A 230,686-nucleotide genomic window follows, 5' to 3' on the forward strand; every position below is an offset into this window, starting at 1 on the left:
CCTTGTCTGGCTTGGTGGTGGTGTCGGGCTTGGTGGTGGTGTCGGGGGTTGTGGTGGTGTCGGGCTTGGTCGTGGTGGCTGAGTCGTTGGTGGTGGGGGTGGTGGTCACCGGTTCTGCGGCCGGTGTGTCCTCCGCGGGGACGGGTTGTGCGGCAACGGGTTCGGTGGTCGCGGTGACTGGCTCGGCGACTGCCTCGGTGGCCGGGGTCGTGGTGGTGGGTGTCGCGGTGGTGGGTGTCTCGGTGGTGGCCGATTCCTCGGTCGCGGGTGCGGTCGTGGTCTCTTCGGTGGCCTTCTCCGTCGTCTTGGCCGTGGTGGTGGTGTCGGTGGTGGTGGTCTTTGATGCGGTGGTGTCGGGTGTGGTGGTGGTGTCGTCGGTGGTGGTGGGTGTGTCGGTGGTGGTTACCGAGGCGACCCTGAGTGTCAACGGTGCGGCTGTGGTGACTGCGGGGGTTCCGGTGAGGGCGGAGAAGAAGTTCGCGATGTTTTGGGCGAAGGCGGCGATGGAGGCTTGGAATTGGGCGGCGATGGATTGGAATTGTTGGGAGATGGCTTGGAACTGTTGGGTGATGGCTTGTAGCAGTGCGGCCAGGGGGTTGACCGCTGGTGGGTTNGGTTGGCCGGGAGTGGTTGGCGTGGTGCTGTTTTGGGGGTGGTCCTTGAGCCATTGGGCTAGGAATTGGGTGATGACTTCCTTGGGTTGTCCGAGCATGTCCCAGAGTCCGTAGTTGGCCTCGGGGTCGGGACTTCCGGTGGCGGTGTCTCGTCCGGTGTAGAGGAAGATGGGTCCGGCGTTTTGGCCGAAGGCCGCACCCCAGGTGGTGATCAGGTCGGCGATGAGCTTTTCCTGTTGGTCCTGGGTGATGGTGTGCACGACGCCGTTGGCGTCGGTGTAGGAGTAGGTGGGCACGCCGAATTCAGAGAGCCAGACCTTCTTGGTGGGAAACAGTGCCACCAGGTCCTTGAGTTGGTTGAACGCGGTGTCAGAGGCCCAGCCGATGGGGGCTTGGTTGCCTTGGGAGAACGGCAGGTTCTCGTCGTAGGGGTGGTAGGACAGTGCGTCGAAGTACTGTCCGATGGTGGGGTCGGCGGCGATCATGGCCTTGACGAAGTCCACGGGGTCCATGCTGAGGTTGCCCCAGGTTTGGGTGTGTCCGACGGCGCCGGCGACGATGGTGGCCGTCGGGTCGAGGGGTTTGATGGCCTGGTAGGCGGCTTTCAACAACGCGGCATAGGCGGCGGGGTTGATGGGGTTGGAGAACTGGGCGCCGTTGGGTTCGTTCCAGATCTCATAAGCCGAGACCGTGTCGCCGTACTTGGTGACGAATTTGGTCATGAAGGCGGCGAAGGCGGCTGGGTCGGGGGTGCCGCTGCCGGGGATTCCGGCGGTCACGGCGTAGGGCGGGGTGCTGTTGACTTCGGCCAGTACGCCCATGTCGTGTTCCTTGGCCGACTGCATGACCAGATCCAGGGTCGACCAGGTGAAGCTGCCGGGTTCAGACGGTCCGAAGAAGTCGACGAGGCCCCAGGGCACGAACACCCGGATGTTCTGAATGCCCAAGGCCTGCATATCGCTGAGCTGCTGGTCGATTTGCGCCTTCGTCTGCCCGTACAACGGCGAGGCAGCCACACCCACCGTATCCGGGGGCCCCAGGGCACGAACACCCGGATGTTCTGAATGCCCAAGGCCTGCATATCGCTGAGCTGCTGGTCGATTTGCGCCTTCGTCTGCCCGTACAACGGCGAGGCAGCCACACCCACCGTATCCGGCGACACCGTAATCTCAGCCACCTGCTGAAAGGCCATCGAGGTGGTCCGAGGTGTCGAAACGTCGATCGCACTACTCGCGTATGCGGCCGCCATTGCCACCGGGATGACCGCAATCACGCTCTTCGTGGTGAAGGTCTTCAGCAGGCCCGCGGGGGTCTTGTTCATTGATTGTTTCCTACTTTCAGCGGGGTGAATCGTCGTCGCCGTCAAACCGGTTCGCCTCATTTACTCATGAGGTAGCAAATATGTCTCGGTTACGGGATTACCGCATGACGATGTTTGCGCAGGAACGATCTTGACCGGTGCTGAACTGCAGTTTCGATACCTTATGCCTGTTTATTGGCAAACTATTGGCGCATGAATCCAAGGTAACCAGCAATACTTGACGATGTACAAGAAACGTATCGTCAGGCCTGTTCAGCAGGTGAAAACGATGGTTTTCACATGGAGCTGGCGCGACGTATCCGTAGCGGCCTCACCCCTCTTTGCAGCTACAGGAAGTGCGCGTCGGCACCCGGCAACTTTCATGACTGTGCCAGTCAGTTTTTGTTGACGCGTACGTAAAGCGCGGTAGCAAGCGCTTGGTTCAACGACGCGGCCCTTTGGTATTGGCAATTGGACGGCGTGATGAATGCGCGGCTAGGCCTGGTGCCGTCTACCGTCCTGCTCGGCGAGAAGCCGGGCGTAGCCCGTTCCCATGCCCAGGAGCAACAAGCCCACGGCGATGAAGACCACTACCCGGAACATTCCGTCGAGCGTGCCGAGGTCGAACAAGAACAGCTTGGACACCGCAGCGGCTACCAGCGCCATGCCCCCGCCAACGGGCAAGGAACGCTCGTCGCGGGGTACGGACACCGCGTGCTGCAGAACGCCGGCCGCCAGCGTGGCCCAGATGAGGGTCGCGGCCACGTGCCCGCCGAAGAAGCCCGTCTCCCGGCCCCCGATCAGGACACCAACGGTCACCGTCACGGTGGTGACGGCGTAGAGGGCAACCAGTGCCGCACAGGCCCATGCCCAGTCCGTCCGCCACGACCACACGACGGCGCCCGCCCAGGCCACCAGAAGCAGGCTGGCGACCAGCGTCGAGACTGTGATGGACGCACTCAGCTCCGTGGCCCGGGCCACATGGGATGGCGGCGCGTACGCGAGTTCGTACAGTCCGCCGGCGACGCCGAACGCGACCCCGCACCAGCGAGCCACGGCATCACGCCGGCCGACGAGTCCCAGGACGACCGCCATCGCGAGCAGGATCGGCCCGGCCACCGGCCCGTCGAAGGCCACCGTCACCGCGACCAGCGCAGACCCGGCGGCCAAGGCGGACCACGCCACCCGGACGCCCGGGGTGACGGTATGACGGCGGCGGCTCGCGACCAGGATTGCGGTCAAGACCGCGCTCTGCGTGGCGGCCAACAGGGCCGCCACGACTACGTCCCCGGCCAATGATGCGGCCAGCACGGGGGTGGTACCCACGGCGCTCACCGTGGCCACGAGGGTCTGACGCCGGGTGTGCGGAAGCAGAATGACGGCACTGCCGATCGCGAGCGCCCCGGCCAGCGCACTGGCCACCGTCAGCATGGGCGACGTTCCGGAGTCGAAGCCCGTCACCACGAGTGCGAGCAGTAGCGGCAGCGTGGTCACCGCCGTCCGTGCGACGTGCAGACCCACCCAGTCCCGACCCAACTGCACCGGCACCGACGCGGCCCCCAGCGCCAGCATGAACCCAACGAGCACGACCGTGACGCCGCCGGCCACCACGGGCCCCAGGACGATCAGTGGGACGAGCACCAGGAGCCCGAGCTGTTCGGCATTCCACCGGCGAGCCAGCAGCAGACCCGCAACGGCGGTTACCCCCGCGACGGCGAGCCCCATGGGCGCCGACACCCAGTGGTACACGGTGGTCACCGCGATGACGTCGACGTAGGCCGCGGCAATACCCGTGGCGGCCAGCGCAATTGCACCCACACGTCCGCCGGGTCGGTCGACGAGCCGCGATGCCACCACGACCAGGCCCACGGCCAAGGCGGCACCGGCGGCCACCCTGACGCCGGGGCTCAGCATGCCCGCCTGCGCGGCGAGGACGAGTAGGAGTGCCACGCCGACCAACGTGACTGCGACTCCGGCGACCGCCAGCGCCTTGCCGATCCAGCCGTCCGGTCGCGGCGCCGGCTGCCGAGGCGTCGGCTGCCACTGCGGCTGCGGCACCGGCTGCGGCACCGGCCGAGGAGACGGCGCCGCGGCTCGTTCGGCGACGATGCGCTCGAGCTGGCGGAGGTCGGCTGACGCCCGCGCCAAGTACGCACCGATCGCGGCGATGTCGGACGACATCCTGGCGACGACGGCGTGCTCCGGTTCGGTCATGGTGCCATCGTGGCAGCGACGGCCGACGACCGGATGAGTAGTACTACTCGTCGAGCCCGTGTTCGATCGCATACCGCGCAAGCTCGACGCGATTGGCTACCTGCAATTTTCGGAACGTGGCCTGCACGTGGTTCTCGACCGTACGGTGGCTCAGCGAGAGTCGCTCGGCAATCTGCTTGGCGGTCAACCCCTTCGCCACGTGTCGCAAGATCTCAGTCTCCCGCTCGGTCAGGCTCGGTGTGGACTCGTCGGCCCGCGGCGAGCGGGCGATGCGTCGATACTCGCCGAGCACCAGACCCGCGAGGCCGGGGGTGAACACCGCTCGTCCTTGGGCGGTGGCCCGAACCGCTTCGGCGAGTTCGTGCTTGGACGCGCTCTTCACGAGGTAGCCCGTCGCCCCGGCCTTCACCGCCTCCAAGACGTCGTCGCGTTCGTCGGATGCCGACAGCACCAACACGCGCGACGACGGCGACACGGTCAGCACCTGGGCGGTGGCGGCGGCGCCGCTGCCGTCGGACAGTCGCATGTCCATCACCACCACGTCGGGTGTGACGACGGCGGCCCGCCGAGCGGCCGAAACCACCCCGTCCGCCGTGGCGACGACGGTGAGGCCCTCCTCGGCGAGATCTCGGGCGACGGCGTCGCGCCAGATTGGATGGTCGTCGACCACCATCACCGTGAACGCGGAATGGTCAGTTCCCACTCGGCGCCTCCTCCCGGGCTCGTCGTCAGCCGTGCCGTGCCGCCCAGCCAATTCAGCCGTCCGACAATCGACTTGGATACTCCGAGCCGGCCCTCGCCGACCGCCTCCTCGAGCCGGCCGGCCGGAATCCCCGGTCCGTCGTCGCGGATGCTCACCACGACCGAGTCTTCCAGGTCCTCCACCAAGACGAAGGCGTGGGCGGCGGCGCCGGCGTGAGCGGCGACGTTGTCCAACGCATTCGTCACCGCGGCGTCGACCTCGTGTGCCACCTCGTCGGGGAGCAACACCGGCTCCGGCGGAACACTGATCGACACCCGGTCGGCGGCATGTCGGCGCATCAAGGTGACCAGATCGGTGCTCAGGCCCGCGGGCACCGGTGCGCCCGAAGCGCTCACCCAGCGTCGCAGCGCGCGCTCCTGCTCCCCCGCCAAGTCGGCCAGTTCGGTTGTCGGACCGCCAATCTCGCGACCGCGCCGAGCCACCAGCGCCAGCACCTGGATGGCGCCGTCGTGCACTTCCCTCGACAACCGCTCGCGCTCCTCGAGCGTCGCCGCCAGTCGTGCCGCGCGCTGCAGGTCGGCATGTGCCCGCCGCGCGGTCTGTGCGGCCAGCCCGATCGCGAGGCCGACGGCGAGTTCGATCACGACGGTCGCGTTGCGACCCACGTCGACGCTCACGTAGCCCTTGAGGACGGCGTTGGAGGCCGTCACGAGCAGCCCGGCAGCCATGCCGGCGACTGGTCCGAGCAGAATTGCCGCGGAAATCGTTGCGTTGGTGGCCCACAACGTCGTCGGCCAGGACTGGTTGTCCAAGGCCCACTGGTCGGATGCCACGACCTCCGTCGAGAGCATCAACGCGAGGACCACCACGACCTCGGCGCCGACCCAGGCCACCCGTCGGCCGTACCCGTGGAGGTAGGCCGCCGCGCACGCGACACTCCACGCGACGAGGACCCCGAACAACGCCCAGCCCACGGCGGGGTGGATGAGGTCGTCGTTGACGGCGATCTGGAAGCCGAGCGCGTAGACACAACTCAGCAGCCGGAAGACCTGCGCCGCCCGCCACAACGGGGTGGCCGGATCACTTCCAGAAGCCTGACTGCCCAACTACATCACCTTGGACAGGAATGCCTTCGTGCGTTCGTGCTGCGGGTTGCTCAAGACCTCGCGTGGCTTGCCGCTCTCGACGATCACCCCGGCGTCCATGAACACCAACTGGTCGGCGACCTCGCGGGCGAATCCCATCTCGTGGGTCACCACCACCATCGTCATGCCCTCGCTGGCAAGCTTCTTCATGACGCCGAGCACCTCGCCCACCAACTCGGGATCCAACGCCGAGGTGGGCTCGTCGAACAGCATCAGCTTGGGATCCATCGCCAACGCCCGGGCAATGGCCACCCGCTGTTGCTGACCGCCGGACAGTTGGGCCGGATACGCAGATGCCTTGTCCGACAACCCAACCTGGCTGAGTAGGTCCTTGGCCCGCTCGACGGCGGCGGCCTTCTTGACGCCCTTGACCTGCATGGGCGCCTCGATGATGTTCGCCAGCGCGGTGCGATGCGGGAAGAGGTTGAAGTGCTGAAACACCATCCCGATGTCGCGGCGCTGCCGGGCCGCATCCTTGGGTGGCATCTCGTGCAGCTTGTCGCCGCGCTCGCGGTAGCCGATCAACTCGCCGTCGACGTAGAGTCGACCGCCGTTGACCTGCTCGAGGTGGTTGATGCAGCGCAAGAACGTCGACTTGCCCGAGCCGGACGGGCCGACCAGGACAAGGACCTGACCCCGGCCGATTTCCAGAGTCACCCCCTTGAGCACCTTGAGCGCGCCGAAGTTCTTGCAGACGTTCTCGGCCTTGACCATGGGGGTGGCCGCGGATGCTGCGGTCATGTGTGGCCGACCTCTCCGAGGGTCTGCGCCTCGGCCAGTGCGCCGAGTTGCTTGGCGGTGAGCTTGCGTGAGGCACCTCGGGAGAAGTAGCGCTCGAGGTAGTACTGCCCCACCATCAGGATGCTGGTGATCAGCAGGTACCACGCCGCAGCGACGAGCAGCAGCGGTATCGGCTGGAAGAGCACCGCCGAGATGTCGCGCTGACGCCCGAACAGGTCGAAGGTGTACGGCACCGCGGCCACCAGCGACGTGGTCTTGAGCTGACCGATGAACTCGTTTCCGGTCGGCGGGATGATCACCCGCATCGCCTGCGGCAACACCGTCCGCCGCATCGTCAGCAGCCAGGACATGCCCAGCGCCGTGGAGGCCTCGGTCTGGCCCTCCGGCACGGAGCTGATTCCGGCCCTGATGATCTCCGCGAGGTAGGCGGCCTCGTTGAGTCCGAGGCCGACCACCGCCAACACGAAGTAGAGCGAGAGATCCTGGATGTTGACCGCGAAGAACGTCGGACCGAACGGGATGCCCAGCTGAATGTTCTTGTAGATGGTCGGGAACAGGCCCCAGAACACCAGCTGCACGTAGACCGGCGTGCCTCGGAAGATCCACAGGTACACCCACGACACCGAGCGGAACACCGGATTCGGGGACAACCTCATGACGGCAAGCAGCACCGCCAGGACGATCGCCAGAATCATCGACAGGACGGTCAGCTCGAGGGTGACCACCATGCCGGAGACGATGCGCTCATCGAGGATGTACTTGCCGAAGGTGCTCCAGCCGTAGGCGTCATTGGTCGCCGCGCCGTAGAGGAACAGCGCGACGAGCACGACGATGACGATCGCCGCCACCCACCGCCACGGATGCCGCAACGGGACGGCATCGATGACGGCTGGACTGTTGGGTGACGTGCGAACGTCGACGCTCATCGGTGAAATCCGACTGTCAGCTGGTCGCGCCGTTGATGACGGGCTTGTCGATCATGCCGGCCTCGACACCCCAGTTCGACGCGATCGTCTTGTAGTCACCGGACTCGATCAAGTGCTCGAGGGCCTTCTGCAGCGAGGCCGCCAACGGCGAACCCTTGGCGACGGGCCAGCCGTAGGGCGCCGCGTCGAAGGTCTCGCCCGCCTGCTCGAGCTTGCCTGCGCTCTGCTTGATCGCATACAGCGTCACCGGGGAGTCCGCCGACATCGCGTCGGCCTGACCGAGGACGACGGCGTTGGTGGCTTGATCCTGGCCGTCGAACTTCACGATGTCGATCGCCGGCTTGCCCGCGTCGGTGCACGCCTTGCTCTTGGCAGGCAACTCGTCGACTTCCTGCGTGGTCGTGGCCTGCACCGCGACCTTCTTGCCGCAGGCGTTGTTCGGGTCGACGTCAGAACCCTTGGGCTTGGCCCACAACGAGCCTGCCGAGAAGTAGGTGACGAAGTCGACCGTCTGCTCGCGCTCCTTGGTGTCGGTGAACGACGACATGCCGACGTTGAAGGTTCCGCCCTGGATGGACGGGATGATCTTGGAGAAGTCGGCCTCGCGGTATTCGGCGGTCAGGCCGAGGGTGGAGGCGATGGCATTCATCAGGTCGACGTCGAAGCCGACGATCTTGCCGCTGGAATCCTTGAACTCGTTTGGCGTGTAGGGAACGTTGACGCCGACGATCAGCTTGCCGGAGGACTTGATGTCCTCGGGAACGGTGTTGGCGATGTCGTCGACCTTGGCCGCCTTCGCGGCAGTGGTCTCCTTGGCCGGCTCTGCGCTGTCCTCGTTCTTGGTACAGCCCGACAGCGCGAGCGATGCGGACACGGCGACGATCGCAGCGCCGCGCCACCATCGTGAGCTCGCTCGACGGTCCTGAATTCCAGATACCACGTTGTCTCTTCTCTCTGCATCGGGGTCGCCCTCATTCCCCGGGGGCGACGACCTCAGGAACCTTAGCGGGATGTATGCGAAGTAGTAGGTGAAACCTAGCGTCGGTCGTCGATTTGCGCTGTCCGAAACGGCAACGCAACGATGACGCCGTGCGACACTGCCCATCATGATCAATCCGCCTGCCCCAAGCCTGTTGCCCCATTTGTGGAAATCGGCTGCCGTGTCCGGCGTGCTCGCCGTCGTACTCGGCGCCGCGATCGTCGCGTGGCCCGGAATCTCGATCACCGTCGCGGCCATCTTCTTCGGTGTCGGCTTGCTGCTGACCGGAATTCAACAAGTCGTGTTCGCCTTCAGCCTCCACGTATCCGCCGGCGGGAGGGTGCTGCTGTTCGTCAGCGGTGCGGCCTCGCTCATCCTCGCGATCATGGCCTTTCGGCATCTCTACGACGCCGTGTTGTTGCTAGCCATCTGGATCGGCATCGGCTTCATCTTCCGCGGTGTCGCCACGGCGGTGTCTGCGATCAGCGATCCCACCCTTCCAGGGCGGGGCTGGAACGTCTTCGTCGGTCTCATCAGCCTGGTTGCCGGAGTCGTCGTCCTGGCTTCGCCGTTCGACTCGATCGCCACTCTCGCGCTCGTCGTCGGGGTCTGGCTGATCGTCATCGGCGTCGTGGAGATCGTCACCGCGGTCGCCATCCGGCGTGGGACCAACCGGGCCCCAGAGGGTCAGCCAGCTCACTAAAGACGCTCTGGGCTGGGCGAAGCTCATCTACTACACTTTGTCGTAGGTACATGCCGCAGCCAGGAGATGATGCTCGTGAACGCTCTCGACGTCTCGCGATGGCAGTTCGGGATCACGACGGTCTACCACTTCGTCTTCGTGCCGCTGACCATCGGCCTGGCACCGTTGATCGCCGTCATGCAGACGGCCTGGGTGGTCACCGGAAACCTCTCCTGGTACCGGCTCACCAAGTTCTTCGGCAAGCTGTTCCTGATCAACTTCGCCCTCGGCGTCGCCACCGGGATCGTTCAAGAGTTTCAGTTCGGGATGAACTGGAGCGAGTACTCCCGCTTCGTCGGGGACGTGTTCGGCGCCCCGTTGGCCATGGAGGGTCTGGTCGCCTTCTTCTTCGAGTCGACCTTCATCGGGCTCTGGATCTTCGGCTGGACCCGACTGCCCCGGCTGGTGCACCTCGCCTGCATTTGGATCGTCGCGCTCGCGGTCAACGCCTCGGCGTTCTTCATCATCGCCGCCAACTCGTGGATGCAACACCCGGTCGGCGCCCGCTTCAACCCGGAGACCGGACGCGCCGAGCTGACCAGCATCGTCGCCCTGTTCACGAACAACACTGCGACGGCAGCGTTTTCGCACGCCGTCTTCGGCGCCTTCCTCACCGCGGGAACCTTCGTCGCGGCCGTCTGCTCGTGGTGGCTGGTTCGCGCCCGCGCGACCGAGGAGGCCCGCACGATGTACCGGCCAGCCACCATCCTCGGGTGCCTGGTGACACTGGCCGCAGCCGGTGGGCTGTTCCTCACCGGTGACGCGCAGGGCAAGCTGATGTTCCAGCAGCAGCCGATGAAGATGGCCTCGGCAGAGTCGTTGTGCCACACCCAGACCGATCCCGACTTCTCCATCCTCACCGTCGGCACCCACAACAATTGCGACGCCGTCGAGCACGTCATCGAGGTGCCCTACGTCCTGCCCTTCCTCGCCGAGGGCAAGTTCGACGGGGTGACGCTGGAGGGCGTCAAGGATCTGCAGCAGAGGTACGAGGCGACCTACGGTCCCGGCGACTACCGACCCAACCTGTTCGTGACCTACTGGTCGTTCCGGGCGATGATCGGCCTTCTCGCCGTCCCGGTGCTCTTCGCGTTGGTCGCGCTGTGGTCGACCCGGCGCGGTCGCATCCCGGATGAGCGGTGGTTCGCCAGGTTCGCCCTGCTGACCCTGCCGACACCGTTCCTGGCCAACAGTGCGGGCTGGGTGTTCACCGAAATGGGCAGACAGCCTTGGGTAGTGGTGCCCAACCCGACCGGAGACCAGATGATCCGGCTCACCGTCGGCCAGGGGGTCTCACCGCACTCCGCGGCGATGGTGCTGACGTCGCTGACGGTGTTCACCCTGCTCTACGCCGCACTCGCCTGCATCTGGTTCTGGTTGATCCGACGGTACGTCGTCGAGGGGCCGCTGGAGCACGACGCCGAACCGGCGCCGCCCACACCCCCCGGAGACGCCGACGTCGCACCGTTGTCGTTCGCGTACTAGGAGGTCGACATGGGGCTAGTGGACTTCTGGTTCATCGCACTGGCGGCGTTGTTCGTCGGCTTCCTGCTGCTCGAAGGCTTCGACTTCGGCGTCGGAATGTTGATGGCCTTCTTCAAGAGGAGCGCACCGGCAGGCAGCGGCGAGCGGCACCAGCGCGCCGTCCTCAACACCATCGGGCCGGTCTGGGACGGCAACGAAGTCTGGCTGATCACCGCCGGAGGCGCCATGTTCGCGGCGTTCCCCGAGATGTACGCCACCGTGTTCTCCGGCCTGTACCTGCCGTTGCTGCTCATCCTGGTGTCGATGATCGTCCGCATCTGCGCCATCGAGTGGCGTGGCAAGGTCGACGACCCCAAGTGGCGCACGTGGGCCGACGCGGCGATCGCCGTCGGCTCGTGGGTGCCCGCCGTGCTGTGGGGCGTCACCTTCGCCGCCCTGGTGCACGGGCTTCCGGTCAACGGAGACAAGCAGATCGAACTGTCCGTCACCGACCTGCTCGCCCCGTACGTGCTGCTCGGCGGGCTCGCCACGGCCGGCTTGTTCGCCTTCCACGGCGCGGTGTTCGTCATGCTCAAGACCGCCGGAGCGGTGCGTGACGACGCGGTGCTCTTCGCCGCCCGACTGGCGCTGCCCGTGACCTTGGTCGTCGGCGTGTTCGGTGCGTGGACCCAGCTTGCCTACGGCAAGGACTGGACGTGGTTCGTGCTCGGCGTCGCGGTCGTCGCACAACTCACGGCGGTCATGCTGGTGTGGAGCCGCGGCGGTGACGGCTGGGCCTTCGCGTGCACGGCGACGGTCGTCGTCGCGGTGGTGGTCCTGTTGTTCGGGTCGCTCTACCCCAACCTGGTGCCTTCGACGCTCAACCCGGCCTGGAGCCTCGACGTCGGCAATGCCTCGTCGTCGCCCTACACCCTGACGGTCATGTCCTGGGCGGCGCTGATCTTCGCGCCGCTCGTGATCGCCTACCAGGGTTGGACGTATTGGGTCTTCCGTCAACGCATCTCCGCCGAGCGGATCCCGGCGCCGATCGGACTGCGCCCGAGATGATGCGCCACCTGGTGCTGACCACCGGCTGCGGTGTGGTCATCACCGGCTCGGCCATCGCGGCCGCGGTGGTGTTGGCACACCTGGTGGCGGGTCTCATCACCGACCCGGCGTCCCGAACCCTCGCACACTGCGCCGTCTCGCTGTGGGTTCTGGTGGCGCTGTGGACGATTCGAACGCTCGCCCAATGGGCTCAGGCCCGCGTCGGTCAGCGGGGCGCCACCGCGGCGATCGCCGAGGAGAGTCGGCGACTGCTCGCGGGCGTGACGGCACTCTCGCCGCGCGACCTGGCGGCCCGGCGCGACGACGTGGCCACCCTGAGCACCCGGGGATTGGACGCCCTGCGGCCCTACTACACCCGCTATCTGCCCGCAGTCGTTCAGGCTGCCGTGCTGACCCCGGCCGCAGCGGCGACGATGGCGTTCTACGACCTGCAGGCCGCCGTCGTCGTCCTGATCGCCCTGCCCCTCGTTCCGCTGTTCATGGTGCTCATCGGGCTCGTCACCGCCGAGCGATCCGCGGCGGCCCTGACGGCGATGACCACACTGCAGTCGCGGCTCCTGGACCTCATCACCGGCATCCCGACCCTGCGGGCACTCGGGCGTGCCGACGGCGCACGACGGCGCATCACCGAACTCGCCGACGCACACCGTCGTTCGACCATGGCGACCCTGAGGATCACCTTCCTCTCGTCGCTGGTGCTCGAGCTGATCGCCACCCTCGGCGTTGCCCTGGTCGCCGTCAGCGTCGGGCTGCGTCTGGTGTACGGGGAGATCGAGCTCAGCTCCGCCTTGACGGCGATACTGCTGGCCCCCGAGGTCTTCTGGCCGCTGCGGCGCGTCGGCGCGGAGTTCCACGCGGCGCGCGACGGACGGACTGCGCAAGAGAAGGCGGCCGCGCTGCTGGACGGCACCGCGCCACCGGCCCACGGCACGCGTACCCCCTCGGGCACGTCGATCGCCATTCGCGATCTGAGCGTCACCGCGCGCAACGGTGACGCGCCGCATCGGTTGTCCGTCGACGTGGAACCGGGCAGCGTGACCGTCTTGACCGGACCCAACGGGGCGGGAAAGTCGACCGCGTTGCACGCCGTGCTCGGTCTCACCGCGCCGACGACGGGTCGCGTCCTCGTCGGCGGCGTCGACGTCGGCGATCTCGACCCCGGGCAGTGGTGGAGCCACATCGCCTGGGTGCCGCAACGACCCGCCCTGATCCCCGGCACCGTCGGCGAGAACCTGGAGCTCCTCGGACCCGTCGTCCACCTCGAGGAAGCTTGTCGGCGCAGCGGTTTCGACGAGGTCCTCGCGTCACTGCCGGACGGGCTGGACACCGTCATCGGTCGCGACGGGGCGGGGTTGTCCCTCGGCCAACGCCAGCGGCTCGCCCTGGCCCGCGCATTCGGCGCCCACCGGTCCGTCCTGCTACTCGACGAACCGACGGCCCACCTCGATCCCGAGCGGGAACGGTTGGTCCTTCAGTCGATCCGCGAGATCGCCCGCGACGGGGCGGCCGTGCTGGTGGTCGGGCACCGGGAGGCCGTACGCGCCGTCGGAGACCGCGTCGTCACCGTCGGAGGTGAGCACCATGTCGCGGCGTGACCCGTTGCTCTCGGGTCTGGCACTCTTGCGCCCCCGCCTGCCGCGACTGGCGCTGGCCGTGGCGTTCGGCGTGTTCGCGCTCGGCAGCGCACTGACGCTCGCGGGCGTCTCGGCCTGGCTCATCGCCAGGGCGTGGCAGATGCCGCCCATCTTGGACCTGTCCGTCGCGGTCGTCGCCGTGCGCGCCCTCGGCATCTCCCGAGGGGTCCTGGGCTACTGCGAGCGCCTGGCGTCGCACGACACGGCTCTGCGCGCGGCCGGTACCGCCCGAGCCGAGCTGTACCGCGCCCTGGCCCACGGGCCCGTCGAGACCACGATGCGGCTGCCGCGAGGCGACATCGCCTCTCGTGTCGGGGATTCCGTCGACGACCTGTCCGACGTTCTGGTCCGCGCCGTGCTTCCGATCGCGGTCGCCGCCGTCCTGTCCACCGCATCCGTCGTCGTTATCGCCGTCATCTCGCCGACCGTAGCCGTCGTGCTGTTGGCCTGCCTGCTGGTGGCCGGCGTCGTCGCCCCCTTGGCGTCAGCCCGCGCCGCGGCTGCTGCCGAACGCGTTGCCACCGAGCATCATTCGGGCCGTGACACGGCCACGCTCCTGGCGCTGGACCACGCGCCCGAACTACGGGTCGCGGGGCGCCTCGACGAGGTGGTGGCCGACGCGTCCCGTAGGCAGCGCGACTGGGGGGCCGCTGCCGACCGCGCCGCACTGCCGGCCGCCTTCGGTGCCGCCGCCCCCACTGCCGCAACGGCGGTCAGCGTGCTCGGCGCCGTCCTCGTCGCCATCGGTCTGGCTGGCCAGGTGGGCCCGACGACGCTGGCGATCCTGGTGCTGCTGCCGCTCTCGGCGTTCGAGGCCACCGCGGCACTGCCAGCTGCGGCCATCGCCCTCACCCGGGCCCGCATCGCCGCCGCGCGGCTGCTCGACCTCACCGACGCCGAACCGGCGGGCAGGACCCGCCCCCGGGTGCACGTACCGGAGCTGCGCGACGGTGACCGCGTCGCCGTCGTCGGGGACAGCGGCAGCGGCAAGACCACGACCCTGATGGCCATCGCCGCCGAGCACCACGATCCGATGACCGCGGGGTTCTTCCCCGAGGACGCGCACCTCTTCGACACCACCGTCCGAGACAACCTGCTGGTGGCCCGTGGTGACGCGACCGACGACGAGCTGCGCGACGCCGTGGCGGCCGTCGGCCTGCAGGACTGGCTGGCAGAACTTCCGGACGGGTTGGCCACGATCCTCACCGGGGGTGCCGCGGCGGTGTCGGCCGGGCAGCGGCGACGCTTGCTCCTGGCCCGCGCGCTCATCTGCGATCTACCCGTGATCCTCCTCGACGAGCCGACCGAACACCTCGACGCCGCCGACGCCGACCGCCTCCTGCGCGCGGTGCTGGCACCCGACGGGTTGTTCTCCCCCACCCGCACCGTCGTCGTCGCCACGCATCACCTGCCCCACGGGGTGACCTGCCCGGTGCTCTACCCTCGGCAGACATGACGGGCCCCAGAAACGGAACGGGCACCGCGGCGCTCGCCGTCGCGGTGGCCGGCCTCGCCCTGTGCTGGTCGGTCCTCGGCGGTCTCGTCTGCGGCGTGGTGGCGTTGATCCTCGGCGGCGTCGGCCGGGCCCGAGCCACCCGCCGCGAGGCCGACAACGGTCCCGTCGCGGCCGCAGGAATGGCGCTCGGCACGGTGGCCGTCGTCGCATCGGTCGCGTTCGCCGTCATCTGGGGGCTGGCCTGGCGGGATTCGGGCGGCGCGGCCTATGTGGACTGCGCGGTGAAGGCGGGCGACGACCGCGCCGCCGCCCAGGCCTGCACCGACGAGTGGGTCAACGGGCTGCAGGAGAAGTTCGGCGTCAGTCCGCGGCCGACTCGGGGAAGTACTTGACGATCCCCTCTTGGACGACGGTGGCCAGCAGCGTGCCGTCGCGGCCGAAGAAGTGGCCGGTGCCGAGCCCACGCGATGCCGCGGCCACGGGTGACGTCGTCGAGTAGAGCACCCAGTCGTCGAAGGCGACGGGACGGTGAAACCACACCGAGTGATTCATCGTCACCGCGAAGATGCGGTCGAAGCCCCACGACAGGCCGTGGGTGGTGATGATCGAGTCCAGCACCGTGGTGTCCGACGAATAGACCAGTGCCGCAGCGTGAATCACCGGGTCGTCGGGCATCGCACCCTTGGCGGTGAGCCACACCCGGTTGTGCGGCAACCGGTCACCCTTGTTGCGCATCACCCACGCCGGATCGTTGGTGTAGCGCCACTCGATGGGCTTGAGGGCCTCGACGAACAGCGGCACCGTCTCCTCGTAGCCGACGAGCAGTTCTTCGATGCTGGGCACCGACAACGGTTCGGCGACCGTCGGCGCTTCGACACCGTGGTCGAGGTTGCCGCGGCCACCGTCCATGTGCGACACCAACGCCGAGGCCAGCAGCACGTCGCCCTGTCGCACGTCGACCCGCCGGTTGGCGAAGCGACGCTCGTCTCGCAGCCGCACCACGTGGAACTCCAGGTCGCGCGAGGGGTCACCCCCGGCGACGAAGTGGACCGACAACGTGCTCGGTGGCAACCCGGTGCGCACCGTGCGGCTGGCCGCGACGAAGGCCTGAGCCATCATCTGCCCGCCGAACGTGCGAACCGGGTTCCGGCTCGGATGCGACCCGGTGAAGAGATCGTCGTCGACGCGGGTGAGATCGAGGACCGCGAGCAGTTCCTCGAGGTCGGACGAGCTCAGTGGTCGTCCTCGCCGATCCGGTGCACGTGGATCATGTTGGTCGAACCGACCGTGCCGGGAGGTGCGCCGGCGACGATGACGACCAGGTCGCCCCGCCTGTACCGGCCCAACGCCAGCAGGGACTCGTCGACCTGACGGATCATGCCGTCGGTGGTCTGAATGTGGGGAACGATGAACGTCTCGGTGCCCCAGGTCAGGGCCAGCTGACTGCGCACCTCGGGCAGCGGCGTGAACGCCAGCAGCGGCAGCGGGGTGTGCAAACGCGCCAGACGCTTGAGCGTGTCACCGGACTGGGTGAAGGCCACCAACGCCTTGGCGTCGAGACGCTCGCCGATGTCGCGGGCGGCATAGGAGATGACGCCTCGCTTGGTGCGCGGCACGTGGGTCAACGGCGGTGCGGCCGTGGAATTCTCCTCGACGGCGGTGATGATGCGCGCCATGGTCTTGACGGCCTCGAGCGGGTACTTCCCTACCGAGGTCTCACCCGAGAGCATTACGGCGTCGGCGCCGTCCAACACGGCGTTGGCGACGTCGGAGGCCTCGGCACGCGTCGGCCGGGAGTTCTCGATCATCGACTCGAGCATCTGGGTGGCGACGATGACGGGTTTGGCGTTCTCCCGAGCCATCTGGATGGTCCGCTTCTGCACCAGCGGCACTTCCTCCAGCGGCAGTTCGACGCCAAGGTCACCGCGGGCGACCATGATGGCGTCGAACGCCAGCACGATGGCCTCGAGATTGTCGATGGCCTCCGGCTTCTCGAGCTTGGCGATCACCGGGACACGGCGGCCCATCTGGTCCATCACCTCGTGCGCCAGCTCGATCTCCGCAGGCGAACGCACGAACGACATCGCCACCAGGTCGACGCCGAGGGCGAGGGCGAACTTGAGGTCCTCGATGTCCTTCTCGGACAGTGCGGGCACCGAGACGTTCATGCCGGGCAGCGACAGTCCCTTGTTGTTGCTGACCTTGCCACCTTCGGTGACGATGCAGACGACGTCGTTGCCGTCGATCTCACTGACGGTGAGGCCGATGTTGCCGTCGTCGACCAGCAGGCGGTCGCCGACTGCGGCGTCCTTGGCCAGTTCCTTGTAGGTGGTCGACACCCGGTCGTGGGTTCCCTCGACGTCGTCGACGGTGATGCGCACGGTTTCACCGGCCAGCCACATCGTCGGCCCGTCGGCGAACCGGCCGAGGCGAATCTTGGGACCCTGCAGGTCGGCCATGATGCCGACGGCCCGTCCCGTCGCATCGGAGGCCGCGCGAACCCGCTTGTAGGCGATCTCGTGGTCGGCATGGTCACCGTGGCTGAAGTTCAGCCGGGCGACGTCCATGCCCACGTCGACGAGCGCCTTGATCTGCTCCTCCGAGGAGGAAGCCGGTCCCAACGTACAGACGATCTTTCCGCGTCTAGTCACGTTGACTCAATATAGTCGTGATCGATTCAGAAGACGATTCAGACGGCGGCAAGTGGCAGCGCACCCGGCTTGACCGGGGCCGGAAGATCCGACTCGCCCATCAGATAGGCGTCGACGGCATGCGCAGCGCTGCGTCCCTCGGCGATCGCCCACACGATGAGCGACGCGCCGCGGTGCGCGTCGCCGCAGACGAAGACTCCCGGTGCGTCGGTCTGCCAGTCCGACCCACACGACAGCGCGCCACGTCCGTTCAGCCTTAGGCCGAGCTCGTCGAGCAGGGCCATGTGCTCGACGCCGTCGAACCCGATTGCCAGCAGGGCCAGCTCGCACGGGAGCTCGATCTCGGCACCCACCGGGGTGATCGAGCGTCGGCCGTCGGCGTCGCGCTCGACCTTGACCTCGGCGATGACGATCGAGACCAGGCGACCCTTGTCGTCACCGACGAAGCGCTGCACGGCGACCTCGTAGTGACGCGCCCCGCCCTCGGCGTGCGCGGGCGAGGTCCGCAGCACCAGCGGCCAGGTGGGCCAGGGCGAGCGGCTCTCGTCGCGCTGCCCGGGCGGCTCGGCGTTGTAGTCCAATTGGGTGACCGACGCCGCACCCTGGCGGTGCGCGGTGCCCAGACAGTCGGCTCCGGTGTCTCCGCCGCCGATGATCACGACGTGCTTGCCCGCCGCCGAGATGGGTGAGGGCCCGTCGCCCTCGCACTCCCTGTTCGCGGGCACCAGGTGCTCCATGGCGAAGTGGACGCCGTCGAGCTCGCGACCCTCCACCGGGTTGTCCCGCGAACGCAGCGCACCCACGGCCAGCACCACGGCGTCGTGCTGGCTTCGCAGCCGCTCCACCGACAGGTCGACCCCGACCTCGCAGTCGGTCACGAAACGCGTTCCCTCAGCGCGCATTTGGGCCAACCGCTGGTCGAGCCCACTCTTCTCCAGCTTGTACTCCGGAATGCCGTAGCGCAGGAGTCCCCCGATGCGGTCGTCACGCTCGTAGACGGTGACGTGGTGACCCGCGCGGGTGAGCTGTTGGGCCGCGGCCAAACCCGCCGGCCCCGAGCCGACGACCGCGACGCCCTTGCCCGTCGAGATGGCAGCGGGCTGCGGTTCGATCGTGCCGTCCATCCACGCCTGGTCGACGATGGACTGCTCGATGCGCTTGATCGTCACCGCGCCGCCGGTGTGACCCTCCGAGATCGACAGGACGCACGCCGCCTCGCACGGAGCCGGACACAACCGGCCGGTGAACTCCGGGAAGTTGTTCGTCGCGTGCAGCCGGTCGCTGGCCGCGTCCCATCGCCCGCGGCGCACCAGGTCATTCCACTCCGGGATCAGGTTGCCCAACGGACAACCGGCAGAACCGGAGTGACAGAACGGGATTCCGCAATCCATGCACCGCCTGGCCTGCTGGGACACCTCGCCGGCGCGCTCGTGGGGATCCTGGCGCTCGTACACCTCGCGCCAGTCCCCCACCCGCTCGTCGACCGGCCGCTTGGCCGCCTCGACCTTGGGTATCCGCAAGAATCCGGTGGGGTCAGCCACGCGTCGCCTCCATGATCGCAGTGTCCACGTCCCGGCCCTCGGCCTTCGCCATCCGGGTGGCGTAGAGGACCTTCTCGTAGTCGACGGGCATGATCTTCGTGAACTGCGCGCTGCGCCGTGGCCAGTCCGACAACAACGATCGCGCCACCGAGCTGCCGGTGTGACTCTCGTGCCGCGCCACGACGTCGTGAAGCCACGCGAGGTCCTCGGGTTCCAGGCGCTGCAGCAGCACCATGTCGGCGTTGACCTTCGCCGGTTCCAGGCCCAGCACGTAGGCGATGCCGCCCGACATGCCCGCCGCCATGTTGCGACCCGTGGGCCCCAGCACCACGACGCGCCCGCCGGTCATGTACTCACACGCGTGGTCGCCGACGCCCTCCACGACCGCCAACGCTCCGGAGTTCCTGGCGCAGAAGCGTTCACCCACGCGCCCTCGGAGGAACACCTCCCCCGACGTCGCACCGAAGAGCAACGTGTTGCCTGCGATGACGTTGTCCTCCGGCAGGAACAACACGTCGTCGTCGGGACGGACGATCACGCGACCTCCCGAGAGCCCCTTGCCGACGTAGTCGTTGGCGTCCCCGATCAGGTCCAGCGTGACGCCCGGTGGCAGGAACGCTCCGATCGACTGCCCGGCCGACCCGGTGAGGGTGACGTGGATGGTGTCGTCGGGCAGGCCCTGGGCGCCGTAGCGGCGGGTCACCTCGGAGCCGAGCAGGGTGCCGACCGTGCGGTTGACGTTGCGGACGGGAAGTTCCAGGCGCACGGGATGGGCATCTTCGAGCGCCCCCTCCGCGAGCGCGACCAGCGTCTGGTCCAACGCGTGTTCGAGCGCGTGATCCTGATCGCGAAGCCTGCGGCGTTGCGTCAGCGTGGCGCCGTGCGGATCGGTGGGGATCGCGAAGATCGGCGTCAGGTCGAGGCCCTGGCTCTTCCAGTGCGCGACGCCCGGTGCCGTGTCGAGCACGTCTGCCCGCCCGACGGCCTCGTCGACGCTGCGAAAGCCCAACTGCGCCAGGTATCGCCGGATGTCCTCGGCGACGAACCGGAAGAAGTTCTCGACGAATTCGGGTTTGCCGTTGAACCGGGCGCGCAATTCGGGGTTCTGCGTGGCCACGCCGACGGGGCACGTGTCGAGATGGCAGACGCGCATCATGATGCAGCCCGCCACCACGAGCGGCGCGGTGGCGAAGCCGTACTCCTCGGCGCCGAGCAGCATGGCCACCATGACGTCACGCGCCGTGCGCATCCCGCCGTCGCACTGGACGGTGATGCGGTCCCTCAGACCGTTGAGGACGAGGGTCTGCTGGGTGTCGGCCAGCCCGATCTCCCACGGTGCCCCGGCGTGCTTGAGCGAGGTGAGTGGAGCCGCGCCGGTGCCCCCGTCGTACCCGGAGATCAGGACGACGTCGGCGTGAGCCTTGGACACCCCGGCGGCAACCGTGCCGACGCCGACGGAGCTCACGAGTTTGACGTGGATGCGAGCCTGGGAGTTGGCGTTCTTGAGATCGTGGATGAGTTGGGCCAAGTCCTCGATCGAATAGATGTCGTGGTGCGGTGGCGGCGAGATCAGCCCCACCCCCGGTGTCGAATGCCGGGTCTTGGCGATGTTCGGATACACCTTGTATCCCGGAAGTTGGCCACCCTCACCGGGTTTGGCGCCTTGAGCCATCTTGATCTGGATGTCGCTGGCGTTGACCAGGTAGTCACTCGTCACTCCGAAGCGACCCGAGGCGACCTGCTTGACCGCACTGCGCCGACGCGGATCGTAGAGCCGATCCTCCTCTTCGCCGCCCTCGCCGCTGTTGGATCGGCCACCGAGTGCGTTCATCGCAATGGCCATCGTTTCGTGGGCTTCGGCCGAGATCGAGCCGTAGCTCATCGCGCCGGTGTTGAAGCGAGTGACGATCGAGTCGACCGACTCCACTTCGTCGAGCGGGACGGGCTCGCGCACCCCCGTCTTGAACTCGAAGAGGCCGCGCAGGGCACCTCCGTCACGGGCGAGTCGGTTCACCTCGTCGGCGTACTGTCGGAACACCTCGTGCTTGCCGGTGCGCGTCGAATGTTGAAGCAGGAAGACGACTTCCGGAGTGAAGAGATGCAGCTCGCCCTCCCGCCGAAACGCGTACTCACCGCCTACCTCGAGCCGGCGGTGCACCCGCTCGGTCGGGTTCTCGGGATATGCCCTGCGATGGCGCAGCTTGACCTCCTCGGCGAGGACGTCGAGTCCGACGCCGCCGAGTTGGCTTGGGGTGCCGGTGAGGTATTCGTCGATGACGTCCCGGTTGAGCCCGATCGCCTCGAAGGCCTGGGCGCCGGTGTAGGACGCGACGGTGGAGATGCCCATCTTGCTCATCACCTTCATCACGCCCTTGCCGAGCGCCTTGAGGTAGTTGCGGACCGCGGTCGACGGTTCGATGCCGGTGAGCTCGCCTTCGCGGATCAGATCCTCGATGGACTCGAAGGCCAGGTACGGATTGACCGCGGCCGCACCGAAACCGATCAGCATCGCGATGTGGTGCACCTCCCGGGCGTCGCCACTCTCGACCACCAGGGCGACGCTGGTGCGCTGCTTGGTGCGGACCAGGTGATGGTGTACTGCCGAGACCGCCAGCAGTGACGGGATCGGCGCCTTGGTGTGGTCGGAGTCGCGATCGGAGATGACGAGCGTCCGGTAGCCCCTCTCGATGGCGTGGCACGCGCGGTTCCTCAGATCCTCCAAAGCATCGGCGAGACCCTCCCCGCCGCGTTCCACGTCGTAGAGCGCCCGCAGGACCTTCGTCTTCAACCCGGGCTGCTCGCCGTCGTCGTTGATGTGCACGATCTTGTTGAGCTCGTCGTTGTCGAGAACCGGCCACCTGAGCCCGATCTGACGACACGACGCCGCGGTCGGCTCGAGCAGATTGTGCTCGGGTCCCATCACCCGGGACATGGAGGTCACGATCTCCTCGCGGATGGCGTCCAGCGGCGGATTGGTCACCTGGGCGAAGAGTTCGACGAAGTAGTCGTAGAGGAGCCGCGATCGCTGCGACAACACCGCGGCCGGGGTGTCGGTGCCCATGGAGCCCAACGGTTCTGCTCCGGAGGCGGCCATCGGCGCGAGCATGATGCGCAGTTCTTCCTCGGTGTAGCCGAAGGAAATCTGTCGCCGCACCACCGAGTCGTGGTTGGGCTGCACCCGAACTCGTTCCGGCAGCGTCGAGAGGTCCAGAAGACCTGCGTGCAGCCACTCGTCGTAGGGTTCTGCCGCCTGGAGGTCGGCCTTGATCTCGTCGTCGGAGACGATGCGGCCGGCGGCGGTGTCGATCAAGAACATCTTGCCGGGCTCGAGCCGGCCCCGCGCCACGATCTCAGACGACGGCACGTCGAGCACGCCGCTCTCACTGGCCAGGATCACCCTGTCGTCGAGCGTGCGCCACCATCGTCCGGGCCGTAATCCGTTGCGGTCCAGAACCGCACCGACGACCGTGCCGTCGGTGAAGGTGACGCAGGCCGGACCGTCCCAGGGTTCCATCAGCGACGCGTGAAACTGCCAGAAGGCCCGGCGTGCCGGGTCCATGTCAAGGTTGTTCTCCCACGCCTCGGGGATCATCATCAGCACGGCGTGGGGCAGGCTGCGGCCGCCGAGGTGCAGTAGTTCGAGCACCTGGTCGAACGAGGCCGAATCGGAGGCCTCGGCGGTGCAGATCGGCGAGAGGCGGGACAGGTCGCCGGGAATCCTCGAGCTGGCCAGCATGGCTTCGCGGGCGTGCATCCGGTTGCGATTGCCACGGACGGTGTTGATCTCGCCGTTGTGGGCCACGAACCTGAACGGGTGTGCCAGCGGCCACGACGGAAAGGTGTTGGTGGAGAAGCGGCTGTGCACGATGGCGATGGCACTCGTACACCGTTCGTCACGCACGTCCGGGAAGAACCGCGGCAGTTGCATCGTCGTGAGCATGCCCTTGTAGGCGATGGTCCGGCTCGACAGCGAGGCGAAGTACACCTCGCCCTGCTCGGCGAGCTTGCGCACCGGGTAGACGCGGCGGTCGAGGTCGAGACCGCCGGGCCGGTGTCCGTTGTGCTCTGGCGCGGCGAGGAACAGCTGAGCCATGAACGGCATGCACCCCAGCGCCGTCACGCCGATGTCGGCGCCAACGGGGTCGACGGGAACCGTCCGCCAGCCGAGGACTTCCAGCCCCTCCTCGAGTGCGATGGACTCGATGCGGAGCCGTTCGGCGTCCCTGGCCACCGGATCCTGCGGAAGGAAGCAGATGCCGGCGGCAAAGGTGTTGGCGCCGTTGGCCGTCGGTGCGGGCAGCTCGAAGTCGACGACCTCGGCCAAGAGTTCGACGGGCAGCTGGAGCAGGATGCCCGCACCGTCGCCGCTGTTCGCTTCGGCACCTGCGGCTCCGCGATGTTCGAGATGCTCGAGCGCGGTGAGTCCGTCGGCGACGATCGCATGCGACCGCCGCCCCTTAATGTCGGTGACCATGGCGACGCCACAGGAATCCGCTTCGTTCTCCGGGTCGTACAACCCCTGAGCTGATGGCAACGCCGAGAACAACACCCGTGGCACCTCCGCAGTCCGAATTTACGAGTAAGGGACTGCAGCGGCCCAAGCCGCGAGTGTATCAGCGGGTGCGCGAAGCTACCCGCCGATAAAGGTCGGGACCAGCGGGAATCCCGGGAGATTGCGGATCACCGTCCACGCCACCGTGGCGACGACGACGACCACCACGGCTGACGTCGGCATCAATTTGAGGCCGGTTCGCCAGCGCGCGACCAGCCAGAGGGCCAGCATCGGCAGCGCCACGAGCATGAAGACGTTGTCGACCACTGCGGCGGCGAAGTCGCCGTGCAGCACGTCGTGAGTCATGCGCAGGCCCCCGCAGCCCGGACAATTCCAGCCGGTCAGCATCCGGAAGGGGCACGGAGGGAAGCCAAAGCCAGCCGCATGCGGGTCCCGCAGACCGATGTAGGCCAGCGCGCCGGTGAGGGCGCCCGCATTGGCGAGGGCGACGCGAGGCGAGATTGGGCGGGCAGCCCGGCGGGTGGGTGGCATGGCCAAACCAGCATGCCCGACCGTGCGCCCGCCGTCACCCCCCCGGGTCGAGGATCGTCGGGTCTTAGCACGTGCGTCTGACATCTTTGACCCTCCGTGGCCGGTTATGCACAGCGCAAATCGATTCATCCACAACTTCTTTCGACCCCTTTGCAGGTCTCCACTTCGGGCCTAGGGTCGAAAGTATGTTCGAAGGTCTGGCAGCAGCGACGACCAGCACCCGCGGTTCCGACGCGCTGTCGACCTGGACTCGAACGGAATCCGCCGCCTGCGCCCGCAAGGTGGCGACGATGGCCGCCATGCTGGAAGACGCCTACGCCGCGTCGGGGTCCGCGGATCGCGACCAGTGGTGTCTGGACAACGTGGACGCCGTCGCCGCCCACATCGGCGCCGCACAAAACATCACCCCCGGTGCCGCCTTTCACCAGTTGCTGATTGCGGTGGCCCTGCACGAGCGGTTCCCCCACGTGGCCGCGGTGTTCGCCGAGGGCCTCATCACCTACGCCTTGGTGAAGACCGTGGTGCAGCGCGGCGCCCTTGTGACCGACCCCGACGCGCTGCGCACTTTGGACGCTCTGCTGGCCGAGGCGTTCGGCAACTGGGAACCGAGGTCGGTGGACAAGACCGAAAAAGCCGTCGACGTCTTCGTTCACCAGGTCGACCCGCAGGCCGTCCGACGGGACGAGACCAAGGCACGGGGTCGCTCCGTCGACGTCAGGATCGAGGAGGACGGCAGCGGGATGGCCACCATCTTGGCGACCCTGTTCGCCCATGACGCCAAGGCGTTCGAGGCACGACTGAAGAACCTGGCCGCCACCGTGTGCCCGGCCGATCCGAGGACCGCCGACCAACTCCGCGCCGACGCGATCGGGGCCATCGGGACCGACCGCATGGCGTGCCTGTGCGGCAACGACGACTGCGTGGCCGCCCAGAACCCGCCCGCGACGGGGGTGGTGGTCTACGTCATTGCCAGTGACGAGGCGCTGGCTGAACCCGACCCCGACCCCGACCCCGCGCCGCCTGCGCCGAGGCCCGAGAGCCCCGCACCGCCACCGGAGACTCCCGCTTCCACGCCCACTCCCACCGAGGAGCGCGCCGCCATCGACGGGGAAGAGCCACCGCTCTTCGACAAACCCCTACGCGACCTCACCCTCACCGAGGCCCTCACCCCGGCACCCGGATACTTCGCGAAGCTGCGGCCCGCGGCATTGATGGGTGGCCTATTCCTCCCCGGCGCCATCGCCTGCCGCGCCACCATCGGGGCCACGATCACCCGAATCGTGCACCCCGGCCAAGCCCCACCGGAGAACCGATACCGACCGTCGAAGAAACTGGCCGACTTCATCCGCTGCCGCGACATGACGTGCCGCTTCCCCGGCTGCCGCGTGCCCGCGACGAATTGCGACTTAGACCACACGATCCCGTGGCCGCACGGCCCCACGGCCGCGTCCAACCTCAAGTGCGTCTGCCGTCGACACCACCTGCTCAAGACCTTCTGGGGAGGCGAGAACGGTTGGCGCGACAGGCAACTCGACGACGGCACCGTCATCTGGACCGCACCCGACGGACGCGAGTTCGTCACCACACCGGGCAGCCGACTGCTGTTCCCCGAACTGTCCAGACCCACCGCCACGGTGAGGGTGCGCGACGTCCCAGCGAGCCACACCGCAGGCCTCACCATGCCCCGCCGAAGAACCACCCGCGCCCAAGACCGAGCCAACCGCATACACCACGAGCGGGAACTGAACCGTGAGGCCTGGGAGGCAGAAGCGGACGCTGAGCTACCCCCGGCGTTCTAGCGCGGGATCGCGCTCAGGACCGCTTCCACCAACGCCGCTTGGGCGTCGTGATCGGCTGGCGCGCCGTGGTACTTGGCTTTTCTGCAGCAGCGGCCTTCTCGGCGGATGCGGTTCCTTCGACAGCAGCGTCGTGGACTTCCGCGGCGTCAGCCTGGGCTGCTTCGACTTCGTCGCCGTCGACCGAGCCGAGGCCGTCTTCGGGGGCAGCGGTGGGCTCGTCAGCGGAGACCGTCTCGGCGGTGTTCTCGGCGGAGGCCGTGCCTTCGATGGCGGCCTGGTGGACCTCGGCGGCGTCCGCTTGGGCGGCTTCGACTTCGTCGCCGTCGACCGAGCCGAGGCCGTCTTCGGGAGCCGCGGTGGTGTCGTCGGCGGCGACCGTGTCAGCGGTGTCCTCGGCGGACGTCGTGCCGTCGACGGCGGCGGCGTGGACCTCGGCGGCGTCGGCCTGGGCAGCTTCGACTTCGTCGCCATCGACCGAGCCGAGGCCGTCTTCGGGAGCCGCGGTGGCGCCGTGGGCGGATGCGGTGCCTTCGACGGCGGCGTCATGAACCTCGGCGGCGTCGGCTTGGGCGGCCTCGACTTCGTCGCCGTCGACTGACCCGAGACCGTCTTCGGGGGCCGCGGTGGTCTCGTCGGCGGTGACCGCCTCAGCGGTGTTCTCGGCGGACGTCGTGCCTTCGACGGCGGCCTGGTGGACCTCGGCGGCGTCGGCCTGGGCGGCTTCGACTTCGTCGCCGTCGACGGAGCCGAGACCGTCTTCGGGGGCCGTGGTGTTGTCGTCGGCGACGACCGTGTCGGCGGTGTCTTCGGCGGACGTCGTGCCGTCGACGGCGGCCTGGTGGACTTCGGCGGCGTCGGCCTGGGCGGCCTCGACTTCATCCCCGTCGACCGAGCCGAGGCCGTCTTCAGGGGCGGCGGTGGTGTCGTCGGCGGCGACGGTGTCAGCGGTGTCCTCGGCGGATGCGGTGCCTTCGACGGCGGCGTCGTGGACCTCGGCGGCGTCGGCCTGGGCGGCTTCGACTTCGTCGCCGTCGACCGAGCCGAGGCCGTCTTCGGGGGCGGCGGTGTTGTCGTCGGCGGCAGAGGCCGTGCCTTCGACGGCGGCGTCATGAACCTCGGCGGCGTCGGCCTGGGCAGCTTCGACTTCGTCGCCATCGACTGACCCGAGGCCGTCTTCGGGGGCGGCGGTGGCGTCTTCGGGAGCCGCGGTTGGCTCAGCAGAAGTGGCTTCGGCCAGAGCCTCTGCCTCGGCGGCACCGTCGACCGCGGCCTCATGTGCCTCCACCGCACCGAGCTCGGCCTCCACGGCCTCGTCACCCTCCACGGACCCCAAGCCTGCCTCGCGGTGCGCTTCGGCCTCTTCGCCCGCCTCGGCGAATGCCTCGGCTTCGGCGATGTCCTCCGACGGCGCATTCTCGACCTGCTCGACGAGGTCCACCGCCTCCGCAGCGGCTTCGGACTCGGTGTCCGCGCCTCCGGTGAACTCGGACTCCGGGGATTCCGGGGCTTCGGCCTTGTCCTCGTCGCCCGCCACCTTTGCGGCCGCGACGACGCCCGACGTGGCCGCGACGGCCACCAATTCCTCGCCAATCTCGTCGACCAGCGAGCCGTCGGACTCGTTGCCCCGCAGCGACGCCGGATCCTCTCGGACCTTGGGCGCGACCATGATGTAGATGACCGCGCCGACGAATACGAACGTCGACGTGAAAGTGTTGACCCGAATGCCGGCGATCAGCGTGGCGGTGTCACTGCGCATCAACTCGACCCAGAACCGGCCGACGCAGTACCCCGCCACGTACAACGCGAACAGACGCCCATGGCCCAGCGTGAATCGGCGATCCGCCCACAGCAGTACCGCGAACACCAGCAGGTTCCACAGCAGCTCGTAGAGGAACGTCGGATGGACGATGGCGTAGACCTGCCCCGTCGACACCCCGTCGAGCGAATGCGGACTGATCACACCGGACGGGTCCAACCGGTCGTAGATCTTCAGCCCCCAGGGCAGGTCGGTCTCGCGACCGTACAGCTCCTGGTTGAAGTAATTGCCGAATCGGCCGATGGCCTGTGCCAGCACGATGCCAGGCGCGATCGCGTCGCCGAACGCCGGCAGCGGAATTCCCCGCCGACGGCACGCAATCCACGCTCCGACGCCGCCGAGCGCCACCGCGCCCCAGATGCCCAGGCCGCCGTCCCAGATGCGCAGCGCGGCAAGGAAACCCGCACCGTCGGCACCAAAGTACTTCGGCCAGTCGGTCATCACGTGGTACAGCCGGCCACCGATCAAGCCGAACGGCACCGCCCACAGGGCCACGTCGTAGATGACTCCGCGCTCACCGCCACGCGCCTCCCACCGGCGATCGCCGATGACGAGCGCCGCCACGATCCCGGCGATGATGCACAGCGCGTACGCCCGGATGGGCAGCACACCGAAGAGGTGCCACACCCCCTGCGACGGACTGGGAATGTAGGCCAGCACGGTTGTGGTCACGCGGAAATCCTCTGTCGAACACCCTCGGCGAGTTCTTCGGTCAACGTCCGTACCGCAGGCAACCCGTCCGTCAGCGCCGTCACCAGGGCAGACCCCACGATGACACCGTCGGCGTACGAGCCGATCTGGGCGGCCTGTTCACGCGATCGCACCCCCAGCCCCACGCCGACCGGGATGTCGGAGACCTCCCGCACGCGTCGCACCAATTCCGGCGCGGCATCGGAGACCGCGTCGCGGGCGCCGGTCACGCCCATCGTCGACGCGGCGTAGACGAAGCCGCGCGACACCGACGTCGTGGCCGCCAGGCGCTCGGGCGTGGACGACGGCGCCACCAGGAAGATGCGATCGAGACCGTGCGCGTCGGACACCTCGACCCACTCGTCGGCCTCGTCGGGAATGAGGTCCGGCGTGATCAGTCCGAGCCCGCCCGCCGAGGCGAGGTCGCGGGCGAACGCGTCCACTCCCCACCGCAGCACGGGATTCCAGTAGGTCATGACGACGGCCTTGCCGCCGGCGTCAGTGATCGCCTCGACCGCGGACAACGCGTCGCGCACGCGCACCCCGTTGCGCAGCGCCACCTCGGTGGCCGCGGCGATGGTGGGTCCGTCCATGCCCGGATCGGAGTACGCAACCCCGACTTCGATGATGTCGCAACCGGATTCGACCATCGTCGTCATCGCCGAGATGGACGTGGCGACGTCGGGGAACCCCGTCGGGAGATATCCGATCAACGCCGAGCGGTCCTCGGCCCGGCACGTGGCGAACAGGTCCGACAGTCCGCTTGCCGTCACGTCACAGACTCCTCGTCGAACAAGCCGAACCACTTCGCCGCGGTCTCGACGTCCTTGTCGCCGCGGCCGGAAAGGTTGATCAGGATGACCGAGCCGGGACCCAACTCGGCGCCCAGCTTGAGTGCGCCCGCCACGGCGTGGGCCGATTCGATGGCTGGGATGATGCCCTCGGTGCGGGAGAGCAGGGCGAAGGCGTCCATCGCCTCGGCGTCGGTGATCGGCCGGTACTCCGCGCGCCCCATGTCCAACAGGAAGGCATGCTCGGGCCCGACACCGGGATAGTCCAGTCCGGCTGAGATGGAATGGGATTCGATGGTCTGGCCGTCCTCGTCCTGCAGCAGATAGGAGAACGACCCCTGGAACGCGCCCGGTGACCCACCGGTGAACGTGGCCGCATGGCGACCGGTCTCGACGCCGTCGCCGGCCGCTTCGTATCCGACGAGCCGAACACCGTGGTCGTCGATGAAGGGGTGGAAGATGCCGATCGCGTTGGACCCGCCACCGATGCACGCCACCACCGCGTCGGGAAGCCGACCGGCCTGATCCTGGATCTGAACCCGCGCCTCCATGCCGATGACGCGCTGAAAGTCGCGGACCATGGTCGGGAACGGATGCGGGCCGGCAGCGGTGCCGAAGCTGTAGTACGTGTCGTCGGCATGGGCGACCCAGTCACGGAACGTCTCGTTGATGGCGTCCTTCAACGACCTCGAACCCGACTCGACCGAGACGACCTCGGCGCCCAGCAGGCGCATTCTCGCGACGTTGAGCGCCTGACGCGCGATGTCGACCGCACCCATGTAGATCACGCACGTCAGACCGAGCAGCGCGCAGGCCGTGGCGGTCGCCACCCCGTGCTGACCGGCGCCGGTCTCGGCGATGACGCGGGTCTTGCCCATCTGCTTGGCAAGCAGACCCTGACCCAGGGCGTTGTTGATCTTGTGAGAACCGGTGTGATTCAGGTCTTCTCGCTTGAGGAACAGTCTCGCTCCCCCGGCGTGACGGCTCAACCGCTCCGCTTCGTACAGCGGAGAGGGGCGACCCGTGTAGTGCCGCTGCAGCCGGTCGAGCTCGTCGAGGAAGGTCTGATCGGTCCTGGCCTTCTCGTAGGCGGCCGTGACCTCTTCGATGACGGCCATGAGCGCCTCGGGCACCAAACGCCCGCCATAGGCGCCGAAGTGACCCTTGGCGTCGGGTTCGTGGGACGACGGTTCGGCGATGGCTGCACTCGAGCGGGGAAGCTCCGGGCCTGCGGTGTGGGTCACCGGATCAACGCGACGGTCTCGGGCACGACGGATGCGTGCCTGCGGTGACGAGGTCGGCGACGGCGCCGCGAGGGTCACCGCTGGTGACCAGGCCCTCCCCGACGAGGACGGCATCAGCGCCGGCACCGGCGTACGCGAGGAGATCTGCGGTACCCCGGACGCCGGACTCGGCGATGCGGATGACGTTGGACGGCAAGCCGGGCGCGATCCGTGCGAAGCAGTCCCGGTCGACCTCGAGGGTCTTGAGGTCGCGGGCGTTCACGCCGATCACCCGGGCACCGGCCTGCAGGGCGCGGTCGGCTTCCTCTTCGGTGTGCACCTCGACCAACGCGGTCATCCCGAGCGAGTCGGTCCGGTCGATCATCGACACGAGGGCCGACTGCTCGAGGGCCGCCACGATCAGGAGCAGCATGTCGGCGCCGTGCGCACGCGCCTCGTGGATCTGATAGGGCCCGACGATGAAGTCCTTGCGCAGCACGGGAATGCTCACCGCGGCGCGCACGGCGTCCAGATCGGCGAGCGAGCCGTGGAACCGGCGTTCCTCGGTCAGCACGCTGATGACCCGCGCACCACCGTCTTGGTACGCACGTGCCAGATCGGCCGGATCGGAGATGGTGGCCAGTTCACCGCGCGACGGGCTGGCCCGCTTGACCTCCGCGATGACGCCGATGCCGTCGGCACGCAACGCCGCCAAGACGTCCAGCGCTGGGCGGGCGTCCTTGGCTCGCTGCTTCACCTCGGCGAAGCTGATGATTTCCTCGCGTGCGGCTGCGTCGGCGCGAACTCCCTCGATGATGGAGTCGAGCACGGTCCCCGAACTCATCAGCCGTCGCTCCCCTTCACGCCCTTCGCACGTACCAAAATCAACACTGCCACGAAGGGTAGTCGCCAGCGCCGCACGGGCCGTCACCGCCCCTCGTCATGCTCGCGCGTAGGGTCGCGGCCCTCGTCGAGGGCATCCCAGATCATCCGTTCCGACATGCCGTCCTCCGGTGATTCTTGGCGCGCTGCCTCGCGTTTCGCCGCCGGTGCCAGGTACTTCCCAGGCTCCTTCGCACCCGCCGTCGCCCTGGCCGCTGACCGCACCAGCAGAACGGCACCCGCCAGCGCAGACACGGCCGCCACCAACGTCACCACGGCCCCGGTGTGATGGCGCTGGGTGTCGATCAACGCGGTCACCGGGATTTGTGCCAAATCGGCGGCTCGAGCCGCGACGTCGGGCACGACCCACAGTCCAATCCCGAGATAGCCCATGGCGACCGTCGCGAGGGCGACCAGCAGGCCGACGAGTCGCAGCACCCAGCCACGCACCGCCAGGACGGCCACGGCCGCTGCCAGGGAGACCAAGGCCAGCGGCACCAGGGCCGTCGACCAGGTGGCACCGTCGAGCGTCGTGGTCTTGGGTTGACCGAGACCGTCGAACGAGGTCACGTCGACCCACGTCATCCGCGAGGCCACCCACAGTGCGAGCGCGGACGCGACCAGCAGGAGTTGTGCGACGCGAATCATGGGGTCGTCAGGGTTTCCGCCGCCGCGATCGCGTTGAGGACGGCGCGGGCCTTGCTGGCCGCCTCGTTGAACTCGTACGGGCCGTTGGAGTCGGCGACGACGCCGCCACCGGCCTGGACGTAGGCCGTGCCGTCGCGCATGAGGGCGGTCCGGATGGCGATCGCGAAGTCGGCGTTGCCTGCGAAGTCGAGGTAACCGAGCACGCCGCCGTACAGACCGCGGCGCGTCTTCTCGACCTCCTCGATGAGCTCCATCGCGCGCACCTTCGGGGCACCCGACAAGGTTCCCGCCGGGAAGCAGGCCGTCACGGCGTCCAGCGCGGTCTTGCCCTCGGCGAGGCGGCCCGTCACCGTCGACACCAGGTGCATGACGTGGCTGTAGCGCTCGATGTGGCTGTAGTCCTCGACACGAACCGTGCCCGGCACGCAGACCCGGCCGAGGTCGTTGCGCCCGAGGTCGACGAGCATCAGGTGCTCGGCGCGCTCCTTCTCGTCGGCCAGCAGTTCCTTCTCGAGCAGGACGTCTTCCTCCTCGTCGGCGCCGCGCCAGCGCGTGCCCGCAATCGGATGCGTCGTCGCCTTGCCGTCCTGCACGGTGACCAGGGCCTCCGGGCTCGACCCGACGACCGAGAAGTCAAGTTCGCCATCGGCATTCGGCACGTTCAGCAGGTACATGTACGGGCTGGGGTTGGTCGCGCGCAACATCCGGTAGACGTCGATGGGATCGGCGGCGGTGTCCATCTCGAAGCGCTGCGACGGCACCACCTGGAAGGCCTCCCCCGCCTCGATGTCCCCGACGAGCTTCTCCACGATCGCGGAGTACTCCTCGACCGTGCGCTGGGCGCGGTGCTCGGGCACCGGGCGGCTGAACGTCGCCACCGCCGACGACAGGGGTTCGCCGAGTGCCGTGGTCATCACGTCGAGCCGCCGGGTGGCGTCGTCGTAGGCCTGGTCGACGTGCTCGTCGGTGCCGTTCCAGTTGACCGCGTTGGCGATCAGGGTGATCGTGCCCTCGTGATGGTCCACGGCGGCGATGTCGGTGGCCAACAGCAGCAGCATGTCCGGCAGCGCGAGATCGTCGACGGCGAGAGACGGCAGCCGCTCCAACCGTCGCACCATGTCGTAGGCAAAGAAGCCGACGAGCCCACTGGACAGCGGCGGCAGCCCGGGCAGCGTCGCCGTCGACAGCACCTCGAGGGTGGTGCGCAGCGCCTCGAGCGGATCGCCACCGGTCGGGGCGCCCTGCGGGGTGACGCCGAGCCACACCGCGCGGTCGTCGCGAACCGTCAGCGCGGACGGCGCCCCGGCGCCGATGAACGACCATCGCGACCAGGACCGGCCGTTCTCGGCCGACTCCAGCAGGAAGGTGCCGGGGCGGTTGGCGGCGAGCTTGCGATACGCCGACAACGGGGTCTCGCTGTCGGCGAGCACCTTTCGGGTCACGGGGACCACGCGGTGGTCGGCGGCCAGCGCCCGGAAGTCCTCGCGTGAGGTGGTGGTGGCCAGGTCGGCAGAAGCAAGCACGCGACAATCCTCCCAGACGCCGCCGATGTCGCGGGCGTAGCGTAGGCGGCCATGAAACGTGGTGACGTCGTCGACGAGTTCGAACTCCCCGATCAGACCGGCACCGTTCGCAGTCTGACGAGCCTGCTGGCCGACGGCCCGATCGTGCTGTTCTTCTATCCTGCGGCGATGACGCCGGGATGCACCAAGGAGGCGTGCCACTTCCGCGACCTGGCCTCCGAGTTCGCCTCCCTGGGCGCCAGCCGCGTCGGAATCTCCACCGACGCCGTGGACAAGCAGGCCAAGTTCGCACACGAGCAGAACTTCGACTACCCGCTGCTCTCGGACGCCGACGGCGTCGTGGCGGCTCGGTTCGGCGTCAAGCGCGGCCTGCTCGGCAAGCTCATGCCGGTCAAGCGGACTACGTTCGTCATCGACGTCGACCGCACGGTGCTCGACGTGATCGCCAGCGAGATCAGCATGGACACCCACGCCGATAAGGCGCTCGAGGTGCTGCGCTCCCGGTGAAACCCGTTCTCCAACTCGACGACGTCACCTTCCGCCGGGACGGCAAGCAGATCATCGACGGCATCTCGCTGACCGTCAACGAGGGTGAGCACTGGGCGCTGCTGGGTCCCAACGGCGCAGGCAAGAGCACGCTGCTGGGCTTCTGCGGCGCCGTCACCTTCCCCAGCTCGGGCACGGTCCGGGTGCTCGGCGAGCAGATGGGCCGCACCGACCTGGCGGCACTGCGACGCCACATCGGCCACGTCAACCCGCGGCACCGGTTGCAGCACCCCCGGACCGTCCGCGAGGTGGTGCTCACCGGCATCAGCGGCACCAACGACCTGCCGCTGCGGTGGACGCCCACCCACGAGGACCTCGAGCGCGTCGACGCCATGGTGGAGACGGTCGGGCTGACGCGCATCGCCGACGGCACGTGGCCCACCCTGTCGCAGGGCGAGCGTGGGCGGGCCCTCATTGCGCGGGCGCTGATCTCGGGTCCGCGCCTGCTGCTGCTCGACGAGCCGTCGACCGGCCTCGACGTCGCCGCGCGCGAGCAGCTGCTGGAGACCGTCGACGCGCTGGGCCAGGCCCATCCCGACGTCGCGTCGATCCTGGTCACCCATCACCTCGAAGAGCTCCCCACCACCACGACCCACGCCCTGTTGATCGCCGAGGGCCGCAGCGTGGCAAGCGGCACGGCACGGGAGACTGTCACCACCGACCACGTGACGACGGCGTTCTCGCATCCGGTTCAGGTCGGGTACGACGACGGCCGCTGGACCGCCCGCGCCAAGGCAACCCCGATGGAGGTCTGACCCCGATGGCCCGACACGACGCCCACTACTACGTGACCGCCGAGGGCACGGGGCTGCCGCACGACCCGCTCAACGCCATCGTCGGGCCGAGGCCCATCGGCTGGATCTCCTCGGTGAGCACCGACGGGGTGTTCAACCTGGCGCCCTACAGCTTCTTCAACGCCTTCAACTACCGGCCGGCGATCATCGGATTCGCGTCGATCGGCTGGAAGGACAGCGTCGCCAACGTCGAGGCCACCGGCGAGTTCGTCTGGAATCTGGCCACCGCGTCACTGGCCCGGCAGATGAACGAGACGTCGGCGTCGATTCCCCCCGACCGGGACGAGTTCACCGTCGGCGGCCTCACCGCGGTGCCGTCGTCGACGATCACGCCGCCGCGGGTCTTGGAGAGCCCCGTCAACTTCGAATGCCGCCTGACGCAACTGATTCAGCTCGAAGACGTCGACGGTCAGGACGTGCCGACGTGGCTGGTTCTCGGTCAGGTCGTCGCCGCGCACATCGATCGGGACCTGTTGGTCGACGGCGTCTACGACACCGCCAAGGCCCGACCGATCCTGCGCGCCGGTGGACCCGCCGCCTACGCCGAGATCAGCCCCGAGGTCATGTTCGACATGGTTCGGCCCGACGACCGGGGCTAGGCCTCCGGTGTGAGGAGCTGGTCTTCGTCGAAGCAGGTGTGCGAGCCGGTGTGGCAGGCCGCGCCAACCTGGTCCACCTCGAGCAGCACGGTGTCGCCGTCGCAGTCCAGACGCACCGAGTGCACGTACTGCGTGTGGCCGGAGGTCTCGCCCTTGACCCACTGTTCGCCGCGTGAACGCGAGTAGTAGGTCGCCTTCCGGGTGGCCAAGGTGTGGGCCAGGGCCGCGTCGTCCATCCACGCGACCATCAGCACCTGTCCGGTGCCCCGTTCCTGGGCGACCGCGGCGAACAGACCGTTGGCATCACGCTTGAGGCGACTGGCGATGGACGGGTCGAGAGTCATCTGACGGTGATCCCCTCCGCGGCCATCGCCGCCTTGACCTGACCGATGGTCAGCTCCTTGAAGTGAAAGATGGTGGCGGCCAACACCGCATCCGCGCCGGCCTCGACCGCGGGCGCGAAGTGGTCGACCGCCCCCGCTCCGCCGCTGGCGATGACCGGCACCGTCACCGCGGCGCGCACCGCCCGCAGCATCGCCAGGTCGAACCCCGCCTTGGTGCCGTCGGCGTCCATCGAGTTGAGCAGGATCTCTCCGACGCCGAGTTCGGCACCGCGCCTGGCCCATTCGACGGCGTCGATCCCGGTGCCCCGGCGCCCGCCGTGGGTGGTGACCTCCCATCCCGACGGCGTGGGGGGTGATCCTTGCGGCACGGTGCGGGCGTCGACGGATAGCACGATGCACTGCGACCCGAACTGTCGCGACAATTCGGCCAGCAGCTCGGGGCGGTCGATTGCCGCGGTGTTGACCGACACCTTGTCGGCGCCGGCCCGCAGCAGCGCGTCGACGTCGGCGACCGAGCGCACCCCGCCGCCGACGGTCAGCGGGATGAACACCTGCTCGGCGGTGCGCTTGACGACGTCCAACATCGTCGACCGACCCGCCGAGGACGCGGTCACGTCGAGGAACGTGAGCTCGTCGGCTCCCTCGGCGTCGTAGACCGCCGCGAGCTCGACGGGATCCCCTGCGTCTCTGAGGTTCTCGAAGTTGACGCCCTTGACCACCCGGCCGCCGTCGACGTCGAGACACGGGATGACGCGCACTGCGACGTCCATGGTCAGTACTCCTCCGGCGAACCGATCGCCGCCGCGATCTCCAAGATGCGAGCGTGCACGCCGGGCTCCCCGGCCAGGGCCGACTTCGACGCAGGCGTCCAGTCCACGCCTGCGAGATCGGTGACGACCCCGCCGGCGGCGCGCACCAAGGCCACTCCGGCCGCGTGGTCCCAGACGTGGTGGCCGAAGCTGATTGCCCCGCCCAGCACTCCGGCGCCGGTGTAGGCCAGGTCGATTCCCGTCGACCCGTGCATGCGAATGCGAGAGCACTTGCGGCTCAGCTGTTCGAGGACCGCGACGCGATACCTGCCCGGAAAGGTGCCGCGGGAGTCGACGTTGAACGTGCCGACGCCCACGATGGAGTCGCTCAGCTCGGCGGCCTTCAGCGGCGGCTGCGCAACTCCGTTGGCGTACAGCGGTTCTCCGACGACGGCGGTGTAGCGGACGTCGTTGAACGGCAACCAGGTGAGCCCGGCGACCGGAACCCCGTCGCGCAGCAGACCCAGGAGGATGGCGGCGGTCGGCAACCCCGCGGCGTAGTTGAACGTGCCGTCGATGGGGTCGAGCACCCACACCAGGTGCGAGTCGACGGGCGCGCCGCCGAACTCCTCACCGTGCACCCCGATGCCGGTGGCGGTCTCCAGCGCCTGCACGACCTGACGCTCGATGGCCAGGTCGACCTCGGTGGCGAAGTCGTTGCCCAACTTGGCGACCGCCGACTGGGCGCCGCGGCCGGCGACGAACGGCGTGGCGGCGGCGTCCAGGATCACCGACGCCTCGGCGACGAGCGCTCGCAGGTCGGCGTCGTCCAGAGCCATCCCGGCCTACCGACTCACCGCGGCGAGCGCCTCGGGAAGGGTGAAACGCCCGGCGTAGAGCGCCTTTCCGACGATCGCACCCTCCACGCCTGCGTCGGTCAGCGTGGCGATTGCGCGCAGGTCGTCCAGGCTCGACACGCCACCGGAGGCGATGACGGGCGCATCCGTGCGCTCGGCGACACCGGCCAGCAGCTCCAAGTTCGGGCCGTTGAGGGTGCCGTCCTTGGTGACGTCGGTGACGACGAACCGTGAGCAGCCCTCGGCGTCGAGGCGCTCCAGCACCGGCCACAGGTCACCGCCGTCGGTCTCCCAGCCGCGCCCGCGGAGCCGGTACTGCCCATCCTCGAGCTTGACGTCGAGTCCGACGGCCACCTTGTCGCCGTGCTCGGCCATCACCTTCGCGCACCACTGCGGATTCTCCAGGGCGGCCGTGCCCAGATTGACCCGGGCGCACCCGGCGTCGAGCGCCGCGGTCAGCGAGTCGTCGTCACGGATGCCTCCGGAGAGCTCGACGGCGACGTCGAGCTTCGCGATGACCTCGGCGAGCAGCTCCCGATTGGACCCCCTGCCGAAGGCGGCGTCGAGGTCCACGAGGTGAATCCACTCGGCGCCGTCGGTTTGCCACTGCATCGCCGCGTCGAGGGCCGATCCGTAATCGGTCTCGCTGCCCGCCACCCCCTGCACCAGGCGGACCGCCTTGCCGTCGACGACGTCGACGGCGGGCAGAAGAATCAATGGTGCATGTGTCACGAGAGCCCCTCGACCCAATTGGCGAGCAGCGTCGCGCCCGCGTCGCCGCTCTTCTCCGGATGAAATTGCGTGGCGCACAGCGCACCGTCCTCCACTGCAGCCAGGAAGGGTACGTGGTGCGTCGCCCACGTGAGCCGTGCGCTTGGGTCGCCCTCCCAGTGCTGCGCGGCGTAGGAGTGCACGAAGTAGAACCGGGTGTCGGCGTCGAGCCCGGCGAACAGGCGACTGCCCGCAGGCGCGTCGACGACGTTCCAGCCCATGTGCGGAACCACCGGGGCGTCGAGCCGCACCACCGATCCCGGCCACTGCCCGCACCCGACGCTCTCCACGCCGAATTCGACGCCGCGGCTGAACAAGATCTGCATGCCGACGCAGATGCCGAGCACCGGGTGCCCCAGGGCAAGGCGGTCGGCGACGATGCGGTCACCGTTCACCCCGCGCAGACCGGCCATGCACGCCTCATACGCCCCGACTCCAGGGACGACGAGACCGTCGGCGGCGGCCGCCGCGGCGGGATCGGCCGTCACCTCGACCTCGGCGCCGGTGCGTTCCAGGGCGCGTTGGGCCGAGCGGAGGTTGCCCGAACCGTAATCGAGGACAACGACTTTCGTCGTCACAAACTGCCCTTCGTCGACGGAACGCCCGTCACCCGTGGGTCGGGTTCGACGGCCTGACGCAGGGCCCGGGCCACCGCCTTGTACTGCGCTTCGGTGACGTGGTGCGGATCGCGACCGTACAGGGTGCGCACGTGCAGTGCGATCCGGGCATTCATCGCCAGCGACTCGAAGACGTGCCGGTTGATGACGGTGTGGTAGGGCACCGTGCTGCCCGCAATCGTGCTGTGCACCATGTAGTCCGGCTCGCCGGTGTGCACGCAGTAGGGCCGGCCCGACACGTCGACCGACGCGTGCGCCAACGTCTCGTCCATGGGGATGAACGCGTCGCCGAAGCGGCGGATCCCCTTCTTGTCGCCAAGGGCCTCGCCGAGGGCTTGGCCCAGCACGATGGCCGAGTCCTCCACGGTGTGGTGGGCCTCGATGTCCACGTCACCGGTGGCGTGCACGATCAGGTCGAAGCTGGCGTGTGTCCCCAGTGAGGTGAGCATGTGGTCGTAGAACGGGACGCCGGTGGCGATGTCGACCTGACCGGTGCCGTCGAGATTCAGCTCGACGACGATGTCGGATTCCTTGGTCTTGCGTTCGACGCGGGCGCGGCGTGTCATGAGGCTCCTACGGATGAGGTGACTTCGGAGTCGACGAGACCGGCACTGGCGGCGAGCAGGGCGTCGTTCTCCTCGGCCAGACCGGTGGTGGCGCGAAGGAATCCGGGGATCCCGACGTCGCGGATGAGCACACCCGCCTCCAGGTACCGGGTCCAGGCGCGCGGCGCGTCGGCGAACGGTCCGAACAGGATGAAGTTGGCGTCACTGGGAATGACCCGAAAACCCAAGTCCGTCAACGCCGTCGAGACCCGATCGCGTTCGGCGATCAGCCGCGCCACGCTGCCGAGGGTGTCGTCGGCGTGCCGCAGCGCCGCGCGCGCGGCCGCCTGGGTGATCGACGACAGGTGGTAGGGCAGCCGAACCAGCAGCAGCGCCTCGACCACCGCGGGATCGGCGACGAGGTACCCGAGCCGACCGCCTGCGAAGGCGAACGCCTTGCTCATCGTGCGGCTCACGATCAGGCTGGCCGGGAAGTCGGCCAACAGCTCCACGGCGCTGGGCTGAGACGAGAACTCGCCGTAGGCCTCGTCGACGATGACGATGCCAGGGGCGACCTCCAAGACCCGGCGAAGGTCCGGCAGCGCGATGCTCTGGCCCGTCGGGTTGTTGGGGCTGGTGAGGAACACCACGTCGGGTCGTTTCTCGACGACCGCGGCGACAGCGACGTCGACGTCGAGGCCGAAGTCCTCGGAACGGTTGGCCTGCAACCACTCCGTCTGCGTGCCGTCGGAGATGATCGGGTGCATCGAGTACGACGGCACGAAGCCCAGCGCGGAGCGGCCGGGACCGCCGAATGCCTGAAGCAGTTGCTGCAGAATCTCATTCGAGCCGTTGGCCGCCCACAGGTTCGCGGTCGTCAGGGGCACGCCGGTCTGGGCGCTCAGATACTCCGCCAGATCGGACCGCAGCGCCACGGCGTCGCGATCAGGGTAGCGGTGCAGTTCGGCCGCGGCGTCGCGCACCGAGGCGGCCACGTCGTCGACGAGCGCCTGGGTCGGCGGGTGGGGATTCTCGTTGGTGTTGAGCCGCACCGGAACCGACAGCTGCGGCGCGCCGTACGGCGACTTGCCCCGCAGGTCGTCCCGCAACGGCAGGTCGGCCAGGGTGACGTTGCGCCTCGCGTCGGTCACTTCTCGAACCTCCGTCGGACGGCCTCCCCGTGCGCGGGCAGATCCTCGGCGTTGGCCAGGGTGACGACGTAACCCGCAACGTCCTTCAGCGCCGCCTCCGAGTAGTCCACGACGTGGATGCCGCGCAGGAACGTCTGCACCGACAACCCGCTCGAGTGCCGCGCGCAGCCCGCGGTAGGCAGCACGTGGTTGGACCCGGCGCAGTAGTCGCCGAGGCTCACCGGTGACCATGGGCCGACGAACACCGCACCGGCGTTGCGCACCCTGGCCGCCACCGCCGACGCGTCGACGGTCTGAATCTCGAGGTGTTCGGCGGCGTAGGCGTCGACCACGCGCAGCCCGGCGTCGACGTCGTCGACCAGCACGATGGCCGACTGCCGTCCGCTCAGCGCGGCGGTGACGCGGTCCCGGTGCACGGTGGTCGCCAGCTGCCTGGCGAGTTCGGCGTCGGTGGCGTCGGCCAGCTCGGTGCTGGTGGTGATCAGAACCGAGGCGGCCATCTCGTCGTGCTCGGCCTGGCTGATGAGGTCGGCGGCAACGTGCACCGGATCGGCGGAGTGGTCGGCGAGTATCGCGATCTCCGTCGGGCCCGCCTCGGAGTCGATGCCGACCTGCGAACGGCAGATGCGCTTGGCCGCGGTGACGTAGATGTTGCCCGGGCCGGTGATCATGTCGACCGGGGCCAGCTCGGCGCCGTCGGTGTCGGTGCCGCCGTGGGCCAGCAGCGCCACGCCCTGCGCGCCACCCACGGCCCACACCTCGTCGACGCCGAGCAGCCGGGCGGCCGCGAGGATGGTCGGATGCGGCAGTCCGCCAAACGCGGCCTGCGGCGGGCTCGCGACGACGAGGGAGTCCACCCCGGCGATCTGCGCGGGCACCACGTTCATCACCACGCTGGACGGGTAGACCGCGTTGCCGCCGGGCACGTAGAGGCCCACCCGTGCGACGGGAACCCAACGCTCGGTGACGGTCGCACCGGGCGCCAGGGTCGTCGTCGCGTCGGTGCGGCGCTGGTCGGCGTGCACAGCCCGGGTCCGCTCGACGGCGACCTCCAACGCGGTGCGGATCTCGGGGTCGAGCTCGGCCAGCGCGGAGTCCAGTGCGGCCGGGGGCACCCGCACGGTCTGCGGGCGCACTCCGTCGAAGCGCTCGCCGTACTCGAGGGCGGCCTCGGCGCCACGGGCGACGACCGCGTCGACGATGGGACGCACCGTGGGCACCACCGCGTCGACGTCGACCCCTCCTCGGGGCAGCACGGCGCGCAGCCGGGCGGCGGAGAGCTGCTCGCCGCGCAGATCGATGCGGGACATCAGCTCGGGCGACTGGTTCACGCCGACTATTGTCCCAGAGCAGACAAATCAGAATCCGGGAGCCGCCATGTCGCCGTCCACCTCGCGCCAGGAACACCCCAATCACGCTCCTGGCGTGCCGATGATCATCCCGGTCTGGTTGGAGAACTTCCAGATCAAGTACGTCAACCCGCTGCTCAAGCCGCTGTCCAAGCGGATGCCCGGCTTTGCCGTGATCTCGCACCGCGGCCGCACCTCCGGCACGCCCTACGAGACCATCGTCACCGCCTACCGCAAGGGCGACGTACTGGCGATCGGACTGGTCCACGGCAAGACCAACTGGGTCAAGAACGTCCTCGCCGCCGGTGAGGCCGACATCCACGTCGGCCGCGAGGACCTGCACCTGGTGAATCCGCGGGTGCTTCCGGCGGGCACCGACGACGCCACGCTGCCGCGCATCCCCCGGCTGCTGGCCAAGCGTCAGGGCACCTTCGTGGCCGACGTCGCGCCGTCGCCGTGACCCTGCACATGTGGCTGGCGTTCCTCGTCGCGGCGATTCTGATCGCCGTGTCCCCCGGCGCCGGCGCGATCCAGGCGATGGCCACCGGCATGACGCACGGGGTGCGACGCGGATACTGGAGCATCGCCGGCATGGAGGCGGGCCTGATGCTGCAGCTCGCCCTGGTCGCGGTCGGCCTCGGCGCCGCGGTGGCCAGTTCGATCGTGGCGTTCAACGTGGTGAAGTGGATCGGCGTGGCCTACCTGGTGTATCTGGCCGTGCGTCAATGGCGTTCGGTGACGACCGATCTGCGCACCCAGATCGGGACGGCCGGGGACGGCGGCCGGCTGGCGTTGCTCACCAGGGGCTTCCTGGTCAACGCGACCAACCCGAAGAGCCTGGTCTTCTTCCTGGCGGTGCTGCCGCAATTCGTCGTGCCCACGGCGCCGCTGCTGCCCCAGTACGTGGCGATCGGCGCGACGATGATCGCCGTCGACCTGGTCGTGATGGGGCTCTACACCGGGCTGGCCGTGCGCCTGGTGCGGTGGCTGCACACCCCACGGCAGCAGACCATCCTCAACCGCGTGTTCTCCGGCTTGTTCGCCACCGCGGCCGTCGTGCTATCGCTGATGCGGCGAACCGCGACGACCTGACGAGCGGAAACTAACGCTCAGGTTGAATTCTGGCAAACTCGCAACGAATTTGGTAAACATACGTTCGCCGTCCGGCGAGCGCGTTCGGCGGACGGGAGGGCCTCTGGCTACGGTGGCCCCGACCCAACCCCAGGAGATCTTCTGCGATGAGCACCGCCCCGCGAAAGTCCTTGATCACGGCCGTGATTGCCACCGGGTTGCTGGCCGCCACCACCGGCGCCGCGCCGACCGTCGCGCCGAGCGCGGCGCCCGCACCCAGCCGCACCGTGACGCCGCCGACGTTCTACGCACCGTCACTTCTGGCAATGACACAGCCGTTCGCGCCGGCCACTACGCCAACAGCGCCCCAACCGAGCGCGCTGCTGGCCGCCGTCGTGCGGATCGCCGCCGCGCAGAACACCGTCCCCGCACCGACCGCCGCGACGTTCTCACGTCGCGACGTGCCGCCCGCCGGGCCGAATGCCTTCGCGCCGACGGTCCTGGCCGAGCCGGGCACCACGGCCGTCGGTGACGCGACGCCGGCGATTCGGTCGGCTGCCGTCCCCAATGTCGCCGCATCGAACCAGGCGCCGGGCGACTTCGTCGGAGCGGTCTTCGCCGTCTTCGTCTCCAACGGGGCGCCCGGCCAGAACGCCGGACTGCTCATCGGCAACGGCGGGCCCGGACTGCTGCCGGGGCAGAACGGCGGCAACGGTGGCCTGCTGCTCGGAAACGGCGGCGACGGGGCGCCGGGCGCCCGCGGCGGCTTCGGTGGCAACGGTGGCAACGCCGGGCTGTTCGGCAACGGCGGCAAGGGCGGCACCGGATCCCTGAGTGTCGTGGGTAGCGGCCCCGCCACCGCAGGCAAGGGCGGCAACGGCGGCACCGGCGGAGCGATCGCAGGCAACGGCGGTGCAGGCGGTGACGGCGGCGTGGCCTACAGCACCGGCGGCACCGCGACCGGCGGTGCCGGCGGCACCGGCGGACGCGGCGGTCTGACCTCAGGCGACGGCGGCAAGGGCGGCAACGGCGGCGAGGGGAACAGCGCGGTCGGGTTCGCCGGCGGCGGCGCAGGTGGTGCGGGCGGCGACGCCGGTGCCACCGGCCGAGGCGGCGACGGCGGGGCCGGTGGCACCGCTACCGGCACCACGGGCAGCCGAGGCGGCACGGGCGGTCGGGGCGGAAACGCCACCGCGGGCGCGGGTGGCACGGGCGGCCAGGGTGGCTCGGCCACCTCCGCGACCGGTACCGCCACCGGCGGCGCCAAGGGCGCCGACGGGACGGGCTCGGCCAGCGCCGGCTGAGCGATCGCGTTCTGGGTGTTTGCCCTGCGCAGGCGGGCCGCGCCGACGTTCATGGAGCGGGTCGTCAGCGACGGTCGACGGAGTTGGCGCAGGGCAAACCCCAGCCGCGTGACGACTTCAGGCGCACAGCCGATCGACGTCGGCATTGATGGCGTCGGCGTTGCGCAGACGTTCCGATTGCGCCGGGTCGATGTTGAGCGCACCCGCCGTGGCGTTCGCACCGACGTCGAGGAGGTTGTTGGCAAAGTTGCGGACGGCGTCGGCCAGTTCTGTGGGCGTGGCCGGGTCGATGCGCGCCAGTAGGTACTGCCCGCCGTTGAACAGCGCGAGCCGTGCGTTGGCCGCCACCGCGAGCGTTCCAAGGGTGTCGTCCGGTCCCCCTGGGACCGGCAGGTTCGTGTTCAGCGTGACGCCCTTGCGCACGACGTCGAAGACGGTGCAGATCTTCGTCTTCGCCTGTGCCGTTTGATCGGCTGTGAACGACGTTCGAACATCGGTGCTGCTAGCCGGCTCGTTGGACGCTGCGGGTCGTGCGGGCTTGAGCAGCGTCCACGCTGACAGGGCGATCGCCACGACGGAGAGCAAGGTGACCAATCCCAGCAGCAAGGGTGTGCGGTCACGCGACACCTTGACCGGCTTCCTACGGTCTGCTCGTCGCGTGGCGGGCGGGTGGTCATTCTCGGGGTCCGTCATGGCGCAGATGCTAGTGAAGTTTTCTCGACGCCGGACCTTTACTGCGGCGCGTCGCCACCCGGATGCGTCGTGAACCCGACCGCTACGACGCTCACGTGGGCAACTATTCGACCCGCCTGAAGATTCCGTAAGAATTTTCTTCTGTGAAAATAGCTAGCAAACTGTTACTTTTCTGCCAGGCTCGGACAGCAGGGCGCGAGCTCCATGGTGAGTCGAAACAAGATCAAGGGGGTAGCTGGGCTGATAGGCCCGGGCGGGGGCAAGACGGCGGACGTCGCCACGGTGGCTAGATGATCCGCAGCAATTTAGCTCTACTTTCAGTTTCGGAGCGAGCCGGCGCAACGACGTCCGGTCAACGAGAGGAACCAGTTACATGTCACGAATCGAGACTGCCGGGCGACACCGCGCAGATGTGTCTGCGCGCCGTCGCAAGGCCGCTCAGCGGGCCACCAGCGCAGCGGTGGTCGGTGCCGCGATGACGGCGGCGTTGACCGCGGGACTGGGCCAAGGCACCGCTGCTGCGGCTCCCCCCTGCCCGACGGTGTTCTGCCAGTTCGGTCAGGGCGGCTCGCAGCTTGCCATCGGCGCGCTCAACACGGGCACCCAGGGACTGGTCGACTTCAGCCAGGGCGCGATGTTCATCGGACAGGCCATCGCCTTCCCGATCTTGGCCAACCCGCTGACCCTCGTCTTCACCGGCGGCCTGATCGGCAACGCCTATCTGCCAGGCCAGAACGGTGGACTTCTGATCGGCAATGGTGCGCCAGGCTCGCTCATCCCAGGTGTCGGCAATCCCAACGGCGGCAACGGAGGCTTCTTCTTCGGCAACGGCGGCGACAGCGCCTTTGGCAACGGCGGAAACGCAGGCCTGATCGGCAATGGCGGCAACGCCAGCCTCCCGGTCGTCGGGTTGCTGGGCGTAGCTGGAGGTGGGCGTGGCGGCAACGGCGGTCTGCTCATCGGCAACGGTGGCAACGGCGGATCGGCCCTGTTGGGGACGGCCAGCGGCGGCGCAGGCGGGCAGGCAGGACTCCTCGGGAACGGCGGAGCTGGCGGTGAAGGCTTGCTCGGTGGCGCGGGAGGCGCTGGCGGAAGCGCGGTGCTGGTCGGCTCCGGTGGCTCCGGCGGTAGCGCCGGACTTGCAGGTGGTGCCGGAGGTGACGGTGGATCCGGTGGCTTCCTGTCCGGCAGCGGTGGAAACGGCGGCAATGCCAGTGGCGTGCTCAACGGCGTCGGCTACGACGGCGGTGACGGCGGCACCTCCGGCGTGATCGCAGGCAACGGCGGTAACGGTGGTGCTGGTGGCGGCGCCGTTGGCGTGGCGACCCCGGTGACCGGCGGAATTGGCGGTAACGGCGGTAACGGCGCGTTCCTTGGAAACAGCGGCAACGGTGGCAACGGTGGTTCCGTCACCTCAGTCGCCGGTCCCGCCACCGGTGGTCAGGGCGGCACCGGCGGAAGCAGCGTCTTGGTCGGCAACGGTGGCAACGGCGGCAACGGCGGCAGTGCCACGGGTGTTCTCTCCGGCGGCACGGGGGGCACCGGCGGTGCGGGCGGTAACGGCGGCCGCGGCGGTGCCCTGGTCGGCACCGGCGGCGATGCCGGATCCGGCGGCACGGGCACCAACGTCGTCTTCGGCAACGGCCGAGGGGGCACCGGCGGAACCGGTGGAACTGGCGGTAACTTCACGAGCAGCGGCGGCAACGGCGGCAACGGCGGTGCGGGCGTCGGCCTGGGCCTCGGCACCGGCACCGGTGGCAACGGCGGTAACGGCGGCAGCACGGGCGCGGTTCTCGGCGGATCGGGCGGTAACGGCGGCAACGGCGGTGCGGGCGTTGGCGTCACCCCGGGGTCGACTGGTGGCGCGGGTGGTACGGGCGGCAGCCCGGGTGGCGCATCGGGCAGCCCCGGCGGTGCAGGTGCGGCGTGATCGGGTAGCTCAGTAGTTCACGCAAGCGCTCGGCTGGGGATTCTCAGCCGAGCGTTTGTGTGTTCGGCCCAATTCGAGTCATTCGCAGAACGAGGCCACGCGCGCACTCAGCACGTCTGCTTCACGAAGGCGAGCGGCCTGCTCCGGGTCGTCGTTCCCGATTCCCGCGAGCGACGACATTGCGACGTCTTCGAGGACCTCTGCAAAGGCTCGAATGGCCTTCGCGAGCGGTCGCGGAGTAGCCGGATCAAGCCGAGACAACAGGTAGGGGCCCCCCGCCGCCATCGCCAGCCGTGCATTTGCGGCGACGGCGGCGGCAGCGACTGGATCGCCACCACCGTCGGCGTGCGTCTGCATTCGCACCGCCTGGCGCACGATCAAGAATGCGTCACAAGCTCGTCGGCTAGCAGCCGCCGCCTCCTGCGGTGTGACGAGAAACGAGTTCCCGTCGTGGTTCTCGGGCTGCGCCATGGTGCGATGGTATCGCCCGGTCATCACTGGATGACCAATGATGGCTAAAGGTCCAGGCCGACGTCGAGCACCCGCACCGAATGGGTCAGCGCACCCACCGCCAGGTAGTCGACGCCCGTGCTGGCGTAGGCGGCCGCGTTGTCCAGCGACAGGTTGCCCGAGGATTCCAGCAACACCGCGGGGGCGGTGGCCTTGCGCCGTTGCACCGCCATCTGCGTCATCCAGACGGGAAAGTTGTCCAACAAGACCAGCGGCGTGACGCCGAGATCCTCCCCCAGGATCTGGTCGAGTTGTTCGAGGGAGTCGACCTCGACCTCGACCGGCACGTCGGGCGCCATCTGGCGGACGGCGTGCAAGGCCGCCACCACGGACCCCGCCGCGGCGACGTGGTTGTCCTTGATCAGCGCCGCGTCACCGAGCCCCATCCGGTGATTGACTCCGCCGCCGACGCGCACGGCGTACTTCTGCAGCACTCGCAGCCCCGGCAGCGTCTTGCGGGTGTCGCGAATCTTGGCCCCGGTGCCCTCGACCGCCTCCACCCAGGCTGCGGTGGTGCTGGCGATGCCAGACAGGTGGCACACCAGGTTGAGCATCGTGCGCTCGGCGGTCAGCAGCCCTCGCGTCGGCGCCTCGAGCACCAGCAGGGCCTCGCCCGGTTCGACCCGCGTTCCGTCGGCGACCCGGGTGGTGACGTCGTACTGCCCCACGCCGAGCACCTGATCCAGAACCAGCAGGGCGACGTCGACGCCGGCGGCCACCCCGCTCTGCCTGGTGGTCATCGCGGCCGTCGTGGTGGCATCGGCGGCGACCGTCGCCAGCGACGTCACGTCGGGCCCGTAGCGCAAGTCCTCGGCCACACCGCGGGCGACGACCGCCCGCGCCTCGGCGAGTTCGTCGTCGGTGAGACCGTTCGGCGGCATCAGCAGCACACCCGTTCGGGTAGGTCGACCACCGGCGTGCCGTCGGCGTCGAGCCGGACGTCGACGCTCACCGCACGCGCGGGGTCCACGTCGGGAAAGTCGGCGCGGTGATGGCAGCCGCGGGACTCGAGCCGGGCCCGGGCCGCGGCGATGACTACCGACGCGGTAACCGTCAACGCCGCATCCTCGAAGTCGTTGCGCGAGTCGAGGTTCAGGGGCTGTGCGGTGCCGAGCAATTCGGCGACGCAGCTCAAGCCCTCGGCATCTCGGACCACCGAGGCGTGTCTGCTGGTGGCGCGTTGCAACGCAGGCCGGTCGACCGCAACGCGCGCGACGGGGTCGACGACGGCCCGCGGTGCGGCCGCGTCGGCGGCGTGTCCGGCGGCAGCCGAGCCGGCCCGGCGCCCGACCACCAGACCCTCGAGCAGGCTGTTGGAGGCCAGCCGGTTGGCGCCGTGCATTCCGGTGCGGGCCACTTCACCCGCGGCGAAGAGCCCCGGTAAGGCGGTACGCCCGTGGACGTCGGTGACGACGCCGCCGCAGCTGTAGTGCGCCCCCGGCACGACCGGGATGGGCGCGACGGTGGGGTCGACTCCGACGGCAAGGCAGGCGGCGGTGACGGTCGGGAACCGGCGGGCGAGGTCCGGCACGCCGCGCGCGTCGAGGTAGACGCACGGATCACCGGTCTGGGACAGGCGGGCGTCGACGGCCGCGGCCACCACGTCGCGAGGGGCGAGATCGCCCATCGGATGCACCCCAGCGGTGACGGAGACGCCGCGGGCGTCGACGAGGACGGCACCCTCGCCGCGCAGGGCTTCGGTGATGAGCGCGCGTCGGCCGCCGCCGGGGCCGCCGTAGAGCATGGTCGGGTGGAACTGGATGAACTCGACGTCGCCGACCGGCAACCCCGCCCACAGTGCAAGGGCGATCCCGTCGCCGGTCGAACCCTCGGGGTTGGTGGTCGCCGAGTACAGGTGGCCGAGGCCTCCGGTGGCGAGGACCACCGACGGTGCGTGGATGACGCCGAGGCCGTCGCGGTTGCGCACCAGGACCCCGGTGACGGCGCCGGCGTCCCGGATGACCTGTAGCGCAACGTGATCGAGGCGCACGTCCAGGGTGCTTGCGGCGTGGTCGAGGGCACGCTGCACCTCGGCCCCGGTGGCGTCACCGCCGGCGTGGACGATGCGGCGCCGGGAGTGGCCACCCTCCCGCGTCAAGGACCACCGCCCAGGGGCGGATTCGTCGAACCGGGCACCGGCGCCGACCAGGTCGGCCACCGCGGAGTGCCCGTCGGCGACGATCGAGGTCACCGCCGCGACGTCGCAGAGACCGCCGCCCGCGGCGACGGTGTCGGCGACGTGTGCCTCCACGGTGTCGTCGGTGCTCGGCACGACCACCGCGATGCCGCCCTGGGCGTAGAACGTCGCGGTGGCTCCCTCGGCGCGGGAGGCCTTGCTCAGCACCACGACCCGGCTGCCGCGGCGGTGCGCCGCCAATGCGGCGGCCAGGCCCGCGACGCCGGTGCCGACGACGACGACGTCGGCGCGCTGCTGCCAGGTGGTCATTCCCCGCCGCCGGGCTGACCGATTTCGATCATCCGCTGCACGCTGCGCCGGGCCGCCGCCGCCACGTCGGGGTCGACGTGCACCTCGTCGGCGCCGTCGGTCAGGCACCGCAGCAGCGCGGCAGGCGTGATCATCTTCATGTATCCGCAGGAGGCCCGGTCGTTGACCGCCTGGAAGTCGACACCCGGTGCGGCACGGCGCAATTGGTGCAGCATGCCAATCTCGGTGGCCACCAGGACCTGGCGCGCGCTGGTCTGCCGGGCAGCCTCCAGCATGCCGCCGGTGGACAGGATCTTCACCCGGTCGTCGGGAACGGCGCCTTCACCGGCGAGATACAGCGCCGAGGTGGCGCAACCGCACTCGGGGTGCACGAACAATTCGGCGTCCGGATGGGCCTTGGCCTGGGCGGCGAGCTCGTCGCCGTTGATCCCGGCGTGCACGTGGCACTCGCCCGCCCACACGTGCAGGTTCGTGCGCCCGGTGACACGGCGGACGTGTGCGCCGAGGAACTGGTCGGGGCAGAACAGCACCTCCCGGTCCGCCGGGATGGAGGCGACGACTTCGACCGCGTTGGCCGACGTGCAGCAGACGTCGGTCAGGGCCTTCACCGCAGCGGTGGTGTTGACGTAGGACACCACGACCGCGTCGGGGTACTCGGCCTTCCACGCCCGCAGGTCCTCGGCGGTGATGGAGTCGGCCAGCGAGCACCCGGCCCGCTGGTCGGGGATCAGAACGGTCTTCTGCGGGCTGAGGATCTTGGCCGTCTCGGCCATGAAGTGCACGCCGCAGAACACGATGGTGTCCTCGGGCGCCTCGGCCGCGATCCGCGACAACGCCAGGGAGTCCCCGACGTGGTCGGCCACGTCCTGGATGGCGGGCAACTGGTAGTTGTGCGCCAGGATGGTGGCGTTGCGCAGGTCGGCGAGGCGCCGCACCGCCGCCGCCCACTGCTCGTCGGCGACGATTCCGCCGTAGCCGGCGGGGCCGTTGGTGATGCGGGAGGTCCAACTGCTGCGTGACTCACTGGTGAGGTCGGTGACCGTCATGGCGGCTCCTTTGGTCCTGACGGGGTTTTCGACTTATGATCGAAAACATGCTTGATCCTAGCACCGCACACGAAGTGCTCGCCGTCGTGTTTCAAGTTCGACAGCTCGCGACCCCTCGTCCGCAGCTCAGCGTGCTGCTGTGGGAGCGGGCCATGGAACCCCAGCGCGGTGCGTGGTCGCTGCCCGGCGGTCGGCTACGGCACGACGAGGACATGACCAGTTCGGTTCGCCGTCAACTCGCCGAGAAGGTCGACCTGCGCGAGGTCGCCCATCTCGAGCAGCTGGCGGTGTTCTCCGACCCCGCCCGGGTGCCAGGTCCGCGCACCATTGCCTCGACGTTCCTCGGCCTGGTGCCCTCCCCCGCCACCCCCGAGCTGCCGCCCGACACCCGGTGGCACCCCGTGGACGCGCTGCCGCCGATGGCCTTCGACCATCGACCCATGATCGTCAACGCCCACGCCAGGCTGATCGCCAAGCTGTCCTACACCAACATCGGATTTGCCTTGGCGCCTAGGGAATTCGCGCTGTCCACCCTGAAGGACGTGTACGACGCCGCGCTCGGCTACCACGTGGACGCCACGAATCTGCAACGCGTCCTGGCCCGGCGCGGCGTCATCGTCGCGACCGGGACCACCGCAAAGTCCGGGCGCAGCGGCGGCCGGCCCGCCGCGCTGTACCGCTTCACCGAGGCCCGGTACCGGGTGACCGACGAGTTCGCCGCGCTGCGCCCACCGAGCTGAACTGCGCCCCCAATAGGTTTTAAGGAATCGATAAGAGACAATGGCGCGATGGACTCTGGCAATGCCGCCGTCTCGACCGGCGCCGAGTGGATCGGGCGACCGATTCACGAAGAGCTTCGACGCAAGGTCAGGCCGCTGCGGCCCGAGGACGACCCGTTCTACCTTCCGCCCGACGGATTCGAACACGCCAACCCCGGCACGGTGCTGCGGTCCCGCGACGTCGAGCTCGCCTTTCTCGGTCTGATCCCGCAACGGCTGACCGCCACCCAGCTGCTCTACCGCTCCACGGACCTCAACGGATTGCCGCAGGCCGTCGCGACCACGGTCGTCGTACCCGCGGATCGACCGGCAGGCAGCAAGGGGCCGATCCTGTCGTACCAGTGCGCCATCGACGCCGTGGCCGCCAGCTGCTTCCCCTCCTACGCGCTGCGGCGCGGTGCGAGAGCCACCGGCGCCCTGGCCCAGGTCGAATTCCTGCTGATCTCCGCGGCGCTGGCGGAGGGCTGGGCGGTGTCCATTCCCGACCACGAGGGTCCCCTTGGCATCTGGGGTGCGCCGTACGAACCCGGCTACCACGTGCTCGACGGGCTGCGCGCGGCCGTGACCACCGAGTCGCTCAACCTCTCCGAGGAAGCCCCCATGGGCCTGTGGGGCTACTCCGGCGGCGGTCTGGCCACCGCGTGGGCCACCGAGGTGCACGCGACCTACGCCCCCGAACTCAACGTCGTCGGGGCGGTGCTCGGCTCGCCGGTCGGCGACCTGGGCAACACGTTCCGCCGCCTCAACGGCAGCTTCTACTCCGGCCTGCCCGCCTTGGTGGTCGCCGCGCTGTCGCACGTCTACCCCGACCTGGACCGCGTGATCAACCAGCACGTCACCGTCGAGGGCAAGACGATGCTGACCGACATCCAGAAGATGACGACCGCGCAGGCCGTCATCAAGCTGATTCGCAAGGACATGGGCACCATGGTCGACACGCCGCTGGAGAACATCCTGCGCTCGCCCGAGGTGCAGCACGTGTTCGACAGCATCAAGCTCGGCACCGCGGCTCCCAGCTTCCCGGTGCTGGTCGTGCAGGCCGTACACGACCGCATCGTGTCCGTCGACGACATCGACGCGCTGACCGCGACCTACAGCAGGGGCGGCGCGGACGTCACCTACCACCGCGACTTGCTCAGCGAGCACATGCTGCTGCACCCGTTGTCGGCCCCGATGACGCTGCGTTGGTTGCGGGACCGCTTCGCGGGCAGGCCGTCGTCGAGCAAGCGGGCGCGGACGAAGTGGCCGACGTTGCTGAACCCGTCGACCTACCGGGGCATGCTCCGGCTCGGTCTCATCTCGGCGAAGGTGGCCACGGGTCGGAAGGTGGATCGGCTGCCGTTGTCGGAGCTGGACCGCTGATCCCGGACGGCACGAGAAGGACGGGCACCTCTTCGGGCGGCCACGCGCCGAGGTCGTCACGCTTGGTGGACAGCGCGCACAGGGCGTAGACCAGCGCGGCCACCCCCGCGGGGATGACGACCGACGCCGCGATCTGGAACGGGCCGCTGCCGAAGAAGACCGAGGCCGCCTCGTGGGTGTAGAACACCCGGTGCTCCGGCGAGACGGGTGCCCCCATCACGTCGACCGCGCCGTGCCGCCACCGCGCCACCGCGGCCCCCACGCCCGCTGCGGCACCCGAGGCCAGAAGCGACCCCACTGCGAGGGCCGCCACCATCACGGGGCCCCGGTGCGACCGCCACTGCCACGTCGCGACCGCGGCGGCCACCGCCATCACGAACAACAGCCCGGTCATCACGAAGGCGCCAAGGAACAAGAGGTCGGATTCGTCGCCGACGTACCCCCGGACGCGGTCACCGGACTTGGTCAACGCGATCACCAGTTGAATCGGCGGGGCGAGCCACGCCCAGGCCAGCCCGACCACGACACCGGCGACGACCAGAGCCGCCACCACTCGGATCGCGGCCTGAACCCGGGAGAGACGCGGCGGTTCCGTCGAAGTCGTCGTCATCGCTTCATGTCCAGATCCTTCGAGTCGAGCGCGCCGTGCCTCGAGCACGTCGCCGACCACCCGTCCGGGCGGACCTGCACGATCATCCGCCGACCACAATCGGCGCAGAACCGCGGGGGTTCCAACCCAAGGCGGGCGGCGGCCGGCACACTGCCGCCGGCCGGCTCGCCGGTGTAGACGTTGAACTTGGCCGCCATCTAGATGGTCGCGTTGAGTGCCTTGATCGGCATCTGCAGGTCCTCGAGCAGTTCGAGATCGGACTCCGCGGGACGGCCGAGCGTGGTCAGGTAATTGCCCACGATGACGGCGTTGATGCCGCCGAGCATGCCCTGCTTGGCGCCCAGATCCCCCAGCGTGATCTCGCGGCCACCGGCGAAGCGCAGCATGGTGCGCGGCATCGCCAGCCGGAACGCGGCCACGGCCCGCAGCGCGTCGGCGGCAGGAAGCACCTCGAGGTCGCCGAAGGGTGTTCCCGGACGCGGGTTGAGGAAGTTCAGCGGCACCTCGTGCGGGTCGAGCTCGGCGAGGTTGGCGGCGAACTCCGCGCGCTGCTCCAACGACTCGCCCATGCCGAGGATGCCGCCGCAGCAGACCTCCATGCCTGCCGCTCGCACCATTTCCAGCGTGCCCCAGCGCTCCTCCCACGTGTGAGTGGTGACCACGTTGGTGAAGTAGGACCGCGCGGTCTCCAGATTGTGGTTGTAGCGGTGCACGCCCATCTCGGCGAGCCGGTCGACCTGCTCCTGGGTCAGCATGCCCAGCGAGCACGCGATCTGGATGTCGACCTCGTTGCGGATGGCTTCGATTCCGGCGGCGACCTGGGCCAGCAGCCGCTCGTCGGGCCCGCGGACCGCGGCCACGATGCAGAATTCGGTGGCCCCGGACTTCGCGGTCTGCTTGGCCGCCTCCACCAGGCTGGGGATGTCGAGCCACGCGCTGCGCACGGGCGACGCGAAGAGCCCGGACTGCGAGCAGAAGTGGCAGTCCTCGGGGCACCCACCGGTCTTGAGGCTGATGATGCCCTCGACCTCGACCTCGGGACCGCACCACTTCATGCGCACCTCGTGGGCCAGCGCGAGGAGTTCCTCGAGGCGCTCGTCGGGCAGCTGGAGCACTGCGAGCACCTGCTCCTGGGTGAGGCCCTCGCCGCGCTCGAGCACCTGCTCTCGAGCCAGACCCACCACGTCCGCGCCCACCCCTGAAGCCATCTGCGTCACTCCGCCACTCCTCCTGCACCATGAACCTGAACGGTGTTTAGGCTACAGGGGTGCACTCCGCCCGACGCCACGCCCGGTCAGATGTGGTCGACATGGCCGTCAAGCTGCTCGACGACTACGGGATCGCCGACCTCACGATGCGTCGGTTGGCGCGCGAGCTCGGCCTCACACCCGGTGCGCTCTACTGGCACTTCGCCGACAAGCAAGCCCTCCTCGGCGCCGTCGCCGACCGGATCCTCGCGACCACCACGTCGCCGGCGGACCCGGCTCCGTGGGCCGACCGCGTGCACGCCATCTGCACCGGCCTGCGCAACGCGCTGCTGTCGACCACCGACGGCGCCGAACTCGTCTCGGCGAGCTTCGCGGCGGGCAAGTCCGAGCAGATGGCCGCGATCCTGGACCGGCTCGCCGAGGCCGCGGCAGAGGCGGGCATCGACGCGGCCCACGCCGACCTGGCGGCCCGCTCGGTGCTCTACTACGTGCTGGGCTTCACCGCCGACGAACAGTCCCGGCTGCAGTGGGACGCCGCGGGTGCGCTGACGGAGGGCCAGTCGGCGATGACGTCGAACCCCAACGCCCGCTTCAGCTTTGGGCTGGGCCTGCTGGTCGACGGGATGGCCGCACACGCCGCTGCGTCACGCGATCACCGTGGCGACCCTGGCGTCACCGTCCCAGCGCCGTAGCCCGGCGAAGGCGCCCACCACGTCGTCGGCCGCCACGACCTCCAGCGCCGCGGCGAGGTCGGCGGCCACCAACCGGCGGGCCAGCGTCACGTGCGGCGTCCACTGCCCCGGTCGGGCGTGCGGAAACGGACCCGACGGCGTAGCGGGTGCGCACACCTCGTCGACTGCGGCATGCACGCTCAGCAGCCCGGCGGACGGCACGATCAACCGAGCCACGACCGCCGACGTGCGGCCGAACACCAGCGGGGCACCCACGCGGCACGGCAACGGAAGCCGAGCGGCCAGCGCGCCCAAGGCCTCGTCCACCGCCGGGTCGAGGTGTTCGGCGACGGTGAGCGTCACGTGGGGACGGTTGGTCGGCGACCGGTGGCGGGCCTGACTCGGCAACCCCGCCTCGGCCAGGGCGGCCCACTGCACGCGGATGGCGGCGTCGGTGGCCTCGTCGAACAGCAATTCCACGGAGTGGGCCACGACTAGAGACTCCGCACCCATTCGGTGTCGAAGGCGGCCGCGCTGAGCTCGGCGAAGGCCTGCGGCGCCAGCGCGCCCGCACCACTCGGCAGGACCGCGCGCACCGGTGCAATGTCTTGCAGCGCAACGCGATTGGTCTCCTCGACGACTCCCGGTGTGGCAGGCCACGACCCCACCACCAGACCGGCGCAGCGAACACCGGCCCCGGCAAGGGATTCCACGGTGAGGCCGGCGTGGTTCAGCGTTCCGAGGCCCGCCCTCGCCACGACGAGCACCGCAGCGCCACGCTCGACGGCCAGATCCCGAAGGGTCACTCCCCCGGCGCCGAGCTCGACCAGCAGCCCGCCCGCACCCTCGACGACGACGAGCCGCCCGGGCACCGTCGCCTGCTCGATCAGGTCGACGAGCTCCGCTCGGGTCGGCAACGGCTGCCCGGCCCGATGCGCCGCGGCGACCGGTGCCAGCGGCTCCGGGTAACGCCACCCCGGGAACAGCGCCTCGACGCCGGAGAGCCGCCCAATCTCCCGTAGGTCGTCGTCCCCGTCGGCGATACCGGTCTGGACGGGCTTGCACACCGCCACGTCCAGACCCGCCAGCCGGGCATGGCACGCCAGGGCCGCCGTCGCGATCGTCTTGCCGACACCGGTGTCGGTGCCGGTGACGATGAGCGTGCTCATCGGGGGCTCGACGAGCGCGCCAGCGACAGCACGTCGGTCAGCACGCCGCATGCCAGGTCGACCTCCTCGGCGGTCAGCGACGCCCGCGCCGTCAAGCGCAGCCGCGACGTCCCGGCCGGCACCGACGGCGGACGGAAGCACCCCACCCGAAGCCCACGATCCAGGCAGGCCGCGGCGGCCGCCAGCGCCACCTCGGGCTCACCGAGCACGACGGACACGACCGCCGACTCCGGCTCGAGGGGCACCCCGCACGTCGTCGCCAGGGTGGCCGCGTGCCGCAGCACCGCCTCGGCCCGCCAGGGTTCGTCGACCAGCACCTCCAGTGCGGCGAGCGCCGCGCCCACCGCGGCCGGCGCGAGACCGGTGTCGAAGATGAACGACCGGGCGGCGTCGACCAGGTGGGCGCGCACCGCGGCCGGGCCCAGCACCACGCCACCCTGACTGCCGAGCGCCTTGGACAGCGTCGTCGTCACCACCACGTCGGGGGCGCCCGCGAGGCCCACCTCGGCGACCAGGCCGCGGCCGCCCTCACCGCGCACGCCGAGCCCGTGGGCCTCGTCGACGACCAGCAACGCCCCGTGGCGGCGGCACACGTCGTGCAGATCCCGCAGCGGAGCCAAGACACCGTCGGCGCTGAACACCGAGTCGGTCACCACCACGGCGCGCTCCTCGGAGCGGTCCCGCAGCGCCGCGTCCACGGCGTCGACGTCACGATGCGGGGTCACCACGACCCGCGCCCTCGACAACCGGCACGCGTCGACGAGCGAGGCGTGGGTCAGCGCGTCGGACACCACGACGGACCTGGGGCCCGACAGCGCCACCACGGCCCCGAGGTTGGCGGTGTAGCCGGAGGAGAAGACCAATGCGGACTCGGCACCGACGAACTGGGCGAGTGCCGTCTCGAACCGTTCGTGCAAGGCGGTGTTCCCGGTCACCAGCCGCGAGCCCGTCGAGCCGGCACCCCATTCGCGCAGGGCGCGGACGCCACCGTCGACGACGCGGGGATGCTGCGACAATCCGAGGTAGTCGTTGGAGGCGAGGTCCAGGCCGACGTCACCGGCTTCGCGGACGCGCAGCGCTCGTCGCAGCCCCGCCTCGCGGCGCTGCCGTTCGACGTCGTCGAGCCACGCCAGCGGGGAGGTCATCGCACGCGTCACGTCGGGATCCTTCCGAAACTCGCACCCACCTGAACGGCGTTCAGGTTAGCGCACGCGCGACCTCCACCATCGCCGAGCAGATCCGCGCCACCTCCTCGGAGGTGCACACGTAGGGCGGCATCGCGTAGATCAACTTCCCGAAGGGCCGCAGCCACACCCCGTGCGCGACGGCGGTCGCGGTGGCCACCGCCATGTCGACCGGTTCGCGCATCTCGACCACCCCGATCGCACCCAGGACCCGTACGTCGGCCACGCCCGCCAGCTCGCGCGCCGGCTCGAGGCCCACCCGTAGCCCAGCCTCGATCTCCTCGACCCGACCCCGCCAGTCCTGACCGAGGAGCAACTCAACCGACGCCACCGACACCGCGCACGCCAGCGCGTTCGCCATGAACGTCGGGCCGTGCATCAGCGCTCCCGGCTCGCCGTCGCTGATGGTGCTGGCGACCTCCCGTGTGCACAGCGTCGCCGCCAGTGTCAGATAGCCCCCCGTCAGCGCCTTGCCGACGCACATCACGTCGGGCCGCACCCCCGCGTGGTCGGCGGCGAACAACTCACCGGTCCGTCCGAACCCGGTCGCGATCTCGTCGAAGATCAGCAGCACGTCGTGCCGCGTGCAGGCGGCGCGCAGATCGGTCAGATACCGCGGGTCGTGGAACCGCATGCCGCCCGCGCCCTGGACCACCGGCTCCACGATCACCGCCGCGACCTCGTCGGCGCGCTCGGCAAGCAGAGCCTCGAAGGCCGCGGCATACGCCGGGTCGTACTCGCTGGGCACCTGGGGAGCGAACACCTGCGGCACCAACACGCCCGTCCAGATCGAGTGCATCCCGCCGTCGGGATCGCACACGCTCATCGGCGTGAACGTGTCGCCGTGATATCCGCCCCGCCACGTCATCAGACGGTGCTTGCCCGGCTTGCCCCGGCTGCGCTGAAACTGCAGCGCCATCTTCGCGGCCACCTCGACGGCCACCGAACCCGAATCGCTGAAGAACACCGCGTCGAGCCCGTCGGGGGTGATCTCGACCAACAGCTGCGCCAGGCGCGCCGCCGGCTCGTGGGTCAAGCCGCCGAACATCACGTGGTTCATCGTCGCGAGCTGACGATTCACCGCCTCGTCGAGCACGGGGTGGCCGTGCCCGTGGATGGCCGTCCACCACGACGCCATGGCGTCGATCACCTCGACGCGTCGGCCGTCGTCGTCGACGACCACGAGGGACGCCCCGTGGGCGGCGACCGCGACCAGCGGCGAGAGCGAGTCGGCCCCGATCTTGCTGTACGGATGCCATATGTGCGCCGCGTCGACGGCACTGATCTCCTCGGGCGTCAGCGGCGGCATGGAACGACCGTATCGCCTGGAGTTGGGTAGATTGACCGACGACCATGTTGACCCTTTCCCCCACCCGGACCGATGCCACCACCGGTTCGGGTGCCACCCGACGCGCCGACGAGGCGGGCCATTCGGCTACCTCCGCTCCGACCTCCAAGGCCGCCGGCTTCTACCGGTACGACCTCGACGGGCTCCGCGGCATCGCCATCGCCCTCGTCGCGGTGTTCCACATCTGGTTCGGCAGGGTGTCGGGCGGCGTCGACGTGTTCCTGGCCCTGTCCGGCTTCTTCTTCGGCGGCCGGTTGCTGCGCACCGCGCTGACCCCCGGCTCGTCGCTGTCACCCGTGCCGGAGGTCAAGCGGCTGATACGCCGTCTGCTGCCCGCACTGGTCGTCGTGCTCGCCGCCTCGGCGGTGCTCACGATCCTCATCCAGCCCGAGACCCGGTGGGAGACCTTCGCCGACCAGAGCCTCGCCAGCCTCGGGTACTACCAGAACTGGGAGCTGGCCAACACCGCGTCGAACTACCTGCGCGCCGGCGAGGCCGTCAGCCCCCTGCAGCACCTGTGGTCGATGTCGGTTCAGGGTCAGTTCTACATCGCGTTCCTCGCGCTGGTGTTCGGGTTCGCCGTGGCATTCCGCAGGATGCTGCGCTCGCACACCAGGACCGCGCTGATCGTGCTGCTCGCCGGGTTGACCGTCGCGTCGTTCGTCTACGCCATCGTCGCCCACGACGCCGACCAGTCGACGGCCTACTACGACAGCTTCGCCAGGGGCTGGGAACTCCTACTGGGCGCCCTCGTCGGCGCCCTGGTGCCGTACGTGAAGTGGCCGATGTGGTTGCGGTCGACGGTCGCCGTCGTCGCGCTGGCCGCGATCCTGTCCTGTGGCGCGCTAATCGACGGCGTCAAGGAATTCCCAGGGCCGTGGGCGCTGGTGCCCGTCGGCGCGACGGTCCTGTTCATCCTCAGCGGCGCCAACCGAATGGCCGACCCGCATCTGGCGTCGGTCGACGGCCGGCTGCCCGCGGTCAGCCGACTGCTCGCCACCCGGCCGTTCGTCTCGCTGGGCTCGATGGCCTACTCGCTGTATCTGTGGCACTGGCCCCTGCTGATCTTCTGGCTGGCCTATACCGGTGACACCCGCGCGAACTTCCTCGATGGCGCGGTCGTCCTGCTGGTCTCCGGCGTACTCGCCTGGCTGACGATGAGATTCGTCGAGGAGCCGCTGCGGCTGCGCGCCGCCGCCTCGGCTGCCGCGGCCTCAGCTGCCGCCGCGAAGCCCAAGGCGGCCCCGGTGACACCGCTGCGCACCCGGTTGCGGCGACCCACCATCGTGCTCGGCTCGATCGTCACGCTGCTCGGCGTCGCCCTGACGGCGACGTCCTTCACCTGGCGTGAACACATGACCGTCGAGCGGAAGAACGGCAAGGAACTCTCGGGGCTTTCCGCCAGGGACTACCCGGGCGCGCGCGCCTTGGTCGACGGCGCCCGGGTGCCCAAGCTGCCGATGCGGCCGACGGTCCTGGAGGCCAAGGACGACCTGCCGATCTCCACCACGCAGGGCTGCATCAGCGATTTCGGCAACGTCGACGTCATCAACTGCACCTACGGTGACCCGAACGCACCCCGAACCATTGCCGTGGCCGGCGGGTCACACGCCGAGCATTGGATCACCGCGCTGGATCTACTGGGCCGCATGCACCACTTCAAGGTGGTGACGTATCTCAAGATGGGTTGTCCGTTGACCACCGAGGAGAACCCGCTCGTGATGGGCGACAACCGGGCGTATCCAAACTGTCGCGAATGGAACCAGAAGGTGATGCCGAGGCTGATCGCCGATCACCCCGACTACGTCTTCACCACCTCGACGCGGCCATGGAACATCAAGGATGGCGACGTCATGCCAAGCTTCTACCTCGGCATCTGGCAGAAACTGTCCGACGCCCACATCCCCGTCCTCGCCATGCGCGACACCCCGTGGTTGGTCAAGGACGGCAAGCCGTTCTTCCCCGCCGACTGCCTTGCCGACGGCGGCGACGCCGTCTCCTGTGGCATCAAGCGCTCCGAGGTGCTCTCCGACCGCAACCCGACGCTGAACTACCTCGCCCAGTTCCCCTTGCTCAAGCCCCTCGACATGAGCAATGCCGTCTGCCGGCAGGACGAATGCCGGGCGGTGGAGGGAAACGTGTTGGTGTATCACGATTCTCACCACATCTCCGCAACGTACATGCGCACGATGACTCCTGAGCTGGGTCGCCAGATGGCCCTCGCCACCGGTTGGTGGTGACCGTGGTCTCCTCCGTATGGCCGGGTGCGGCCTATCCGCTCGGCGCCACCTACGACGGCGCGGGCACGAACTTCTCGCTGTTCTCCGAGGTGGCAGAAAAGGTCGAGTTGTGCCTCATCGCCAAGGACGGCAGCGAGGAACGCATCAACCTCGACGAGGTCGACGGTTACGTCTGGCACGCCTACCTGCCTGCCGTCACGCCCGGACAGCGCTACGGGTTCCGGGTGCACGGCCCGTGGGACCCGGCCGCCGGTCAGCGGTGCGACGCCTCCAAGCTGCTGCTCGACCCGTACGGCAAGTCCTTCCACGGCGACTTCGACTTCAGCCAGGCCCTCTTCTCCTACGACCTCGAGGCCGACGACCTCGCCACCGGCGGCACGCCGCCGCGCGTGGACTCCCTTGGCCACACCATGGTCAGCGTCGTCATCAACCCCTTCTTCAACTGGGGCTCCGACCGAGCGCCCAACACCCCGTACCACGAGACCGTGATCTACGAGGCCCACGTCAAGGGCATGACGCAGACCCACCCCGGCATCCCCGAGGATCAACGCGGCACGTACGCCGGGTTGTGCCACCCCGTGATCATCGACCACCTCAAGTCGCTCAACGTGACGGCGATCGAACTCATGCCCGTGCACCAGTTCATGCACGACCACCGGCTGCTCGAGCTGGGGCTGCGAAACTACTGGGGCTACAACACCTTCGGCTTCTTCGCCCCGCACCACCAATACTCGTCCAACCACAGCGCCGGCGGGGCCGTGGCCGAGTTCAAGAACATGGTCCGGTCCTTCCACGCGGCGGGCATCGAGGTGATCCTCGACGTGGTCTACAACCACACCGCCGAAGGCAACCACCTGGGCCCGACGATCAACTTCCGGGGCATCGACAACGCCGGTTACTACCGGCTGCTCGACGGCGACAGCCGGCTGTACAAGGACTTCACCGGCACCGGCAACAGTCTCAACGTGCGCCATCCACACTCGTTGCAGCTCATCATGGATTCGCTGCGGTACTGGGTGCTCGACATGCACGTCGACGGTTTCCGATTCGACCTGGCCTCCACCCTGGCCCGGGAGTTCTACGACGTCGACCGGCTCTCGGCGTTCTTCGACCTGGTCCAGCAGGATCCGGTGATCAGTCAGGTGAAGCTGATCGCCGAGCCGTGGGACATCGGCGAGGGCGGATATCAGGTCGGGAACTTCCCGGGTTTGTGGACCGAGTGGAATGGGCAATATCGCGACACTGTGCGTGACTACTGGCGGGGAGAACCCGCGACACTCAACGAATTCGCCTCACGGCTCACCGGATCCTCCGACCTCTACGAGGCGACGGGCCGCCGGCCCAGCGCCAGCATCAACTTCGTCACTGCGCACGACGGTTTCACGCTCGCGGACCTGGTGTCCTACAACGAGAAGCACAACGAGGCCAACGGTGAGGACAACCGCGACGGCGAGAGCCACAACCGGTCCTGGAACTGCGGTGTCGAGGGGCCGACCGACGATCCCGCGATCCTGGAATTGCGGGCCAAGCAGATGCGCAACGTGCTGGCCACGCTGATGGTCAGCCAGGGCACGCCCATGATCAGCCACGGTGACGAGATCGGCCGCACGCAGGGCGGCAACAACAACGTGTATTGCCAGGACTCCGAGATCGCCTGGATGGACTGGTCGATGTGCGAGACCAACGCCGACCTGATGACCTTCGCCCGCACCGTGACCACGCTGCGCAAGAACCACCCCGTGTTCCGGCGCCGACGGTTCTTCGACGGCAAGCTGATTCGTAGCGGTGACGAGGAGATCCGCGACATCGCCTGGCTCACCGCGGCCGGGGTGCCGATGACCCCGCAGGACTGGAACGCCGGATTCCAATGCGTCGCGGTGTTCCTCAACGGAGAGGCCATCCCCGCGCCCGACGCCCGCGGCGAGCGAGTCGTCGACGACTCGTTCCTGCTGTGTTTCAACGCCCACTCCGACCCCGTCGAATTCGTCGCGGCGGAAGGCGACTACGCCGCGGAATGGACCGCGGAAGTCGACTCGGCGACACCCACCGGAACCAGCGATCTGGTGGTGAAGGCCGGCGAGACGTTCACCGTCGCGGCCCGCTCCATCATCGCCCTGCGAAAGACGGCCTGACCATCATGACGATCCTCTCGACCTACCGCCTGCAGATGCGCGGACCCGCCAGCGGGGAGGCGTTCACCTTCGCCGATGCGCTCGACCAACTCGATTACCTTGCCGACCTTGGGGTTTCGACGCTCTACCTGTCGCCGATCCTGACCGCGAGCAAGGGCTCCACGCACGGGTACGACGTGACCGACCCCACCACTGTCTCCGAGGAACTCGGCGGGGCCGACGGATTCAACGCACTGTCCGAGGCGGTCCACGCGCGCGGAATGACTCTCGTCGTCGACATCGTGCCCAACCACGTCGGCGTCGACGATCCCACTCAGAACGCGTGGTGGTGGGACATGCTGACCCACGGCAAGGACTCCCCCTACGCTTCCTACTTCGACGTCGACTGGACGTTGGACCCCGACGGCAAGATCGTCCTGCCCGTGCTGGGCGACGACGGCGACCTCGACGACCTGGCCGTCGACGGCGACGTGTTACGCCTCGGTGACCGCACGTGGCCCGTCGCCCCGGGCACCGGCGACGGATCACCGGCAGAGGTCTACGGCAGGCAGCACTACGAGCTGATCGGCTGGAAGCACAACGTCTGCGGCTATCGCCGATTCTTCTCCATCACCTCGTTGGCGGCCTTGCGACAGGAGGACAGGGAGGTCTTCGACGCCACCCACGTCGAGGTCAAGCGGTGGTTCACCGAGGGTCTCGTCGACGGACTGCGCATCGACCACCCAGACGGATTGTCCGATCCCGCAGGCTATCTCGAATGGCTGCGGGAGCTCACCGGACCAGACGCCTGGATCGTCATCGAGAAGATCCTGGCCCCCGACGAGGCGCTGGAGCCGTCGCTGCCCGTCGCGGGCACCACGGGCTACGACGCGCTGCGCGAAATCGGCGGCGTTCTCGTCGACCCGGCCGGCGCGGGTGACGAGGAGCCGCTGGAACCGGTGATCCGTCGGCTCAAGGTCGACACCGCCACCGGGACGCTGGCCAGCGAGCTCGCCCGCGTGCACCGCGCGATCGTCGCCTCGATCGGCGCCGACCATCCCAAGATTCCCGACGCCGTCGCCGCCCTGCTGTCCCACATCGGGGTGTACCGCTCCGACTACCGCGGACTCACCGCGATCATGCCGACGGCGCTGGCCGAAACCGCCTCTGCCGAGCCGTCCTTGGCCGAGCCGCTGACCCTGGTCGCCGCGGCGCTCGAGCACGTCGAACCGGCCACCCGCATCCAGCAGCTCTGCGGCGCCGTGACCGCCAAGTCGGTCGAGGACTGCCTGTTCTACCGTGACGCCCGGCTGGTCTCGCTCAACGAGGTCGGCGGCGAACCCGAGCGGTACGGCGTCAGCCTTGCGGAGTTCCACCACGCCAGCGCGCTACGGGCCCGCTTCTGGCCGTCGGCGATGGTGACGCTCTCCACGCACGACACCAAGCGCAGCGAAGACGTCCGCGCGCGAATCGGCGTGCTGTCCCAAGTGCATTCGCGGTGGACCGAGCTGGTCGACGGCTGGGCACGGACCACGCCCCCGCCGGACGCCGACACCGGCGCGTTCCTGTGGCAGATCGCCTTCGGGGTCTGGCCGGTCGACGGCACCGTGACCGACGACCTGCGCTCGCGCCTGCACGCCTACGCGGAGAAGGCCATTCGGGAGGCGGCGCTGCACACGACGTGGAACGAGCCCGACGCCGAGTTCGAGGACGCCGTCCACGCCTGGCTCGACGAGATCGTCGACGGTGCGGTGGCGGCCGAGATGTCGCGCCTGGTGGCCGACGTGGACGTGCACGCGCGTAGCGACTCGAACGTGCAGAAACTCCTGTCGTTGACGGTGCCCGGCATCCCCGACGTCTACCAGGGCACCGAAATGTGGGACGACAGCTTGGTCGACCCCGACAACCGGCGGGCCGTCGACTACGCGGCGCGGCGGGCGGCGTCGTCGACGGGGGGCGACGACAAGATCCGCATCGTCACCGGCGCCCTGCATTCCCGTGCCGACCATCCCGAGTCGTACCTGCGCGGGGCTTACCGCCCGGTGTTGCCCGACGGCGCGGCCGCCGCACACCTGATCGCCTTCCAACGCGGTGACGACGTGCTCGTCGCCGCCCAGCGGTGGACCGTCCGGCTCGCCGAGACCGGTTGGGGTGACACCACATTGGCACTGCCCGACGGCGAGTGGGTCGACCGCCTCACCGGCCGCTCGCTGCGCGGCCGGGTCGACGCCGCCGACCTGTTCACCAACCTCCCCGCCGTCCTCTTGGAGCGCACCAGTGCCTGATCACGAATTCGCCGTCTGGGCACCACTGCCCGAGCTGGTCCGACTCGACGTCGACGGCACGCTGCACCCCATGACGCGCTCCGACGACGGGTGGTGGCGGGCTACCGTCGACGCTCCCGCCGACGCGCGCTACGGCTTCGTCCTCGACGACGACGACACCGTGCTGCCCGACCCTCGCTCGCCGCGCCAGCCGGACGGCGTGCACGAGCGGTCTCAGCTGTGGGACCCGTCGTCGGTGACGTGGACCGACTCCGACTGGGCGGGCAAGTCGATCGAAGGTGCGGTGATCTACGAGCTGCATGTCGGCACGTTCACCCCCGGCGGTACGTTCGACTCGGCCGTCGAGAAGCTCGACTACCTCGTCGACCTCGGCGTCGACCTCGTCGAGCTGATGCCCGTCAACTCCTTCAGCGGCACCCACGGCTGGGGCTACGACGGCGTGCTCTGGTACAGCGTGCAGGAGAGCTACGGCGGCCCAGACGGTTTGGCACGTCTGGTCGACGCCTGCCACGCCCGCGGGCTGGGCATCCTGATCGACGCCGTGTTCAACCACCTCGGCCCGTCGGGCAACTACCTGCCCAAGTACGGGCCCTACCTGACCGAGGCCAACACCGGGTGGGGTCAGGGCGTCAACGTCTCCGACGCCGATTCCGACGAGGTGCGCCAATACATCCTCGACTGTGCGCTGCGCTGGATGCGGGACTTCCACGCCGACGGTCTGCGGCTGGACGCGGTGCACGCGCTGGCCGACCACACCGCCTTCCACATCCTCGAGGAGATGTCGAGCGACACCGACGCGCTGGCCGAACAGTTGGGGCGGCCGCTGTCGTTGATCGCCGAGAGCGACCTCAACGATCCGCGCCTCATCACCCCGCGCGACCGTGGCGGATACGGCATGACCGCGCAGTGGGACGACGACATCCACCACGCCATCCACACCGCGGTCTCCGGTGAGCGGCAGGGGTACTACTCCGACTTCGGCTCCCTGGAATCGCTCGCGAACACGTTGAAGCACGGCTACTTTCACGCCGGGACGTACTCGTCGTTCCGGCACCGCCGCCACGGTCGGCCGTTGGACACCGCAACCATCCCCGCCACCCGCCTATTGGCCTACACCTCCGACCACGACCAGGTGGGCAATCGCGCCGTCGGCGACCGGCCCTCGCAGAACCTGACGTACGGCCAGCTCGCCGTCAAGGCGGCGCTGGTGCTGACCTCCCCGTACACCGCGATGCTGTTCATGGGCGAGGAGTGGGCGTCCTCGAGCCCCTTCCAGTTCTTCACCTCGCACCCGGAGCCGGAGCTCGCACGTGCGACCGCCGAGGGCCGCAAGGCGGAGTTCGCCGAACATGGTTGGGACGCCGACGAAATCCCCGATCCCCAGGACCCCGAGACGTTCCAGCGGTCCAAGCTGAAGTGGGACGAGGTGGACACCGGCGACCACGCTCGCATGCTGCAGCTGTACCGCGCGCTCATCGAGCTGCGTCACCGCGAGCCCGACCTGGCCGACCCGTGGCTCGACCACATGACGGTCGACTACGACGAGGAGCAGCGCTGGATCGCCCTGCACCGCGGGACGCTCACCATCGTCTGCAACCTCGGCGACGACTCGGTGACCGTTCCGGTGCGCGGCGAGGGGGTGCTGTCCTCGGCCGACGCAGCGGTCGGCGACTCCACGACGCTGCCGAAGCAGTCCTTCGCCGTAGTCCGGACGAGCTAGAGCACCGCTGCTACATCGGGGTGGGCGCACCGAAGACGGGAATGACGCCGACGGGGAGCAGCGCGAGCGCAATCCCGGCCACCGCAACGATTCTGACCGACCGTCGCGTCGGCGGTTCGCCCATCTCGGGTTGCCGAGCCGCATACAGCACGTAGACGATTCCGAGGTTGTAGGCGATGGTCGTCCACCAGCGGATCCAGTCCACCCCGGTGAGGAACACCGGAAGGAACAACCCCAGCGCGAGGGCGACGGCCACCTTCTGCGTCAGCAGGACGTCCAGGAAGCGCCGTACCGGCACGCCCGAGGCCTGGGCGATGAGATACATCGCGGCGGCGAACACCGCGATCCCGAAGATCGTCGAGCCGGCCAGCGCCACCGGGCCGATGCCGAAGACGAAGTGCAGTGCATCGCCGAAACTCTGGTCGAACAGCGGGAGGATGGCGCGGCACATCCAGTCGTGGTAGTCGACCTCGTAGCGGACACCCTGCAGGATCTGAGCGGGCGTGAGGTGACCGGCGATGGGATGGTTCATCGGCCCGTGCGGCACCGATTGGCACAACGCCTGCGACATGCCTCGCGCACCAAACACCGTCACCGCCAACGCGGTCGCGAGCCCCGGCCCCACACTGAGCACCGAACACAGCCGGAAGACTCCGTTGCCGAGCCCTGGTGCGAGTACGGCGAGCGCGGCCACCGCACCCAGCGCGAAGAGGAACGGGGTGGCCTCGTGGGCCAGGGTCAACACCGCCAGCACCACACCGTGGGCTGCGCTGAGGATGACGGTGTAACGGCGACCGGTCACCGCCGTCAGCGACACCGCGAACGCGGCAAGCGCTGCGGCGCCCAACAAGTCGGTACGCGCCGAGAACAGACCGAAGGCAAACCCGAACGGTAGGACCGGAATCAGCAGCGCCAGGAGCAGCTTTCGCTGCGAACGAACACCGCGGCCCAGCACCGCCCACACGAGCAGCGCGAGGCCGAGGCTGAATGCCCCCGTCAGGACCCACCTCAGTATGGCCAGCGCGGCGAAGTAGTGGTCCCGCGGAAACCACGTCACGACCTCGCCGGCGAGCCCGCGTCGGATGAACCCATGTGAGTAGTCGACCGAGAAGTACGAGTAGAAGTAGCCGTTGGGCACGACCGTCGTGGCGATGGCCACCAGCAGGGCCATCCACACGACCAGCAGCAGCACGAACGTCACGTGGCGGCGACGGCCGGGGCCTGCGCTGACTGCGGTGCTCGACAACTGGCCCCCGACTCTCGGTGTTCGCGACCCGTGCTCGACGCCGCGGTTGCGCCGGACGAGTATAGGGTCTGTCGACGTGAGCGCCGAACTGCCAGTGTCCCGGCCGCGCTTGACGTTCGTGGTCGCCATCCACGGCACCCGGGGTGACGTCGAACCGTGCGCGGCACTGGCGTTGGAATTGCAGCGTCGCGGACACGACGTGGCGACGGCGGTACCCCCGAACCTGGTCGGCTTCGTCGAATCCGTCGGCCTCCCTGCGGTCGCCTACGGCCCCGACTCCCAACAGCAGCTTCGCGGTGACGTCTTCGAACGACCCGACGCCCTCACGGCCGCCACCCCGGCGGACTGGCTACGGCTGGGCAACCCACTCCGAGCGCTGACCAAGGCCCGCGCCGCCGCCACCCGCGGCTGGGACGAGATGAGCAACACGCTGTCCTCACTCGCCGCGGGCGCCGACGTGGTGGTCACCGGCACCGCGTACCAGGAGATTGCGGGCAACGTCACCGAGGCCCTCGGCGTCCCCATGGCCGAAGTGCACTACTTCCCCGTCCGCGCCAACACCGCCGTGATGCCGGTTCGACTTCCGGCGAGGGTGGTCCGCGGCGCGTACGCCGCCGGTGAGTGGATGCACTGGCAGCTGCTCAGACCCGCCGAGCGCCGGCAGCGGCAGCTGCTGGGACTGCCGCCGGCGAGCACTCGGCCGGTGGGGCGCATCGTGGGCCGTGGCGCCCTGGAGCTCCAGGCCTACGATCCGGTGTTCTTTCCCGCGTTGGCGCAGGAGTGGGACGCGCGCCGCCGCCCCCTCATCGGGTCGATGACACTGCAGCTGCCCACCGCGGTCGACGGCGACGTCGAGTCCTGGATCGCGTCGGGTGCCCCGCCCGTCTACTTCGGGTTCGGCAGCATGCCCGTCGACCACTTCACCACGACGATGGGTCTCATCCGCGACGTTTGCGCCACGCTCGGCACGCGAGCGCTGATCTGTGCCGGATCGTCGGCGTCCGACGAGGTCGCCACCACCGACGCCGTCAAGGTCGTCACCGCCGTCAACCATGCCGCGGTGTTTCCGAGGTGCCGCGCCGTCGTCCACCACGGCGGAGCGGGCACGACGGCTGCCGGGCTGCGCGCCGGCGTCCCCACCCTGGTGTTGTGGGTGGCCGCCGAACAGCCGCTGTGGGGCAAGCAGGTCGAACGCCTCGGCGTCGGCACGTACCGCCGGTTGTCGACGACCACCCGCGAGTCGTTGCTCGCCGACCTGCGAACGGTGTTGGACCGCAACACCTCCGAGCGGGCACGACTCGTCGCCGACCGGATGAGCCGGCCGTCGGAGAGCGTCACGACGGCCGCGGATCTGCTCGAGGACGTTGCTCGCGCCGGGTGACACGAGTTGCTAACCCCGAGTGCGAGACGGTACGTTCCCGCTGGTGTGGACGACGGTAATTCTGCTCGGCCTCACGGTGAGCATCGAGCCCACCCGCCTCGGGTTGATCGCGCTCCTGCTGACGAGGCCGCGTCCCATCCGGCATCTGATCGTGTTCCAGCTCACGGGCCTGACGATCAGCCTCACCGTGGGATTCACGGTCTTGTTCGTGTTCCACCACAGCTTCTTCGGCCACAGCGACATCAGCCCGGCGCCGCTGCAGATCGCGTTCGGTGTGGTGTTGCTGCTCCTGGCCGCGGTGCTGGCCTCCAACATCCCGCTGGACCGGTTCACCCGGCAGAAGGTTCCGCAGACCGGCGGTGCCGAGGATGCGCCCGTCGCCGACGCCGCGCCGCTGCCGACGAGTCGGCGCGCGCTGGTGCTCCGCCGGGTCCGGCGCTTCCTCAAGGGCGAATCCTCGGCGCTGTCGGCCTCCATCGGAGCGGCCACGGCCATGCCGAGCATCGACTACTTCGTCCTGCTGGCGATCATCATCGCCTCCAAGGCACCCGCGCTCGAGCAGGCCTTGGCATTGCTGACCTTCCTGCTGCTGGCCGGGGCGGGAGCGTCGATCCCGCTGCTGAGCTTCATCGTGGCGCCGGAGAGGACCCGCGTCTGGGTGCAGAACACGAGCACCTGGATTCGCAAGCGCACGCGACGGCAGGCGGGCATGTTCGTCGGCGTCGTCGGCGCCATCCTCATCGGGATCGGCGTGTTCAGCTGACCGGTGGTCGGCGGCTCACGTCAGGTAGCGGTACGCCGGGGAGCCGGGTTCGAGTGCCTCGACGTGCATGTCGGAGCTGCGCATCCGCTCCATCAAGCCGTCATACCCCGCCGCCGAACCGAGTTCCACCCCGACGAGTGCCTCACCGGTCTCGCGGTTGTTGCGCTTGACGTACTCGAACAGGGTGACGTCGTCGCCGGGGCCGAGCACCTCGTCGAGGAATCGCCGCAGAGCGCCCGGTTCCTGCGGAAAGTCGACCAGGAAGTAATGCTTGAGGCCGAGGTGCACCAGGGACCGCTCGAGCACCTCGTTGTAGCGGGACACGTCGTTGTTGCCGCCGGAGATCAGACACACGACGGTCGACCCCGGCTCCACGGTGCCCTCGGTGCACGCCTCCATCAGCGCCGCCACCGACAGCGCGCCGGCAGGCTCGGCGATGATGCCCTCGTTCTGATAGAGATCCAGCATCGCGGTGCACACCGCACCCTCGTCGACCGACGTGATCGACACCATGTCGCCGGCCGCCGACAGCACCGCGTACGGGAGCGCGCCGGCGCGGGCGACGGCGGCGCCGTCGACGAACTGGTCGACGTGGTCCAGCGTCACGGGCTCGCCGGTCGCCAGCGCCGCGAGCATCGAGGCCGCACCGGCCGGTTCGACGCCGAGCACCGAGGTCTTGACCGTGCGTTCGGCCAGGTAGGTGGTGATGCCGCTGATGCAGCCGCCACCGCCGACGGGCACGATGACCAGGTCGGGCTCGGCCTCCAGCTGCTGGAGGATCTCCACGGCGATGGTGCCCTGACCGGCCATGGTGCGCAGGTCGTCATACGGCGGCACCAGCGTGGCACCGGTCCGCTCGACGTCGGCGAGTGCGGCCGCCGCGGCTACGTCGAACGTGGCGCCGCCGACGATCAGCTCGATGAAGTCGCCGCCGTGGTAGCGGATCCGGTCGCGCTTCTGCTTGGGAGTCTTGGCGGGCACGTACACCCGGCCGTGCACGCCCATCGAGCGGCACGCCTTCGCGAAGCCCTGGGCGTGGTTGCCCGCCGACGCGCACACAACGCCCGCCGCGAGCTGGTCGGGCGGTAGTTGCATCAACAGGTTGTAGGCACCGCGCAGCTTGTAGCTGCGTACCGATTGCAGGTCCTCACGCTTGAGGTACACCTCGAGGCCGGTGATCGCCGAGAGCCGGTCGCCGTACTCCAGTGGAGTCCGGCTCACCACGCCGGAAATTCGCAGAGCCGCCTCGTCGATGTCCGAGGCGCCGAGCGGCGCGGGACGGCGAGAGGTCTGACTCAGTTCGGCGGACACCGATCAATGGTGCCACTACCCCACCGGGCAGGAGAAACGGGTTTGGCTCCGTACGGGCACACACGGCCACACTCGAAGTTTCGGCTACCCGAAACCTCGTTTACGAGCTATCGTGGTGACATGACCACGCCATCGGAAGTTCACATCGCCGGCGTCCCGTGGCCTGCCTACAAGCTGGTGGCCCTCGCGGTCGGCGCGGTGGTGTTCCTCGTCGTCGGCGGCATGACCGCCAGCGCCGCACCCGCCGTGCTCGGTGGCACCGCCGCTGCGGTCGTCGTCTGGCTGGCACAGGTGCTGATCCGCTCCTCGGACGCCTAACCGTCCTTCTCGACCAGGCTGCGTAGCGTCGCCAGGTCCGCTGCCACCGCCGCCGCGTCGGAGGCGAACTGCTCGTCGGTCACGCCGTCGACGCGACGCACCGTGAACACGACCTCGCACCCCCGCCGGTCCAGGCCCGCCGGAATCACCCGCATCGGGTTGTAGAAGCGCGTCCCGTCGGGCAGCGTCACCACGTGGTCCAGTACCCCGAACGCGTTGGGCTCGACGAACCGCACCTCGGCCGTGGCGAGCTGCGGATCGGCGAGACCGGCCGCCCACCGGCCGAGGTTGGCGGGGTCGGCGGCGAATTCGTAGACTTCCGCGGCGTCCGCGTCGACCCACTGGCTGACGTGCAGGGAATCGACAGTCGTGTCGTGGCTCATTCCTCCATCGTGGCCCACACACTGTTCTGATGGGCCAAGACGCGCACGGTGGCGACGACCGACCGCAGGAAGTCCAGGACTTCGTCCGGCGCGCCGAGCGCCTCGCGGGCGGCGCCGAGCACGCCGTTCCGTCGTGGTTGCGGCCCGGCGACCCCGAGAACCGCTGGCCGGTGCTGATCGCCATCGTGGCCGCCATCGTGATTCAGCACGCCATCCCGGTGCAGTACACCGTCCTGCCCCGATGGCCCCTGATCGGCATGGAACTGCTGCTGGTCGTGGTGACCCTGGTCGTCAACCCGATGCGCATGTCCCGGCGCACCACCGTGGGCCGGTGGGCCAGCCTGATCCTCACCGCCGCCATCACCGTCGACAACTGCGCGTCGGCCGTCGTGCTGGCCAGACGGATCCTCGGCGGCGAGGTCAGCAACGACGCGGCCGTGCTACTCGGCGGCGGTGCGGCGATCTTCGTCACCAACGTCATCGCATTCGGCATCTGGTTCTGGGAGCTGGATCGCGGCGGGCCGTTCGCGCGACGTTCGGGCGAGCAGCCCTACCCGGACTTCCTGTTTCCGCAGATGACCGATCCGAGCAAGGCGAGACCCGACTGGCGCCCCACCTTCGTGGACTACCTCTACGTCAGCTTCACCAACGTGGTCGCGTTCTCCCCCACCGACACGATGCCGCTGGCCCGCTGGGCCAAGGGCATGATGACGCTGCAGGCCCTGGTGTCGACGACCACCATCGCCCTGGTGATCGCCCGCGCGGTGAACGTGTTGCGCTAGCCGCCGAGGCAGCCGGGGCCCAGCAGCGCCTTGAGATCGCCCATCAACGCCGACGACGGCGTGACGCGTAGCGCCTGGTCCAGTTCGAGGGTGGTGATGCGGTCACCGCTGATCAACCGCAACCGCACCTGGGACGTGCCGGGGTGATTGGCGAGCACCTGCTTGAGGGCGACCACCTTCTCGACGGTGCACTGCCGGGTGGGCAGGCTCACCGCCACCGGACGGTCGGCCTGGGCGTTGGAGAAGTCCGGGACGACGAGGTCGTTGGCGATCAGTGACAGCCGGTCGTCACGCGAGTTGACCTTGCCGCTGACGACGACGACGGTGTCGTCGGCGATCTCGGCGCCGAAGGTCGAGTACGTGTGAGGGAAGAACATCACCTCGATGCCGCCGGTGAGATCCTCCAATTGAGCTGAGGCCCAGGGCATTCCGTTCTTGTTGACCCGCCGGTTGACCGACGCCAGGATGCCGCCGACCCGCACCTGCGAATCGTTGGCCACGTCCCCGTTGAGGATCGCCGGGATGTGGGTGTCCACCTGTGCCGACAGCAGGTGCGCGATGCCGTTGAGCGGGTGGCCGGACACGTACAGCCCCAGCATCTCCCGCTCGAGCGCCAGCTTGTGCTTGTCCTCCCACTCCTCGTCGGGCACCTTGATCGCGAACACCGAACCGCCGGCGTCGGCATCGGATCCGTCTCCCCCGCCGAAGAGGTCGAACTGACCCATCGCCTCGGCCTTCTTGGTGCCCAGCACGGAGTCGACCGCGTCGGTGTGGATCAGGAACAAGCCCTTGCGGGGATGCCCGAGCGAGTCGAACGCCCCGGCCTTGACCAAGGACTCCGTCACCTTCTTGTTGCAGGCGGTGACGTCGATCTTGTTGAGGTAGTCCGAGAAGTCGGTGTACTTGCCCTTCTCGTCGCGCGTGTTGATCAGCGAGGTGACCACGTTGGCACCGACGTTGCGCACCGCACCGAGGCCGAAGCGGATGTCCTCGCCCACCGAGGCGAAGTTGACCACGGACTCGTTGACGTCCGGCGGCAGCACGGTGATGCCGAGGCGGCGGCAGTCGGCCAGGTACACGGCGGCCTTGTCCTTGTCGTCGCCGACCGAGGTGAGCAGACCGGCCATGTACTCGGCCTGGAAGTTGGCCTTGAGGTAGGCCGTCCAGTACGACACCAGCCCGTACCCGGCGGCGTGCGACTTGTTGAACGCGTAGCCGGCGAACGGGAGGATGGTGTCCCACAGCGCCTTCACCGCAGCCTCGGAGAATCCGTTGGCCGTCATGCCCTCGCGGAAACCCTTGTACTCGGCCTCGAGGACCTCGAGCTTCTTCTTGCCCATGGCCTTTCGCAGCGCGTCGGCCTTGCCCATCGAGTAGCCGGCGACCTTCTGGGCGATGAACATGATCTGCTCTTGGTAGACGATCAGGCCGTAGGTCTCGGAGAGGATCTCCTTGAGGGGCTCCTCCAGTTCCGGGTGGATGGGCTTGATCGCCTGCCGGCCGTTCTTGCGGTCGGCGTAGTCGTTGTGCGCGTTCATGCCCATCGGGCCGGGCCGGTACAGCGCGAGCACGGCGACGATGTCGTTGAACTCCGTGGGTTGCATGCGGCGCAACAGATCTCGCATCGGCCCGCCGTCGAGCTGGAACACCCCGAGCGTGTCGCCGCGGCCCAGCAACTCGTAGGCCTTGGGGTCGTCGAGCTCCAAGGACTCCAGGTCGAGGTCGATCCCCCGGTTGGCCTTGATGTTGTCGATGCAGTCGCCGATGATCGTCAGGTTCCGCAGGCCGAGGAAGTCCATCTTCAGCAGACCGATGGCCTCACACGACGGATAGTCCCACCCGCTGATGACGGCGCCGTCCTGCGGGCGCCGCCACAGGGGGATCGCCTCGATCAGCGGCTCGGAGCTCATGATCACCGCGCAGGCGTGCACGCCGGCGTTGCGGACCAGACCCTCCAAGCCACGCGCGGTCTCGTAGATGGCCCGCACGTCGGGGTCGGTGTCGAGCAGTGCGCGGACCTCGGCGGCCTCCTTGTACCGCTCGTGGGTCGGATCGGTGATGCCCGAGAGCGGGATGTCCTTGGCCATGATGGGCGGCGGCAGCGCCTTGGTGATCCGGTCGGCGATCGCGAAGCCCGGCTGGCCGTAGTTGACGCGAGCCGAGTCCTTCAGTGCGGCCTTCGTCTTGATGGTGCCGAAGGTGATGACCTGGGCCACCCGGTCACTGCCCCACCGGTTGGCCGCGTAGCGCAGCATCTCGCCGCGGCGGCGGTCGTCGAAGTCGATGTCGATGTCGGGAGCCGACGGACGTTCGGGGTTGAGGAACCGCTCGAAGAGCAGGCCGTGCGGAATCGGGTCGATGTTGGTGATGCCCATCGCGTAGGCCACCAGCGAGCCTGCGGCCGACCCGCGGCCCGGGCCCACCCGGATGTCGACGGACTTGGCGTAGTTGATGAGGTCGGCGACGATCAGGAAGTACGACGGAAAGCCCTTGTCGCAGATGACCTTGATCTCGAACATGGCCCTGTCGGTGTACGCCTGCGGGACGGGCGCGCCCTTGAACCGGCGCTTCAGCCCCTCGGTGACCTCGTGGGTCAACCACGACCCCTGGTCGTGGCCCTCGGGCACCGGGAAGATCGGCATCCGGTCCTTGGGCGCCCACACGTCGGCGTAGGACTGCACCCGCTCGGCGATCAGCAACGTCGAATCACAGGCACCGGGCACCTCGTCGTCCCACAGCGCCCGCATCTCCTGCGCCGACTTGAGGTAGTAACCGTCGCCGTCGAACTTGAAGCGCGTCGGATCCGAGAGGGTCTTGCCCGTCTGGACGCACAGCAACGCCTCGTGGTTGCGCGAGGCATCCCTGGTGACGTAATGGCAGTCGTTGGTGGCCAGCGGTGGGATGTTCAGCGTGCGGCCGACCTCGAGCAGACCCTCACGGACGCGGCGTTCGATGTCCAGGCCGTGGTCCATCAACTCCAGGAAGAAGTTCTCCTTGCCGAAGATCTCCTGCCACTTAGCAGCTGCAGCCGTCGCTTCCTCATAGTGGCCCAACCGCAGCCTGGTCTGCACCTCGCCCGACGGACACCCCGTGGTGGCGATGATGCCCTCGGCGTGTTCGGCGATGATCTCGGCGTCCATCCGCGACCACTTGCCGAGCTGACCCTCGAACGAGGCCAGCGACGACAGCTTGAACAGGTTGCGCAGACCCGTGGCGTTCTCCGCGACCATGGTCATGTGGGTGTAGGCGCCGCTGCCCGAGACGTCGTCGGACTTCTGGCTGGGGTCACCCCAGAGCACACGCTTGGTGTCGAAGCGGGAGCCTGGCGCGATGTAGGCCTCGACCCCGATGATCGGTGTGATGCCGGCAGCCGTCGCGGCGTTGTAGAACTCGCTGGCGCCGAACATGTTTCCGTGGTCGGTCATGCCGATGGCAGACATGCCGAGCCGCTCCGCCTCGGCGAACATGGGCTTGACCTTCGCCGCCCCGTCGAGCATGGAGTACTCGGTGTGATTGTGCAGATGCACGAACGACTTGCCAGCAGCGCTGGCCCGGGGAGCAGACTGATCGACCATAGGGCCGCCAGTCTATGGCCGCCCCCCGACGGCGCTCGGCGTGTCGTCGGTCGTGTCGTGACGAGTCGCCGGCGCCGCGCCACACCGGCCCAGTCCGTGCACCACCAGGCGGTCCAACTCGGTGGTGATCGCGGACAGGTCGGACACGTCGTCGACGAAGCCCGCGTAGAAGACGATTCCCAGCAGCAGTGCGTGCAGCACGTCGACGACCGGGGTGACCTCGACGCCGTCGGCGAGTTCGCCGCGGGCGCGCGCGTTACTCACCAGTTCCATCAAGCAGTCACGGATTCCGGTGCTCGCGTACGGGCGCAGCTCGGGGTTCCTGGCCGATTCCAACCGGGCGGTGACGATGAACGCGACCTGCGAGCGGTCGCGGGCGTCGACGTGCCGCAGCGCCGAGACGAGGGCGGCGAACTGCTCGGTCAGGGTTGCCGGCCGCCGCGCCTGCTCGACGAGTTCGGCGACGACGGCGCCTGCCTCGACCACCAGGCACTGGTAGATCTCCTCGCGGGACGCGAAGTAGTAGTGCAGGGTGGGGCGGCTCAGATCCGCCGCCACCGCGATCGCCTGGAACGTCGTCGCCTGATAACCGCGCTCGTTGACCACCTGTCGGGCCGCTCGAAGGATGCGATTGCGCGTCTCCACCGAATCGGAGTTGACGGGACGTCCGCGCCTGCGCGCCACCACGGTCGACCGGTCGTCGCGCTGGGTCATGCTGGCAAACTTTATGGCATAGCTGTCAGCTGGTCAATCGTTGGCCCGTCGCGACCTGGCGGCACGGTGGTCGACCATCCGGCGTCGCGCGGAGGGCCGATCGCTCCGCGGCGGGTGGCCGAGGCGGGCGGCCGCCGCGCCGTGGGGCATGATCGGAAAGCCCCTGACCGACCGGGCTTTCACGACATCTCGTCGTCCATCGCGCCGTGATGGCGCGACCGCTCCGGCCGGACCGGTCCCGTCACTGGAGTGTGGCCAAGAGGCCACCTACGTCGACGGGCTCACCACATCGGGTTCGCCCGGCAACGTCCTGGCGCGACGGGCCGCGTCGGCGGTGAACACCGCGAGCGCCAGCCAGATCAGCCCGAACCCGACCCACCGACCGATCGGCATCGGTTCGTGGGCGACGAGCACGCCCCAGCACATCTGCAACGCCGGGTTCAGGTAGAACAGCAGGCCCATCGTCACCATCGGCAGACGTTGGGCGCCCGCGGCGAACAACAGCAGCGGTATCGCCGTCACCGGCCCCGCCAGGACAAGCAACGCGGCGTGGCCCGTGCCGTAGCCGACGACGTGGCCCTGCCCCAGGATCTGGAGGACGACCAGATAGCCGACGGCCAGCGGCAGTGCGAGCAAGGTCTCGACGGCGACGCTCACCCGCGGGTCGGCGACCACCACCTTCTTCACCAAGCCGTACAACGCGAACGACACGGCCAGTCCGACCGCGACGTACGGCGGGGAGCCCACCTCGGCGGTCAAGACCACGACGGCCGTCACGGCCAAGCCGATGGCCACCAGCTGCCACCGCCCGATGCGCTCCCGAAACACCACGACGCCCAACGCCACCGTGACCAGCGGTGTCACGAAGTAGCCGAGTGCCGCGTCGACGACGTGACCGTTGGTGGCCGCCCAGATGTAGATGCCCCAGTTCACCGAGATGAGCGCCGAGGCCCCGAGCAACAGCAGCCACGTGCGACCCCCGAGCGTCCGCAAGTCCCCGAACCGACCCGCGACCGCCAGCACCGCGCACAGGCACACTGCGCTCCACACGATGCGGTGTGCGAGCACCTCCAGCGAACCGGCCGGCAACAGCAGTGGAAAGAACCCGGGGCACAACCCCCACCAGACGTAGGCGCCGACACCGGCGAACAAGCCGGTACGCCTGCGTGATTCGGCGATCGAGCCGTCACTCACGAGTCGTGATGCCGCAGCACGTCCAGCGCGTGTTGGAGATCGGCCGGGTACGGGCTGGTGATCTCGACGCGGCGGCCGTCGGCGGGGTGGGCGAACGCCAGCTGGCGGGCGTGCAACCACTGCCGTTCCAAACCGAGCCGCTTGGCCAGGGTCGGGTCGGCGCCATAGGTGAGGTCACCGCAGCACGGGTGATGCAGCGCCGAGAAGTGGACCCGGATCTGATGCGTGCGCCCGGTCTCCAGGTGCACGTCGAGCAGGCTGGCGGCAGCGAAGGCCTCCACGGTGTCGTAGTGGGTGACGCTGTGCCTGCCGCCCTCGCTGACCGTGAACTTCCAGTCGTTGCTGCGGTGCCGTCCGATGGGCGCGTCGATGGTGCCGCTGGACGGATCGGGATGGCCCTGCACCAGCGCGCTGTACCGCTTCTCGACCGTCCGTTCCTTGAAGGCCCGCTTGAGCACCGTGTACGCATGCTCGGAGATCGCCACCACCATCACCCCGGAGGTGCCGACGTCGAGACGCTGCACGATGCCCTTGCGCTCCGGCACGCCGGAGGTCGTGATCCGAAAGCCCGCCGCCGCCAGCCCGCCCAGCACGGTCGGACCCGTCCACCCGACCGACGCGTGCGCGGCCACCCCGGCGGGCTTGTCGACGGCGACGATGTCGTCATCGGCGTAGAGGATGTCCATGCCCTCGATGTCGACCGGCGGATTGTCAAGGGGCGCAGCTGGTTCCGGCAGTCGCACCTCGAGCCACGCGCCCGCGACGAGGCGGTCGGACTTGCCGACGGGGCTGCCGTCCAATTCGACGCCGCCGTCTTCGGCCATCGTCGCCGCGATGGTGCGGGACAACCCGAGGAGCCGGGCCACACCGGCGTCGACGCGCATGCCCGCCAGACCCTCCGGCACCGGCATGGACCGGGTCGTCATCAGTCCCTCTCGGTATCGGCTTCGGTCACCGGGCCTGCGGTGGTCCTCTCGGGCTCCTCGGTATCCGATGCTCGGTCCGGCTGGCGCCTCCCCTCGGTATCCGATGCTCGGTCCGGCTGGCGCCTCCCCTCGGTATCCGATGCTCGGTCCGGCTGGCGCCTCCCCTCGGTATCGAAGTCGAACCCGAACAGCGACAGCGCCACCAACAGAATCGCCCCACCCACGACCGCCGGGTCGGCGACGTTGAACACCGGCCACCACCCGATCGACAGGAAGTCCACGACGTGCCCGCGCAGCGGCCCAGGAGAACGGAAGAAGCGGTCGACGAGGTTGCCGAGCGCGCCGCCGAGGATCATGCCGAGCCCCAGCGCCCACCACGGCGAGACCAGACGGCGGCCCATCCAGATGATGCCGACGACGACGGCGGAGGCGACCAGGGTCAACACCCAGGTGTAGCTGGTGCCCATCGAGAACGCGGCCCCGGAGTTGCGCACCAGCGTCCACGTCACCGTGTCGCCGATGATCGACACCGGCTGTTGCGGCGTCAGCAACCTGACGGCCAGCACCTTCGTCACCACGTCGAGAAGCAGTACGACGGAGGCGACCGAGATCAACAGGCGCAGGCGCCGCCGCCGCGGCGGTGCGGCGGTGTCGTCGCCCGCGGTCGCGGACTCCGTCGATCCCGTTGATTCGTCAGTCACTCCCCCATCATCCCAAAGAGCCGATGGGGAATGATCGCCGCATGATGCAAGCGTGCCCGCGGGCCGTCACCGGATGAGCCGCGTCGTCGTCGTCACCACGGGCGGCACCATCGCCACCAGCACCGGCGCCGACGGCGTGGCACGGCCCACGCAGACCGGTGACGACCTGACGGCGGGCCTGCACACCGGCGTCGACGTCGACGTGGTTGACCTGATGGCCGTGGACAGTTCGCAGGTGCAGCCCGCGGACTGGGACCGGATGCGCGCCGCGGTGGCCTCGGCGGCCCGGGCCGGCGCCGACGGTGTGGTGATCACCCACGGCACCGACACGATGGAGGAGACCGCGCTGTGGCTGGAGTTGACCCACCACGGTGACCTGCCCGTCGTGCTCACCGGGGCGATGCGTAGCGCCGACGCCGAGGACGCGGACGGTCCGGCCAACCTCCACGACGCCGTGACGCTGGCGGCGAACCCCGACGCCAGGGGCATCGGGGTGGTCGTGACCTTGGCCGGCACGATCTGGCAACCGTTGGGACTCACCAAGACCGGCGCCGGCTTCGTCGGCGTCGACGTGACGCCCGGACCGCGCCGACGGCCGTCGCTCGGCGAGGTGATCGCGGCGACGGCGCCCCGGGTCGACGTCGTGGCGACCTACGCGGGTAGCGACGCGGTGGCGCTGGACGCCTGCGTCGCGGCCGGGGCCCGCGGCGTCGTCCTGGAGACCCTCGGCTCGGGCAACGCCGCCCATGCGGTGATCGAGGGTGTACGCCGCGCGTGCGCGGCCGGCGTGGCCGTGGTGCTCTCCAGCAGGGTGCCCGGCGCCCGCGTCACCGTCGGGTACGGGCCGGGGCGAATGCTGGTCGACGCGGGCGCGGTGGTCGCGGCGACGTTGCCGCCGCCGCAATCCCGCGTGCTGTTGGCGGCGGCGCTGACCGCCGGCCAGCCGGTCGCCGAGGTCTTCGCGCGATGGAGCGACGTACCCGAGGTCCGCCCCGCCGCGGTGCGGTGATCACTCCGCCTCGGCCATCGCGGCGACGTACTCCGGCCAGTCCAGGCTGTCCACCGGGTTCGCCCTGGCGACCTCGGGGCTGTCGAGGGCGAGCGTGTGCGCCTGCCCAGGCCCGCTGGCACGGGTCTCGAAGCGCGCCGTCATCACCCCGTGCCCAGCGCCTTGGACCCAGCCGTGGCCAAATCGGCTGTGGGTGACGTCGTCGCCGATGCGCCAGGCCACGTCGGCAGGCTCGTTGACCGCGGCCACCGGACCTGCCTGCAGGCCGACGGACGCCTCCAACGTCTGCTCCAGGTCGGGGAACAACGACTCCTGCAGCACGTCGGACAGTCCGGAGAAACCCACCCCGAGCAGCCGCACCGGCCCAATCTCCACCGGGTCGAGCAGTAGCCGGTGCGCGGTGCCGATCAACGTGGCCGGGTCCGCGGTGGCGTATGGCAGGGTGGCCGATCTGGTCAGGGTGCTCATGTCGGAGCGCTTCAGCTTCACGGTGACGGTGCGCGCCCCCCGGCCGTCGCGCATCAGCCGCGCGTGGGCGTGCTCCCCGATCGGACCCGTCGCCTCGCGCAGCTGGTCGAGCGTGTTCAGGTCGGTCGCGAAGGTCGACTCGGCGCTGATTTGCTTGGCGCTCAACCGTTCCGCAACGGGCCGGTCGTCGACGCCCCTGGCGAGCAGGTGCAGCGCGGGTCCCACGGTGGCGCCGAGGATGTCGGCGACCTCCGAGGCGTTCAACGCCGCCAGCGCGCCCACGGTGTCGACTCCGAGCCGATGCAGCCGCTCCTCGGCGACCGGTCCGATGCCCCACAACCGGCGCACCGGCAGCCCGGCCAGCAGCGCCTGCTCCTCCTCACGGCGGACGACGCGGATGCCGTCCGGCTTGGCCAGACCGGAGGCGATCTTGGCGAGCTGCTTGCCGGAACCAGCGCCGACGGAGGCCACCAGTCCCGTCTCGGCGCGCACCCTGGCGCGCAGTTCCTCGCAGAACACGCGGACGTCGTCGGCGTCGGCTCCGGCGAGCTCGGCCGGCTCGCCAAAGGCCTCGTCGAAGGACAACTGCTCGAGGACCGGAACCATGGCGCGAACGGTGTCGAGCACCTTGCTGCTGGCCACCCCGTAGACCACGCCACGCGGCGGCAACACGACCGCGGCGGGTCCGACCATCCGCCGCGCCTGATGCATCGGCATCGCGGACCGGGCGCCGAACACGCGCGACTCATAGCTCGCGCCCGCGACCACGCCGCGGCCGCCGAGCCCGCCGACCAATACCGGCCGGCCACGGAGGGTGGGTCGCGTCAACTGTTCGACGGAGGCGAAGAACGCATCCATGTCGAAGTGCAGCACCCACCGCCCCTCCATGCAGGCGATGCTAGGGCGCGCGACCGACGCGCCGAGAGTCGAGGGGAGCCTGACCTGCCCACGAGCGCTTTCGACAAACATTCCATTTACCGGATTTGCTCAGCGGTGGGCAGCGACCAAACAATTGTCTACACTCAATTCGATTCGTTCGTTGCCTCAATTCATTGCAAGGAATTTCATGACTGTCCGATTGAAGCGAGTTCTGCTGACCCTCGCGTCCGGCTCGGCACTCGCCGTGGGCCCCTTGCTGTACGGGACCGTCGTCGTTCCTGCGATCGGCCACGCCGACACGAACACCAAGCCGGCGCCCGCGGAGAAGGGCCTGAACTGCCCCGACGGCACCGTCGTCGACGAAGAGAACCACCAGTGCGTCGACCTGGTCGCCGGTATCAGCAAGCAGCTGCAAGCCCTGCCGCCCCCGCCCTCGCTGGCCGCCGGTGGCGGCGGACTTGGTGGCGGTTTGGGTGGTCTGCCAGGCGGTATTCCGTCGCTGGGCACGGTCAACCTGCCCGACGTCGTATTGCCGAGCGTCGGCCTTGGCCTGGTGCCGAACCTCGCGGTCAACTTGCAACCGCAGATCGCAGGTCCTTCGCTTCCGTCCATCAACCCGCTCAACCCGCTCGGCCTTCCCGCGCCGCCGTTCTGATCGACGTCCCCATCGGTGCCCGACGATCGCTGATCGCCGGGCAACGTTGGTTTTTGGCTCGATGACTTCACGAGATGGCGGGGGCGTTCGATGTCGCGTTCGGTGCCTCTGACCGCGCAGTCGCCTCATCGGTTGCCCGCCATTCTGGCGGCCTTTCGCGACGAACGCTATTGGCGATCGCGGCTGGGCGCCTTCGAGGGAGGTTCGCCCACCCTGGACACGCTCGACACCGACTCCGCGGGCCGGACCGCCGTGACCATGACCATGCGGTTCGGCGGCGACCAACTCCCCGATCCGCTTCGGCGGCTACGGCTGGCGTCGCTGGAGATCGTGCAGCGCGAGGTGTGGGTCGACGAGGGTGACCGTGCTCGCGGCGAGATCACCGTGCACGCGCCGCGCACCCCGATGTCGGGACGCGGGGTGGTGGACCTGGCGCCGGACGGCCCTGGCACACGACTCACCGGCACCGCCACGGTGAACGTCAAGGTGCCCCTCATCGGCGGCGCGATCGCCACGTTCGTCGCAGGTCAGCTCGCCGTCGGGATCGTCGACGTCGTCGCGGTCACCGACGCCTGGCTGACCGAGTCGCACTGACCGGCGCTTAGCATGTGGCAGTGGACAATACGCTCGCCTACATCGACCAGGGTTCCTTCCTCGCGTTGCGGGCGCTCGGCCGCGGCCCCCTGATTCAGTTCACCTGGATCTACGAGCGTGCCGTCGACCTGGACGGGCTGCGTCGCCTCCACGCCAACCTCGGCTTCGGTCTGCTGGGCCGGCACATCGAACGCTCGGCACTGCCCTTCGGCCGGGACCGCTGGGTCGCGGCGCCCGGCCCGGCGTCGGTGGAGATCGCCGTCGAGGACCGGCCGAGAGCCGAGGTGTGGACCTGGGCCGACGAGCGGTTGCGCCGCCCCGTCGACCCCCAGCACGGGCCGGCCTGGCACCTCGGGGTGCAACCCCTCACCGACGGCGGCAGCGCGGTCACCCTGGTCGTGTCGCACTCGGTAGGCGACGCGAAGGCCATCATCGACGCGATCGTCGACGCCGTGAACGGAGTTCGGCGCGACCTCGGGTATCCGCGTCCGGGCGCCCGTCCGCGTAGGCAGGCACTGCGCGAGGACGGCGCCAAGGCGTTGCGGGACGTGCCGGAGATGGCGAGGGCCGTCGTCGCGGCGGCCCGGGTGGCCAGGAGCGAGAGCGAGGGGCTGTCCACGTCGGTCAAGTCGGGTGGCAAGACCCGTACGCGCGGGGCCTCCGGCGAGATCGTCGTGCCGCCCAACTCGGCCATCTTCGTCGACGTCGAGCAATGGGACCGGCGCGCCAAAGAACTTGGCGGCAGCAGCAATTCGCTGTTCGTCGGACTGAGCGCGCGATTAGGTCGGATTCTGGGGCGCGTCGACTCCGACGGCATGGTGCGGGCGTCGCTGCCGGTCAGCGAGCGCACGCCGGGCGACACCAGGGCCAACGCGCTGACCGCCGCCGCGGTGACCGTCGACCCGAACGTCGTCACAACCGATCTGCGCACGGTGCGCGCCGATCTCAAGGCCGCCCTGACCGAACTCGCCGAGACTCCCAACGAGCTTCTGGGTCCACTGGCGTTGGTGCCGCTGACCCCCGCCTTCCTGGTCCGCCGCCTGGAGGGTCTGGTTCAGCAGGTCGGCAACCCGATCGGGTGCTCCAACCTGGGCGTGCTGCCCCCGGAGACCAACCGTCCCGACGGGACCGACGCCGACTTCCTCGGGGTGCGGATGCTGGAGCCGAACACCGCCGCGGTACTCGACCGCATGGGCGGGATGCTGTTCGTGGGGTCTGGCCGCACCGGTCGGCACGTCTTCGTCACCGTGGGGAGCTGGGTCGTCGGCGGCGCCAACACGCGGACCGCGGTGCGCAATGCGTTGGCCCGCGCCGTCGCCGACATGGGGCTCTCCGGCGCCGTCGAGTGACCGCCGCGTTAGCCTGAGCGGTATGGCGCAGCCCGTTCGCGACGTACCGATCTCGTCGGACTCGATCCGCCTCGGCCAGTTCCTGAAGTACGCCGGGATGATCGACAGCGGCGCCGACGCCAAGGGGGTGATCGGCGACGGGCTGGTGCGCGTCAACGACGCCGTCGAGACCCGCCGAGGCCGCCAGCTGCAGCACGGCGACACGGTGACCTTCGGCCGGGAAACCGCCCGCGTGACGGGCTAGCCGCCCGTCACGCCTTGGCGATCGCCACCCGCACTCCGTCGCCGATCTCCGTGCCGTCGACCGGTTCGTCGAAGGTGAAGCTGGTGGCCAGCACCTCACCGGCGATCAGGTCGGCATGGGTCTTCGCCCATTCCAGGTGAGGCTGCGGCACCGACATCGTCACCGCAATCCGGTCGGAGACCTCCAGCCCCGAGGACTTGCGCAGTTCCTGCAGTTCGCGCACCCGGTCCTTGGCCCAACCCTCGGCCTCCAACTCCGGCGTCACGGTGCCGTCGACGACGACGAGGCCCGCCCCGTCGGGCAGAGCCGCGGTCCACTCCGGTTCCGCGGCAACCAGTTTGGTGGTGTACTCGGCCGGCTGCAGCGTCGCCGGGCCTGCGGTCAGGGTCCCGTCCGGGTTGAGGACGCCCTCGCCCGCCTTGACGGCCTTGATCGCCGCCTGCACGTCCTTGCCAAGCCGTGGACCCGCGACCTTGGCGTTGACGGCCACCTCGAAGCGCCCGTAGGCGTCGATGTCGTCGGTGAGCTCGACGGCCTTGACGTTGAGTTCGTCGGCGATGAGGTCGGCGTAGGGGCGCAGCGCGTCCGGATTCGCCACGGCCACCGTCAACTTCGGCAAGGGCAACCGCACGCGGAGCTTCTTGGCCTTGCGCACCGAGGACGCCACCGAGCACACGTCGCGCACCTGGTCCATCGCCGCCACCAGCGCCGGGTCACCGGGCACTTCGTCGGCGCGTGGCCAGTCGGTCAGGTGCACCGAGCGGCCGTCGGTCAGCCCACGCCAGATCACCTCGGTGATCAGCGGCAGCAGCGGTGCGGTCAGCCGTGCGGTGACCTCGAGCACCGTGTGCAGGGTGTCGACCGCGTCGGCGTCTTCGTCCCAGAACCGCGAACGCGACCGTCGCACATACCAATTCGTCAGGGCCTCGGTGAACTGGCGCACCTGCTCACAGGCCACCGAGATGTCGCACACGTCCATCGAGGCAGTCAGATCGTCACGCAGCGCGGCCAGCTTGGCCAGGATGTAGCGGTCCAACACGTGGGTCGAGTCGGTGCGCCACGTCCCCTTCGCCGGGGCGTAGAGCGCGAGGAACGAGTAGGCATTCCACAGGGGCAGGAGCACCTGCCGGACGCCGTCGCGGATGCCCTGTTCGGTGACGACGAGATTGCCGCCCCGCAGGATCGGTGACGCCATCAGGAACCAGCGCATCGCATCCGAGCCGTCGCGGTCGAACACCTCGGTGACGTCGGGGTAGTTGCGCAGTGACTTGCTCATCTTCTGCCCGTCGCTGCCCAGCACGATGCCGTGCGAGACGCAGGTGCGGAAGGCCGGCCGGTCGAACAGCGCCGTGGCCAGTACGTGCAGCAGGTAGAACCACCCCCGGGTCTGCCCGATGTACTCGACGATGAAGTCGGCCGGGTTGTGACCGTCGAACCAGGCCTGGTTCTCGAAGGGGTAGTGCACCTGCGCGTACGGCATCGAGCCCGAGTCGAACCAGACGTCGAAGACGTCCTCGATGCGCCGCATCGTCGACCGGCCCGTGGGATCGTCGGGGTTGGGTCGGGTCAACTCGTCGACGTAGGGCCGGTGCAGATCGGTCGGGCGTACCCCGAAGTCGCGCTCCAACTCGTCGAGGCTGCCGTAGACGTCGACCCGCGGGTAGGTCGGGTCGTCGGACTTCCACACTGGAATCGGACTGCCCCAGTAGCGATTTCGTGACACCGACCAGTCGCGGGCATTCGACAGCCACTTGCCGAATTGGCCGTCCTTGACGTGTTCGGGATACCAGGTGATCTGCTGGTTCAGCTCGACCATCCGGTCGCGGAAGTCGGTGACCTTGACGAACCACGACGACACCGCGCGATAGATCAGCGGGTTGCGGCACCGCCAGCAGTGCGGATAGGAGTGGTCGTAGGTCTCGTGGCGCAGCAGGACCGCTCCGTTGACCCCCGCGGCGCCGGTGCCGTTCTTCAGGTCGCGGATGATCTGCGGGTTGGCGTCGAAGACGTGCTGCCCGGCGTAGTCGGGCACCGTGACGTCGAAGCGGCCCTTGGAGTCGACCGGCGTGACGGCGACGATGTCGGCGGCGTCGGCAGTGGCCTTGTCGTCCTCGCCGTAGGCGGGGGCCATGTGCACGATGCCGGTGCCGTCGTCGGTGGTGACGAACTCCCCCGCCAGCACCACGAACGAGTTGGGCGAGTCCATGAAGTACGGGAACGGCGGCACGTAGCGCAGGCCGAGCAGTTCCCGGCCCAGGAACGACGCCGTGACGGCCGGCTCCTCGCCCAGTTCGCGCGCGTACGAGGCCACCCGACCCTCGGCGAGCACGTAGCGGTTGCCGTCGGAACCCTGCACCACCACGTAGGTCACGTCGGGGTTGACCGCGACGGCCTGGTTGGACGGCAGCGTCCACGGCGTGGTGGTCCACACCAGGACGCGCGCACCGGCCAGGACCGCCTGGTCCTCGCCGAGGCCGCGGTCGTCGACCCGGAAGCCCACCGTCAGCGCCGGGTCCTGCCGGTTCTTGTAGACGTCGTCGTCCATCCGCAGTTCGTGGCTCGACAGGGGGGTCTCGTCGTTCCAGCAGTACGGCAGGACGCGGTTGCCCTCGTAGGCGAGGCCCTTGTCCCACAGCTGCTTGAACGCCCAGAGGACCGATTCCATGTAGCTCAGGTCCAGGGTCTTGTAGTCGTGGTCGAAGTCGACCCAGCGGGCCTGGCGGGTGACGTAGGCACGCCACTCCGCGGTGTACTTGAGCACCGAGGCCCGGCAGGCCGCGTTGAACGCGTCGATGCCCAACTCCTCGATCTGCGCCTTCTCGGTGATCCCGAGCTGACGCTGCGCCTCCAACTCGGCAGGGAGTCCGTGCGTGTCCCAGCCGAATCGGCGCTCGACCTTGAAGCCGCGCATCGTCTGATACCGCGGCACGATGTCCTTGACGTAACCCGTCAACAGGTGACCGTAATGCGGCAAACCGTTGGCGAACGGCGGACCGTCGTAGAAGACGTATTCGGGGGCGCCGTCGCGTTGGTCGATGCTCGCGCGGAAGGTCGAGTCACCCTCCCAGTAGTCGAGCACCTCGAGCTCGAGGTCGGGAAAGCTCGGCGATCCACTCGCCGGTCGCGGATAGGCCGTCACGTCGTTCGTCTCCTGTGCCCGAGGTCTGCAAGGCACGGGGACGACGTCGCGCTCGGGCGCGAACACCGCGGTACCACCCCGCTTGCGCACACTCGGTGCGCCGCTCGAATTAGGCGATGACGGGCCTACCCGTTCGGTTCTACTGAGCGCCGAGCGAGCTCGGACCGCCGTTCTTCCGAAGGCTCCCCGGTGATGGCCGGATCGGCGCCTCTGCGACGAGTTTAGAGACCGCTAGTGGGCCAGCGCCAACTCGTGGTTCGCGTGGATCGGCGGCGTGGCCTCTGAGGTGAGCTCGATCATGGCCAGCGGCAACTGGTCGGCAAGCTCCGCGACGGTGTAGGCCTCGAAGCTGCGGGCGTCGAACCACCAGTCCAACACGACGGCGTCGCCGCGGCGGACGGCGCGTAGCTCGAGCAGGTGGCCGAGGTGCGGGCGCTCGGCGGGGTCGCCGGTGGTGAACAGGATGTCCGCCGTCGGCTCGGTTCGGGTTGCGTCCGACAGGCCACGAACCACGCGGTGGTCGGCGAGGGCGTAGAACTGATCGTGTACGTCGGCAAGTAGCTCGTCGACGTCCAGTTGCACCGGTGCGGCACACGCCAATCGGATCGGGCGGCTGGTGGCCAGCCGGCACGCGACGTCGACGCCGACGACCCCCGAGCCGATGGTGCGTTCGACGGCGCGCCCCAGCGCGGCGAGGAGGATCTCGTCGGTCGAGAGGTCCAGCGCGGTGGCAGCTCCGTCGAGTTCCTGGGTGAGCACGGCCGACAGGGGTGTCGAGAGCCGCTCGAGTTCGTCGAATCGAGGACGGCCCTCGGCGACGTAATCGGTTAGCTGCAGGCGTGCGCGCGTCATGATTGGAACGTTACACGGCTGTCCCAGAAATGGGACACATCTGCCAAAACTGTGACGGCGATGTCAATAACGACAGTCGTGAAGACATTTGCGGTGAGCACTGCCGACCCGGCGGGTTTGCCGCTAAGCTAGGCCGGTGCCACGGACTGATGAGAACGGCCGTCAGCTAAAGACCCTGCTCGACTATCTCCTCGACGGAGACGTCGACGCGAAGGCGATCTACGACGCGCTCGGCACGTCGAGTAGTACCTACTACCGACGCATCAAGGAGGCCGACTACCCCAACGCCGAGGAACTCCGCTCGGTCGCCGATCGGTTCGACTTGAGCTACCCCGACCTGCAAGTTCGCTTCGGTCTGATGACCCGCGAGGAAGTCTGGCGCTACGTCGAGTCGGCGCCGCTGTCGGTGGCCACCGTCGCCGAGGCCACGACCGTGCGGAGAACGGTCCGGCGGCCCAGGCTTCGCGACCTCACCCCGCGCGCCGACGCTCCCCCGCTGTAAGCCTCGAGATTTGCCGCAGGCAAACTACGTTCGAAAGCGAAGACCATGGGATTGGCAGTCCTGATCACGATCACACTCCTGTGTGTGGCGTGGAGTTTGTGGATTCGCCGACTGACGTGGTCGTGCCGCTGGGAGGTCGCCGCGACGCTCAACATCGCGTTGCAGGGCGCCACCGTGTTCTTGATGTCCCCGCTGGCCTCGGAGACCGTCGGGCACTGGCTGCACTCACTGACCGGTCTGTGGAACCTGGAGGACTACATCGGTCACGACATGTACGTCGTGGCGGCGTCGGCCGTCGTGTACAACTCTCTGGGCAGGTTGCAAGACGACCACGCCATGCAGGTCACGTTCAAGCAGTACGTCGAACGGCCCGCCACGCTGTGCATTCCGTTGCTGCTGGCCATGTTCTCGCTGGGCAACGGCGCGAGGATCTACGCGCCCGACTTCTTCGAGGTGCCCACCGACGCCTGGCTGAGCGCCTACTGGATTCTGCTGTGCGGAATGTTGATCTACCTGCTGGGATACGGTTCACGGGCCTTGTTGATCCTGCGCCGTGACCCGCGGTCGCGCATGGTCGCCAACATCTATCTGGCCGCGTCGGTCAGCGGCATGTTGGCGTGCACCGTCCGCATTGCCACCGCGTTGGTGCCGTCGCTCCAGAAGGTGGAAGGCGGCACTATGGTGTGGGTGTTCGCGTGTCTGTGCGGCGCCGGCTTCGCGCTGACGTCGGCACACTCGTGGCGGGTCAAGACCAAGTGGTTCAGCAAGACCAGCAGCTGATCTCGAGAACGCCCGTCGCACAACACATTTCGCACACCGACTACCGCACCTGACGCCGTCCGCATCGCGCCGTTTCGGTCAAAAGGTATTCGATTTTGGGGAACGCCAGCCAGTTTGCGAGAATGCACGCGGAGGCGGCAGTGACTCCGGCGTGGTCGAGGAGTCTAACCGGCTGTGCCATAGTCAGTCTCGCTTCGTTGCGCATTGCGTGGTCGCGTTCCCTAAGCTCGACCCACACGTGTCGTTTGCGCCGCAGAAAGGGCCGCCCATGCTGGACTCGTCGATTCCCGCGATTCTTCGCGAGCGGGCGAGCCTGCAACCGAACGACCCCGCCTTCACCTTCATCGACTACGACCACGAATGGGAAGGCGTCGAGGAGACGCTGACCTGGGGTCAACTGCAGCAGCAGGTCGTCGCACTGGCCGCCGAGATTCGCGAGCACGCCCAGATCGGCGACCGCGTCGTCATCCTGGCGCCGCAGAGCATGTCCTACGTGCTCGGCTTCCTGGCCTCCTTCGAGGCCAACGTGATCGCCGTGCCGCTGTCCACGCCCATGGTCGGCGCACACGACGAACGCGTCGCCGCCGTCGTGCGGGACGCGCAGCCCACAGTGCTGCTCACCACCGCCAACACCGCCGCCGCGGTCGAGCCGTACGCCGTCTCGCAGGACGGTCGCCCTGCGCCCACCGTCATCGTGGTGGACGAGCTCGATCTCAGCGTCCGCCGACGGTCGACGTCACGCCGTGAGACCCCGCCCGAGACCGCCTACCTGCAGTACACCTCCGGCTCGACGCGCACCCCGGCCGGCGTGATGGTCACTCAGCGCAACCTGTTCGCGAACTTCGAGCAACAGGTGTCGGCGCTGCTCGTCGAGTGGGGCAAGGTCGCACCGGTCGGCACCACCACGGTGTCGTGGCTGCCCTTCTATCACGACATGGGGCTCATCCTCGGGATCTGCGCGCCCATCATGGGTGGCTGGCCGTCGGTGCTGATGAGCCCGATTGCCTTCCTGCAGCGACCGGCGAGGTGGGTTCAGCAACTCGCCAAGCGCGACCGCGCGCTCACCGCGGGACCCAACTTCGCCCTCGACCTCGTTGCCGCCCGCACCACCGACGAGGATCTTGCTGGACTCGACCTGGGCAACGTGCTGGCGATCATCTGCGGGGCCGAGCGCGTCCAGCCGGTGTCGGTCAAGCGCTTCACGTCCCGGTTCGCCAAGTTCGGCTTTCAAGGCAGGGTCATCCGGCCCTCGTTCGGGCTCGCCGAGGCCACCCTCTTCGTCGCCACCGACGATCCGGCCGTCGCACCCGTCGTCGTCACGTTCGACACCGAGAAGCTCACCGCAGGCGTCGCGAGGCGCAGCACCGCCGGGACCGACCTCATCAGTTACGGCGTGCCTAGTTCACCGCAGATCCGCATCGTCGACCCGGACAGTCGTCGCGAGGCACCGGCGGCCACCATCGGCGAGATCTGGGTGCGCGGCGACAACGTATGCGTCGGGTACTGGAACAAGCCCACGGAGACCGAGGACACGTTCGGCGCCACGCTGGACGGCGACCCGGACACCGCCGACACGTGGCTGCGCACCGGCGATCTCGGATTCGTCGAGGGCGACGAACTCTTCATCATCGGCCGCATCAAGGATTTGCTGATCGTCCGCGGCCGCAACCACTACCCCGACGACATCGAGGCCACGGTCGGCGCGGTCTCCAACGGACGCGTCGCGGCGATCTCGGTCGAGGAGGACGCCACCGAGAAGCTGGTGGCGATCGTGGAGCTCAAGGAACGGCCGACTCCCGAGGAGACCCAGGAGCGGCTGGCGGCCGTCAAACGCGACGTCACGTCGGCGATCTCCACCGCCCACGGCATCAGTGCCGCGGATCTCGTCTTCGTCTCGCGTGGATCCATCCCCATCACCACGAGCGGCAAGATTCGCCGTCAGGCGTGCGTCGACCTCTATCGCCAGGGACGCTTCGTCCGACTGGACGCCTGAGGGTGATCGAGGTCGCTGGCGTCACCAAGACGTTCGGCCAGCTACCCGCGCTTCGCGAGGTCAGTTTCTCGGTCCCGACGGGGACGGTGTGCGGGCTGCTCGGGCACAACGGCGCCGGCAAGACGACCATCGTCAAGATCCTGTCCACCCTGCTGGAGCCGACTACCGGCACGGCGACGGTAGCCGGCTTCGACGTCGTCGCCGACGCCGACCAGGTCCGCCGCAGCATCGGGGTCACGGGTCAGGACGCGGCGCTCGACGGCGCGCTCACCGGGCGCGAGAACCTCGTCCTGTTCGGACGTCTGCGCGGCATGAAGCGCAAGCAGGCCGCGGGCCGAGCCGACGAACTCATCGAGAGCTTCGACCTCGTCGCCGCCGCCGACCGCGAGGTCGCCACGTACTCCGGCGGCATGCGTCGACGCATCGACATCGCCGTCTCCCTGATCGTGCCCCCGAAGGTGCTCTTCCTCGACGAGCCCACCACGGGCCTCGACCCGCGCAGCCGACGCGACGTCTGGACGCTGGTGTCCTCGTTGGCCGCGCAGGAGGTGACCGTGCTCCTCACGACGCAGTACCTCGAGGAGGCCGACGTCCTCAGCGACTCGATCGTCATCCTCGACGCCGGCCGCGTCATCGCCCGCGGTACCGCCGAGGAACTGAAGCGCAGGATGGGCCAGGGCTACTGTCAGGTCACCCCGCTGCACCCGGAGGACCTGGTGCGCGTGGCCTCGGCACTCGGCACCTACGAGGGCGTCGAGGTCGACGCCGCCGCCAACACGGTGGCGGTGCCGGCCCCACAGGGCGTCACCACGCTCGCCGAGGTGTTCCGCAAGCTCGAGGAGCTCGGCGTCGAGTTGATGGACATCTCACTGCGCAAGCCGTCACTCGACGAGGTGTTCCTGCACCTCACCGGTCCCACGCTGAGGGTGTGAGCGCCGTCCTCGCCCTGACCGAACGCCAAGTCGGGGCCTCCATCCGCAACCTCGACCTGGTGTTCGCAGTGCTCGTTCCGGTGCTGACCTTCGTCGGGTTCACCGTGGGTCTGCGCAACGTCATCGACACGGGCGGCATCGCCTATCCGCAGTACGTGCTGCCGGCGGTGGTGGTGCAGTCGATGCTGTTCGGCGCCCTCAACACCACCGACCTCGTCGCGCACGAACGCGCCTCGGAGTTCGGCGTGCGGCTGCGAACACTTCCCATCTCGGTGTACGCGCCCATGCTGGCGCGGATGTCCTACTGCCTCATCCGGGGTTGCCTGGCACTGGCCGCGACGTTCGCCGTGGCCTACCCGTTCGGCTTCCGGATGGACGGTGGGCTCGCCTGGGGAGCCGTGTTCATCGTGCTCGCGCTGACGTTGACGCTGGCGTTGTCGTTCGGAGCCGAGGCCATCGGATCCCGGGTCAAGCGGTTGGACACCTCCAGCCAGCTGCTGGTGATTCCTCAGCTGCTCCTGGTGTTGCTGTCCACGGGGATGGCCCCCGTCGAGTCCTTCCCCACCTGGGTCCGGCCCTTCGTCGAGTACCAGCCGATCTCTCAGATCACCGAGACACTGCGCGGTGTCGCCAGCGGTCACGTCGACGGGCCCAATGTGGCGATCACCCTCGTGTGGTGCCTCGGTCTGCTGTCGGCATTCGGGTGGCTGGCGGCCCGTGGCCAGGGTCGGCGCTCGTGATCGTCGTCGAACGCCGCCGGTTCCCCGTCGTCGTCGAGAGCGCGGTCTTCGCCGGTCGGTTGATGACGCTGTGGCGCCGCAACCCCTTGGTGCCCCTGCAGTCGGCGTTGTTTCCCACGATCCTGCTGATCGTCTACTACCTGCTCGTCAGCAGGTCGATGATGCGTCTGACCGGTAGCGACAACGTGGACACCGTCGTGTCGATGTGTGCGGTCGCCGGTGGCATGTCGGGGTCGGTGGCCGCCGCGCTGTCGATCCCCGTCGAGCGACGGAACGGGCTGATGGCTCGCTTCTGGGTGATGCCCGTGCACCGGGCCAGCGCGCTGACCGGGACGCTGCTCGCCGAGGCGGTGCGCACCGTGGTCGCGACCGTGGTGATCGTGGCGGTCGGCATGATCCTCGGGATGCGGTTCCACGGTGGCCTCGCCGCCGCCGTCGTGTTCGTGACGATCCCGGTGCTGTGGGTGACGGTGTACGCCACCGTGGTCATCCTCGTCGCCCTGCGCAGTCGTAGCGTCGCCATGCTGACCTGGCTGAACGGGGTGTCGCTCGGCGCGGTGTTCGCCAGCTCGGGGGTGGCCCCGCTCGAGCTGTTCCCCGCCTGGCTTCGGCCGGTGGTTCGGTACCAGCCGATGTCCGCGACGATCCAATCGATGACGGATCTCGCGCGCGGCAGCGTCTCGGTGCAGCCGCTCCTGCTGACGTTCGCGTGGATCGCTGGTCTAGGCGTGGTGGCCGGGGTCCTCGTCATGCGGGGCTACCGAGCAGCAGTGCGGGCTGCCTAGTCCTCGTTGCGCCACGCGGCGTTGATGCGGCTGGCCGTCCGGACCGCCACCGCGTACCCCTCGTCGCCCACGTCACCGTCGTCGTCCACGTCGGTTCCGTCGGTGCCGCCGGGGGCCACACCTGTTCGGATGGGGCCCGTCGGCCCCTCCTCCTCGTACGCCTGCGCGGCCGCCGCCCTGGCCTTCCTGCGCTTCTCCTCGATCATCTGCCGCGGCGTCTTCGACGGCCACCAGTTGCTGTCACCCACCAGGACGGCGACCGCCGGAACGGTGATGGTCCGCACGATGAACGTGTCCAGCAACAGCCCGACGCCGATGACGAAGCCGAGTTGGACGACGGTCGAGAGGCTGCTGACCGTCAGCGCCAACATCGACGCGGCGAAGATCAACCCCGCCGAGGTGATGACACCGCCGGTGGCGCCGACGGTCTTGATGACCGCCGATCTGACGCCGTACTTCGCTTCGTCCCGGATCCGAGATATCAGCAGCAGGTTGTAGTCGGCGCCCACTGCCACCAGCACGAGGAACGCCATCCCCGAGACGCTCCAGTACATGTCTTGGCCCAGGACGAACTGGAAGAAGACGACGCCGATCCCCATCGCCGAGACGAATGACAGCACGACCGACAGGACGAGGTAGATGGGTGCGACGATCGCCCGGAGCAACGCCACCAGGATCAGGAACACGATGACCAGCGTCATGATGACGATGTAGTTGAGATCGTGGTCGTAGTGGTTCCGGATGTCGTTCTGGAACGCCGAGAAGCCGACCATCGTGATCTGCGCGTCGGCGAGGCTGGTGTTGGGCTTGGAGCCGTTGGCGGCCTTGAGGATGAGGTCCACCTGGTCCATCGCCTCGGCGCCGAAGGGGTTCAGCGCGGTCTGCACCAGGTACCGCACGGTGTGCCCGTCGTCGGAGACGAACAGCTGCGCGGCCTTCTTGAATTCCTTCTGCGTGAGCACCTGCGGCGGAATGTAGAAGCCCGACATCGCCGGGTCCGACGCGTCACGCTTCATCGCCAGCAGGAATCCCGACGCCTGGTCGAGGCCGCCGCCGATGTTGCGGGTCTGGTCGACCAGGAGCTGGACGCCGTCGGCGAGCTGCTTGCTGGAGTCGGCCAGCTTGTTCGCGTTCTGACGCAGCTCGCCGAGCTTGGCGTCGAGGTCGCCCTCGTCCTCGATGCCCAGCTGCTGCAAACCGGCGAAGGCCCGCTCGAGGTTGCTGCCGACCTTGCGGATGGTGTCGTCGAGCCGGTCGGTGCCCTTGGTGTCCTTCAGACCCGCGCTGAGCGCCTTCAAGTACGTGATGTCGGCCGGGTTGTAACCGTCCACCCGGCGCTGCAGCTCGGCCCGCGACGAGACGCACGCCGGGTCGATGTTGCACGCCATGCTGCTGTTGAGCACGACGAGCATGGACTTCGACGAGTCATAGGCGTTGGTGACCGTGTCGAGGCTGCTGCCGAGGGAATCGCCGACGGACCGCATGTTGGCCAGGATGGCGGCCTGCTTGGACAGGTCGTCGAAGGTGACGTCGTCACCCATGGCCTCCTTGACCTGGATCAGCCCGCTGAACACCTCGCGAATCGATCCCATCGACCCGAGCAGCTGAAGGCGGATCTGGTTGTTGACGTCGGCCAGTTGGTGCGCACCATTCGCCAGCAGCGTCAGGTTCTGGTCGTTCGTGGCGATCAGTCCGGACGCGTCGGCGAGCTTGCCGCCCACCTCTCCGGCCTGATAGGTCGACTTTGCCTCCTGCAGCATCTCGCCGTTGGGCCTGGTGATGCCGCGCACCGAGTCGATGCCCGGCACCTGGCTGATGCGGGTGGCCATCTGCTCGAGGTCGGCCAGGGACTTGGGTGACCGGAGGTCGACGTTGGGCGCGTAGACCTGGATGAACTGCTGCATCGTGGTGCTGACGGGGAAGTGCTTGACGAGGGCGTCGTAGCCCTGGTTGCTCGGGGCGTCGTCGGGCAGGTTCTTGCGGTCGTCGTAGTTGTACTTGATCAACGTCGCGCACCCGGCCAGGGCAAGCAGGACGACGAGGCTGCCCGCCAGGTAGGCCTTGGGCCGTCGCACGATGCGCACGGCCGACATCCGCCAGAACCGCCCGGTGATGTCCTTGCGCGGCTTGACCCATCCCCGCCTGCCCGCGAGGACCATGAGGGCGGGAAGCAACGTCATGGCCGCCAGCACCGCGATGAGGATCGTGACCGCCAAGGAGGGCCCGACGGTGAGGAAGACCGCCAGCGTCGCGAACGACAGACCCATGAAGGTCAGGGCGACCGTCGCCGCCGAACCGGCGATCACCTCGCCGATGGTCGCCAGCGCGTACACCACGGCGTCGTCGGAGGCCATCCCCCGCCGCAGACACTCCTGGTATCTGCTGAACAGGAACACCGCATAATCGGTGCCGGCGCCCATCAACATGCCCGTCATGAGGACGATGGTCTGAGGACCGATCGGCAGGCCCAGTTCGCCGAGCCCGGCGACGACCTGCTGCGCAACGCCCATCGACACGCCGATAGTGATGAGGGGCATCAACATCGCGACCAGGTTGCGGTAGACGATGACCAGGATGGTGAAGATGGTGACGACGGTCGAGACCTCGATGATGGTCTGGTCGTGCTCACCAATCTTGTTGAGGTCCTCGAAGGTGGCCGAGGCGCCCACCACGTTGGCCTTCAGCGACGACCCCTTGGTGACCTCGTTGACCGTGTCGAGGGCCTTGCCGTAGGCCGCCTGCCCCGGGCCGGAACCCATCCCGCCTTCCAGGCTGATCGGCAGCGTCCAGGCGTGTTTGTCCTTGCTCGTCATCGCGTCGCGGAGCTCGGGAATGGAGACGAAGTCCTGGGTCGACTTGACGCTGTCGGTGTCGGCCTTGAGTGCGGCCACCAGCTTCCGGTAGACGTCCTCGTCGGCTGGCGTGAGCTCGTTGTCACTCGACAACACGACGACCGCGACGTTGCCGCCGTCGGCCTCTTTGAACGCGTTCTTCATGTGGTCGCCGGCGGCGAGGATTGGCGAGTCCTTCGGAAGGAGATCCGGCGGATTGCGCTGCGCCACCACGAACAGCGGACTGATCAACAGGAACAGCGTGCCGGCCAGGGCCAGCCAGAAGACGATGATGGCGATGGGACGCCGGACGACGAATCTACCCAGCGCCTCGAACACTTGGTGCACCGAGACGCCGCGAGTATCGCCGCGGGTGAACATCATGTGAGGTTACACCGGCCAGCAACGGTGCCGGTCCAGCCGACGACGGCTGCCAGCGCACTCTTAGTCACGTCGAGAGGACCCACGTGCTCCAACTGTACGTACGGGACGGCAAACGGGAAATTCGTCGGAGAATCAACACGTTTCGTACCGATCGACTGTTTCGCACTCGTCGAGAGTCGCCGTCCTCAGCCACTGAACCGCCACCCATGTCGGGTCGAATGTCGTCGCCGCACAGGCTCTCTCGCGCAACCTCCGTCGGGCCGCCGCGGCCGCGACGCGTCGAGGTCCTCGGACTAGATGACGGTGCCCTTCAGACCGAAATCGGTCAGCGCGCGAACGACGTGCTCGGCCAGCCACTCCCGGGTGTTGGCCGCACCCACTTCGTAGGCCACCACGTTGAGTGAGACGCTGCCGGCGATGCGTCCGGCCGCCACGACCAGCTGACCGCCGGCTCTCTCGAGAGCCGCACGGGTGACCCCTTGGTCCACGGGGCGAAACAGCATGAACTGGGCGTCGGTGCCGTCGGCACGGGCCATCTCGGTCGGCACGTCGCCCAGATTCGAGCACGACACCGGCAGGTCGCCGAAGATGACCTCGGCCGTCCGCCGGACGGCGCGGACGGGCACGAACGGCGTGATCGGAAGCAGCTCGTGCTTGTCGTCATGACCTTCGCGGACCGCGGAGAGCGCTTCGCGCACAGCCGTTCTGGCGTTCGTCAGATCTGCGGTCGCGCCGGTGGGGTTCACCGTCGCGGTGGCTATCTGCATGGCGTTGCCGCGGTGGTCGTCGTCCCCGCCACGGTCGCTGAGCGCGATCAGCAGCGTGACGGCTCCGTCGGACGGTCGCGCCCGGCCCATCCGCTCCCCCAGGACGGCTCCGAACCCGGCGAGCAGCGAATACCCGGTGCCGCCAAGTTCGCCGGCGCGGGAATCCCACTCGGCGGCCTCGACGACGGCGGAGACCGTCGGCAGCACCACGGGGCCGTCGGGACCATCCGGTGCGGCAGGGGTGCCGGCCGCACGGGACTCGGAGATGCTGGCGCGGCTGCGATGGGCGTACTTGGCGGCCGTGACGACGGTGCGCGCGAAGTCGGGCAGGTCGCGGGCCACCTGACGGGCGTCCGATGCCAGGGCCGCGCGACGGGTCCGCGATCGCGGCAGGCGGTAACCGAGGTCGCGACGAGCGCCACCGATGGCGTCGACCAGCGTGCGCACCGACGCACCGTGGTCGAGCAGACAGTGCGACGCCACCAACGTGACCGCCGTCGTGCCGTCGGTCATCGGCAGCACGCCCAGGTGCCAGCCCGGTCCGTGCACCGGGTCGACGCGGAGCTGGGAGCGCTCGTCGAGCCACCCGCCCAGTTCGCCAGGCGGTCTCGCAGGCTCCACGTCGAGCGGAGTGGCCGGACCGGTCGCAGCCACCCACCGATGCCGCCCGAACGGCAGAATCGACGGCTCGATGAGCCGACCGGCAAAGCCGTATCCGACGTTGCGGTGAAGCCGCCGCAACCCCGCCATGTCGACCGGATGGGTGTAGACCCACACGTACTGGACCAGTTGCGAACGCCCCGTCGCCTGCATCGACAGGAAGGTGGCCTGGTCGATGTAGGCCAGCCGGTCGGTCACACGATCGTCCCGGTGAGTTCGAACTCGTCGAACACCGCGGCCAACCGTTCGCGCAGGGCCTGCTTGGTGTTCTCGACGCCGGGCTGGTACCCCACGACGGTGATCGTGACCTTGCCGTCGAGCCGACCGGACACGACGGTCAGCAACCCGCTGCGCTCCTCGAGCACACCGCGGGTGATGCGCTGGTCGATGCCGCGCAACCACACCTGCTGCGCCGGCGCTCCTGCGGGGCAAGCGAGTTGCACCGGCAGGTCGCCGACGTTGGAGCTGGACACCGGTTGGTCGGTGAAGCCGAACGCCAGGTCCGCGCCGTGCCGGACGGCGAACTTGGGGACGAAGGGGTTCAGTGGCAACAGCGCCAAGGCTTCGTCGGGCTCGTCGCGCATCACCTTGAACGCCTCCCGCACCGCGGTACGGGTGTCAGTCAGGTCCTTGGCGACGTGAGTGGGGTCGACGCGGACGTAGGCCAGCTTGACGGCGTTGGCCCGCGTGTCCTCCAGCGTGCGGTCGTTGATGGGCACGATGAGCCCCACCGTCCCGTCGGATGCCAGCGCCCGACCCTGATGCACCGCGAGCCGGGCCGAAAGACCAGCCTGGAGTGAATGACCGTTGCCGCCAAGGGCTTCGGCGCGGGCGTCCCACTGTGCGAGGTCGACGAACGCGGAGACGGCCGGCACGATCACGGCTTCGTCGGGACGGCCGACCCTTGGCCGCGCCGGCGCGGGCGTGCCCGCCGACTGCCTGCGCTTGGCCCGGACGAACTTCGCGGCGGCTACCAGCGTGCGCCCAACCTCGGGCAGGTCACGCACCGTCTGGCGGGCGTCGACGAGCAGCGCCTCGCGCCGCGTGCGTGACCTGGGCAGCGGGTAGCCCAGATCGCGTCTGGCGCCCATGACGGCCTCGAATACCGACAGGAACGCACCCCCACCGTCACCGATGCAGTGCGAGCCGACCAGCGTGATCGCGGTCGACCCGTCGTCGAGAGGCTGTACCGCCATGTGCCAGGCGGGACCGTGCTCTGGGTCGATGGGGACCTGGGCCCGCTCGTCGACCCAGTCGCTGAGCTCGGCGCGAGGCCGCGGGGTCGTGGCGACCTCCAGCGGTGAGGGCGGACCGAGCGAGGACACCCAGCGGTGCCGCCCAAACGGCAGCACCGACGGTTCGATCAGCCGCCCCGCCAACCCAAAGCCGAAGTCCTGGTGGAACCGTCTAAGCTCGGCCCAGTCCACCGCGTCCTCGTACACCCAGACCATTTGCATGGCCGCGGACTGTCCGGTGGCGCGTAGGCCGAGGAACAAGGCCTGGTCGACGTAGTCGAGCAGGTTGTCGGTGGTCGGCCGAGTCTGCGTCGACGCCAATGCTCAGCCCTTGGCCATCGGCAACAGCCGTTCCCGGTCGCGAACAGCGTTGCGGTGCAATGCTTCTCCGTGCCGAAGATGGGCGCGGCTCGGTGCCGGGATCGCACCGTCGGCAACGCCGAGGTAGACCGCCACCATGGCCGCCAGGTACCGGTCGACCGATTCGCGGGCGATCGGGTTGTCCGGGAACGCCACGGTCACCGAGGTCTCGCGCTCGCCGCGGTTGACCCACAGACCGATCTGGTACGCCGAGCGCGCGTCGCTGAAGACGCGGCCGTTCATCCGCTCCCACTCGGCGATGATGCTGGGCGACAGGGGCGGCAATCCGGCGTCGAGGAACGACACCATCGGCACGCCGGGATCGGGTGCACGCAGCCCCAGTTCCCCGTCGGCCAGCTCGAGGACGCGGTCGAACGGGATGGGGCCCAAGCACATCCGACCGTCGAAGGACTCTTGAGCCGCTCGGGCGGTGTCGGCGAACGACGTGGGGTCGACCGTCACCGAGACGGGCACCACACCGGTGAACCATCCCGTGGTCTGGAACTCCTCGGGCGTCGCGCGCGTCGTGGTCGGTGTGATCACGTGATAGTCGGTCGAGCCGGTGAGGGCTTCCTGTGCCATCGCCGCGCACGCGAAGACGCCGCCGATGAAGCGGGCGCCCGCGGCCGTGCAGGCCGCCTCGAACCGATCCGACTGCTGCTTGTCCAGCAGTCGCACCGTCACCAGGTCGCCGGTCTTCGACCACGGCGGATCACCGAGCGGGAAGGGGAAGTGCGGCAGCGTGCCGTCGTTGCACTCGGCGAAGCGGATCCACTCCCGCACCTCCGGCGAATCCAGCGTGAGGCTGGACAACGTCTGGCTTTGCCGTGAGCAGTAGTCGTCGTAGCTGCCCGCGGTCGGAAGCGGAATCGGGCCCGCGCCACTGATCAGCGCCGCGTACATCATGTGGATCTCGACGAGCACCAGACCCATGAACATCGCGTCGGTGTGCACGTGGTCGACGCTGATGTAGAAGGTGAAGTGGTCGGCTCGCTGAATGATGCCGAAGGAGAAGCAATCCCACTGCAACGGGTTGGGCGTGGCGAGCACGTGCTCGCGCCACTGGGTTGCCGACATCTCGCCGTACTTGGTGGGCACGAACGAGATGTCCCGCGGATTCTGGACCGTCCGGCGAAGGATCTCACCGTCGTCGGTCATCTCGAACCAGCTGTGATAGGTGTCGTGACGACGCAGGTAGGCGTTGACGACGTGCGACATCGCACGAATGTCGCACTGCCCCTGCATGTCCCAGGCCGGGATGTTGAGCCGGGCCATGTCGGTGCCGTTGGCCACGTGGTTGAGGTACCCACGGATGTGCTGCGCCTGCTGGTAGCTGGGCGGCACGGAACTCACCGGTGCGTTCATCACCTTGGCCCGGCTGGCGGGCGACGGGTGCCAGGACACCACGTCGCCGGATGCCCCAATCCAGTCGTGGATCGCCTTGATCGCAACCATCTATCTCTCCCCTGGTCCTGAAACTTCGGTGAGCGACGTCATCGGCGCTAAATCGATGGTCACGGCGACACCGCCGGCTGGGCGGAGTCGACGTCGAGGTCCGCGGCGATCATCTCGCTCAACCGCTCTGCGAGTCCACGCACCGTGGTGACGTCGGTCGACCCGATCCGCACACCGGTTTCCGACTCGAGCCGGGTGCGCAACTCCAACGTCCCGAGAGAGTCTAGGCCGTATTCCGACAGCGGCCGATCCGCGTCGACCGAACGCCGCAGGATCAGGCTCATCTCCTCGGAGATGAGCCGCCGCACGCGGGCCGCCCATTCCTCCCGCGGCAACAGGCGAAGCTCCTCGAGGAACTCACTGGAGCCCGACCGATCCTGGCCCATCGAGGCAAATGCCTCCGCGAACGGGCTGGTCTGCGCGAACGCCGTGAGCCACGCCGCGCCGGCGACGGGCGCATACCCGCTGTACACCCGGGTGTGGCGCATCAGGGTGTCGAATGCGTACGCACCGTCCTCGGGAGCGATGGCCATGCCGTCGTTGTCGGCCATGGCTTGGCCTGCACCGATCTGAGCCCACGCACCCCACGCCACCACCTGGGCGGGCAGGTCATGGGCGCGGCGCCACCGCGCGAACGAGTCCACCCAGCTGTTGGCGGCGGCGTAGGCACCCTGGCCCGGCGAGCCCACCATCGCGGCAGCCGAGGAGAACAGGCAGAACCAGTCCAGCGATGCGGTGGCGGTGGCCTCGTGCAGACGCCACGCTCCCGCCGCCTTGGGCGCCCAGTCCCGGTCGATCAACTCGTCGGTGATGTTGGCGAGCGTCGCGTCCTCGATGACCGCGGCGGCGTGCAGGACGCCGCGCAGCGGAATTCCCGTCGCGGTGGCCGCGGCGACCATCCGGGTGGCGGTCTCCGCCTCGGACACGTCGCCGAGAATCACCTCGACCTCGGTGCCGCCCTTGCGAAGGCGTTCGATGGCGCGTTGCGTCTCGGGCTTGGGCGCGGAGCGGCCGTTGAGGATGATGCGACCACACCCGGCGGCGGCCATCTTCTCGGCCAGGAACAATCCCAGCCCACCAAGGCCACCGGTGACGACGTAGGCACCGTCGGCACGGAACGCTGGCGCCCGCTCGGCGGGAACCACGGCCGCGAACTGACCGGTGCGTGGCACGTCGAGCACCAGCTTGCCGGTGTGCTCGGCGGCACCCATGGCGCGAATGGCGTTGGCGCCGTTGGCCAATGGGTAGTGCGTGGTCTGCGGCGGCGGCAGCACGCCATCGGCGATCTGCTGGTACACCACCTCGAGGAGGCTCCGCAGCGTGTCCGGGGCGACGAGGGTCAGCAACGCCAGGTCGACGGCGTAGAAGGACAGGTTCCGCCGGAACGGGAACAGGCCCATCTTGGTGTCGCCGTAGATGTCGCGCTTGCCGATCTCGACGAACCGGCCACCAAAGGTCAGCAGCTCGAGACCGGCGCGCTGGGCGGCGCCGGGCAGCGAGTTCAGCACGACGTCCACGCCGTAACCGTCGGTGTCGCGGCGGATCTCCTCGGCGAACGTGGTGCTGCGCGAGTCGTAGACGTGGGTCACGCCCATGTCGGCGAGCATCCGCCGACGAGCGGGGCTGCCTGCCGTCGCGTAGATCTCGGCGCCCGCCGCCTGCGCGATGGCCACTGCGGCTTGACCGACGCCACCCGTTGCGGAGTGGATCAGCACCTTGTCACCGGATCCGATGCGCGCCAGGTTGTGCAGCGAGTACCAGGCGGTGGCGTGCGCGCTCGGCACGGCCGCGGCGGTGGCGTCGGGCAACTCGGCCGGAATGCGCACCGCGAGGTTCGCATCGCAGGTCACGAAGGTGCACCAGGCGCCCGTCGCCGAGATCCCTGCGACGCGGTCGCCGATCTCGTGGTCGGTCACGCCAGCACCGACGGCGGTGACGACGCCTGCGAAGTCCGCACCCAGCTGAGGCATGCGTCCCTCGAAGGACGGGTAGCGGCCGTAGGCGACGAGGACGTCGGCGAAGTTGAGGTTGGACGCCGAGACGGCCACCTCGATCTGTCCCGGGCCCGGTGCGGTCCGCTCGTAGGCGACCAGCTCGGCCGACTGCAGGTCACCCGGCGTGCGAATCTGCAGTCGCATGCCGTCGCGTTCGGGGTGCACCACGGTGCTGTGGCGCTCCTCGGGCTGCAGCGGGGTGACGTTGAGGCGGGCGGTGTAGTAGTGACCGTCGCGCCAGGCCGTCTCGTCCTCGTCGGACAGGGAGAGCAACTCGGCGCCGACGAGGGCGACGTCGGTGGCGTCGTCGACGTCGATCTGGGTGGGCCGCATCCGCGGATGCTCCATCCCGATGACCCGTACCAGGCCGCGAAGGCCGCCCTGGGCCAAGTTCGGGGTCTCCCCCGGCAGCACGCTCTGCGCACCCCTGGTCAGGACGAAGAACCGGGGCGGTTCGCCTGCCACGTCCGGCAGCACCTTGGCCACGCGGACCAGGTGACGGACGTGGTCGGCCCCGTCGACGACCAGGTCGGCGTCGGCGGCGCGGGGATCCTGGATCACCACGACGGCCGCGCTTTGCCGGGCGGTCAGGGTCCGGTGCAGCAGGTCGGCGTTGGCGGCGTGGTCGCCGTCGGCGCTCCACGTCATCGCCGTCACGTCGGCCTCGCCGGCCTTGAGGACGTCGGCGAGCTGATGTGCCAGCATGTCGGACTCGTCGGAGGTGCTGATCAGCAGCCAGTGCCCGTGTCCGACGACGTCGGTGGCCGGCAGCTCCTGGCGGCGCCAGTCGATCGTCAGCAGTCGCTCGTCGAGGCGCTTGTCGCGCAATCCCTGCTCGGAGACGCCGGTGCCCAGGCGGAGGCCGGCCACGGTCAGCACGACCGCGCCGTGCTCGTCGAGCACCTCGACGTCGACCTCGACCGACCCCGCGCTGGCGCTGACCAGCTGCACGTAGCAGTAGTGCGCGTTGCGGGTCGACGCGTGCGCCCGCAGCCGCCGCACGCCCAGCGGCAGCATCAGCGTGCCGGTGGCGTCGGTGTGGAGGTCGGGGTGGGCACCGACGGCCTGGAAGCAGACGTCGAGCAGGGCGGGGTGGATGCCGTAGGCACCCTGCTGTGAGCGGATGGAGCTGGGCAGCGCCACCTCGGCCAGCACCGAGCCGCCGGGGCCCTCGGTGGTGTGGGCGGCCGTCAGACCGGTGAACGCCGGTCCGTACTGGATGCCCCTGGCGTCGTACCAGTCACGCATCTCCGCGCCGGTGAGCTCCACGGGGTGCTCGGCGAGCAGCGCGGTGACGTCGTAGGTGGCGGCGTCGGCCGAGTCGTCGGCGGTGTGCAGCACCGCGGTGGCACGTCGCACCTCCTCGCCCTCGAGCCGGGTGGTCACCTGGAAGTCGGTCTCACCGTCGGAGGTCAGCGAGGCGACCGCCGAGATGGGCGTGTGCGGTTCGAGCAGCAGAAGCTCCTCGAAGACGATGTCGCGGGCTTCCGACGCCTCGCCGAACACCGTGCGAGCCGCCGAGAGGGCCATCTCGCAGTAGGCGGTGCCGGGAAGGGCTGCGACGCCGTGCACCTGGTGGTCGGCGAGCCACGGCTGGGCGTCGGTGCCGATGTCGGCCTGCCAGACGTGTCGTTCCGGCTCCTCGGGCAGCCGCACGTGGGCACCGAGCAGCGGGTGGACGGCCAGCGTCGACGCGCCCTGCTCCTGTCCGTCCCTGGCGAGCATCAGATGCGGGTGGTGGAACGTCGGTAGAGGGGCGTCGACGAGCGCGCCGACCGGCCACAGCGCGGCGAAGTCGATCGCGGCGCCTGCGCCGTGCAGGGCTGCCACGAAGTCACGCAGGCCGTGGGGCATCTCCTGCTCGCGACGCAAGCTGGCCAGGGCCGCCATGCGGACGTCGAGGCTACGGGCGTTCTGGTCCACCGCGTAGGTCAGCAGTGGGTGCGGCGACAGTTCGCCGAAGACCCGGTAGCCGTCTTCGAGGGCCGCTTGCACGGCCGCGGCGAAGCGGACCGCGTGGCGCAGGTTGTCGGCCCAGTAGTACGCGTCGAAGTCGGCGGGGTCGCGCGGGTCGTACAGCGTCGACGAGTAGTACGGCACCGTGGGTTCGTTCGGCGTGAGGTCCGCCAGCGCCTCGGTGAGTTCGTCGAGGATCGGGTCGACCTGCGGGGAGTGCGAGGCGACGTCGACGGCGATTTCACGGGCCATGATGCCGCGCGCCTCCCATTCGGCCGCCAGCTTGCGGACCGACTCCTTGGCGCCGCCGACCACCGCGGACTGCGGGGAGGCGACCACCGAGAGCACGACGTCGTTGACGCCACGGGCGGCGAGTTCAGAGAGCACCTGCTGGGCGGGCAGTTCGACCGACGCCATGGCGCCGGACCCGTCAAGGGTGGCCATCAGGCGGGACCGGCGGCAGATGACCTTGACGCCGTCCTCCAGCGAGAGCGCTCCGGAGACGACGGCGGCGGCCACCTCACCCATGGAGTGGCCGATCACCGCGCCGGGCACGACGCCGTGGGACTTCATCGTGGCGGCCAACGCCACCTGCACGGCGAACACGGTGGGCTGCACGTTGTCCATGCCGGTCACCACCTCGTCCGAGGTCATGGCCTCGGTGACGGAGAACCCGGACTCGGCGGCGATCAGCGGTTCGATCCGAGCCACGGTGTCGGCGAACACGGGCTCGGACGCCAGCAGCGCCTTGCCCATGCCTGCCCACTGCGACCCATGCCCGGAGAACACCCAGACGGGACCGCGCTGGCCCTTGTCGACGGCGGCCTCGTACGGGTCGTCGCCCTCGGCGACGGCGCGCAGTCGCTCGACCAGCTCCGCGCGGTCCGTAGCGATGACGACGGTGCGGACGGGCCGGTGGGCGCGTCGCCGCGCCAGTGTGTAGGCCAGGTCGGCGAGGTCGACGTCGTCGGAGCCGTTCTCGACCCAGTCCGCGATCCGTCCCGCCGTGCGGCGCAACTCGTCGGGCGTGGTGGCCGACAGCGGAAAGAGGTGCGGCCCCGTCGCCCGCTCGGGGTCGGTGCCGGCGTCGACCGTGCGGGTCGGCGCACCGGCGGGGGCCTGCTCGAGCACGGCGTGGACGTTGGTTCCGGACAAGCCGTAGGACGACACCGCTGCGCGCCGCGGATGATCGCCCGCGACGGGCCAGGGAGTCTCCTCGGTGGGCACGAAGAGGTTGGACTCGATGCTGGCAATCTCGTCGGGCATCGAGGTGAAGTGCAAGTTCTTCGGTACCACGCCATGCTGCAGCGACAGGATGGCCTTCATGAGGCCGACCGCGCCGGACGCGGATTGGCCGTGGCCGAAGTTGGTCTTCACCGAGCCGAGAGCGACGGGTCCGGTCTTGCCGTAGACGGCCGCGAGGCTGGCGAACTCGATCGGGTCACCGACCGGGGTTCCGGTGCCGTGCGCCTCGACCATGCCGATGGTGGCGGCGTCGACGCCGCCTGCCGCCAGCGCTGCCTCGTAGACCTTGGTCTGCGCGTCGCGCGACGGGGTGGCGATGTTGACTGTGTGACCGTCCTGGTTGGCCGCCGTGCCGCGGATGACTGCCAGCACGTCGTCACCGTCGGCGAGCGCGTCGTCGAGGCGCTTGAGCAGAAGGACGGCGGACGCCTCGCCGGAGACGAAGCCGTCGGCGTGAACGTCGAAGGCGTGGCAGGTGCCGGTCGCGGACAACATGCCCTGGGCCGAACCCGAGGACATCTTGCGGGGCTCCAACATGATGGAGACGCCGCCGGCCAAGGCCATGTCGCTCTCGCCGGCGTCCAGGCTGCGGCACGCCATGTGCACGGCCAGCAGGCTGGACGAGCAGGCGGAGTCGACGGTGAAGGCGGGTCCGTGCACGCCGAGGTGGTAGGCGATGCGGCCAGAAGCCAAGCTGAAGTTGCTGCCGGTGAACCCGTACGGGCCCTCGACGGCGTTGGCGTCGGCGGCGAGCAGTTGGTAGTCCTGATGGGTCATCCCCATGAAGACGCCGGTCAGCGAGCTCGCGATGGCGGCCGGGTCGATACCGGCGTGTTCGATGGCTTCCCACGCGGTTTCCAGAAGCAGGCGCTGCTGGGGGTCGATCGCAATCGCTTCGCGCTCGCTGATGCTGAAGAAGTCGGCGTCGAAACCGGCGACGTCGTCGATGAACGCGCCCCACTTGGAGACCGACCGGCCCGGCACGCCGGGCTCCGGGTCGTAGTACTCCTCGGCGTCCCAGCGATCCAGTGGCACCGTGGTCACGGCGTTCACGCCGCGCATCAGCGCAGCCCACAGACCCGCTGGCGAATCGATGCCACCGGGAAGTCGGCACCCCATGCCGATCACGGCGATTGGGGAGACCGGTGTCTCTGCCACGTACTTCACCCTCTCCAAGGAACGAACCAAGGCTCCCGACTCGGTTGTACTGCATGAAGACGTCGGTCCCTGGCGCGGTGGATCAGTTGTGTGACCTTTCCATGTGCACCTGGGCTGACTATTGACGAGGAGTTCCGGACCAGCAAACCGAACTTTAAGTACGAACCATTAGTACGAAAAGTTTTGGCAAATCCGTTACCGCCCTTTCCAAGTCAACATTCTCCGGACGGGACACTACACCGACAGCTACCTATTCGTCCCAACAACCTCGTTTAGCCGCATACGCAGCGGAAATGCCGTTTATTGACGCACACGTACGTTGTTAGCGACCTTGTCCTGGTGTCTTTAATGTTTCGCCGCGTCGAAAACTAGCAAACACATTTAGCGCCTAGGCAAATGTGACGTTGCGCATTGTCACCACCACGCCGGACCGGGCCTCCGTGGTTAACCGTACGTTCATACTCCCAGCGTGAGATGTCCCCATGCGCCGCGATAGGTGACCGCACGGTTACGACGACGCGGTCATCGAGGGTCGGCGAGGTCGAACCAAGATGTGCCAGGGTGAACATTCTGGCTACTCTGACACCGATTGCGACAATGGCATCTGACGTAACTCTGGCAACATCTGTGAACTCTTGCGTACGGAATCGACCGATCTAGGGCTTCCGAGGGGCCGTATTGGCCCAAAGCCGTTGCATCACAAGGGAACCAATGCGACAACGCCCGTTGTCGTCGTGGCGGGCCTTCACGGGCGCCGGGCGAAAATTAGGGAACGAATCAACCGTGCGACTTAGTCACACCGCGGCGGAGAGCCCGGAGAATGGTGCGCCGAGGTTTGCCACGGCGTTAAACCCCTCCTTGCGGGCTCGGAAAACACCTCGCCTGATCATTGCGGCGGTGGCGACGAAACCCGCCTGGTCGCTGACCAGCAGCGGGGTCAGCAGGCGGTTGTGTACGAAACCGAAGGCCATCCCGCTGTGCGGGTCGGCCCATCCCAGGGATCCGCCGAGACCGACGTGACCAAAACCGGGCAGGACGCCCCCCAGCGGCAGTCCGTGGTACCCGAGATGGAACGACAGCGGCATGATCAGGCCGGCGTCGGGATGCAGGCTCGGACGCCCGCTCAGCGTGGCCGCCAGCTCGGTCGACAGGTACTGGGTGCCGTCGATGCGGCCACCGTTGGCGATGGCCCCGTACATCCGAGCCAACCCCCTGGCGGTGGCGACTCCGTTGGCGGCCGGCAGTTCGGTGTCGAGCAAGGAGATGTCACCCTGCACGGTGGCCTTCATGCCGGGGAAGTACATCGACCCCAATCCGCCCGAGAACGGCAGCGACGCGATGTGGGGAGTGACGAAGTTGACCAGCGGATTCTGAAACCTGCTCTGGGGCCCAATGATTCGAGCCGGCTGGGTGGGAGCGTCGGCGGGCGGCCTGCCCAAGTGGATGCCGTCGACGTCGAGCGGCTCGGCCAGCTCGGTGCGAAACAGTTCCCGCATGCCGCGACCGGTGACCGCACGCGCCAGCCCCGACATCAGCCAGCCGTAGGTCAGCGCGTGATAGGACGGTTTGCCCTTGAACCATCCCATGGGGGCCGCGGCCATCCGATCCTCCATCAGGAGGTGGTCCATCAGGTCGGCGCCGCTGGCGCCGTTCAGTTGGGACAGGCCGGCTCGGTGTCGCATCAGCTCCCGCACGGTGACGTTGCCCTTGCCCTTGGCAGCGAAGGCCGGCCAGTACCGGGCCACGGGGGCGTCGTACTCGATCAGGCCGCGATCGGCGAGCCGGTGGATGACGGTGGAGGCCATCCCCTTCGTCGCCGAGAACACCATCGCGCCCGTGTCGGCGGTCCACGGCCTCGTTCCCCGGCGGTCAGTCCACCCGGTCCACACGTCCACGACGGGTTGCCCGTCGAGGTAAATGCAGAGAGCACCACCACCGAAGCGTTTGCCTGGAAAGAGACCCCCGAAGGCGCGCACCGCAAGGCTGAAATTGGGATCCGCCACGCCGCGGACCCCGTGGGGAAGCGCCGCGCCGCGCTCGCCGCCGATGGCTGGAATCACGATGAACGAAATTACTCTCACCGCGGGCAACCCGATGCGTGTTTACCGATCCGTTAGCGAATCGACCGGTCCCGCTCCACCTCTGCGCCGGTCAGTACACGAGGTCGAGGATCTCCTGGGCGGCGAGCGCCGGGGTCAGCAGTCCGTCGCGCACGCGTTGCTCGACGTCGGCACGGACGGCCTTCACCCCGGCGTTGGAGGACACCTTGTCGAGCACGGCGTCGCGCACCATCGACCACATCCACTCGACCTGCTGGCGGCTTCTGCGGGCGTCGAACTCCCCCGCCTCGGTCAGCACCCGGCGGTGCTCCAGCACCGTCGCCCAGAGTTCGGCCAGCCCGGTGCCCTCGAGCGCACTGGCAGTGAGGACCGGTGGGCGCCACAGACTTTCGCCGGGGTAGAGCAACCTGATCGCACCGCTCAATTCGCGGGCGGCCGCCTTGGCCTCGGCGGCATGCCTGCCGTCGGCCTTGTTCACCACCACCACGTCGGCGAGTTCCAGGACGCCCTTCTTGATGCCTTGCAGCTGATCCCCGGTGCGCGCCAGCGTCAGGAACACGAAGGTGTCCACCATGTTGGCGACCGTCACCTCCGATTGGCCGACGCCCACCGTCTCGACGAGCACGACGTCGAACCCGGCCGCCTCCAGCAGCACGATCGTCTCGCGGGTGGCCTTGGCCACCCCGCCCAGGGTGCCCGAGGTCGGCGACGGCCGGATGTAGGCGTCGGGATGCACGGCCAGGCGGGCCATCCGCGTCTTGTCTCCGAGGATCGACCCACCCGTGCGCGTCGACGACGGGTCGACGGCGAGCACCGCCACCCGGTGGCCCTGGTCGATGAGGGACATCCCCAGCGCCTCGATGGTGGTCGACTTGCCCACCCCGGGCACGCCCGTGATGCCGACGTGCAGTGCCGAGCCGGCGTCGGGCATGAGGTCCATCAGCAGCCGCTGAGCGTCTTCCCGATGGTCGGCCCTCGTCGACTCGACCAGGGTGATCGCCCGCGGCAGCGCCGACCGATCGCCACCTCGGATGGCTGCTGCGAGCTCGGACGGATCCATCTAGCCGAGGGTGCCGTAACCCAGCCGCTCGGCCAACTTCTCGAGAAGGCCGATCGCTGCGTCGGCGATCACCGTGCCCGGAGGGAAGATCGCAGTCGCGCCGGCGGCGTACAGCTCGTCGAAGTCACCGGGGGGAATCACACCGCCGACGACGACCATGATGTCCGGGCGCCCCGCGTCGGCCAGGGCGTCCCGCAGCGCGGGCACCAACGTGAGGTGACCGGCGGCGAGCGAGGACACCCCGACGACGTGCACGTCGTTGTCGACCGCCTGGCGGGCGACCTCGTCGGGGGTGGAGAACAGTGAGCCCACGTCCACGTCGAACCCGATGTCGGCGAACGCCGTCGCAATCACCTTCTGGCCGCGGTCGTGGCCGTCCTGTCCCATCTTGGCGACCAAGATTCGCGGCCGCCTACCGTCGGCCTCGGCGAAGCGCTCGACCATGTCGGTGGCCGCGGAGACGTTTCGCACGTTGGAGCCCTTCCCCACCTCGTCGCGGTACACACCGGCGATGGTGCGAATCTCCGCCTGGTGGCGACCGTAGACCTTCTCCAGCGCGTCGGAGATCTCCCCGACGGACGCCTTGGCACGCGCCGCCGCGATCGCCAGCGCCATCAGGTTGTTCTCCAGCCCGTCTCCGTCGGACGCGCCTGCCGCCCTGGTCAGTTCCGCCAATACAGCCTGCGTCGCGGCGTCGTCCCGCTCACTGCGCAGCCGCTCGAGCTTGGCAATCTGCTCGGCCCGGACCCGGCTGTTCTCGACCTTGAGGACCTCGACCTCCTGATCGGCGGACACCTGATACTTGTTGACGCCGATGACAGTCTGGGCCCCGGAGTCGATGCGCGCCTGGGTTCGGGCGGCGGCCTCCTCGATGCGCAGCTTCGGGATGCCCTCGTCGATGGCCCTGGCCATGCCACCGTGCTCGGCGACCTCGGCGATGTGGGCCCGTGCCTTCTCGGCGAGCTGATGGGTCAGCCACTCCACGTAGTACGACCCACCCCACGGGTCGATCGGCCGGGTGGTGCCGGACTCCTGCTGCAGCACCAACTGGGTGTTGCGGGCGATGCGCGCCGAGAAGTCGGTCGGCAGCGCGAGTGCCTCGTCGAGGGCGTTGGTGTGCAGTGACTGGGTGTGGCCTTGGGTGGCGGCCATCGCCTCGATGCACGTGCGGGCGACGTTGTTGAACGGGTCCTGAGCGGTCAGCGACCACCCCGAGGTCTGCGAGTGCGTGCGCAGCGACAGCGACTTGTCGTTCTTGGGATCGAACTGCGCGACCAGCTCACTCCACAGCAGTCGGCCGGCGCGAAGCTTGGCCACCTCCATGAAGAAGTTCATGCCGATACCCCAGAAGAAGGACAGTCGCGGCGCGAAGGAGTCGATGTCCAGACCGGCGGCCAACCCCGCCTTGATGTACTCCACGCCGTCGGCCAGGGTGTAGGCCAACTCGAGGTCGGCCGTCGCACCGGCTTCTTGGATGTGGTAGCCCGAGATCGAGATCGAGTTGTACTTGGGCATCTTGACGCTCGTGTAGCCGAAGATGTCGGAGATGATCCGCATCGAGGCCTCGGGTGGGTAGATGTAGGTGTTGCGGACCATGAACTCCTTGAGGATGTCGTTCTGGATGGTCCCGGCCAACTTCTCCGGCGGCACGCCCTGCTCCTCGGCGGCGGCGACGTAGAGCGCCAGGATCGGCAGCACCGCGCCGTTCATCGTCATCGACACCGACACCGACGACAGGTCGATGCCGTCGAAGAGCTGGCGCATGTCGAGGATGGAGTCGATCGCCACCCCGGCCATGCCGACGTCGCCGGCGACCCGCGGGTGATCGGAGTCGTACCCCCGGTGGGTCGCCAGGTCGAAGGCGACCGAGAGTCCCTTCTGGCCGGCGGCGAGGTTGCGCCGGTAGAAGGCGTTGGACTCCGCGGCGGTGGAGAAGCCGGCGTACTGCCGGATGGTCCAGGGCTGGTTGACGTACATCGTCGGGTACGGACCGCGGACGAAGGGCGGAGCGCCTGGGAAGCTCTCCAGCGGGTACCCCGCCTCGACGACGGCGTCGCGGTCGGCCGCGACGTAGACCGGTTTGACGTTGACACCCTCGGGCGTCACCCAGTCGAGTTGGTCGGGGGTGTAGCCGTGCGCGGCCGCGGCCGCGGACACCAGCTCGTCGACGGCCTCGGTGCTCGCCGGTGCCGACGCGGTGCCGTCGCCGTGCAGTGGCACGTCGGCGAAGCTTCGAATCCCAGGGGTCACCGCGGTCATGTCAGGCCCCCAATCGGGTCAGCAGGGTGGACAGCGCCGCGATCGCGTCGATCTTCGCGGTCAGGTACTCGTCGGGACGGTGCTCGGCCGGGGCGTCGCCCATGGCCTTCTCGGGACCGGCCAGGTAGACGTGCGAAACACCCGCGGCCCGAGCGGCTTTCACCACCTCGGCCGCCTCGGCTGCGTAGCGGGCGTCGGTGCCGCAGACGACGACCGCCGCCGGGTTGCCGGCCTCGTCGACGGCTTGGGCCACGCCCGCCCCGGTGACCGTCCCGGGGTTGACGGTCTCCACCCCGCCTGCGGCCAACAGGTTGGCGGCGAAGGAGGTACGAACGTTGTGTTCGGCCAACGGCCCCACGGGCAGCAGCAGCGCGCGCGGCCGAACGCCGTGCGTGGCGAGGTAGGTGTCGGAGCGGTCGCGCAGGGCCTCGAAGCCCGCCGCGTAGCGCGCCACCGAGGACGCCGTCGACGACGCATCCGACGGCGGCAGCGGGGCCTCGGCGAGGTTCGGGTACCCGTTGACCCCGGTCAGCGCCGTGCGTCGGTGCGCGAGGTCGTCGCCGCGTGCGGCGCGCACCCGGCCGATCTGCTCGGCGACGTGGTCGGCCGCGTCGGCGAAACCACCCCGCGCCTCCACGTCCTGGACGTGTCGCCAGGCCTCCTCGGCGAGCCGACCGGTCAGGTCCTCGACGAACCAGGAGCCGCCTGCGGGGTCGAGCACTCGGCCCAGGTGTGACTCCTCCAGCAGCAACAGCTGGGTGTTGCGCGCCATTCGGCGCGCGAAAGTCCTTGCTGCGCCGGGCAACCCGCCAGGAATTGCACTGTCGAACTCGAGCACCTGGACGGTGTCCGCACCTCCCACGCCCGCCCCGAAGGCGCCCAGCGTGGTGCGCAACATGTTCACCCAGGGGTCGCGCTGGGACAGCATGGCCCGCGAGGTCACGGCGTGGACGGTGGCCGCCCCCGCCTCGGGGTGGCCGAGTACCTCGGCCACCCGGGCCCACAGCTGACGCGCGGCCCGCAGTTTGGCGATGGTCATGAACTGGTCGGCGTCGGCGGCGAAGCGAAACGAGATCTGGGCGAGCGCATCCGGCGTGGCGACGCCGCCGTCGCTCAGGAGTCGCAGGTAGGCCACCCCGGCCGCGATGGCTCCGGCCAGCTCCCACGAGGCGCTGGCACCGAGGTCGTGCAGGCCGGCTCCGTCGACGGTCACCGCGCGGACGCCGCCGCCGTACCCCGAGGCGGAGGCGGCGGTCGCGACGACCTCGTCAGCGCTGGGTGCGGCACGGTGGGTCAGCACCGCGGTGAGCGGGTCGGCCCCGAGGTCGACCGACAGGCGTCGGCGTTTCTCGTCGTCGAAACCCGACACCAGCGACAGAACGGCGTCGGCGGCGGCGGCGTAGTCCGTGCCGGATTCCACGATCATCGGGACGAGGTCGAGGAACACCCCCTCCAGCAACCGGTCGAGGTCGGCCACCTCGACGCCCCCCGCCTCGGATGGTCCTACTCGCAGTACCAACGCGCTGACGCCGTCGACCAGTGCGCCGAGCACCGCGTCGTTGCCGTCGGACACGGATTGCCCGTCGGCCGGGAAGGACTCGGCCACCTTCCATCCGGACCTGACGTCGCGGTGGGCGTCGCCCCCGCGGACGAAGGGCCACCGACCGGGCAGCGGTGGTTCGGGGAGTGCGTCCCCTGCGGTGTACAGCGGGCGGATCGGGAAGCCCTCGTAGGTGGGTGAGTCCAGGAGTCGCTCGGGTTCGGGACCCAGCTCGGCGGGCTCCGTGCGGCGGCTCTTGGCCAAGACGCCCGCGACGGACACGCGCCACTGGTCACGGTCCCGCTCGGCCGTGCCGAGACTCGAACTGGACACCTGTTCGGACACTGTTGACTCCCCTGTCATCGACCTTGATGCAGCGTGTGACTTGACAACTGTCCAACAGGCTAAATGATCGCGGTCACGGCGCTAACCCACGGGCGCGACGCTACTGACGGGTAGCTCCGTCGCGTCGGCTCGTGGGCCCGCCTGAGGACCCGTACTCTCGGAAGACGTGAAGGGGATAGTCAGCACGTTGGGTGCGGTGCGGCGCTCGATCGCGTCGACTGCCGCCCAGGTTCCCCGGCGCAAGTTGGTCGCCATCGTGGCCGCCGTTGTGATTCTCGTCGCAGTCGCCTCCTTCGTGCCGTTGCCCACCGCGGTACAGATGCGTGACTGGGCCACCTCGGCGGGCCCGTGGTTCCCCCTGGTGTTCTTCCTCGCCCACGTGGTGGTCACGATCTTCCCGTTCCCGCGGACTGCCTTCACGCTGTCGGCGGGTCTGCTGTTCGGCCCGTTGCTCGGCGTGTCGCTGGCCGTGTCGGCGTCCACCGTCAGCGCGATCATCGCGCTGTTCGGCGTCAGGGCCGCCGGCCTTCAACTCGACCGGCTGGTGTCACACCCGCGGGTGGCGATGGTCGACGCACGCCTACGCCAACGCGGTTGGCCGACCGTGCTCTCACTGCGCCTGATCCCCGCGGTGCCGTTCTCGGTGCTCAACTACGCCGCCGGAGCGTCGGCCGTGCGGCCCGTGCCGTTCGCGATTGCGTCCTTCGTAGGCCTGCTGCCGGGCACGGCGGCCGTGGTCATCCTTGGCGATGCCCTGACCGGCAACGTCAGCCCACTGCTGTTCGTCATCTCGGCGGCCACCGCCAGCCTGGGTGTCGCTGGGCTGATCGTCGAGGTGCGCAGCCATCGGCGTCAGGATCGGCGCGAGGACCCCGCGCCTAGCGTGACTCCGGCCCCGTGACGGTCATCGCGCCGAATAGGCCGAGGAATGTGCTCGCCGCGACGAGCCCGGGGCTCCAGTCCTTCGCCCGTACGTGAGACCCGACGGCCAGCACGAAGTAGACGGTGAGCATGAACGTGGTGAGCCGTGCCAGCCGCGGACACCGATACACCGACAGCAGGCCGACCGCCGAGGCCGCCTTCACCACCGGCAACACCGGTCGAATGTTCTCGGCCAATCCGACGTCGTCGAGTGCCTTCTCGATCGGTGGAATCATCTTGGCGCATGCCACGGCGTCACCGGCCTGCATCGCCGCCAAGACGGCGTAGGAGCGGCGGGAGGTGAGCGCGCTCACTGGTCGAGCTGACCGTGTCGAGGCGCCGAGTAGTCGACCGAGGGCGGCTGCGCCTGCTGCGTCAGCGGGGCGTACTGCGTCGGCGTGTCGACCGCGCCGGCCACCGGGGTTCGGGCCTCCGCCACCGCCTGCGCCACGGCTTGGGCGATCTCCGGATCGGACTTCGTGTTGAACCACTCCGCGACCTCGGCGGAGTCGTCCTCCGGCTTGGGCAGGTCCTCCTCCACGGGTGACGGCGTGTACCGGAACACCCCGTCTTCACCCGGCGCGCCGAGCATCTTGGTGAAGCCCTGCAGTGCCGAGCCGAAGTCGCTGGGCACCAGCCACACCTTGTTGGCCTCACCCTTGGCCATCTGCGGCAGCGTCTGCAAATACTGGTAGGCCAGCATCTCCGGAGTCGGCCGCCCCGCCTTGATCGCGGCGAACGTCTTCTCGATGGCCTTGGCCTGGCCTTGGGCCTGCAGGTAGGACGCCGCGCGCTCACCCTGGGCTCGCAGCATGCGCGACTGCCGATCGGCCTCGGCCGCCAGGATCGCCGCCTGCTTGGCGCCCTCCGCGGCGAGGATTTGCGCTTGCTTCTGCCCCTCGGCCTGCTTGATCGAGGCCTCCCGGTTGCCCTCGGCGGTCAGGATCATCGCGCGCTTCTCGCGGTCGGCGCGCATCTGCTTCTCCATCGAGTCCTGGATCGACGGGGGCGGATCGATGCTGCGCAGCTCCACCCGCGCCACCCGCAAGCCCCAACGACCGGTGGCCTCGTCGAGCACCCCGCGGAGCTGGCCGTTGATCTGGTCGCGGGAGGTCAGCGCCTGCTCGAGGGTCATGCCACCGACGACGTTGCGCAGCGTCGTGGTGGTCAGCTGTTCGACGCCGACGATGTAGTTGCTGATCGCGTACACCGCGGCCTGCGGTTCGGTGACCTGGAAGTAGACGACCGTGTCGATGTTGACCGTGAGGTTGTCCTCGGTGATGACGGGTTGCGGCGGGAAGGACACCACCCGCTCCCTCAGGTCGACGCGCGCCCGAATCTTGTCGATGAACGGCAGCAGCAACGTCAGCTGTCCCGACACGGTCTTGCTGTAGCGGCCAAGGCGTTCGATCACCGCCGCCTCCGCCTGCGGGATCACCTTGACCGACTTCGCGACGACGATGATCGCGAAGATCACCAACACCGCCGCGACGACCAGCCCGAAGAATGCACCGTCCATTTGCCGTTCCTCCCTAGGTTCAGAAGCCCCGGAAGACCACCGCGGTGGCCCCGTCGATGCGCACCACCGTCACGTGGTCACCGGGTTCGAACACGTCGTCGTCGTCGAGGGGCCTGGCCGTCCACACCTGGCCGTCGAGCTTCACCTGACCCTCGTGGCGCGCCACCCTGTCGAGCACCAGCGCGCCCTTGCCCTCGAGGGCCTTCATGGGGTCGGGCAAGCCGGTTCCCGCCGTGAACCGCCGCCGCAACGCCGGGCGGACCGCGACCAGAAGCAGGATCGAGACGGCGGCGAACACGATCCCGTCGACCCACACCGGGCCACCGAACAGGGCGCTGGCACCGGCCGCCGACAGCGCGCCGCCGCTGAGCATCAGCAGGAACAGGTCGCCCGTGAGCGCCTCCGCACCGGCCAACGCCAGCGCCGCGACCAGCCAGATCAGCGCTCCCATCTTCACAGCGTACGTGAAACGCACCTCTCGAGCGGTCAACTATTACACTCCGTGGATCATGTGGTGCCCCAGTGTTTCCCTGTCGGTGTGGGCCAACGCCTGGCTTGCCGGCGTGGCCGCGCCCGACGACGTCTTGGATGCGCTGTCCCTCTGGGCGCCAAGGCATTCCGTGACCGCCTATGATTCCGTCGCCGCCGACCGCACCGGCCTGCCCTGGCCGGATCTGACCGACGCGGGCGCGGTGTCGATGCTGCAGACGCTGCGCACCGCCGCCGGTCCGAGCACCGGCGAACCCGCGATGGCCGTTGCCCTTCCCGTCCCCGGCGACGTGCGCGGGCTCCCGGCAGGCACGCAGTTCACCGCCGACGCCATCACGGCCGGGGAGGTGCTGATCGTCGCGCGCGGGACGACGAGTGCCGTCGGGCTGGTGCCCGAGTTCACCTACGACGAGTCCGATCCCGACTACGACCACACCGACGACGAGTCCACCGGCCACTACCCGGAGCCGATCTCGCTGGCGTGGACGGTCTACTCCATGCCCGAGGTCCCGCTGCGCGAGCACCTGGACCTCGGCCACGAGGAGTACCAGCTGCGGTCCGCGGTGCGCTCGGCGGCTGACGCCTTGGTGACGCTGAGGGCCGGGATGACGTCCTCGGACGTCGCCGACCCACGTGGGCTGGTCGAGCAGATACTCGAATCCGCGCGGTTGCACCGCGCCCCCGACCACGCCCCGGAGCGGGCGCTGAGGGTCTTGGAGAACGCCGCCCACGTCGACGCGATCATCACCGTCAGTTCGGGTTTGATGCCGATCGGGCTGCAGTCGTCGTCGGAGATGCAAATCGCGAACGACGCGTTGCGTCCGCTGGTCGGGGTGGTGCGCTCGGCGCGGATGGCCGCCGTCAGCGCGATTCTGCAGTCGGCCTGGCGTCGCTAGTGCACGACGGCGTGCACAGCGACCCGTTGACGCTGAATCCGTAACCGGGTACGAGTCCCCCGCCGACCCTGGCCGGTTCACGACCTTCGAGCACCTCGTCGACGAGGTCGAGGGCGAGTCGGGCGAAGCGTGGCTGTGCATTGGGCGTCGTCGCCCGCGCGAGCACGACCCCCGCCGCGTCGGCCTGCTCCTTGAGCTCGTTGTCCAAATCCCAGACGACCTCGATGTGGTCGGCGACGAAGCCGATGGGGCAGGTGATGACCGCGCGGACCCCGGACTCGACGAGCGAGGTGAGATGGTCGGCGACGTCGGGCTCCAGCCACGGGACCTGAGGCGGCCCCGACCGGGACTGCCACACCTGGTCGTACTCGGCGTACCCGGCGGCGGCCGCGACGAGGGACGACGAATGCGCGACCTGCCGGGCGTAGAGGTCCGGTCCGCACCGCGACGCGGCGCGCAGCGGGATCGAGTGCGCGGTGAAGACCAACCGCGCGTCGGCGCGAAGGTCCTCTGGCAACGTCGCGGCGGCCTCGGCGATGCCGTCGGCGAACATGTCGATCAGCAGCGGGTGGTCGAAGTACTGGCGCAGCTTGACCAGCTCGGGTGCCTCCGGCCCGACCGCGGCCCTGGCCCGGAAGACGTCCTCCTGGTACTGCGTGCAGCCCGAGTAGCCGCCCCACGCCGAGGTGGTGAACACCGCGGCGCGACGGATGCCGTCGTCGCGCATCGCGGCGACGGTGTCCTCGACGAACGGGTCCCAGTTGCGGTTGCCGAAGTACACCGGCAGGCGGGTGCCCCGGGTGTCGAGTTCGCGTTCGATCTGCGCGATCAGGGCCCGGTTGATGCCGTTGATGGGTGAGACGCCACCGAAGTGCAGGTAGTGCTCGGCGACGGCGTCCAAACGTTCCGACGGGATGTTGCGGCCTCGGGTCACGTTCTCTAGGAACGGACGAACCTGCTCCGGCCCCTCGGGTCCACCGAAGGACAGCAGCAGCAGCGCGTCAAAGCTCATTAGAGCAGCTGCGTGCTGGCGCCGCCGTCGGCGTAGACGATCGTGCCGGTGGTGGCGGGCAGCCAGTCGGACATCAACGCGCACACCGTCTTTGCGACCGGCGTCGGGTCCTTCATGTTCCACCCCAGCGGAGCGCGCTGATCCCAGCCCTCTTCCAGCAGCTTCATCTGGTCACCCGCCTCGGCGCCGAGCGCACCGCCGACGATGGCGCTCATCGCCAGCGTCCGGATGGGGCCTGCGGCAACGAGATTCGAGCGGACCCCGTACTGGCCGGCCTCGCGCGCGACGAACCGGTTCACCGACTCGAGCGCACTCTTGGCGACGGTCATCCAGTTGTAGGCGGGCATCGCGCGGGTCGGGTCGAAGTCCATGCCGACGATCCCACCACCCTGATTCATGATGGGCAGCACGGCCTTGGCCAGCGACGCGTAGGAATAGGCGGAGATGTGAATCCCCTTGGCGACGTCGTCGTACGGCGCGTCGAAGAACGGATTGATGCCCATCCCGGTCTGCGGCATGAAGCCGATCGAGTGCACGACGCCGTCGAGCTTGTTGCCGTCGCCGATCGCTTCGGTCACCCGGTCGGCCAGGGAGTCCAGATGCTCGGAGTTCTGCACGTCGAGTTCCAGCAGCGGGGCCGGGTTGGGCAACCGGTCGGCGATGCGCTGGATCAGCTTCATCCGGTCGAAGCCGGTGAGCACCAGTTCGGCGCCGGCCTCCTGGGCGACCTTCGCGATGTGGAATGCGATCGACGAGTCGGTGATGATCCCGGTGACCAGGATGCGCTTGCCCTCGAGAAACCCTGCCATGTGAAAGTCCTTACTGTTCAGACGATGTCGACGAGACTCAGTGACCCATGCCCATGCCGCCGTCGACCGGGATGACGGCGCCGGCGATGTAACCGGCGTCCTCGGACGCCAGGAAGCTGACCGCACCGGCGACGTCCTCGGCGGTGCCGACGCGCTTGGCGGGGATGAACTCCAGGGCACCGGCCTGGATGCGCTCGTCGAGCGCTCGCGTCATCTCCGTGTCGATGTAGCCGGGTGCCACCACGTTCGCGGTGACGCCGGCCTTGGAGAGCTCGCGGGAGATCGAGCGTGCCATGCCGATGAGCCCGGCCTTGGCGGCGGCGTAGTTGGCCTGGTTGCCGATGCCCCACATGCCCGACACCGAACCGATGTAGATGATGCGGCCAAAGCGCTTGCGCTGCATGCTCCGCGAGGCACGTTGCGTGACCCGGAAGGCGCCGGTCAGATTGGCGTCGATGACCTCGGAGAAGCGCTCCTCGGTCATCCGCATCAGGAAGGCGTCCTTGGAGATGCCGGCGTTGGACACCAGCACCTCGACCGGACCCTGATGCTCCTCGACCTCGGCGAAGGCGCGGTCGACCGCGGCAGCGTCGGTGACGTCGCACACCACGCCGAACAACCCCTCGGGGGCGCCGGATCCGCGGTGGGTGACCGCAACCCGATGTCCGTCGGCCGCCAGTCGCTGGGCGATCGCCAAACCGATGCCCCGGTTGCCACCGGTGACCAGGACTGAGCGGGACACGAACTCAGCCATTCATTGCTCCTTGCGTCCGCGGCATACCGGCCAACCTATCGCCTCACCTGGCGCTGGCCGAAATCGGCCGCCGACCTCACCCTGGCAGGCGGCGGTTGATCAGCAGAGCAGCCAACGCGGCGAGCGCGAGCACCAGCGAGCCCAGCCGCAGCCAGCCGACGCTGGCGTCACCCTTGGTGGTCTCGTACCCGATCTGATCCTGTAGCGAGGTGAACACGGCCTTGAGCTGTTCCAGGCTCGACGCGGTGTAGGCGTTGCCGCCGGACAATTCGGCGATCTTGCGCAGCATCTCGTCGTCGACCGGCACGGGCTGACGCTGGTCCTGGATCTCGACGTAGCCGTACTTCGTACCGAAGGACACCGTGGAGATCGGCACGCCCTGGTCGTCGGCGGTACGGGCGGCGGTGTAGGCGCCCTTGGGGTTGTCGGGGTTCGACGGCACCGTCTCCTTGCCGTCGGACATCAGCACGACGCGCGCGGGGGGCGGGGCGTCACCACCACCGATGACCGCGCCGACGGTCGCAATGGCCTGCAGCGCAGTGAAGATGCCCTCACCCGTGGCCGTGCGGTCGGCGAGCTGCAGCTTGTCGATCGCCGCCTTGGTGGGCTCGCGGTTGGTGGTCGGCGACACCAGCACCGTCGCCGTGCCCGCATAGGCGATCAGCCCGAGGTTGATGCCAGGTGTCAGCTGATCGGCGAACTGCTTGGCGGCCTCCTGCGCGGCGGCGAGCCGACTCGGCGCGACGTCGGTGGCGCGCATCGACTGCGACACGTCGATGACCAGCATGACCACGGCGCGGTTGCGCGGAATGCGAACGTCGTTGGTGGGCCCGGCCATCGCGACGGTGAACAGCACCAGCGACAGCACCATCAGCACGGCCGACAGGTGGCGCCAGCGAGCGGGCCGCTTGGGCGCGACGCTCTCCAGCAGTTCCATGTTCGCGAAGCGCAACATCCGCTTCTGCCGCGCCGACTGCACGATGACGTACAACGCGACCAAGCCGAGCACGACCAACAGGAACAGGAAGAACCACGGGCTCTTGAAACCCGAGAGACTCATCGGGCCGAAGAACGGTAAAGTCATGTGCGAGTAGTCATTTCAGTTGTCAGATCTTTACCGGCCCGCCAGGGCGCCTCGCCGCCGGTTCGCCACGAACCTCACGACGTCGGCGATCCAGTCGCGATCGGTACGGAGGGTGAGCAGCGGGGCGTCGCATCGGCGCAACGTTCGGGCCACCTCGTCACGGTGGGCCGCGGCGGCCTTGGCGAAGTCGGCCCGCAGCTGCGTGTCGATGGTGAACTCCCGGGTGACCCCGGATTCGGTGTCCTGCAGGATCACGTCGCCGACGTCGGGCAGTTCGACGTCGCGCGGGTCGATCACCTCGACCCCGAGCACCTCGTGGCGCCCGGCGATGGCCCGCAGTGGCCGCATCCAGTTGATCGGACCCAGGAAGTCGCTGATTATCACCGCCATTCCGCGGCGGCGTTCGGGCCTGCGCAACGCGTCGATCGCCGCCGACAGGTCACCGCGCACGCCCAGCGGCGCCTGCGGCATGGTGGCGATTGCGCGCAGCAATTCGTGTTCGTGGATCCGCCCGCTCAGTGCCGGCACGCGCTTCGTGGTCTCGCCGTTGGTGATCACCGCACCGAGGCGATTGCCGCCTCCGCTGTTGAGGAACGCCATCGCGGCGGCGGCCGCGACCGCGAGGTCACGCTTTTCGCAGCCGGCCGTACCGAAGTCCAGGCTCGCCGACACGTCGACGACCAACCACGTCTCCAGCTCACGGTCGGCGATCATCTGACGCACGTGCGGCGTCGTGGTGCGGGCGGTCACCGACCAGTCCATCCGGCGGACGTCGTCACCGGGCTGGTAGACCCGCGAGTCCCCCGGTTCCGAACCGGGTCCGGGAACGAGGCCCTGGTGGTCACCGTGCAGCACGCCGTCGAGCTTGCGGCGGACCGTCAATTCCAGTTTGCGCAGTGCGGCCGAGAGCTCGGGATCGCGAATCTGCCCGCGCTGCAGGGACGGCAGATCCACCCGGCCTGACGGCTGGGTCACCGACCGCCGGCCGCCGCCGGGGTGGGCATCGCCGGCGCCACCGAATGCCCTTGCTGCGGAATGGCGTTGACCTGTGGCAGTGCGACGGTCTGCATGATCCGGTTGATGACCGTCTCGGCGGACACCTCGTCGGCGAGCGCGTCGTAGGTCAGGACGAGGCGGTGCCGGAGCACGTCGGGGATGATCTCCACGACGTCCTGCGGGATGACGTAGTCGCGGCCGCGGACCAGGGCCAGTGCCCGCGAGGCGGCGATGATGCCGAGCGAGGCACGCGGCGAGGCACCGTAGGCGATCCACGCCTTCGCGTCGGGCATGCCGAACTTCTCGGGCTCGCGCGTGGAGGTCACGATGCGCACCACGTAGTCGACGAGGGCGTGGTGGACGAACACCGAGGCAGCGATGCCCTGCAGGCGCTGCAGGTCACCGGTGTTGAGGATCTGCTTGGGCGTCGGCGGGGCGACACCCATGCGGTAGATGATCTCGCGTTCTTCCTCTGGCGTCGGGTAGTCGACGTTGAGCTTGAACAGGAAGCGGTCGCGCTGCGCCTCGGGCAGGGCGTAGACACCCTCTTGCTCGATGGGGTTCTGAGTGGCCATGACCAGGAACGGGGTGGGCAGCGGGAAGGTCTTGCCACCCAGGGAGATCTTGCGCTCGGCCATGATCTCGAGCAGCGCCGACTGCACCTTGGCCGGTGCGCGGTTGATCTCGTCGGCGAGCAGGAAGTTGACCATGGCGGGCCCGAGTTCGATGTCGAACTCCTCCTTGCCCATCCGATAGATGCGGGTGCCGACGATGTCGGTGGGCACCAGGTCGGGGGTGAACTGAATGCGCGCGAACGTGCCGCCCACGACCTTGGCGAAGGTCTCCACCGCGAGGGTCTTGGCCACCCCGGGCACGCCTTCGAGCAGGACGTGTCCCTTGGCGAGCAGGCCGACGAGCATGCGCTCGACGAGCTGGTCTTGGCCGACGATGATCCGCTTGACCTCGAAGACGGCGCGTTCCAGGGTGTGCACCTCGTTTTGCAGGCCGCCAGACTGTGGGCCTCCGTTGGACGGCGTCGGACCGCCGGGCGGGAAGCCCTGCGTCGGGGCCTGCCCGGGGTAACCTCCGGCGCCCTGCGGCGGCCCACTCGGTGACGTCATTCAGTTCCTCCCACGTGTTCTGGTCCGGCGTTCGATTCAGACCGCTGGTCTCAATTGGTCAAGTGGCGCCAAACCACCGGACAGTTCGCCACCAACTATTCCAGGCAGTTCGGAATCCGTCGACGTGCCCTGCCGCGGGGCGGTCTCGATCAGGACTCGATGAACCTGACCAGGTGCGGAGACATCCCGGCGGTGCGAACCGGGCTGACGGTGACCTTCCCCGCGCTGCCGGAGGCCTCCAGCATCCGTCCACCGCCCAGGAAGATGGCCACGTGCTGGCTGCCGCCGGGACCGTAGAAGATCAGGTCGCCACGCTTGGCTTGCGACGGTGCGATCGGCCGGCCGGAGTCGTATTGGTCCCCGGAGTACTTCGGGATCGGCACGCCGACACCGGCGAACGCATAGCGGGTCAACCCCGAGCAGTCGAAGCCGATCTTGCCGGTGTCGTAGTCGACGCCCTCGCTGGGTCCGTTGAGCGCGCCGCCGCCCCAGGAGTAGGGCACGCCCATCTGCGAGCCGGCCCGCCTGATGACGTACTCGATGGCCTGGGGCCCGCGGACGCGGCCGCTGACGGCGCCGGTGGGTGCGCTGCCGCCGAGGCCGATGCTGGACAGGAACTGCTGACCGAGGCTCTTGGTGGTCTGCAGGGCAATGGCGCTCGCCTGAAAGGACGCGTTGGCAATCGCGACGGGGTCTCCCGGCGCACCCGAGCTGGGCCGCTGGGGCAGCGTCGGATCCCAGCCTGCGTCACCGGGGTCGGCAGCGGCCGGCGCGGCGGTGCCGACGGCGACCACGGCGGCCATCGCGGCGATGAGCAGCAGGGCACGTCGGAGGAACGACAAGGGCAAGTCAACCACCATCAGTATTCGATGTAGCGGACGACGTACGGCGTCATACCGCTGGTGCGGACGGGCGAGACCTTGACGGTCGAACCGGTGTACGGGGCCTCCAGCATCTGACCGTTGCCGAGGAAGAGGGCGACGTGCTGGGCGCCGCCGGGGCCGTAGAAGATGACGTCGCCGCGGCGCGCCTGAGACGTCGGGATCTTTCGGCCCAGGTCGTACTGGGCCCCGGAGTAGTGCGGCAATTTGATGCCGACGCCGGCGAAGGCATACAGGATCAGACCCGAGCAGTCGAAGCCGGTGGTGCCGGCGCCGGAGTCGATGCCCCGGCTCGGCCCGACGGCGTTGCCGCCGCCCCACGAGTACGGCACGCCCATTTGGCTGCCGGCCCGCTGGATGACGTACTCCGAGGCCTGCTTGCCGTAGACCCGCGGGATGGCGCCATTGGTGAAACCCGAAGGCGTGGGCAGGATTCCGAGCTTCTGCAGGAAGCTGCGGCCCATCTGCTGGGTGGCCTGGGTGGAGGTGGTCGCCATGCCGAGCACGGTGTTGAGGATCGCGATCGGGTCGCCGCTGACGAACGCGCTGGGAATGGCAGGCAACGTGGGATCCCAGGCGACGTCCCACTTGGAGTTGCCGGGGGCCGCGGCGGCGGGGTCACGGTCCCAGTTGGTCGACGGGTTGGCTGCCGCGGCGGGTGCGGCACCGGGCACCGTCTTGGCGGCGACGGTCATCACCGGGGCCGAGACCTGGCGCGCGGCGGCGAGCTGCGCCTGGGCCGAGGCCCGGTCGGCGGTCAGCTGGTCGAGTTGGGCCTGTTGGTCCCTGAACGTCTGCTGGGCTTGGGTCAGCGACGCGACGGCCGCGTCCTGGCTGGCTTGGGCGTCGACGACCGCCTGGTCGGCCTTCTGCTTGGCCAAGCGGGCGGCGGAGTCGCGGTTGACCTGTTCGGTGCGGGCACGCTGCAGGTCCGCGATGGCTTGCTGGGTGCTGACGTTGAGCGTCTCGCCGGTGGCCGCGGTGGCCAGGACGTCGGCCGGGTCCTTGGCGGTGACGTAGGAGGCCGAGGGTCCGTTGACGTAGGCCGAGGCGGCGAAGGTGTCGAAGCGGTCCTGGGCGGCGGAGATGGCGGCGGTGGCGTCCTTGAGGGCCGCCTGGCTGGCGTCGACCTCGGACTGCGCGGCGGCCGCGTCGTCCCGGGCGGTCTGGACGGCGACGATGGCCTTGTTGACGCTCTCCTGCTCGGCCTGGATGTTGGCGCCGAGGTCCTGCAGCTTCTGGTCCGCGTTGGCGACGGCCGCCACCAACGTGGCGATGCCTTGGGGAGTTACTGGCTCGGCGTGGGCCGAGACGATTCCGAAGCCGATCCCATGGGTGAATGCCGAGGCGACGAGCACACCGCATGTGAGCGACCCCGCAACGGAGGCGCGAAAACTGCGTCTCATTGGACTCCGGTCTCCTAGGGCTCAACGCGTACGTATGGGCACATCCATCGGGCTCGTACGTGCGCAGGAGTCACATGGATCACACCTGCAACATCAGGTGCCTTCTGCACCGTACGTCACGAGAAGCGCCATGGAAACGGGAGGAGAAAATTACATCTTTGTAATTGAAACCATTGTTATCGAATGGTGACTTTGGCCAATTGAATGGCGTTTACGATCCCGCGGAATCCGTCGTTGCCGGCGATTTCCCCGCGACCGCTTTTCGGCTCCGGACCTGCAACAACCGGGTGGCAGCCGCCGCGACCGCAACACCCAGGACGAGCACGATCGTAAAGGGCGTCCAAGGGAAATGCGGTGTCGTCAATTCGGTCACGAAATTCTGAGAAGCGGCCACCGGAGAACCGCTCACCTTTGCGACGTCTTGGCCGGCTTCCAGCGTCACCCGGTCGAAGGACGTGCTGTACGTACCGGCAAAGGACGGACTCAACACCAAGACCGTCGACCCGGGAAATTCCTTGCCCACCTCGGTGGCGACGTCCCGCAGTGGGGTGTCGATGCCGGGGTTCTCGTCGAGCACCACGACCTTGAGGTCGACGCCCTTCTGCTTGGCCTCGGCCACCACCCGGGGCAGGCCGGCGTTGGCCGGCCCGGCCGGCGCGCTCACGCCGTCCTGGCGAAGCTGATCCTGGACCAGACCCATGCACACGTCGGGGGCGGTGGTGGCCGGGTCCTTGCCCACCGTCGAGCAGACCTGCGACGGGATGTACAACGGCATCTGCGGAGTCGTCACCCGCCAGAGATTACCGCCGACGATGCCCGATCCATTGGCAGCGGGGCCGCACGTGGAGAAGACTGGCACCCGCCTTGAGAAGGTTTACAGGACAAGCGTACTGTTAGAGCAGTTACCGCCGCGACACAGCCCGTCGCGGCGAAGAATGAAGCGGGAGTTGATGTGACCTTGAACAACCCAGTTAATTCGTTCGGAGCCCAGGACACGTTGAACGTCGGGGACCAGGCCTACGAGATCTACCGGCTGGACGCGGTACCGGGGACCGAGAAACTTCCCTACAGCCTCAAGGTGCTGGCGGAGAACCTGCTGCGCACCGAGGACGGGGCCAACGTCACCAAGGAGCACATCGAGGCCATCGCCAACTGGGATCCGACGGCCGATCCCAGCATCGAGATCCAATTCACCCCGGCCCGCGTGGTCATGCAGGACTTCACCGGCGTGCCCTGCATCGTCGACCTGGCCACCATGCGTGAGGCCGTCGGCGACCTCGGCGGCGACAGCGAGAAGGTCAACCCGCTGGCCCCCGCCGAACTGGTCATCGACCACTCGGTCATCGTCGACGTGTTCGGCAACGCCGGCGCCTTCGAGAAGAACGTCGAGATCGAGTACGGCCGCAACGGCGAGCGCTACCAATTCCTGCGCTGGGGCCAGGGCGCCTTCGACGACTTCAAGGTCGTCCCCCCGGGCACCGGCATCGTCCACCAGGTCAACATCGAATACCTCGCCCGTACCGTCATGATCCGCGACGGCGTCGCTTATCCCGACACCTGTGTGGGCACCGACAGCCACACCACGATGGTCAACGGACTCGGCGTGCTCGGCTGGGGCGTCGGCGGCATCGAGGCCGAGGCCGCAATGCTCGGCCAGCCCGTGTCGATGCTCATCCCCCGCGTCGTCGGCTTCAAGCTGACCGGAGAGATCCAGCCCGGCGTGACCGCCACCGACGTGGTGCTCACCGTCACCGACATGCTGCGCAAGCACGGCGTGGTCGGCAAGTTCGTCGAGTTCTACGGCAAGGGCGTCGCCGAGGTGCCGCTGGCCAACCGCGCCACCCTTGGCAACATGAGCCCCGAGTTCGGCTCCACCGCCGCCATCTTCCCGATCGACGACGTCACCGTGGACTACCTGCGCCTCACCGGGCGCACCGACGAGCAGCTGGCGCTGGTCGAGGCGTACGCCAAGGCGCAGGGCATGTGGCACGACGCGGACAAGGAGCCGGTGTTCTCCGAGTACCTCGAGCTCGACCTGTCGACCGTGGTGCCCTCGATCTCCGGACCCAAGCGCCCGCAGGACCGCATCGAACTCTCCGACGCGAAGAACGCGTTCCGCAAGGACATCCACAACTACGTGGAGGAAAACCACCCGGCCGAGTGCACCAACCTCGACGAGGCCGTCGACGAGTCCTTCCCGGCCAGCGACCCGGTGTCGCTGTCCTTCGCCGAAGAGGACGCCGTGCCGGTGTACTCCGCCGCCAAGGGCGCCGAGGGCCGGCCGAGCAAGCCGGTCACGGTGAAGGGCGACGACGGCGAGTTCGTCCTGGACCACGGCGCGGTCGTGGTCGCGGCGATCACCTCCTGCACCAACACCTCCAACCCGTCGGTGATGCTCGGCGCGGCCCTGCTGGCGCGCAACGCCGTCGACAAGGGCCTGACGTCCAAGCCGTGGGTGAAGACCTCGATGGCGCCGGGCTCGCAGGTCGTCAACGACTACTACAACAAGGCCGGTCTGTGGCCGTACCTGGAGAAGCTGGGCTTCTTCCTGGTCGGGTACGGCTGCACCACCTGCATCGGCAACACCGGACCGCTGCCGGACGCCATCTCCAAGGCGATCAACGACGAGGATCTGACGGTCACCGCGGTGCTCTCGGGCAACCGCAACTTCGAGGGCCGCATCTCCCCCGACGTGAAGATGAACTACCTGGCCTCGCCCCTGCTGGTGATCGCCTACGCGTTGGCCGGCACGATGGACTTCGATTTCCAGACCGATCCGCTCGGACAGGATCAGGACGGCAACGACGTCTTCCTCAAGGACGTCTGGCCGTCGTCGAAGGAGATCTCCGACGTCATCGCCTCGTCGATCGACCGTCAGATGTTCACCGACAGCTACGCCGACGTCTTCAAGGGTGACGAGCGCTGGCAGAACCTGCCGACGCCCGAAGGCAAGACCTTCGACTGGGATCCGAACTCGACGTACGTGCGCAAGCCTCCGTACTTCGACGGCATGCCGGCCGAGCCGCAGCCCGTCACCGACATCAGTGGCGCGAGAGTTCTTGCGCTGCTTGGCGATTCGGTCACCACCGACCACATCTCGCCGGCCGGCAACATCAAGCAGGGCACTCCGGCCGCCGAGTACCTCGAGGCCAACGGCGTCGAGCGCAAGGACTACAACTCCTACGGCTCGCGGCGCGGCAACCACGAGGTGATGATCCGCGGCACGTTCGCGAACATCCGGTTGAAGAACCAGCTGCTCGACGACGTCTCCGGTGGTTACACCCGCGACTTCACCCAGGAGGGCGCACCGCAGGCCTTCATCTACGACGCGGCGCAGAACTATGCGGCCAACGGTGTTCCGCTGGTGGTGCTCGGCGGCAAGGAGTACGGCTCGGGTTCGTCGCGTGACTGGGCGGCCAAGGGCACCTCGCTGTTGGGCGTGCGCGCCGTGATCACCGAATCCTTCGAGCGCATCCACCGGTCCAACCTGATCGGCATGGGCGTCATCCCGCTGCAGTTCCCGGCGGGTGAGTCGGCCGCGAGCCTCAAGCTCGACGGCACCGAGGTGTTCGACATCTCGGGTGTCACCGAGCTCAACGAGGGCAAGACGCCGAAGACGGTGAAGGTCACCGCGACCAAGACCGATGGATCCACGGTCGAATTCGACGCCGTGGTGCGCATCGACACCCCCGGCGAGGCGGACTACTACCGCAACGGCGGCATCCTGCAGTACGTGCTGCGCAACATGCTCAAGGCCTGACCGACCCGTCGTCTCCGACGATCAGAGAGGCCCTGAGTTGCCACGGGTGACCGAAGACCACCTTGCGGCGCGCCGTCGACAAATCCTCGACGGCGCCCGCAGGTGTTTCGCCCAGTACGGGTACGAGAGCGCGACCGTGCGGCGGCTCGAACAGACCATCGGGCTGTCGCGCGGCGCGATCTTCCATCACTTCCGTGACAAGGACACGCTGTTCTTCGAATTGGCGCGTGAAGATGCCGAGCGAATGGCGGAGGTCGCCTCGAAGGAGGGCCTCATTCAGGTGATGCGCGACCTGTTGGCCGCGCCGGAGCAGTTCGACTGGCTGACGACGCGGCTGGAGATCGCCCGCAAGCTCCGCAACGACCCCGGCTTTCGGCAGGGCTGGGCCGAGCGATCGGCCGAGTTGAGCGACGCGACTACCGAGCGATTGCGCCGACAGAAGCAGGCCGGTCGTTTGCGCGCCGACGTGCCGAGCAACGTCGTGCACACCTACCTCGACCTGGTGCTCGACGGCTTGGTCGCTCGCCTTGCCACCGGCGACGACCCCAACACGCTACGGGCCGTACTCGACCTGGTGGAGGCGTCCGTCCGCAGTAGTGACTAGTGCTGCCTGCGACGGTGATTGGGGCCGCCACGGCTGCGCATCGTGGTGCCCGATTCGCGCAGCATGCTGTGTATGGAGCCGTAGGACTTCCCGGTACTGGCTACCAGCGTGCGAATGCTGGCACCCTTCTCGTACGCGCTCCGCAGCTCGTCGAGCAACTTGTCCCTGGACCTGTCCACTTCGCTCATCTGGATCTCCCCATCTCGCTGTGAAGAACAGATACCCAGGCGGTCGAATCTCAATCACGTGGCAGGTCAGGCCAGTTCGATGAGGTCCCGGTACTCGTCGGACCAGTAGTCCTCGGTGCCGTCGGGCAGCAACACGACCCGCTGGGGGTCCAGCGCTTCGGCAGCACCCGGATCGTGGGTCACCAGCACCACCGCACCCTGGTAGCTGCGCAACGCGTCGAGCACCTGCTCGCGCGAGGCCGGATCGAGGTTGTTGGTGGGCTCGTCGAGCAGCAGCACGTTGGCCGTCGATGCCACCAGCCCGGCCAGGGCAAGGCGAGTCTTCTCACCGCCGGACAACGTGCCTGCGGGCTGGTCGAGCTGCGGACCGGTGAACATGAACGCTCCGAGCAGGCTGCGCAGGTCCTGTTCGCCGGTGTCGGGCGCGGCGTGGCGGATGTTCTCCCACACCGAGGACAGACCGTCGATGGTGTCGTGCTCCTGGGCGAAGTAGCCCAGCTTCAGTCCGTGGCCGGGCTCGATCACACCCGCGTCGGCCGCCTCGGTGCCGGCGAGGATCCGCAGCAAGGTCGTCTTGCCGGCACCGTTGAGTCCGAGGACGACGACGCGGGAGCCCTTGTCGATGGCCAGGTCGACGCCGGTGAAGATCTCCAGCGAGCCGTAGGTCTTGGTCAGACCCTTGCCCACCAACGGGGTGCGGCCGCACACCGCCGGTGTCGGGAACCGGATCTTGGCGACCTTGTCGGCCACCCGCTCGTCGTCGAGTTCGGCGATCATGCGCTCGGCGCGACGCAACATGTTCTGTGCCGCAACGGCTTTGGTCGCCTTGGCGCCCATCTTTGCGGCCTGCGTCCGCAGGGCCGAGGCCTTCTTCTCGGCGTTGGCGCGCTCCCGGCGGCGACGTTGTTCGTCGGTGGCCCTGGCGTCGAGGTACTTCTGCCACCCCATGTTGTAGACGTCGGCCTCACCGCGAACGGCGTCGAGGAACCAGACCCGGTTGACGACGTCGGCGAGCAGGTCGACGTCGTGACTGATGACGACCAGTCCGCCGGTGTGGTTCTGCAGGAATGCGCGCAGCCAGCCGATCGAGTCGGCGTCGAGGTGGTTGGTGGGCTCGTCGAGTAAGAGAGTGGTGTCCGAGCCGGAACCGGTGTCGGAGGCCGCGAACAGGATGCGCGCGAGCTCGACGCGGCGACGCTGACCGCCGGAGAGCGTTCGTAGGGGCTGGGTCAGGATCCGCTCCGGCAGGCCCAGGCTCGCGCAGATGCGGCCTGCCTCGCTCTCGGCGGCGTATCCACCGAGAGCGGCGAACCGCTCTTCGAGTTCGCCGTACTTGCGGACGGCCTTGTCCATCGTGGCGTCGTCGACGACCTCGGCCATGATGGCCTGCTGCTTCTCCAGATCGGAGAGCAAGGTGTCGAGGCCGCGCGCCGAGAGCACCCGGTCGCGGGCCAGCATGTCGAGGTCACCTTCGCGGGGATCCTGTGGGAGATAACCGATTTCGCCGGTTCGCTCGATGGATCCGGCATACGGCTCGCCCTCGCCGGCGAGGATGCGCATGGTGGTGGTCTTGCCCGCACCGTTGCGGCCGACGAGGCCGATCCGGTCCCCCGGCTGGATCCGCAGCGCGGAACCCTCGATGGCCAGCAACGTACGCGCGCCAGCGCGGACCTCCAGGTCCGTTGCGGTGATCACGCTGTACTCCTCATTGCTTGTCGTCGGTGAAGCGGGCGGGTCGATTCTGAGCGCGCGCGGCGACCGCTTCTTCGAAGTTCGCGGTGAGCAGGCGCACGTACAGTTGACCCAATCCCTCGGCCTGCATGTGACCCTCTAGGCTACCGGCTTCCAGTCCACTCCAGAGCGTGCGCTTGGTCAACTCGATCCCCGGCCGGGAGAACGACGCCATCCGATCGGCCATTGCGAAACAGGTCTCCAGGAGGTCTTCGCCGGGCACCGTCCGCGACACCAGCCCGATCCGCTCGGCTTCGGCGGCGTCGACGTCACGTCCGGTGAGCATCAGCTCGAATGCGCGAGACGTCCCAATTGCCTTGGGCAGCAAGTACGACAGGCCAAGCTCGCTGGCGGTCAGACCGTTGTTGATGCCTGCCGCACGGAAGTATGCAGCGTCGGCCGCGACCCTGACGTCACACGCCAAGGCCAGGCACAACCCCCCGCCGATGGCGGCCCCGTTGACCGCCGCGATCACCGGTTGATGCAGGCGACGTATGGCGAGAATCACGTCGTCGAGCACTTCCATCGAGCGCAACGCGAACGTGGGGCGGGTCAGTCCGTCGACGTGGGGCACCGATCCGGCCGACTTGTGGTCGGCGCCGGAGGAGAAGCCGCGCCCGGCCCCGGTGAGCACGACCACGCGCACGTCGTTGTCGACGGTGAGGTCGTCCAACACGGCCTTGAGCGGAATCATGACGTCGAACGCCATGGAGTTCATCCGCTCGGGACGGTTCAGCGTCACCACCGCCACGTGTGGGCGCGGACGGTCGACGAGAACCAGTGAGTGGTGCTGATCGGTCACGGATGCACGCTATCGCGTGCGTCCGCTATGCCTCGTCGGCTTTGGCCTGCTCGGCGATGGCCGCCTCGATGTCGAGGTCCTTGATCTGACCGATGACGGCCTCGAGGTCCTTGGCCGGCAGCATGCCGGAGTGACGGAACACCATGTGGCCCTTCTTGAAGGCCATCAGGGTGGGGATCGCCTGGATCTCGGCGGCGGCGGCCAAGCCCTGCTCGGCCTCGGTGTCGACCTTGGCGTGCACGACGTCGGGATGCTGCTCCGAGGACGCCGCATAGGTCGGCGCGAAGGCTCGACACGGTCCGCACCAGTCCGCCCAGAAGTCGACGAGAACGATCTCGTTGTCGGTGATGGTGTCGTTGAACTGTTCGGTGGTGATGTCTTGCGTAGTCACAGTGGTCCCAACGTCGTCAGTCGGTGTGTTGTTCCCTTCATCGAAGCAGGTCAAACGCTGCGGCGCAGGCCTACTCGATGACGGCCTCAGAGCTCGGCGCGACCCCGGTCGAAGAAGTCGGTGACGTCGGCGGCGAGCCGGTCGACGTCGTGCGCCGGGTCCAGCGCCTGGAACGCACCGAACGGGGCATTCCAAAAGACCCCGATGCGGGAGGTCCACGGACCCACGTAGGCGTACGGCAAGGGATGGAAGTCGTCACCGGGCGAGACCCCGTAGTTGACCTCGTCCTCGGTGACGGCGACGTCGAAGTGCTCGGGCCACAACACCGGATGACCCGCTGGCAGCACGCTCGCCAACGCGAAGCCGCCGGCGTAGAGACTGCGGTGAACGAGTTCGGCGGCCTCGGCGTCGACGTCGACGACCGTGTCGGACGAGAGGGGGTCGACGATCTCGTACACGCCCTCGGGCGGTCCGACGTCCAGGTCGGTCGCGGCAGCGAGCGCACCGACCGTTCCGGTCAGCGGTGCGCTCGCGTCACCCCAGACCAACTCGCTACCGCGCACGGCCACGGGGATCGACACCCCGGTGAAGCCGTCCGGCCGCACCACCAGCCGAATGGTGCCCGCCGCGCGGTGCTGTGGACCGGCGATGAAGCTCTCGGCGATGCCGCGCAGCTGGCGGCGGGTCCTGACGTAGGCCTGGTCGTCCATCGACCCCAGCGTAGGTCACGGCATCTTCTAGCGATCTCACATCGCCGTCGAAGCCGACGGTCAGTCGGCGCCCGCACAGTGGGGCCATGATCACATCACGTCGCGGGACCCGTTGCGCTACAGCCGTGCTCGCCGGAATCGCCGCGCTGTCGCTGGCGGCCTGCGGATCGTCGACGACCACGGGCGCCTCCGTTACGGCGGCCAGCGGCGCACCGTCGACGAGCACCACCCCGGCTCCGGCCGCCAAGGCCCGAGTGGCGGGGCTGATCACGTCGGTGTCGGGTGGCACGGTGACGGTGAACGGACCCAAGGGCCCCACGACCGTGGACGTCACACCGTCCACCCGCGTCACCCGGACGACTCCTGGCCAGCTCGCCGGCGTCACCGTCGGCGAGTGCGTGGTGGCTCGTCCCGCCAAGAACGGTGGCACACCTCCGACAATCACGGCCGCCTCGGTGGCCTACGGCACCGCGGAGAACGCGCAATGCAGCCACCCCGGCACGACCACCGACCATCGGGCCGTCGTCGGCACGGTGGCGTCGGTCGACGCGAACACGATCGCCGTGACCTCCACCAACGCAGCCGCCGGCAGCGTGACCGTCACGCCGACGACCCGCTACATGGCCCGCAGCGACGCGACCCCGTCGGTCATCGCGGTCGGCCAATGCCTCACGGCCCGCGGAACGTCCGACGCCTCGGGACTGCAGGCTCAGGACGTCGCCGTGCGCCCGTCACGCAACGGACGGTGTGGCCGCTAGACCGTGAAGCCAAGCGCGCGCAGTTGCTCGCGACCGTCCTCGGTGATCTTGTCCGGACCCCAGGGCGGGTTCCACACCCAGTTGATCTTGATCTCGTTGACGAGGCCCGAGCCCACCAGCGCGGTCCGGGACTGATCCTCGATGACGTCGGTCAACGGACAGGCCGCCGACGTCAGCGTCATGTCGATCAACGCGACCTTGGCCCCGGCGTCACCCTCCTCGACGTTCAGCCCGTAGACCAGGCCGAGGTCGACGACGTTGATGCCCAGCTCGGGATCCACGACGTCCCGCATGGCCTCCTCGAGGTCGGCGAGCACCTCGTCTGACACGGTGTCACTCATCTGCGGTCCTCCTCGTCGTGCCTGGCCTCGGCCAGGGCGTCATTCAACGGCCTGGCCTCCGCCAGGGCGTCATTCAACGGCCTGGCCTCCGCCAGGGCGTCATTCAACGGCCTGGCCTCCGCCAGGGCGGCCTTGAACGCCATCCAGCCCAGCAACGCGCACTTCACCCGCGCCGGGTACTTCGCCACCCCCGCGAACGCGATCCCGTCCCCGATCACGTCCTCGTCACCGTCGACGTTGCCCCGAGACGAGATCATCTCGGAGAACGACGCGACGGTCTTGAGCGCGGCACCCACGCTCTGGCCGATCACCTGGTCGGTCAGCACCGACGTCGCCGCCTGACTGATCGAACATCCCTGCCCGTCGTAGGACACGTCGGCGACCGTGTCGCCGTCCTCGGACAGCGTCACCCTCAACGTCACCTCGTCACCACAGGTCGGGTTGACGTGGTGGACCTCGGCGGCGAACGGCTCGCGTAGGCCGCGGTGATGCGGATGCTTGTAGTGGTCCAGGATCACTTCCTGGTACATCTGTTCCATTCGCACGGTCATGCCCGCCCGAAGAAGTCGACGGCCCGCCGCACCCCGGCGACCAGACGGTCCACCTCGTCGAGGGTGTTGTACACCGCGAACGAGGCCCGGGCGGTGGCTGCGACGCCAAACGTCTGGTGCAGCGGCCACGCGCAATGATGACCGACCCGCACCGCCACACCGTCGTCGTCGAGCACCTGACCGACGTCGTGAGCGTGCACCCCTTCGACCACGAAGCTCACCGGCGAACCCCGGTGTCCGGTCGTCGTCGGGCCGACGATGCGCACGCCGTCCACGGCCGACAACCCCTCCAGCGCGGCGACCACCAGCTGATGCTCGTGGGCCTCGACCTGCGCCATGCCGATCGCACTCAAATACCGTGCGGCGGCGGCCAATCCGACCACCTGGGACGTCATCGGGGTGCCGGCCTCGAACCGCTGAGGCGCGGGGGCGTAGGTCGTCGACTCCATCGTCACCGTCTCGATCATCGATCCGCCGGTGAGGAACGGGGGCATCGCCGCGAGCAACTCGCGCCGGCCGTAGAGCACGCCGATGCCGGTGGGCCCCAGCATCTTGTGCCCCGAGAACGCCGCGAAGTCCACGTCGAGGGCATGGAAGTCGACGGGCTGGTGCGGCACCGACTGGCACGCGTCGAGCACCGTCAGCGCGCCAACCGCCTTGGCCCGCGCCACCAATTCGGCCACGGGCGCGACCGCCCCGGTGACGTTGGACTGATGGCTGAACGCCACGACCTTGACGGTGTCGTCGAGCCGCAGCGAGTCCAGGTCGATCCGTCCGGCGTCGGGTCCGTCGGGCACTACGGAGTACCACCGCAGCGTGGCACCCGTGCGTCGCGCCAATTCCTGCCACGGGATCAGGTTCGCGTGGTGCTCCAGCTCGGTGACGACGATGACGTCACCCGGCCCGAGCGCCCGCGCGAACCGGTCGTCGCCGAGCACGTACGACACCAGGTTGAGCGCTTCGGTGGCGTTCTTGGTGAAGACGAGCTCGTCGCCGTCGGCGCCGACGAACGCGGCCACGTCCTCGCGGCCCTGCTCGTAGGCGTCGGTCGCCTCCTCCATCAGCTGGTGGGCGCCGCGGCGGACCGCCCCGTTGGACGTCGTCAGGAAGTGTCGCTCGGCGTCGAGCACCTGCAGCGGTTTCTGCGACGTCGCACCGGAATCCAAGTACGCCAACTGACTTCCGCCGCGCATCACCCGGCCGAGGATGGGGAAGTCCGCCCGAATCGCGGCCACGTCGAGCGCCGCAGACGTAGCGGTCGTCATGGTCAGGCCTCGACCGCCTGCGTGAACCGCTCGTAGCCGTTGGCCTCGAGCTCGTCGGCCAGCTCCGGACCGCCGGACTCGATGATCCGGCCGTCGAAGAAGACGTGCACGAACTGCGGCTGGATGTAGCGCAGGATGCGGGTGTAGTGGGTGATCAGCAGCACGCCGCCGTTCTCGGCCTTGGCGTAGCGGTTCACTCCTTCGCTCACGACGCGTAGCGCGTCGACGTCGAGACCCGAGTCGGTCTCGTCGAGGATCGCGATCTTCGGCTTGAGCAGACCCAGCTGAAGGATCTCGTGGCGCTTCTTCTCGCCGCCGGAGAATCCTTCGTTGACGCTGCGCTCGCTGAAGGCCGGGTCGATGTCCAGGTCGCTCATCGCGGTCTTGACTTCCTTGACCCAGTGCCGCAGCTTGGGCGCCTCGCCGCGCACGGCGGTCGCCGCGGTGCGCAGGAAGTTCGACATCGACACGCCAGGCACCTCGATCGGGTACTGCATGGCCAAGAACAGCCCGGCCCTCGCGCGCTCGTCGACGCTCATCTCCAGGACGTCCTCACCGTCGAGCGTGATCGACCCCGAGGTGACGGTGTACTTGGGGTGGCCGGCGATCGCGTAGGACAGCGTCGACTTTCCGGAACCGTTGGGACCCATCACCGCATGGGTCTCCCCCGACTTCACCGTCAGGTTGACACCCTTGAGGATCTCGACGTCGGCGCCGCCCTCGGCGGAGACAACGGATGCGTGCAGGTCCTTGACTTCGAGTGTGGTCATGTTCAGCTGTCTCGTGCTTCCGTGATGGCCAGTTCTCGTTCGATGGCTTCGGTGAGGCGCTCACGCACCGCGGGCACGGCGATCTTGGCGATGATCTCGCCGAAGAAGCCGCGCACCACGAGGCGCCGCGCCTGGTCCTCCGGGATGCCGCGGGCCCGAAGGTAGAACAACTGCTCGTCGTCGAAACGGCCGGTCGCGCTGGCGTGTCCCGCGCCGACGATCTCGCCGGTCTCGATCTCCAGGTTGGGCACCGAATCGGCGCGCGCACCGTCGGTGAGCACCAGGTTGCGGTTGGCCTCGTAGGTGTCGGTGCCGGTCGCCTCGGCACGGATCAGGACGTCGCCGATCCAGACGGTGTGCGCGTCGGGTCGGTCGGAGTCCGGATCACCTTGCAACGCACCCTTGTAGAGCACGTCGGACTTGCAGTTCGGCTGGGAGTGGTCGACCAACAGCCGCGACTCGAAGTGCTGACCGTCGTCGGCGAAGTAGGTGCCGAACATCTGAGCGTCGCCCCCGGGGCCGGCGTAGCGCACGGTCGCCGTGGTCCGCACCACGTCCCCGCCGAGGGTGACGGCGACGTGAGTCAGCGTGGCGTCCTTGCCCAGCCGGGCATGGTGGGAGCTGACGTGCACCATGTCGTCGGCCCAGTCGGCGATCCAGATGACGCCGACGCCCGCGGCGTCGCCCACGACGATCTCGACGTTGTCGGCGTAAGTGCCACTGCCACGAAGGTCCACCACGACGGTGGCACGGGCCAACTCCTCGACGCGGATCTGCAGGTGCCCGTAGGCGGTGACGCCCTCGCCGGGTCCGGTGACGGTGATCTCGATCGGCTCGGCCACCTCGACCTCACGCGCGACGGTCACGATGGTGGCCTCGTCGAAGGCCGAGAATGCCTGGGCCGCAACGCGATCGGCGGGGACGCCAGCCGCGCCGAGGCGTTCGTCACCCCGCGCGACGGTCTGCACCGTCACGCCGGGACGCTCGGCGACCTCGACGCGCGCGCGTCCGGTGGCCGGGGCCGAGCCGTCGTGCAGACCACGCAGCCGCTTCAGCGGGGTGAACCGCCACAGCTCGTCCCGGCCGCCGGGCACCTCGAAGGCGTCGACGTCGAACGAGCTGAACAGCTCGCCCTTGGTGGCGCCGGCGAGCGCGGAGCCAGGCTTGGCACCGCCTTCGACGGCGGTTGTCAGGTTCTGGGTCACCCAACGGCCCCTTCCATCTGCAGTTCGATCAGCCGGTTGAGCTCCAGCGCGTACTCCATCGGGAGCTCCTTGGCGATGGGCTCGACGAAGCCGCGCACCACCATGGCCATGGCCTCGTCCTCGGTCATGCCGCGGCTCATCAGGTAGAACAGCTGATCTGCGCTGACCTTCGACACGGTGGCCTCGTGCCCCATCGTGACGTCGTCCTCGCGGATGTCGACGTAGGGGTAGGTGTCACTGCGGCTGATCGAATCCACCAGCAGCGCATCGCACTTCACGCTGGACCGCGAGCCGTGGGCGCCCTTGTTGACCTGGACCAGACCGCGGTAGGACGCGCGGCCACCGCCGCGGGCGACGGACTTGGACACGATGTTGCTCGACGTGTTGGGCGCCAGGTGCAGCATCTTGGCCCCGGTGTCCTGGTGCTGGCCCTCACCGGCGAACGCCACCGAGAGCACCTCGCCCTTGGCATGCTCACCGGTCATCCACACGGCCGGGTACTTCATGGTGACCTTGGAGCCGATGTTGCCGTCGACCCACTCCATGGTGGCGCCCGCCTCGGCGCGCGCCCGCTTGGTCACCAGGTTGTAGACGTTGTTCGACCAGTTTTGGATGGTCGTGTAGCGGCATCGGCCGCCGGGCTTGACGATGATCTCCACGACCGCGGAGTGCAGCGAATCGCTCTTGTAGATCGGCGCGGTGCAGCCTTCGACGTAGTGCACGTAGGCGTCCTCGTCGACGATGATCAACGTCCGCTCGAACTGGCCCATGTTCTCGGTGTTGATGCGGAAGTAGGCCTGCAGCGGGATGTCGACGTGCACGCCCTTGGGGACGTAGATGAACGACCCGCCAGACCACACCGCGGTGTTCAGCGCCGAGAACTTGTTGTCCCCCGCCGGAATCACGGTGCCGAAGTGCTTGCGGAACAGCTCGGGGTGTTCCTTGAGCGCGGTGTCGGTGTCGAGGAAGATCACGCCCTGGGCTTCCAGGTCCTCACGGATCGAGTGGTAGACGACCTCGGACTCGTACTGCGCCGCGACGCCGGACACCAGGCGCTGCTTCTCGGCCTCGGGGATGCCGAGGCGGTCGTAGGTGTTCTTGATGTCGGCGGGGAGGTCGTCCCACGTGGCGGCCTGCTTCTCGCTGGAGCGCACGAAGTACTTGATGTTGTCGAAGAAGATGCCCTCGAGGTCCGAACCCCAGTTCGGCATCGGCTTCTTGTCGAAGGTGCGCAACGCCTTGAGTCGCATCTCGAGCATCCACTCGGGCTCGCTCTTCTTGGCGGAGATGTCGCGCACGACGGCCTCGGAGAGCCCGCGCTGGGCACTGGCGCCTGCGACGTCGGAGTCCGACCAGCCGTAGCCGTAGGTGCCCAGTGAGGCGATGGTCTCCTCTTGGGTCAAGGCCTCGGGTGTGGCGGTCATAGTGACGCTCCTTGCTGGTGGGGGGCTGGGGTGGGCTGTGGAGTCAGGGGTACGTGGGTGGTGCAGGCGAAGTCGCCGTTGACAATGGTCGCCAGCCGCTGGACGTGAGTGCCGAGGATCTCGGCGAACGCCTCTCGCTCGGCCTCGCAGAGTTCGGGGAACTCCTCGGCGACGTGGGACACCGGGCAGTGGTGCTGGCAGATTTGCACACCGCTCAGCGGGCCGGTCACCGGCGTCGTCGTCGTGGCGTACCCGGCGTCGGTCAGCGCGCCGGCCACCCGGCCGGCCGTCGCGACGGTGTCCTCCCCCGCCGTGACGCCGGCGAGGATGGTGTCGATGCGCCGCCGGGCGAACGTGCGGATCGCCTCGTCACCGCCGATCTCGCGCAGCTGGCGCATGGCGGCGGCAGCGAGATCGTCGTACGCGTGGTCGAGCTTGGCCCGACCGCCCGCGGTGAGGCGGTACCGGCGGGCGGGGCGGCCCCGGCCGCTGTGCTGCCACGTGGCCGCGGCCACCGACTCGGCGTCACCCACGTCGATGAGGGCGTCGAGGTGTCGGCGCACCCCTGCCGCGGAGATTCCCAGCCGATCACCGATCGCACTCGCGGTGATCGAGCCGGACTCCAACAACAGGCGGATGATTGCGGTTCTGGTGTGCCCATCCTGGCTGGCAGGCGCGGCGTCTTGCCCGCGCACGACCTCCGGAGGGAATTCCACAACACCAGTGTGACGCAATTGCCTGGGCCGGTCCAGCAAGGTCACCCTTAGCTCGGGCCGAGAACAATCACACCGTCAACCGGAAATATGTCGACCGATACGCTGCTCTGATGGCCGCCCGTCGACCGTCGTTGAGCACCGCCGTGGCGCGGTGGCACGCCGACGAGACCACGGTTGGGTCTCCGCTGATCGCCTCGGAGGTGGCGTTCCTGCGCCGGACGCGGGTGTTCGGCGCCACCGGCACGGTGCTGATGGCCATCGGCGCCCTCGGCGCGGGCGCCCGACCGGTGGTGCAGGATCCGACGTTCGGCGTGCGGTTGCTCAACCTGCCCTCGCGCATCCAAACGGTCTCGCTGACGATGACGACGACCGGCGCGGTGATGATGGCGCTCGCCTGGCTGATGCTGGGCCGGTTCGCCCTCGGCCCGCGGCGCATGTCGCGCAGCCAGTTGGACCGCACGCTGCTGATCTGGGCGGTGCCGCTGCTCATCGCGCCGCCGATGTACAGCAAGGACGTCTACTCCTATCTCGCTCAAAGTCAGATCGCCCGGCTGGGGCTGGACCCCTACCGCGTCGGACCGGCACCCGGGCTGGGGCTGGACCACGTGTTCACGCTGTCGGTACCCAGTCTGTGGCGAGACACCCCGGCGCCCTACGGCCCGCTGTTCCTGTGGATCGGCCGCGGGATTTCGGAGCTCACCGGCGACGACATCGTCGCCGCGGTGCTGTGCCACCGTCTCGTCGTGCTGCTTGGCGTGGGGCTGATCGTCTGGGCCACCCCCCGCCTTGCCCGTCGGTGCGGCGTCGCAGAGGTCAGCGCGCTGTGGCTGGGGCCGTGCAACCCGCTGATGTTCATGCACCTCATCGCAGGCATCCACAACGAGGCGCTGATGCTGGGCCTGATGCTCACCGGCACGGAGTTCGCGCTGCGCGCCATCAGTCGCACGCGGGACAACTACCCCGCCGGTCCGCTGGTGCCGCGCCCCCTGCACTGGCCTCGCGGCCGGGCCGAGTGGCTGAGGTGGAAGCCGCTGGCCATGCTGATCGCCGGCACGGTGCTGATCACGATGGCGTCCCAGGTCAAGCTGCCCGCCCTGCTCGCGGTCGGTTTCGTGGCGGTGGCCCTGGCCGCGAAGTGGGGCGGTTCGCTTAGAGCACTTCTGGTGGCCGGAACGTCGATGGGCGCCATCGCCCTTGCCGTCATGGCGCTGATTGGGTGGAGCAGCGGGCTGGGTTTCGGCTGGCTGTTCACCCTCGGCACGGCCAACGTCGTGCGGTCGTGGATGTCTCCCCCGACGCTGATCGCGCTCGGCACGGGGCAGGTGGGAATCCTGTTGGGCTTGGGCGATCACACCACCGCGGTGCTGGGCCTCACCCGCGCGATCGGTGTGATCATCATCGCCATCCTCGTGACGTGGCTGCTGTTGTCAGTGCTGCGCGGCCGGCTACACCCGGTGGGCGGCCTCGGCGTCGCACTGGGCGTCACGGTGCTGCTGGCTCCCGTGGTGCAGCCCTGGTACCTGCTGTGGGCGATCATCCCGCTGGCCACCTGGGCGTCGCGACCGGGATTCCGCGGGACCGCGATCGCAATGTCGCTGCTGGTGGGCATCTTTGGGCCGACGGCCAACGGCGACCGGTTCGCCCTGTTTCAGATCCTCGACGCGACGATCGCGAGCGCGCTCATCGTGGCGGTACTCATCGCGATCACCTACACCCGGCTGCCGTGGCGCCCGCTGCCCGAGGCCGCCGGGGACGACGGGGAGGCGTCGACGCCACCGGTGCCACCGGTCGCCAACTCCGACGCCTACGCTGAGACACCGTGACCCCCTCCGTAGACACCCCCGTGCGCGTCCGCGGGGTCACCAAGCGCTTCGGGTCGACGACCGCGGTGAACGGACTCGACCTCGAGGTGCGACGGGCGGAAGTACTGGCGTTGCTCGGACCCAACGGCGCAGGCAAGACGACCACGGTCGAGATGTGCGAGGGCTTCCTCTCACCCGACGAGGGGTCCATCGAGATCCTCGGCCTGAATCCGGCCGTCGACAACGCCCGTCTCCGCGAGCGCATCGGGGTGATGCTGCAGGGTGGCGGCGGCTACCCCGCGGCCAGGGCCGGGGAGATGCTCGACCTGGTCGCGGCGTATTCGGCCAACCCGCTGGACCCAGCCTGGCTGATGGACACCCTCGGCCTGACCGATGCCGCCAAGACCACCTACCGCCGACTCTCGGGCGGTCAGCAGCAACGCCTGGCGCTGGCGTGCGCCGTCGTGGGCCGGCCCGAACTGGTGTTCCTCGACGAGCCGACCGCAGGCATGGACGCGCACGCGCGCATCGTGGTGTGGGATCTGATCGACGGATTGCGACGCGACGGCGTCACGATCGTCCTGACCACCCACCAACTCACCGAGGCCGAGCAGCTCGCCGATCAGCTGGTGATCATCGACAACGGCGTCGCCGTGGCCAAGGGCACGCCTGCGGAGTTGATGGGCCGTGGCGCGGAGAACCAGCTGCGCTTCTCGGCGCCCCCCAAACTCGACCTGTCGCTTCTGGTCACGGCCCTGCCCGAGAGCTATCTGGCCAGTGAGCTCAGTCCGGGTGAGTATCTCGTCGAGGGGTCGATCGACCCGCAGGTGCTGGCCACGGTCACCGCGTGGTGCGCGCGCGTGAACGTGCTGGCCACCGACATGCGCGTCGAGCAGCGCAGTCTCGAGGACGTGTTCTTGGACATCACCGGACGGGAGCTGCGGTCGTGAGTGTGACGAACAACCGCTTCGAGCCGGGCACCTTCACCCCGGACCCACGCCCGGCGGCCGTGCCGAGCATGCTGGCCGCGCAGTTCCGGCTGGAACTCAAGCTGCTGCTGCGCAACGGTGAGCAGTTGCTGTTGACGATGTTCATCCCCATCACGCTGCTGGTCGGTCTGACCCTGCTGCCGCTCGGCTCGTTCGGCCCGAACCGGGCGGCGACGTTCGCCCCGCCGATCATGGCTTTGGCGGTCATTTCGACTGCGTTCACCGGGCAAGCGATCGCGGTGGCGTTCGACCGCAGGTACGGCGCGCTGAAACGTCTCGGGGCCACCGCCCTGCCGGTGTGGGGCATCATCGCGGGCAAATCGCTCGCCGTCGTGACGGTGGTGTTCCTGCAGTCGATCCTGCTGGGCGCCATCGGCGTCGCCCTGGGCTGGCGGCCCGAGGTGACGGGGCTGGTTCTGGGCGCGGTGATCATCGCGCTCGGGACGTTCGCGTTCGCCGCCCTCGGGCTGCTGCTGGGCGGAACGCTCAAGGCCGAGGTGGTCCTCGCCATCGCCAACCTGCTGTGGTTCGTCTTCGCCGGGTTGGGAGCCCTGACCCTCGAGAGCGAGGTCGACGGCGGCGTGGTCTCGCAGACCGTGCGGTTCGTCGCGCGGCTCACCCCCTCGGGAGCGCTGACCGAGGCGCTCGGGCAGGCCATGACGGTCTCGGTGGACTGGTTCGGGATTGCGGTGCTGGCCGGTTGGGGCGCGCTGTCGGCGCTGTGCGCGCTGCGGTGGTTCCGCTTCACCTGAGCGGCCCCTACTACGGCCCGTAGTTAGAGTCCGTCTACGATCGGGCCATGGCAGTCCGAAACTCCCTGCTGCGGGCTGTGGACGTGCTGCCCCTGCCCAGTCTGCGCACGCAGCGCCGCATCGCGGGTGCGGTCGTGCTGACCCAGGGCGGCATCGCCGTCACCGGCGCGATCGTCCGGGTGACGGCCTCCGGGCTGGGCTGCCCTACGTGGCCGCAGTGCTTCCCGGGCAGCTTCGTCCCCGTCCCCGTCGCCGAGGTGCCGATCGTCCATCAGGCCGTCGAGTTCGGCAACCGGCTCATCACGTTCCTGGTCGTCGTGACCGCGGCATTGGCCGTGCTCGCAGTCGTTCGGGCGCGGCGCCGCCGCGAGGTGATCGTCTACGCCTGCCTGATGCCTGCGTCGACGGTGCTGCAGGCCGTGCTGGGCGGCATCACCGTGCTGACCGGGCTGCTGTGGTGGACGGTCGCGATCCACCTGCTCGTGTCGATGGCGATGGTCTGGCTGGCGGTGCTGCTGTTCGTCAAGATCGGCGAGCCGGATCCGGACGACGGGGCCGGGGCTCCGGAACTCGTGGTCCCCAACCCCCTGCGGCAGTTGACGGCGCTGTGCGGCGTCGCCCTGTCGGTGGTGCTGATCACCGGCACGATGGTGACCGGCGCCGGTCCGCATGCCGGTGACAAGAGCATCGAGGCGCCCGTGCCGCGGCTGATGCTGGACATCGTCACGCTGGTCTACCGGCACTCCGCCCTCGTGGCGGCCTACCTCGCCTTGCTGATCGGCCTGGCCTTCGGGTTGCTGGCCGTCCGCGCGCCCCGACCGGTCACCATGCGCGTCGTCGTGCTGCTGGTGGCGGTGGCCCTGCAGGGGATGGTCGGCACCGTGCAGTTCTTCACCGGGGTGCCCGCCGTCCTGGTCGCCGTGCACGTCGCCGGCGCTGCCATCTGCACGGCGGCCACGGCCTCGCTGTGGGCGTCGATGCGCACTCGTTCAGTGGTCGAGCGGGCCGAGCCCCAGCCGGTCCAGGGCTGACTCCACCGCCAGCGCGAAGTCGCGCTGCTTGAGTTCGCGGTCGGCGTCGTCGAGTTGCCGCCAGCCCAGCGACGGTTCGACGAGCTCCAGCTCCAGCAGTCGCGGGTCGTCCCGGCCGCCGATGACGTCCACCCGCGCGTAGAGGAACTCGGCGACGTCGAGACCCAACCGAGCCGCCGCCGCGGCCAGCGCGGCATGGCCGAGCTCCCACAACTCCACGTCTGGGTCGGCTGGCCGGAGGGTCTCCTCGGCGAACGTCCCCGACTCGTCGAGGGCGGCGCGCTGACCCGGCGGCGGCAACAGCGGGCCCTTCGTAAAGGCATGGGACTGCTCGCCGCCGATGAACACCAGCGCGGTCTCGCCGTCGGCGATCCGCGGGTCGTAGGGCTGCACCAGCGCGGTGTGCCCGTCGGCGTGCAGGGCTCGCGCATGGTCGCCCGCCCGCTCGGCGTCGTCGAAACGCTGCGCCCCCACCGACCCCGCGCCGACGGCGGGTTTGACCACCACCTGCCCGTCCGGCACCGTCACCGGCTCCCCCGGCCCAAAGAACGCGCTCGGCACCACGGGCACCCCGGCCCCACGCAGGTCGTCGAGGTACCGCTTGTCGGTGTTCCAGGCCAGCACGGCAGGCGTGTTGAGCAGCTGGGGCACGCGGCGGGTCCAGGTGAGGAACTCCTCGAGTCGCTCGGTGTAGTCCCATGTCGCCCGCGGGATGACCAGGTCCGCCTCGAGGGTCTTCGGGTCGTCCCACGCCAGCCAGTGGGCGTGCAGGCCACGCGCGCGAAGGGCCGGAACGAGGCCGGCGTCGTCACCGTCGCCTTCGACGAGGGCGCTGCAACCTGCAAGGACGATGCGCGGATGACGAACGTTGGGCCGTGCGAGCTTCACGTTGGAATGATAGGTGCCATGTACGCGATCGAAGTGTCCGAGACCGGCGGCCCCGAAGTGCTCACCTACGTCGAAAAGCCCGAGCCCACGCCCGGCCCGGGGCAGGTGCTGATCAAGGCCGACGCCATCGGCGTCAACTTCATCGACACCTACTTTCGGTCGGGTCTGTACCCGCGGGAGTTGCCGTTCGTCGTCGGCACCGAGGTGTGTGGCACGGTGGCCGCCATCGGCGACGACGTCGCGGCGCTCAACGTCGGGGACCGCGTGGTGACGGCGCAGGCAAACGGCGCCTATGCCGAATACACCGTCGCTCCAGCCGATTTCGTGGCCTACGTGCCAGACGCCGTCTCCGCGGAGGTCGCCGCCTCCGCCCTGCTCAAGGGCATGACGGCGCACTATCTGCTCAAGTCGGTGTATCCGGTGCAGCAGGGTGACACGGTGCTGGTGCACGCCGGCGCGGGCGGCGTGGGCCTCATCCTCACGCAGTGGGCGACCAGCATGGCCGTCAAGGTCATCACGACGGTGTCGACCGACGCCAAGGCGGAGCTGTCCCGGCAGGCCGGTGCGGTGGAGGTGCTGGACTACCCCGACGACCCGGCCGAGTTCGGCGCCAAGATCAAGGATCTCACCGGCGGCCGGGGCGTGGCCGCCGTGTACGACGGAGTCGGCGCGTCGACCTTCGAGGCCAGCCTGGCCAGTCTCGCCGTGCGAGGAACGCTCGCGCTGTTCGGCGCGTCGAGCGGTCCCGTCCCACCGTTCGACCCCCAGCGCCTCAACAGCATGGGCTCCCTGATGCTCACCCGCCCGTCGCTGGCCCACTTCACCCGCACGGCCGACGAATTCTCCTGGCGCGCGGGCGAACTGCTCGACGCCATCGCGACGGGAACGCTGTCGATCACCGTCAGCGAGCGCTACGACCTGGCCGACGCCGCCAGGGCGCACCGCGACTTGCAGGGCCGCAAGACCGTCGGCTCCGTGGCGCTGGTCCCGTAGGGCCGCGCGTGGCCGACGACCTGGTGGTCACCCGGACCTTCGTGATCCCGGCGGCGGAACTCGCCGAACGGTTCTCGAGGTCCTCGGGCCCGGGTGGGCAGGGCGTCAACACCGCCGACAGCCGCGTCGAGCTGAGTTTCGACGTGGCGCGTTCACCGTCGGTGCCGGAGCGGCTGAGGTATCAGATGCTGTGCCGGCTACGCACCCGGTTGGCCAACGGCGTACTGACGGTGGCGGCGAGCGAGCACCGTGCACAGCTGCAGAATCGGGCCGCCGCGCGTGCGCGGATGGCCGGCGCGTTGCGGGCTGCCGCCGCCGCACCTCCCCCGGCCCGGCGGCCAACGAAGCCGACCCGGGGATCGAAGGAGCGTCGTCTGGTGGACAAGAAACGGCGCGGCGGAATCAAGCAGGGTCGACGCGGCGGCTGGGACCTGAATTAGCCGCTAGTGGAACAGCTTGGGCAGCGCCAACGCCGAGTCGACGGCGAGCGCGCAGAACACCACGGCCAGGTAGTTGTTGGACTGAAGGAACAGCCGTAGCGGCTTCACCGGCTCACCGCGCTTGACCCCGGAGTACAGCTGATGCGCCATGACCAGGAACCACGCGCCCGCCAGCAGCGCGACCGCCGCGTAGAGCCAGCCGGTCGCCAGCGCGAGCGCGAGCGTCGTCAGCACCGTCAGCCAGGTGTAGATCAGGATCTGCTTGGTGACCTGACGCTCGGTGGCGACCACCGGCAGCATCGGAACGCCTGCGGCCTTGTAGTCGTCCTTGTAGCGCATCGCCAGCGCCCAGGTGTGCGGCGGCGTCCAGAAGAAGATGATCCCGAACATCACCAGCGCGGGCCACTGAATGGTTCCGGTGACCGCCGACCAGCCGATCATGACCGGCATGCACCCCGCGGCCCCGCCCCAGACGACGTTCTGCGAGGTGCGGCGTTTGAGCAGCAGCGTGTAGACGAAGACGTAGAACGCGATGGTCCCGACGGCCAGCGCACCGGAGAGCAGGTTGGTGGTCCACCACAGCCAGGCGAAGGAGCCGATCGTCAGCACCAGACCGAAGACCAGCGCGTGCCGGGTGGGCACCGCCGCGCGGGCCAGAGGTCGCAGCGCCGTCCGCTTCATCACCTTGTCGATGTCGGCGTCGGCCACGCAGTTCAGCGTGTTGGCACCCGCCGCGGCGAGCATGCCGCCGAACAACGTATTCAGTATCAGGAGGGGGTCGACGGTGCCGCGGTCGGCCAAGAGCATCGCCGGGATCGTCGTGACGAGCAGCAGCTCGATCACGCGGGGCTTCGTCAACGCCAGATATGCCAGAAGGGTGCTTCTCACCCGTGCGCCGACACGCTTGGCCGGCGATGCCGAGCCTTGCGCCTCGCGGGGCATACGGCGCTCGCGAATGCTCACGCAGTTGTTCTCCTCGAATTTCGCGGCAGCACGCTGGCTTCTACTACAGACGATGGTAGACCGTGGAACCCGGCAGTCACCAATACGGGGTGGCCGTTGGTGAACGGGCGACCAACTTGGATGACGCGGCCTGCGGCGATTGCCTCCCCCGCACTAGGGTAATCAGGGTGAGCGTGCCAACCCGAGGAGCCAGCTAGTGACCACAACGGAAGAGATTTCCGCCCTCACCCGCCCCCACCACCCCGAAGACTGGGCCGACGTCGACTCGGTCGCCGTCGACACGGTTCGGGTCCTGGCGGCGGATGCCGTGCAGAAGGTCGGCAACGGCCATCCCGGGACCGCAATGAGCTTGGCGCCGTTGGCGTACACCCTGTTCCAACGTCAGATGCGGCACGACCCCTCCGACGTGCACTGGCTCGGCCGGGACAGGTTCATCCTGTCGGCCGGACACAGCAGCCTGACGCTCTACATCCAGCTGTACCTGGGCGGTTTCGGGTTGGAGCTCTCCGACATCGAATCGCTGCGCACCTGGAAGTCGAAGACCCCGGGCCACCCCGAGTTCCGCCACACCGCGGGCGTCGAGATCACCACCGGTCCGCTGGGTCAGGGGCTGGCGTCGTCGGTCGGCATGGCGATGGCCGCCCGCTTCGAGCGTGGACTCTTCGACCCCGACGCGGCGCCGGGCACCAGCCCGTTCGACCACTTCATCTACGTGATCGCCTCCGACGGCGACATCGAAGAGGGCATCACCAGCGAAGCGTCGTCGCTCGCCGGAACCCAGCAGCTGGGCAACCTGATCGTGTTCTACGACCACAACCAAATCTCCATCGAGCACGACACCAACATCGCGCTGTCGGAGGACGTCCCGGCCCGTTACCGCGCGTACGGCTGGCACGTGCAGGAGGTCGAGGGCGGCGAGAACGTCGTCGGCATCGAAGAAGCCATCAAGGCCGCCAAGGCCGTGACCGACAAGCCGTCGTTCATCGCGGTGCGCACGATCATCGGCTATCCCGCGCCGACCAAGATGAACACCGGCGGCGTGCACGGCTCGGCCCTCGGCGACGAGGAAGTGGCCGCGACCAAGAAGATCCTCGGCTTCGACCCGGACAAGAAGTTCGAGGTCCGCGGCGAGGTCATCGAGCACACCCGCAAGCTCGTCGACCGTGGCCGCGAGGCGCACGAGAAGTGGCAGCCGGAGTTCGACGCCTGGGCCGAGCGCGAGCCCGAGCGCAAGAAGCTGCTCGACCGGCTGACGGCCGAGGAACTGCCGGAGGGCTGGGACGCCGACGTCACCTACTGGGAGCCGGGCTCCAAGGCAGTCGCCACCCGTGCCGCGTTCGGTCAGGTGCTCAACGACGTCGCTCCGCACCTGCCGGAGTTGTGGGGCGGGTCGGCCGACCTGGCGGGAAGCAACAACACCACCATCAAGGGCGCGAAGTCGTTCGGTCCGCCGTCGATCTCGACGGAGGACTTCACGGCGGACTGGTACGGCCGGGTGCTGCACTTCGGCATTCGCGAACACGCCATGGGCGCGATCCTGTCCGGCATCGTGCTGCACGGCCCGACGCGCGCGTTCGGCGGTACGTTCCTGCAGTTCTCGGACTACATGCGCGGATCGGTCCGCCTGGCGTCGCTGATGGACATCGACACCATCTACATCTGGACCCACGACTCGATCGGGCTGGGCGAAGACGGTCCGACGCATCAGCCGATCGAGCACCTCGCCGCGCTGCGGGCCATCCCGAACTTGTCGGTGGTGCGGCCGGGTGACCCCAACGAGACGGCGTACGCCTGGCGCAGCATCGTCGCCCGCGGCAACGGCAGCGGCCCGGTCGGTTTCATCCTGACCCGGCAGGGCATCCCCGTGCTCGAGGGCACCAGCTTCGAGGGTGTCGAGAAGGGTGGCTACGTGCTCGGCGGCGGCACCCCCGCCGACGATGCCGACGTCATCATCATCGGTACCGGCTCGGAGCTGCAGTTGGCGGTCGAGGCAAAGAAGCTGCTGGCCGAGAAGGACATCAACGCCTACGTCGTCTCGATGCCGTGCGTCGAGTGGTTCGAGAGCCAGCCCAAGGAGTACCGCGACAGCGTGTTGCCTCCCGAGGTCTCGGCGCGGGTCGCGGTGGAAGCAGCCGTGGCGCAGAGCTGGCACAAGTTGGTCGGCGACACCGGTGAGATCGTCTCCATCGAGCACTACGGCGAGTCGGCGGACGACAAGACGTTGTTCCGCGAGTTCGGCTTCACGGCAGAGGCCGTGGCGGCCGCAGCAGAGCGATCACTAGACAACTAGGAGCATTGATGACTCAGAATCCGAACCTCGCGGCGCTGAGCGCCGAAGGCGTTTCCGTATGGCTCGACGACCTCTCTCGCGAGCGGCTGCAGAGCGGCAACCTGCAGGAGCTCATCGACACCAAGAGTGTCGTCGGCGTGACGACCAACCCGTCGATCTTCCAGGCGGCGTTGTCCAAGGGTGACGCGTACGACGCGCAGATCGCCGAGCTGGCCGAGCGTGGCGCCGACGTCGAGGCGACCATCCGCACGGTCACCACCGACGACGTCCGCAACGCGTGCGACCTGCTGGCCAAGACCTATGAGGCCACCGACGGCGTCGACGGCCGGGTGTCCATCGAGGTCGACCCGCGGATGGCGCGCGACCCCGACAAGACGATCGCCCAGGCGATCGAGCTGTGGAAGATCGTCGACCGCCCCAACCTGCTGATCAAGATCCCGGCCACCGAGCCGGGTCTGCCTGCCATCACCGCGGTGATCGCCGAGGGCATCTCGGTCAACGTCACCCTGATCTTCTCCGTCGAGCGGCACCGGCTGGTCATGGATGCCTACCTGGCGGGGCTGGAGAAGGCCAAGGAAGCCGGGCACGATCTGTCGAAGATCCACTCGGTGGCGTCGTTCTTCGTCTCCCGCGTCGACACCGAGATCGACGAGCGCCTCGACGCGATCGGTACGGACGAAGCCAAGGAGTTGCGCGGGCAGGCCGGCGTGGCCAACGCACGCCTCGCGTACGCCGCCTACCAGCAGGTGTTCGTCGGCGGCGAGCGCTTCGAGGCGCTGGCGTCCAACGGCGCCCGGGTGCAGCGGCCCTTGTGGGCCTCGACCGGGGTCAAGAACCCGGACTACTCCGACACGCTCTACGTCACTGAGCTGGTCGCGAAGAACACCGTGAACACCATGCCGGAGAAGACGATGGACGCCGTCGCCGACCACGGAGAGATCAAGGGCGACACCATCAGTGGCACCTCGGGCGCCGCGCAGATGGTGTTCGACCGACTGGTCAACGTCGGCATCGACCTCACCGACGTCTTCATCACCCTGGAGAACGAGGGCGTCGACAAGTTCGAGAAGTCGTGGGGCGAGCTCATCGAGGCAACTCAGGATCAGTTGGACCAGAAGAAGTCTTGAGCGGCACGTTGAACGACGAGTGGCAGAACCCGCTACGCGACAAGCTCGACAAGCGCTTACCGCGCATCGCGGGTCCGTGTGCGGTGGTCATCTTCGGTGTCACCGGAGACCTGGCCACCAAGAAGCTGATGCCCGCGATCTACGACCTGGCCAACCGTGGGCTGCTGCCGCCGACCTTCTCGTTGATCGGGTTCGCCCGGCGCGACTGGCAGGACGAGGACTTCGGCAACATCGTCTTGACGGCGGTCAAGGCACACGCGAGAACGCCGTTCCGCCAAGAGGTCTGGGACCGCCTCAACGAGGGCATCCGCTTCGTGCAGGGCACGTTCGACGACGCGGACTCCTTCGCACGACTGAAGGAGACGTTGGAGAAGCTGGACGCCGAACGCGGCACCGGCGGTAACCACGCGTTCTACCTGTCGATTCCGCCGAAGGCCTTCCCGACGGTGTGCGAACAGCTGTCCACCTCGGGCCTCGCCCGGCCCGACGGGGACCGGTGGAGCCGCGTCGTCATCGAGAAGCCCTTCGGGCACGACCTCGAGAGCGCACGGTCGCTCAACAAGGTCGTCAACAGCGTGTTTCCTGAGTCGTCGGTGTTCCGAATCGACCACTACCTCGGCAAGGAAACGGTCCAAAACATCTTGGCGCTGCGGTTCGCCAACCAGTTGTTCGACCCGATCTGGAACGCGCACTACGTCGACCACGTGCAGATCACCATGGCCGAGGACATCGGACTGGGTGGCCGGGGTGGTTACTACGACGGCGTCGGCGCGGCGCGCGACGTCATCCAGAACCACCTCACTCAACTCCTGGCGCTGACCGCCATGGAGGAGCCGGTGAGCTTCAGTCCCGCGGAGCTACAGTCCGAGAAGATCAAGGTCCTCTCGGCGACGCGACTGGCAGAACCGTTGGAGGAGAACACCTCTCGCGGTCAGTACACCGAGGGGTGGCAGGGCGGCGAGAAGGTCGTCGGGCTGCTGCAGGAGGAGGGTTTCTCCCCGACGTCGACGACGGAGACCTTCGCCGCGCTCACCCTCGAGGTCGACACCCGGCGTTGGGCCGGGGTGCCGTTCTACCTGCGTACGGGAAAGCGGTTGGGCCGCAGGGTCACCGAGATCGCGTTGGTCTTCAAGCGCGCTCCGCATCTGCCGTTCGACGCCACCATGACCGACGAGCTCGGCAAGAACGCGCTGGTGATCCGGGTTCAGCCCGACGAGGGCATCACCCTGCGTTTCGGGTCCAAGGTCCCGGGCCACGCGATGGAGGTCCGCGACGTCAACATGGACTTCTCCTACGGGTCGGCCTTCGCCGAGGACTCCCCCGAGGCCTACGAACGGTTGATCCTCGACGTCCTGCTCGGAGAGCCGTCCCTCTTCCCGGTCAACCAGGAGGTCGAATTGTCCTGGGAGATCCTCGATCCCGCCCTCGAGTACTGGGCGTCGGTGGACGCCGCGGGCGGTAGGCCCGACCCCTACGAATCGGGTGGCTGGGGCCCGGATTCGGCGACGGAGATGCTGGCGCGGACCGGCCGAGAATGGAGGCGCCCGTGATGAGCGCTTGCGCGAAGAACCGAGGACACCGATGATCGTCGACCTCGACGCCACCACCACCACGGCGGTCAACAAGAAACTGGACGGGCTCCGCGAGGAGGGTGGCGCGTTCACCATGGCGAGGGTCCTGACCCTGGTCATCGCACCCGACAGCGAGACCATCCTCGAGGAGTCGATCGAGGCGGCCAACGCGGCCAGCCGCGAGCACCCCTGCCGGGTCATCGTGGTGCTGCCGGTGGACCGCGACGCCACCGACGCCAAGTTGGACGCCCAGATTCGCGTCGGCCACGATGCCGGCGCGGGTGAGGTCGTGGTGCTCAAACTGCACGGTCCATTGGCCGCGCACGCCAACAGCGTCGTCACCCCCTTCCTGTTGCCCGACACCCCCGTGGTGGCGTGGTGGCCGGACGTGGCGCCCCGTGTTCCGGCGCGAGACCCGTTGGGACAGCTCGCGATTCGACGGATCACCGACGCGACGTACGGGGTCGATCCGCTGGCCTGCATCAAGAGCAGACTCGAGGGCTACACCCCTGGCGACACCGACCTGGCGTGGAGCCGCATCACGTACTGGCGGGCGATGCTGACGTCCGCGTTGGATCAGGGTCCGCACGAGGACATCGAGTCCGCGGTGGTCTCCGGCCGCAAGGAGGAGCCTGCGCTAGACATCCTCGCCGGCTGGCTGGCCAGCCGGATCAACGGTCCGGTGCAACGCGCCGTCGGCGAGCTCAAGGTGGAGTTGGTGCGCAAGAGCGAGACCATCACGCTCAGCCGCCCGCAGGACGGGGTGACCGCGACCCTGTCCCGCACCGCCAAGCCCGAGGCAAAACTCCCGTTGGCGCGCAGGGAGACTCGCGACTGCCTGGCCGAGGATCTGCGCAGGCTCGACGCCGACGAGATCTACTTGTCGGCGCTGAAGGGAATCGCCGAGGTGGAGTATGTCTGAGACGATCATCGAGACCTATGCCGATGCCGACACTCTGGTCGCGGAGGCGGGTGATCGGTTGGTGCTCGCCATCGTCGCGGCGATCGCCGAGCGCGACGCCGCCTACGTCGCACTGACCGGCGGTGGCACGGGTATCAAGCTGCTCAAGCACCTCGGTGACCACGACGAGGCGATCGACTGGGCGAAGGTGCATCTGTTCTGGGGTGACGAGCGGTACGTCCCCGCCGACGACGACGAGCGCAACGACAAGCAGGCCAGGGAGGCGTTGCTCGACCACGTGGCCATTCCGGCCGCCAACGTCCACGCGATGCCCGCCAGCGACGGTGAATTCGGTGACGACGTCGACGCCGCTGCACTGGCGTACGAACAGGTGTTGGCCGCCAACGCGCACGCCGGCTCGCCGACGCCGACCTTCGACGTGCACCTGCTCGGCATGGGTGGCGAGGGCCACGTGAACTCGTTGTTCCCGCACTCGGCGGCGACCAAGGAGACGGAGCGCATGGTGCTCGGCGTGACCGAATCCCCCAAGCCGCCACCGGTGCGCATCACCCTCACGTTGCCCGCCGTGACCCGTTCACGGGAGGTTTGGTTGGTCGTCTCCGGCTCGGAGAAGGCCGAGGCGGTGGCCGCGGCGATCGGTGGGGCGTCGGCCGACGACGTGCCTGCGGCCGGTGCGGTGGGTCGCGACGCCACGGTGTGGTTGCTCGACGAAGCGGCCGCGGCGAACCTCTAGGAGCCCCCATACTGTCTGCCATGGCAGACAAGGGCGACGGCCAACGGCGGCATGCTCCGGCGCGTCAGCGCATCAAGACGTTGACCCACGCCGCGCTGAACGCCGACGCCACCGTCGAGCAGGTGGAGTCGATCCTGTCCGATCTGGGGCACACGCTCGCCGATTTGGACTCGGCGACGAGCAGCCTGGACGTGACCCTCGAAAGGTTCAACGCGACGATCACCCGCATCGACGAGCTGGCGCCCCGGTTGTTCGGCGTTGTCGACCGACTCGAGGCCATCGTCGGCCGCGTCGAACGCATCGTCAGCGTCGGCGAGTCGGTGGTGGCGCCGATCGCGGTTACCGAACAGATGGTCCGGGGCGCCGTGCAGGCGCTGCGCAAGACCGCTGGCATCTGAGGAACGACATGGCCGGGCCGCTGGACGTCCTGCCGGTGGCGCGGGGCGTCGGCCTGCCGTGGGACGACGAGGTCGGTGACGCAGTGGTCGCCGTCGCCAACGCACGTGCCGTGCACGGGGATTCGTTCGTGGTGCGTAGCGGTGGCGACGATCATCTGTTCACGTTCTCCCCCGTCGGCGTCGAGTCGTTCTACGCGTTGCCAGAGGACGTCGCCAGCAAGGGCGTGGCCGACTATCTGATGCTGCGGCGCAAGCTGCCCGATGAGGTCTTCGCGGGACGGCGCGTGTTGCCGGACGCGTTGTTCCGGCGTGACGACGTCTCGTCCTACCTAAATCATCTGAGCCGTGCCCTCGACGCGACGGAAGCCGAACTGGGCGAGGCTGGCACCGTCGAACTCTTCGCGCTGACGCGGCGGTTGGGCCACCGGCTGGGTTTGGCGTCGTGGGCGGGGCCGGGCTGCGCCGACGGTGACACCTTCGAACGGTTGGTGCGCGCGTTCGACGTCCTCGACGGGGCGGAGGCGTTCGTGCACCCCGACGCGATGGCGGCGGTCGCCGCCGCGGGCAAGGCGAGCGAGCGTCAAGCGCTGGACGACGTGGCCGACGTCGTCGCACCGGTTGTGCGCCAGATGGATTCGCCCGGCGCGGACGTTGGCGGGCTGTTCGGGCGGATCGTCGCGGCGTGGGCGACGGAGCCTGCACCCGTCCGCGACCGTGGCGTCGCGATGGACGTCGCCCTGATTCACATAGCGTCGATGTCGAACCTGATGGCCGCGCTCGGGTGGGCCGTGGTCGACCTCGTCGGGCATCCCGACCGGGCGCGTCTCGTCGCGGCCGGTGACGCCGACCTGGCCCGTCGCTGCGCGCTGGAGAGCACCCGACTGGCGCAACGGTCGATCATGGCCCGATCCGTCTTGCGGACGGTCGCATTCGACACCGGCGCCGGCATCGTCGACGTGCCGCCGGGTTGGACCATCGCCACGCTGCTGCCGTTGCTCAACACCTCTGCCGCGCCGGGCCTGGAGGCCTGGGATCCCGACCGGTGGCACCACCACAGGTTGGCCGACACCAGCAGGTTGGCGTCACCGATGTTGGTGACCGCGTTCGGGCACGGCAGGCACACGTGCCCGGCGCAGTCGTTCTCGCTGGCCGCGATGAGCATGGCGCTCACGCGCCTGCTCGGCAATTACGAGCTGACGCCGCAGTGGGACCGCTACCCTCGCCCGGTGCCCGCCCAGATCGGTGGCGTCGCGCGATCGGTCGACGACAGTCGGGTTGGCTACCGGCGGCGCTAGCACTTGGCTCCGACATTTTTGGCAGCGTGGGCGAGGTTGTCCACAGTGCGTCGTTCATCCACAGAACGTCTGTCGCAGAACGGTTTTCGTCAGACACCAGGCCTAGGCTGGGTTCATGTTCGACGACCTGGTGGACGCCACGACCGGCACCCGCGGTGCCGGGGCGCTGTCGACGTGGGCGCGGGTGGAGAACGCGGCCTGCGCTCAACGGGTGGCGACGATGGCCGCCATGCTCGACGAGGCACATGCCGCCTCCGGGTCCGCCGATCGAGATCAATGGTGCCTGGACAACCTCGACGCCGTCGCCGCCCACATCGGCGCCGCGCAAAACATCACCCCCGGTACGGCCTCTCACCAGTTGCTCGTTGCGGTGGCATTGCACGACCGGTTCCCCCGCGTGGCCGCGGTCTTCGCCGAGGGCCTCATCACCTATGCGTTGGTTAAGACCGTGGTGCACCGCGGTGCCCTGGTCGTCGACCCCGACGCCCTACATGCGCTGGACGGCCTGCTGGCGCAGGCGTTCGGAGACTGGGAGCCGCGGTCGGTCGACAAGACCGAGAAAGCCATCGACTACTTCGTTCACCAGGTCGACCCGCAGGCCGTGCGCCGTAGCGAGACCAAGGCGCGAGGTCGGTCGGTGGAGGTGCACATCGAGGAGGACGGCAGCGGCCTGGCCACCGTGTTGGCCACCCTGTTCGCCCATAACGCCAAGGCGTTCGAGGGCCGATTGAAGAACCTGGCCGCCACCGTCTGCCCGGCCGACCCGCGGACCGCCGACCAACTCCGCGCCGACGCCGTCGGCGCCATCGGGACCGACCGCATGGCCTGCCTGTGCGGCAACGACGACTGCGCGGCCGCACAGAACCCGCCCGCGACGGGCGTGGTGGTGTACGTGATCGCCAGCGAAGACACGCTGGCTGAACCGAAGGATGCGCCCGAGTCCGAGCCGCCTGCGCCCAAGCCCGAGACACCCGCACCGACGACCCCTGTGGAAACCGACGAATCTTCGGCGGCCGCCGAGCGTGCCGCCATCGACGGGGACGAGCCGCCGCTCTTCGACAAGCCCCTGCGCGACCTCACCCTCACCGAGGCCCTCACCCCGGCACCCGGATACTTCGCCAAGCTGCGACCCGCGGCATTGATGGGCGGCCTATTCCTCCCCGGCGCCATCGCCTGCCGCGCCACCATCGGGGCGACCATCACCCGCATCGTGCACCCAGGCCAAGCGCCACCGGAGAACCGGTACCGACCGTCGAAGAAGCTGGCCGACTTCATCCGCTGCCGCGACATGACCTGCCGCTTCCCGGGCTGCCGCAGGCCCGCCACCCAGACCGAAGTCGATCACACGATTCCGTGGCCGCACGGACCGACTACGGCATCCAACCTCAAATGCGTCTGCCGTCGACACCACCTGCTCAAGACCTTCTGGGGTGGTGAGAACGGTTGGCGCGACACGCAACTCAACGACGGCACCGTCATCTGGACCGCACCCGACGGACGACAGTACGTCACCACACCGGGTAGCCGACTGCTCTTCCCAGAACTATCCGCACCCACCGCCACCGTGACGACCACGGGACGACCCGAGGCGCACACGGCCGGGCTCACCATGCCGCGCCGCAGAACCACCCGCGCCCAAGACCGAGCCAACCGCGTCCTCCGAGAACGAGGGCCCTAGCCGCTGTTGCGCAGCGCAGTCGCCAAACCGCTCATGGTGAGCAGGATCCCGCGTTTGACCAGATCGTCCTCGTCGCCGGAGCGGTACCGGCGCAGCAGTTCGACCTGCAGATGGTTGAGCGGCTCGAGGTACGGGAAGCGGTTGAACACCGACCGGGCCAGCGCCGGGTTGTCGGCCAACAGGTCGTCCTGACCGGTGATGGCCCGCAGCATCGCGATGCTCCTGTCGTGCTCGGCGACGATCTTGTCGAACACCCTGTGCCGCAACGCCTCGTCCTCGACCAGCTCGGAGTACCGGGCGGCGAGGCCCATGTCGGCCTTGGCCAGCACCTGCGCCATGTTGGACAACACGGAGCGGAAGAACGGCCACTTCTCGTAGAGGTCGCGGAGCACCGCGAGCCGGGCGTCTTCGTCACCGTCGGCGATGAACTCCTGGAAGGCCGTGCCGGTCCCATACCAACCGGGGAGCATCACTCGCGACTGACTCCACGACAGCACCCACGGGATCGCCCGTAGGTCCGAGATCGCCGTGGTCGGCTTGCGGGACGCCGGACGGCTGCCGATGTTCAGCGCGCCGATTTCGCTGACCGGCGTCGACGCCTTGAAGTACTCGACGAAACCCGGTGTCTCGTGGACCAATTCGGAGTACGCCCGTTGTGCGCGGGCAGCCAGGTCGTCGAGTACCTCGTACGCGGGCTGCGCAGCGTCGCCGAGCCCTTCAGTGTCGAGCAGCGTCGACTCCAGCGTCGCAGCCAGCAGGGTCTCCAGGTTGCGATGCGCGATGGTGGGTTCGGCGTACTTGGCCGCGATCACCTCTCCCTGCTCGGTGATGCGCAACGAACCGTTCACCGCGCCGGGGGGTTGCGCCAGGATGGCGTCGTAGCTGGGTCCGCCACCACGGCCCACGGTGCCACCGCGACCGTGGAAGAGCCGCAGCCGGATTCCGGTCTTGCGGGCCATCTCGACGAGTTCCAGCTCGGCGCGGTACAGCGCCCAGTTCGCGGCCAGGTAACCGCCGTCCTTGTTCGAGTCCGAGTAGCCCAGCATCACCTCCTGCTGCTCACCGCGCGCGTGCACGAGCGCCCGGTACAGCGGGATGTCCAGCACCGCCTCCATGATCGACGACCCCCGTTGCAGGTCGTCGATCGTCTCGAAGAGCGGCACCACGCCCACGGGGCTGTACGGTTCGTCGCCCGAGGCGTCCAGCAGCCCGGCCTCCTTGAGGAACACCGCGGCCTCGAGCATGTCCGAGACCGACTGACACATCGAGATGATGTAGTTGGGCACCGCCTGCGGACCGAACGTCTGGACAGCCCTGGCGGCCGCCGCGGTGATGTCGAGCTCCTTGCGGGCCAGTTCCGAGAGCTCCGCGCCGGGCCGCACCAGTGGGCGGCGAGTCGCCAACTCGGCCGTCAGCAGCTCGACGCGCTCGGTCTCGGGTAGCGACGCGTAGTCGGGGTGCACACCGGCCCACGCGAGCAGTTCGGCCATCACCTCTTCGTGCACCTCGGAGTTCTGGCGAAGGTCGAGTCCGGAGAGGTGGAAGCCGAAGACGTGCACCGCTTCCCGCAACCGCGCGAGTCGATCGTCGGCCATCAGCGCGCTGCCGTTGGCGCGCAACGACGCGTCGACGACGTCCAGGTCGGCCAGGAACTGCTCGGGCGTCTCGTAGCGTTCCATGCCCAGGTCCAGCTGGTGCTCGGGCTGCTCGTCCAGGATCGCCGCCGCCGTCGCCGTCAACCGACCGTGGATCACCCGGAGGGCACGGCGGTAGGGCTCGTCGGCGCGGGCCGGCTCGTCGCAGGTGTCGGCGAGTGCCTTCAGCTCGTCGCTGATGTGCACCAGACGCACCGACATCGACAGCTCCTCCTCGAGGGAGGTCAGCTCCACGAAGTAGTGCGCCAGGGCGGTGTACGCGGCGCTGCCGGTCGCCAGCCTGACGACGTCGGCGGTGACGTTCGGGTTGCCGTCGCGGTCACCGCCGATCCACGAGCCGGGACGCAGGATCGGCTGCTCGAGTACGTGGGCGTCCGGCCAGCGTGCCTGCAGCGCGGTGCGCACCTCGGCGTTGACGCGCGGAATGACCTCGAAGAACGCCGCCGGGTAGTACCGAAGTCCGGTCGCGATCTCGTCCTGAATCTTCAACCGCGACAGTCGAATCAACGCGGTTTGCCACATCACCAGGATGTTGCGACGCAGCTCCTGGTCGATGCTGCGGCCGTCGTCGGTCTGGGTCTGGCCGTGCATGCGCAGGCGCATCAGCTCGGTGATGCGGTGCTGGGCGTTGAACACCGTCCTGCGGCGCGTCTCGGTGGGGTGAGCGGTGATGACCGGCGAGACCAGCGCGCCGGTGAGCGCGTCGGCGACCGTCTCGGAGTCCAGATTGGCCGATTCCAGCTTGAGGTAGGTGGCGGCCAGGCTGCTGTTCTGCGGCGGCTCACCAGCCTCGACGTGGACCGCCCGGCGGCGTTCCCGGTGGATGTCCTCCGCGACGTTGGCCAGCAACGCGAAGTGGGTGAAGGCGCGGATGACGGGCACCGCCTCACTGGTGGCGATGCCGTCGAACAGGTCGGCCAAATCCGAGCGGTCGATCTCGGACCGCCGCACCTGGAAGGCCCCGACGCGCGCCCGTTCGATCAGATCGAAGACGTGGTCGCCACTCTGTTCGCGCACGGTGTCGCCGAGGATGGTGCCGAGCAGGCGGATGTCCTCGCGCATGGGTTCGGTGGCCTCGCGACCGACCTGGGTTCGGCGCACCGAGCCGATGGGTGCGAGGGCAGTGTCGGGGGTGTCGGCCATGACGACAGTATCGACGTACCGCGAACCGGCCGCAGTCCGAGGTCCGCGTCGCCGGCCAGTTACCGCCCCGACCTGCCCGATCGTGCGGCAGGATCGGCGTGTGGCGGCGCATCAGACGATCTTCCCGGCCCGTCGAATCATCACGATGGACCCGGACGTGCCCGACGCCACGGCGGTGGCGGTCGCCGGTGACAGGATCGTCGCCGTCGGAACGCCACGAGCGCTGAGCGGTACGGGGGTCGTCGACGACCGGTTCGCCGACGCGGTCCTGCTGCCGGGGCTGATCGACCAGCACCTGCACCCGGTGCTCGGCGCCACCACCCTGATGACCGACGTCATCGCCACCGAGGACTGGAACCTGCCCGGTCGCCGATGCCCCGCCGCGAGCACCGAACGGGAATATCGCGAGCGGCTCGGCGCCGCCGAACGTGCCCTCGTCGACCCGCGGGCATGGCTGATCTCGTGGGGGTACCACCGGCTGTGGCACGGGCCGCTCGACCGCGCGGTGCTCGACGGGATCAGCCGCACCCGGCCGATTGCGGTGTGGCAGCGCAGCTGCCACGAATGGTTCCTGAATTCGGCCGCGGTCGACGCCCTCGGCATCACGGCCGACGCCATGTCAGGACACGGTGCGGCCAGCAACATGGTCGACGTCGACGCCGGGCACTGGTGGGAGACGGGCATGAACCTGCTGCTACCCCGCCTGGCGCCGCACTTCATGCCGCCCGAGCGAGTCGCCGCCGGGTTGCGGCAGATGGTCGCCTACCTCCACGCCAACGGGGTGACCGCGTTCAACGAGCCCGGCATCATGTGGGACGTGGAGCCGTGGCAGCTCTACCTCGACGTCCTTGGCGCCCCCGACACCCCCATGCTCTCGACCTTCCTCGTCGACGCGCGTAGTCAGGCCGACGGCGGAATGGATCCCGCCGACGCGGTCGCCGACGCCGAAGCACAGGTCGCACGCGCCAGCGCGGGCAAGGTGCGGTTGCTGCCCAAGCAGGTCAAGCTGTTCGCCGACGGTGCGATCATCAGCCAGCTGATGCAGATGCGCGACCCGTATCTCGACGACGACGGCAACCCCGACACCTGCCATCACGGCGAGTGGATGATGCAGCCCGACGTGTTCCGGTCGTTTGCCCGAGCGTATTGGAAGGCCAACTGGCAGTTGCACGTTCACGTCAACGGCGACGCCGCACTGGACCTGGTGCTCGACACCGTCGAGGAGTGCATGGCCGAGCATCCGCGCGTCGACCACCGCACCGTGATCGTGCACTTCGCCAACTCGACCAAGGAGCAGGTCGACCGCATCGCCCGGGTCGGCGCGATCGTCTCGGCCAATCCGTACTACCCCGTCGGGTTCGCCGACAAGTACGCCGCCCACGGTCTGGGCGCCGCCCGCGCGGACGTCATGGTGCGGTCGGCGTCGGTGCTGCGCCGCGGAATACCGCTGTCGTTCCACTCGGATCTGCCGATGGGTCCGGCGGACCCGCTGACGTTGGCGTGGTGCGCGGTCAACCGGATCACGCCCAGCGGTCGCGTCGCCGGCCCCGAACAGCGCGTCTCGGTGCACGACGCCCTGCGCGCGGTGACCGTCGAAGCCGCCTACTCCTGGCGGATGGAGGACGACCTCGGCAGCATCACGGTCGGGAAGACGGCGACGTTTACGGTGCTCGCCGAGGACCCGTACGCCGTGGAACCCGAGCGGCTCAACGACATTCAGGTGCTCGGCACGGTGTTCGAAGGGCGCTGGTATCCCCACACCGGCTGATCCGGTAGCGTCGCGGCAGGCGTCCAGGGCGCCTCCGGTCCGCGGAAATGGGTTCGACCCACCTGGTGGCACGACCGATCAGGCCCGTCTCCTTTCGGCCCGACGCAGCGGACCTCGGGCGTGACGAAAGGAGGCCGCCATGGCCCCGTCCCTGCCCGCCAATCCCTCCCTGGAGCGGTTTCGCCGCGACGCCCGCCGACTCCAGCGGGCCGTACGCGCGAACGATCCGACGGCCCTCGCCGAGGTGTCGCGGCACCATCCCGCCGGTGCGCCCGCCGACCCGGCCGCATTCGCGTTGACCGCCGCGCAGCACGTCGTCGCCCGCCAGGTCGGCTTCAGCAGCTGGCCGCGGCTGCGGGCGTATCTGCGGACCGCCGACGAGCTCCGCCGCGATCCGACGGTCACCGTCGACGACGACCCCGTGGCGCGGTTCCCGGCGCTGGCCTGCCTGACCTACTCCCAGGGCGACGGCCCGGCCAGGTGGGCCGCAGCGGGTGAGGTGCTGCGAACCCACCCCGACCTGCCGGCGCGGAGCCTGGCCGCCGCAGCCGTCGTCGGCGACCCGGACGCCGTGCGCCGCCATCTCGAGGACCGCCCGGCCGGGGTCGCCGCGGAGACCGGACCGTTCGGCTGGACCGCCCTGTTCCACGTCGCCGCGTCACGGGTGCCGCAACGCGACCCGATTGCCACGGCCCGGGTGCTGCTCGACGCCGGAGCCGATCCGAACGCCGGGTACCTGTGGCAGGGGCTGCCGACACCGTTCACCGTGCTGACGCCCTGCTTCGGCGAGGGTGAGGCGGGTCCGGGACGGCAACCGCGGCACCCGGCCGGCGAGGAGTTGGCAAGCCTGCTGCTGGCTCGTGGCGCGGACCCCAACGACGCGCAGACGTTGTACGACCGAATGTTCGGCCGCGACGACGGGCATCTACGAATCCTGTTGCCGGCCGGCCTGGGTCGGGGTGACGGCGGGCCGTGGCAGCGCCGTCTCGGCGAGGCACTGGAGACCCCCGAGGACATGGTGCAGCGGCAGGTCGACTGGGCGCGCGAGCACGGATTCACCGAACGGCTCGCGCTGCTGGCGTCCTACGGGTTCACCGAGGGCCGGCCGACCGGCTCGCCCTCCCCGTGGCGACGCGGGTCGACGATGCCGCCGATCGCGGCCGCGGCGACACCCGAGGGGGTGCGAATGGTGGCGGCGGCCGGAGGTGACGTCGACGCAAGGATCGACGGCCACACCCTGCTGCACCATGCCGCGTGGATCGGTGACGTCGAACTCGTCGAGGCGCTACTGGAGTGCGGGGCCGATCCGGACGCCCGCGACGACGAGCATGGTTCGACGCCGCTGAACTGGGCCGAGCATGGTCAGGCCGAGACGACGGCGGCGATACTGCGGCTTAGGAGCCGTACTTGATCTGCAGTGCGACGGCGACGATCGAGACGACCCAGATACCGGTGATGAAGTAGGTCAGCCGGTCGAGGTTCTTCTCGACGACCGTCGAGCCCGACAGGCTCGACTGCACGCCACCGCCGAACAGGGTCGACAGGCCGCCACCCTTGGCCCGATGCAGCAGCACCAACAGGATCACCAGGACGCTGGTGACGACGAGGGTGATCTGCAGAGCGAAAATCATGGTCGCCAGACTACCGGCGTACCCGCCGGATCAGGGAATCGGGTCGGCGGGTCAGGGAAGGGGTCCGCCGGCGGCGATCGCCGAGAGGATCGCGAACTGCTCGCCGTCCAGGGATGCGCCGCCCACGAGGGCGCCGTCGACGTCGGCCTGACCGATGAGCTCACCGATGTTCTTGGCGTTGACCGAGCCGCCGTAGAGCACGCGCACGGTGTCGGCGACCGCGGGCGACGCCAGCTCGGCGAGCTCGGCGCGGATCGCGGCGCACACCTCTTGGGCGTCCGCGGCGCTGGCCACCCGTCCGGTGCCGATCGCCCAGACGGGCTCGTAGGCGATGACGCTCGCACCGATTTGCTCGGCCGACAGACCCGCCAGGGAACCCTTGAGCTGGTTGACGTTGTAGGCGACGTGGTCGCCGGCTTCACGAACCTCGAGGCCCTCGCCGATGCAGACGATCGGCGTCAGCCCGTGCTTGAGGGCGGCGGCGGCCTTGGCGGCGACCAGCGCGTCGTCCTCGTGATGGTAGGTGCGTCGCTCCGAGTGCCCGACGACGGCGAACGAACAGCCGAGCTTGGCCAGGAACGAACCGCTGATCTCGCCGGTGTAGGCGCCCGCGTCGTGCTTGGAGACGTCCTGCGCGCCGTAGGTCAGCCGAAGCTTGTCACCGTCGACGAGGGTCTGCACGCTGCGCAGATCCGTGAACGGCGGGATCACCGTGACGTCGACCTTGTCGAAGTACTTCTCCGGCAACGAGAACGCGATCTTCTGCACCAGGGCGATGGCCTCGAAGTGGTTGAGGTTCATCTTCCAGTTGCCTGCGATGAGGGGCTTGCGTGCCACGCGCGTCTCCTAGCCTTCCAGGATCGAGATGCCGGGCAGCGTCTTGCCCTCGAGGTATTCCAACGACGCGCCGCCGCCGGTGGAGATGTGCGAGAAGCCGTCCTCGGGCAGGCCCAGCTGCCGGACGGCGGCGGCGGAGTCTCCCCCGCCGACGACGCTGAACGCGCCCTTGGCGGTGGCACCGATCACGGCCTCGGCTACGCCCTTGGTGCCTGCGGCGAACGCCGGGAATTCGAAGACGCCCATCGGGCCGTTCCAGAAGACGGTCTTGGCGTTCGAGAGCAGCGCGGCGAACCGCTTGACCGACTCGGGGCCGATGTCGAGGCCCATCCGGTCGTCGGCGATCGCGGTGACGGCCACGGTCTCCGCCGGCGAGTCTGCGGCGAACTTCTCGGCGACGACGACGTCGACCGGGAGATGGATCACGTCACCGTAGTCTTCGAGGAGCTTCTTGCAGGTGTCGATCATCTCGGGCTGCAGCAGTGAGGTTCCGACCGAAACCCCTTGCGCGGCAAGGAAGGTGAAGCACATGCCGCCGCCGATGACGATGCTGTCGGCCTTGGTGGCCAGGTTCTCGATCACGGCCAGCTTGTCGGAGACCTTGGAGCCGCCGAGCACCACCGCGTACGGCCGCTCCGTCGAGCTGGTCAGCTGCTCGAGCACCTTGACCTCAGTGTCCACCAAGAGACCCGCGTAATGCGGCAGGAGCGTCGCCACGTCGTACACCGAGGCCTGCTTGCGGTGCACCACGCCAAAACCGTCGGAGACGAACGCCCCCGGCGACCCGTCGGCCGCGCTGACCAGTTCGGCCAGCTCCTTGGCCAGTGCGAGCCGCTCGGCGTCGTCCTTGCTGGTCTCCCGGGGGTCGAAGCGAATGTTCTCGACCATCAGGACGTCACCGTCGGTCAGTCCCTCGGCCCTGGCAAGGGCGTCGGAACCCACCACGTCACCGGCCAGCTGAACGTGCCTGCCCAGCTCCGCGCCGAGGGCGGCCGCGACGGGCGCCAGCGAGAACTTGGGGTCGGGTCCGTCCTTGGGCCGCCCGAGGTGAGCGGTGACGACGACCTTGGCACCCGCGTCCGACAACGCCTTCAGCGTCGGGACGGACGCGTGGATGCGCCCCGGGTCGGTGATGGTGCCCTCGTCGTCCAGCGGGACGTTGAGGTCGGAGCGCACCAGGACGCCCCGACCCTCAACGCCCTCGGACAGCAGATCCGACAGTGACTTGATGGAGGTTTCGGCCACGGACTCGACTTACAGCGACTTGCCGACCAGCGCGACCAGGTCCACGAGGCGGTTGGAGTAGCCCCACTCGTTGTCGTACCAGGACACGACCTTCGCCTGGTCGTCGATCACCTTGGTCAGGCCGGAGTCGAACAGCGAGCTGTGCGGATCGGTGACGATGTCGCTCGACACGATGGGGGCGTCGTAGTACTTCAGGATGCCCTTGAGCTTGCCGTCGGCGGCGGCCTTGAAGGCGGCGTTGATGTCGGCGGCGCTGGCCGACTTCGACAGCTGCGCGGTGAGGTCGGTGACCGACCCCGTGGGGATCGGCACCCGCAGCGCGTAGCCGTCGAGCTTGCCCTTGAGCTCGGGGAGCACCAGGCCGATGGCCTTGGCGGCACCGGTCGAGGTGGGGACGATGTTGATGGCCGCGGCGCGGGCGCGACGCAGGTCGCTGTGCGGGCCGTCCTGCAGGTTCTGATCCTGCGTGTAGGCGTGGATCGTGGTCATCAGACCCTTGACGATGCCGAACTCGTCGTTGAGCACCTTGGCCAGCGGGCCCAGGCAGTTCGTGGTGCACGACGCGTTGGAGATGATGTTCTGGCTGCCGTCGTACTTGTCGTCGTTGACGCCCAGCACGATGGTGATGTCCTCGTCGGTGGCCGGCGCGGAGATGATGACCTTCTTGGCGCCCGAGTCGAGGTGGCCCTGGGCCTTGTCGCGCTTGGTGAAGATGCCGGTCGACTCCACGACCACGTCGACGCCGAGGTCGCCCCACGGCAGGGCCGACGGGCCTTCCTTGACCGCGAGGGCCTTGATCTTGTGGTCGCCGACGACGATGGTGTCCTCGCCCTCGAGGCTGACGTCGTAGGGCAGCCGGCCGAGGATCGAGTCGAACTTCAAGAGGTGCGCCAGCGTGGCGTTGTCGGTCAGGTCGTTGACCGCGACGATCTCGACGTCGGTGTTCTTGCCGAGGGCCTTCTGTGCGTCCAGGGCCCTGAAGAAGTTGCGTCCGATGCGGCCGAAGCCGTTAACGCCTACCCGAACGGTCACTGTCGTGCTCCTTAGATCTCGATGCTCCGGCATGTTGCCCAGTCTCGTGCTCGGGGATCAGCCTAGTGGTGCGCCCCTCGCGACGCGAAGGCTGGTCAACGGGCGGCCAGACTCTGGTCCCGGTAGGGGTTGCCGAGCCATCGGAGGCGCATTTCCTGCAGCGAGCCGTCGGCCTCGAGGCGTTCCTGGGCGGTGACGAGCTGCGCGAGCAGGGCGTCGTCTCCCGGGGCGACGGCGATCGCGATCTCCTCACGGGACAGGCCCCGCTGCACCACGTCGACGTCGGGGGCCGACGCGACCAGGATTTCAAGGGTGGGCCCGAGGGCCACCATGGCGTCACACCCGTGTGCCGCCAGTTCGCCTGCAGCAGAGCCGAAGTCGCGGTGGTCGAAGGCGCGCACCGTCCCGATCCGACCGGCGGCGAACAGGCCCTCGGCGAGCGACTGACCGCCCGAGCCTCGCCGCACCGCGACGGTCAGCCCGACGAGATCATCGACGGACCGGACCGCAGGATGGCGGGCGGCGTCGACGGCGAGAGCGTGACCCGACACCAGATACGGCGGCGCGAAGACTGGCCCCTCGACGGTGACCACCTGGCCGAGGGCGCAGTCACACGCCGACGGGAAGGCGTCGACCTCGATCCGCTCGACGGGCAGCCCGAGGGCCTCCCCCAGTGCGGTGGCGAGGTCGACGTCGAGCCCGCCACCGCCAGGCATCCCGCTGAACGGCGGATCGGGCACCACGCCCACCCGAAGGAGGTCCATCGACCCACGGTAGCGGCGACACCCGATTCGACCGAAACCGCGACCGTCGCCCCCGCGGAACGGCTACGGTCCGTTAGCTCGAGTCGGAGGTTCGGATGCACGAGGGTTCCCGTCACCGCAGTTCGCACGGTGCGTCCGCGCCGGATCCCCGATTCCGGTTGGCGCTTGCCGCGCTTCTGCTCGGCGGATTCTCCGCCGGGGCGTTGGGCACCGGCGGCGTAGCCCTGGCCGACGACGACGGAACGTCCAGCTCCTCTGGTGCGACGTCGAGCCAGTCGTCGCAGCACGACACCAAGCCCGACAAGACGGGGCCGGACAAGACCGGGCCCGACGAGACCGGGCCGGAGAAGAGCAAGCCCGACGACACCAAGCCCAAGCCCGACAAGACCGAGCCGGACGAGAACGAGCCGGACAAGCCCAAGCCGGACACGGCCGAACCCGACGACACCGCGCCCGACGCACCGCGCCACTCCAACGAGCATGCCCTACAGGCGAATACGGTCGCGCCCGCCAGCCCGACGCGCACACCACCGAAACCCACCGCCGCCAAGACCACGACCCAGAAGACGTCCGAGCCGTCGGCCCCCGAACCCCCAGCCCGTGCGCTGCAGGTCGTCGCCGCCGCCGTCGCCCCGACCGCACCGGTCGCCCCCGAACCCGCGCCGACCATCGCGCCGCGACTCGACCGGCAACTCGCCGGCTTGGCCGTCGACGTCGCCACGGTGACGGTGTCCGCCGTCCACACCGCGGCGACCGTCGTCGCCCACGCCTTCGGTCCGTCGAGCTTCCTCGGCGTGCCGTACCTGCTGGCGGTGTCGGTCGCCAACGCCGCGGCCGCCGTCGGGCGGACCCTGGTCGGAGCGTCCCCGACACCTCCCACCGGGCGGTTCGCGGTCGACTACGGCATCTTGGACGGTCTGGCCTTCTTCACCCCGACCAGGCCACCCGCCGGCGCCAACGACTCGTCGATCACCGTCACGCCCGAGCACCCGCTGCCGGTCATCCTGCTCAACGGCACCGTCGGCACCCAGGGCGTCAACTGGTCGGTCGGTGCGCCGGTGCTGGCCAACGCGGGATACAAGGTCTACTCGTTCAACTACGGCAACATCACCGCCGACCCGAACTTCCCGGTCCAATCACTCGGCGACATCCGGCAATCGGGCCGCGAACTCGCCGCCGAGGTCGACCGGGTGCTCGCCGAGACCGGCGCACCGAAGGTCATCCTGGTCGGACACTCCCAGGGCGGCGGCATCCTTCCGGTGTACTACGTCAACGAATTGGGCGGTGCTGCCAAGGTCTCCCAGATCATCGGCCTAGCCCCGAGCAATCACGGCACCGACTTCAACCAGCTGAACGGGTTGACGTCCATTCCGATTCTCGGAGCGCTGTTCACCGCCGTCACCAACGCGATCGCCCCGGCGCTCCTTCAGCAGGCGGTGGGATCACCGTTCCAGCAGGAGGTCTACGGCGACGGAGACACCCGGCCCGGCGTGCTGTACACGACGATCGCCTCGGTGAACGACGAAGTGGTCACGCCCTACACCCAGCAGGCGTTGCACGGACCGGGCGTCACGAACGTCGTCCTGCAGGACCGCTATCCCGGCCTCGTCGTCGGGCACGCGAACATCTTCTTGAGCCCGCAGGTAATGGAGGCCGTGCTCGACGCGCTGGCCGCCAATCCCGCGGCCAATCCGCTGCCCTACGCGACGGTCGCCGCTTAGGCGTCGTCGAGCAGGTCCGGCGTCACGGCCGACTCGGTGTCGGGAATGCCGTCCTGCTTGGCCTTGCGGTCGGCCATCGACAACAGGCGCCGAATGCGGCCTGCCACGGCGTCTTTGGTCATCGGCGGCTCGGCGAGCCGGCCCAATTCCTCCAGCGACGCCTGCCGGTGCTCGACCCGAAGCCGGCCCGCGGTGGACAGGTGGTCGGGCACGGAGTCACCGAGGATGTTCAGGGCACGTTCGACCCGGGCCGCGGCCGCCACCGCGGCGCGCGCGGATCGACGCAGGTTCGCGTCGTCGAAGTTGGCGAGTCGGTTCGCAGTTGCCCGCACCTCGCGGCGCAGTCGGCGCTCCTCCCACGTCAACCGGGTGTCCTGGGCGCCCATCCGGGTCAACAGCGCACCGATGGCCTCGCCGTCGCGCACCACCACCCGGTCACTGCCGCGGACCTCCCGGGCCTTGGCACTGACGCCGAGTCGCCGGGCCGCCCCGACGAGGGCCAGCGCCGCCTCCGGGCCGGGGCAGCTGATCTCCAGCGACGACGACCGGCCCGGCTCGGTGAGCGACCCGTGCGCCAGGAACGCGCCGCGCCACGCGGCCTCCGCGTCGCCGACGCTGCCGCCGACGACCTGAGCCGGCAAACCGCGGACGGGCCTGCCCCGCAAATCCAGCAACCCGGTCTGGCGGGCCAGGGCCTCGCCGTCCTGCGCCACCCGCACCACGTATCTGGTGCCCTTGCGAATGCCACTGGCCGTCATCACGTGCACGACGGCGTTGTAGCCGTACAGGTCGTGGATGTCCTTGCGCAACCGCCGCGCGATCACCCCGAGATCCACCTCGGCCTCGACGACCACCCGGCCGCCCACGATGTGCAGGCCGCCTGCGAAGCGCAGCAGCGACGCCACCTCCGCGCGTCGCGCGCTGACCGAGTTGATGACCAATCGGCTCAGCTCGTCCTTGACCTCGGCTGTCATCGCCACGAGCTCGTCACCTTTCGTCGACCGACTGGGCGGCGGCCGTCGGAGCCGGCGGCGGCGCGGGTGCGCTACCGCGCAGCCTCACCCGCTCCAGCGCCTCGGCCAACTTGGCCGGATCATGTAATGGTGTACCAGGTCTGGACACGTCGGCGAACTCAACCCGCGCCTCGAGGCTGGCTGCGGTCCGTCGAAGTTGCTCGCGTTCGCGCTCGCCGGGAACGCCCGCGGCGTCGACGACGATGTCGTGCACGGTGAAACCTGGTGCGTGCTGCGCCAGTACGTGGATGTGGCGCTCGGCGGAGAACCCCGCCGTCTCGCCGGGCTCGGCCACCAGGTTCAGCACCAGAGCGCGCCGCGCCGTCGTCGCCTGCAGCGCCGCGGCCAGTTGCGGCACCAGCACGTGCGGGATGACGCTGGTGAACCACGACCCCGGTCCGAGCACCACCAGGTCGGCAGCCATGATCGCGTCGACGGCCTGGCGGGTGGCGGGCGGATTGCCAGGATGCAGGCGCACCCGCCGAACCTTGCCCACAGTGGTGGCGAGCGCGACCTGACCCCTGATCACCCGGCTCATCCGCGGGTCGGACTCCAGGCCCGCGACGTCGGCCTCGATCTGCAGCGCGATGGGGCACATCGGCAGCACCCGACCCTTGAGATCGAGGATGCGGCCCAATTCGTCGAGCGCGGCGACCGGGTCGGCGAGCACTTCGTTGAGCCCCGCGAGCAGCAGGTTGCCGATGGGGTGGCCGGCCAGTGCGCCGCTGCCGCCGAAGCGATGCTGCAGGATGGTCGCCCAGAGATGTCCGTGTGGGGTGTCGGATGCCAACGCCGCCAACGCCATTCGCAGGTCACCCGGTGGCACGACGTCGAGCTCGCTGCGCAACCGACCCGACGAGCCGCCGTCGTCGGCCACCGTCACCACGGCCGTCACGTGCGGGGTCAGCCGACGCAGGGCCGACAGCGTCGCGTACAACCCGTGGCCGCCGCCCAAGGCGACTATGCGTGCGCTCATGACTCGACTCCCACGCGCTCCGGTCCTCGCTCGTCCCTCGCTGCGATCCTCACGCGCGCTCGTCGTCGTGCGCTCATGACTCGACTCCCACGCGCTCCGGTCCTCGCTCGTCCCTCGCTGCGATCCTCACGCGCGCTCGTCGTCGTGCGCTCATTCGCGACCCAGATCCCGATGCAGCACCCGCACCGTCAGATCGCCGTCGCCGTCGAGACGCCCGGCGAGGGCTTCGGCGATCGCCACGCTGCGATGCTTACCGCCCGTGCATCCGATCGCGACGGTCATGTAGCGCTTGCCCTCCCTGCGGTATCCGTCGATGACGACGTCCAGAAGCCGATGGTAGGTGTCGATGAAGTCCGCCGCCCCCGGTTGGCCGAGGACGTAATCCCGAACGGCCGGGTGCTGACCGGTGTGTGGGCGCAACTCGTCGACCCAGTGCGGGTTGGGCAGGAAGCGGACGTCCATCACGGTGTCGGCGTCCATCGGCAGACCGTACTTGTAGCCGAAGGACTCCACGGTCACGTTGGTGTGGGCCACCGTCTCGGCGGCGAACGCGCGCTCGATGGTCTCGCGCAGGGCGGGCACCGGCAGAGACGTGGTGTCGATCACCAGGTCGGCTGCGGCCCTGATGGGCGCCAGCAACGCGCGCTCCGCGGAAATGCCTTCGGCCAGAGTCTGATTGCCCTGCAGTGGATGGCTGCGACGGTTCTGCTCGTAGCGGCGCACCAGGATGCTGTCGGAGGCTTCGAGGAACAGCACCCGGGGAGTGATGCCCCGGTCGGCGAGGTCGTGGCGTACCCACTCCAGGTCGCCGGTGAATCCCCGGGAGCGCACGTCCATCACCACGGCCAGCTGGGTGATGCGCGATCCGGCGGCCAAGCCCAGCTCGACCATCCTGGCGATCAGCTCGGGCGGCAGGTTGTCGGCGACGTACCAGCCGAGGTCTTCGAGCACCTTGGCCGCCGTGCCGCGGCCAGCCCCCGACAGCCCGGTGACGAGGACGACGTCGATCCCGGCCGCCGGCAGCTCGTCGCCGTGGCCCTCGCGCAGGTCGGTCATGCGCGATCCGCCTCCAGCTGCTCGCTCGTCGTCATCCCCTGGCCCGTCGTCGACTCGTCCTTGATCGTAGGCACGCCGAGTGCCTCGAGCACTGCGTTCGCGGTGGCCACCCCGATTCCCGGTACCGCGGTGATCTCTTCGACGCTGGCGTCCTTCAACCGGGCCACCGACCCGAAGTGTGTCACCAACGCCTTGCGCCTGTGCTCCCCCAGTCCCCGCACGGAGTCTAGTGCCGACGCCGTCATCCGCTTCGACCGCTTGCTCCGGTGGTAGGTGATCGCGAAGCGGTGCGCTTCGTCGCGCACTCGCTGCAGCAGGTAGAGCCCGTCACTGTTGCGCGGCATGATCACCGGGTCCTCCTGGCCGGGCACCCACACCTCCTCGAGCCGCTTCGCCAGACCGATGACGGCCACGTCGGAGACGCCGAGCTCCTCGAGGACGGCGGCGGCGGCGTTCACCTGCGGGCCGCCACCGTCGACGACGAACAGGTTGGGCGGATACGCGAATCGCCTGGCTTTGCCGTCCTCGACGACGGGCGCCTGCGCGTCGGCGACGTGCCGGGCGAAGCGGCGCCGCGTCACCTCCGCGATCGAGGCGACGTCGTCGGAGCGACCGTCGCCCGCCGCCTCGCGGATGGCGTAGTGCCGGTAGTCGGACTTGCGGGGCAGCCCGTCTTCGAACACCACCAGCGACGCCACCACGTCGGTGCCCTGGACGTGGCTGATGTCCACGCACTCGATGCGCAGCGGGGCCTCGGTGAGCCCGAGGAACTCCTGAATGCTCTGCAGCGCCTCGGATCTGGCGTTGAAGTCGCCGGCCCGCTTGAGCTTGTGCTGGGTCAGCTGGTCCTTGGCGTTGCGGTAGACGGTCTCGGCCAGTGCGCGCTTGTCCCCGCGGGCCGGCACCCGCAATTGCACATTGGACCCGCGCAGCCCACTGAGCCAGGCCGCGAGCTCGTCGGCGTTGTCGGGCAGCACCGGCACCAGGACCTGGCGAGGCACCAGGTTCGTGGCCTCTTCCGCTCCGGCGCTGCCGGTGTCGCTGAGCTCGGCCTGGTCGCCGTAGAACTGGGTCAGGAACTGTTCGACGAGGACCTTCAGGCCCGACTCCGCCGACGCGGCGCCGTCACCCGCCTCCGGCCCTGCAACATTGGTCGCCTCCGGCCCTGCAACATTGGTCGCCTCCGGCTCCGTCGACTTCTCGACGACCCACCCCCGCTGGCCCCGCACCCGCCCGCCACGGACGTGGAACACCTGAACGGCGGCCTCGAGTTCGTCGGCGGCGAAGGCCACCACGTCGGCGTCGGTGCCGTCACCGAAGACGACGGTTTGCTTCTCCAGGGCCCGCTTGAGTGCGCCGAGGTTGTCGCGCAACCGCGCGGCCCGCTCGAAGTCGAGCTGTTCGGCGGCGGCGTTCATCTGCTGTTCCATGTCGCGAGCCAGGCGGTCGGTCTTGCCGGCCAGGAAGTCGCAGAAGTCCAGCACGATCCGCCGGTGCTCCTCGGCACTGACCCGGCCGACACATGGCGCCGAACACTTGTCGATGTATCCCAGCAGACAGGGCCGACCAATCTGGTTGTGCCGCTTGAACACCCCTGCCGAGCAGGTGCGGGCCGGGAACACCCGGGTCAACAGGTCGAGGGTCTCCCTGATGGCCCAGGCGTGCGAGTAGGGACCGAAGTAACGCACGCCCTTACGGCGCGGTCCGCGGTAGACGAACAGCCGCGGATACTCCTCGTTGAGCGTCACCGCCAGCACGGGATAGGACTTGTCGTCGCGGTAGCGGATGTTGAACCGCGGATCGAATTCCTTGATCCAGTTGTATTCCAGCTGCAGCGCCTCGACCTCGGTGCCGACGACGGTCCACTCGACGCTGCCCGCGGTGGTCACCATCTGCCGGGTGCGTGGGGCCAGCCCGGAGAGGTCGGCGAAGTAGGAGTTCAAGCGGCTGCGCAGGCTCTTGGCCTTGCCGACGTAGATGACCCTGCCGTGCGGATCGCGAAACCGGTAGACGCCAGGCTCGACGGGAATCGAGCCCGGGGCCGGCCGGTAGGTCGCTGGATCGGGCACGGGTCCAGATTAGTTCGCCTGCCGACAGCCCGACGCCAGGCTTCGGTCGGTCAGCCAAGGGCGTCGACGAAACCGCAGTACGCGGCCGCCTTCGCCTCGTAGTTGCGGTAGAGGTCATAACTGGCCGCGCCCGGTGACAGCAGCACGACGTCGACGTCGGGCAGGCCCGCGGCCACCCGCACCGCCGCCTCGAGGCCGTCCACCAGATGCGTGCGTGACGGCTGACGGCGCGCGAACTGCACGCCGATGGCGGCGCCGTTGGTGGGCGCCTGAATCAGCGTGACCCGGCGCTCTCCACGGCACAGGTAGTCGTCGAGTTGCGCGTAGTCGAGCTGCCGGTCCATGCCGCCGACGATCAGGGCGACGTGGTCCTCGGGGTCCATCGCGCGCAGCGCCGCGGTGACGCTCTCCCCCGTGGTGGCCAGCGTGTCGTCGATCCAGTGAATCCGTCCGGTGGTTCGGACGGTCTGCAGCCGGTGCGGCAGCCCGGGGTAGGTGCGCACGGCAGAATCGAACTCGTCCTGGGTGACTCCCCTGCCGAGGACCTCGGCGGCGGCGGCGCGGGCCAGCGCCCCGTTGACGAGGTTGTGCTCGTAGGCCATCACCGACCGCCGCGACCCGGGCACCCGCCCCGTTGGCCCGTCGGGATGGACCAGGCGCACCTCCGGTCCGCTGGGGGCCTCACCGAGCCGCTCCAGCGTCGCGACGACCTCCGGAGTGGTCACCAGGGTGCGGGCGCCGCGGCGGAACACGTTGGCCTTGGCCAGGTGGTAGGAATCCCGGTCACCGTGCCAATCCAGATGGTCGGCATACAGATTGGTGATCACGGCCACCGCTGGCGAGGTGGTCAGCAGCACGGCCTGCTGGCTCGAGATCTCGGCGACGACGACCGCGCCGGCCCCGGGCGAGAGGTCCGACAGCGGGGTGCCGATGTTGCCGGCGACCACGGCGTCGACGCCCGCCTGCCCGAGCAGATGACCCAGGAACGACGCCGTCGTGCTCTTGCCCTTGGTGCCGGTGATCCCGACGGTGACGTCACCGTGCCGGGACATGAACCAGTCGGCGGCGCTGGAGATGCGGATGCCGGAGCGCCGCAGGTCTTCGAACACCGGCTGACGCCACGGAACCCCCGGGCTGACGAACACCACGTCACACGCGCCGAGCCGGGCGAGGTGCTCGGGGCCGCGGAACACCTCGAGGCGGGGAATGTCGTCGGGCTCTTCGAACGGCCGGCGGCCCATGTCGTCGACGGCCTCGACACGGGCGGCGCCGGCAGCGGCGGCCGTCCTGGCCATCGACACGCCCTCCTGACCGAAACCCCAGATGCCGACCGTCTTCCCGGCGAGCTCGGAGGGGGCGTCGCTCATGGCTCGACCAGAGCCGCGGCATACCTCGGGGGGACGTAGTCGACGTCGACCGAGCCGGCCCGCTCCGAGGCGTAGGACAGCGACACCTTCTCGAGTTCGTCGCGGCGCGAACGGAATTCCTCGATCAGCGGCACCGAGCGCCAGTCGTCACCGTCGAGCACCGCCATCAGCGACTCCGCGGCCTCGTAGTACTCGCCGACGCACTCGAAGGGCTTGTGCGCGCCGAGGCCGACGATGTCCTCGAAGCCCGGCCGGTTGTCGCCGTCGGAGAACAGGTCGTGGCCGAAGATGGCCTCGACCTCCGCGCGGCCCAGACGTGGCGCCATCAGGGCGTAGACGAACAGGCACTTGGGGCAGTGCCCGCACCACGTCGCCCCGCGGCGACCCGCGTCGATGGCGAACGGCCGGTTGCAGCTGATGAAGTCGCGAAAGTACTGAGGGCTCTTGGCAAAGCGGTCGGCGATCTCGGACTCCGAAAGCGGACGCAGCAGGGAGAAGTAGCGGTCGGGGTTGAAACCGTACTGGCGCAAGGTGTCTCGCAGCAGCGTCTCGTAGGAGATGCTCTTGGACCACTGATGGTTGACGTCGCGGCCCAGCCAGGTGACGTTGCCCACGTTGGAGGACCGCTCGTTGGACAGCACCACCGGGCCCAGACCGGTGGCGTCGGCCACGATGAGCCCGATGACACTGTTGATGGCCGTGACCGGCACGTGCCCGTTGTGGGCACCGCGCGCGTTGGCCTCGATGAGTGCGGGGTCGATGCGCCGCGTGACCCGGACGCTGGGCAACCCGCTGATGTCGATGCACCGGTCGATCGGGTCGAACCGGTTGACGCTAAACAGCGTCGGGTGCAAGCCGGCCCGCTTGAGCGCCTCGATGCTGACGACGGAGTCCTTGCCGCCGCCCACCGGCACCAGCGGCTCGGCGTCGGGGTCCCACGCGTCCGGGCCGGTCGACGCGGGTACGGCGTCCAGGCCCGTCACCTCGGGGGTCAGGGCGTCGGGAAGCGAGTTGCGGTAGGCGAATTCGCCAAGCCCACCGGCGATCAGCTCAGCGAGGTAGTGGCGTTCGAAATCGTGGGTCGGGAACGCGATGTCGATCCGCGGCGGGGCTGCGGCCTTGTAGTAGCTGGGCGAACACGTCAGCGCGAGCAGGCCGAGCAACCGGTCGTCGGGCCTGCGGTCGCCGAGCGCGCCCGACAGGTCGACGACCTCGGTGAAGGAGACGTCATCGCGATCATCGGTGTTGGTGCGCAACGTGTATCGCGCACGGAACACCCCGTCGGCGATGTCGTAGCCGTCGATGCTCAAGGCGTGAAACGACGCCGGGTCGAACTCGGTCATGACCACCTCTCGAACGGCAACGACGCCCCCGCCAGCTCGGCGACCGGATGCGTCTCGAAACGTGGGGACACCCACCACGCCCGGGTGACGTCGGCGGGCACGGTGGCGGCGGCGGTCACCCGCGCCGTCCATCCACACGCCGCGAGCTGGTCGAGCACCGACGTGGGCTCGGGATTCTCCACCCCCACGCAGCCGTCGGGCGTTTCGACGACCAACGCGCCGAGCAGCGGCACGCCGCCCGACACGACGTCGGCCCACCCGAGGCCGCGAAGCCAGCGCTCCCGTTGGTCGACCTCGGCGCGGCTGGTGGTCCGCGCGGCCATTCGTCGCCACCACGGATCCGACGCGCGGTGTGCCGGTGGCACCGAGTCGTCGACGGCGACGACCACGGGCTCCTGGCGCCACGGCTGCACCGCGACGCCCGACACCGCGACCTCGGACCCCTGGTCGGTCTCGACGATCACGACGCTGGCGGCGATCCACGCGGCGGTGGCCGTCGCGGCGAACGCCCCCAGTGCGGCGGAGAGGGCGTCGACGTCGGGCATCGTGACACCGAAGAACTCGGCCGGCTCCTGCAGGTGGGACCAGATCTCGTCGACGTCGGGCCACCTGCGGCCCGCGACGGGAATGGTGATGGCGGGCAACGTCCCGGGACGCGAGGTCAACTGGGCGGCGCGAACGTAATGTGCGTCGGCTTCCAGAGCGGTCGCCGACGTGCGAAAATGGGTCACTATCAGCACATTCTAACGCACCGCCCGAAGGAGCCATGCGACGCTGCATGAGTGCACCGACCGTCACACGGCTCGTCGAAGCGGACTGGCGCGCGTTCGCCGCGCTACGCCTACGCGCCCTTGACGACACCCTCGGGACCGAGGACCGGCAATACCGTGAGGAGCTGGCGTTCACCGCGTCGCAATGGCGGCGCCGGCTGCGCGCCCACACGCAGTTCGCGCTGCTCGACGGCGAGGACCTGGTCGGACTGATCGGGGCGCAGCGGCAGACCGTCGAGACGGTGTACCTGTACTCGTTGTGGCTCGAACCGCAGGTTCGGGGCCGCGGGCTCGGACACGATTTGGTGAGCGCCGCGGTCGACTGGGCCTGCACCCAGGGGGCGCGCGTGGTGACGTTGCGCGTGGAGAGCGGGAACGCCGCCGCCCGCGGGATCTACCGGCGGCTGGGCTTCGACGTCGTCGCGGGTGAGCCCGCGACCGACGACGCGGCCCACGAGAGCGCGCCCCGGGAGATCACGATGTCGCGGAGCCTGGGTTGACCTCGGGCTGCCGATAGCGGACCACCAGCGCGCGGACGGCGTCCATCGCGTCAACGGCGCGTTCCTTGTCCACCGACTGGATCGCCATCAGCGGCACGTACTCGTCGTCCGGCAGGTCGACGCGTGCCCACCGCGCACCCTTGGGGAAGGACACGTCGACCACCTCCGACCATGGGATGAGTCGATAGCCCAACAGATTTCGGACGGCCAGGCCGTCGGGTCCGACGCGCAACCGGGGGCGGGCGAACATCAGGACGAGGCCGCCGATGATGACGCCGAGAACACCGATCGCGACCTGGTCGGCGGTGCGGAAGATGACCCCCGAGGAGCCGACCTTCAGCAGGAAGCCCACCGCGATGTGCGCGGCGGCGATCAGGAACGCCGCACCGTAGGCGAAGTAGGGCGTCAGGTACGGCTTGACCTCGAGGTCGGCGGCGGGCTGGGTCACGACGTCGCGCGGAGGTCCCGCAGTACGAGGGCCGTCGACAGCGCCGCGGCAGCCGCCTGCGCACCCTTGTCCTCCGCAGACCCCGGCAACCCGGCGCGGTCCAGGGCCTGCTGCTCGTCGTTGGTGGTGAGGACGCCGTTGGCGACGGGCGTGCCCTCGTCGAGGGACACCCGCGTCAGACCGGCGGTCACGGCGTCGCACACGTAGTCGAAATGCGGTGTCTGACCGCGGATCACGACGCCCAGCGCCACCACGGCGTCGTGCGTCTTCGCCAATTGCTGTGCCACCACGGGTATCTCGATGGCGCCGAGCACGCGCACCACGTCGGGATCGGACACCCCCGACGCCGCCGCGGTCCGCCGCGCACCGTCGAGCAGGGCGTCGCAGATCGTGGTGTGCCAGGTGCTCGCGACGATCGCCAGCTTGAGGCCGGCTCCGTCGACCGCCGGCATGTCGGGAACGCCCGCGGCGCCGCTCACTGGCCGGATCCCGCGTCGGTCGCCGGGAGCTCGTAGGGGGACTCGTCGTAGTCCTCCAGGCCAATCAGATCGTGGCCCATCCGGTCCCGCTTGGTCATCAGGTACCTGATGTTCTCGGCATTGGCGCGCACCGGCAGCGGAACGCGCTCGATGACGTGCAGCCCGTACCCGTCCAGCCCGACCCTCTTGGCGGGGTTGTTCGTCAACAACCGCATCGAGCGGACGCCGAGGTCGACCAGGATCTGCGCGCCGATCCCGTAGTCCCTTGCGTCGGCGGGCAGCCCGAGCTTGAGGTTGGCGTCGACGGTGTCCTCGCCGGCGTCTTGCAACTGGTAGGCCTGCAGCTTGTGCAGCAGGCCGATGCCCCGACCCTCGTGCCCGCGCATGTAGAGCACCACGCCACGGCCCTCCCTGGCGACCATCGCCATCGCCGCGTCGAGCTGCGGACCGCAGTCGCAGCGCCGTGACCCGAAGACGTCACCGGTCAGACATTCGGAGTGCACTCGCACCAGCACGTCGTGGCCGTCCCCGTCGGATCCGCCACCGGTGATGTCGCCGCGGACCAGTGCGACGTGCTCGACGTCGTCGTAGATGCTGGTGTAGCCCACCGCACGGAACTCGCCGTGACGGGTCGGGATGCGCGCTTCGGCGATGCGCTCGATGTGCTTTTCGTGCTTGCGCCGCCACTCGATGAGGTCGGCGATCGAGATGAGCGCCAGATCGTGGTCGTCGGCGAAGACCCGCAGCTCCTCGGTCTGGGCCATCTCGCCCTCGTCCTTCTGGCTGACGATCTCGCAGATCGTGCCCGCGGGCTGCAGACCGGCGAGCATCGCCAGGTCCACCGCGGCCTCGGTGTGACCGGGCCTGCGCAGCACGCCGCCCTCCTTGGCGCGCAACGGCACCACGTGGCCGGGCCGGGTGAAGTCTCCCGCCGCCGCGGTCGGATCGGCCAGCAGCCGCATCGTCGTCGCCCGGTCCGACGCCGAGATACCCGTGCCCACGCCGGCCTTCGCGTCGACGGTCACGGTGTAGGCGGTGCCGTGCTTGTCCTGGTTGACCGCGTACATGGGCAGCAGGCCCAGTCGGTCGCACACCTCGCCGGACAGCGGTACGCACAGATAACCGGAGGTGTACCTGACCATGAACGCGACCAGTTCGGGCGTCGCCTTCTCGGCGGCGAAGATCAGGTCGCCCTCGTTCTCGCGATCCTCGTCATCGATGACGACGACGGCCTTGCCCGCGGCGATGTCGGCTATCGCCCGTTCGACGGAATCAAGCCTCGTCATCCTTGCCACCCTTGCCGTTCCACCATCGGAACCATCGTGCGATGCGCCCTGCTACGTCGCCCCTCAGTATGAACCAACCGAGGGCAACGCTTATTGCCCGCTCCCATGCAGCGGTTGACGAGCAGCGCCGACGTTTCGCTCAGCGGCGGCGAAAGTCGCGGCGGGTGGGTCAACTCTCGGTGGCGTCCCGGTGGGCCAGCAGCCTCTCGACGTACTTGGCGATGACGTCGACCTCCAGGTTGACCGCGGTGCCCACCGCGGCGCGACCCAGCGTGGTCAGTTCCAGAGTGGTGGGGATCAGCGACACCTCGAACCAGTCGGAGCCGATCGCCGAGACCGTCAGCGAGATTCCGTCGACGGTTATCGACCCCTTCTCGACGACGTACCGCGACACGGTGTCCGGCAGTGAGATGCGCACCACTTCCCAGTGTTCCGACGGGGTCCGGCTGAGCACCCGGCCGGTGCCGTCGACGTGTCCCTGCACGATGTGGCCGCCGAGTCGGCTGTTCACGGCGGCGGCGCGCTCCAGGTTGACCTGGCTGCCCACCCCCACGCCCTCCAGGCTGGAGCGATTCAACGTCTCGGCCATCACGTCGGCGGTGAACGCGCCGTCGGGCAACAGGTCGACGACGGTCAGGCACACGCCGTTGACCGCAATCGAGTCGCCGTGGCCGGCGTCGGTGGTGACGAGCGGGCCGCGGATGACGAATCGGGCCGCATCGGCGAGATCTTCCTTGCCGACGACCTCACCCAACTCTTCGACGATGCCGGTGAACATGACGTCGAGGCTAGTCGCCCACGGGCCCACGGCCGCTTCGCGACTGCGCCTACGGCAGTACCTGGGGCAACGGTCCGTCCAGGTCCACCCACTACGATGCACTCATGCAGACGCGCCCCCGCATTGCCGTCCTCGTGTCCATGTTCGCCGCCATCCTGCTCGTCGCGGGTTGCGGCTCGTCGGAAAAGAAGAACGACGCACCACTGCCCGACGCGGCGGCACTGCTCAAGGAATCGACCCAGACCACCAGCGCGCAGACGAGCGTGCACCTCGATTTGACCGTCACCGGGAAGATCAAGGAACTGCCCATCGAAACGCTGACTGGCGACCTGACCAACGTTCCCGTGGTCGCGGCCCAGGGCAAGGCCAGCATCATCGCCTTCGGTCAGACCTTCAAGGACGTCGACTTCGTGGTCGCCGACGGGGACCTGTACGGCGCACTCACGCCGGGCAGCTTCACCAACTTCGGCCCCGCCGCCGAGATCTACGACGTGTCGAAGATCCTCAACCCCAAGGTCGGCCTGGCCAACGTCCTGGCCAACTTCGCCGACCCGAAGGCCGAGGGCCGCGAGACGATCAACAACGTCAACACCGTGAAGGTCACCGGCAAGGTCAACGCCGCGGCCGTCAACGGCCTGGCCAACCTCGGTGCCACCGGCGACGTTCCGGCCACCGCGTGGATCACCGAGGACGGCGACCACGCCCTCGTGCAGGCCAAGCTCGACCCCAGCCAGGGCAACAGCGTGCAGATGACGCTGAGCGACTGGGGCAAGACCGTCACCGTCACCAAGCCCGCCGCCTGATGGCTCGCGTGACGTCCGCGGCGCTGGGCACCGGCGGACCGAGGACGACCAACCGGCGGGTCGCCATCAGCGCTGGCGGACTCGCCGTTCTGCTCGGCGCTCTCGACACCTACGTCGTGATCACCGTGATCAACGACATCATGCGCGACGTCGGGATCTCGCTGAACCAGATTCAGCGCGTCACCCCGATCATCACCATGTACCTGCTCGGCTACATCGCGGCGATGCCGTTGCTTGGCCGCGCTTCGGACCGCTTCGGCCGCAAGCTGGTACTGCAGGTCAGCCTGGCCGGCTTCGCCGTCGGCTCCGTGGTGACCGCGCTCTCCGACGACCTCTTCACCATCGTCATCGGCCGGTTCATCCAGGGCACGGCGAGCGGTGCGCTGCTGCCGGTCACGCTGGCACTTGCCGCGGACCTGTGGGCCGCCAAGAGCCGGGCGTCGGTGCTCGGCGGCATCGGCGCCGCCCAGGAGCTCGGCGCCGTCCTGGGACCGCTCTACGGCGTCGCCGTGGTGTGGGCGCTGTCCACGTGGCGTGACGTCTTCTGGATCAACGTGCCGCTCGCGCTCGTCGCCATGGTGATGATCCACTTCAGCCTGCCGTCGAGGGACCCCGACGAGCCGCGGGAGAAGGTCGACGTCGTCGGCGGTCTGCTGCTGGCAGTCGCCTTGGGTCTGATGGTCTTCGGCATGTACAACCCGTCACCGGACGGCAAGCAGGTCTTCCCCAGTTGGGGACTGCCCGTGCTCGGCGTGGCGGTGCTGGCCGCGATCGCCTTCTTCGTATGGGAGAAGTTCGCCAAGACCCGGCTCATCGAGCCGACCGGGGTGAAGTTCCGGCCGTTCCTCGCCGCCCTCGGGGCGTCGCTGTGCACCGGTGCGGCCCTGATGGTGACGCTGGTCAACGTGGAGCTGTTCGGGCAGGGCGTGTTGGGCAAGGAGCAGAACGAGACCGTCCTGCTGCTGCTGTGGTTCCTGGGCGCGTTGCCCGTCGGCGCCGTCCTCGGTGGTCTGATCGCCACCCGGATCGGCGACCGCATCGTCGCCTTCGTCGGACTGCTGATCGCGGCGTTCGGCTACTGGCTGGTGTCGCACTGGGACGTGAACGTGCTCTCCGCGCACCATGACCTGGTGCTGTTCACCCTGCCCACGTTCGACACCGACCTGGTGCTCGCCGGTCTGGGCCTCGGCCTCGTGATCGGACCGCTGACCTCGGCAACGCTGCGCACCGTGCCGGGCTCTCAGCACGGCATCGCGTCCGCCGCGGTGGTGGTGTCCCGGATGATCGGCATGCTGATCGGTCTGGCGTCGCTCAGCGCGTGGGGCCTCTACAAGTTCAACCAGTACCTCGCCGAGATGCCGAAGCCCAAGGGCAACAACCTGTTGGAGATCGGCGCGCAACTCGCCGCCAACGTGCGGACCGCCTACACGATGCAGTACGGCCAGATCTTCTTCATCACGATGGTGGTGTGCGCGATCGGTGCGGTCCTGGGCTTGCTGATCGCCGGAAAGCACGACCATGCCGAGGAATTGGACGACACCACCGATGCGGTGGCCGCCCAGAACTAGCTGGTCAGCAGCGTTCGACGCCCGGGGTGATCAGCTTGATGTCGGTTCGGGCTTCGGATTCCGAAACGTTCAGCACCGCCCGCAACGGGCGGAAGACCATGTCGACGATGGCGTTCTGATCGGCGGGGCGAAAGCTGAGCCAGTCCTGCAGTGCAGTCATTGCTCTTCGTCCTTCGTTGTGTGGTGCCCGAGTCAACGGGCAGCCTGGGCCAGGTGGCCACGACCTTGGTTCCGATTTTACGGGGACCTACGACACCAATCGGGTCCACGTGGGGCGGTTGAGGTCTCAAAGGGGTAACGAGTCCCCCAACAGCGCACATTCCGTGGGTGACGCGACTCACATTGGCGGCCAAGGCAATTCCACGTCTCAGTTTGACGTGGCTGGCACCAGGCTCATGCGGATGTCGGGGCCGATGCGCTGCACGCCGTCGTACCGCCACCGCTGCGCGGCGACCATGCTGGCCACCCCGACGTCGTCGACGGCCGTGATCGGGCCGCCCAGCAGGATCGGGGCGACGTAGGCCAGGATGCGGTCCACCACGCCCGCCCGCAGGAATGCTCCCGCCAGGGTGGGGCCGCCTTCGAGGAGCACGGCGGTGCGGTCCGAGAGGGCCCGAATCACCTCGTGGGGATCTCGGGTTCGGATCACCATCGTTCGCGAGTCGTCGTTGAGCACCTTGGCCTCGGGTGAGACGTCACGCTCGCCCACCACCACGCGCAACGGCTGACGCTCGGCCAGTGACCCGTCGGGCAGTCGAGCGGTCAACGTTGGATCGTCTGCGAACACGGTGCCGGTGCCGACGACGATGGCATCGGCGACCGCACGCAGACGGTGCACGTCGGCGCGGGCGGCCTCGCTGGTGATCCACTGACTGGTGCCGTCGGCCGCGGCGCTGCGTCCGTCGACGCTGGAGGCGAACTTCCACGTGACGTGTGGCCGGCCGGTGCGCTGGCGATGCAGCCATTCCCGCAGGGCGCCCCCGGCGACGTCCTCGGCGAGCACCCCGACCTGGACGGCGATGCCGGCGTTGGCGAGTCGCTTGGCTCCCCCGGCGGCGACGGGATTCGGGTCGGCGACGGCGTAGACCACCGTGGACACCCCCGCCGCGATGAGCGCGTCGACGCAGGGCGGCGTGCGGCCGTGGTGGTTGCAGGGCTCCAGGGTGACCACCGCCGTGCCGCCGGCAGCCCGTTCACCGGCCCGCCGCAGCGCGACGACCTCGGCGTGGGGCCCGCCCGCGGGTTGGGTAGCGCCGACCCCGGCGATGTTTCCTTCGCGATCCAGGATCACCGCCCCGACGGGCGGGTTGGGAAGGGTCGTGCCCTTGACGCCGTCGGCCTGGGCGATGGCCGACCGCATGGCGTCGTCGACGTTCATCGCCCGGTCAGGTCCGCAGGTGTGCCGACGCCGCAGCGGCCTGCCTGCGGAGGTTCTGCACCGCCAACCCGGGATCGGCGGCGCCGAAGACGGCCGAGCCGGCGACGAAGCAGTCCACTCCCGCCTCGGCGGCGGCCTCGATGGTGTCGTCGTTGATGCCGCCGTCGATCTCCACGACCACGGTGAGTTCACCCGCGTCGACCAGTCGCCGCACGGCGGTGACCTTGGAGAGCACGTCCGGCATGAACTTCTGGCCGCCGAAGCCCGGTTCGACCGACATCACCAGCAGCGTGTCGAACTGACGGAGGATCTCGAGGTACGGCTCGATGGGGGTGCCCGGCTTGACGCTCAGCCCCGCCTTGGCGCCGGCCGCGCGGATGTCACGGGCCACGGCCACCGGGTCGTCGGTCGCCTCGGCGTGGAACGTCACGTTGTAGGCGCCGGCCTCGGCGTACGGCGGGGCCCACCGGGCCGGGTCCTCGATCATCAGGTGACAGTCCATCGGGATGTCGGTCGCCTTCAACAGGCTCTCCACGACCGGGAGGCCGAGCGTCAGGTTCGGTACGAAGTGGTTGTCCATCACGTCGACGTGGAGCCAGTCGGCTCCGACGACGGCGGCGGTCTCGTCGGCCAGGCGCGCGAAGTCGGCGGCCAGGATCGACGGCGCGATCAAGGGTTCGGGCATGGCGGTCAGCTTAGATTCCGGCCCGCCGGCGCTCAGCGCTGCACCCGCAGCGCCGCCGCGAACATGGCGTCCGTGCCGTGGCGGTGCGGCCACAGCTGCACGTACGGCCCGGCACCAAGGTCGGGTACGGGCGTCGGCCCCGCGTCGAAGAGCGGGCGGGCGTCGACGGCGGTGACGGGCTGACGCCGCAGCGCGTCGGCCACCACGCCGACGGTCTCCGCCAGATGCGGTGAGCAGGTGGCATACAGCACGACGCCGCCGTCGCGGGTCAGCGCGATCGCCGCGGCCAGCAGTTGCTTCTGCAGCTTGGCCAGGCCCGGCACGTCGCCGGGTTGGCGGCGCCACCGCGCCTCGGGCCTACGCCGCAGTGCGCCGAGCCCGGTGCACGGCGCGTCGACGAGCACCCGGTCGAACGACGCGGCAGGCAGTCCCGTCTCGCGACCGTCGACCCTCAGCACGTCGGCGTCCAGCCCCCTCAGGGTCTGCTCGACGAGATCCGCGCGGTGCGGCGTGGGTTCCACGGCCGTCACGTGGGCACCCCGCTGCGCGGCGACGGCGGCCAGGATGGCGGCCTTGCCGCCAGGCCCGGCGCAGAGGTCCAGCCAGCGGTCGTCGCTGCCGTCGACCGGGGCGAGCGTCAACGCCCGCGCCACCAGTTGGCTGCCCTCGTCCTGGACCTGCGCCGCGCCGTCACGCAGCGCGTCGAGCCGTCCCGGGTCGCCGCCGGAGAGGTACACCGCGTACGGCGAGTACCGGCCCACCTCACCGTCGACCGTTCGGGCCAGCTCCTCGGCGGTCAGCACGCCGGGCCGAGCGGCCAGGTGCACCAGCGGCCGGCCGTCGTCACTGGCGAGCAGCGCCCCCAGCTCGCCGGCGTCTGCGCCGAGGGCGTCGGCGAAGCACTGCGCAATCCACCGGGGGTGGGCGTGAGTGAAGGCGATGTTGCCGACCGGATCGGTCGCCGCGGGCGGAGCCAGTTCGGCGACCCAGGACGATTCGTCGCGGGATGCGATGGTCCGCAGGGTTCCGTTGACGAAACCCGCTCGCGCACCGTCGAATTCGAGAGCAGCCTGCTCGACGGTGGTGTCCACCGCGGCGTGGGCGTCGACGCGGGTGCGCAGCAGCTGATAGGAGCCGAGCCGCAACAGGTCCAGCAGCACGGGGTCGATGCGGTCCACCGTGCGGTTGGTCGCGTGCACGATGATCGCGTCGAGCAACCCGAGCGCGCGGCACGCGCCGTAGGCCAGTTCGGTGGCGAACGCCGCGTCACGGCCGGTGATCTGCCGTTCGCGCAGCAGGGTGGGCAACACCAGGTTGGCGTACGCGTCGCGCTCGGAGACGGCCCGCAGCACGTCGAAGGCGGCCCGCCGGGGCGGATCGAGCGGTTTGCGCGGCGGCCTTCGCCTGCCCTGTGGCCGGGTCACCGGGCGCACGCGTTCTCGTCGAGCCGGGCACCCCGCGCCCAGTCCGCCGCCTTCATCGCCTTCTTGCCCGGTGGCTGGATGTCACCGAGTAGCACCGGGGTCGACGACGTGCCCACGTGAACGCCGCGCCGGTCGACGCGAATCATGCCCGGCGCCAGTGCTTCTCGATCCTGAGCGTCCTGATCATCGGCCTCGGGTCGCACGGGACCCACCTTGATTCGGAGGTCGCCGATCATCGTCCACGCACCGGGGTTGGGGGTCACCGCGCGAATCCTACGGTCGACCACCTGGGCGGGTAGATCCCACCGCACGCGCGCCTCCTCCACGGTGATCTTCGGCGCGACGGTGATCCCGTCGGAGGGCTGCGGGATCGCGGCGAGGGTGCCGTCGGCGATGCCGTCCATCGTCCGCTCCAGCAGCATCGCCCCGGAGACCGACAGTCGGTCGAGGAGGTCGCCTGCCGTGTCGGTCGGCCGCACGGTCTCGGTCACCACACCGAACACCGGCCCCGAATCCAGGCTGGGTTCGATGCGGAACGTGGTGGCACCGGTGACCTCGTCACCCGCGGCGATGGCGGCTTGAACGGGTGCGGCGCCCCGCCACGCCGGCAGCAGGGAGAAGTGCAGGTTGACCCAGCCGTGCGGCGGGACGGCCAGCAGCCCGTCGCGCAGCAGCGCGCCGTAGGCCACCACCGCGCAGCAGTCGGGGGCGAGGTCGCGTAACTCGGCGACGAAGTCGGGCCCGTTGGGTTTCTCGGGACGTAGCACCGGAATGCCCGCGTCCAAGGCGAATTGGGCCACCGGTGACGGTGCCGGGCGCCCCCTGCGACCGGACGCGGCGTCCGGGCGCGTCAGCACGGCGGCCACGTCGTGGTGTGGTGAGTCGACGAGTCGACGCAATGAGGGAAGGGCGGGCTCTGGGGTGCCCGCGAAGATGATTCGCACGTCTCAACCGTTGATCTGGTAGTACTCGCGTTCGGACACCCCGGCCAGCGGGGCGACGAACATCCACGGAATCGTGGTGAGGGTCTTGTTGAGCGTTGCGACCGCGTCGTTGTAGTACTGGCGGGCGAACGCAAGCTTGTTCTCGGTGTCGGCGAGATTGTCCTGAAGGTTCAGGAAATTGCTCGACGAGTTCAACTCAGGATAGCTCCGCCCCAGCGCCAGGACCGGTCGAAGGGCGCCGTCCAGCTCGCGTTCGGCGGCGCTGCGGTCAGCAACCGACGTGCCGCCGGTTGCGGTGGCCAGCGCGGCTCGGGCGTCGGTGACGTGGTCGAGCACACCTTTCTCGTGCGCCGCAAAGGTCTGCACGGTGTGCACCAGGCTGGGGATCAGCGACGCCCGGCGCGTCAGCTCGACGTCGACGCCGGCCAGGGCCTCGGACACCCGCACGTCCGCGGTGCGGATCTTGTTGTAGCCCAACACCAATGCCACCAGAATCACCACCAGGAGCACCACCGCCAGGACGAGCACCGACGTCACCACGAGCCTCCTCCTCCCCCACCGCCGCCTCCGCCACCGCCGCCGCTGGAGCTGGAGCTACTACTCGACGACGATGACGACGCCTGTGAGGCGGTGTACGCGCTGATCGACGACGACAGCGCCGAGTCGAAGCTGTCGAAGTCCGGTCCGCCGGAGCTCGAGCCATGGCCGCTCGACGGTGAGGACGTCTGATACCAACTGGGTTCCGGCGCAGCGGCTCCGACGGTGTCGCTGTACTTCTTGGCCCACAGCGCCGCCACACCGCCGGCGACGGCGAACGGGACGTACGCGGTGTACAGGTCCTTGCGGGCCGCGAAGTCGAATCGCGTCTCCGCCGAGTCGGTGGCCAGCAATCGGTGGAAACCGCCTGCCTCCGACCACAGTTGACGCCCCTTCGCCGTGCGCCTCGTGCCGACGCCGCCCGCCCACGAGCCCCGGGAGAACACGAAGAACGCGACGAAGGGCAGGCCCCACATGGTCGTCGGAAAGCCCCACCGAAAGAAACCGCAGGCCGCCAGGACGACGGCCAGGGCGTTGGCCGACCGCACCCAGAGTTCCTTGCGGCGCTTGACCACCAGACCCTCGTCGAGCGCCCACTTTCGCGCCGCGGTGGCCAGGTCGGCCTTCGCCGTGGTCAGCTTCTTGCCTGCGCTGGCGGTGGACGTGGCCTCGAACTCCCGGCCGCTACCCTTCACCTTCAGTGCCATCGCCACGGCGCGGGTCACGGGGTCGACGTCGGCCCAGCCGTCGTCGGCGACGCCCCGGACGATCCATCTCTTCTCGTCGGCCTGCTTGAGTTCGACGAGATTGCGTTCCGCGGCGTAGAGCAACGTGGCCGTCAACCCGTTCTTGGGCACCTCCTCGGTGCGGATGTATTCGACCTGCACCGGGCCCAGTCCGGCCGGCGGCGCGTACTGCACCGGGAATCCCGGCTCGGGCTCGACGGTGGTGCGGTACCAGAGGTGGGCGATCAGAGCGCCGGCCACGGTGAGGCCGGCGACCCACACCACCCCGCCGACGGAGCGTCCGAGGACGCGGTCCCACTCGTAGGACCACGGCAGGCTGGCGCGCGGCGGGGTCGGCAGGTCGACGCCGGCGCGCAGCGTGACCGGCGTGCGGGGCGCCAGGTTCGCCGCGGCCAGCTCGATCGTGGTGCCCGACACCGTGAGTCCGTCGCAGGCGGCCCCCGTGCCAAACCCGACGGAGCATTCGGCGCCGGTGACGGCGGCGGGCATCGTCGCTCGAACCCGCACCCGCTGAATCACGTTGTTCCACGACGGTGCGATCACGTTCCAGTAGAACGCAGACCTCGAGTCGGGGTCGCCGACCACCGAGGCGTAGCCGCGGTTATCCCCGGTGGCGCCCGGGTCGAGTACGCCGGGGATGGCGTACCGGATCTCGTAGACGTGGGTGCCGGGGCTCAGCGTGCTGTCGGGATCACCGATCTTGGCCACCCGGAATCTCTCCCCCGACTCCGAGAGCAGTCGGTAGGGCACGGGTTCGCCGTCCATCAGGATCGAGGTGACCTCGGGTTCCTGACGCACTCGGGGGCTGTTCGAATTGGCGACGTCCCAGTACCGGAAGATGCCGTGCCGCCCAGAGGGGAACTCGCCGCGGATGGTTTCCACGGCGGTGAGCCGTCCGTTGGCCGCGACGGTGAAGTCGGCCTGGTAGTCGCTGATGACGACGGGATCCTCCACCGGCGCGGAGCTGGACGCGCCGCCGGACATCAGCGGCCACAGCAGCCCGGCGGCCACCAGGATCGCGAGCACGACCCAGCCGAAGATCCGCTTCACCGCACCTCCCCTAGCCCGTCACCGCCCGTCGAATCGGACTCACCCTATGTGCAACGGGTCGATCTGCACACGAACTGGCGGTTGATCGTGGCGGGCGCTGAACACGCCGGTGGCGCGGCGCAGCGCGGAGGCCAATTCCAGCCCGGTACTGCGCGAAACACGGACCAGCATCCGGCTCACCTCGGCATCGCGGTCGGCACCGGGCAGCGCCCGCGCACCGGCGGGTAGGTCGACGGGTCCGAGCACGTCGGAGCCGTCCGGAAGGCGGGCGGCCTCGATCAGGGCCGCCACGGCCGCCGGCGGACCGTCGACCGCGGCCATGTGCACCGCCGGTGGCAGACCGACGTCGGTCCTGGCGGCGAGTTCGGCGTCGGCGTGGCCGACGGGATCCCACCGGATCAACGCCTGCACCGTCGGGATCGCGGTTTCGGCAACCACGGCGACCACCCCGCCGTCGCCGCGGGACCGGACGAGCGCGGCGGCCGCCATCCACCGGCGCAAGGCGTCCTCCGACGCCCGAAGGTCTTGACGCCCCAGCAGTGCCCAGCCGTCGAGCAGCAGCGCCGCGCCGTATCCGCCGGGCACCGTCGGCTCGGCGCCAGGGGTCGACACGACCAGCGACGGCGTGGCGGGCACCTCGGCGACCATGGCGTCGCCGCCGGAGGTGATGACCGTGGTGCCCGGCAGGGCCCGGCCCAATTCCTCGGCCGTGCGGCGGGCCCCGACGACGACGGCGCGCACGGCGTCGGACCCGCAGCGCACGCACCGCAGCGACGGCTCGACCCGGCCGCACCACCGGCACACGGCTCCCGCGGCGCGGTCGGGCAACGACATGGGTCCGGTGCAATGCCGACACCTGGCGATGGTGCGGCACTTCCCGCAGGCCAGGGCGGGCACGTAGCCGCGCCGCGGCACCTGCACCAGCACCGGATGACCGGACCGCAGCGCGGCCCTGGCCGCGTCGAGGGCCATCGTCGGCAACCGGGCGGTGTGGGCGGCGGGATCGCGTTCCTGGGCGAAGGCGCTGTCGTCGAGCGCGACCACCCGCGGGCTGCGCGTCCGCACGGTCGGTCGAGGGGCCACCAGATCGTGGGCCCATCGGCTGGCGACCAGCGCATGAGCCTCCGCGGTGCGGGCGTAACCGCCGATCAACGCCGCGCATCGCAGTTGATGGGCGCGCAACATGGCCACCTCGCGTGCGTGCGGGTAGGGCGAGCGTGGCTCGGCCAGCGTGTCGTCGCCGTCGTCCCACACCATGACCAGGCCGAGGTCGACGACGGGCGCGAACACCGCACTGCGGGTCCCGATGACGAACCGGGCGTGGCCCCGCAGCACCGACAGCCAGCGGCGGTAGCGCGCCGAGGGGCCGAGACCTGCCGACAACGCGACGGCCACGCCCTCGCCGACGTGTCGCACCGCGGCGGCATGCAGGGCGTCGACGTCGCGCTGGTCAGGCATGACGGCCAGTACCGACCGTCCGGAGCTGACCACCACGGCAGCGGCTTCGGCGAGCCGGTCGGCCCACCGCTCGCCGGGCAACGCCTGCCAGACCGCCCGGGCCGCGCGGCCCTCGGCCAGCGCATCGAGGAACTGCGAGCCGCGGTGATAGTCGGCCCACGCCGCCGGGTCGACCGCAGGCGCGACCACGGCGGGTGGCTCCGGGACGGGTTGCTTCTCGACCGTCGCGTGGCGGGGCGGGACGGCGAGGCGCAGCACGTCGGGACGGGTGCCTGCGTAACGCGCGGCGACCGCGTCGACCAGTCGCCGCACGTCGGGTGTCAAGACCCGTTCGCTCGACACCACCCGATCCAGCCAGCCGAGCTTCCCCTCGTGGTCGGTGTCGGAGCGGCGTTCCAGGACGAACCCGTCGACGAGCCGGCCGTGAAAGCGCACCTTGACCCGCACACCGGGTTGCGCGTCGTCGGACTGCTCGGCGCTGACGAGGTAGTCGAAGTCGCGGTCGAGGTGCGGCACCGTGAGCATCGGGAGCACCCGGGCGACCGGTTCGTGCTCGGCGGCCTGCCTGACGTCGGTCACGTGGGTTGTGTAACAGACAGTTCCGACGAGCCGTTCCGCCCGAAGAACAGCCCGGCAGTGATCAACAGCAACGACGCCGCGTAGGCCCACCAGATCGGCACCGCCAGGGCCTCCGAGTTCGATGTCGCCGGCAGCCCGGCTCCGGCATCCAGGACGAAGCGACCGATCCCGATCATCCCGTCGGAGACCGCGAAGCACACCGCGCCCAATGCGGTCCACGGCGTCGGGAGCTCGGCCAGCAACGCCGCGCACACCATCGCGCCCAGGACGGCCATGTAGGCGACGACCGGAACGGTCAAGCCGTCGGCGGTCAACCGCGGCCAGAACCAGATCAGCAGCGTCACGCAGGCCACGCAAACGACGACCGCGACGGCCACCCTGGCCGGCGCCGCGCCCCGCAGGGGCCACAGCGCCGTCAGGAAGCACAGGTGGGCGACCAGGAACGCGCCGAGCCCGAGCACGAACGACGGCTCCCACCACGGCATCGCAAGGAGGAAGTCCCCCGCCGCGGAGAACAGCAGCGCCGGCACCAACCAGCGTCGCTCCCGCCGAAGGGGGTGGGTCAGGGCGGCGGCGGCGAGCAGCACCGCGGCCAGCGCCTTGACCGCAGGCTGCGCACCAAACCGCCCGGTGAGCTCGGCGCCTGCGGGTGACTGCAGCGCCACCACCACCAGGAACACTCCGTAGCCGGCGGCCACGACCGCTGCCGCGCCCCACAGCGTCCACGTCGTCGGTGCTGCGTACGGTGAGCCGATGCCCGTCACCGAGGAATCCTCCGACAAGCCCCCACTGGATGCCATCCTGCAGAAGGTACTGGAAGCGGTTCCGTTCCAGTTGACGACCGAGGGGGGTCCCGAGGCGGCCCGTCAGCGGTTCCGCGACCTGCCTCGCCACCCCGTGCACCAGGAGTTGCGCGTCGAGGACCGCACGGTCGACGGCCCCGGCGGCCCGATCCCCATCCGGCTGTACTGGCCGCCCGACGCGGGTGACGACCCGGTCCCGGTGGTGCTGTTCTTTCACGGCGGCGGCTGGGTGGTCGGCGACCTCGACACCTACGACAACGACGCCCGCAGGCACGCGGTGGGCTCCGGTGCGCTGGTGGTGTCGGTGGACTACCGCCTGGCCCCCGAGCATCCGTACCCGGCGGCGGTCGACGACGTCTGGGCCGCGACGCAGTGGGTCGCCAAGCACGCCGACGAACTCGGCGCCGACCCGACGCGCCTTGCGGTCGCGGGCGACTCGGCGGGCGGAAACCTCGCGGCGGTCGTGGCGCAGCTGGCCCGCGACGGCGGCGGGCCGACGATCGCCTTCCAGCTGCTGTGGTACCCGGCGACGACGTGGGACACGTCGCTGCCGTCGTTCACCGAGAACGCCGACGCACCCATCCTCGCGCTGGATGCGGTCGCCCAGTTCTCCCGCTGGTACGCCGCCGGACAAGACCTCGAGGATCCGCCCGCGACCCTGGTGCCCGGCCGGGCCACGGACTTCGCCGGCCTGGCACCCGCGTACGTCGCGGTCGCGGGTTACGACCCCCTGCACGACGACGGCGTGCAGTACGCCGAACTGCTGCGGTCCGCCGGGGTGCCGGTGGAGGTGCACGACGCCACCACGCTGGTGCACGGCTACCTGGGCTATCACGGCGTCGTCCCCGCGGCCACCGACGCCGTCGAGCGCGGGCTGTCCGCACTGCGTCGCGCGCTAGCCTGAGGCACATGACGGAGACGACGTCCGAGCGGCCCGCAATCGACCCCATCCTCAAGATGCTGCTCGACGCGGTGCCGTTGGACTTCACCGTCGACGACGGCGTCGAGGTGGCCCGCGAGCGGTTCCGGGCGGTCAAGCCACCGGCGGAGATGTCAACCGACATGCGAATCGAGGAGCGCACGGTCGGCTACGGCGACCTCGCCGACATCCCGGTCCGCATCTACTGGCCGCCCGTGCCGACCGACGCCGCCCTTCCGGTGGTCGTGTTCTACCACGGCGGCGGCTGGGCGATCGGCGACCTCGACACCCATGACCACGTCGCGCGGGCCCACGCCGTCGGGGCCAAGGCCATCGTGGTGTCCGTCGACTACCGGCTGGCTCCGGAGCATCCGTTTCCCGCCGGGGTGGAGGACGCCTGGGCGGCGCTTCGCTGGGTGGCCGAGCACGCCGAGGAACTCGGCGGGGACCCCGCGCGGATCGCCGTGGCGGGTGACTCGGCAGGGGGCAACCTGTCGGCGGTGATGGCGCTGCGGGCCAAGAACGCCGGCGGGCCGAACCTCGCGTTTCAGTTGCTGTGGTACCCGGTGGCCGTCGGCGACCTCACCGCACGGTCGTTCGTCGAGAACGCCGACGCTCCGATCCTCAACGCCGAGGTGATGACGGCCTTCCTGACGTGGTACCTGCCGGGGCTCGACATGTCCGACCACGCCACCCTGCCGACCGACCTCGCCCCGGCCAACGCGGCCGACCTGACGGGCCTGGCACCGGCCTTCATCGGCACCGCCGAGCACGACCCGCTGCGCGACGACGGCGGCAGGTACGCCGAATTGCTCGGCGCGGCAGGTGTTCCCGTGCAGCTGAGCAACGAACCGACGATGGTGCACGGCTACGTCAGCCTGGCGATGGCGTCACCGGCCGCCACCGAGGCCACCAATCGCGGTCTCGCGGCGCTCAAGGCGGCCCTCCACGTGGGACCGACGGCGTAACCTTCTGCCCAGTCGACGTCGACGGAGGCATTCGTGACCCAACCCGACTTCACCACCCTCATCGTCGGTGCCGGATTCTCCGGCATCGGCGCGGCGATCCAGCTCGACAAGGCCGGTCTCGGTGACTACCAGATCGTCGAAGCCGGTGACGAACCCGGCGGCACCTGGCACTGGAACACCTATCCCGGCATTGCCGTGGACATTCCGTCGTTCTCCTACCAGTTCTCGTTCGAGCAGAGCGCCGACTGGTCGCGCACCTACGCCAAGGGCGCGGAGTTGAAGCGCTACGCCCAGCACTGCGTCGACCGGTACGGGCTGCGCTCCAGGATCCGGTTCGGCACGATGGTGACCTCGGCGGCCTTCGACGACGAGTCCGACTGCTGGCGCGTCGAACTGGACGACGGAGGCGTGCTGACGGCACGCTTCCTGATCAACGGCAGCGGGGTGCTCACCGTGCCCAACCTGCCCGACATCGACGGGGTCGACGGCTTCGGCGGGGTCACGATGCACACCGCCCGGTGGGACCACTCGCAAGACCTGACCGGCAAGCGCGTGGCGATCATCGGCACCGGCGCCTCAGCCGTTCAGGTGATTCCGGAGATCGCCCCGATCGTCGAGCACCTCACCGTCTACCAACGCACCCCGATCTGGTGCATGCCCAAGTTGGACGTGCCGCTGCCCGCCGCGGCCCGCCGGTTGATGCGCATACCGGGCGGAAAGGTGCTCCAGCGCCTGCTGAGTCAGGCCTACGTCGAGCTGACGTTCACGATCTCGGCGCAGTACTACGGGGTCTTCCCGCTGGCCAACCGCGCCGAGAAGATGGGCCGGGCCTTCCTCCGGCGTGAGGTGCACGATCCGGCGGTGCGCGAGAAGCTCACGCCGCGGTACGCGGTCGGGTGCAAGCGTCCCGGGTTCCACAACACGTACCTGTCGACCTACAACCGCGAGAACGTGGAGTTGGTCACCGAGCCGATCGAGAAGATCACCGGGTCGGGCGTCGCCACGGTCGACGGCGCGCTGCGCGAGGTGGACGTACTGATCCTGGCCACCGGCTTCAAAGTGATGGACGTCGACAGCCTGCCGACGTTCCCGGTGACCGGAGCGGACGGCACGTCGCTGAGCCAGTTCTGGACCGAGCGACGACTGCAGGCCTACGAAGGCGTCAGCATCCCCGGGTTCCCCAACTTCTTCACCGTGATGGGGCCCTACGGCTACGTCGGTTCGTCGTACTTCGCCCTCATCGAGGCTCAGACCCACCACATCGTGCGCTGCCTGGTGCAGGCCTCACGACGAGCGGCCACCCGGGTCGAGGTGTCGGCCGAAGCCAACGACCGCTACTTCGCCGAGATGATGCGCAAGCGGCACCGCCAGATCTTCTGGCAAGACAGCTGCGCCTTGGCCAACAGTTATTACTTCGACCAGAACGGGGACGTGCCGCTGCGCCCCACCACCACCGCGGAGGCGATGTGGCGCAGCCGCCGCTTCCCCCTGCGCGACTACGAGTTCAGCAACTAGCCGATCAGAACTGCACGCCGCGGGTCAGGGCGCCGTCGACGACGAGGTTGGTGCCGGTGATGAAGCTGGCGGCCGAACTGCTCAGGAACACAACGGCATTGGCGACCTCCTGCGGAGTAGCCATGCGACCGGTCGGGTTGAGCGCCATGGCCGTGGCGAACAGCTCGGGGTCGTTCTGCTCGATGGAGGGCCACACCCCACCCGGGAAGTAGGTGTTGCCGGGGCTGACGGTGTTGGCCCGCACACCCTGGCCGGCGAGGTTGAAGGCCAGGCCCTGCGTGTAGTGGATGATGGCGGCCTTCATCGTTCCGTATGGTCCCGAGGCGAAGTCGATCTCGCGGCCCGAGACGCTGGAGATGGTCACGATCGACCCCGTGCCCGACTCCAGCAGCGACGGCAGCGCCGCCTCCACCAGTCCGACGGTGCCCATGAGGTCGACCTCGAAGGTGGTGCGCCAATTCTCCTGGCTGTCGGGGATCGCCAGCGCGCTGACGTTCGCCACGACGCCGTCGACCCCACCGAGCGCGCTGGCACTGTCGTCGACCCACTTCTTCAACGCGTCCGCGTCACCCACGTCGACGGCGGTGCCGATCGCCGATTCCGGCCCCGATCCCGCCTCCACCGTGCGGGCGCAGTAGGCCACGGCCGCACCCTCGGCCAGCAGCCCGTCGACCACCGCCCGTCCGATGCCCCTGGTGCCGCCCGTGACCAGGAAGCGCTTGCCGGACAGTCCAAGATCCATGGTCGTCGTCCCCTCAGTAAGAAATCGAGCCCAGTGACCGTGCCGCCCTGCGCATTTCGTCGTGGATGCCACCAAAGGCCGACGCGTTCGGCAGCAGCCGCTTGTCGACCTTGGTCACGGCACTGTAATTGGTGTCGACCACATTCGCGATCGGTACCTCCGAGATCTGAGTCAGCAGCTGGTAGGCGTCCAGACGGTCGAGACCGTAGAGCTCGCCGAGCCAACCGATCATCTCGACCTGGCCGGCCCGCCACGCCTCCTCCAGCGGCCGTCCAGACCCGATGCACATCAGGTGGGTGTCGTTCTCGATCCTCGGCCACGCCGGGCCGCCGCCCTTGACGAGGTCGACGATGGCCGTCACGTGCATCGCCCCCTCGACCGCGGTTCCGCAGGATTCGCCCTCGCCCTGGCGGTAATGCCCGTCGCCGAGGGAGAACAACGCACCGTCGACGTTGACCCGCAGGTAACACGTTGCGCCCGCGGCCATTTCGGGACTGTCCATATTGCCGCCGAAGTAGTCCGGCACCAGCGAGGTGCGCACCTCGCGTCGGGCAGGGGCGACGCCGACCGTGCCCAGCATCGGATTCGACGGCAGGCGGAGCTGAAAGTCACTGGCAAGGGCGGAGAATCCGAGGGTCTCGGTGCCGGCGTCGTAGTCGTAGACGTACGTGCGTTCGGGCAGCGGGTCCTGCAGGGTGGGACTGGCCGGGACGCTGGTGAGCCCGCCGAAGAACGGAATCAGGGTCGACGCCCCCCAGGTGCGGGCGGGCGTCAGGTCGACCAGGTGCACCGCGAGGGTGTCCCCCGGCTGGGCGCCCTCGATCCAGAACGGTCCGGTCTGGGGGTTGAGGTCCTCGGTGTCGAGCGCGGTGGTCGCGACGTCGGCCGCACTGGTGATGCGGCCGCCATAGGCGTCCTCGGTCCACAGCGTCAGCGCGGTCCCCGGCTTGATGCGCATCACCGGCGCGGCGCCGCCGAAGGTGTAGGCCAGTTGGTCGACGGTCGGCACGAAGGTGACGTGATCCATGACGCCATCCTGCTGGATTGCGCCGCGCCACGCCGACCCGACCCGCGTGAACAGTCGCAAAAGGCCCTGAATCGCACGGATTCAGGGCCATTTGCGTCTTGTCGGCAGGTTAAACGGAAGCCTTGAGCTCCTCCACCTTGTCCGTGCGCTCCCACGGCAGGTCGACGTCGGTGCGGCCGAAGTGACCGTAGGCCGCCGTCGGCGCGTAGATGGGGCGCAGCAGGTCCAGATCGCGGACGATCGCACCCGGGCGCAGGTCGAAGACCGAGGTGATGGCCTTCTCGATGCGAGCGGGGTCGACGGTCTCGGAACCGAAGGTCTCGACGAACAGGCCGACGGGGGCCGCCTTGCCGATGGCGTAGGCCACCTGCACCTCGACGCGTTCGGCCAGCCCGGCCGCGACGACGTTCTTGGCCACCCAGCGCATCGCGTAGGCCGCGGAGCGGTCCACCTTCGACGGATCCTTGCCCGAGAACGCGCCGCCGCCGTGGCGGGCCCAGCCGCCGTAGGTGTCGACGATGATCTTGCGGCCGGTCAGGCCGGCGTCGCCCATCGGGCCGCCGAGCACGAACTTGCCGGTCGGGTTCACCAGCAGCCGGAAGTCCGACGTGTCCAGCGTGTCGTGGTTGAGATCGGTGAGCACGGCGTTGACGACCTGCTCGCGGATGTCGGGAGCCAGCTGCTCGTCCAGGTCGACACCCTCGGCATGCTGCGTGGACAGCACCACGGTGTCGAGCCGCACGGGAGTCACGCCGTCGTACTGCACGGTGACCTGCGTCTTGCCGTCCGGCCGCAGGTAGTCGAGCTTGCCGCTCTTACGGACCTCGGTCAGCCGGCGGGCCAGGCGATGCGCCAGAGCGATCGGCAGCGGCATCAGCTCCGGGGTGTCCTTGATGGCGTATCCGAACATCAGGCCCTGGTCGCCGGCACCCTGCAGGTCCAGCGGGTCGGCTCCGCCCTCGACGCGCGTCTCGTGGGCGGTGTCGACGCCTTGGGCGATGTCGGGTGACTGGCGGCCGATGCCGATGTTGACGCCCGCGGTCTCGCCGTCGAAGCCCTTCTCCGACGAGTCGTAGCCGATCTCGAGGATGCGCTTGCGGACCGTGTCGTTGATGTCGGCGAACGCCTCCTTCGCCGACGTGGTGACCTCGCCGATGACGTGCACCTGGCCGGTGGTCACAGCGGTTTCGACGGCGACGCGGGACTTGGGGTCCGCGGCGAGCAGCGAGTCGAGCACGGAGTCGCTGATGGCGTCGCAGATCTTGTCGGGATGCCCTTCGGTCACCGACTCGCTGGTAAACAGCCGACCTTTGCTCACGTCGTCATCCCCTTCTGAAGCTTAGTTGTGCGAATCATTTCGAGTTCCTGAAGCAGCCAAGCGTGCGTCCCGGCGGGCCGCAACCCTTATGCGCAGGGTGCTGCCGACGAGCCCGTCACATCCCACGGTTTCCGAGGAACGCAGCGATCGCGTCCACGATACGGCTAGACATCAGCGTCTTCGAACCGTGCTCCAGCGCGACGTCGTTGCCGTCTGCCGCCAGGAGCCACCCGTCGTTGTTGTCGACCTCGAAGGCCTTGCCCTCGCCGACGGCGTTCACGACCAGGAGATCGCAGCCCTTGCGCTGCAGCTTCGCGCGCGCATGGAACAGCACGTCACCGTTCGCGTCGCCGGTTTCGGCGGCGAATCCGACGACGGCGCGCATGTTGGGCAGCTGTCCGTCGGCGCGGGCCCGCACGATGCCGGCGAGCACGTCGTCGGTCCGGGTCAGTTCGATGACGGGAGCGGCGGCGGCGCCGGGCTCGTGGGACTTCTTGATCTTGCTGGTCTCCACGTGGGTGGGCCGGAAGTCGGCGACCGCCGCGGCCATCACGAGGACGTGGGCGTCGGGCGCGCGCTTGGAGACGGCGTCCTGCAGTTGATGGGCCGACCCGACGTGCACGACGCTGACGCCGGCGGGGTCGGCAAGGCCGACGGTGTTTCCCGCGATGAGGGTGACGTCGGCGCCACGCTGGGCGGCGACGCGGGCCACGGCGTACCCCTGCTTGCCCGAGCTGCGGTTGCCGATGAACCGCACCGGGTCGAGGGCTTCGCGGGTACCGCCTGCGGTGACGAGCACCTTGAAGCCGGCGAGGTCGTAGGGCAGGGCGTCGGGGCGGTCCAGTAGCAGCTGGGCCAGCGCGGTGATCTCGTCGGGCTCGGGCAGGCGGCCCGCACCGGTGTCGGCCCCGGTGAGACGGCCCGACGCGGGTTCGAGGACCACGTTTCCGCGACGGCGCAGGGTGTCGACGTTGTCGACCGTGGCGGGGTGAAACCACATCTCGGTGTGCATCGCTGGCGCGAAGAGCACCGGACATCGGGCCGTCAACAGGGTCGCCGTGAGGAGGTCGTCGGCACGGCCGGCGGCCGCCCGGGCCATCAGGTCCGCGGTCGCGGGCGCGACGACCACCAGGTCGGCTTCCTGGCCGATGCGGACGTGCGGGACTTCGTCGACGTCTTCGAAGACCCCGGTACGCACGGGGTGACCGGACAGCGCCTCGAACGTGGCGGCACCGACGAACCGCAGCGCGGACTCCGTCGGCACGACCCGAACGGAGTGCCCGGCCTCGGTGAGCTGGCGGACCACCGTGCACGCCTTGTAGGCGGCGATGCCGCCCGCGACACCCACGACGACCCGTTTGCGCTCGGTCATGTCGAAGCCGGAGGCCTAGTGTTCGCCCTCGGTGTGCTCCAGCAGGTCGCCGTGGATCTCACGCATGGCGATCGACAGCGGCTTCTCCTGCAGACCCGGCTCGACGAGCGGTCCGACGTACTCGAGGATGCCGTCGCCCAGCTGGTTGTAGTAGTCGTTGATCTGGCGCGCGCGCTTGGCGGCGTAGATCACCAGTGCGTACTTGCTCGAGGCGCGGGACAGCAACTCGTCGATCGGCGGGTTGGTGATGCCCAGCGGCGTGTCGTAGGCGTTGGCGGCGTCGGAGTCGGTGCTCTCGACAGGGGTTGTCACGAAGTTATCTCCTGGCGTTTTCGCTGGGGCCGAGCTGTCTGCTGATCGGTCACGCCTGATCCGGCGTGTGGCCCATCAGCAAGGATACCAATTCTGAACAGGCAAATTCCAATTGTGCGTTGACGACGACCACGTCGAAGTCGTGCTGGGCGGCCAGTTCGTCGCGTGCCGTGGCCAGCCGGCGCTGCCTCACCTCGGGGCTTTCGGTGCCTCGTCCGACCAGTCGGGACTCCAGCACCTCCCAGCTGGGTGGGGCCAGGAACACCGACACGGCCTCCGGCATGGCGGCCTTCACGGAGCGGGCACCGGCGAGGTCGACCTCGATGAGGACGGGTCGGCCAGCGCGGGCGGCGGCACGGACGGGCTCGGCGGGCGTTCCCGAGCGGTGCAAACCGCGATGGATCTCGGCCCATTCCAGCAGCGCGCCGTCGTCGATCAGCTGTTGGAATTGCGCGGCGGTGACGAAGGTGTAGTCCACCCCGTCGACTTCGCCGGGCCGGGGCGACCTGGTGGTCGCCGAGACGCTGAAGTAGAGGTTGGGCACCCGCTCCCGCAGGCACCGCACCACGGTCGACTTGCCGACGGCCGAAGGACCGGACAGCACTACGACTCGACTCATCGCTGTCGCCGCCCGGTCCTTCGCCGGCGCACTAATCTGCCGTGAAGTCGAACTTTTCCAGCAGGGCCTTGCGCTGACGATCGCCCAGACCGCGCAGGCGGCGGGTGGGAGCGATCTCGAGCTCGGTCATGATTTCCTGCGCCTTGACCTTGCCGACCTTCGGCAACGCCTCGAGCAACGCGGAAACCTTCATCTTGCCCAAGACCTCGTCGCTCTCAGCGTCCTTGAGGACCTGCTTGAGGTTGGTGCCGCCACGCTTGAGTCGATCCTTCAGTTCAGCTCGCGCTCGACGTGCGGCGGCAGCCTTCTCCAACGCTGCCGCGCGCTGCTCGTCGGTCAACTGGGGAAGGGCCACGGGTTCCTCCGTCTCTCGCCATCTTCGTACTGGCCATCATCTTCTTGTGTCTTGACTGGTTGGGGAACCAGCCAGCGACGACGACCGTACCCACGGCCGCTGACGAAAGCTAACCCCACCCCCCGGGTTCCGGGGTCAAAAGCGCAGCGTGTAGGGCAATCTGCCGATTTTCACCGTTCCCGGCGCCGACCTCGGCCGCGCTGCCGGATTGACGGCATCGTGCCTGGTGAGGCGGCATTTTCGGCGCCGCGGCTCGATCATCGCGCGAGCCGCGGGGCGCACCGGAGGACCGAGGCGTCCTTCGACGAGGTCGAAATACTGAGAATTTCCCTGGTCACCGCATGTCGGGCGTGTCGGGGACACCCGACGACCACCTCGCCAGACCCCGACAGTCACTTGGGTTGCCTCCGTCACGCAGGTCACTGCACCAACATCTCGTCGTGAGCAAACGGTGGCCGTCCCGTTACCGAACGCATAGCCCGCGCACACGCTCGTCTGGGATCGCACCCATGTCGGCTCCCTAACGTCATGGTGGTGAGCCGAACCCGGCTCACGAATACGTCACGAGCAGAGAGATTCTGATGACCTTCAAGCGCACCATGTACGCGTCGACGCTGGCCGCCGGAGTCGGACTAACCGGATTGTTCGGCATCGGTCTCGGCACCGCGTCGGCCGACCCCGGGCAGTGCAACATGCCCGGTCAGCCGCAGTGCGGCCAGAACCAGCACGACGACGGACGCCACGATGACAACCGAGGACCGAACGGCGGCGGGGCACCCGTGAACTGGCAGGGTCGTGGCATCGACCAGGGCCGTCAGGACCACCAGCCGTTCAACTGGAACGGTCAGCAGGTCACCCCGCTGCCCGCCGGCAACGGGCAGGGCTGGGGCTTCTGGTTTGGCCCCGTGTGGATTCCGCTGTAATCACTCTCCAACGGCACGGCGGGTTTCCGGCAAACGGTGACCCGCCGTTGCTGCTTGCCGGGTCACCCCGCCAGATGGGCGACGGCCTCGCGCATGCGCTCCGCGGCCGCGCGCACTGCGCCCACGTCGGGACCGGCCCTGAGCACCTCGCGTGACACCGCGGGCAGCAGCGTGCCAGGCGTCGCCCCACCGAGGCCCACCAGCGCTTCGGGGCGACCCCCCTGCGCGCCGACCCCGGGCAACAGCACCGGTCCCCCGAGGCCGCTGAGGTCGGGCACCTCGGTCAGCGTCGCGCCGACGACGACGCCCACCGACCCCGAACCCGTCGTCCGATTCTCGGCGCCCACGGCGTCGACGACCGACTGGGCCACCGTGCGACCCTCCACCACGGCGCGCTGGACACCGGCGCCCTCGGGGTTCGACGTCGCGGCGAGGACGAACACGCCGCGGTCGTGCGCCGCGGCGGTGTCCAGGAGCGGTCGCAGCGATTCGAAGCCCAGGTAGGGCGACGCGGTCACGGCGTCGCACGCCAGCGGCGAGTCCCCTGCCCACGCCGCGGCGTAGGCCGCCATCGTCGAACCGATGTCACCGCGCTTGGCGTCGGCCAGCACCAGCACTCCTGCGTCACGCAGTTCCGCGACGACGGTCTCCAGTACCGCGTAGCCGGCGGCGCCATGACTCTCGAAGAACGCGACCTGCGGTTTGACGATCGCAAAGCCCTCATAGGCCCGTACGCAGACGTCGCAGAACGCGGCGAGCCCGGCCACGTCGACCGGCAGGTCCCAGGCCCGCAGCAGTTCGGGATGCGGGTCGATGCCGAGGCACAGGGGGCCGCGGTCGGCCATCGCCGAGGCCAGCCGGGCCCCGAAACCGGTCACGTCGCCGTTCCACCGAGCCGACTGTGCAACTCCTGCAACGACATCACGCCGATGTCCCCGCGGATGCCCGCTTCGATGCCCTGCACCGCCGCGGACGCCCCCTGCACCGTCGTGACGCACGGGATGTTCATCGCCACGGCCGCCGACCGAATCTCGTAACCGTCGACGCGTGGCCCGGAGTTGCCGTAGGGGGTGTTGATGACCATGTCGACCTCGCCGGCCCGGATGGCGTCGACGGCCGAGGCCGCGGGCCGGTCGGGGCTGGGTGTCTCGAAGTGCTTGCGCACGGTGTCGCAGGGAATGCCGTTGCGGCGCAACATCTCGGCCGTCCCCTCGGTCGCGAGTACCCGGAATCCGAGATCGGCGAGCCGTTTGACGGGAAACACCAGCGACCGCTTGTCCCGGTTGGCCACCGAGACGAACACCGTGCCTGCGGCTGGGAGTGATCCGTAGGCCGCCGTCTGACTCTTGGCGAACGCGGTTCCGAAGTCCCGGTCGATGCCCATCACCTCGCCGGTGGACTTCATCTCCGGTCCCAGCAGCGAGTCGACCTGCGACCCGTCGGCCTTGCGGAACCGGTTGAACGGCAGCACCGCCTCCTTGACCGCGATCGGCGCATTCGGTGCGGCGTCGGCGCCGTCACCGGCGGCAGCCAGCATGCCCTCCTCACGCAGCTGAGCAATGCTGGCGCCCAGCATGATTCGCGCGCAGGCCTTGGCCAGCGGCACGGCCGTGGCCTTGGAGACGAACGGAACCGTGCGGCTCGCGCGCGGATTGGCCTCCAGCACGTAGAGCACGTCGTCCTTGAGCGCGTACTGCACGTTGAGGAGTCCGACGACGCCGATCCCGTGGGCGATGGCCTCGGTGGCGTGGCGCACCGCGGCGATGTCCTGCTTGCCGAGCGTCACCGGCGGCAGGGCGCACGCCGAGTCGCCGGAGTGGATGCCCGCCTCCTCGATGTGCTCCATCACCCCGCCGATGTAGACCTCGGACCCGTCGCACAGCGCGTCGACGTCGATCTCGATGGCGTCTTCGAGGAAGCGGTCGACCAGCACGGGGTGCTCGGGTGAGAGCTGCGTGGCACGGGTGATGTACCCGCGCAACGTCTCGTCGTCGTAGACGATCTCCATGCCGCGCCCGCCCAGGACGTAGGACGGGCGGACCAGAACCGGGTAGCCGATGTCGGCGGCGATCCGGCGGGCCTGCTCGAAGCTGGTCGCCATGCCGAACCGGGGTGCGGGCAGGCCGGCGTTCTTGAGCACCTCGCCGAACTCGCCGCGATCCTCGGCGAGGTCGATCGCCTTCGGACTGGTGCCGACGATCGGCACCCCGGCGTCGGCGAGCCGCTGGGCCAGGCCCAGCGGCGTCTGTCCGCCCAGTTGAACGATGACCCCGACGACGCCGGGACCTCCTGCGCCGGAATCGGATTCGGCGTGGTAGACCTCGAGGACGTCCTCGAAGGTCAACGGCTCGAAGTACAGCCGGTCGGCGGTGTCGTAGTCGGTCGACACCGTCTCGGGGTTGCAGTTCACCATGACGGTCTCGAAGCCGACCTCGCTCAGCGTGGTGGCGGCGTGCACGCAGCTGTAGTCGAATTCGATGCCCTGGCCGATCCGGTTTGGTCCCGAGCCGAGGATCAGCACCTTCGGCCGGTCGGTCTGCGGCGCGACCTCCGTCTCGGCGGCGGGGTCGATCTCGTAGCTGCTGTAGTGGTACGGCGTCTTGGCCTCGAACTCCGCGGCGCAGGTGTCCACCGTCTTGTAGACCGGGCGCACGCCCAGGCGCCGCCGCAGCGTGCGAACGCCGTCCTCACCGGCGAGTTCGGGCCGCAGGGCCGCGATCTGCCGGTCGGACAGCCCACTGTGCTTGGCGGCACGCAGCAGCCCCTCGTCCAGCACGGCCGCGTCGCGCAACTCCTCCGCGAGGTGCACCAGCCCGGCGATCTGGTCGACGAACCAGGGGTCGACGCCGGAGGCCTTCGCGACCTCCTCGACCGTGGCGCCCAACCGCAGGGCCAGCTCGATGTCGTAGAGCCGGCCGTCGGTGGGCGTCGTGAGCCGCGTCAGCAGTTCCTCGACCGACACGTCCGGGTCGGTGCCGGTCCAGAAGCCGCCGCGTCCGGGCGTCTCCAGCGAGCGCATCACCTTGCCGAGCGCTTCGATGAAGTTGCGGCCCAACGACATCGCCTCGCCGACGGACTTCATGGTGGTCGTCAGGGTGGGGTCGGCACCGGGGAACTTCTCGAACGCGAACCGCGGCGCCTTGACCACCACGTAGTCCAGCGTCGGCTCGAAGCAGGCCGGGGTCTCCTTGGTGATGTCGTTGACGATCTCGTCGAGGGTGTACCCGATGGCCAGCTTCGCGGCGATCTTCGCGATGGGAAAACCGGTGGCCTTGGAGGCCAGCGCACTCGACCGCGACACTCGGGGGTTCATCTCGATGACGACGAGCCGCCCGTCGGACGGGTCGATCGCGAACTGGATGTTGCAGCCGCCGGTGTCGACGCCGACCTCGCGCAGGATCGCGATCCCGAGGTCGCGCATCCTCTGGTACTCGCGGTCGGTGAGCGTCATCGCCGGGGCGACGGTCACCGAGTCGCCGGTGTGCACGCCCATCGGGTCGAAGTTCTCGATCGAGCAGACGACCACGACGTTGTCGCGGTGGTCGCGCATGAGCTCGAGCTCGAATTCCTTCCAGCCGAAGATGGATTCCTCGATCAGCACGTTGGCCGTCGGCGAGGCGGCGAGGCCGTCCCCGGCCATCCGCTCGACGTCCTCGACCGAGTAGGCCATGCCGGAACCCAGCCCGCCCATCGTGAACGAGGGCCGGACGACGACGGGCAAGCCCAAGTCCGCGACGGTGTCGCGGACCTCGTCCATGGTGAAGCACACCCGTGACTTGGCCGATTCGCCGCCGACCTTGGCGACGATGTCCTTGAACTTCTGCCGGTCCTCGCCGCGCTGGATCGCGTCGAAGTCCGCGCCGATCATCTCCACGCGGTACTTCTCCAGCACGCCACCCTCGTAGAGGGCCACGGCGGTGTTCAGCGCGGTCTGCCCGCCGAGGGTCGCGAGCACGGCGTCGATCTTGTTCCCGCGCGCCTCGTGCTGGGCGAAGATCTTCTCGACGAACGCGGCGGTGATTGGCTCGACGTAGGTGTTGTCGGCGTACTCGGGGTCGGTCATGATCGTCGCCGGGTTGGAGTTGACCAACGTGACCTGCAGCCCCTCGGCACGCAGCACGCGGCAGGCTTGGGTACCGGAGTAGTCGAACTCGCAGGCCTGCCCGATCACGATCGGGCCGGAACCGATGACCAGGACGTGCTTGAGGTCTTCGCGACGCGGCATCAGCCCTCCTCCCCCGCCATCAGGTCGACGAATTGGTCGAACAGGTATGCGGCATCGTGCGGCCCCGCCGCCGACTCGGGGTGGTACTGCACCGAGAACGCCCTTCCGTCAATGAGTTTGATGCCTTCGACGACACCGTCGTTGGCGCAGGTGTGGCTGACGACGGCCCGGCCGAACGGGGTGTCGAACTCTTCGCCGGCCTCGCCTTCGAGGGCGAAGCCGTGATTTTGCGAGGTGATCGCGACCCGTCCGGTGGTGTGATCCATGACCGGGATGTTGATCCCGCGGTGACCGAAGGTCATCTTGTAGGTCGAGCGGCCAAGGGCGCGGCCCAGGATCTGATTGCCGAAGCAGATGCCCAGCAACGGGATTCCCGCCTCGAGCACCTTGCGGGTCACCTCGACGACGTGGTCGGCGGTGGCCGGGTCGCCGGGACCGTTGGAGAGGAACACCCCGTCGGGGTTCAGCGCGGCGATGGCGTCGAACGACGCGTTCGACGGCAGCACGTGGGTTTCGATGCCGCGCTTGGCGAAGTTGCGCGGCGTGTTGGTCTTGATGCCGAGGTCGAGCGCGGCCACGGTGAAGCGCTGCTCACCGTCGGCGCTCACCACGTACGTCGAGTCGGTGCTGACCTCGCCTGCGAGGTCGGCGCCCAGCATCGACGGCTGGCTGCGCACCCGGGCCAGCAGTTCCTCGACGTCGGCCAGGGCCGGCCCGGAGAAGACGCCGGCCTTCATGGACCCGACGGTGCGCAGGTGGCGGACGACGGCGCGGGTGTCGATGCCCGCGATCCCGACGACGCCCTGGCGGACCAGTTCGTCGTCGAGGGTGCCGGTGGCGCGCCAGTTGGACGCGCGCGGCGAGGGGTCCCGCACGGCGTACCCCGCGACCCAGATCTTGTCACCGCGGCTCTCGGCGTCCTCACCGTTCCAGCCCGTGTTGCCGATCTGCGGCGCGGTGGCGACCACGATCTGGCGGTGGTAGCTGGGATCGGTGAGTGTCTCCTGGTAACCCGACATGCCGGTGGAGAAGACGGCCTCCCCCAGCGTCTGTCCGACCGCACCGAACGCGGTGCCGGTGAACACCCGTCCGTCGTCGAGCACCAACATGGCAGTGTTCTTCATCGTCATGCGACCTCCCCGGTCCAGTTCGCGAGTTCGCGGCGGTCGTCGCCGCGGAACCCGGTGTCGATCTCGGTGCCCGATGGCAACTTCCAGCGAATGGCGAGAATCCCGTCGTGCGTCAACGCCTTGCCCGCGATGCCGCGTTCGGTGCGGATCGCGGTGATCGACTCGTCGGGAATCCAGATCGGTCCGGTACCGCTGCGCTGCAACATGATTCCCTCGGGATAGCGCGTCAGCACCGCCTTGGCGCGGAACCCCAGGTCGCCGACGGCGATGCGGTTCTGCCAGCTGGGCGCGATGGTGCTGCCGACGTAGAGGCCCTTGGTGGGCGGCACGATGGCCGGGCCGACGGTGTCGGGCAGCGGCGGCAACGTGCCGATCATCTCGACCTGCCGCTGGGCCCGGTGCATCCAGCCGCGCAGCATCTGCCGGATGAAGAATGCGATGAGCAGGGCCAACAGCGCGGCGATGATCAGCAGCGCGACGAGCGTGGGGGTGTTCATGCCGGACTCCTGCCGTCCCGCGCCGTGACCGTGCCGCGCAACGTCGTCAGAATCACCGTGGCGGGCAGCGTCATCGCCTCGAACGGCGTGTTGTCCGACCGGCTGGCCAAATCGGCGCCGGCGACGGTCCAGCTCGCGTCGGGGTCGACGAGCACCAGGTTGGCGGGCTCACCGACCTCGAGCGGACGGCCCTGGTCGGGCAGGCCGACGATGGCCGCCGGCGCCTCGCTCATCACGCGCGCGACGTCGCGCCAGGTCATCAGCCCCGGGCGCACCATGGTCTCGACGACGACCGACAGGGCGGTCTGCAGGCCAAGCATGCCGGGCCGGGCGACGGCGAACTCGCACGCCTTCTCGTGGTCGGCATGCGGCGCGTGATCGGTGGCCACGCAGTCGATCACGCCGTCGGCCAAGGCCTGGCGCAGGGCGATCGCGTCACTGGTCTCACGCAGCGGCGGGGTGACGCGATTGCGTCCGTCGTAGGACTCGAGCACCCCGTCGTCGAGCAGCAGGTGGTGCGGCGTCACCTCGGCGGTGATCGAAATGCCTTGCTCCTTGGCCCATCTCAGCAGCTCCACGGTGCCTGCGGTGGACGCGTGGCAGATGTGCACCCGCGCCCCGGCGTCGCGGGCCAGGATGGCGTCGCGGGCGACGATGGACTCCTCGGCCGAGCGCGGCCACCCGGTCAACCCCAGTCGCGCCGCGTTCGAACCCTCGTGGGCGACGGCGCCGACGGTCAGCCGTGGCTCCTCGGCGTGCTGCGCGATGAGGACCCCGATACCGCTGGCGTACTCCAATGCCCGCCGCATGATCAGTGGGTCGTCGACGCAGATGCCGTCGTCGGAGAACATCCGCACCTTGCCGACACCGGCGGCCATCAGGCCCATCTCGGTGAGTTGCTTGCCCTTCAGTCCGACGGTGACCGCCCCGACCGGGTGCACGTCGACCAGACCGACCTGCTGGCCGCGGTGCCACACGTGATCGGTCACCACGACGCTGTCGGCGACGGGATCGGTGTTGGCCATGGCGAAGACGGCGGTGTAACCGCCGAGAGCGGCAGCGGCCGAACCGGTTTCGATGTCCTCGGCGTACTCACGGCCAGGCTCACGCAGGTGGGTGTGCAGGTCGACGAAGCCCGGCAGCAAGACCTTGCCCGCACCGTCGACCACCTCGGCACCCTCGGGAACCGTGACGTCGGCGCCGATCTCGGCGATCTGACCGTCGTCGACCAGGACGTCGACCGGCTCGCCCTCCCCGTAGAGCAGGACGCCCTCGATCAACAGACTCATGCGTTCACCTCCGCTGTGCCGGCGCCGACGAGCAGATGGAACAGCACCGCCATCCGTACGTGCACGCCGTTGGACACCTGCTGCAGCACCGCCGACTGCGTGGAGTCGGCCACCGAGGAGGCGATCTCCATGCCGCGCAGCATCGGTCCCGGGTGCAGGACGACGGCGTGCTCGGCGAGCCTGGCCGCCCGTTTCTCCGACAGGCCGTAGAGCACCGAGTACTCCCGGGCCGACGGGAAGAATCCGCCGTTCATCCGCTCGGCCTGCACGCGAAGCATGAGCACCGCATCGGCCCCGGGAAGCTCGGCGTCGAGGTCGTGGGAGACCGTGACCGGCCACGTGGCGACCCCGGTCGGCAGCAGCGTCGGCGGGGCGACGAGCACCACCTCGGCGCCAAGGGTGCTCAGCAGCGCCACGTTGGAGCGCGCGACCCGGCTGTGCAGCACGTCGCCGACGATCACGACCCGCTTGCCCTCGACCGAGCCCAGCCGCTGGCGAATGGTCAGCGCGTCGAGCAGGGCCTGGGTGGGGTGCTCGTGGGTCCCGTCACCGGCGTTGACGATCGACGGTCCCGAATCGCCGGGTTCGGCCGTCCACTCCGCAAGGCGTTGCGCCGCACCGGAAGCGGGGTGCCGAATGATCAGCGCGTCGGCACCGGCGGCCCGCAGCGTCAGCGCGGTGTCGCGCAGCGACTCGCCCTTGGCCACCGACGAACCCGAGGAGCTGACGTTGATCACGTCGGCGCTCATCCACTTTCCTGCCACCTCGAACGACACCCTGGTTCGGGTCGAGTTCTCGTAGAACATCGTGATGACGGTGCGGCCGCGCAGTGTCGGCAGCTTCTTGACCTCGCGGCCAAGCAGCGCCGTGCTGAACCGGTCGGCGTCGTCGAGGATCGCCGTCGCCTCGTCACGCGAGAGGTCCGAGGCGCTGAGTAGGTGTCGTGTCATCGCTGCGGCCCTCCGTGGGGCGCGATCGAGACCCCGTCGACGCCGCCGTCGTCCTCTGCGAGCCGCACCTTGACGTTCTCGCTGCGGGAGGTCGGCACGTTCTTGCCCGCGTAGTCCGCGCGCAGCGGGAGCTCGCGGTGGCCGCGGTCGACCAGCACCGCCAGTTGCACCGCACGTGGCCGCCCGATGTCGCGCAGTGCGTCCAGCGCCGCGCGCACGGAGCGCCCGGTGTAGAGCACGTCGTCGACCAGGATCACCAGCGCACCGTCGACGCCGGCCGGGGGGATCGAGGTGGCCCCGATCGGACGCGGTGGCTTGCCGGCCAGGTCGTCGCGGTAGAGGGTGATGTCGAGGGCGCCGTGCGGGACCGTGACGCCGGAGAATTCGTGGATCCTCTGGGCCAGGCGGTCCGCCAGTGTGACACCGCGCGTCGGAATGCCCAGGAGGATCACGTTGGGCGCGTCGACGCCGTCGAGGGCGGTCTTCTCGATGATCTGGTGCGCGATGCGCGAAATCGTCCGGCTCACGTCCGCGGCGGACATCAATTCCCGGTCGGGGCTGGCAGAAGCCATGACTGACCCAGGACCTCCTTCTCCGCCTCTCGGGACGGATCGTTAAAGGACGTCGAACTTCGCCCGGCAGCTTAACACCCACCGGGAGACACCAGCCCGGCTGGCTAGGCTGGGCAGGTGAATCTCGACGGCAACCAGGACTCCATCCGCGAGGCGATCGACGCCGGCCTGTTGGCTGGCGCCGTCACGATGGCCTGGCAGGGCGGCAAGGTCCTGCAGGTCAACGAACTTGGGCATCGCGACGTGAACGCCGGATTGCCGATGCAGCGCGACACCATCTTCCGAATCGCGTCGATGACCAAGCCGGTGACGGTGGCCGCGGCCATGTCGATGATCGAGGAGGGGCGGCTGGCCCTGACCGACCGGGTGGACCAATGGCTGCCGGAGTTGGGCGACGTGCGGGTCATGGCCGATCCGGCGGGACCCCTGGAGTCGACGGTGCCGCTGCGACGACCCATCACCGTCGACGACCTGATGACGCACCGCAGCGGTCTGGCCTACGCGTTCTCCGTCGGGCCACCGCTGTCGCGCGCCTACGGCAAGCTGATGTTCCGCCAAGACCAGGATCGCTGGCTGGCCGAAGTGGCGAAGCTGCCGCTGGCCCATCAGCCCGGCGACCGACTGACCTACAGCCACTCCACCGACGTGCTGGGGATCGCGCTGTCCAGGATCGAGGGCAAGCCGCTGGCCGACGTGCTGGACGCGCGGGTGCTGGGCCCACTTGGCATGTCCGACACCGGTTTCAAGGTCAGCGTCGAGGGCCGTCGGCGCGCCGCGACCATGTACCAACTCGACGAGAACGGCCTGCGCGACGACGTGATGGGTCCGGCGCCGGTGACGCTGCCCACGTTCTGCACCGGCGGCGCCGGACTGTGGTCGACCGCCGACGACTATCTCGCCTTCGCGCGCATGTTGCTCGGCGGTGGCACCGTGGACGGCGTACGAGTGCTGTCCGAGGAGTCGGTGCGCTCGATGCGTACCGATCGGCTGACCGACCAGCAGAAGACGTATCCCTTTCTGGGCATGCCCTTTTGGCGTGGCCGCGGCTTCGGGCTGAACCTGTCGGTGGTGACCGACGCGGCGCAGTCCCGCCAGCTCTACGGCCCGGGCGGGCTCGGCACCTTCAGCTGGCCCGGTGCCTACGGCACGTGGTGGCAGGCGGATCCGTCGGCGGATCTGATCATGCTGTACCTGATCCAGAATCTGCCGGACCTGAGTTCGGAGGCCGCTGCCGCCGCGGTGGCGGGCAACACCTCATTGGCCAAGCTTCAGGCCGCGCAACCACGCTTCGTCCGCCGGACGTACCAGGCCCTCGACTCCTGAGCCGTGACGACCGCGTCGACCCGTCCGAACCTCTCGGTCACCCGGTCGACCAGACGGCTCCACTGACGGGCGTCCGACACGTCGGCGGCGATCGCCATCACCTGATCCGCCGAATGGCCGTGCAGCACCTCCACGGCGTCGCACGCGTGCCGGGCCACCACCACGACCCGGTGTCCGTCGGCCAACTTCCGGCGGGCCAACCGACGCCCGGCGTCGGTGCCGCCGTCCGAAACGATGACGACGCTGCTGGTGAACGAATGTCGTTGCTGCATCACAGGTTCAGTCAACGCCGATCGCCTTGGCGCCCGATGTGCGTCCGCTAGGCAACGCCTCAGAGCCTGGGACTCACCACGGTACGACGGCATTCTGGTAGTCGAGGAACTGCAGGCCGCCCTCACCGGCGTGCGCGTCGATGGTGTCGACCACTCCGGGGATGCTGTCGTCCACGGTCAGCGTGGCACCCTTGCCGCCGAGTTCGGTCTGCACGTGGCCGGGATTGATGAGCAGCAGCGTGCGCGGGTCGTCGGCGTGCCGGGCGGCATAGCTGCGGAACAGCTGGTTGAGCGCCGACTTGCTGGCTCGGTACACCTCGTGGCCGCCACGCGTGTTCAGCGAGACGCTGCCCTGGCGCGACGACATGACGCCGATCGTGCCCGACTCGGGCACCAGATCCTCGAGGGTCTCGACGACGCGCAGCGGGCTCAGCGCATTCGTCACCATGACGTCGACGAAGCTTTCGGTGCTCACCTCGGCGACCGGAACGTCGTCGTGGGCGACCCCGGCGTTGACGAACAGCAGGTCGAGGCGCCGACCGTCCAGCCGGTCGCGCAGCGCCACGATCTGATCGGGCACCGTCACGTCCAATACCTCGATCTCGAGCCGTCTACGAGCGTCGAGTTGCTCCAGTGCGGTCCGGTTCTCGCCGCGTACGGTGGCGATCACCCGCCAGTCGCGCCGAAGGAACTCGGCCACCATGGCAAGTCCGAGACCCTTCGACGCTCCGACGATGAGGGCAATGGGCTGGTCAGAGTCGGTCATGCCGGTGTCAGCAACCGACGGCCCCGGTTTCATTCCGACGCCGGCGTCACCCGCCCAGTTCGGACACCTCGGCGTCGAGGATCGCCGCCTGCCTGGTCACCTCGTCGTCGGAGAGGTCGGCACCGCCCCCGACGCGGCGGAGGAAGTCGGTCCGCGAGATCACCCGGAGCGCGCCGCGATGGGCGTCGTCGTCCAACTGACCTGCGCCGAGCACCAGCGCTCGCCCCTCGAGCAGCACCAACACGGCGTCGTCGTCGGCCGCGACGAGCCGTCTCGTGACATCACCATCAATCGTCATGAACGGGATATGCCCACTGCGAGCGTCGTCAAGCACCCCGTGGCCCCGCGATTGCGTCGACGAATCTCGGGTACGCGGCGCGACTGCGACGGCAGCACCGCGCTGCACACCACGTATTCGAGGAGGAGCCGTGTCAGCCGACGAGCGAGTCAGCGTGGTGGTCATCACCCACGAGCGCCGAGACGAGTTGCACCGGACGTTGGAGACACTGGCAACGCTGCCGGAACAGCCACGCGTGGTGGTCGTGGACAACGCGTCCACTGACGGCACGGCGGAGATGGTCCGATCGCGCCATCCCGGGGTCACCCTGCTCACCCCCGGTAAGAACACCGGCGCCGTGGGCCGCAATCTTGGTGTGCAGCAGGTCGATTCGCAGTACGTCGCGTTCTGCGACGACGACACCTGGTATGACCCCGGCGCACTGAGTCGCGCGGCCGACCTGCTCGACACCCATCCGACCCTCGCCGTGGTGACCGCCAGCATCATGGTCGAACCCGACGGGCGGCTCGACGACATCTGCGTCGAGATGGCCCGGTCCCCGCTCGACCGTCCGCCCGGCCTCCCGGGGCACCCGTTGCTCAGCTTCCTGGCGGGCGTGTCGATCGTGCGCCGCGAGGCGTTCCTCGCCGCGGGTGGCTTCTCGGAGCGGTTGTGGCTGGGCGGAGAGGAGGAGCTGCTCGCCTCCGACATCGTGCGGGCCGGCTGGCACATGAGCTACGTCCCCGAGATCGTGGCCCACCACCACGCCTCCCGGGTGCGCGACTCCCACCTCCGCCGTCGGCACGGCATCCGCAACACGCTGTGGTTCACCTGGTTGCGGCGTCCGTTTCCGAGCGCGGTGCGGCGCACCGCCCGTCTGCTGGTCCGACTGCCGAGAGACCGCATCACCGCGGCGGGCATCGTCGACGCCGTACGAGGAGCGCCGTGGGTGGTCCGGGAGCGTCACCCGGTGCCGGCGGTGATGGAACGCGGCTATCGACTGCTGGAGGACATGCAACTCAACGGTGGCGCCCGCAAGTACGTGTCCTGACCGGAACGCTCAGTCGACCTCGGGGGTGCTCCGCACGGCGGCCGCCGCGGCGCGGATCTGAGGCGTGACGAGCATGACCTGGCCCAGCACCCCGTTGACGAACGCCGGCGACTCGTCGGTGGACAGGCTCTTGGCCAGCTCCACGGCTTCGTCGACCGCCACCGGCTCGGGCACGTCGTCGGCGTACAGCAGTTCCCACACCGCGACCCGCAGCACCGCCCGGTCCACCGCGGGCAACCTGTCCAGCGTCCAACCCTGCAGGTGGGCCGAGATCAGGTCGTCGACGTGGGCGGCGTGCTCGGTGACACCGTGCGCCACCGTGACGGTGTAGGGGTTCAGGGTCGACAGCTCGGCGTCACCTTCGGCCAGCGTGGTCCGACCCTCCGCGATCTCGGCGGGGGTCATGCCACGGGCCTCGGCCTCGAACAGCAGGTCGACGGCACGCTTGCGCGCTTGATGGCGACCGCGGTCACCGCGACGGTCGCTCATCCCGCGGCTCCCAAGCGCTTCGCTCGCCCTGGCTCAGGCATGCTCACGCATTCACGCGACCGAGGTAACTGCCGTCGCGCGTGTCGACCTTGAGCTTGTCACCGGTGTTGATGAACAGCGGCACCTGGATCTCGGCGCCCGTCTCCATGGTGGCCGGCTTGGTGCCCGCGCTGGACCGGTCACCCTGCAGGCCGGGCTCGGTGTTCGCGACGAGCAGCTCGACCGACACCGGCAATTCCAGGTACAGCGGCGCCCCGTCGTGGAAGGCGATCTGCACGGGCATGCTCTCGAGCAGGTAGTTGGCGCTGTTGCCGACCAGCGTCTCGGGCAGGGGGTGCTGCTCGTAGTCCTCGGAGTCCATGAACACGAAGTCGGCGCCGTCGCGGTACAGGTAGGTGGCGTCGCGGCGGTCGACGGTGGCGGTCTCGACCTTCACGCCCGCGTTGTAGGTCTTGTCGACGACCTTGCCGGACAGCACGTTCTTGAGCTTGGTACGCACGAACGCGGGGCCCTTGCCCGGCTTGACGTGCTGGAACTCGGTGATCTGCCACAGCTGGCCATCGATCTGCAGGACGAGCCCATTCTTGAAGTCGGCGGTCGATGCCACGGCGGTACTACTCCTAGCCTCTTTAGAGAATTGCCAGTTCCTTGGGGAACCGGGTCAGCAACTCGGGTGTGGGGTTGTCGTCACTGCCCACGACCAGCGTGTCCTCGATACGAACACCGCCACGGCCGGGCAGATAGACCCCGGGCTCCACGGTGACCGCGGAACCAGCAAGCAGTGTACCGGCGGATGACGCGCTGATTCCCGGCGCTTCGTGGATCTGCAACCCGACGCCGTGACCCAGACCGTGCCCGAACTGTTCTGCGAAGCCAGCGTCGGCGATGACCTGGCGCGACGCCCCGTCCACTCCGGCCAGCGACACACCAGGCGCCAGCGCCTCCCGACCATGCCGCTGCGCCGTGGCGACCAGGTCGTAGACATCGAGCTGCCACTGCGCGACCGGCGCCAGCACGAACGTCCGCGTCATGTCGGAGTGGTACCCGGCCACCAGCGCCCCAAAGTCGATCTTGACGAAGTCGCCGGCGGCGAGTTCGGCGTCGGTCGGGCGGTGGTGCGGAATGGCCGAGTTGGCGCCCGTCGCCACGATGGTCTCGAAGGACACCCCGTCGGCGCCGTGGTCGAGCATCCGGGATTCGAGGTCGCGGCCGACCTCCTTCTCGGTGCGCCCGGCCCGCAGCCCGCCCGCGGCGACCAGATCGGTCAGCGCCGCGTCGGCGGCCTCACAGGCCAGCCGCAGCAGCGCGATCTCCCCCGCGTCCTTGACCTCCCGCAGCGCCTCGACGGCCCCGGCCGCGCGGACCAGCTCGACGTCGCCGGCGGCCGTCACCAGCACGGCGTGGTTGTCCACGGTCACGACGTGGCTCTCGAAACCGAGCCGCCGTACCCCGAGGCCCGCGGCCGTCGCGGCCAGGTGTGGCGCGCACGCGCGCTGGATGACCACCTCGGCGTCGGGAGACTGCTGCGCGGCCTGCGTGACATACCGACCGTCGGTTGCCAGCACCGGAACGTCGTCGTCGACGCGAATCAGCAACGCAGCATTCGAACCGGTGAATCCGGACAGATATCGGACGTTCACCAGGTCCGTTACCAACATCGCGTCCAAATTCGCGCTGGCCAGTCGGCGACGCAGGCGCGCCCTGCGCTGGGAAATCGTCACAGCGCCTGACGGTACTCGCTACGCTGTGCCCCCATGAGTAAGTGGTTGCTGCGCGGACTGGTGTTCGCCGCCCTGATGGTCATCGTCCGCTTGCTCCAGGGAGCCCTGATCAACCTGATGGAGAGTCAGGCGCTGTGGATCAGCATTCTGCTGGTCGCGGTCTTTGCGATCGCCGCATTCGTGTGGGGTCTGGCCGACGGCCGCGCCGACGCCCGCACCAACCCGGACCCCGACCGCCGAAGCGACCTGGCGATGACCTGGCTGCTTGGCGGGCTCTTCGCCGGCATCGTGAGCGGCTTCGTCGCGTGGTTCATCTCGCTGTTCTACGAGAATCTCTACGCCCAGGGCCTGCTCAACGAGGTCACCACCTTCGCGGCGTTCACCGCGCTGCTGATGTTCGTCTTCGCCATCGCAGGCGTGGCGTTGGGACGCGCGCTCGTCGACCGGAAGGCCCCTCCCGTGCAGCGGCGCGGCGAGGACGGCGACCGGGCCGACACCGACGTCTTCGCGGCGGTCAACGCCGGCAACTACCCGGACGACGACCGCGCGTCGGTCTCGGAGGGCGCGCAGGCCGCCAGGACGGAGTCCTTCACCTCGACGCCCACGGCGCCGCGCGAAGCCGAATCGGCAGGCAGCGAGCCCGCGACGGACCGGGGCCGCGAGCAGTCCTAGTCGCCGCCGGCCAGGTACCGCAGGGCCAACGCGTACCCCTGCACGCCGAGGCCGACGATGACCCCGGTCGCCACGCCGCTGAGGTAGGAGTGGTGCCGGAACTCGTCACGCCGATGCACGTTGGAGATGTGCACCTCGATCAGCGGGGCGGTCAGTTCGGCGCAGGCGTCGCGCAGTGCCACCGACGTGTGGGTCAGCGCGCCAGCGTTGAGCACGACGGGTTCCTTCGCGTCGGCGGCGTCGTGCACCCACCCCAGCAGCTCGGCCTCGCTGTCGGTCTGCCGCACGACCACCTCAAGGCCCAGTTCGGCGGCCTCTCGCTCGACGAGCGCCACCAGGTCGTCGTGGGTGGTGCTGCCGTAGACCTCGGGCTGACGCTTGCCGAGCCGGCCCAGGTTGGGACCGTTGAACACGTTGACCTTGGTCATCAGCGGGTTCCGATCTCCGAGTAGGCCGCCGCCAGCAGCGCCGGATCGGGTCCCTCCAGCCGGCCCGGCTTGGCCAGCCCCTCGAGCACCACGAAGCGCAGCACCCCCGATCGGGTCTTCTTGTCCCCGGCCATGTACTCGAGCAGCTGCGGCAGCGCGTCGGCGTCGTAGCTCACCGGCAGGCCGAGTGCGGTCAGGATCGAGCGGTGACGGTCGGCGGTCTCGTCGTCGAGTCGTCCTGCGAGCCTGCCCAATTCGGCGGCGAAGACCAACCCGACCGACACGGCGGCACCGTGGCGCCAGCGGTAGCGCTCGCGCCGCTCGATGGCGTGCGCCAACGTGTGGCCGTAGTTGAGGATCTCGCGCAGCTGCGACTCCCTCTCGTCGGCCGCGACGACCTCGGCCTTGACCACCACCGCACGGCGGATCAGTTCCGGCAGCACCGCACCCGTCGGATCCAGGGCCGCCTCGGGGTCGGCCTCGATGAGGTCGAGGATCTTCGGGTCGGCGATGAAACCGGCCTTGACGATCTCCGCCATCCCGGCCACGATCTCGTTGCGCGGCAACGACTCCAGCGTCGCGAGGTCGACCAGGACCGCCAGCGGCTGATGGAACGAGCCGACCAGGTTCTTGCCGGCCTCGGTGTTGATGCCGGTCTTGCCGCCGACGGCCGCGTCGACCATCGCCAGCAGGGTCGTCGGGACGTGCACCACGTCGACGCCGCGCAGCCACGTGGCCGCTGCGAACCCGCTCACGTCGGTCGCCGCACCGCCACCGAGGCTGACGATGGCGTCCTGGCGTCCGATTCCGATGCGACCCAGCACGTCCCAGATGAAGCCGACGACGGGAAGTTCCTTGCCAGCCTCGGCATCCGGAATTTCGATGCGGTGCGCGTCGATCCCCTTCTCCGCCAAGTGGTTTCGGATCGATTCCGCGGTCGCGTTGAGCACCGGCTGGTGCAGGATGGCCACCCGGTGCCGACCCTCGAGCACGCGGCCGAGGTCGGTCAACAGGCCTCGGCCGATGATCACGGGGTACGGACGGTCGACGAGGACGTCGACGGTCACGGGTTCAGTCATTACGCGCCTCTGCTCGACGGGCGAGCGCCGCGGGACTGGGCGGCGCCTCGGTGGTGGGTGCTGGATTCAAGACGGTGGGCAGTCGGCGCCACGCCGACCGGCGGCGACGCCTCGACTGCTGGCGGTCGCCGTTGGCCGACTCCATCCGCTGCACGATTTGGCGGACCACCGCGCCGGGGTTTCGGCGGTTGGTGTTGATGCGCACCGTGGCGACCTGCCGGTACAACGGCACCCGCTGGGTCATCAGTTCACGGAAGCGCTCGCCGGTGTCGCGACCGGCGAGCAACGGGCGGGCGGTGCCGCCGGAGGTCCGCCGAATACCCTCGGCCGCACTGATTTCCAAGTAGACGACGGTGTGCCCGGCCAAGGCGTCGCGCACCCGTGGCGTGGTGACCGCGCCACCGCCGAGTGACACCACACCGTCGTGCTCGACGAGCGCGGCGCACACCACGTCGGCCTCGATGCGCCGGAACTCCGCCTCGCCCTCGACGAAGATGTCGGCGATGGAGCGGCCGGTGGTCTCGACGATCTTGGCGTCGGTGTCCAGCAGCGGCACGTCGAGCGCCTTGGCCAGGCGGCGCCCGATGGTGGACTTGCCCGATCCGGGCATGCCCACCAGCACCGCCACCGGTGCCATCAGCCCGACGCCCGAGCGCGATCCCGTGCCGAGATCCCGCCCAGGTACGCGTCGACGTTGGCCTTCGTCTCGGCCAGCGAGTCGCCACCGAACTTCTCGAGGGCGGCCCGCGCGAGGATCAGCGCCACCATCGACTCGACGACCACGCCGGCCGCGGGCACGGCGCACACGTCGGACCGCTGGTGGATCGCGACGGCCTCTTCACCGGTGGACATGTCGACGGTGGCCAACGCCTTGGGCACCGTCGAGATGGGCTTCATCGCCGCGCGCACCCGCAGCGGCTGACCGTTGGTCATGCCGCCCTCGAGCCCACCGGCCCGGTTGGTCGAGCGGATCGCGCCGTCGGGACCGGGGTACATCTCGTCGTGGGCCACGCTGCCGCGGCGGCGCGCGGTCTCGAAGCCGTCGCCGATCTCGACGCCCTTGATGGCCTGAATGCCCATCACGGCGGCCGCCAGCTGGCTGTCCAGACGGTTGTCGCCGCTGGTGAAGGATCCCAGCCCGATGGGCAGACCCTCGACGACCACCTCGACGACGCCGCCGAGGGTGTCGCCGTCCTTCTTGGCGGCCTCGATCTCGGCGATCATCGCCGACTCGGCGGACTCGTCGAACGCGCGCACGGGGCTGTCGTCGATGCGAGGGAGGTCGGCCGGTCGGGGCGACGGCCCCTGGTAGGGCGACGACGCACCGATCGAGACGACGTGGGAGAGCACCTCGACCCCGAGCGCCTGACGCAGGAACACCCGCGCGACGGTGCCCGCGGCCACCCGGGCGGCGGTCTCACGGGCACTGGCCCGCTCCAACACCGGGCGGGCGTCGTCGAAGCCGTACTTGAGCATGCCCGCATAGTCGGCATGTCCGGGGCGCGGGCGGGTCAGCGGGGCGTTGCGCGCTCCGTCGAGGTCGGCCTGCTCGACCGGGTCGGGAGCCATCACGGTCTCCCACTTGGGCCATTCGGTGTTGCCGATCTCCACGGCGATCGGGCCGCCGAGCGTCACGCCGTGGCGCACCCCCGTCAGCACCGTGACGGCATCGGCCTCGAACTTCATCCGGGCGCCGCGGCCGTAACCGAGTCGGCGCCGCTTCAGCTCGGCGGCAATGTCGGCCGTGGTGACCTCGACGCCGGCCACCATGCCCTCGACCATCGCCACGAGTGCTCGGCCGTGTGATTCACCAGCTGTGGTCCATCGCAACACGCGGCCCATCTTCCCATGGCGCCCTCGACCTGAGGTAATCCGTCACGCCAGGCTGCACTGCAACAGCAACGTGTCGAGCCGCCGGCCGTGCTTGACGCCGACGCCGACGAGCCGGCCCGCGTCGACGAAACCCAACCTGCGGTGCAATTCGACCGAGGCAGGATCACCGGTGTCGGCGATGACGGCGATCACCTCGCGCAACCTCGCCGCGCGGCACGCGTCGAGGAGGGCATGCAACAACTCGGTGCCGCAGCCCGTTCCGACGGCCGTCGGCGAGACGTAGACCGAGTCCTCGACCGTGCCGGCGTAGGCGGGCCGGGTCTTCCACGGTGCGCAGTACGCGTACCCGAGCACCTCGGCGTCGCGCTCGACGACCAGGAACGGCAACCCGGCCGCGACGACGGCGTCGAACCGTCGCCGCCACTCCTGCTCGTCGGGTGGGTCGAGCTCGAACGTCGCGACGCTGGTCAGTACGTAGTGGGCGTAGATCTCGGCGACGACGGGCAGGTCACTCGGTGTCGCGGCGCGTGTCGGCATGGTCGACGTCAAGGTTAGGTGAGCACGAGTGCGACCGCAGCCGCGGTGGCGACGCACATCGACGGGCCGTGGGGCACCGCGGCGTGTCTGGTCCCCGACCCGGTCGCCAGCACCAGCAGCCCCCACACCGCGGTGAGCAGCGGCGCCACCACCGCGGCGAGCACCCACGCGTCGACGCCGAACGCACCGCTCAGCCCGCCGAGGCCGAGCGCCAGCTTGACGTCACCGCCCCCCATGGCGGCCGGGGCCACCAGGTGCACAACCAGATAGACGGCGGCCAATGCCAGCGCCCCGACCGCCGCCGCCGGGCCCCGTCCCGCGATCGCGGCGACGGTCAGGACCGCGACCGCGCCGGGCAGGGTGAGGGCGTTGGGCAGCCTGCGCTGCGTCACGTCGAACACGATCAGCGCAATCAGCCACGCCCCGGCGGCACCCAGGCCGATCCACCCCACCGATCGAGCCTACGGTCGCTCCAGCGCCGCCGTCATCGCCTCTTTGGGTGCAGGCAGACCGGTGAACCGCTCCACTTGGGCGAACGCCTGGTTCAGCAGCATCTCCAACCCGTTGACGACGCGGCCTCCGGCGTCGGCGACGGCTGCGGCCAAGGGGGTCGGCCACGGGTCGTAGATCGCGTCGAGCAACACCGGAGCCGGCGCGACGGCGTCGACGAACCGAGCGGCGACGTCGGCGGGAATCGTGTTGACCACGACGTCGACGCCGCGCACCGGCCGGCCCAGCTCGACCCAGTGCGACGTCATGCCACATCGCGTGCCGAGGTCGACGAGGGGCGCTGCCCGCTCGGGACTGCGCGCGACGACGGCGACGTCGCTGGCGCCCAGCTCGGCGAGGGCCACCACGGCCGCCGGGGCGGTACCGCCGGAACCGAGCACCGCGGCCGACGACGGAGCCAGCCCGTCCAGGGCGCCGATCACGCCGTCGACGTCGGTGTTGTCGGCCAACCAGCCCGCGGCGGTTCGGACGAGGGTGTTGGCGGAGCCGACGAGGTGTGCGCGATCGGTCCGCTCGTCGGCGAACCGCAGCGCGGCGAACTTCCCCGGCATCGTGACCGAGAGCCCCACCCACTCGGGGCCGAGACCACCCACGAGGGACGGCAACTGGTCGGCGGTGCACTCGATGCGCTCGTAGGTCCAGTCGAGGAGTCCCAGCACGCGGTAGGCAGCCAGGTGCAACTGCGGTGAGCGGGAGTGCGCGATCGGCGAGCCAAGCACCGCCGCGCGGCGGGCCGTCATCGTGCGCTGTCGAGCACACCGTTGCGTCGGGCCACCTCGATGTTGGCCAGATGCTGCTGGTAGTCGCGCGTGAACAAGGTGGTGCCCTGCATGTCGACGGTCACGAAGTACAGCCAGTCCCCCGGCTCGGGGTCCTCCGCGGCGGCGACGGCGGGCTGACCTGGCGAGCAGATCGGCGTGGCCGGAAGCCCTTCTCGCACATAGGTGTTCCAGGGAGTGTTCCTACCCCGGTCGGCATCGGTCGTGGCGACCTCTTGACGATCCAGCGAGTAGTTGACCGTCGAGTCGAACTCCAGCCTGCGGTGGTCGGGGGCGATCAACCGGTTGTAGATGACCCTGGCGACCTTGGCGAAGTCCTGCGGCTTGGATTCCCGCTGCACCAACGACGCGACGATCAGCACCTGGTAGGGCGTCAGATTCTCGGCGTTGCCCGCGGCCAGCAATCCGTTCTGCTCGTAGTTCGCGACGCTGGCGCCGATGAGCGTCGACAGGATGCCCGTGGCCGGGGCCGACGGGTCGATGTTCCAGGTACCCGGTGCGATCAGACCCTCGATGCGACGGTGGTCCCGTCCCATCGCCTTGACGGGATCGGCGGCCCACGCGGGAATCGCCAGGGATGCGAGATCGGCGGCGCCCGCGGCGTTCTTCAGGTCCCCCGCGGTCACACCGCACGTGCGGTCCCCGTCCAGGTCGACGCACGTGGCGTCGGCGATCAGCGAGAAGACGCCCTTGGTGACGGCGCCGGACTTCACGTCGGCGATGTCGTCGAGTTGGCGGCCCTCGGGGATCGTGAAGCGGCCGACCCGGTTCTGGGGATCGGCGAGCCGGGTGACGGCGTTGGCGGCCGGGATCTCGGTGCGCACCTTGTAGAACCCCGGCTGGATTGCCGAAATGGACGCGTTGCCCGCGGCGGCGTCGACGAAGGCCTGCGACGTCGCGACCACGCCGCCGTCCTGCAGGGTCTTGCCGATGGCGGTGGTGGTGTCACCGGTGTGCACCTGCACCACGACGTCCTTGACCCCGTCACCCGAGTAGTCGCTGGGCGTACCACCGAACAATCCGTGCCACACCTTGGAGCCGAGCAGGCCGGCGCCGACGATCACGGCGACGAGCACCAGCACCGAGAGCACGGTCAGGTTGCGACGCCGTCGCCGGTTGCGGTTGGCGCGCGCGCGTTCGGTGCGGCTCATCGTCCGGCGTGGCCGCCCCACCGCTTCGGGGGCCGGGCGGTCGCGGCCCCAGTCGTCAGGCATCGGTTGCTCCGCTGCTCTTGGCGAGGACGTCCCGCCGTCGGTCCAACCAGGTCTGCAGGATGCCGACGGCGGCCACCTGGTCGATCATCGATTTCTGTCCCTTCGCACGGATGCCGGCCTCTCGCAGCGACCTCTGGGCGGTGACGGTGGTGAGTCTCTCGTCGGCCAACCGCACCGGAATCGGGGCGATCTTCGCCGCGAGCGCGTCGGCGACGGCGATGGCGTCCAGCGCCGAGGGGCCGGTGCGGTCGGCCAGGGTGCGGGGCAGGCCGACCACGACCTCCACGACGTCCAGTTCCCCGGTGAGTACGACCAGGCGGCGGATGTGCTTGCCTGCGACGTCGCGCCGGTCGCGGGCCACGGTCTCGACCGGCGTCGCCAGGATGCCGTCGGGGTCGCTGGTGGCCACGCCGATGCGTACCGTGCCCACGTCGACGCCGAGCCGTCGCCCTCGTCCGGGGTCGTCACCACCCGGCCGGTCGGGCTGACGGTCGTCGGTGTCGGTCAAGGAGGTCAGCTCCGGGCGATCTCGGCCAGCAGCGCCGACAGCGCCGCGTCGACGTTCGCCGCTCCGCTGCCCGAGCCCTGCGCCAGGTCGGCCTTTCCGCCGCCGCGCCCGTTGAGCGGCCCGCCGAGGGCCTTGACGAGGTCTCCAGCGTTGAGGCCCAGGTCCTGAGCGGCCGGGTTGACGGCGACGACGAACGGGACCGCGTCACCCTCGCCCTCGGCGACCAGGGCCACCACCCCCGGCTCGGATCCGAGCTTGCCCTTGACGTCGCCGACGAGGCTGCGCAGGTCAGCCGCCGAGAGGCCGGTCATGCGCTGAGCCACGACACGAACCCTACCCACCTGTTCGGCGCTGGCGGCGGCGTCGGCCGCGGCCGCGCGGGCGCCGGCGAGCCGGGCCCGGTCGAGTTCTCGCTCGGCGACCTTGAGCCGCTCGACGAGCGTGGCGACGCGGGCGGGCACGTCCTCCGACGGCACCTTCAGCGACGACGCCAGGCCTGCCATGAGCGCGCGCTCCTTGGCCAGGTACCGGAACG

Annotated in this window: 207 protein-coding genes and 1 pseudogene (1 of these 208 cut by a window edge); 68 read left to right on the forward strand and 140 right to left on the reverse strand. The window is 69.1% G+C overall.

The features are described from left to right. From H7K45_RS19740 to H7K45_RS19770, 7 genes are all read right to left on the reverse strand, one after another. Positions 1 to 1,570, reverse strand: a 1,570-nt coding sequence (locus H7K45_RS19740; RefSeq protein ID WP_276070350.1) for a cellulase family glycosylhydrolase, incomplete at its 3' end; no start/stop codon positions are given. Positions 1,571 to 2,409: 839 nt separating this feature from the next. Next, entirely contained in the window at positions 2,410 to 4,128 is a 1,719-nt protein-coding gene (locus tag H7K45_RS19745) for a DUF2339 domain-containing protein (protein WP_263997657.1), read from the reverse strand. 43 nt (positions 4,129 to 4,171) lie between these two features. Further along, on the reverse strand, positions 4,172 to 4,801 hold the full coding sequence (locus H7K45_RS19750; RefSeq protein ID WP_263998363.1) for a response regulator: 630 nt from the start codon (positions 4,799 to 4,801) through the stop codon (positions 4,172 to 4,174). Beyond that, complete coding sequence (gene macS / locus H7K45_RS19755) at positions 4,801 to 5,937, reverse strand: MacS family sensor histidine kinase (RefSeq protein WP_263997658.1); 1,137 nt, start codon at positions 5,935 to 5,937, stop codon at positions 4,801 to 4,803. Before macS ends, H7K45_RS19750 begins: the two co-directional genes overlap by 1 nt. Next, complete coding sequence (locus H7K45_RS19760; RefSeq protein WP_263998364.1) at positions 5,938 to 6,690, reverse strand: amino acid ABC transporter ATP-binding protein; 753 nt, start codon at positions 6,688 to 6,690, stop codon at positions 5,938 to 5,940. 23 nt (positions 6,691 to 6,713) lie between these two features. Further along, the gene (locus H7K45_RS19765) at positions 6,714 to 7,643 is read right to left on the reverse strand and encodes an amino acid ABC transporter permease (protein ID WP_263997659.1); all 930 of its coding nucleotides are present in this window, start codon (positions 7,641 to 7,643) and stop codon (positions 6,714 to 6,716) included. A 16-nt stretch (positions 7,644 to 7,659) separates the two neighbouring features. Next, positions 7,660 to 8,526: an ABC transporter substrate-binding protein gene (locus H7K45_RS19770; protein WP_372512615.1), complete on the reverse strand. Its 867-nt coding sequence runs from the start codon at positions 8,524 to 8,526 to the stop codon at positions 7,660 to 7,662. Between the two features lie 223 nt (positions 8,527 to 8,749). Here H7K45_RS19770 and H7K45_RS19775 point away from each other — a divergent pair, with 223 nt between their 5' ends. The 6 genes from H7K45_RS19775 to H7K45_RS19800 all read left to right on the forward strand — a co-directional run bounded on the left by H7K45_RS19775 (position 8,750) and on the right by H7K45_RS19800 (position 15,378). Next, complete coding sequence (locus H7K45_RS19775) at positions 8,750 to 9,325, forward strand: HdeD family acid-resistance protein (protein WP_263997661.1); 576 nt, start codon at positions 8,750 to 8,752, stop codon at positions 9,323 to 9,325. A 75-nt stretch (positions 9,326 to 9,400) separates the two neighbouring features. Then, positions 9,401 to 10,849 (forward strand): cytochrome ubiquinol oxidase subunit I, encoded by a 1,449-nt coding sequence (locus H7K45_RS19780; protein WP_263997662.1) that lies wholly within the window; start codon positions 9,401 to 9,403, stop codon positions 10,847 to 10,849. A 9-nt stretch (positions 10,850 to 10,858) separates the two neighbouring features. Further along, positions 10,859 to 11,896, forward strand: a complete 1,038-nt coding sequence (cydB, locus tag H7K45_RS19785) for a cytochrome d ubiquinol oxidase subunit II (protein WP_263997663.1) — start codon at positions 10,859 to 10,861, stop codon at positions 11,894 to 11,896. Then, positions 11,893 to 13,491, forward strand: a complete 1,599-nt coding sequence (cydD, locus tag H7K45_RS19790) for a thiol reductant ABC exporter subunit CydD (RefSeq protein ID WP_263997664.1) — start codon at positions 11,893 to 11,895, stop codon at positions 13,489 to 13,491. Before cydB ends, cydD begins: the two co-directional genes overlap by 4 nt. Then, positions 13,478 to 14,986, forward strand: a complete 1,509-nt coding sequence (locus tag H7K45_RS19795; protein ID WP_263997665.1) for an ATP-binding cassette domain-containing protein — start codon at positions 13,478 to 13,480, stop codon at positions 14,984 to 14,986. Before cydD ends, H7K45_RS19795 begins: the two co-directional genes overlap by 14 nt. Continuing rightward, a complete protein-coding gene (locus H7K45_RS19800; protein WP_263997666.1) occupies positions 14,983 to 15,378 on the forward strand; it encodes a DUF4190 domain-containing protein in 396 nt (131 codons plus the stop codon). The genes H7K45_RS19795 and H7K45_RS19800 overlap by 4 nt, the downstream gene beginning before the upstream one ends. On the opposite strand, the gene H7K45_RS19805 is transcribed toward H7K45_RS19800, so the two are convergent. The 5 genes from H7K45_RS19805 to H7K45_RS19825 all read right to left on the reverse strand — a co-directional run bounded on the left by H7K45_RS19805 (position 15,347) and on the right by H7K45_RS19825 (position 24,222). Next, complete coding sequence (locus H7K45_RS19805; protein WP_263998365.1) at positions 15,347 to 16,222, reverse strand: acyl-CoA thioesterase II; 876 nt, start codon at positions 16,220 to 16,222, stop codon at positions 15,347 to 15,349. The two genes, H7K45_RS19800 and H7K45_RS19805, sit on opposite strands and share 32 nt — an antisense overlap. Continuing rightward, positions 16,219 to 17,637, reverse strand: coding sequence for a pyruvate kinase (gene pyk / locus H7K45_RS19810; protein WP_263997667.1), 1,419 nt, complete (start codon positions 17,635 to 17,637; stop codon positions 16,219 to 16,221). Before pyk ends, H7K45_RS19805 begins: the two co-directional genes overlap by 4 nt. Positions 17,638 to 17,675: 38 nt before the next feature. Next, positions 17,676 to 19,178, reverse strand: coding sequence for a glutamate synthase subunit beta (locus H7K45_RS19815; protein WP_263997669.1), 1,503 nt, complete (start codon positions 19,176 to 19,178; stop codon positions 17,676 to 17,678). Beyond that, positions 19,171 to 23,727: a glutamate synthase large subunit gene (gene gltB / locus H7K45_RS19820; RefSeq protein ID WP_263997670.1), complete on the reverse strand. Its 4,557-nt coding sequence runs from the start codon at positions 23,725 to 23,727 to the stop codon at positions 19,171 to 19,173. Before gltB ends, H7K45_RS19815 begins: the two co-directional genes overlap by 8 nt. A gap of 81 nt (positions 23,728 to 23,808) precedes the next feature. Then, positions 23,809 to 24,222 (reverse strand): DUF2752 domain-containing protein, encoded by a 414-nt coding sequence (locus H7K45_RS19825; protein ID WP_263997671.1) that lies wholly within the window; start codon positions 24,220 to 24,222, stop codon positions 23,809 to 23,811. Between the two features lie 185 nt (positions 24,223 to 24,407). Between H7K45_RS19825 and H7K45_RS19830 the strand changes: the two genes are divergently transcribed. Continuing rightward, positions 24,408 to 26,021, forward strand: coding sequence for an HNH endonuclease signature motif containing protein (locus tag H7K45_RS19830; RefSeq protein ID WP_263997672.1), 1,614 nt, complete (start codon positions 24,408 to 24,410; stop codon positions 26,019 to 26,021). Positions 26,022 to 26,034: 13 nt separating this feature from the next. Here H7K45_RS19830 and lgt read toward each other — a convergent pair whose 3' ends face one another. The 6 genes from lgt to H7K45_RS19860 all read right to left on the reverse strand — a co-directional run bounded on the left by lgt (position 26,035) and on the right by H7K45_RS19860 (position 33,594). Beyond that, entirely contained in the window at positions 26,035 to 28,509 is a 2,475-nt protein-coding gene (lgt, locus tag H7K45_RS19835; RefSeq protein WP_263997673.1) for a prolipoprotein diacylglyceryl transferase, read from the reverse strand. Beyond that, positions 28,506 to 29,300: a tryptophan synthase subunit alpha gene (gene trpA, locus H7K45_RS19840; protein ID WP_263997674.1), complete on the reverse strand. Its 795-nt coding sequence runs from the start codon at positions 29,298 to 29,300 to the stop codon at positions 28,506 to 28,508. Before trpA ends, lgt begins: the two co-directional genes overlap by 4 nt. Continuing rightward, positions 29,297 to 30,562 (reverse strand): tryptophan synthase subunit beta, encoded by a 1,266-nt coding sequence (gene trpB / locus H7K45_RS19845; RefSeq protein WP_263997675.1) that lies wholly within the window; start codon positions 30,560 to 30,562, stop codon positions 29,297 to 29,299. The genes trpA and trpB overlap by 4 nt, the downstream gene beginning before the upstream one ends. Before the next feature lie 4 nt (positions 30,563 to 30,566). Continuing rightward, on the reverse strand, positions 30,567 to 31,385 hold the full coding sequence (trpC, locus tag H7K45_RS19850) for an indole-3-glycerol phosphate synthase TrpC (RefSeq protein ID WP_263997676.1): 819 nt from the start codon (positions 31,383 to 31,385) through the stop codon (positions 30,567 to 30,569). A gap of 83 nt (positions 31,386 to 31,468) precedes the next feature. After that, positions 31,469 to 32,071 carry a TIGR02234 family membrane protein gene (locus H7K45_RS19855; protein WP_263997677.1) on the reverse strand — a complete coding sequence of 201 codons (603 nt, stop codon included), beginning with the start codon at positions 32,069 to 32,071 and terminating at the stop codon, positions 31,469 to 31,471. Continuing rightward, positions 32,068 to 33,594, reverse strand: coding sequence for an anthranilate synthase component I (locus H7K45_RS19860; RefSeq protein ID WP_263997678.1), 1,527 nt, complete (start codon positions 33,592 to 33,594; stop codon positions 32,068 to 32,070). The genes H7K45_RS19855 and H7K45_RS19860 overlap by 4 nt, the downstream gene beginning before the upstream one ends. Before the next feature lie 51 nt (positions 33,595 to 33,645). Between H7K45_RS19860 and H7K45_RS19865 the strand changes: the two genes are divergently transcribed. From H7K45_RS19865 to H7K45_RS19875, 3 genes are read left to right on the forward strand one after another with little or no spacing between them, the layout of a single operon-like run. Further along, a complete protein-coding gene (locus H7K45_RS19865; RefSeq protein WP_263997679.1) occupies positions 33,646 to 34,101 on the forward strand; it encodes a peroxiredoxin in 456 nt (151 codons plus the stop codon). Beyond that, the gene (locus H7K45_RS19870; protein ID WP_263997680.1) at positions 34,098 to 34,895 is read left to right on the forward strand and encodes an ABC transporter ATP-binding protein; all 798 of its coding nucleotides are present in this window, start codon (positions 34,098 to 34,100) and stop codon (positions 34,893 to 34,895) included. The genes H7K45_RS19865 and H7K45_RS19870 overlap by 4 nt, the downstream gene beginning before the upstream one ends. Before the next feature lie 5 nt (positions 34,896 to 34,900). Beyond that, positions 34,901 to 35,533, forward strand: coding sequence for a flavin reductase family protein (locus H7K45_RS19875; RefSeq protein ID WP_263997682.1), 633 nt, complete (start codon positions 34,901 to 34,903; stop codon positions 35,531 to 35,533). On the opposite strand, the gene hisI is transcribed toward H7K45_RS19875, so the two are convergent. From hisI to hisD, 8 genes are read right to left on the reverse strand one after another with little or no spacing between them, the layout of a single operon-like run. After that, positions 35,530 to 35,877: a phosphoribosyl-AMP cyclohydrolase gene (hisI, locus tag H7K45_RS19880; protein WP_263997683.1), complete on the reverse strand. Its 348-nt coding sequence runs from the start codon at positions 35,875 to 35,877 to the stop codon at positions 35,530 to 35,532. The genes H7K45_RS19875 and hisI overlap by 4 nt on opposite strands. Then, positions 35,874 to 36,647 (reverse strand): imidazole glycerol phosphate synthase subunit HisF, encoded by a 774-nt coding sequence (gene hisF, locus H7K45_RS19885; protein WP_263997684.1) that lies wholly within the window; start codon positions 36,645 to 36,647, stop codon positions 35,874 to 35,876. The genes hisI and hisF overlap by 4 nt, the downstream gene beginning before the upstream one ends. A 2-nt stretch (positions 36,648 to 36,649) precedes the next feature. Next, positions 36,650 to 37,465: an inositol monophosphatase family protein gene (locus tag H7K45_RS19890; RefSeq protein ID WP_263997686.1), complete on the reverse strand. Its 816-nt coding sequence runs from the start codon at positions 37,463 to 37,465 to the stop codon at positions 36,650 to 36,652. 6 nt (positions 37,466 to 37,471) lie between these two features. After that, a complete protein-coding gene (priA, locus tag H7K45_RS19895) occupies positions 37,472 to 38,215 on the reverse strand; it encodes a bifunctional 1-(5-phosphoribosyl)-5-((5-phosphoribosylamino)methylideneamino)imidazole-4-carboxamide isomerase/phosphoribosylanthranilate isomerase PriA (protein WP_263997687.1) in 744 nt (247 codons plus the stop codon). Further along, positions 38,212 to 38,832, reverse strand: a complete 621-nt coding sequence (gene hisH, locus H7K45_RS19900; protein WP_263997688.1) for an imidazole glycerol phosphate synthase subunit HisH — start codon at positions 38,830 to 38,832, stop codon at positions 38,212 to 38,214. Before hisH ends, priA begins: the two co-directional genes overlap by 4 nt. Then, a complete protein-coding gene (gene hisB / locus H7K45_RS19905) occupies positions 38,829 to 39,437 on the reverse strand; it encodes an imidazoleglycerol-phosphate dehydratase HisB (RefSeq protein ID WP_263997689.1) in 609 nt (202 codons plus the stop codon). The genes hisH and hisB overlap by 4 nt, the downstream gene beginning before the upstream one ends. Further along, positions 39,434 to 40,567, reverse strand: coding sequence for a histidinol-phosphate transaminase (locus tag H7K45_RS19910; RefSeq protein ID WP_263997690.1), 1,134 nt, complete (start codon positions 40,565 to 40,567; stop codon positions 39,434 to 39,436). Before H7K45_RS19910 ends, hisB begins: the two co-directional genes overlap by 4 nt. Next, a complete protein-coding gene (gene hisD / locus H7K45_RS19915; RefSeq protein ID WP_263998366.1) occupies positions 40,564 to 41,880 on the reverse strand; it encodes a histidinol dehydrogenase in 1,317 nt (438 codons plus the stop codon). The genes H7K45_RS19910 and hisD overlap by 4 nt, the downstream gene beginning before the upstream one ends. A gap of 64 nt (positions 41,881 to 41,944) precedes the next feature. On the opposite strand from hisD, the gene H7K45_RS19920 reads away from it, so the two are divergent. The 3 genes from H7K45_RS19920 to H7K45_RS19930 all read left to right on the forward strand — a co-directional run bounded on the left by H7K45_RS19920 (position 41,945) and on the right by H7K45_RS19930 (position 44,291). After that, complete coding sequence (locus H7K45_RS19920; RefSeq protein WP_263997691.1) at positions 41,945 to 42,376, forward strand: nitroreductase family deazaflavin-dependent oxidoreductase; 432 nt, start codon at positions 41,945 to 41,947, stop codon at positions 42,374 to 42,376. Next, the gene (locus H7K45_RS19925) at positions 42,373 to 43,008 is read left to right on the forward strand and encodes a LysE family transporter (RefSeq protein WP_263997692.1); all 636 of its coding nucleotides are present in this window, start codon (positions 42,373 to 42,375) and stop codon (positions 43,006 to 43,008) included. Before H7K45_RS19920 ends, H7K45_RS19925 begins: the two co-directional genes overlap by 4 nt. A gap of 146 nt (positions 43,009 to 43,154) precedes the next feature. Then, positions 43,155 to 44,291 carry a superantigen-like protein SSL4 gene (locus tag H7K45_RS19930; RefSeq protein WP_263997693.1) on the forward strand — a complete coding sequence of 379 codons (1,137 nt, stop codon included), beginning with the start codon at positions 43,155 to 43,157 and terminating at the stop codon, positions 44,289 to 44,291. 117 nt (positions 44,292 to 44,408) lie between these two features. On the opposite strand, the gene H7K45_RS19935 is transcribed toward H7K45_RS19930, so the two are convergent. Further along, positions 44,409 to 44,984, reverse strand: a complete 576-nt coding sequence (locus H7K45_RS19935; protein WP_263997694.1) for a hypothetical protein — start codon at positions 44,982 to 44,984, stop codon at positions 44,409 to 44,411. A 373-nt stretch (positions 44,985 to 45,357) separates the two neighbouring features. Between H7K45_RS19935 and H7K45_RS19940 the strand changes: the two genes are divergently transcribed. Next, complete coding sequence (locus H7K45_RS19940; RefSeq protein ID WP_263997695.1) at positions 45,358 to 46,914, forward strand: PGRS repeat-containing protein; 1,557 nt, start codon at positions 45,358 to 45,360, stop codon at positions 46,912 to 46,914. Positions 46,915 to 46,992: 78 nt separating this feature from the next. On the opposite strand, the gene H7K45_RS19945 is transcribed toward H7K45_RS19940, so the two are convergent. From H7K45_RS19945 to nadA, 4 genes are read right to left on the reverse strand one after another with little or no spacing between them, the layout of a single operon-like run. Continuing rightward, complete coding sequence (locus H7K45_RS19945) at positions 46,993 to 47,385, reverse strand: hypothetical protein (protein ID WP_263997696.1); 393 nt, start codon at positions 47,383 to 47,385, stop codon at positions 46,993 to 46,995. Between the two features lie 44 nt (positions 47,386 to 47,429). Next, on the reverse strand, positions 47,430 to 48,305 hold the full coding sequence (nadC, locus tag H7K45_RS19950; RefSeq protein WP_263997697.1) for a carboxylating nicotinate-nucleotide diphosphorylase: 876 nt from the start codon (positions 48,303 to 48,305) through the stop codon (positions 47,430 to 47,432). Continuing rightward, positions 48,305 to 49,870 (reverse strand): L-aspartate oxidase, encoded by a 1,566-nt coding sequence (locus tag H7K45_RS19955; RefSeq protein WP_263997698.1) that lies wholly within the window; start codon positions 49,868 to 49,870, stop codon positions 48,305 to 48,307. The genes nadC and H7K45_RS19955 overlap by 1 nt, the downstream gene beginning before the upstream one ends. After that, positions 49,867 to 50,916 carry a quinolinate synthase NadA gene (gene nadA / locus H7K45_RS19960; RefSeq protein ID WP_263997699.1) on the reverse strand — a complete coding sequence of 350 codons (1,050 nt, stop codon included), beginning with the start codon at positions 50,914 to 50,916 and terminating at the stop codon, positions 49,867 to 49,869. Before nadA ends, H7K45_RS19955 begins: the two co-directional genes overlap by 4 nt. A 47-nt stretch (positions 50,917 to 50,963) precedes the next feature. On the opposite strand from nadA, the gene H7K45_RS19965 reads away from it, so the two are divergent. Then, on the forward strand, positions 50,964 to 51,656 hold the full coding sequence (locus H7K45_RS19965) for an NUDIX hydrolase (RefSeq protein WP_263997700.1): 693 nt from the start codon (positions 50,964 to 50,966) through the stop codon (positions 51,654 to 51,656). Positions 51,657 to 51,704: 48 nt separating this feature from the next. Beyond that, positions 51,705 to 53,057: a lipase family protein gene (locus tag H7K45_RS19970; RefSeq protein ID WP_263997701.1), complete on the forward strand. Its 1,353-nt coding sequence runs from the start codon at positions 51,705 to 51,707 to the stop codon at positions 53,055 to 53,057. Here the strand turns inward: H7K45_RS19970 and H7K45_RS19975 are convergent. The 3 genes from H7K45_RS19975 to bioB are packed head-to-tail and all read right to left on the reverse strand — an operon-like array spanning position 52,990 to position 54,875. Further along, entirely contained in the window at positions 52,990 to 53,667 is a 678-nt protein-coding gene (locus H7K45_RS19975; RefSeq protein WP_263997702.1) for a DUF2567 domain-containing protein, read from the reverse strand. The genes H7K45_RS19970 and H7K45_RS19975 overlap by 68 nt on opposite strands. After that, positions 53,664 to 53,864: a biotin synthase auxiliary protein BsaP gene (bsaP, locus tag H7K45_RS19980; RefSeq protein WP_263997703.1), complete on the reverse strand. Its 201-nt coding sequence runs from the start codon at positions 53,862 to 53,864 to the stop codon at positions 53,664 to 53,666. Before bsaP ends, H7K45_RS19975 begins: the two co-directional genes overlap by 4 nt. After that, complete coding sequence (gene bioB, locus H7K45_RS19985; protein WP_263998367.1) at positions 53,865 to 54,875, reverse strand: biotin synthase BioB; 1,011 nt, start codon at positions 54,873 to 54,875, stop codon at positions 53,865 to 53,867. A 101-nt stretch (positions 54,876 to 54,976) separates the two neighbouring features. Here bioB and H7K45_RS19990 point away from each other — a divergent pair, with 101 nt between their 5' ends. Then, a complete protein-coding gene (locus H7K45_RS19990) occupies positions 54,977 to 55,567 on the forward strand; it encodes a TetR family transcriptional regulator (protein ID WP_263997704.1) in 591 nt (196 codons plus the stop codon). Here H7K45_RS19990 and H7K45_RS19995 read toward each other — a convergent pair. From H7K45_RS19995 to H7K45_RS20010, 4 genes are read right to left on the reverse strand one after another with little or no spacing between them, the layout of a single operon-like run. Continuing rightward, positions 55,520 to 56,038, reverse strand: a complete 519-nt coding sequence (locus tag H7K45_RS19995; RefSeq protein WP_263997705.1) for a 2'-5' RNA ligase family protein — start codon at positions 56,036 to 56,038, stop codon at positions 55,520 to 55,522. The two genes, H7K45_RS19990 and H7K45_RS19995, sit on opposite strands and share 48 nt — an antisense overlap. Positions 56,039 to 56,040: 2 nt before the next feature. Then, a complete protein-coding gene (gene bioD, locus H7K45_RS20000; protein WP_263997706.1) occupies positions 56,041 to 56,715 on the reverse strand; it encodes a dethiobiotin synthase in 675 nt (224 codons plus the stop codon). Next, the gene (locus H7K45_RS20005; RefSeq protein ID WP_263998368.1) at positions 56,712 to 57,860 is read right to left on the reverse strand and encodes an 8-amino-7-oxononanoate synthase; all 1,149 of its coding nucleotides are present in this window, start codon (positions 57,858 to 57,860) and stop codon (positions 56,712 to 56,714) included. The genes bioD and H7K45_RS20005 overlap by 4 nt, the downstream gene beginning before the upstream one ends. 52 nt (positions 57,861 to 57,912) lie before the next feature. Next, positions 57,913 to 59,208 carry an adenosylmethionine--8-amino-7-oxononanoate transaminase gene (locus H7K45_RS20010; RefSeq protein WP_263997707.1) on the reverse strand — a complete coding sequence of 432 codons (1,296 nt, stop codon included), beginning with the start codon at positions 59,206 to 59,208 and terminating at the stop codon, positions 57,913 to 57,915. 44 nt (positions 59,209 to 59,252) lie between these two features. Between H7K45_RS20010 and sucT the strand changes: the two genes are divergently transcribed. Genes sucT through treZ form a run of 4 tightly spaced genes read left to right on the forward strand, consistent with a single transcriptional unit; the run spans position 59,253 to position 67,603 of the window. Continuing rightward, positions 59,253 to 61,487 carry an acetyltransferase SucT gene (gene sucT / locus H7K45_RS20015; RefSeq protein ID WP_263997709.1) on the forward strand — a complete coding sequence of 745 codons (2,235 nt, stop codon included), beginning with the start codon at positions 59,253 to 59,255 and terminating at the stop codon, positions 61,485 to 61,487. 2 nt (positions 61,488 to 61,489) lie between these two features. After that, positions 61,490 to 63,619 (forward strand): glycogen debranching protein GlgX, encoded by a 2,130-nt coding sequence (glgX, locus tag H7K45_RS20020; RefSeq protein ID WP_263997710.1) that lies wholly within the window; start codon positions 61,490 to 61,492, stop codon positions 63,617 to 63,619. 5 nt (positions 63,620 to 63,624) lie between these two features. Next, entirely contained in the window at positions 63,625 to 65,883 is a 2,259-nt protein-coding gene (gene treY, locus H7K45_RS20025; RefSeq protein WP_263997712.1) for a malto-oligosyltrehalose synthase, read from the forward strand. Continuing rightward, a complete protein-coding gene (gene treZ / locus H7K45_RS20030) occupies positions 65,876 to 67,603 on the forward strand; it encodes a malto-oligosyltrehalose trehalohydrolase (protein WP_263997713.1) in 1,728 nt (575 codons plus the stop codon). Before treY ends, treZ begins: the two co-directional genes overlap by 8 nt. A gap of 10 nt (positions 67,604 to 67,613) precedes the next feature. Here the strand turns inward: treZ and H7K45_RS20035 are convergent, their stop codons facing one another. Further along, complete coding sequence (locus H7K45_RS20035) at positions 67,614 to 68,849, reverse strand: Rv1490 family membrane protein (RefSeq protein ID WP_263997714.1); 1,236 nt, start codon at positions 68,847 to 68,849, stop codon at positions 67,614 to 67,616. Positions 68,850 to 68,958: 109 nt separating this feature from the next. On the opposite strand from H7K45_RS20035, the gene H7K45_RS20040 reads away from it, so the two are divergent. Next, a complete protein-coding gene (locus tag H7K45_RS20040) occupies positions 68,959 to 70,230 on the forward strand; it encodes a glycosyltransferase (protein WP_263998369.1) in 1,272 nt (423 codons plus the stop codon). A gap of 43 nt (positions 70,231 to 70,273) precedes the next feature. Then, positions 70,274 to 70,993: a GAP family protein gene (locus H7K45_RS20045; protein WP_263997715.1), complete on the forward strand. Its 720-nt coding sequence runs from the start codon at positions 70,274 to 70,276 to the stop codon at positions 70,991 to 70,993. A 15-nt stretch (positions 70,994 to 71,008) separates the two neighbouring features. On the opposite strand, the gene ilvA is transcribed toward H7K45_RS20045, so the two are convergent. Beyond that, the gene (gene ilvA, locus H7K45_RS20050) at positions 71,009 to 72,304 is read right to left on the reverse strand and encodes a threonine ammonia-lyase IlvA (RefSeq protein WP_263997716.1); all 1,296 of its coding nucleotides are present in this window, start codon (positions 72,302 to 72,304) and stop codon (positions 71,009 to 71,011) included. A 120-nt stretch (positions 72,305 to 72,424) separates the two neighbouring features. On the opposite strand from ilvA, the gene H7K45_RS20055 reads away from it, so the two are divergent. After that, the gene (locus H7K45_RS20055; RefSeq protein WP_263997717.1) at positions 72,425 to 72,622 is read left to right on the forward strand and encodes a hypothetical protein; all 198 of its coding nucleotides are present in this window, start codon (positions 72,425 to 72,427) and stop codon (positions 72,620 to 72,622) included. On the opposite strand, the gene H7K45_RS20060 is transcribed toward H7K45_RS20055, so the two are convergent. After that, positions 72,619 to 73,005 (reverse strand): SRPBCC family protein, encoded by a 387-nt coding sequence (locus tag H7K45_RS20060; protein ID WP_263997718.1) that lies wholly within the window; start codon positions 73,003 to 73,005, stop codon positions 72,619 to 72,621. The two genes, H7K45_RS20055 and H7K45_RS20060, sit on opposite strands and share 4 nt — an antisense overlap. Before the next feature lie 29 nt (positions 73,006 to 73,034). On the opposite strand from H7K45_RS20060, the gene H7K45_RS20065 reads away from it, so the two are divergent. After that, on the forward strand, positions 73,035 to 73,787 hold the full coding sequence (locus H7K45_RS20065) for a hypothetical protein (RefSeq protein ID WP_263997719.1): 753 nt from the start codon (positions 73,035 to 73,037) through the stop codon (positions 73,785 to 73,787). Here H7K45_RS20065 and dnaE read toward each other — a convergent pair. The 5 genes from dnaE to lspA all read right to left on the reverse strand — a co-directional run bounded on the left by dnaE (position 73,784) and on the right by lspA (position 80,897). After that, positions 73,784 to 77,362 (reverse strand): DNA polymerase III subunit alpha, encoded by a 3,579-nt coding sequence (dnaE, locus tag H7K45_RS20070; RefSeq protein WP_263997720.1) that lies wholly within the window; start codon positions 77,360 to 77,362, stop codon positions 73,784 to 73,786. The genes H7K45_RS20065 and dnaE overlap by 4 nt on opposite strands. A 12-nt stretch (positions 77,363 to 77,374) precedes the next feature. Further along, a complete protein-coding gene (locus H7K45_RS20075; RefSeq protein ID WP_263997721.1) occupies positions 77,375 to 78,076 on the reverse strand; it encodes a TetR/AcrR family transcriptional regulator in 702 nt (233 codons plus the stop codon). Between the two features lie 267 nt (positions 78,077 to 78,343). Next, complete coding sequence (gene rarD, locus H7K45_RS20080; RefSeq protein WP_263997722.1) at positions 78,344 to 79,270, reverse strand: EamA family transporter RarD; 927 nt, start codon at positions 79,268 to 79,270, stop codon at positions 78,344 to 78,346. Next, entirely contained in the window at positions 79,267 to 80,196 is a 930-nt protein-coding gene (locus H7K45_RS20085; RefSeq protein ID WP_263997723.1) for an RluA family pseudouridine synthase, read from the reverse strand. The genes rarD and H7K45_RS20085 overlap by 4 nt, the downstream gene beginning before the upstream one ends. Further along, positions 80,196 to 80,897: a signal peptidase II gene (gene lspA / locus H7K45_RS20090; RefSeq protein WP_372512595.1), complete on the reverse strand. Its 702-nt coding sequence runs from the start codon at positions 80,895 to 80,897 to the stop codon at positions 80,196 to 80,198. Before lspA ends, H7K45_RS20085 begins: the two co-directional genes overlap by 1 nt. Before the next feature lie 73 nt (positions 80,898 to 80,970). On the opposite strand from lspA, the gene H7K45_RS20095 reads away from it, so the two are divergent. Then, entirely contained in the window at positions 80,971 to 81,906 is a 936-nt protein-coding gene (locus tag H7K45_RS20095; protein ID WP_263998371.1) for an asparaginase, read from the forward strand. Here the strand turns inward: H7K45_RS20095 and H7K45_RS20100 are convergent, their stop codons facing one another. Continuing rightward, positions 81,907 to 83,262 carry a DNA polymerase IV gene (locus H7K45_RS20100; RefSeq protein WP_263997724.1) on the reverse strand — a complete coding sequence of 452 codons (1,356 nt, stop codon included), beginning with the start codon at positions 83,260 to 83,262 and terminating at the stop codon, positions 81,907 to 81,909. 178 nt (positions 83,263 to 83,440) lie between these two features. Here H7K45_RS20100 and H7K45_RS20105 point away from each other — a divergent pair, with 178 nt between their 5' ends. The 4 genes from H7K45_RS20105 to H7K45_RS20120 all read left to right on the forward strand — a co-directional run bounded on the left by H7K45_RS20105 (position 83,441) and on the right by H7K45_RS20120 (position 86,095). Then, the gene (locus H7K45_RS20105) at positions 83,441 to 83,908 is read left to right on the forward strand and encodes a hypothetical protein (protein WP_263997725.1); all 468 of its coding nucleotides are present in this window, start codon (positions 83,441 to 83,443) and stop codon (positions 83,906 to 83,908) included. A gap of 90 nt (positions 83,909 to 83,998) precedes the next feature. Next, a complete protein-coding gene (locus tag H7K45_RS20110) occupies positions 83,999 to 84,502 on the forward strand; it encodes a DUF2505 domain-containing protein (RefSeq protein ID WP_263997726.1) in 504 nt (167 codons plus the stop codon). A 20-nt stretch (positions 84,503 to 84,522) separates the two neighbouring features. Beyond that, the gene (locus tag H7K45_RS20115; RefSeq protein WP_263997727.1) at positions 84,523 to 85,851 is read left to right on the forward strand and encodes a hypothetical protein; all 1,329 of its coding nucleotides are present in this window, start codon (positions 84,523 to 84,525) and stop codon (positions 85,849 to 85,851) included. A 22-nt stretch (positions 85,852 to 85,873) separates the two neighbouring features. Next, entirely contained in the window at positions 85,874 to 86,095 is a 222-nt protein-coding gene (locus H7K45_RS20120; RefSeq protein WP_263997728.1) for an RNA-binding S4 domain-containing protein, read from the forward strand. A 7-nt stretch (positions 86,096 to 86,102) separates the two neighbouring features. Here H7K45_RS20120 and ileS read toward each other — a convergent pair whose 3' ends face one another. Both ileS and H7K45_RS20130 read right to left on the reverse strand, forming a co-directional pair. After that, positions 86,103 to 89,234, reverse strand: coding sequence for an isoleucine--tRNA ligase (gene ileS, locus H7K45_RS20125; protein ID WP_263997729.1), 3,132 nt, complete (start codon positions 89,232 to 89,234; stop codon positions 86,103 to 86,105). A 231-nt stretch (positions 89,235 to 89,465) separates the two neighbouring features. Beyond that, entirely contained in the window at positions 89,466 to 90,086 is a 621-nt protein-coding gene (locus H7K45_RS20130; protein WP_263997730.1) for a hypothetical protein, read from the reverse strand. Positions 90,087 to 90,222: 136 nt separating this feature from the next. Between H7K45_RS20130 and H7K45_RS20135 the strand changes: the two genes are divergently transcribed. The 6 genes from H7K45_RS20135 to H7K45_RS20160 all read left to right on the forward strand — a co-directional run bounded on the left by H7K45_RS20135 (position 90,223) and on the right by H7K45_RS20160 (position 95,818). Next, a complete protein-coding gene (locus tag H7K45_RS20135) occupies positions 90,223 to 90,588 on the forward strand; it encodes an XRE family transcriptional regulator (RefSeq protein WP_263997731.1) in 366 nt (121 codons plus the stop codon). A 45-nt stretch (positions 90,589 to 90,633) separates the two neighbouring features. Then, the gene (locus H7K45_RS20140; protein ID WP_263997732.1) at positions 90,634 to 91,368 is read left to right on the forward strand and encodes a hypothetical protein; all 735 of its coding nucleotides are present in this window, start codon (positions 90,634 to 90,636) and stop codon (positions 91,366 to 91,368) included. A gap of 268 nt (positions 91,369 to 91,636) precedes the next feature. Then, positions 91,637 to 93,361, forward strand: a complete 1,725-nt coding sequence (locus H7K45_RS20145; protein ID WP_263997733.1) for an AMP-binding protein — start codon at positions 91,637 to 91,639, stop codon at positions 93,359 to 93,361. A 2-nt stretch (positions 93,362 to 93,363) separates the two neighbouring features. Continuing rightward, positions 93,364 to 94,293, forward strand: coding sequence for an ATP-binding cassette domain-containing protein (locus H7K45_RS20150; protein WP_263997734.1), 930 nt, complete (start codon positions 93,364 to 93,366; stop codon positions 94,291 to 94,293). Beyond that, positions 94,290 to 95,033: an ABC transporter permease gene (locus H7K45_RS20155; protein ID WP_263997735.1), complete on the forward strand. Its 744-nt coding sequence runs from the start codon at positions 94,290 to 94,292 to the stop codon at positions 95,031 to 95,033. Before H7K45_RS20150 ends, H7K45_RS20155 begins: the two co-directional genes overlap by 4 nt. Further along, a complete protein-coding gene (locus H7K45_RS20160) occupies positions 95,030 to 95,818 on the forward strand; it encodes an ABC transporter permease (RefSeq protein WP_263997736.1) in 789 nt (262 codons plus the stop codon). Before H7K45_RS20155 ends, H7K45_RS20160 begins: the two co-directional genes overlap by 4 nt. On the opposite strand, the gene H7K45_RS20165 is transcribed toward H7K45_RS20160, so the two are convergent. The 9 genes from H7K45_RS20165 to mutA form a co-directional block, all read right to left on the reverse strand. Next, the gene (locus H7K45_RS20165) at positions 95,815 to 99,030 is read right to left on the reverse strand and encodes an MMPL/RND family transporter (protein WP_263997737.1); all 3,216 of its coding nucleotides are present in this window, start codon (positions 99,028 to 99,030) and stop codon (positions 95,815 to 95,817) included. The genes H7K45_RS20160 and H7K45_RS20165 overlap by 4 nt on opposite strands. Before the next feature lie 296 nt (positions 99,031 to 99,326). Beyond that, positions 99,327 to 100,658, reverse strand: a complete 1,332-nt coding sequence (locus H7K45_RS20170) for a hypothetical protein (RefSeq protein WP_263997738.1) — start codon at positions 100,656 to 100,658, stop codon at positions 99,327 to 99,329. Beyond that, the gene (locus tag H7K45_RS20175; RefSeq protein ID WP_263997739.1) at positions 100,655 to 102,016 is read right to left on the reverse strand and encodes a hypothetical protein; all 1,362 of its coding nucleotides are present in this window, start codon (positions 102,014 to 102,016) and stop codon (positions 100,655 to 100,657) included. Before H7K45_RS20175 ends, H7K45_RS20170 begins: the two co-directional genes overlap by 4 nt. A 3-nt stretch (positions 102,017 to 102,019) precedes the next feature. Continuing rightward, positions 102,020 to 103,510 carry a condensation domain-containing protein gene (locus H7K45_RS20180; RefSeq protein WP_263997740.1) on the reverse strand — a complete coding sequence of 497 codons (1,491 nt, stop codon included), beginning with the start codon at positions 103,508 to 103,510 and terminating at the stop codon, positions 102,020 to 102,022. A 59-nt stretch (positions 103,511 to 103,569) separates the two neighbouring features. Next, on the reverse strand, positions 103,570 to 109,824 hold the full coding sequence (pks2, locus tag H7K45_RS20185; RefSeq protein ID WP_372512617.1) for a sulfolipid-1 biosynthesis phthioceranic/hydroxyphthioceranic acid synthase: 6,255 nt from the start codon (positions 109,822 to 109,824) through the stop codon (positions 103,570 to 103,572). 833 nt (positions 109,825 to 110,657) lie between these two features. Continuing rightward, complete coding sequence (gene lipL / locus H7K45_RS20190; RefSeq protein ID WP_263997742.1) at positions 110,658 to 111,923, reverse strand: esterase/beta-lactamase LipL; 1,266 nt, start codon at positions 111,921 to 111,923, stop codon at positions 110,658 to 110,660. 91 nt (positions 111,924 to 112,014) lie between these two features. Continuing rightward, entirely contained in the window at positions 112,015 to 112,983 is a 969-nt protein-coding gene (meaB, locus tag H7K45_RS20195) for a methylmalonyl Co-A mutase-associated GTPase MeaB (RefSeq protein WP_263997743.1), read from the reverse strand. Continuing rightward, a complete protein-coding gene (scpA, locus tag H7K45_RS20200) occupies positions 112,984 to 115,242 on the reverse strand; it encodes a methylmalonyl-CoA mutase (protein WP_263997744.1) in 2,259 nt (752 codons plus the stop codon). A 1-nt stretch (position 115,243) separates the two neighbouring features. Then, the gene (mutA, locus tag H7K45_RS20205; RefSeq protein WP_372512596.1) at positions 115,244 to 117,145 is read right to left on the reverse strand and encodes a methylmalonyl-CoA mutase small subunit; all 1,902 of its coding nucleotides are present in this window, start codon (positions 117,143 to 117,145) and stop codon (positions 115,244 to 115,246) included. 148 nt (positions 117,146 to 117,293) lie between these two features. Here mutA and H7K45_RS20210 point away from each other — a divergent pair, with 148 nt between their 5' ends. Continuing rightward, positions 117,294 to 118,028, forward strand: coding sequence for a TVP38/TMEM64 family protein (locus H7K45_RS20210; RefSeq protein ID WP_263997747.1), 735 nt, complete (start codon positions 117,294 to 117,296; stop codon positions 118,026 to 118,028). Here the strand turns inward: H7K45_RS20210 and H7K45_RS20215 are convergent. The 3 genes from H7K45_RS20215 to H7K45_RS20225 are packed head-to-tail and all read right to left on the reverse strand — an operon-like array spanning position 118,006 to position 120,018. Further along, positions 118,006 to 118,362: a DoxX family protein gene (locus H7K45_RS20215; protein ID WP_263997749.1), complete on the reverse strand. Its 357-nt coding sequence runs from the start codon at positions 118,360 to 118,362 to the stop codon at positions 118,006 to 118,008. The genes H7K45_RS20210 and H7K45_RS20215 overlap by 23 nt on opposite strands. Then, positions 118,359 to 119,567 (reverse strand): SPFH domain-containing protein, encoded by a 1,209-nt coding sequence (locus tag H7K45_RS20220; RefSeq protein ID WP_263997750.1) that lies wholly within the window; start codon positions 119,565 to 119,567, stop codon positions 118,359 to 118,361. Before H7K45_RS20220 ends, H7K45_RS20215 begins: the two co-directional genes overlap by 4 nt. 19 nt (positions 119,568 to 119,586) lie before the next feature. Next, a complete protein-coding gene (locus H7K45_RS20225; RefSeq protein WP_263997751.1) occupies positions 119,587 to 120,018 on the reverse strand; it encodes an NfeD family protein in 432 nt (143 codons plus the stop codon). 58 nt (positions 120,019 to 120,076) lie between these two features. Here H7K45_RS20225 and H7K45_RS20230 point away from each other — a divergent pair, with 58 nt between their 5' ends. Next, a complete protein-coding gene (locus H7K45_RS20230; protein WP_263997752.1) occupies positions 120,077 to 120,952 on the forward strand; it encodes an Rv1486c family protein in 876 nt (291 codons plus the stop codon). Here the strand turns inward: H7K45_RS20230 and H7K45_RS20235 are convergent. The 9 genes from H7K45_RS20235 to H7K45_RS20275 all read right to left on the reverse strand — a co-directional run bounded on the left by H7K45_RS20235 (position 120,918) and on the right by H7K45_RS20275 (position 129,790). Further along, positions 120,918 to 121,964, reverse strand: coding sequence for a ferrochelatase (locus H7K45_RS20235; protein ID WP_263997753.1), 1,047 nt, complete (start codon positions 121,962 to 121,964; stop codon positions 120,918 to 120,920). The genes H7K45_RS20230 and H7K45_RS20235 overlap by 35 nt on opposite strands. Next, a complete protein-coding gene (gene inhA, locus H7K45_RS20240; protein ID WP_263997754.1) occupies positions 121,964 to 122,773 on the reverse strand; it encodes an NADH-dependent enoyl-ACP reductase InhA in 810 nt (269 codons plus the stop codon). The genes H7K45_RS20235 and inhA overlap by 1 nt, the downstream gene beginning before the upstream one ends. 37 nt (positions 122,774 to 122,810) lie before the next feature. Continuing rightward, positions 122,811 to 123,527 carry a 3-oxoacyl-ACP reductase FabG1 gene (gene fabG1, locus H7K45_RS20245; RefSeq protein WP_263997756.1) on the reverse strand — a complete coding sequence of 239 codons (717 nt, stop codon included), beginning with the start codon at positions 123,525 to 123,527 and terminating at the stop codon, positions 122,811 to 122,813. Positions 123,528 to 123,603: 76 nt separating this feature from the next. Continuing rightward, positions 123,604 to 124,611 carry a VWA domain-containing protein gene (locus H7K45_RS20250; RefSeq protein WP_263997757.1) on the reverse strand — a complete coding sequence of 336 codons (1,008 nt, stop codon included), beginning with the start codon at positions 124,609 to 124,611 and terminating at the stop codon, positions 123,604 to 123,606. A gap of 30 nt (positions 124,612 to 124,641) precedes the next feature. Beyond that, positions 124,642 to 125,586: a DUF58 domain-containing protein gene (locus tag H7K45_RS20255; RefSeq protein ID WP_263997758.1), complete on the reverse strand. Its 945-nt coding sequence runs from the start codon at positions 125,584 to 125,586 to the stop codon at positions 124,642 to 124,644. Beyond that, positions 125,583 to 126,728: a chaperone MoxR1 gene (moxR1, locus tag H7K45_RS20260; protein WP_263997759.1), complete on the reverse strand. Its 1,146-nt coding sequence runs from the start codon at positions 126,726 to 126,728 to the stop codon at positions 125,583 to 125,585. The genes H7K45_RS20255 and moxR1 overlap by 4 nt, the downstream gene beginning before the upstream one ends. A gap of 149 nt (positions 126,729 to 126,877) precedes the next feature. Continuing rightward, positions 126,878 to 127,588 carry an NlpC/P60 family peptidoglycan endopeptidase RipB gene (ripB, locus tag H7K45_RS20265; protein ID WP_263997760.1) on the reverse strand — a complete coding sequence of 237 codons (711 nt, stop codon included), beginning with the start codon at positions 127,586 to 127,588 and terminating at the stop codon, positions 126,878 to 126,880. Then, positions 127,588 to 129,015, reverse strand: a complete 1,428-nt coding sequence (gene ripA / locus H7K45_RS20270; protein WP_263997761.1) for an NlpC/P60 family peptidoglycan endopeptidase RipA — start codon at positions 129,013 to 129,015, stop codon at positions 127,588 to 127,590. The genes ripB and ripA overlap by 1 nt, the downstream gene beginning before the upstream one ends. A gap of 211 nt (positions 129,016 to 129,226) precedes the next feature. After that, positions 129,227 to 129,790 (reverse strand): Rv1476 family membrane protein, encoded by a 564-nt coding sequence (locus H7K45_RS20275; RefSeq protein ID WP_263998372.1) that lies wholly within the window; start codon positions 129,788 to 129,790, stop codon positions 129,227 to 129,229. Between the two features lie 183 nt (positions 129,791 to 129,973). On the opposite strand from H7K45_RS20275, the gene H7K45_RS20280 reads away from it, so the two are divergent. Both H7K45_RS20280 and H7K45_RS20285 read left to right on the forward strand, forming a co-directional pair. Continuing rightward, on the forward strand, positions 129,974 to 132,775 hold the full coding sequence (locus H7K45_RS20280; protein ID WP_263998374.1) for an aconitate hydratase: 2,802 nt from the start codon (positions 129,974 to 129,976) through the stop codon (positions 132,773 to 132,775). Between the two features lie 37 nt (positions 132,776 to 132,812). Further along, complete coding sequence (locus H7K45_RS20285) at positions 132,813 to 133,379, forward strand: TetR/AcrR family transcriptional regulator (RefSeq protein ID WP_263997762.1); 567 nt, start codon at positions 132,813 to 132,815, stop codon at positions 133,377 to 133,379. Here the strand turns inward: H7K45_RS20285 and H7K45_RS20290 are convergent. The 5 genes from H7K45_RS20290 to H7K45_RS20310 form a co-directional block, all read right to left on the reverse strand. Beyond that, positions 133,376 to 133,567, reverse strand: coding sequence for a helix-turn-helix domain-containing protein (locus H7K45_RS20290; protein WP_263997763.1), 192 nt, complete (start codon positions 133,565 to 133,567; stop codon positions 133,376 to 133,378). The genes H7K45_RS20285 and H7K45_RS20290 overlap by 4 nt on opposite strands. A 66-nt stretch (positions 133,568 to 133,633) precedes the next feature. Then, a complete protein-coding gene (locus H7K45_RS20295) occupies positions 133,634 to 135,262 on the reverse strand; it encodes an ABC-F family ATP-binding cassette domain-containing protein (RefSeq protein ID WP_263997764.1) in 1,629 nt (542 codons plus the stop codon). A 10-nt stretch (positions 135,263 to 135,272) separates the two neighbouring features. Further along, the gene (locus H7K45_RS20300; RefSeq protein WP_263997765.1) at positions 135,273 to 136,100 is read right to left on the reverse strand and encodes an enoyl-CoA hydratase; all 828 of its coding nucleotides are present in this window, start codon (positions 136,098 to 136,100) and stop codon (positions 135,273 to 135,275) included. Between the two features lie 25 nt (positions 136,101 to 136,125). After that, positions 136,126 to 136,491 carry a thioredoxin gene (gene trxA, locus H7K45_RS20305; RefSeq protein ID WP_263997766.1) on the reverse strand — a complete coding sequence of 122 codons (366 nt, stop codon included), beginning with the start codon at positions 136,489 to 136,491 and terminating at the stop codon, positions 136,126 to 136,128. Positions 136,492 to 136,577: 86 nt separating this feature from the next. Further along, entirely contained in the window at positions 136,578 to 137,201 is a 624-nt protein-coding gene (locus tag H7K45_RS20310; protein WP_263997767.1) for a hypothetical protein, read from the reverse strand. Positions 137,202 to 137,326: 125 nt separating this feature from the next. On the opposite strand from H7K45_RS20310, the gene H7K45_RS20315 reads away from it, so the two are divergent. Further along, positions 137,327 to 137,959 carry a DUF5666 domain-containing protein gene (locus H7K45_RS20315; protein ID WP_263997768.1) on the forward strand — a complete coding sequence of 211 codons (633 nt, stop codon included), beginning with the start codon at positions 137,327 to 137,329 and terminating at the stop codon, positions 137,957 to 137,959. On the opposite strand, the gene H7K45_RS20320 is transcribed toward H7K45_RS20315, so the two are convergent. From H7K45_RS20320 to H7K45_RS20350, 7 genes are read right to left on the reverse strand one after another with little or no spacing between them, the layout of a single operon-like run. Next, a complete protein-coding gene (locus tag H7K45_RS20320; RefSeq protein ID WP_263997769.1) occupies positions 137,956 to 138,300 on the reverse strand; it encodes a metal-sulfur cluster assembly factor in 345 nt (114 codons plus the stop codon). The two genes, H7K45_RS20315 and H7K45_RS20320, sit on opposite strands and share 4 nt — an antisense overlap. Then, entirely contained in the window at positions 138,297 to 138,851 is a 555-nt protein-coding gene (gene sufU, locus H7K45_RS20325) for a Fe-S cluster assembly sulfur transfer protein SufU (protein WP_263997770.1), read from the reverse strand. The genes H7K45_RS20320 and sufU overlap by 4 nt, the downstream gene beginning before the upstream one ends. Beyond that, a complete protein-coding gene (locus H7K45_RS20330; RefSeq protein WP_263997771.1) occupies positions 138,848 to 140,116 on the reverse strand; it encodes a cysteine desulfurase in 1,269 nt (422 codons plus the stop codon). Before H7K45_RS20330 ends, sufU begins: the two co-directional genes overlap by 4 nt. A gap of 2 nt (positions 140,117 to 140,118) precedes the next feature. Continuing rightward, positions 140,119 to 140,886 carry a Fe-S cluster assembly ATPase SufC gene (gene sufC / locus H7K45_RS20335; protein WP_263997772.1) on the reverse strand — a complete coding sequence of 256 codons (768 nt, stop codon included), beginning with the start codon at positions 140,884 to 140,886 and terminating at the stop codon, positions 140,119 to 140,121. 2 nt (positions 140,887 to 140,888) lie between these two features. Continuing rightward, positions 140,889 to 142,091: a Fe-S cluster assembly protein SufD gene (sufD, locus tag H7K45_RS20340; protein ID WP_372512597.1), complete on the reverse strand. Its 1,203-nt coding sequence runs from the start codon at positions 142,089 to 142,091 to the stop codon at positions 140,889 to 140,891. Further along, positions 142,088 to 143,515 (reverse strand): Fe-S cluster assembly protein SufB, encoded by a 1,428-nt coding sequence (sufB, locus tag H7K45_RS20345; protein ID WP_263997774.1) that lies wholly within the window; start codon positions 143,513 to 143,515, stop codon positions 142,088 to 142,090. The genes sufD and sufB overlap by 4 nt, the downstream gene beginning before the upstream one ends. Next, the gene (locus H7K45_RS20350) at positions 143,512 to 144,231 is read right to left on the reverse strand and encodes a helix-turn-helix transcriptional regulator (protein ID WP_372512598.1); all 720 of its coding nucleotides are present in this window, start codon (positions 144,229 to 144,231) and stop codon (positions 143,512 to 143,514) included. The genes sufB and H7K45_RS20350 overlap by 4 nt, the downstream gene beginning before the upstream one ends. A gap of 110 nt (positions 144,232 to 144,341) precedes the next feature. On the opposite strand from H7K45_RS20350, the gene mptB reads away from it, so the two are divergent. Genes mptB through H7K45_RS20370 form a run of 4 tightly spaced genes read left to right on the forward strand, consistent with a single transcriptional unit; the run spans position 144,342 to position 148,805 of the window. Continuing rightward, positions 144,342 to 146,054 (forward strand): polyprenol phosphomannose-dependent alpha 1,6 mannosyltransferase MptB, encoded by a 1,713-nt coding sequence (gene mptB / locus H7K45_RS20355; RefSeq protein WP_263997775.1) that lies wholly within the window; start codon positions 144,342 to 144,344, stop codon positions 146,052 to 146,054. Next, entirely contained in the window at positions 146,051 to 146,983 is a 933-nt protein-coding gene (locus tag H7K45_RS20360) for an ABC transporter ATP-binding protein (RefSeq protein ID WP_263997776.1), read from the forward strand. Before mptB ends, H7K45_RS20360 begins: the two co-directional genes overlap by 4 nt. 2 nt (positions 146,984 to 146,985) lie before the next feature. Further along, entirely contained in the window at positions 146,986 to 147,774 is a 789-nt protein-coding gene (locus H7K45_RS20365; protein WP_372512618.1) for an ABC transporter permease, read from the forward strand. Positions 147,775 to 147,821: 47 nt separating this feature from the next. Beyond that, positions 147,822 to 148,805 (forward strand): COX15/CtaA family protein, encoded by a 984-nt coding sequence (locus tag H7K45_RS20370; protein ID WP_263997778.1) that lies wholly within the window; start codon positions 147,822 to 147,824, stop codon positions 148,803 to 148,805. Here H7K45_RS20370 and H7K45_RS20375 read toward each other — a convergent pair. Next, positions 148,764 to 149,693 (reverse strand): ATP-grasp domain-containing protein, encoded by a 930-nt coding sequence (locus tag H7K45_RS20375; RefSeq protein WP_263997779.1) that lies wholly within the window; start codon positions 149,691 to 149,693, stop codon positions 148,764 to 148,766. The two genes, H7K45_RS20370 and H7K45_RS20375, sit on opposite strands and share 42 nt — an antisense overlap. Before the next feature lie 18 nt (positions 149,694 to 149,711). On the opposite strand from H7K45_RS20375, the gene H7K45_RS20380 reads away from it, so the two are divergent. Continuing rightward, entirely contained in the window at positions 149,712 to 150,686 is a 975-nt protein-coding gene (locus H7K45_RS20380; protein ID WP_263997780.1) for a quinone oxidoreductase family protein, read from the forward strand. Positions 150,687 to 150,694: 8 nt separating this feature from the next. Continuing rightward, on the forward strand, positions 150,695 to 151,126 hold the full coding sequence (gene arfB, locus H7K45_RS20385; RefSeq protein ID WP_263997781.1) for an alternative ribosome rescue aminoacyl-tRNA hydrolase ArfB: 432 nt from the start codon (positions 150,695 to 150,697) through the stop codon (positions 151,124 to 151,126). Between the two features lie 3 nt (positions 151,127 to 151,129). Here the strand turns inward: arfB and H7K45_RS20390 are convergent, their stop codons facing one another. Further along, positions 151,130 to 152,068, reverse strand: coding sequence for a heme o synthase (locus H7K45_RS20390; protein WP_263998377.1), 939 nt, complete (start codon positions 152,066 to 152,068; stop codon positions 151,130 to 151,132). Positions 152,069 to 152,285: 217 nt separating this feature from the next. Here H7K45_RS20390 and tkt point away from each other — a divergent pair, with 217 nt between their 5' ends. The 8 genes from tkt to H7K45_RS20430 all read left to right on the forward strand — a co-directional run bounded on the left by tkt (position 152,286) and on the right by H7K45_RS20430 (position 162,103). After that, the gene (gene tkt, locus H7K45_RS20395; RefSeq protein WP_263997782.1) at positions 152,286 to 154,379 is read left to right on the forward strand and encodes a transketolase; all 2,094 of its coding nucleotides are present in this window, start codon (positions 152,286 to 152,288) and stop codon (positions 154,377 to 154,379) included. 5 nt (positions 154,380 to 154,384) lie between these two features. Then, positions 154,385 to 155,506 carry a transaldolase gene (gene tal, locus H7K45_RS20400; RefSeq protein WP_263997783.1) on the forward strand — a complete coding sequence of 374 codons (1,122 nt, stop codon included), beginning with the start codon at positions 154,385 to 154,387 and terminating at the stop codon, positions 155,504 to 155,506. Further along, positions 155,503 to 157,056, forward strand: a complete 1,554-nt coding sequence (zwf, locus tag H7K45_RS20405) for a glucose-6-phosphate dehydrogenase (RefSeq protein ID WP_263997784.1) — start codon at positions 155,503 to 155,505, stop codon at positions 157,054 to 157,056. The genes tal and zwf overlap by 4 nt, the downstream gene beginning before the upstream one ends. 31 nt (positions 157,057 to 157,087) lie before the next feature. After that, positions 157,088 to 157,999: a glucose-6-phosphate dehydrogenase assembly protein OpcA gene (opcA, locus tag H7K45_RS20410; RefSeq protein ID WP_263997785.1), complete on the forward strand. Its 912-nt coding sequence runs from the start codon at positions 157,088 to 157,090 to the stop codon at positions 157,997 to 157,999. Continuing rightward, positions 157,992 to 158,732 (forward strand): 6-phosphogluconolactonase, encoded by a 741-nt coding sequence (pgl, locus tag H7K45_RS20415; RefSeq protein ID WP_263997786.1) that lies wholly within the window; start codon positions 157,992 to 157,994, stop codon positions 158,730 to 158,732. Before opcA ends, pgl begins: the two co-directional genes overlap by 8 nt. 20 nt (positions 158,733 to 158,752) lie before the next feature. Then, the gene (locus H7K45_RS20420) at positions 158,753 to 159,130 is read left to right on the forward strand and encodes an ATPase (RefSeq protein ID WP_263997787.1); all 378 of its coding nucleotides are present in this window, start codon (positions 158,753 to 158,755) and stop codon (positions 159,128 to 159,130) included. Between the two features lie 8 nt (positions 159,131 to 159,138). Further along, a complete protein-coding gene (locus H7K45_RS20425) occupies positions 159,139 to 160,425 on the forward strand; it encodes a cytochrome P450 family protein (RefSeq protein WP_263997788.1) in 1,287 nt (428 codons plus the stop codon). Positions 160,426 to 160,540: 115 nt separating this feature from the next. Further along, the gene (locus H7K45_RS20430) at positions 160,541 to 162,103 is read left to right on the forward strand and encodes an HNH endonuclease signature motif containing protein (RefSeq protein WP_263997789.1); all 1,563 of its coding nucleotides are present in this window, start codon (positions 160,541 to 160,543) and stop codon (positions 162,101 to 162,103) included. Here the strand turns inward: H7K45_RS20430 and ppc are convergent. Further along, positions 162,100 to 164,901, reverse strand: coding sequence for a phosphoenolpyruvate carboxylase (ppc, locus tag H7K45_RS20435; protein ID WP_263997790.1), 2,802 nt, complete (start codon positions 164,899 to 164,901; stop codon positions 162,100 to 162,102). The genes H7K45_RS20430 and ppc overlap by 4 nt on opposite strands. A 100-nt stretch (positions 164,902 to 165,001) precedes the next feature. Between ppc and H7K45_RS20440 the strand changes: the two genes are divergently transcribed. Continuing rightward, a complete protein-coding gene (locus H7K45_RS20440; RefSeq protein WP_263997791.1) occupies positions 165,002 to 166,669 on the forward strand; it encodes an amidohydrolase in 1,668 nt (555 codons plus the stop codon). A 139-nt stretch (positions 166,670 to 166,808) separates the two neighbouring features. Further along, positions 166,809 to 168,080, forward strand: a complete 1,272-nt coding sequence (locus H7K45_RS20445; RefSeq protein WP_263997792.1) for an ankyrin repeat domain-containing protein — start codon at positions 166,809 to 166,811, stop codon at positions 168,078 to 168,080. On the opposite strand, the gene secG is transcribed toward H7K45_RS20445, so the two are convergent. The 5 genes from secG to H7K45_RS20470 all read right to left on the reverse strand — a co-directional run bounded on the left by secG (position 168,064) and on the right by H7K45_RS20470 (position 172,178). Continuing rightward, complete coding sequence (secG, locus tag H7K45_RS20450) at positions 168,064 to 168,300, reverse strand: preprotein translocase subunit SecG (protein ID WP_263997793.1); 237 nt, start codon at positions 168,298 to 168,300, stop codon at positions 168,064 to 168,066. The two genes, H7K45_RS20445 and secG, sit on opposite strands and share 17 nt — an antisense overlap. A 51-nt stretch (positions 168,301 to 168,351) precedes the next feature. Further along, a complete protein-coding gene (gene tpiA, locus H7K45_RS20455; protein WP_263997794.1) occupies positions 168,352 to 169,137 on the reverse strand; it encodes a triose-phosphate isomerase in 786 nt (261 codons plus the stop codon). 9 nt (positions 169,138 to 169,146) lie between these two features. Next, entirely contained in the window at positions 169,147 to 170,382 is a 1,236-nt protein-coding gene (locus tag H7K45_RS20460; RefSeq protein WP_263997795.1) for a phosphoglycerate kinase, read from the reverse strand. 9 nt (positions 170,383 to 170,391) lie between these two features. Continuing rightward, complete coding sequence (gap, locus tag H7K45_RS20465) at positions 170,392 to 171,414, reverse strand: type I glyceraldehyde-3-phosphate dehydrogenase (RefSeq protein WP_263997796.1); 1,023 nt, start codon at positions 171,412 to 171,414, stop codon at positions 170,392 to 170,394. 95 nt (positions 171,415 to 171,509) lie between these two features. Next, the gene (locus tag H7K45_RS20470) at positions 171,510 to 172,178 is read right to left on the reverse strand and encodes a substrate-binding periplasmic protein (RefSeq protein WP_263997797.1); all 669 of its coding nucleotides are present in this window, start codon (positions 172,176 to 172,178) and stop codon (positions 171,510 to 171,512) included. 95 nt (positions 172,179 to 172,273) lie between these two features. On the opposite strand from H7K45_RS20470, the gene H7K45_RS20475 reads away from it, so the two are divergent. Then, positions 172,274 to 173,899: an esterase/lipase family protein gene (locus H7K45_RS20475; protein ID WP_263997798.1), complete on the forward strand. Its 1,626-nt coding sequence runs from the start codon at positions 172,274 to 172,276 to the stop codon at positions 173,897 to 173,899. Here the strand turns inward: H7K45_RS20475 and whiA are convergent. The 7 genes and pseudogenes from whiA to H7K45_RS20510 all read right to left on the reverse strand — a co-directional run bounded on the left by whiA (position 173,896) and on the right by H7K45_RS20510 (position 182,454). Beyond that, positions 173,896 to 174,873 (reverse strand): DNA-binding protein WhiA, encoded by a 978-nt coding sequence (gene whiA, locus H7K45_RS20480; protein ID WP_263998378.1) that lies wholly within the window; start codon positions 174,871 to 174,873, stop codon positions 173,896 to 173,898. The genes H7K45_RS20475 and whiA overlap by 4 nt on opposite strands. 13 nt (positions 174,874 to 174,886) lie before the next feature. Further along, positions 174,887 to 175,888, reverse strand: a complete 1,002-nt coding sequence (gene yvcK / locus H7K45_RS20485; RefSeq protein WP_263997799.1) for a uridine diphosphate-N-acetylglucosamine-binding protein YvcK — start codon at positions 175,886 to 175,888, stop codon at positions 174,887 to 174,889. A gap of 150 nt (positions 175,889 to 176,038) precedes the next feature. Beyond that, positions 176,039 to 176,951 (reverse strand): annotated as a pseudogene (gene rapZ / locus H7K45_RS20490) (RNase adapter RapZ). Further along, positions 176,941 to 179,013 (reverse strand): excinuclease ABC subunit UvrC, encoded by a 2,073-nt coding sequence (gene uvrC, locus H7K45_RS20495; RefSeq protein WP_263997801.1) that lies wholly within the window; start codon positions 179,011 to 179,013, stop codon positions 176,941 to 176,943. The pseudogene rapZ and the gene uvrC overlap by 11 nt, the downstream one beginning before the upstream one ends. A gap of 50 nt (positions 179,014 to 179,063) precedes the next feature. After that, on the reverse strand, positions 179,064 to 180,380 hold the full coding sequence (gene murD / locus H7K45_RS20500; RefSeq protein ID WP_263997802.1) for a UDP-N-acetylmuramoyl-L-alanine--D-glutamate ligase: 1,317 nt from the start codon (positions 180,378 to 180,380) through the stop codon (positions 179,064 to 179,066). Further along, positions 180,377 to 181,723, reverse strand: a complete 1,347-nt coding sequence (locus tag H7K45_RS20505; protein WP_263997803.1) for a MurL-like N-terminal domain-containing — start codon at positions 181,721 to 181,723, stop codon at positions 180,377 to 180,379. Before H7K45_RS20505 ends, murD begins: the two co-directional genes overlap by 4 nt. After that, positions 181,720 to 182,454, reverse strand: a complete 735-nt coding sequence (locus H7K45_RS20510) for a hypothetical protein (RefSeq protein ID WP_263997804.1) — start codon at positions 182,452 to 182,454, stop codon at positions 181,720 to 181,722. The genes H7K45_RS20505 and H7K45_RS20510 overlap by 4 nt, the downstream gene beginning before the upstream one ends. A gap of 47 nt (positions 182,455 to 182,501) precedes the next feature. Between H7K45_RS20510 and H7K45_RS20515 the strand changes: the two genes are divergently transcribed. Beyond that, positions 182,502 to 182,993 carry a GNAT family N-acetyltransferase gene (locus H7K45_RS20515; protein WP_263997805.1) on the forward strand — a complete coding sequence of 164 codons (492 nt, stop codon included), beginning with the start codon at positions 182,502 to 182,504 and terminating at the stop codon, positions 182,991 to 182,993. Here H7K45_RS20515 and H7K45_RS20520 read toward each other — a convergent pair. From H7K45_RS20520 to H7K45_RS20535, 4 genes are all read right to left on the reverse strand, one after another. Then, positions 182,968 to 183,441, reverse strand: coding sequence for a PH domain-containing protein (locus H7K45_RS20520; RefSeq protein WP_263997806.1), 474 nt, complete (start codon positions 183,439 to 183,441; stop codon positions 182,968 to 182,970). The genes H7K45_RS20515 and H7K45_RS20520 overlap by 26 nt on opposite strands. Next, entirely contained in the window at positions 183,438 to 183,920 is a 483-nt protein-coding gene (gene ribH / locus H7K45_RS20525) for a 6,7-dimethyl-8-ribityllumazine synthase (RefSeq protein WP_263997807.1), read from the reverse strand. The genes H7K45_RS20520 and ribH overlap by 4 nt, the downstream gene beginning before the upstream one ends. Continuing rightward, positions 183,917 to 185,206, reverse strand: coding sequence for a bifunctional 3,4-dihydroxy-2-butanone-4-phosphate synthase/GTP cyclohydrolase II (locus tag H7K45_RS20530; RefSeq protein ID WP_263997808.1), 1,290 nt, complete (start codon positions 185,204 to 185,206; stop codon positions 183,917 to 183,919). Before H7K45_RS20530 ends, ribH begins: the two co-directional genes overlap by 4 nt. A 169-nt stretch (positions 185,207 to 185,375) precedes the next feature. Then, positions 185,376 to 185,984 carry a riboflavin synthase gene (locus H7K45_RS20535; protein ID WP_263997809.1) on the reverse strand — a complete coding sequence of 203 codons (609 nt, stop codon included), beginning with the start codon at positions 185,982 to 185,984 and terminating at the stop codon, positions 185,376 to 185,378. A gap of 104 nt (positions 185,985 to 186,088) precedes the next feature. Here H7K45_RS20535 and H7K45_RS20540 point away from each other — a divergent pair, with 104 nt between their 5' ends. Next, entirely contained in the window at positions 186,089 to 186,787 is a 699-nt protein-coding gene (locus H7K45_RS20540; protein ID WP_263997810.1) for an LppX_LprAFG lipoprotein, read from the forward strand. Further along, a complete protein-coding gene (locus H7K45_RS20545) occupies positions 186,787 to 188,355 on the forward strand; it encodes an MFS transporter (RefSeq protein WP_263997811.1) in 1,569 nt (522 codons plus the stop codon). Before H7K45_RS20540 ends, H7K45_RS20545 begins: the two co-directional genes overlap by 1 nt. Positions 188,356 to 188,359: 4 nt before the next feature. Here H7K45_RS20545 and H7K45_RS20550 read toward each other — a convergent pair whose 3' ends face one another. The 9 genes from H7K45_RS20550 to H7K45_RS20590 all read right to left on the reverse strand — a co-directional run bounded on the left by H7K45_RS20550 (position 188,360) and on the right by H7K45_RS20590 (position 197,956). Then, positions 188,360 to 188,515, reverse strand: coding sequence for a hypothetical protein (locus tag H7K45_RS20550; RefSeq protein WP_263997812.1), 156 nt, complete (start codon positions 188,513 to 188,515; stop codon positions 188,360 to 188,362). Between the two features lie 207 nt (positions 188,516 to 188,722). Continuing rightward, positions 188,723 to 189,733, reverse strand: coding sequence for a bifunctional diaminohydroxyphosphoribosylaminopyrimidine deaminase/5-amino-6-(5-phosphoribosylamino)uracil reductase RibD (ribD, locus tag H7K45_RS20555; RefSeq protein WP_263997813.1), 1,011 nt, complete (start codon positions 189,731 to 189,733; stop codon positions 188,723 to 188,725). A gap of 7 nt (positions 189,734 to 189,740) precedes the next feature. After that, entirely contained in the window at positions 189,741 to 190,418 is a 678-nt protein-coding gene (rpe, locus tag H7K45_RS20560; RefSeq protein WP_263997814.1) for a ribulose-phosphate 3-epimerase, read from the reverse strand. A 32-nt stretch (positions 190,419 to 190,450) separates the two neighbouring features. Beyond that, a complete protein-coding gene (locus H7K45_RS20565) occupies positions 190,451 to 191,842 on the reverse strand; it encodes an RsmB/NOP family class I SAM-dependent RNA methyltransferase (RefSeq protein WP_263998379.1) in 1,392 nt (463 codons plus the stop codon). Further along, complete coding sequence (gene fmt / locus H7K45_RS20570) at positions 191,839 to 192,786, reverse strand: methionyl-tRNA formyltransferase (RefSeq protein WP_263997815.1); 948 nt, start codon at positions 192,784 to 192,786, stop codon at positions 191,839 to 191,841. The genes H7K45_RS20565 and fmt overlap by 4 nt, the downstream gene beginning before the upstream one ends. 3 nt (positions 192,787 to 192,789) lie before the next feature. After that, a complete protein-coding gene (locus tag H7K45_RS20575; RefSeq protein WP_263997816.1) occupies positions 192,790 to 193,326 on the reverse strand; it encodes a LemA family protein in 537 nt (178 codons plus the stop codon). Further along, entirely contained in the window at positions 193,320 to 195,119 is a 1,800-nt protein-coding gene (locus tag H7K45_RS20580) for a DUF2207 domain-containing protein (RefSeq protein WP_263997817.1), read from the reverse strand. Before H7K45_RS20580 ends, H7K45_RS20575 begins: the two co-directional genes overlap by 7 nt. 39 nt (positions 195,120 to 195,158) lie before the next feature. Further along, positions 195,159 to 197,156: a primosomal protein N' gene (locus H7K45_RS20585; RefSeq protein WP_263997818.1), complete on the reverse strand. Its 1,998-nt coding sequence runs from the start codon at positions 197,154 to 197,156 to the stop codon at positions 195,159 to 195,161. Further along, a complete protein-coding gene (locus H7K45_RS20590; protein ID WP_263997819.1) occupies positions 197,153 to 197,956 on the reverse strand; it encodes a lysoplasmalogenase in 804 nt (267 codons plus the stop codon). The genes H7K45_RS20585 and H7K45_RS20590 overlap by 4 nt, the downstream gene beginning before the upstream one ends. On the opposite strand from H7K45_RS20590, the gene H7K45_RS20595 reads away from it, so the two are divergent. From H7K45_RS20595 to H7K45_RS20605, 3 genes are read left to right on the forward strand one after another with little or no spacing between them, the layout of a single operon-like run. Continuing rightward, positions 197,910 to 198,863 (forward strand): alpha/beta hydrolase, encoded by a 954-nt coding sequence (locus H7K45_RS20595; protein ID WP_263997820.1) that lies wholly within the window; start codon positions 197,910 to 197,912, stop codon positions 198,861 to 198,863. The genes H7K45_RS20590 and H7K45_RS20595 overlap by 47 nt on opposite strands. Positions 198,864 to 198,868: 5 nt before the next feature. Further along, on the forward strand, positions 198,869 to 199,846 hold the full coding sequence (locus H7K45_RS20600; RefSeq protein WP_263997821.1) for an alpha/beta hydrolase: 978 nt from the start codon (positions 198,869 to 198,871) through the stop codon (positions 199,844 to 199,846). Positions 199,847 to 199,879: 33 nt separating this feature from the next. After that, positions 199,880 to 201,361, forward strand: a complete 1,482-nt coding sequence (locus tag H7K45_RS20605; protein ID WP_263997822.1) for a flavin-containing monooxygenase — start codon at positions 199,880 to 199,882, stop codon at positions 201,359 to 201,361. A 4-nt stretch (positions 201,362 to 201,365) separates the two neighbouring features. Here the strand turns inward: H7K45_RS20605 and H7K45_RS20610 are convergent, their stop codons facing one another. The 7 genes from H7K45_RS20610 to mihF form a co-directional block, all read right to left on the reverse strand. After that, positions 201,366 to 202,103, reverse strand: a complete 738-nt coding sequence (locus H7K45_RS20610) for an SDR family NAD(P)-dependent oxidoreductase (protein WP_263997823.1) — start codon at positions 202,101 to 202,103, stop codon at positions 201,366 to 201,368. A gap of 13 nt (positions 202,104 to 202,116) precedes the next feature. Beyond that, on the reverse strand, positions 202,117 to 203,130 hold the full coding sequence (locus tag H7K45_RS20615) for an acetamidase/formamidase family protein (RefSeq protein ID WP_263997824.1): 1,014 nt from the start codon (positions 203,128 to 203,130) through the stop codon (positions 202,117 to 202,119). Between the two features lie 109 nt (positions 203,131 to 203,239). Next, positions 203,240 to 204,448: a methionine adenosyltransferase gene (gene metK / locus H7K45_RS20620; protein WP_263997825.1), complete on the reverse strand. Its 1,209-nt coding sequence runs from the start codon at positions 204,446 to 204,448 to the stop codon at positions 203,240 to 203,242. A gap of 115 nt (positions 204,449 to 204,563) precedes the next feature. After that, the gene (coaBC, locus tag H7K45_RS20625) at positions 204,564 to 205,820 is read right to left on the reverse strand and encodes a bifunctional phosphopantothenoylcysteine decarboxylase/phosphopantothenate--cysteine ligase CoaBC (protein ID WP_263997826.1); all 1,257 of its coding nucleotides are present in this window, start codon (positions 205,818 to 205,820) and stop codon (positions 204,564 to 204,566) included. Between the two features lie 15 nt (positions 205,821 to 205,835). Continuing rightward, entirely contained in the window at positions 205,836 to 206,132 is a 297-nt protein-coding gene (rpoZ, locus tag H7K45_RS20630) for a DNA-directed RNA polymerase subunit omega (RefSeq protein WP_149479183.1), read from the reverse strand. 49 nt (positions 206,133 to 206,181) lie between these two features. Further along, a complete protein-coding gene (gene gmk / locus H7K45_RS20635; RefSeq protein WP_263997827.1) occupies positions 206,182 to 206,751 on the reverse strand; it encodes a guanylate kinase in 570 nt (189 codons plus the stop codon). Between the two features lie 31 nt (positions 206,752 to 206,782). Then, on the reverse strand, positions 206,783 to 207,106 hold the full coding sequence (mihF, locus tag H7K45_RS20640) for an integration host factor, actinobacterial type (protein WP_057165041.1): 324 nt from the start codon (positions 207,104 to 207,106) through the stop codon (positions 206,783 to 206,785). A 581-nt stretch (positions 207,107 to 207,687) separates the two neighbouring features. Here mihF and H7K45_RS20645 point away from each other — a divergent pair. Beyond that, on the forward strand, positions 207,688 to 208,029 hold the full coding sequence (locus tag H7K45_RS20645) for a hypothetical protein (RefSeq protein WP_263997828.1): 342 nt from the start codon (positions 207,688 to 207,690) through the stop codon (positions 208,027 to 208,029). Between the two features lie 62 nt (positions 208,030 to 208,091). Here H7K45_RS20645 and pyrF read toward each other — a convergent pair whose 3' ends face one another. From pyrF to pyrR, 7 genes are read right to left on the reverse strand one after another with little or no spacing between them, the layout of a single operon-like run. Beyond that, positions 208,092 to 208,907: an orotidine-5'-phosphate decarboxylase gene (pyrF, locus tag H7K45_RS20650; protein WP_263997829.1), complete on the reverse strand. Its 816-nt coding sequence runs from the start codon at positions 208,905 to 208,907 to the stop codon at positions 208,092 to 208,094. Then, positions 208,904 to 212,254, reverse strand: coding sequence for a carbamoyl-phosphate synthase large subunit (gene carB, locus H7K45_RS20655; protein ID WP_263997830.1), 3,351 nt, complete (start codon positions 212,252 to 212,254; stop codon positions 208,904 to 208,906). The genes pyrF and carB overlap by 4 nt, the downstream gene beginning before the upstream one ends. Further along, entirely contained in the window at positions 212,254 to 213,378 is a 1,125-nt protein-coding gene (carA, locus tag H7K45_RS20660) for a glutamine-hydrolyzing carbamoyl-phosphate synthase small subunit (RefSeq protein ID WP_263998380.1), read from the reverse strand. Before carA ends, carB begins: the two co-directional genes overlap by 1 nt. A gap of 2 nt (positions 213,379 to 213,380) precedes the next feature. Beyond that, positions 213,381 to 213,881, reverse strand: coding sequence for a PH-like domain-containing protein (locus H7K45_RS20665; protein WP_263997831.1), 501 nt, complete (start codon positions 213,879 to 213,881; stop codon positions 213,381 to 213,383). After that, positions 213,878 to 215,170 carry a dihydroorotase gene (locus tag H7K45_RS20670; protein WP_263997832.1) on the reverse strand — a complete coding sequence of 431 codons (1,293 nt, stop codon included), beginning with the start codon at positions 215,168 to 215,170 and terminating at the stop codon, positions 213,878 to 213,880. The genes H7K45_RS20665 and H7K45_RS20670 overlap by 4 nt, the downstream gene beginning before the upstream one ends. Further along, positions 215,167 to 216,120 (reverse strand): aspartate carbamoyltransferase catalytic subunit, encoded by a 954-nt coding sequence (locus H7K45_RS20675; RefSeq protein WP_263997833.1) that lies wholly within the window; start codon positions 216,118 to 216,120, stop codon positions 215,167 to 215,169. The genes H7K45_RS20670 and H7K45_RS20675 overlap by 4 nt, the downstream gene beginning before the upstream one ends. After that, positions 216,117 to 216,692 carry a bifunctional pyr operon transcriptional regulator/uracil phosphoribosyltransferase PyrR gene (gene pyrR, locus H7K45_RS20680; RefSeq protein WP_263997834.1) on the reverse strand — a complete coding sequence of 192 codons (576 nt, stop codon included), beginning with the start codon at positions 216,690 to 216,692 and terminating at the stop codon, positions 216,117 to 216,119. The genes H7K45_RS20675 and pyrR overlap by 4 nt, the downstream gene beginning before the upstream one ends. Positions 216,693 to 216,809: 117 nt before the next feature. Here pyrR and H7K45_RS20685 point away from each other — a divergent pair, with 117 nt between their 5' ends. Next, complete coding sequence (locus H7K45_RS20685) at positions 216,810 to 218,015, forward strand: serine hydrolase domain-containing protein (RefSeq protein ID WP_263997835.1); 1,206 nt, start codon at positions 216,810 to 216,812, stop codon at positions 218,013 to 218,015. Here H7K45_RS20685 and H7K45_RS20690 read toward each other — a convergent pair. From H7K45_RS20690 to H7K45_RS20700, 3 genes are read right to left on the reverse strand one after another with little or no spacing between them, the layout of a single operon-like run. Then, entirely contained in the window at positions 217,961 to 218,302 is a 342-nt protein-coding gene (locus tag H7K45_RS20690; protein WP_263997836.1) for an SDR family NAD(P)-dependent oxidoreductase, read from the reverse strand. The genes H7K45_RS20685 and H7K45_RS20690 overlap by 55 nt on opposite strands. A gap of 58 nt (positions 218,303 to 218,360) precedes the next feature. Next, positions 218,361 to 219,053 (reverse strand): SDR family NAD(P)-dependent oxidoreductase, encoded by a 693-nt coding sequence (locus H7K45_RS20695; RefSeq protein ID WP_263997837.1) that lies wholly within the window; start codon positions 219,051 to 219,053, stop codon positions 218,361 to 218,363. Positions 219,054 to 219,099: 46 nt separating this feature from the next. Continuing rightward, entirely contained in the window at positions 219,100 to 219,351 is a 252-nt protein-coding gene (locus H7K45_RS20700; RefSeq protein ID WP_263997838.1) for a hypothetical protein, read from the reverse strand. Positions 219,352 to 219,481: 130 nt separating this feature from the next. On the opposite strand from H7K45_RS20700, the gene H7K45_RS20705 reads away from it, so the two are divergent. Beyond that, the gene (locus H7K45_RS20705; RefSeq protein WP_263997839.1) at positions 219,482 to 220,381 is read left to right on the forward strand and encodes a glycosyltransferase family 2 protein; all 900 of its coding nucleotides are present in this window, start codon (positions 219,482 to 219,484) and stop codon (positions 220,379 to 220,381) included. Positions 220,382 to 220,390: 9 nt separating this feature from the next. Here H7K45_RS20705 and nusB read toward each other — a convergent pair whose 3' ends face one another. The 3 genes from nusB to H7K45_RS20720 are packed head-to-tail and all read right to left on the reverse strand — an operon-like array spanning position 220,391 to position 222,591. Continuing rightward, positions 220,391 to 220,870 (reverse strand): transcription antitermination factor NusB, encoded by a 480-nt coding sequence (gene nusB, locus H7K45_RS20710; RefSeq protein WP_263997840.1) that lies wholly within the window; start codon positions 220,868 to 220,870, stop codon positions 220,391 to 220,393. 43 nt (positions 220,871 to 220,913) lie between these two features. Continuing rightward, positions 220,914 to 221,477: an elongation factor P gene (efp, locus tag H7K45_RS20715; protein ID WP_263997841.1), complete on the reverse strand. Its 564-nt coding sequence runs from the start codon at positions 221,475 to 221,477 to the stop codon at positions 220,914 to 220,916. Between the two features lie 22 nt (positions 221,478 to 221,499). Further along, on the reverse strand, positions 221,500 to 222,591 hold the full coding sequence (locus H7K45_RS20720) for a M24 family metallopeptidase (protein ID WP_263997842.1): 1,092 nt from the start codon (positions 222,589 to 222,591) through the stop codon (positions 221,500 to 221,502). Between the two features lie 33 nt (positions 222,592 to 222,624). Here H7K45_RS20720 and H7K45_RS20725 point away from each other — a divergent pair, with 33 nt between their 5' ends. Continuing rightward, positions 222,625 to 223,263, forward strand: coding sequence for a B-4DMT family transporter (locus tag H7K45_RS20725; RefSeq protein ID WP_263997843.1), 639 nt, complete (start codon positions 222,625 to 222,627; stop codon positions 223,261 to 223,263). Here H7K45_RS20725 and aroQ read toward each other — a convergent pair. The 10 genes in view from aroQ to alaS are tightly spaced (at most 42 nt apart) and all read right to left on the reverse strand, a layout consistent with a single transcriptional unit that may run on beyond the window. Further along, complete coding sequence (aroQ, locus tag H7K45_RS20730; protein WP_263997844.1) at positions 223,260 to 223,691, reverse strand: type II 3-dehydroquinate dehydratase; 432 nt, start codon at positions 223,689 to 223,691, stop codon at positions 223,260 to 223,262. The two genes, H7K45_RS20725 and aroQ, sit on opposite strands and share 4 nt — an antisense overlap. After that, on the reverse strand, positions 223,691 to 224,770 hold the full coding sequence (gene aroB, locus H7K45_RS20735) for a 3-dehydroquinate synthase (protein ID WP_263997845.1): 1,080 nt from the start codon (positions 224,768 to 224,770) through the stop codon (positions 223,691 to 223,693). Before aroB ends, aroQ begins: the two co-directional genes overlap by 1 nt. Beyond that, positions 224,763 to 225,407 (reverse strand): shikimate kinase, encoded by a 645-nt coding sequence (locus H7K45_RS20740; protein WP_263997846.1) that lies wholly within the window; start codon positions 225,405 to 225,407, stop codon positions 224,763 to 224,765. Before H7K45_RS20740 ends, aroB begins: the two co-directional genes overlap by 8 nt. After that, positions 225,407 to 226,603: a chorismate synthase gene (gene aroC / locus H7K45_RS20745; protein WP_263997847.1), complete on the reverse strand. Its 1,197-nt coding sequence runs from the start codon at positions 226,601 to 226,603 to the stop codon at positions 225,407 to 225,409. Before aroC ends, H7K45_RS20740 begins: the two co-directional genes overlap by 1 nt. A 42-nt stretch (positions 226,604 to 226,645) precedes the next feature. Beyond that, positions 226,646 to 227,140: a GNAT family N-acetyltransferase gene (locus H7K45_RS20750; protein WP_263997848.1), complete on the reverse strand. Its 495-nt coding sequence runs from the start codon at positions 227,138 to 227,140 to the stop codon at positions 226,646 to 226,648. 14 nt (positions 227,141 to 227,154) lie between these two features. Beyond that, the gene (locus tag H7K45_RS20755; RefSeq protein WP_372512619.1) at positions 227,155 to 227,583 is read right to left on the reverse strand and encodes a prepilin peptidase; all 429 of its coding nucleotides are present in this window, start codon (positions 227,581 to 227,583) and stop codon (positions 227,155 to 227,157) included. Between the two features lie 18 nt (positions 227,584 to 227,601). Beyond that, positions 227,602 to 228,390 carry a shikimate dehydrogenase gene (locus H7K45_RS20760; protein WP_263997851.1) on the reverse strand — a complete coding sequence of 263 codons (789 nt, stop codon included), beginning with the start codon at positions 228,388 to 228,390 and terminating at the stop codon, positions 227,602 to 227,604. Continuing rightward, positions 228,387 to 229,643 carry an endolytic transglycosylase MltG gene (locus H7K45_RS20765; protein WP_263997852.1) on the reverse strand — a complete coding sequence of 419 codons (1,257 nt, stop codon included), beginning with the start codon at positions 229,641 to 229,643 and terminating at the stop codon, positions 228,387 to 228,389. The genes H7K45_RS20760 and H7K45_RS20765 overlap by 4 nt, the downstream gene beginning before the upstream one ends. Next, complete coding sequence (ruvX, locus tag H7K45_RS20770) at positions 229,636 to 230,151, reverse strand: Holliday junction resolvase RuvX (RefSeq protein ID WP_263997853.1); 516 nt, start codon at positions 230,149 to 230,151, stop codon at positions 229,636 to 229,638. The genes H7K45_RS20765 and ruvX overlap by 8 nt, the downstream gene beginning before the upstream one ends. Positions 230,152 to 230,156: 5 nt before the next feature. Then, positions 230,157 to 230,686 carry the end of an alanine--tRNA ligase gene (alaS, locus tag H7K45_RS20775; RefSeq protein WP_263997855.1) on the reverse strand. It continues 2,155 nt past the right edge of the window, so 530 of the gene's 2,685 nt are visible here — the last part of the coding sequence; the start codon falls outside the window, past its right edge; its stop codon occupies positions 230,157 to 230,159.

The organism is Mycobacterium yunnanensis (assembly GCF_025823185.1).
GTDB lineage: Bacteria > Actinomycetota > Actinomycetes > Mycobacteriales > Mycobacteriaceae > Mycobacterium > Mycobacterium yunnanensis.

Excerpts from the sequence above, each read along its gene's own strand:
- H7K45_RS19745 (WP_263997657.1), bottom strand. The coding sequence starts at position 4,128 with ATGACCGAACCGGAGCACGCCGTCGTCGCCAGGATGTCGTCCGACATC.
- H7K45_RS19750 (WP_263998363.1), bottom strand. The coding sequence starts at position 4,801 with ATGGTGGTCGACGACCATCCAATCTGGCGCGACGCCGTCGCCCGAGAT.
- H7K45_RS19760 (WP_263998364.1), bottom strand. The coding sequence starts at position 6,690 with ATGGTCAAGGCCGAGAACGTCTGCAAGAACTTCGGCGCGCTCAAGGTG.
- H7K45_RS19765 (WP_263997659.1), bottom strand. The coding sequence starts at position 7,643 with ATGAGCGTCGACGTTCGCACGTCACCCAACAGTCCAGCCGTCATCGAT.
- H7K45_RS19775 (WP_263997661.1), top strand. The coding sequence starts at position 8,750 with ATGATCAATCCGCCTGCCCCAAGCCTGTTGCCCCATTTGTGGAAATCG.
- cydB (WP_263997663.1), top strand. The coding sequence starts at position 10,859 with ATGGGGCTAGTGGACTTCTGGTTCATCGCACTGGCGGCGTTGTTCGTC.
- cydD (WP_263997664.1), top strand. The coding sequence starts at position 11,893 with ATGATGCGCCACCTGGTGCTGACCACCGGCTGCGGTGTGGTCATCACC.
- H7K45_RS19795 (WP_263997665.1), top strand. The coding sequence starts at position 13,478 with ATGTCGCGGCGTGACCCGTTGCTCTCGGGTCTGGCACTCTTGCGCCCC.
- H7K45_RS19800 (WP_263997666.1), top strand. The coding sequence starts at position 14,983 with ATGACGGGCCCCAGAAACGGAACGGGCACCGCGGCGCTCGCCGTCGCG.
- H7K45_RS19825 (WP_263997671.1), bottom strand. The coding sequence starts at position 24,222 with ATGCCACCCACCCGCCGGGCTGCCCGCCCAATCTCGCCTCGCGTCGCC.
- H7K45_RS19830 (WP_263997672.1), top strand. The coding sequence starts at position 24,408 with ATGTTCGAAGGTCTGGCAGCAGCGACGACCAGCACCCGCGGTTCCGAC.
- trpC (WP_263997676.1), bottom strand. The coding sequence starts at position 31,385 with ATGAGTTCGGGGACCGTGCTCGACTCCATCATCGAGGGAGTTCGCGCC.
- H7K45_RS19855 (WP_263997677.1), bottom strand. The coding sequence starts at position 32,071 with ATGATTCGCGTCGCACAACTCCTGCTGGTCGCGTCCGCGCTCGCACTG.
- H7K45_RS19865 (WP_263997679.1), top strand. The coding sequence starts at position 33,646 with ATGAAACGTGGTGACGTCGTCGACGAGTTCGAACTCCCCGATCAGACC.
- H7K45_RS19875 (WP_263997682.1), top strand. The coding sequence starts at position 34,901 with ATGGCCCGACACGACGCCCACTACTACGTGACCGCCGAGGGCACGGGG.
- hisI (WP_263997683.1), bottom strand. The coding sequence starts at position 35,877 with ATGACTCTCGACCCGTCCATCGCCAGTCGCCTCAAGCGTGATGCCAAC.
- hisF (WP_263997684.1), bottom strand. The coding sequence starts at position 36,647 with ATGGACGTCGCAGTGCGCGTCATCCCGTGTCTCGACGTCGACGGCGGC.
- H7K45_RS19890 (WP_263997686.1), bottom strand. The coding sequence starts at position 37,465 with ATGGCTCTGGACGACGCCGACCTGCGAGCGCTCGTCGCCGAGGCGTCG.
- hisB (WP_263997689.1), bottom strand. The coding sequence starts at position 39,437 with ATGACACGCCGCGCCCGCGTCGAACGCAAGACCAAGGAATCCGACATC.
- H7K45_RS19920 (WP_263997691.1), top strand. The coding sequence starts at position 41,945 with ATGTCGCCGTCCACCTCGCGCCAGGAACACCCCAATCACGCTCCTGGC.
- H7K45_RS19930 (WP_263997693.1), top strand. The coding sequence starts at position 43,155 with ATGAGCACCGCCCCGCGAAAGTCCTTGATCACGGCCGTGATTGCCACC.
- H7K45_RS19935 (WP_263997694.1), bottom strand. The coding sequence starts at position 44,984 with ATGACGGACCCCGAGAATGACCACCCGCCCGCCACGCGACGAGCAGAC.
- H7K45_RS19940 (WP_263997695.1), top strand. The coding sequence starts at position 45,358 with ATGTCACGAATCGAGACTGCCGGGCGACACCGCGCAGATGTGTCTGCG.
- H7K45_RS19945 (WP_263997696.1), bottom strand. The coding sequence starts at position 47,385 with ATGGCGCAGCCCGAGAACCACGACGGGAACTCGTTTCTCGTCACACCG.
- nadC (WP_263997697.1), bottom strand. The coding sequence starts at position 48,305 with ATGCCGCCGAACGGTCTCACCGACGACGAACTCGCCGAGGCGCGGGCG.
- H7K45_RS19955 (WP_263997698.1), bottom strand. The coding sequence starts at position 49,870 with ATGACCACCTGGCAGCAGCGCGCCGACGTCGTCGTCGTCGGCACCGGC.
- nadA (WP_263997699.1), bottom strand. The coding sequence starts at position 50,916 with ATGACGGTCACCGACCTCACCAGTGAGTCACGCAGCAGTTGGACCTCC.
- H7K45_RS19965 (WP_263997700.1), top strand. The coding sequence starts at position 50,964 with ATGCTTGATCCTAGCACCGCACACGAAGTGCTCGCCGTCGTGTTTCAA.
- H7K45_RS19970 (WP_263997701.1), top strand. The coding sequence starts at position 51,705 with ATGGACTCTGGCAATGCCGCCGTCTCGACCGGCGCCGAGTGGATCGGG.
- H7K45_RS19975 (WP_263997702.1), bottom strand. The coding sequence starts at position 53,667 with ATGACGACGACTTCGACGGAACCGCCGCGTCTCTCCCGGGTTCAGGCC.
- bsaP (WP_263997703.1), bottom strand. The coding sequence starts at position 53,864 with ATGGCGGCCAAGTTCAACGTCTACACCGGCGAGCCGGCCGGCGGCAGT.
- bioB (WP_263998367.1), bottom strand. The coding sequence starts at position 54,875 with ATGGCTTCAGGGGTGGGCGCGGACGTGGTGGGTCTGGCTCGAGAGCAG.
- H7K45_RS19990 (WP_263997704.1), top strand. The coding sequence starts at position 54,977 with ATGGCCGTCAAGCTGCTCGACGACTACGGGATCGCCGACCTCACGATG.
- bioD (WP_263997706.1), bottom strand. The coding sequence starts at position 56,715 with ATGAGCACGCTCATCGTCACCGGCACCGACACCGGTGTCGGCAAGACG.
- H7K45_RS20005 (WP_263998368.1), bottom strand. The coding sequence starts at position 57,860 with ATGACCTCCCCGCTGGCGTGGCTCGACGACGTCGAACGGCAGCGCCGC.
- H7K45_RS20010 (WP_263997707.1), bottom strand. The coding sequence starts at position 59,208 with ATGCCGCCGCTGACGCCCGAGGAGATCAGTGCCGTCGACGCGGCGCAC.
- sucT (WP_263997709.1), top strand. The coding sequence starts at position 59,253 with ATGTTGACCCTTTCCCCCACCCGGACCGATGCCACCACCGGTTCGGGT.
- treY (WP_263997712.1), top strand. The coding sequence starts at position 63,625 with ATGACGATCCTCTCGACCTACCGCCTGCAGATGCGCGGACCCGCCAGC.
- H7K45_RS20055 (WP_263997717.1), top strand. The coding sequence starts at position 72,425 with ATGACCACGCCATCGGAAGTTCACATCGCCGGCGTCCCGTGGCCTGCC.
- H7K45_RS20060 (WP_263997718.1), bottom strand. The coding sequence starts at position 73,005 with ATGAGCCACGACACGACTGTCGATTCCCTGCACGTCAGCCAGTGGGTC.
- H7K45_RS20065 (WP_263997719.1), top strand. The coding sequence starts at position 73,035 with ATGGGCCAAGACGCGCACGGTGGCGACGACCGACCGCAGGAAGTCCAG.
- dnaE (WP_263997720.1), bottom strand. The coding sequence starts at position 77,362 with ATGGTCGATCAGTCTGCTCCCCGGGCCAGCGCTGCTGGCAAGTCGTTC.
- H7K45_RS20075 (WP_263997721.1), bottom strand. The coding sequence starts at position 78,076 with ATGACCCAGCGCGACGACCGGTCGACCGTGGTGGCGCGCAGGCGCGGA.
- H7K45_RS20085 (WP_263997723.1), bottom strand. The coding sequence starts at position 80,196 with ATGACGACCCGGTCCATGCCGGTGCCGGAGGGTCTGGCGGGCATGCGC.
- H7K45_RS20095 (WP_263998371.1), top strand. The coding sequence starts at position 80,971 with ATGAGCCGCGTCGTCGTCGTCACCACGGGCGGCACCATCGCCACCAGC.
- H7K45_RS20100 (WP_263997724.1), bottom strand. The coding sequence starts at position 83,262 with ATGGAGGGGCGGTGGGTGCTGCACTTCGACATGGATGCGTTCTTCGCC.
- H7K45_RS20105 (WP_263997725.1), top strand. The coding sequence starts at position 83,441 with ATGACTGTCCGATTGAAGCGAGTTCTGCTGACCCTCGCGTCCGGCTCG.
- H7K45_RS20110 (WP_263997726.1), top strand. The coding sequence starts at position 83,999 with ATGTCGCGTTCGGTGCCTCTGACCGCGCAGTCGCCTCATCGGTTGCCC.
- H7K45_RS20120 (WP_263997728.1), top strand. The coding sequence starts at position 85,874 with ATGGCGCAGCCCGTTCGCGACGTACCGATCTCGTCGGACTCGATCCGC.
- H7K45_RS20130 (WP_263997730.1), bottom strand. The coding sequence starts at position 90,086 with ATGACGCGCGCACGCCTGCAGCTAACCGATTACGTCGCCGAGGGCCGT.
- H7K45_RS20140 (WP_263997732.1), top strand. The coding sequence starts at position 90,634 with ATGGGATTGGCAGTCCTGATCACGATCACACTCCTGTGTGTGGCGTGG.
- H7K45_RS20145 (WP_263997733.1), top strand. The coding sequence starts at position 91,637 with ATGCTGGACTCGTCGATTCCCGCGATTCTTCGCGAGCGGGCGAGCCTG.
- H7K45_RS20165 (WP_263997737.1), bottom strand. The coding sequence starts at position 99,030 with ATGTTCACCCGCGGCGATACTCGCGGCGTCTCGGTGCACCAAGTGTTC.
- H7K45_RS20180 (WP_263997740.1), bottom strand. The coding sequence starts at position 103,510 with ATGGTTGCGATCAAGGCGATCCACGACTGGATTGGGGCATCCGGCGAC.
- pks2 (WP_372512617.1), bottom strand. The coding sequence starts at position 109,824 with ATGGGGTGCCGACTTCCCGGTGGCATCGATTCGCCAGCGGGTCTGTGG.
- meaB (WP_263997743.1), bottom strand. The coding sequence starts at position 112,983 with ATGGATCCGTCCGAGCTCGCAGCAGCCATCCGAGGTGGCGATCGGTCG.
- scpA (WP_263997744.1), bottom strand. The coding sequence starts at position 115,242 with ATGACCGCGGTGACCCCTGGGATTCGAAGCTTCGCCGACGTGCCACTG.
- mutA (WP_372512596.1), bottom strand. The coding sequence starts at position 117,145 with ATGACAGGGGAGTCAACAGTGTCCGAACAGGTGTCCAGTTCGAGTCTC.
- H7K45_RS20220 (WP_263997750.1), bottom strand. The coding sequence starts at position 119,567 with ATGGACGGTGCATTCTTCGGGCTGGTCGTCGCGGCGGTGTTGGTGATC.
- H7K45_RS20225 (WP_263997751.1), bottom strand. The coding sequence starts at position 120,018 with ATGGGAGCGCTGATCTGGCTGGTCGCGGCGCTGGCGTTGGCCGGTGCG.
- H7K45_RS20230 (WP_263997752.1), top strand. The coding sequence starts at position 120,077 with ATGTGGTGCCCCAGTGTTTCCCTGTCGGTGTGGGCCAACGCCTGGCTT.
- H7K45_RS20235 (WP_263997753.1), bottom strand. The coding sequence starts at position 121,964 with ATGAGCTTTGACGCGCTGCTGCTGCTGTCCTTCGGTGGACCCGAGGGG.
- inhA (WP_263997754.1), bottom strand. The coding sequence starts at position 122,773 with ATGGCAGGGTTTCTCGAGGGCAAGCGCATCCTGGTCACCGGGATCATC.
- fabG1 (WP_263997756.1), bottom strand. The coding sequence starts at position 123,527 with ATGGCTGAGTTCGTGTCCCGCTCAGTCCTGGTCACCGGTGGCAACCGG.
- H7K45_RS20250 (WP_263997757.1), bottom strand. The coding sequence starts at position 124,611 with ATGACTTTACCGTTCTTCGGCCCGATGAGTCTCTCGGGTTTCAAGAGC.
- moxR1 (WP_263997759.1), bottom strand. The coding sequence starts at position 126,728 with ATGACGTCACCGAGTGGGCCGCCGCAGGGCGCCGGAGGTTACCCCGGG.
- ripB (WP_263997760.1), bottom strand. The coding sequence starts at position 127,588 with ATGGTGGTTGACTTGCCCTTGTCGTTCCTCCGACGTGCCCTGCTGCTC.
- ripA (WP_263997761.1), bottom strand. The coding sequence starts at position 129,015 with ATGAGACGCAGTTTTCGCGCCTCCGTTGCGGGGTCGCTCACATGCGGT.
- H7K45_RS20275 (WP_263998372.1), bottom strand. The coding sequence starts at position 129,790 with ATGCCGTTGTACATCCCGTCGCAGGTCTGCTCGACGGTGGGCAAGGAC.
- H7K45_RS20290 (WP_263997763.1), bottom strand. The coding sequence starts at position 133,567 with ATGAGCGAAGTGGACAGGTCCAGGGACAAGTTGCTCGACGAGCTGCGG.
- H7K45_RS20310 (WP_263997767.1), bottom strand. The coding sequence starts at position 137,201 with ATGGACGACCAGGCCTACGTCAGGACCCGCCGCCAGCTGCGCGGCATC.
- H7K45_RS20320 (WP_263997769.1), bottom strand. The coding sequence starts at position 138,300 with ATGAGTGACACCGTGTCAGACGAGGTGCTCGCCGACCTCGAGGAGGCC.
- sufU (WP_263997770.1), bottom strand. The coding sequence starts at position 138,851 with ATGACCGTGCGAATGGAACAGATGTACCAGGAAGTGATCCTGGACCAC.
- H7K45_RS20330 (WP_263997771.1), bottom strand. The coding sequence starts at position 140,116 with ATGACGACCGCTACGTCTGCGGCGCTCGACGTGGCCGCGATTCGGGCG.
- sufC (WP_263997772.1), bottom strand. The coding sequence starts at position 140,886 with ATGACCACACTCGAAGTCAAGGACCTGCACGCATCCGTTGTCTCCGCC.
- sufB (WP_263997774.1), bottom strand. The coding sequence starts at position 143,515 with ATGACCGCCACACCCGAGGCCTTGACCCAAGAGGAGACCATCGCCTCA.
- mptB (WP_263997775.1), top strand. The coding sequence starts at position 144,342 with ATGGCCGCCCGTCGACCGTCGTTGAGCACCGCCGTGGCGCGGTGGCAC.
- H7K45_RS20370 (WP_263997778.1), top strand. The coding sequence starts at position 147,822 with ATGGCAGTCCGAAACTCCCTGCTGCGGGCTGTGGACGTGCTGCCCCTG.
- H7K45_RS20380 (WP_263997780.1), top strand. The coding sequence starts at position 149,712 with ATGTACGCGATCGAAGTGTCCGAGACCGGCGGCCCCGAAGTGCTCACC.
- H7K45_RS20390 (WP_263998377.1), bottom strand. The coding sequence starts at position 152,068 with ATGCCCCGCGAGGCGCAAGGCTCGGCATCGCCGGCCAAGCGTGTCGGC.
- opcA (WP_263997785.1), top strand. The coding sequence starts at position 157,088 with ATGATCGTCGACCTCGACGCCACCACCACCACGGCGGTCAACAAGAAA.
- pgl (WP_263997786.1), top strand. The coding sequence starts at position 157,992 with ATGTCTGAGACGATCATCGAGACCTATGCCGATGCCGACACTCTGGTC.
- H7K45_RS20420 (WP_263997787.1), top strand. The coding sequence starts at position 158,753 with ATGGCAGACAAGGGCGACGGCCAACGGCGGCATGCTCCGGCGCGTCAG.
- H7K45_RS20425 (WP_263997788.1), top strand. The coding sequence starts at position 159,139 with ATGGCCGGGCCGCTGGACGTCCTGCCGGTGGCGCGGGGCGTCGGCCTG.
- H7K45_RS20430 (WP_263997789.1), top strand. The coding sequence starts at position 160,541 with ATGTTCGACGACCTGGTGGACGCCACGACCGGCACCCGCGGTGCCGGG.
- ppc (WP_263997790.1), bottom strand. The coding sequence starts at position 164,901 with ATGGCCGACACCCCCGACACTGCCCTCGCACCCATCGGCTCGGTGCGC.
- H7K45_RS20445 (WP_263997792.1), top strand. The coding sequence starts at position 166,809 with ATGGCCCCGTCCCTGCCCGCCAATCCCTCCCTGGAGCGGTTTCGCCGC.
- secG (WP_263997793.1), bottom strand. The coding sequence starts at position 168,300 with ATGATTTTCGCTCTGCAGATCACCCTCGTCGTCACCAGCGTCCTGGTG.
- H7K45_RS20470 (WP_263997797.1), bottom strand. The coding sequence starts at position 172,178 with ATGGACCTCCTTCGGGTGGGCGTGGTGCCCGATCCGCCGTTCAGCGGG.
- H7K45_RS20475 (WP_263997798.1), top strand. The coding sequence starts at position 172,274 with ATGCACGAGGGTTCCCGTCACCGCAGTTCGCACGGTGCGTCCGCGCCG.
- whiA (WP_263998378.1), bottom strand. The coding sequence starts at position 174,873 with ATGACAGCCGAGGTCAAGGACGAGCTGAGCCGATTGGTCATCAACTCG.
- yvcK (WP_263997799.1), bottom strand. The coding sequence starts at position 175,888 with ATGAGCGCACGCATAGTCGCCTTGGGCGGCGGCCACGGGTTGTACGCG.
- murD (WP_263997802.1), bottom strand. The coding sequence starts at position 180,380 with ATGAGCGACGCCCCCTCCGAGCTCGCCGGGAAGACGGTCGGCATCTGG.
- H7K45_RS20505 (WP_263997803.1), bottom strand. The coding sequence starts at position 181,723 with ATGACCGAGTTCGACCCGGCGTCGTTTCACGCCTTGAGCATCGACGGC.
- H7K45_RS20515 (WP_263997805.1), top strand. The coding sequence starts at position 182,502 with ATGAGTGCACCGACCGTCACACGGCTCGTCGAAGCGGACTGGCGCGCG.
- H7K45_RS20530 (WP_263997808.1), bottom strand. The coding sequence starts at position 185,206 with ATGACGAGGCTTGATTCCGTCGAACGGGCGATAGCCGACATCGCCGCG.
- H7K45_RS20535 (WP_263997809.1), bottom strand. The coding sequence starts at position 185,984 with ATGTTCACCGGCATCGTCGAAGAGTTGGGTGAGGTCGTCGGCAAGGAA.
- H7K45_RS20540 (WP_263997810.1), top strand. The coding sequence starts at position 186,089 with ATGCAGACGCGCCCCCGCATTGCCGTCCTCGTGTCCATGTTCGCCGCC.
- H7K45_RS20545 (WP_263997811.1), top strand. The coding sequence starts at position 186,787 with ATGGCTCGCGTGACGTCCGCGGCGCTGGGCACCGGCGGACCGAGGACG.
- H7K45_RS20550 (WP_263997812.1), bottom strand. The coding sequence starts at position 188,515 with ATGACTGCACTGCAGGACTGGCTCAGCTTTCGCCCCGCCGATCAGAAC.
- ribD (WP_263997813.1), bottom strand. The coding sequence starts at position 189,733 with ATGAACGTCGACGACGCCATGCGGTCGGCCATCGCCCAGGCCGACGGC.
- rpe (WP_263997814.1), bottom strand. The coding sequence starts at position 190,418 with ATGCCCGAACCCTTGATCGCGCCGTCGATCCTGGCCGCCGACTTCGCG.
- H7K45_RS20595 (WP_263997820.1), top strand. The coding sequence starts at position 197,910 with ATGCCCGTCACCGAGGAATCCTCCGACAAGCCCCCACTGGATGCCATC.
- H7K45_RS20590 (WP_263997819.1), bottom strand. The coding sequence starts at position 197,956 with ATGGCATCCAGTGGGGGCTTGTCGGAGGATTCCTCGGTGACGGGCATC.
- H7K45_RS20600 (WP_263997821.1), top strand. The coding sequence starts at position 198,869 with ATGACGGAGACGACGTCCGAGCGGCCCGCAATCGACCCCATCCTCAAG.
- H7K45_RS20610 (WP_263997823.1), bottom strand. The coding sequence starts at position 202,103 with ATGGATCTTGGACTGTCCGGCAAGCGCTTCCTGGTCACGGGCGGCACC.
- H7K45_RS20615 (WP_263997824.1), bottom strand. The coding sequence starts at position 203,130 with ATGGATCACGTCACCTTCGTGCCGACCGTCGACCAACTGGCCTACACC.
- coaBC (WP_263997826.1), bottom strand. The coding sequence starts at position 205,820 with ATGACCGAGCGCAAACGGGTCGTCGTGGGTGTCGCGGGCGGCATCGCC.
- gmk (WP_263997827.1), bottom strand. The coding sequence starts at position 206,751 with ATGAGTCGAGTCGTAGTGCTGTCCGGTCCTTCGGCCGTCGGCAAGTCG.
- H7K45_RS20645 (WP_263997828.1), top strand. The coding sequence starts at position 207,688 with ATGACCTTCAAGCGCACCATGTACGCGTCGACGCTGGCCGCCGGAGTC.
- carB (WP_263997830.1), bottom strand. The coding sequence starts at position 212,254 with ATGCCGCGTCGCGAAGACCTCAAGCACGTCCTGGTCATCGGTTCCGGC.
- carA (WP_263998380.1), bottom strand. The coding sequence starts at position 213,378 with ATGAAGAACACTGCCATGTTGGTGCTCGACGACGGACGGGTGTTCACC.
- H7K45_RS20665 (WP_263997831.1), bottom strand. The coding sequence starts at position 213,881 with ATGAACACCCCCACGCTCGTCGCGCTGCTGATCATCGCCGCGCTGTTG.
- H7K45_RS20670 (WP_263997832.1), bottom strand. The coding sequence starts at position 215,170 with ATGAGTCTGTTGATCGAGGGCGTCCTGCTCTACGGGGAGGGCGAGCCG.
- H7K45_RS20675 (WP_263997833.1), bottom strand. The coding sequence starts at position 216,120 with ATGACACGACACCTACTCAGCGCCTCGGACCTCTCGCGTGACGAGGCG.
- pyrR (WP_263997834.1), bottom strand. The coding sequence starts at position 216,692 with ATGGCTTCTGCCAGCCCCGACCGGGAATTGATGTCCGCCGCGGACGTG.
- H7K45_RS20695 (WP_263997837.1), bottom strand. The coding sequence starts at position 219,053 with ATGACCGACTCTGACCAGCCCATTGCCCTCATCGTCGGAGCGTCGAAG.
- H7K45_RS20700 (WP_263997838.1), bottom strand. The coding sequence starts at position 219,351 with ATGACGATTGATGGTGATGTCACGAGACGGCTCGTCGCGGCCGACGAC.
- nusB (WP_263997840.1), bottom strand. The coding sequence starts at position 220,870 with ATGAGCGACCGTCGCGGTGACCGCGGTCGCCATCAAGCGCGCAAGCGT.
- H7K45_RS20725 (WP_263997843.1), top strand. The coding sequence starts at position 222,625 with ATGAGTAAGTGGTTGCTGCGCGGACTGGTGTTCGCCGCCCTGATGGTC.
- aroQ (WP_263997844.1), bottom strand. The coding sequence starts at position 223,691 with ATGACCAAGGTCAACGTGTTCAACGGTCCCAACCTGGGCCGGCTCGGC.
- aroB (WP_263997845.1), bottom strand. The coding sequence starts at position 224,770 with ATGACTGAACCCGTGACCGTCGACGTCCTCGTCGACCGTCCGTACCCC.
- H7K45_RS20740 (WP_263997846.1), bottom strand. The coding sequence starts at position 225,407 with ATGGCACCGGTGGCGGTGCTGGTGGGCATGCCCGGATCGGGCAAGTCC.
- H7K45_RS20750 (WP_263997848.1), bottom strand. The coding sequence starts at position 227,140 with ATGCCGACACGCGCCGCGACACCGAGTGACCTGCCCGTCGTCGCCGAG.
- H7K45_RS20760 (WP_263997851.1), bottom strand. The coding sequence starts at position 228,390 with ATGACGGCCCGCCGCGCGGCGGTGCTTGGCTCGCCGATCGCGCACTCC.
- H7K45_RS20765 (WP_263997852.1), bottom strand. The coding sequence starts at position 229,643 with ATGCCTGACGACTGGGGCCGCGACCGCCCGGCCCCCGAAGCGGTGGGG.